The organism is Kitasatospora cinereorecta, from assembly GCF_024172095.1.
GTDB classification, from domain to species: domain Bacteria; phylum Actinomycetota; class Actinomycetes; order Streptomycetales; family Streptomycetaceae; genus Kitasatospora; species Kitasatospora cinereorecta.
Genome location: NZ_JAMZDX010000004.1, coordinates 842,722 through 1,064,109 on the forward strand (window position 1 = coordinate 842,722; position 221,388 = coordinate 1,064,109).

Below are 221,388 nucleotides of genomic sequence, written 5' to 3' on the forward strand. Positions count from 1 at the left end.
TGATCTCCAACTCCTCCGACGCGCTGGACAAGTTGCGGCTGGAGTCGCTGACCGACTCCGACCTCGGCGTCGACACCTCCGACCTGCACATCGCGCTGGAGGTCGACCGGGACGCCCGGACGCTGACCGTCCGCGACAACGGCATCGGCATGAGCCGGGACGACCTCGTCGAGCTGATCGGCACCATCGCCAAGTCCGGTACCGCTGGCCTGCTGGAGAAGCTCCGGGCGACCGAGGACGCCGCCGCCGCGCAGAACCTGATCGGGCAGTTCGGCGTCGGCTTCTACTCCGCGTTCATGGTCGCCGACAGGGTCACCCTGCTGACCCGGCGGGCCGGCACCGAAGCGGGCACCCGCTGGGAGTCCGACGGCGAGGGGACGTACGACGTCCAGGCCGTGGACGGGCTGCCGGTGGGCACCTCGGTCACCCTGCACCTCAAGGCCGCCGACCAGTCCGCCGACGACGACAACTCGGCCGACTACCTGTCCGAGTGGAAGATCCGCCAGATCGTCAAGCAGTACTCGGACTTCATCCGCTGGCCGATCCGGATGGCCACCGAGCGCACCGACGCCGACGGCACCACCACGTCCACCGTCGACACGCTGAACTCGATGAAGGCGCTGTGGGCCCGGCCGCGCAGCGAGGTGACCGAGGCCGAGTACCACGAGTTCTACCGGCAGATCACCCACGACTGGGTCGACCCGGCGGCGACCGTCCACATGCGCGCCGAGGGCACCTTCGAGTACGAGGCGCTGCTGTTCGTCCCCGCGCAGGCCCCGCTCGACCTGTTCGCCCGGGACACCCGCAGCGGCGTTCAGCTGTACGTCAAGCGGGTGTTCATCATGGACGACTGCGAAGCGCTGATGCCGGACTACCTGCGCTTCGTCAAGGGCGTGGTGGACGCGCACGACCTGTCGCTGAACATCTCCCGCGAGATCCTGCAGCAGGACCGCCAGATCCGCGGCGTGCGCCGCCGGCTGGTCAAGAAGGTGCTCGGCGCACTCAAGGAGATGCAGGCGGGCGACGCCGAGCGTTACGCCACCGTGTGGTCCCAGTTCGGTCGGGTGCTGAAGGAGGGCCTGGTCGAGGACGGCGAGCAGACCGAGGCCCTGCTGGAGCTGGTGTCGGTGGCGTCCACCCACGACCCGGAGAAGCCCACCACCCTGCGCGAGTACGTCGGGCGGATGAAGGACGGCCAGGACACCGTCTACTACCTGACCGGCGAGAACCGCGCGATGGTGGAGAACTCCCCGCACATGGAGGCGTTCGCCGCCAAGGGGTACGAGGTGCTGATCCTCACCGACCCGGTGGACGAGGTCTGGGTCGAGCGCGTTCCCGGCTTCGACGGGCACCGGCTGCAGTCCATCGCCAAGGGGCAGGTCGACCTGGACGGGTGCACCGACGGCGAGGGGGCGGCCGACGCCGAGAAGGCCGAGCGCGAGCAGGACTTCGCCGCGCTGCTCCAGTGGCTGACCACCGCGCTGACCGAGCAGGTGAAGCAGGTCCGCCTCTCCTCCCGGCTGACCACCTCGGCGGCCTGCATCGTCGGCGACGCCCACGACATGACGCCCACCCTGGAGAAGATGTACCGGGCAATGGGCCAGGAGCTCCCGCCGGTGAAGCGGATCCTGGAGCTCAACCCCACGCACCCGCTGATCACCGCCCTGCAGTCGGCCCACCGCGCGAACGCCGACGACCCGGCGCTGAAGGAGATCGCCGAACTGGTCTACGGCAGCGCCCTGCTCGCCGAGGGTGGCGAACTCGCCGACCCTGCCCGCTTCACCCGTCTGCTCACCGACCGCCTGACCCGCACCCTCTGACGACCGGTCCGGCACCGCCGCGCCCCGACCCAAGGGGCGGCGGTGGCCTCGGGAGCGTCGGGCCGTCCAGTGCCGCGTCGGGCGACCTTTGCCCCGTCGACGGGGCAAAGGTCGCCCGACGCGGCACTATCCTGCCCCGATGAGCTATCCCGTTGCCCAGCAGCTGCGCGTCCTCCCCGGCGACCTGGTCGTCGAGCACCTCGCCGGGGAGCCGCGGCCACCGGCGGGCGAGTGGCTGGCCCTGGTCCGCGCGCCCGAGGGCCTCACCGTCGTCCGCCCGGCCCGTCCCGAGGACGGCGCCGACCGGGAGCGGTGGTCGGCCCTCTACAGCGGCGACACGGCCCACGCGCTCGACCTGCCCGGCATGCTCGCCGCCGTGCTCACCCCGCTCGCCGCCGGCGGGATCCCGGTCTTCGTCGCCTCCACGTTCCACGCCGACCTGGTCCTGGTACCCGCCGGGCAGCTCGCCCGGGCGGCGGCCGCACTGCGCGCCGCCGGCCACCTGGTCGCCGCCGCTCCGCCGGCCGGGTAGCCGCGCCTACCGGTTGAGCGTGCTGCTGGGCGAGGTCCGGTATGCGTCGCGGTAGAGGCCGGCGAAGCGGCCCGGGTGGGCGAAGCCCCAGCGCATGGCGATGTCGGTGACCGTGGTGGTGCGCGGGTCGGCGACCAGCAGGTCGCGGTGGGCGGCGTCGAGGCGGACGGCGCGCAGGTGGTTCAGCGGTGTGGTGCCGCGGTGGCGCCGGAACGCGTACTGCAGCGCCCGTGGGGTGACGTGGGCGGCCCGGGCGATGTCCGCCAGCGAGATGTCCCGGTCCGCGTTGGCCTCGATGTACGCGACGGCCCGGCGCAGCGTCTCCGGGGTGGCGTCGCGGGTGTCGGCGGGGACGGGCGCGGTGGCCGCGGTGTGCGGGAGGGCGGCCAGGGTGGCGGCGGCCAGGTGCCGGGCCGCGGTGGAGACGACAAGTTCGCTCTCGCAGGCCGCCGGGTTGCCGAGCACGTCGTCGCGCAGGTAGGCGACGGCGGCGCCGAGGTGGCGGTTGGCGCCGGCGCTGACGGCCCGTTGTCCGGTCAGCCGCAGCGGGCCGCGGGCCGCCTCGGCGGGTGTGACCGCGCCGAGCAGGTCGGTGTCGAACATGGCGATGGTGTAGCGGGCCGAGCGGACCTCGCCGCGGTACGGACGGTCGGCCAGGGCGACCAGGAAGGTCTCGCCGGGGCCGTAGACCTCCTCGCGCCCGTCGGTGCGGTCGACGAGGGTGCCGGCGTGCAGGCTGACCAGGCAGACCCGGCCGAGACTGGCGGCGTCGTACCCCATGCGGTAGCCGAAGGCGAGCCGGTCGACGCTGACCGGGCCGACCGCACGGCGGCTGATGCGGACCCGGGCGTCCTCCACCGGACCGCCGATCCGCATCGGCGTGTAGGCGGCCGACAGGAACTCCTCCGTCTCCCCGAGGCTGGCGCTCTCGAACTGCAGGGACTCGACCATCACCACCACCGCCGCGATCCGAACCGGAAGCACCGACCAGCATAGGACGATGGCGGGCGAGAATCCGGGTCGGCGGCCCCCGGCGGGCGCCGCGGCAGGGCTCAGCCCGCTTCGAGGATGCGGTCGAGGGTGGCGTCGATGTCGAGGTGCTCGGACTCCGAACCGGCGGGCACCAGGGCGAAGCAGTCGGCGAGGAAGGCCGCGACCAGGTCGGTCGGGGCGCTGACCACGGCCCGTCCGGTCGGGCCCAGCAGGGTGATCCGGACCTCGCCCGGGGCGCCCGGACCCACCTGGACGTCGCCGCTGCCCGCCGGGGCGTGCCGTCCCTCGTTCAGCAGGTCGCGGCTGAAGTACCAGCACACCTGCAGCTGGTCCTCGGTGCACCCGCAGTCCGACAGCGGGAACGACAGGCAGGCGGCGTAGGGACGGCTGGTGTCGAAGCGCAGCTCCGCGTCGATGCTGACGTCGGGCAGGGGGCTGTCCGGGAAGGTGACGGGCATCGGCTGAACGGTGGACATCGGCATCGGATCACCCTTTCTGCGACGGCGGGGCGCCCCGGCGGGGCGACGTGCACGAACCGCGACTACCCCGGCCCCGGCACGCCAGACGACACCTGCCGAATCTCCACAATCCCCCTGCCCTTGACGGCGGACCTTCACGATCCCTTCGCGCGAGCGGGCGGCGGATCGGCCCGTACCGGCTCGGACTTCGTTGTGCGGACAGCGCCGCGCGACGGCCTTCGCTCACGGAGCAGCGCGGGGCGGCCGGAGACGACACGGTCGAGGGACGCGGCCGCGCCGGCGCCGCGGAGACCCGGAAGGAGAGCGCCATGACCGTCGCGCTGCGGGTCGACCGCCGCACCGCCCCGTCCGGCGTACGGCTGCTCGCCCTCGACGGGGAGGCCGACTTCGACACCGCGGGGGTGCTGGCCGGGGCCCTGCACCGGGCGCTCACCGATGAGCCCGTCCCGCTGGTGCTGGTGGTGGACTGCTCGCGGCTGGAGTTCTGCTCCTCCGCCGGCCTCAACGAGCTGCTGCGGGCCCGCAAGGCCGCGTTGGACGGGGCGACCGCCTTCCGGCTCGCCGGCCCCAGTGCGCAGCTGGCCCGGCTGCTCGCCCTCACCGGCACCGACGCGGTCTTCCGGATGGCTCCCCCACCGGCCCGTCCCGACCGTCCGAGCCCTGCGGCGCCGACTGCCGGCCCGGTCACTGGGTAGACGCGCCTGCGACAGACTCCCGCGAGGAGGTGGGCTCGGTGACCGGCGACGACGTGGCCCTGGGGCGGGTCCTGGCCCGGGCGATGGAGCGGGCCCGGACGGGCGGTCCGCGCGAGGTCCCGGACCTGGTGCAGGAGGCGGCCGTGGACCTGGGCCTGTCCCGGGCCTGGGTGTACCTGGCCGACCTGCAGCAGCACCGGCTGGTTCCGCTGCCGGACCCCGACCCGGAGGTCCGGCGCCGCACGGTGGCGGTCGAGGGCTCGCTCGGCGGCCGCGCCTACCGGCTGGAGCGGACCCAGACCATCGCCGGCCCGCCGGCCGTGGGCTGGTTCCCGCTGGTCGACGGCGTGGAGCGGATCGGGGCCCTGCGGGTGGAGGCGCCGGCGCTCGACGAGGAGACACAGAGCCACTGCGAGGCCCTGGCCGGCCTGGTCGCCCTGCTGATCGTCTCCCGGGCCTCGTACGGCGACCTCATCGTCCGCACCACCCGGCGGATGCCGATGAGCCTGCAGGCCGAACTGCTGTGGGCGTTCCTGCCGCCGCGCACCATCGGTACCCGCACGGTGACCTCGAGTGCCGTGATGGAGCCCGCGTACGACGTGGGCGGCGACGCCTTCGACCACAGCCTGGCCGGCGGAGTGCTGCACCTCTCGGTGTTCGACGCGATGGGGCACGACCTGGCCTCCGGCGGGACCAGCGCGGTCGCCCTGGCGGCCTGCCGTTCGACCCGCCGGTCCGGCGGCAGCCTGGCGGACATCGCCGCCACCATCGACCGCACCCTCGCCGAGTGGATCCCCGACCGGCTGCTGACCGCCGTCGTCGCCGATCTGGACATCGCGACCGGCGAGCTGGCCTGGGTGAACTGCGGGCACCCGCCGCCGCTGCTGATCAGGGACGGCCACGTGCTGCCGGACGCGCTGCGCCGCCGCTCCCAGCTGCCGCTGGGTTTCGGCCTGTACGACGGTGACCTGGCGGCCACCCACCGCGCCCGGCTCCAGCCCGGCGACCGGCTGCTCATCTACACCGACGGAGTGACCGAGGCCCGCTCGGCCGGCGGTGAACTCTTCGGCGAGCAGCGCCTGGTGGACACCATCGTCCAGCACATGGCGACCGGCGATCCGGCGCCCGAGGCGCTGCGCCGCCTGATCCACGGCCTGATGGACCACCAGGCCCACCGGCTGCGCGACGACGCGACCATCGTGCTCGCCGAGTGGCACCCGCCGCGCCCGGGCGGCTGAGCGGGCCGCCGGTCCCCGCCGTGCCGTTCCCCCTCCCACGAGCCCGACGGTCAGCCCTCGTCGTCCCGCTCCGCCTCCGCGAGCCGCGCCCGTGAGCGATCCAACTCCGTCCGGGCCTCCTCCGTGGCCTCCTCGGCCTCGGCTGCCCGACGGCGGGCCGTCCCGTGCTCGTCCCGTCGCGCCCGCTCGGCCTCGCGGGCGGCCTGGAGACGGCCCTCCGCCCGTTCCAGGGCCGTCCGGGCCCGGTCGACGCGGTCTCCCGCCGCTCCGCTCTCGCCGGCCAGCCGCTCGACCTGGTCCGCCAGCCGCTGCGCCGCCCGGTCGGCCTCCCGCTGCTCGCCGGTGGCCGTCGCGAGCGCGGCCTCGGCCTGCGCCACCCGGCCACGCAGTTCCTTCAGGGCCGCCGCCCACTTCGCCTTCGTCTTCGGCTCTGTCTTCGGCTTCGGCGCGGGGGCAGTCTCCGGTTTCCCGGGCGGAGCGGTCTCTCCCGCCGGCAGGTCGCTCGTCTCCTCCAGCGCCACGATCAGGCGTCCACCCGCCAGCGCCGCCGCCGCGTCCTCACTCGCCAGTGCCGCCCGGAGGGTCTGCTCGACCTCGCGCAGCTGGGCCTCCGCGAGCCGCTCACCCGCCTCCGCGGCGGCGCGTCGCGCCTGCTCGGTCAGCGCGGCGACGACCCGGTGCCGCTGCCCCGACAGCTCCCGCAGCACCGGCCCGGACAGCTGCGCCTGCGCCTCCCGCAGCGCCCGCCCGAGATCGGCCAGCGGCTCGACCTCGTCGGGACGGCTCCGCACCAGCCGGTTGACCGCGAACGCGGACAGCGTCGGCCGTCGCAGCGCCTTGATCCGGGCGGCGAGCTCCCGGTCCCCCTCGCTGCGCGCGCGGGCCGCCGCCTCGTCCCGCGCCGCCGTGAACGCCCGGGGCGACAGGGCGTACAGCCGATCGGCGACCTCGTCGAACCCGCCCACGCGCGCCTCCTCCCGGCCCGGCCTCCTCCGGCGATTCGCTCACCTCCCGGCCCGCCCCGCACCCGGTGCTGCGCCACCCGGCAGATCCGCGCCGGCCGATCACGGCACCCGTGTGCAGGGCGGGTAAACGGCGGTGCCCCGGGTAGGCGCCCGCTGCCGGCCGGGATGCCGGAGGGATGCCAGGAGAAGGGCACGACCATGAACAAGCCACTGCGCCACACGGTCACCCTGCCCGGCGTCGCGGGGACGCACGCCGCGGGCGCGGCCCGGCCGCCGGCCGCCGTCGGGACCGGCCGACCCACCCGCCTGCACCCGGGCGCGCTGCCGTGACCTCCTCCCGTCCCGTCCGCCCGGGCCCGCGAAACACGGGAGCGGACCGGGAGAGATCCGACCCGGGGCGCCACGAGACGCCCGAGGAGCGCGCCGACCGGCTCTGGGGCGACATCCTCCAGGAGGTCCGGGTCTGCCAGACCGGCGCGCAGATCCTGTTCGGCTTCCTCCTCAGCGTCGTCTTCACCGACCGGTTCGGCAGCCTGTCGGAATTCGACCGGCACCTGTACGTGGTCACCGTTCTGTTCGGCGCGGCCGCCACCGGGGCGCTGATCGCGCCGGTGGCCATCCACCGGTTCCTGGCCGGCCGCGGTCTGAAGCCCGAACTCGTCCACGTCGCCGCCCGTCTGGTGGTCACCGGCCTGGTGCTGCTCGCGCTCACCCTCGCGGCGGCGCTGCTGCTCCTGCTGCGGACCGCGACCGGCGGCTCCCCGGTGGCGTGGGTCCTCACCGGGGCCGTCCTGCTCTGGTTCGCCACCTGCTGGCTGCTGCTGCCGCGCCACCTCCTGCGCAGCCGCACCCGACCGCGCGCCGACCGGGACGAGCGGCGCCCTCCGCGACTGTGACATGGAGCACAGTGGGAACGCAGCACGCACACCACCGCATGTGAGGAGGGTGACGCAAGAACAGGGGAGGACACCTCGGTGGGACAGGCACCAGCGGATTACGTGGAGTTCGCGCACGCGAGCAGCGGCCGACTGTTCCGTACGGCGTGCCTGCTCACCGGCGACTGGCATCGGGCCGAGGACCTGGTGCAGGAGACGCTCGCGAAGATGTACCGGTCCTGGCGGAGGATCAGCCACGACCAGCCGCCCGTGGCGTACGCGCACACCGTCCTGGTCCGCACCTACCTCGCGCAGCGGCGGCGCCTCGGCTTCTGGGAGCGGGTCAGCGACCGGCTGGACGACTCGGCCGAGGCCCGCCCCGACCGGGCCGACCTGCGGCTGACGCTGCTGGACGGGCTGGCGCGGCTGCCGGTCGCCGACCGGGCCGTGCTGGTGCTGCGCTACTGGGAGGACCGGTCGGTCGAGGAGACCGCGCGGATCCTCAGGATCCCGCCGGCCACGGCCCGCACCCGCAGCCTGCGGGCGTTGCGCCGGCTGCGCGCCCTGCTCGGCGAGGACCTGGCCGAGCTCTCGGCCGACTAGCCCCACACCTGCCTAGAACGGAGTCATCCCGTGTCCCCGGACGAGAAGACGGAGTACGAGTTCGAGCAGGCCATGCACGGCAGGCTCGGCGAGGAGCTGGCCCGGTTCGCGCCGCCGCCGCACGACCTGGTGCGGCGGGCGACCGAGCGCGGCGAACGGCAGCGCCGCCGGTCCCGCGCGGTGCGGCTGACCGGCGCGGTGGTGGCGGTGGTGGCGCTGGGTGCGGGCGGTGTCCTGCTGCACGGTGGCGGCGCGGCGGCCCCGTCGCCCGCCTCTCCCGTGCCGTCGCCGACGGCCTCCACCGCCGCACCACCACCATCCCGGCTGCCGGACCAGCCGCAGGACCGGCTGCAGGCACGGCTGCTCGCGATGCTGCCCACCCGCGGAAAGGCGACCGCGGGGAAGGAGGACGGCCCCGAGTACGCGACCGCGCTGTTCGACGACGGGCGGGGCGCCGGACTGGTCGCGGTCACGGTGCAGAGCGGCATGACCGCGAAACTGAACGGCCAACTGGACTGTGACCGCGCGCCGGTCGGCTGCACCTCGGTGACCCTCCCCGGGGGAACGGTCGTCAAGTCGTACCAGCAGTCGGTCGACGGGAACGACACGGTGCTGTGCACCACCGTGGACACGCTGCGCCCCGACGGCCGCCGCGTGGTCGTCAGCGCGTACAACGCCCCGACCGACCGGGGCCCGGCGACCCGGAGCAAGCCGGTGCTCACCCCGGACGAGCTGAAGGCCGTCGCCCTGGATCCCCGCTGGGAGGGCGGAGCCGGGTAGCGCCGCGCCGATGCCGAAAACCCGTCAGGCCCGGACGAGCCGAACGGCTCTCGTCCGGGCCCGAGCGGACCCCCCGAACCTCAAGTCAGTACGGAAGGGGACGACCTGACGGCGTCCGCAGATCGAGCGGCGGCCGCGGGCGGGGCTGGGTCAAACGCTTGGTCACCTTGATGCCGGACATCTCCGTCACCTCCTCGTTCACCGGGGACCCTGCCGAACGTCTACCCGGTTCGACGCCTTCCCTCACCTCGCCACGCCTGCCCGATTCCGGGCAGATTTCTTGATCTTCGAACCGCCCCGGACCGACGGTCGTGCGAGGCTCGACACGGTCGGACGGAACTGGCGATACCCCGTCAAATCCACCGGCGGGGAAGCGCTGGAGGAGTCCGCCGTCGACGCGCGCGGCCTGGCCGGTGACCGCCTGCACGCCGCGTCGAGGACCGCCGGCTCGGCCGCCCACAACCTGCGCCTCGACGGTGACGGCCACCGCCACCCGTCCGGGTCGGGTCCGCGTCGGTGACACCGTCCGCCCGGTCGAGAGGTAGGAGCCGCTGCCATGGCCGTGGTCCGCCGCGCCCACCCGAGTCGCCGGACCGTCCCGGGCGAGCGCACAGTGAAGGGGGCACGGTCGCGGACGCTGGGAACCAGGGGGCGAGGAGGTCGGAGATGACCTTTGTCCAGATCGTCGAATGTCGCACGGAGCGACCGGACGAGCTCAATCGGCTGATGGACAGCTGGATCGAGATGACCGAGGGCAAGCGGACCGCCACCCACAGCATGGTGGGTGCGGACCGGGAGGACGCCCGGCACGTCGTGGAGATCGTCGAGTTCCCCTCCTACGAGGCGGCGATGCGCAACTCCGGGCTGCCGGAGACCGACCGGATCTTCCAGGAGATGGTGGCGCTGTGCCAGGAGCCGCCCACCTTCACCAACCTCGACCTGGTCCGCGACGACCAGTTCCTCAAGAACGCGGCGCGCCGGATGCTGGTGGACCCGCCGACCGGTGACATGTCCGCCATCGACGAGCTGGTCGCGGCGGACTACCGGGACCACGACCCGACGATGGAGCAGGACGTCGTCGGCCCCGCCGCCGTCAAGGAGATGATCGAGAACTACCGCCGCGCCTTCGACTTCTCCTTCACCATCGACAGCCAGATCGCCGAGGGTAACCAGGTGTGCACCCGCTGGACGTGGCGCGGCACCCACATCGGCGAGTTCATGGGCATGTCCGCCACCCACCGGACCGCCGAGTCCACCGGCATGACCATCTGGCGCTTCGAGGACGGCATGGCCAAGGAGGGCTGGTGGAGCTGGGACGCCGTCGCCATGATGCGCCAGCTCGGCATGATGCCGGGCTGACGGGACCGTACGAGAACCGTACGGACCTGCCGGCCGCGACCGGGCGGCCCGCGCCCGTCGGTGACCGGTGACCGGTGGTCAGACGGCAGTGCCGGTGCGGGCGGCGGGGGCCGGGAGCCGGAAGAGGCTCGTCAGGCGGCGCAGGGCCTCGGCGTCGCCCGACACCGCCGCCGCCCCGGTCTCGATCGCCCGGGCCAGCGTCAGCTCCTGCGCGGTGAGGGCGACGAAGGTCTCCTCGCCCATGGTGACGGTCGCGTCCGGGTGCTGGGCCGGCCCGTGCAGGGCCTCGATCGTCCCCTCGTCGATCCGGGTGTGGAAGACCTCGTCGTCGATGCGGAACTCGTAGACCGCGCGGAGCCCGGTGCCGGCGTCGGCGTCGAAGCAGGCCCGCAGGCCGAGCACGGCCCAGCCGGGGTGGAAGGTCTCGGTCTCCCGCCGTTCGCCCATGGCCCACTTCAGGCCCCACCGGGCGAGTGCCAGGACGGCGGGGCCGAGTTCCTCGCCGGCCTCGGTGAGGGCGTAGGCCGGGGTGCGGGCGGGCGGCGGAAGGGTGACCTTCTGGGCCAGGCCCTCGCGTTCGAGGTGCTTGAGGCGGGCGGCCAGCAGACCGGTCCCGAGGCCGCGCAGACCGGCCTGCAGGTCGCCGAACCGCTTGGGGCCGGTCAGGAGTTCACGGATCAGCAGCAGCGTCCAGCGCTCACCGACCAGGTCGAGGGTCCGGGCGGTCGCGCAGAACTGGTTGTACGTTCGCTGGTCCACTTCGTCATTCTAGGGTTCACGCTTCCCGTTCCTGAAGGAGCGGATGCCCAGGAGCGTCCGGGCGAGCCGCTCCGGGTCGGTGAGCATCACATCGTGCGGGCCGTCCAGCGGAAGCGTCCGGTAGCCGACGCCCGCGCCGAACTGCTCGAACGGGTAGGTCGGCGGCCGGCAGTGGACGGCGGTGCCGGGTATCCGGGCGACCGCGCGGCCCAGCCGGGTGGGTTCGGCGAAGGTGCGCAGCGGCTGGGGAACCAGGCGCTGCGCCAGCCACGCCGCGTCGCCGGGGTCGGTGATGCCGAACGCCGCCGGGGGCGGGGCCGGGATCAGCCGGCCGTCCCCGACCGCGGCCGCCGCCGCGCGCACGGCCGTGGCGAAGGCGTCGGGGGCCAGACCGAACAGGCTCGACCCGTCGGGCCCGGCCCAGCCGTCGAGGAGGACGACGTGGTCGACGGAGCGGGGTCGGGCGTCCGCCGCCTGCCGGACGACCAGGCCGGCATAGCTGTGGCCGACCAGCACGAGTTCGTCGTCCTCGGGGACGGCGTCGACGGCAGCGGCGACCGTCGCCGCGTGGTCGTGCAGTCCGTGATCGCCGGGCGCGCTCAGGTCGGGGAGAAGCGTGCGGGCCCCGGCGGCGTGCAGCGCGGGGACGACGCGGTCCCACGCCCATGGGCCGTGCCAGGCGCCGTGGACGAGTACGAACGTGGTCATCGGTCCTCCCGGTGGTCGTCGGATCTCGATCCTAGACTCTTGACTTCTTGTTTTTGAAGTGAAAGCTTCGAGATCAGGAAGTTCAGTAAGTCGACGGTCACGGGAGGGAATTCACCATGGGCAACGCGCTCTACACAGCGCACGCACACGTCGCCGGAGGCCGGAGCGGCCGCGGCCGCACGTCCGACGGACAGCTCGATCTGACCCTGCGGCAGCCCGCGGAACTGGGCGGCGACGGCGAGGGCGTCAACCCGGAACAGCTCTTCGCGATCGGCTACGCGGCCTGCTTCGGCACGACGCTGGACCTGGTCGGCCGGCGTGCGCACCTCACGGCGTCCGACGCCGGGATCGACGCGTCCGTCTCGCTGTGGCCGAGCGGTGGCGGCTTCACGCTCGGCGTCGAACTGCGGATCTCCCTGCCCTCGGTCACCACCGAGCAGGCGGTCGACCTGGTCAGGACCGCCCACCGGATCTGCCCGTACTCCAACGCCACCCACGGGAACGTCGACGTGGCCCTGGTGGTCAACGGCACCCGGCTCTGACACCTGGCTCCGAGACCCCGGGCCCGCACAGCGCTCGCCGCCCGGTACCGGGGTGCCGGTGCCGGGCGGCGAGGCCGTCGCGGGGGCGCGGATCAGAGCACGCGGACGTTCTCCGCCTGCGGGCCCTTCTGGCCCTGGGTCACGTCGAACTCGACCCGCTGGTTCTCCTGGAGCTCGCGGAATCCGCCGCCCGTGATGTTGCTGAAGTGGACGAAGACGTCAGGACCGCCCCCGTCCTGCTCGATGAAGCCGAAGCCCTTCTCGGCGTTGAACCACTTCACCGTTCCCTGGGTCATGGCGTGCTCAGTCCTTGTCGTTGTCGTTGTCGTGCGTCGGACGGGGAAAGGCCAGGGCACGGCCGGCGCCGTCCGGACCTGGTGCGCCCGCTCCCCCGCCGCGCGTCGGGGGGCGGGAGCCCGGGGCGACGTCGGCGAGCCGGAAGGGGTACGTCCTGCCGTCGTCGGCCGTGATGACGCCGGTACCCGACATCGGGTCGTACCGGGTGATGACACCTCGAGGCATGCAGGGCTCCTCCGTTGGACGGGGCGGCACACCTCAGTGGTACCAGCACCGCGCCACCATCGACCGGACCGCCACTCGAACGGAGCAGCGGCCCGGGTCGCCCCGTCCCGGCACGCGATCAGCGGCGCCTCGTCAGCCCCGACGCACGTCACGGTGTTCCCCGGGCAGAGGCTGAGCGCGTACGACCCGGGTACGGATCGCGCGCACCAGGCCGGCGACGAGCTGCGCCCGCTCGGCCATGGCGTCGACCAGCAGGTACTCGTGGTCGGCGTGCGCGCCGCCGCCGACCGCGCCCAGACCGTCGAGGGTCGGCACGCCGAGGGCGGCGGTGAAGTTGCCGTCGCTCCCGCCGCCGACCGACCTGCCCTCGAGGCCGGGGAGCAACTGCCTGGCCGTCGTGAAGAGTTCGGCCGAGGCGGACTCCGGCATGGGGGGCCGGCCGACAGCTCCCCGGACGGCGATCCGCGCGCCGTCGAGGTGCGGGGTCAGCGCCGCGAACGCGGACTCGATCCGCTCCGTCTCCTCGGCCGTCTCGACCCGGACGTCGACGACCACGGTCGCGCCGGCGGGCACCACGTTCTCCCCGGTCCCGGCCGACGCGACCGTCGGAACGACGGTGGTGCCGAGCTCGGGGCGTGCGAGCGCGGCGATGTCCAGCACCTGGTGTGCGGCCTCGACCAGGGCGTTGATGCCGGCTTCGGGTTCGAGACCCGCGTGCGCCGCCCGGCCCGTGACGGTGACCTCGAACGTGCCGCAGCCCTTGCGGCCGGTCTTCACGGCCCCGCCCTCGGCCGCGCCCTCGAAGACGAGGACGGCGCCGCAGGCGAGGGCCCGTTCCTCGATGAGGGCCCGTGAGGTGCCGGAGCCCACCTCTTCGTCGGCGGTCACCAGGATCTCGACGCCCGACCGGTCGTCGAGCAGCGCCACCCCGTGCACGGCCTGCACCAGACCGCCCAGCATGTCGAAGACCCCGGGGCCGGTGGCGCGCCCGCCCTCGACCGCGAACGGGCGGCGGTCGAGCGTACCGAGCGGGAACACGGTGTCGTGGTGCCCGAGGAGCAGCACCCGGGGCTCGCCACCGCCGGACCAGCGGACGTGCGGCCCGGCATCGCCCTCGACGAGCTCGGCCCGCCCGCCGAGGTGGTTCTCGATCACACCGGCGACCGCCTGCGCCGACGCCGTCAGGGCGTCGAGGTCACGCGACGGGGACTCGACCTCGACCAGCGTCCTCAGGTCCTCGAGCATCGCGTCGACATTCACGGGGCCGGCCTGGTGCGTCGTCATGCCGCCACGATATCGATCTTGGCGGGCCCGCCGCGTCACGCTCCGTCCGGCCGACCCGCACCACCGGCGGGGGCGCCGGACCGCGGTCGGCCGACCCGCCGGCGCCGGACCGCCCACGCCACCGCCCCGAGGACGAAGCCGTACACCGACACCAGCCCGTGGCCGTTGTCCTGGGCGAGCCACATCGCGAGGCCGAGCACCGGGACGCCGACCGCCAGGGCGATCTCCTTCGGGAGCCGGGTGCGGGTGAGGAGGGCGAGGGCGAGGGTGGCGCCGAGGAAGTAGGTGGCGCCGGAGCTGCCCGCGAAGTTGCGCGGATCGGTGCTGGGGCCGTCGGCGAGGCCGAGCGCGGTGTCGAGGCGGCCGGGCAGCACGATGCCGGCGAGGAAGAACGCGGGGACCATCCGGCCGCCCCAGTGCCACTCGGCGAGCGCGGCAACGGCGGCGAGGGTGAGGAGGTTCCACAGGCCGCCGAAGAGACCGCCGTTCTGCAGGAACACCGAGGTGAATTCGCGCCACCAGCCGGACCTGGCCGGGTCGGCGTCGAGCGCGTCCATCGCACCGGGCCAGGCCAGTTGGAGCAGGACGCCGCCGACGGCGAGCGCCGTCAGGCCGACCGCCGTCCACGGGACCGGGCGCCCGCGCAGCGTGTCCCGGCCGACCACGCCGAGCCCGCAGTTGACCATCATGACCATCAGCGCGGCCGTGGTCACGTTGAAGACGATCGCCCCCATTGCCCGTTCTCCCCCCGGTTGCGGCGTTTTCCAACGCCGTTCGAAAACTCGTCGGCGCCAAGCTAGCACGGCATTCGAACAGTGTTGGACGGAGCTGTACGGTGGGCGGGTGAAGCTCACCAGGGAGCGCATCGTCGACGCGGGGATGGCCGTCTTCGCCGAGGTCGGCTACCACCATCTGTCAATGCGTCAGGTCGCCGACCGGCTGGACACCCACGCGGGCAGCCTCTACTACCACGTCCGCGGCAAGGACGAGTTGCTCGCCCTGATGGCCGACCGGGTCTGCCGCCAGGCGTACGACGCCGGCACCGAGGCCCTCGCCGCCCTCCCGCCCGCCGCCGACTGGCCGGACCGCATCCACGCCCAGGCCGCCGGCCTGCGCCGGAGCATCGGACAGCACCCCGGCGGCGCCCGCCTCCTCGCCGAGAGCCCCGGCATGCTGAGCACCGGCGCGCTCTCCCTGATGGAGCGCCTGCTCGGCACCCTCGTCGACGCCGGCCTGCCCGCCGACGACTGCGGCATCGCCGCCGACACCCTCCTCAGCCACATCACCGGCTTCGTCCTCCAGGAGCAGAACGGGCCCGCCGCTCCCCCGCCCGTGACCGCCGAAGTCCACGCCGAGCTGTGCGAGCGCTTCCCCCTGCTCATGGGGCCGACGTTCCCCCGGCTGAGCCAGGACGAGAAGTTCACCCGGAGCATCCGCCTGCTCTGCGCCGGCTTCGCGACGCTCGCCCGGCCGCCGGCGGCCGGCAGCTGACCTCCCGGCCCCCGGCCGTCACCGGGGGTCGACGCCGGTCCTGCCGGTGCGACGAAGGTGGGCGTCGATCAGGGCGTGGGTGGCGTCGGGCTGTTCGATCTGCGGGAGGTGGCCCGCGCCGGGGACGACCTGGAAGCTGCCGTCGGCGAAGGCGGCGGCGTACGCCGCACCGTAGGCGGGGGTGACGATGCGGTCGCTCTCGCCCCAGAGCAGGAGGGTGGGCACGGCGACCCGGCCCAGGCGGTGGAGCAGCTCGGGGTTGTGCATGTAGGGGTCGGCGGCGAGGATCCGCATGGTGGCCATGTTGGCCTGCCGGGCGGCGAGTTGGTCGGCCGGGAGGTGGGCCGGGTCGACGAAGTACCGGTCGGGGTCGTGCCAGGAGTGCTCCGCGAGGCCGCGGGCGTCGAGGGCGAGGACGTCGGTGATGGGTTCCGTCTCGATGTGCACGCCGACGGCATCGATCAGGACGAGTCCGGTGATGATTCCCGTCGTGTCGCGGACGGCCATCTCGGCGGCCGTCCAGCCGCCGAGCGAGGAGCCGACGACCAGCACGTCGTCCAGGCCGCGCTCGCGCAGGTGGTCGAGGTAGGCGACGGCGAGGTCGTCGATGCCGGTGAGCCGGTCGGGGCGGGGGGTGCCGTCCCAGCCCGGGTGAACGGGCGTGATGGTGTGTGCGGTCCGGGAGAGGCGCCGGGCGAGGCCGGCGACGGTGGCCGGGCCTCCGCCTCCGTGCAGGATCAGGACCGGCCGGCCGGTCCCTGCCTCGGACAGGGTGAGGTCGAGGTCGTCGCCGTCGTGAGCGGTGCGTGTTGTGGTCATGGTCCGAGGATAACTAAACATCCTTATATAAGCCAGCTTAGTCATGAGTTAGACTCGACCCGTGCACCGAGACCAGGCCCTCGGCAGGGCGATCAAGCAAGCGCAGTACCGGCAGCACCGGGCGCTCGACACCGCCCTGGCGACGGTCGGCACCACCCTGGCCCAGTGGGACGCCCTGCGCGCCATCAGCCGCTCGCCCGGAGCATCGGCCCGCACCCTCGCCGCGGCGACCTTCCAGACCGAGCAGTCCTTCGGCACGCTCGCCGGCCGCCTGACCCAACAGGGCCTCGTCGAACGCCGCCCCGGACACGGCCGGCGCATCGAGCACCACCTCACCCCCGCCGGCGAGCACACCCTCGCCGCCGGGCACAAGGTCGCCGACGAGGTGCTCGCCGACTGCTTCTCCACCCTGCCGGAGTCCGACCGCACCACCCTGCTCGGCCTGCTGGAGCGCCTGACCGGCAACGACGGCCACTGATGCCGTGACCCCGACCGGGCGGTCCCGCACCACCGGAACATCGGCGAGGTGCGCCCGGCGTGTCCGGACCGGAGCGCGGTCGGCGGCCCTACCGTGGCGTGCACCGCCCGGGGCGTCCGGGTGGGCGCGCGGACGAGGTGGCGATGGACGTGACGCTGTGCGTGGGACAGCGCGCAGGGCGACAGCGGGAGGCGCTCGGGCTGACCCGGGGCGAGGTCGCCGAGGCGGTCGGGCGCAGCCCCGACTGGCTCCGGGCCGCCGAGGCGGGCCGGCAGCGGATCGACCGGCAGGCGATGGTCGACGCCCTCGCCGACGCCCTGGGCGTGTCGCCCGGTGAGCTGCTGGGCGTGCCCTGCGGCCGGGAGGACGGGGTCGCCGGCCCGGTCCACCGGGCCCTTCCCGGCCTGCGCCGGGCCCTGCTGCGCTCCGGCCTCCCCGTCCCGGCGACCGCGGACCCGCCTCCCATCGAGGCGCTGCGCCGTCGCCTCGCGGCGGCGTCCCGGCTCCGCGACAGTGCGGCCTGGGCCGACCTCGCCCTAAAACTTCCGGCCCTCCTGGACGACCTGCGCGGCGCGACCGCCCACGATCCGACCGGTGTCGAGCCGGCCGGGCTGCTCGCCGACGCCCTCCACGAGACTTCGCTGCTGGTCAAGCGCCTCGGTGCGTACGACCTGGCGGCGCTGGCGGCGGCCGAGGTGCGCCACCTGGCGGCGGCGCTCGACGACCCGGCGAGGTCGGCGTCCGCGCTCTGGTTGCAGGCCGAACTGGCCCTCTGCACGGGGGCGGTGGCAGAGGCGTCCGGCTGTCTGGAGGCAGGGTTGGCGTCGACGGATGCGCTGCTCGGCCGGGCGGATCCGCAGGTCTGGGCGGTGTGGGGCACCCTGCACCTCGTCGCGGCCGTCCTGGAAGGCGGGCGCGGCCTGCAGGCGCAGTCGTCCGCGCATCTGGCCGAGGCCGCGGCGGCGCTCGCGCACACCGACCCGGTGACCGCGGGCCGGACCGGCTTCGGGGTGGGCGAGTGGGCCGTGCACACCGTCCACGCCGCGCTCGAACTCGGCGAGGACCTGGGGGCGTTGGCCCGGATCGAGGGCGTCGACCTCTCGGGGCTGCCGGCGGCGCGCCGGGCTCGGCACGGCATCGACCGTGCCCGCGCGCAGTTCCGGGCCGGTGAGGTGACGGCCGGCCTCGGTGAGCTGCTGGCCGCCGACCGCGCGGGCGCGGCGGTCGTCCGCACCCATCCCCTGGTCGGCGAGCTGCTGCGGACGGCGCCCGGCCGCACGGTGGCGCCGACCGCCGAACGGCTCGGCGTCCGGCTGTGACGTGACCGGCGGTCGTCCCGGTCAAGCTGTCGTCGCGTCCTCGACCAGGGCCCTGCCGTAGTTGGCCATGGAGCGGTTGTAGCGCGGCAGGTGCTCGGCCAGCGCGACCAGGACGAGCGAGAGTCCTTCGCGCTCGCGGCCGAGAGAGGCCAGGCACAGGGCGGTGGTGGCGGCGAGCGCATCGTCCAGGTGGTCGGAGCCGCGCGCACCCTCGGCCTCCAGCAGCGCCAGGCCGGCGGCGGGGTCGCCCAGGTTGCGCAGCGAGCTCGCCAGCTGGATCACCGCGCGCCGGCGGTTCTCTCCGGTCGGACCGCCCAGCTCGAGGGCTCGGCGGTAGAGCGGGACCGCCAGGTCCGGACGGCCCCAGGAGTCGCGGGCGCAGGCCCGGTGGAACAGGGCGTCGGCGTCGCCGTCCGGCAGCTCGTCCGCGAGCGAGTCGATCAGTGCGATGAACGCGGCCTCGTCGTGGTCGTCGATGGCGGCGAACAGGGCGGCCGCGCGACGACCGACGTCGGCGCGCAGGTCGGCCGGATCGGCCTGGTGGACGGGATCGTGCATGGTGACACTCCGTACGGAAGCGACTGGTCTCGACCGGGGCCGGCCGATGTGATCGATCCTGCCCGCGCGGTCGGGATCCCCTCCAGTGATTCGGCTCCGGCCAAATGTCGCTAGGCTGCGCGACGTCAGGTCAGGGGCATCCAGGGGTGGGGAGCGGCAGTTGGCCATCAGTCTCGGCTTCGGTCCGTCGGACCTGGCCCGCTGCCGGTTCGCCTACTCGCCCCTGTTCGAGACCTTGCAGGCGGTCCGCATCGCGACCGGGGTCGAGGGACCGGGCCCGGGCCCCCATCACCGCGGGTGGCTTCGCGATGCCCGGCCGCGCATCCGCGGGCTCGACCTGCGTCCGATCACGCTGCTGCAGCCACGCCGCGGCTACACCCCGGACTTCCTCTCTCCCCCTCCGCCCGGCCCCGGCCCCGACATCGGGACCGAGCTCGCGCGGGTCGCGGCGACGCCTGCCTCCGTCGTGCGCGAGGAGATCGAGCTGTCCCTGCGGGAGCACGGGACGCTCGGGCCGGAGGCGGCCGGGCTGGCGCGGATGCTGCTCGGCCACCCCGCAGAGGTACTGGGCCTGCTGACCCGGCTGGTGGGCGCCGCCTGGGAGGCGCTGGTCGAGCCGGTGTGGCCGCAGGTACGGGCGAGGCTGGAGTCCGACCTCGAGTACCGGTCCCGGCAGCTGTCCCACGGCGGTCTGGACCGGCTGTTCGCCGATCTCGACCCGACTCTGCACTGGAGCGGCGACACGCTCGTACGCGACCCCGGCGGCGACGAACACGTCGAACTCGCCGGGCGCGGCGCGCTGTTGATGCCCAGCGTGTTCAAGTGGGACGAGGCGGTCGTGATCACGCAACCGCCCTGGCAGCCGACCGTCACCTACCGGGTGCGCGGCCTGGCCGACCTGTGGCGGCCGGTGAACGGGTCCCCCGGCGGCGCTCTGGAGCGACTCGTCGGGCGCACCCGGGCCGCCCTGCTGACCGGACTCGACGAACCGGCGTCGACGACACTGCTCGCCCAGCGGCACCGGCTGGCCCCGGGGACCGTCTCGGAGCACCTCACGGTGATGCGTGACGCGGGTCTGGTCGTCGGAGAACGCAGGCGCCACGAGGTCCGCTACCGGCGCACCCGTCTCGGTACGGCACTCGTCCACGGCGGCCGGTGAGGGGCCCTGCCTCTTACCGAAGCATGACGCGGCCCCCGGTCCCCGCTGTCGGCAGCCCACGGGCCGGTAGCGTCGCCGGACATGAGGATTCTGGTCACCGGCGGCGCCGGGTTCATCGGTTCGGCGATCGTCCGCGCTTTGGCGCAGGAGCACGAGGTCCGGGTCGTCGACGCGCTGCTGCCCGCGGTCCACCCGTCCGGGGCGGCACCTGTCCTGCCGGGGGGCGTGGAGTTCCTGCCCGGCGACGTACGGGACCGTGCGGTGGTGGAGAAGGCGCTGGACGGGGTCGACGCGGTCTGCCACCAGGCGGCGATGGTCGGGCTCGGCCTCGATCTGGACGACGCACCCGACTACGTGGGCTGCAACGATCTCGGCACCGCGGTCCTGCTCGCCGCGATGGCCCGGGCCGGGGTGCGGAACCTGGTGCTGGCCGGGTCGATGGTGGTCTACGGCGAGGGCCGGTACGTGTGCCCGGAGCACGGGCCGGTCGCGCCCGCGGCGCGCCGGCCGGCCGATCTCGACGCCGGCAGTTTCGAGCCGCCGTGTCCGATCTGCGGCGCCGCCCTGCGGCCGGGGCTGGTCGGGGAGGACGCGCCGGCGGACCCGCGCAACGTGTACGCGGCCACCAAGCTTGCCCAGGAGCACCTGGCCGCAGCGTGGGCCCGCGGTTGCGGCGGCCGGGTCCTGACGCTGCGCTACCACAACGTGTACGGACCGGGCATGCCGCGCGACACCCCGTATGCCGGGGTGGCGTCGCTGTTCCGCTCGGCGCTGGCCCGGGGCGAGGCACCGCGGGTGTTCGAGGACGGGGGCCAGCGGCGGGACTTCGTCCACGTCGACGACGTGGCCGCGGCCAACCTCGCCGCACTGGCGGCGGTCGGCGCCCGGCCGCCGGGCGACGCCAGGGTGTACAACGTGGGCAGCGGCGAGGTCCGCTCGGTCGGCGAGATGGCCGCGGCGCTGGCCGCCGCGTACGGTGGCCCGGCGCCGGTGGTGACGGGCGAGTACCGGCTCGGGGACGTCCGGCACGTCACCGCCGACTCGTCCCGGCTGCGTGCCGAGCTCGGCTGGCGGCCGCGGGTGTCGTTCGCCGCGGGGATGGCGGAGTTCGCCGCCGCGCCGCTGCGCGGGTGACCTCAGGCCGGCGACCCGTGACCTCAGCCGGCGACGGCGGGCAGGGCGATCTCGAAGCAGCAGCCCCCGGCGACGTTGTGCACCCGGGCGCGGCCCGCGTGGGCCTCGACGATGCCGCGGACGATGGCGAGGCCGAGTCCGGCCCCGCTGTCGCCGCCCTCGCCGCCCCGGTCGGCGCCGGCGTCCGCCGGGCGCGGGGTGCGGGCGGTGCTGCCGCGCCAGCCGGTCTCGAAGACCCGGGACAGGTCCTGCTCCGGGATGCCGCCGCAGCCGTCGGTGACGGAGAGCACCACCTCGTCGGCCTCGCGGCGGGCGGAGACGGCGACCACGCCGTCCTCGGGGGTGGAGCGGATGGCGTTGACCAGGAGGTTGCCGAGCACCCGGGTGATCTCCCGGCTGTCCACCTCGACCGGCTCCGCCTCGACCAGTCGGCCCTCCAGCCGCACGCCGCGCTGCCGGGCGAGCGGGTGGGCGCCGGCGAGTGCCTCGTCGACCAGGTCGTAGGCGGACACCCGGGACAGCGACAGCGACAGCGCGCCGGCCTGGATCCGGGAGAGCTCGAACAGGTCGTCGACCATGCCGGTGAGCCGTTCGACCTCGGTACGGATCCGCTTGAGGTACCGGTCGGGGCGGTCGGCGACACCGTCCTCCAGCGCCTCGGCCATGGCCCGCAGACCGGCCAGGGGGGTGCGCAGGTCGTGGGAGATCCAGGCGATCAGCTCGCGCCGCGAGGTGTCGAGCGCCTGGGCCCGGGCCCGGGATTCTGCCAGGCGCCCGCTGGTCGCCGCGAGTTCCCGGCTGAGCTGGGCGAGTTCCAGGCCGAGCGGGTGCTCCGGAGCGGTGAAGCCGGCGTCGCTGCCGACGGTGCGGGCCGCCTCGGTCAGCGCCCGGCTGCCGGCCACCACCTGGCGGCCGAGCAGCGCGGCCGTCAGCAGGGAGACCACCGAGGCCATGCACAGGACGGTGATGACCACGCCGAGGTCGTGCCCGGACAGGAACATCGCCTGCGCGACGGCGAAGGTCCCCGAGGTGACCGCGAGCACGGTCACGGCCGCGACGCAGAACAGCGACAACGCCACCGAGCGGCGGCGCAGCAGGCGGACGGCGGCCCAGCCGAGCAGCCCGGCCCCGGCGGCGCCGAGGGCGGCGAACAGGGCGATCAGCAGCAGGTCCTTCACGTGGTGGAGTCCTTCTCGCGGGTCACGGGGTCGTAGCGGTAGCCGACGCCCCACACGGTGTTGATCAGTACGGGCGCGGCGGGATCGTCCTCGATCTTCTCGCGCAGCCGTCGGATGTGGACCGTCACGGTGGACAGGTCGCCGAAGTCCCAGCCCCAGACGCGTTCCATCAGCTCCTGCCGGGAGAACACCGTGCCGGGGTTTCGGAGCAGGAACGCCAGGAGGTCGAACTCCCGCAGGGTCAGCAGCAGTTCGCGTCCCTGCCGGTGGGCGCGGCGGGCCTGCGGATCGAGGGCGAGGTCGCCCGAGACCACCGGTCCGTCCGGGCCCGCGGCCGGCTTGGTGGCGCGGGAGCGCCGGAGCACGGACTCGATCCGCAGCACGAGTTCGCGGGGGCTGAAGGGCTTGGTGACGTAGTCGTCCGCGCCCAGTTCCAGGCCCAGGATGCGGTCCGCCTCGTCGCCCTTCGCGGTGAGCATCACCACCGGGAGGTCCGCCGCCGCCTGGTCGGCGCGCAGGGCGCGCAGGATCTGCAGGCCGTCGAGTCCGGGCAGCATGAGGTCCAGGACCAGCAGGTCGGGCCGGTGCGCGCGCGCAGCGGCGAGCCCGTGGCGGCCGTCGGCGGCCCGCTCGACCCGGTGCCCGGCCCGGGTGAGGTAGCCGGCGACGACCTCGGACACCGTCGGATCGTCGTCGATCACCAGGATGCGGGCGGGTTCGGGCCCGGTGGCGGGGGGACTCTCGTTCACCCGGCCGAGCATACGAGCCGCCGGCACCGCCCCGGGCCGTGCGGGCATCCCCGTTCGGGTTCCGTAAGAACCCCGGGACGGGCCCGTCCGCCCTTCCGGCGACGTAGGACTTCCGTAAGGCGTCGATGACGGCAGGCAGCGGCACCGCGCCTCTAGCGTGGCCGGTGTGACCCCATTCCCATCCCCTGACGTCCCGACGGACGTCGATGTCGTCCTGCCCTGCCTCGACGAGGCCGCCGCGCTGCCGTGGGTGCTCGGCCGGATCCCGGCCGGTTGGCGGGCGATCGTCGTCGACAACGGTTCCCGCGACGGCTCCGCCGAGCTGGCGCGCTCCCTCGGCGCCACGGTCGTCACGGAGCCGAGGCGCGGCTTCGGCGCCGCATGCCACGCCGGCCTCCTGGCAGCCTCCGCCGAGCTGGTCTGCTTCCTGGACTGCGACGGCTCGCTCGACCCCGCCCAGCTGCCGCTGGTCGTCGATCCCGTCCGGGCCGGCCACGCGGACCTCGTCCTCGGCCGCCGCCGCCCGGTGGCCGCCGCGGCGTGGCCGGCTCACGCCCGCCTCGCCAACGCCGTGCTCGCCGGCCTGCTCCGCCGGCGCACCGGTGTCCCCCTGCACGACCTCGGGCCGATGCGGGCGGCCCGCCGCGAGCGCCTGTTGGCGCTCGGGCTCGGGGACCGCCGGTCGGGCTACCCGCTGGAGATGGTCCTGACCGGCGCGGCGGCCGGCCTGCGGATCGCCGAGACGAGCGTCGACTACCTGCCCCGGACGGGCCGGTCCAAGGTCACCGGCACCGTACGGGGCACGCTGCGTGCCGTCCGCGACATGCGCCGGGTGCTGGCCGCTCCGCCGCCGACCCTGCTGGTGATCGCCAAGGCCCCGGTCCCCGGCCGGGTGAAGACCCGGCTCACCCCGCCCTGTACGCCCGAGCAGGCCGCCGCCCTGGCGGAGGCCGCTCTCGCCGACACGCTGGACACCCTCGCCGCGATGCCGGCCGGCCGCCGCCTCCTGGTGCTGGACGGCGATCCGGGCGACTGGCTGCCGGCGGGCTGGGAGGTCGTCGGTCAGGCGGCAGGCGGCCTGGACGTCCGGCTGGTGGACGCCTTCGCGCACGCCGCCCGGCTGGCGCCCGGCGCGCCGGCCCTCCTGGTCGGGATGGACACTCCGCAGCTGCGGGCCGCCACCCTAGCCGAGCCGCTGTCCGCGGCCCGGCGCACCGGCGTCGACGCCTGGTACGGGCCGGCCGCCGACGGCGGCTTCTGGGCGCTCGGGCTGGCCCGCCCGAGCGAGCGGTTGGCCCGGCAGCTGCTGCTCGGACTGCCCATGTCGACCGCCGGCACCGGCGCCGCACTGCTCGAGCGGCTGACCGCCGCCGGCCTCGCCGTGCACCATCTGCCGGTGCTGACCGATGTGGACACCGTCCCCGACGCCCACCGCGTGGCGGCCGAGGCGCCGGGCAGCCGGTTCGCCGCCCGGCTGCGCTCGTTCGACCTGGCGCCGGAGGTGGCCGGGTGACCGCCCCCGCCCTCTCCCGGACCGGTGGCCCGCACCCGGCCGGCGGTACGGCCCCGGCCCAGGTGCCCGACTGGGGTGACCCGTACGCCGATGCCGTCCGCGCCGGGCGCGGGCCGCTGTGGCTGCGCCACCGGGACGGCCGCCGCGTCCCCCTCGACGTCGAACGCTGGTGCGCGCCCGCGGCCGGCGCCGACCACAGCCTGCTGCTGCGGTGCACCCAACTGACCGCTCCGGTGCTCGACCTCGGCTGCGGACCGGGCCGCCTGGTGGCGGCCCTCCTCGCCCTCGGCATCCCGGCGCTCGGCGTCGACATCACCGGCGAGGCGGTGGCCCGGACCCGCCGCCTCGGCGCCCTCGCCCTGCGCCGCTCGCTCTTCGACCGGCTGCCCGGCGAGGGCCGCTGGGGCGGGGTCCTCCTCGCCGACGGCAACCTCGGCATCGGCGGCGACCCCGACGCGATCCTCGAACGCTGCGCTGAACTCCTCGCCCCCGGTGGCACCCTGCTGGTCGAGGTCGAGCCGCAGGAGCTCGACGAGCACAGCACCGTCCAGCTCGAGGGCGCACACGGCCGGCTGAGCCCGCCGTTCTCCTGGGCCCGGCTCGGCGCCGTGGCGACGGCCCGCCGTGCCCGCCGGGCCGGACTGGTCGAGACCGACCGCTGGGTCTCGCACGGGCGCCGCTTCCTCGCCCTGCAGGCCGGTCCGCGTACCGGCTGACCGCACGGCGGGACCGCCGCGGCACCGGATCGACAGTCACCGTCCGCGCGTCGCGGGCCGCACCCCCGCCGGGTCGGCCGCAGCCGGCCGCGGAGCCGCCCCGCCCGGGCGCTCGTACCGTCGCCTCAGAACCGGCACGGCGAGGACGCAGACCAGGGCGGCCCCGTAGGCGGCCTGCTGCGCCACCGGCCCGCCCGCCAGGTAGAGCACCTGCCCGGCGGCCGGGACCGCCAGCCACTCCCACCGGCCGTCGAGCGCCACCAGCGCCACCACCAGCAGCCCGTACCACGGGTACGCCGGTGCGGCGAGCAGCAGCGCCGTCCCGGTGACCAGCAGGGCTCCGCTCCAGGGGCGGTCCGGGTCACCGCACCGCAGCACCCGGGCGACCACCGCCACCAGGGCGAGGGCGGCCGCCCACGGCGCCCAGCCGTGCGGAAGCACCGCCTGCAGGAGCCCGAACCGGTCGAGGTGCCCCTGCTCGTACCCCTCCTCCTTCAGATAGCCCGGCAGGTAGCCGAGGACCGCCGCTCCGGAGACGGCGACGTGGGGCGCGTAGGCCAGCGCGAACGCCCCGGCGGCGCTGCCGAGGAGCACGAGGCCGGTCCGGACCGGCCGGCGCGACAGCAGCCCGGACAGCGCGCCGGGCAGGGCGAGTGCGGGCAGCAGCTTGGTCGCGACCGCCGCGCCCAGCAGCCCGCCGCCGGCGGCGGCTCGTCCGCGGGCCGCGCAGCCCAGCCCGGCCACCATCAGCAGGGCGCCGAGGGTGTCGATGTGCGCGTCATTGACCGCCCACACGGTGACCCCCGGGCACCACCCCCACAGCGCCGCCCGCCGGCCGCCCCGCCCGACCGCCGTCAGGACGCCGGTGGTGGCGAGGGCCAGCAGCGCACCGCCCACCTGGACGCCGCGCACCCCGCCCCCGAACAGATGGAGCGCGAGGAACCACGCCTGGGCGACCGGGGGGTAGATGGTGTGCACGGCGGGCCGGTTGATGCGGGTGCAGTCGCCCGCGGCCGTGCGGCGTTCGTCCCAGCCCGTGCAGCCGTCCCCCACCGGGAACAGGTCCGCGTCGCGCAGCCGGGCGAGTGCCGGGTCGTCCGGGGCGTGCGCGTACGGGGAGGTGCCGGCGGCCTGCACCCGGCCGTCCCACACGTACCGGTAGGCGTCGTCGCTGGTGCGCGGCGGTGCCAGCAGCCCGGCGGCCGCGACCAGGAAGCTCCCGGCGAGGACCAGCGGCACCACCTGACGGTCCGGCACCCGCCGCAGCAGCACCAGCGCGAGCACGAAGAGCGCGGTGTCGAGGGCGTACCAGCCGTAAAGCGGCCCGCGGTGCGCGAGCGTTCCGCCGACGGTCACGGTCAGCGCCAGCGCCGCCACCAGGGCGGTGAGGGCGAGCGCGCAGGGCAGGAGGGGGCGGGGGATCACGCGCCCACCCTGCCACCGCCGTTGCGTCGCCGACCGCACCGGCGAGGCCGCCGTTCGGATTCCGTAAGCACGTCGAACCCCCCGTCCGAGGTGCGGGGACGCTTCGATGAAGGGGTGGAATCCAAGCTCTCCGACATCCGACGCCGGCTCGATCACCCGCTGCCGACGCCCCCGCCGTCCCTGCGCCGCGGCCCGTTCCGCGACGGCGCGTTCCGCTCCTCGCTGCACGAGCCGCGCACCGCCGTCGTGCTCGGCCGGTGGCTGGGCGCGGCCCTGCTGGTCTGCTTCCTCACCGGTCTGACCAGCCATCTGCTCCAGGACCCGCCCACCTGGCTGTCCGGCCTGCTGCCCGCGCGCCCGGCCAACGGCTACCGGGTCACCCAGGGGCTGCACGTCATCAGCGGCATCGCCGCGATCCCGCTCGCCGCGGCCAAGCTGTGGACCGTCTACCCCCGGCTGTTCGAGTGGCCGCCGGCCCGCAGCGTGCTCCACGCCCTGGAACGCCTCGGCATCGCCGTCCTGGTCGCCGCCGTGCTGCTCGAGGTCTTCACCGGCCTGCTGAACACCCTCCAGTGGTACCCGTGGCCGTTCCCCTTCCGGCAGACCCACTTCTGGCTCGGCTGGCTGGCCACCGGCGGCCTGCTGGTCCACATCGCCGTCAAGGCCCCGCTCATCGCCCGGCACTGGAGCCGACGCGGTACGCCGGTGCCCGGCCGACGCGCGTTCCTGACCTCGGTCACCGCGGCCGTCGGCGCCGTCACCCTCACCACGGCCGGACAGAGCGTGCCCTGGCTGCGCGGCCTCGACCTGCTCGCCCCGCGCCGGCCCGACCTGGGCTCCCAGGGGCTGCCGGTCAACCGCACCGCCGCCCAGGCCGGGACGCTCACCGTCCCCGCCGACTGGCGGCTCGGCGTCGACGGACCGCGGCCGTACACCCTCTCCCTCGCCGAACTCGCCGAACTCCCCCAGCACGAAGCCGTCCTGCCGATCGCGTGCGTCGAGGGCTGGAGCGCGAGCGCCCGCTGGAGCGGGGTGCGCCTCGCCGACCTGCTGGCCCGGGCCGGCGCGCCCGCCGGGTCCGCGGTACGCGTCACCTCGCTGGAGGCCGACGGCCCCTACCGGGTGATGGAGATGCCCGCCCAGTACGTCCGCGACCCGCTCACCCTGCTGGCCCTCCGGGTCAACGGCGCACCCCTGAACGCCGACCACGGCTGGCCCGCGCGGATCATCGCCCCCAACCGGCCTGGTGTGCTGCAGACCAAGTGGGTCGCCAGGATCGAGGTGATCTGATGTCGGTGTCCACCTGGCTCCGCGGCGCCACCCTGGGCGCCGGTCTCGCCCTGACCGGCTACGGCCTGTACGGGCTGCTGACCGACCCCTACATCACCGCCCCGTCGCAGGTGCTGGTCTGGGCGGTCGGCGGGCTCGTCCTGCACGACGGCCTGTGGGTCCCGCTGCTGTGCCTGGTCGGCGCGCGCCTGGTCCGCGGGCCCGTCCTGCGCGGCTGGCTGGTCGTGGCCGCGGCGGTCTCGGCCGTCGGGCTGCCGGCCGTCCTGCGGGCCGGTGACGACCACGGCAACCCGTCGGTGCTGCCGCTGCCCTACCTGCGCAACTGGCTGCTGGTCCTGGCCGCCACCGCCGCGCTCGCGCTGTTGATCGCGGTGCTGATCGCGCTCGCCCGGCGGTGGCGCGGGTCCCGGCCGATCAGTCGCCCGGCACCCCGGGAAGACCGGTCGTGAGTCCGTCCAGCGCGTGCCCGCACGGGCACGCGCGGACGGCGGGCAGCAGCTCGACCGCCTTGAACAGCACCGTGCGCAGCCGCTCGACGTTGCGGGCGAAGACCTCCAGCACCTCGGCGTGGGTGACGCCCTCACCGCTCTCCACACCCGCGTCGAGGTCGGTGACCAGCGCGATCGAGGTGTAGCAGAGCCCGAGTTCGCGGGCCAGCACGGCCTCCGGGTGGCCGGTCATGCCGACCACCGACCAGCCGTTGTCGGCGTACCAGCGCGACTCCGCGCGGGTGGAGAACCGAGGTCCCTCGATGACCACCAGCGTCCCGCCGTCCACCGGATCCCACGCCGCTCCCGCGGCCGCGTCGAGGGACGCCCGTCGCCCGGCGGGGCAGTACGGATCGGCCGCCGACACGTGCACCACCCCCGGCACCGTCCCGTCCGGCAGCGGCAGTCCGTCGTAGAAGGTCTGCACCCGCCCCGACGTCCGGTCGACGAACTGGTCGGGCACGAGCAGCGTCCCCGGACCGAACTGCGGCCTCAGCCCGCCCACCGCACACGGCCCGAGCACCTGCCGCACCCCCAGCGAGTGCAGCGCCCACAGGTTCGCCCGGTAGTTGATCCGGTGCGGCGGCAGGCTGTGCCCGCGACCGTGGCGCGGCAGGAACGCGACCCGCCGCCCGGCCACCTCGCCCACGAACAGCGCGTCGCTCGGCGGCCCGTACGGCGTCTCCACCCGGACCTCGACCACGTCGTCCGCCAGCGTGTAGAGCCCCGAGCCCCCGATCACTCCGATCTCGGCCCTCGGCGTCCCATGACCGACCGTCATCCTCGTCCCCTCTCCTCGATCCGGCATCCCGCCACTGTAGGAGTCGTACCGGAGCGATCCGGGGAGAGCGGCCTTACGGTTCCCGAACGACGTCGGACCGGTTCAGCGGGTCAGGCCGTGCAGCAGGAGGTCGGCGAGGTGGGCGTAGGCCTCGGCGTCGGCGAGGCCGGTGGCCGCGACCACCTGGCGCTGCTGAATGCGGACCATCACCGAGCTGATCACGTCCGCCGCGAACACGACGTGCACGTCGCGGAAGATCCCGGCGCTGACGCCTTCCTCGATCAGCTGCTGGATCCGGGCGGCTGCGGCCCGGGTGTTGCGCTCGTACACCTCGGCGGCGGGCTCGAACACCGCCACGTCGTCGAAGAAGGCCGCTGACGCGGTCGCCAGTTCGGCGGCGACGGCACGCAGGTAGGCGGCGAGCCGACCGGCCGGGTCGGTCTCGGCGGCGAGGGCGGCCTCCACCCGCTCGGTGGCGCGGCGGAAGAAGTACACCACGGCGGCCCGGATGAGCTGCTCCTTGCTGCCGGCCAGCCCGTACAGGGTGCGCTTGGAGCAGTGCAGCCGGATGGCGAGGTCGTCGAGGGTGAGCTGGGCGAAGCCGTCACCGGTCAGCAGTGCGACCAGGTCCTCGAACAGCTCGGCGCGGCGGGCGGCGCCGCGTCCGGTGGGCCGTGCGTCCGGTGTGGCTGAGGTCTCGATCACCGGATCAGTATTCCAGGGCGAGTCTCGCGCTACGCTATGCGGTACTGACGTACCGCTGTGAGTACCACTTGGAGCCTGCCATGGCCGTCGACCGCCTTCTTCCCACCGAGGAGGCCGAGGACCTGCTCGCACTCGTCCGCGACCTCGCCGACCGCGAACTCGCCACCCGGGTCGAGGAGCACGAGAGCACCGAGACCTACCCCGAGGGGCTGTTCGCCACCCTCGGCAAGGCCGGCCTGCTCGGCCTGCCGTACCCGGAGGAGTTCGGCGGCGGCGACCAGCCGTACGAGGTCTACCTCCAGGTGCTGGAGGAGCTGGCCGCGCGCTGGGCCGCGGTCGCGGTCGCCACCAGCGTCCACACGCTGGCCTGCCACCCGCTGAACTCCTACGGCACCGAAGCGCAGAAGGAGCGCTGGCTGCCGGCCGCCCTGGCGGGCGAGCTGGTCGGCGGCTACAGCCTCTCCGAGCCGCAGGCCGGCTCGGACGCGGGTTCGCTCGCCTGCAAGGCGCAGCGGACGGACGAGGGCTTCCGGATCACCGGCACCAAGGCCTGGATCACCCACGGCGGGAAGGCCGGCTTCTACGCGCTGTTCGCCCGCACCGCGCCGGGCAGCGGCGGCGTCTCCTGCTTCCTGGCGCCCGGCGCCACCGAGGGCCTGTCCTTCGGCGCCCCGGAGAAGAAGATGGGCCTCCAGGGCATCCCGACCTGCGCCGCCTACTGGGACGGCGCCGAACTCGACGCCGACCGCCTGATCGGCACCGAGGGCCAGGGCCTGCAGATCGCCTTCAGCGCCCTGGACTCCGGCCGGCTCGGCATCGCCGCCTGCGCGACCGGCGTCGCCCAGGCCGCGCTCGACGCGGCGGTCGCCTACGCCAACGAGCGGACCACCTTCGGCCGGAAGATCATCGACCACCAGGGTCTGGGCTTCCTGCTCGCCGACATGGCCGCCGCCGTCGACTCCGCCCGGGCCACCTACCTCGACGCCGCCCGGCGCCGCGACGCCGGCCGACCGTTCGGACGCCAGGCCAGTGTCGCCAAGCTGGTCGCCACCGACGCCGCGATGAAGGTCACCACCGACGCCGTCCAGGTGCTCGGCGGCTACGGCTACACCCGCGACTTCCCGGTGGAACGCTACATGCGCGAGGCGAAGATCATGCAGATCTTCGAGGGCACCAACCAGATCCAGCGGCTCGTCATCAGCCGCGGCCTCGGCCGCTGACCCGACCGCCCCCGGACACCCACACCCCGACGAGGAGCTTCGCATGGACATCACCGGATCCGCCGCCCTGGTCACCGGCGCCGCCTCGGGCCTGGGCGCGGCCACCGCCGCCGCCCTCGCCGCCCGCGGCGCCACCGTGTACGGCCTGGACCTGCCCAAGGCCGTCGAGGCCGCCGGCGAGCAGCCGGACGGCGTCACCCTGCTGGCCGCCGACGTCACGGCCGAGGAGCCGGTCCGCGCCGCGCTGGCCCGGATCGACGCGGACGGCCACCGGCTGCGGCTGGCCGTCAACTGCGCCGGCATCGCCCCCTCGGCCCGCATCCTGGGCCGCAAGGGCCCGCACGACCTGGCGCTGTTCCAGGCCGTGCTGAACGTCAATCTGCTCGGCACCTTCAACGTCATGCGGCTGGCCGCCGAGTCCATCGCGCGGCACGAGCCCGACGGCCACGGGCAGCGCGGCGTGATCGTCAACACCGCCTCGATCGCCGCCTTCGAGGGCCAGGTCGGCCAGATCGCCTACGCCGCGTCGAAGGCCGGCGTGGCGGGCATGACCATCACCGCCGCCCGCGACCTCGCCCAGTACGGCATCCGGGTGGTCACCATCGCGCCCGGCATCGTCGACACCCCGATGATGGCCGGCTTCGGCGACGAGGTCCGGGCCGGCCTCGCCGCGGGCGTGACCTTCCCGCAGCGCCTCGCCGAGCCCACCGAGTACGCCCGCCTGGTCACCATGGTCACCGAGCACGACTACCTCAACGGCGAGACCATCCGGATGGACGGCGCCCTGCGGATGGCCGCCCGCTGACGGCTGACTCAAGGCCCGGAGACCGCGGAAGGCCGGAGAGCCCGCCCGATCACAGCGTGGGCTCTCCGCCAGTCCATCGGCCCTCCCGTGCCACCCGTGCCACCCGTGGGTCCGCTCTCGGCCTTATGCGACGCGTCAAGATCGCGTAAAGTCGGGACGGGTGTGCCGGGAAGTCTGGTCGGCGCGGGGAACGGGTGCGTCGCGGTGTGCGGCGCCGGCCCCGGGTGATGAAGTCGAGGGCTTGTCGAATGCGCGCCGTGGGAGTCGTTCTCTTTCTCGTCGTCCTGGGCACCGTGGTGGCCACGGGGGCGCGCCGTTGGCGGATCCCGGCGCCGTCGCTGCTGGTGCTGGCCGGAGTCGCCGTCGCGTCGATTCCCGGGGTGCCCGCCCTCCACATCGCCCCGCAGACGATCGCGCTGGTGGTCCTCCCGCCGTTGCTGTACGCCTCCGCCGAGGAGTTGTCGCTGCGGGACCTGAAGACGGTGTGGCGGCCGGTAACGGTGCTGGTGTTCGGCCTGGTGCTGGCCTCCGCCGCCATGGTCGGTGCGCTCGCCGTGGCCCTGACTCCGCTGCACGCGTCGATGGCGTTCGTCCTGGGCGCGATCCTCGCGAGCACCGATCCGGTGGCGGTCACCGCGCTGGGCCGACGGCTGGCCCTGCCCAGCCGGATGCAGACGCTGGTCCAGGCGGAGAGCCTGTTCAACGACGCGTCCTCGCTGGTGCTGTTCCGCGTGGCGGTCACCGTCGCGGTGACGTCGGGCGCGTTCAGCCCGCTCGGCGCGGGCGGGGAGTTCCTCCGACTGGCCGGGGGCGGCCTCCTGGTCGGCACCGCGCTGGGCGGTGTGGTGATCGTGATCCGGCGGCGGACCGCCGACCCGGTCCTCGAGACCGTCATCGCCCTGGTCACTCCGTACGCCGCCTACGTCGTCGCGGAACAGTCACACACCTCGGGCGTCACGGCGGTGGTCGTCGCGGGAGTGGTACTGGGCCGCTCCGGGCAGCGACTCAGCGACGCCCGGATCCGCCTGCAACTGCACGCCGTCTACGGCGTCGTGGTGTTCCTGCTGGAAACCGTCGTGTTCGCCGTGATCGGACTGGAACTGCCCGCCCTCGTCCGCGACCTCTCCCCCGGCACGGGCTGGTGGCCGCTCCAGGCCATCACGATCGCCGCCGCCCTCCTGGCCCTGCGGGTGCTGTGGATGCTGCCCGTCTCCAGCAGCCTCACCCCGGCCGACGCCCGCCACTCCTGGCCGGTGGCGGCTGTCCTGACCTGGGCCGGTACCCGTGGCGTCATGCCGCTCGCCGCCGCCCTGTCCATCCCGCTGGTCACCGACAGCGGCCAGGCCTTGCCCGGGCGGCCCCTGGTGCTGGTGCTCACCACCGCCGTCGTCGTCCTCACCCTCATCGCCCAAGGCCTCACCCTCGCGCCCTTGGTCAGCCGTTCGGGAATCGCCCTCGAACCCGAGCACACCGCCCGCGAGGAAGCGGAGGCCCGCGCCCGCCTCGCGCGCACAGCCCTCGCCCACCTCGACGCCCAGAGTGGATCCGAGATCACCGACGAACTCGTCCTGGACCGGGTGCGGCGCGCTCTGGACGCCCGCCTCCAGCAGGCCGACGAAGCGGCCCACGCCCCGGGCGGCGCCGGCGAGGCCGGCACCCATCTCGCCGCCTACACGGCGTTGCGGCGCGAGGTGCTGGCGATCCAGAGCACGGAACTGCGGCGTCTGTACGACGAGCACGAGATCAGTGACACGACCCGTCGTGAGATCCAGCACGATCTCGACCAGCAGGAGATCGCCCTCACCGACGATGCCCGGTGATCGGAATCGCGCCGACGGCCCGGCGGCTCGGGTCCGCCGCATGCGGTACCACGGCCGCAGGCTCCCCCGGCCGCTGGAGTCGCCGTAAGCGGCCGTCGGGGGGGAGGTCGGCGAAGACGCAGACCTCCGTACTCACGGCCGATCCGTCCTTCTTGGCGAGGTGGCAGGTGGGCAGGTCGGCGTACCTGCTGCCCTCGTAGAGCTCCGCGTGGACCTCGGCCTCGCCGCCGGCGACGAGCGTACGCCGGTAGGCAATGTGGCCGAGGCATGCGGTCCGGGCGGCCCATGAGCCGTCGGTGCGCTGCCGGCAGCCGGGGTGGAAGTGGCGGGAGCTCAGGCGCCAAGGCCGGCGGGGGTGTTGGCAAGGGTGTCGTCGAGCCAGTCGTAGATGCGGGCGAGGGCGAGGCGCATGGCGCCGGGGTGGCAGTGGGCTCCGGCGCCCTCCTCGGCGGTGAACACCATGAGGGTCCTGGGGCAGGTGAGGTGCTCGTAGAGCTGCTCGGGCTGGCCCTTGAAGAACTCGTCCTCGGCGGCGTCGCAGACGAGGGTGGGGCACTGGATCCGCTCGGCGATGCCGTCGGCGAGGCTGTAGTCGAGGTAGGAGGCGTTGAACGCCCGCGGGGTGTCGACGCCCATGACGTACATGCCGTGGTTGATCGCCCAGCGCGCGGTCGCGTCGGTGGTCATGATCCGCTCGAGGGCGGCGTCGAGTTCGGGGGCGCTGTCGGCGCGCAGCAGCCGTTCGGCGTCGGCGCGGTCGCCGGGGATGTTGCGGACGGAGATCTGCCCGAGGTCGTAGACGCCGTCGACGGCGATCAGCGCGGCCAGGCGGTGCTCGAAGGCGGCCGCTCGCGGCGCGAGGATGCCGCCCATGCTGGAACCGAGCAGCGCGATCCGGCTGTTGTCGACCTCCGGGAGGGTCTCGGCGAAGTCGATCACCGGGGTGATGACGTTCTCCCAGTCCGGGCGGAAGACCAGGCCCTGGTGGTGCCGGGGTCCGGGCTGCCCGGGGCCGTCGAAGGTCAGGACCGTGTAGCCGCGCTCCACGGCGGCCATGGCGCCGCTGAAGTGGAGTTCCTCGGCGGTGCCGTCGAAACCGGCCTGCATGATCAGGGTCGGCCGCGGCGTACCGCCGGTGTCGGCCCGGTAGAGGTAGCCCGGCAGGGTCGTGCCCTCGTAGGGGATGCTCACCGGCTCGATCCGCGGGGTGAACAGCGCCGCGGCGGCCCGGAAGCAGGCGACGCTGCGGTCGTACGCGTGGTCGTGGCGGGGGTCGCAGGGGTGGCCGTGCAGGAAGAACTCGGCCGACCGGTAGTAGTTCGACGCCCGCAGGAACCCGTCCCGGGCGCTGACCTCGTGGCCGGCCTCCAGCGCCTTCTGCGCCTCGTCGGCCACGCGGTCGGCGGTGGCCGTCCACTCGGCGTACCAGCTCTCGTAGTCGCCCTCGACGATGCGCTCGCCGGTGGCGACGACCTCGCCGAAGTCGGCTCCGCCGTAGGCGATGTGGCTCATCGAGCGCAGGGTCTCGTACCAGAACTGGGGGTTGTTCGGGAACAGCAGCTGCTTCATGTCGCACTCTCCTTCGCCCGCAAGCACAGATCTGTGCTTGCGGCACGACTGTAGACCCTCCGGGCGCCCTTAAGCAAACATCTGTGCTTACGATGGAGGGGTGACTTCGAAACAACCGACCGCACGCATCCGCAAGAGCCCCGAACAGGTCCGCTCCGCCGTCCACCAAGCGGTCATCGACCTGCTCTCCGCCCCCGACGGCGCGGAACTCACCATCCCCGCCATCGCCCAGCACGCCGGGGTCAACCACACCAGCATCTACCGGCGTTGGGGCAGCCGCGAGGCACTCCTCGCCGACGTCGTCACCACCCGCCTCGAACGGGATTCGCCCCTCGCCGACACCGGCACCCTGCGCGGGGACCTCACCGCCTGGGCCGAAGCCGGAGTCGCGAGCATCCGCACGCCCGAAGGCCGCCTGCTGGTACGGGCCGTCGCCCTCTCCATGCCCAGCAGCGCCGACATGCAGACCGAACGCGCCCAGCACTTCCGGCGCCGGCTCCACTCCATCGAACGCATCCGCGAGCGCGCCACCGCCCGCGGCGAGCACCCCCCGCCCCTGGAGCAGATCCTCGACCAACTCATCGCACCGCTCTACCTGCGGGCCATCTTCGGCATCGACCCGCCCGCCACCGGCTACCCGGAACTCCTCGTCGACCGACTGCTCACCTCCACCGGAGCGCCCGGCACCGCCCGGTAGTCGCCCGTCGGACGCGCCGTAGCATCACGGCCAGGACGATGCGCGACATGAGGGGTGGCGGACGTGCTCTGGTGGCCGGTGGATCCGATACGGATTCAGGTGACCGGGCGCAGTGCCCGGTTCTCCCAGCTGGTCGTGGAATTGGCGTGGAACCCGGGTGCCGGAGAGGCCGACTCGTATGCGGCGGACATGCTGACGGACGGCATGGCGACGACGATGCAACTCTCGGCACCGGTGGGGTCGGTGGTCCTGGTGGCCCCCGGGGCCGGCGGCCACCCGGGGGTGCAGCCGGCCGTGGACGCGGTCCGGGCGATGTGGCCGGCGGCCGCGCTCCGGGTGGTCGACGAGACGGTGGCCGCCCTGGTCGGGGCGTGCCCGGAGAGGGAACCGGCCGCATGCGTCGTGGTGCACCTGGATGCCGTACGCACCTCGGTCGCGGTCCTCGCCGGGCGTGAGGTCGTCGCCCGCGGCACGGTGGTCGGCGGGGCGCGGGGGCTGGCCGATGCGGTGGCCGGTCACCTGCGGGCCGAGCACCGGCTCGACGTCGGCCAGGAGCAGTGCTGGGCGGCCGCCGTCCACGATGGCGCGTTCGGCCCCTCGCCGACGGTGCGCAACCCCGGGCCCGTCTACGGTTCGGTGATCACCGCCGACGGCGCCCGCCCCGGCGAGCCCGGCAAGGTCTCGCTGTCAGCGGCCGAACTGCGCGCCGTCCTGGCCCCCGCCCACCGGACGGTGGCGGACCTGGTCGGGCAGTTGCTGCGGGACACAGCGCCGGAGACCGCCCAGGCCGCGGCCAACGGCGGACTGCTGCTGACCGGCCCTCACCCGCCCGGCGTGGACCACCATCTGTCGGAGCTCACCGGGCTCCCCGCCCGCCACGCGGTCGAGCCGAAGCTCGGGTTCGACCAACCCCGGGTCCTCCGCGACGGCGTGACCCGCCTGCTCGCCGAGACACCCCCCGCCCCCGACCTCGCCCAGTTCCCCGCCAGGACCCTCCCGGACATCACCTGGCTCACCGAGCTCATGGAGCGGCGCGCCAACCCGCCCGGTCGGCCCTGAAGGATTCACAAGTACCGTGCTATGAAGCGAGTTTGACGCACATCTCTCAGCCGCTGCTGTTGACCGTGAGCGTCATGCGGCAGCTGACGGCCCGGTAGTTGTGCGGCGCGTCCGCCTTCAGTGGGACCGCCGCCTGCACGATGTAGATGCCCGGGTCCCGGGGGACGGAGATCGGGCTGCCCAGGGTCACGTCGGTCGTCACCGGAGCCGCCTGCCCGCCGCTGACCGTGACCGAAGCCGTCGGCGAGAAGTAGCCCTTCTCGTCGGTCGCGGCGCTCAAGGTCACTTCGTAGGCCGTCACCACGCCCGTGACCGTCGGCCGTGCGGACAGGCTGCACGAGGCATCGCTGTCGCCGACGGTCGGCCCGCCGCTGCCGCAGGCGGCAGCCAGGCCACCCGCGAGCAGCAGCGCGGCCGCCCGCCAGGCCGTACGTATCCGCATGTCACGAGTGGTCAGGCATCCCCCGGAAAGCACCATTGCCCGAACCTACCGAAGCCCGTCAGCGGCGTCCAGGGTCCGCTGCGCAGCCGGATCGAGGCCCGAGGGAGCAAGCAACGGTCAAGCGTGCCGCGATGTTGCCGGGCGGCGGGGTGGCCCCTGGAGGCGGCGAACACGCCGAACACACCGGAGACTTGCCGGCCCGGGAAGCCGGAGCCCTGACCCAATTCACAGCGACCGACGCGCCCTCCCCGCCCTGGTCGCGGTCGGTCCGGGCGCCGCGCAGTGCGAGTGGCCCCGCGCCTCACTTCGCACCTGCTGGCGCTGTCCACGAGAACGGGTTCTTGTCCACTCACAGGGCTTCCTTGAAATCGATCATCTAGGCTGGCGCGGTGACTGATGAGCAGGAGCGGGTGCAGCCGTCGGGAGTGTGGGCCACGGCGGTGGGGGTGGCCCGGGTGCGGGCGCTGGAGACCGAGCGGGTGAACGCGCTGTTCCGCGACCCACTGGCAGCGGCCTTCGCCACCGCCGGCGGCCTGTGGCCCTCCTCGCCGCCGCCCGACGACGAGGCCGCGCGCCGCCGCCGACTCGCGGTGTCGTACTCCATCGTCATCAGGACCAAGTTCCTCGACGACCTGTTGGAGCAGGCCACTGCGGCCGGGGTCCGGCAGGTCGTGCTGCTCGGCGCCGGTATGGACAGCCGGGCCTTCCGGATGGACTGGCCCGAGGGCACCCGGCTGTTCGAGGTCGACACCGCCGCGCCACTGGACTTCAAGGCGTCGGTGCTGCACCAGGAGCGGGCCGTCGCACGCTGCGAGCGGATCACCGTCGCGGTGGACCTGCGCGAGGACTGGCCGGCCGCGCTGGCCGCCGCCGGGCACGACCCGGCCGTTCCGACCGTGTGGATCGCCGAAGGCCTGCTGATCTATCTGCCCGAGGACGCGGTGGAGTTGCTGCTTGCCCGGATCGGCGCGCAGTCGGCGGCAGGCAGTCGGATGGGGCTGACATTGGGCTCGCGCGGCGTGATCGAGCGCTTCGGCGCGGACGCCGTGCCGGGATCGGCGGCGTCCCTGTGGGTCTCGGAGATGCCCGACGACCCGGTGGACTGGCTGGCCGGGCACGGCTGGGAGGCCACCGGCCATACCCTGCGCGAGTGCGGTGCGGCCTACGGGCGCCCGATCAGCGCCCCGCCGCAGCGCGAGGAGCGGCCCGGCGGACTGATCTCGGCAATCCGCCGGTAGAGCGCCTCCCGGCGCCGATGCGGTCGACGATGCGCATCCCCTGACCGTGCGGCCGCACCAGCTCGGCGGCCTGCCCGAAACAGCGTCCGACGGGACGGGAAGGGGCCTATGCTCGGCCGGTGAACAAGATCACGACACGGCTGACGGCAGCCGCCACGCCGACCGCGCCCGCGCTCGTCCTTCGCCCCTGGACGGAGGCGGACGCGATCCACCTCGTCGACCTGTACCAGGACGCCGCCCTGCGCCGCTGGACCAGCGCGGGCATCGACGACCTGGCCGGCGCCGAACAGTGGGTCCTGACCCAGCAGCGCGGATGGGAGGCCGGCGACCGCCGTTCGTTCGCCGTCCTGGAATCCCCGGACGGCCGGACGGAGGGCCGCCTGGTGGGGCACGTGGTCGTCAAGGGCGTCCTTCCCGGGTCGGAGTCGGCGGAGGTCGGCTACTGGACCGCGGCGTACGCCCGGGGACATGGCGTCGCCCCCCGCGCGCTGGAGGCGACGGCCGACTGGGCCTTCGGTACCTTCGCCGACGCCGGGCTGCTCCACCTCGAACTCCTGCACCAGGTCGACAACACCGCGTCCTGCCGCGTCGCCGACAAATGCCGCTTCCCCCTTGCCTCGACGCTTCCTGCGGCACCCCCGGACTTCCCGCACGACGGCCACCTCCACATCCGCACCCACCGCTGACCCCCTACGGCCCCCAGGCGACCGCGGGCCGCCGCGGGGCCCCGCCCAAGGACGGCGCGCGCACCGCGTCAGCGCCTGCGCAGCCTCGCGGTGCCCGCGCAGAACGCCGCCGCACCGGCGCCGAACCAGCAGATCTCGAACGCCACTCGGGCCGCTCCGTGCAGGGGGTGGTCCGCCGTGGGCGCCGCGAACTGCCCCCACAGCACGGCGAGTCCGGCCACGGCCGCCACCGCACCGATCAGCCGGACGGGGCGCCGGCCGGGCCGGCGCCACGCCCACCGAGCGGCCGCCGCGTAGACGGCCAGTTCCGCGCCGAACGCCAGCACATCGACCACCGTCAGCCCGCTCACCGGGCCACCCACCAGGCCGAGACCAGGTGCAGCACCGCGAACGCACCGGCCCCGAACCCCATGCCGAGGTTCCGCTGCCGGAAGCCGATCGCCGAGTCCCCGACCTGGGCCACGCCGGACACGAGAAGCATCGGCCAGGCCACCGCCGCGCTGCCGACCGCCGTTGCCACCGCCGTCGCCAGTCCCAGGGGCACCGCTCGCGCCGCGTACGCCCTGGCGTACACGTGCGCCCCGAGCGTGACCGGTTCGCCCGCGGGCAGGCCGAGGCCCGGACGCCACACCCCCGCCACGCTCGATCCCGCACTCACCAGTGCGGCCAGGGCGTTGACTGCCGAGAGAACATCCATCCCATCTCCCCCTAAATCATTCGAGCTGTGAACGATATTGAGAAGGTATCATTCTCGTCATGAGCGATGTCAAGGGAGCGGCGGCGCTGCGCGCCACCGTCGTCTTCAACCTGGGCACCCTCGGCGCCCTGGCGTCCGACCGCTTCGCCGCGCGGGTCGAGGCGCTCGGACTCAAGCCCAAGCACGCCGGCCTGCTGGCCGCACTCGACGCCGGATCGGCCGCCTCCCAGCAGGAGTTGGCCACCCGCCTCGGCGTTGCCCCGAGCCTGATCGTGGCGCTCGCCGACCAGCTGCAGGAACTCGGCGCGGTCGAACGCGTCCGCGACCCGGAGGACCGCCGCCGCCAGGCCCTCACCCTGACCGCCGAGGGCCGACACCTGCTCACCCGCTGCGCGGAGGCCGCCGAGGCCACGGATGCCGAACTGACCGCCGGACTCACCGACGCCCAGCGCTCCGCTCTCACCACCGGCCTGCGCACCCTCGGCGCGCGGCACCTCCCGCACTGACCCCCGATCCGGAGCCCGGACGTCGAGCCGGCGGGAGCCCGCGCCCGGCAGGGCATCCGGGGCGGCGCCAGGCGGCCGGAACGGGGCCGGACGACAGCACCGCCGCCGCAGATCCGTTGCAGCCGGCCCGCACCGAATGCTCCCGGTCCCCGCCAGGGGCCGGTCCCGCCCCTCGGACGTCGCTGAAAGCGCGCAGCTCGGAGGCGGTCTCCGCGCGTTGACCGAGCGGTAACTGATCAGTCATCAGGACTTCGCACGAGCAGCCTTCCGGGCGCTCCGTCGCGGCTGATGTCATGTGCACACCTGCCCGGTTCCACCGAATGCCGGGCCGCCCCGATCACGGAGCTCCCCATGTCCTCCGCGCGACGTCTGTCCACCCCCCTCGCCGCCCTCGCCCTCACCGTCGGCGGCCTCGCCCTCGGCAGCGGGTCCGCCCACGCCGCCGGGTCCTGCAGCCAGGACTACCTGCCGCTTCCCGACTCGTCCTGCACCCCGGGCGCCACCAATCCGGACGTCACCCAGGACACCATCGGCTCCACGATCTGCGTCTCCGGCTGGACCGCGACCGTCCGCCCCTCGACCTCGTACACCAACGCGCTGAAGACCCGGCAGATCGCCGCCTACGGCTACGAGGACACCAGCCTGTCCGACTACGAGGAGGACCACCTCATACCGCTGGAGCTCGGCGGCGCCCCGAAGGACCCCGCCAACCTGTGGCCCGAGCCGCGGTACGACACGGGCGCGGGCGTGACCGCGTACTCCAAGGACACCGTGGAGAACCGCCTCAAGAAGGCCGTCTGCGTCGGCACCGTCCCGCTCGCCGACGCCCAGGACGCCATCGCCACCGACTGGACCACCGCCCTCCAGGCCGTCGGCCTCGCCTGACACCCTCACGAACGCGCCACCCCCGGACGCGCCACCCCCCGGAGGCCCCACCCCGAGCGGGGCCTCCGACCCAACGCCCCCGGGGACTCAGTCGTTGTCGATCTTGTTGCCGCTGGGGTTGAGGACGTACCAGCTGGCGCCGAACGCGGTCGAGCCCTCGCCGTTCGTGTCACCGGCCTTCTGGTCCCCGGAGTAGTAGTAGAGCGGGTGACCGTGGTAGGTGACCTCGACGCTGTGGTCGGCACGGGTGAGGGTGCCCAGATCGGCGGCGCTGACTCCGGCGCCCGCCTGCGGGGTACCGGTCGTCGTCAGCGGCGGCCAGGCGGTGGCGCAGGCACCGTCGCAGGCGGACATCGTCGCGCTGTCCTTCTCGAAGAGGTACAGCGTGCGGCCCTGACTGTCGGTGAGGATCATGCCGAGCTTCGAGCCGTTCACCGCGACCAGGGTCCCCGTCGCCGCGGCCTGGCCCGAGGACTGCGAGCCGGGCGCCGGGGAGGACACGGCGGGCGGGGAGGAGGTGGCCGGCTCCGGGGCGGCCTTCGAGCCGCCGCTGCCGCCGCTGCCGCCGCAGGCCGCGGCTCCCAGCGCGAGGGCGGGCAGCAGCCCGGCTGCCCAGACGAGACGTCGCATGGTCGACGCTCCTTCCGGCGGGCCACCGGCCGCGATAGGCGGCCTGGCGAGCGGCCCACCCCCCAGTACGGGGCGCAGGCCGCGACCGTTCATCCGCGCACACGGAAAATTGCTGCGGTCTCAGAGCCCGGGGACCTGGTAGCCGTTCAGGTACCAGAGCGCGCCCGAGTACCACATCAGGCCGATCGCGCAGACCAGCACACCGCCCGCGAGCGGCAGCGCCCAGCCCGGCAGCCGGCGGTGCCGCACCACGATCACCTTGGCCACGAACGCGCCGTAGAGCACGCACCCGGTGATCGAGTGGAGCGCCACCCGGGGGCTGGTCAGCTGCACGCCGTAGGTGACCAGGCAGTGCTCGGCGATCGGCAGCGAGACCAGGAAGGCGAGCAGCCCGACCAGGCGGTGGACCTTCGGCACGGGCCCCGGCGCGGGCCGGGGCGCGCCCGGCAGCCGGCCGTAGATCCACAGCGCCAGCACCACCTGGACCAGCGCCAGGCCGAACAGTGCGGTGCCCAGCTGGGCCTTCAGCCGGTTGGCGTCGTCGCCCTCCTGGCCGAAGATGCTGCTGGTGTAGTCGGGCGTGTGGGCGCGGCCGAACCAGTACAGGCCGAGCGTGACCGCCACCGGCAGGAGCGCCCACAGCAGCACCTGCCACGGCCGGATCCGGGGCAGGTCGTCGGGAACGGTCGGTCGCATCGGCACTCCTCGGGACGATCGGCGGTCCCTCACCATCTGCCACCGGCTCCGCCCCACGTCCATCAGGCGCGCCGACGACCTCGACCCGGGCACATCGCACGACGACTCGCGAGCGGAGAGTCACCGGTCCACCACCCACCGCGAGGTAGCGTCGTGGCTCGACACCACGAAGGACTCGACACCACGACGGAGGACATCATGGCCGGCAAGGCAAGCATCGTCTTCGCCCACGGACTGTGGGCCGACGGGTCGTGCTTCAGCAAGCTCATCCCCGCACTCCAGGCCGAAGGCCACGAGGTGTCCGCCTCGCAGCACGGCCTCGACTCGCTCGCGGGCGACGTCGCCTGCGTCACCCGCTCCATCGAGCACGTCCCCGGGCCGGTCGTGCTCGTCGGCCACTCCTACGGCGGCACGCTGATCACCAAGGCCGGCACCCACGACCGGGTGGGCGCCCTGGTCTACATCGCCGCGCTCGCCCCCGACGAGGGCGAGACCTCGCAGGAGCAGCTGGACAGGTTCCCGCAGACGCCCGTGTTCGACCACATCGACGTCGCCGACGGCCGGATCTGGCTCCTCGAGTCGGGTATCGGCGACTTCTGCGGCGATCTGCCTCCGGCCGAGCAGAAGCTCGTCCTCGCGACGGGCGCCGTACCGGTGCCCGACCTGTTCGCCCAGCAGGTGCCGGGCACGGCCTGGCGCACGAAGCCGAGCTGGTACATCGTCGCGAACAACGACCGCACCGTGCCCCCGGACCTGGAGCGTTCGTCCGCCGAACGCATCGGCGCCAAGACATACGCCGTCGACAGCAGCCACGTGCCCATGCTCTCCCACCCCGACCTCGTCCTCGACGTCATCCGCGACGCCGCCAAGACCCTCGAGACGTGAATCCCCTCACCCGAGCCGGAATTCCCGGGGCCCCGACCGGTCGACCGATCGGGGCCCCGCATTTCATTGCATCACTCCCACTGAGCGGAGAATGGACCGGCGCCACCCGGACCGGCCGATGAATTCACGGCCATCCTTCGAGCAATGGCGCCCGAATTCCCCCTCCGCTTTCTTCCTAGTACCCACCACTGTAGGTGTACGTGCCGTTGGCACGCTCGTACAGGTGGACCCACGGGAACTTCTGGAAGCTGCCGATTTCGACGTGGGTGGGGTCGTACTTCATCGTGCCCTTGCGCCAGGTCTGCAGGCCGCCCTTGGCGTTGTTGTTCCAGGTGTAGAAGGACGGGCCCTTCTTGCCGGTCAGGTCCTGACCCTCCCAGGACCAGCCGAGCGCCTGCGCCCAGGTGTAGACCTTGTGGTTGACGTACGGGTCGGCATCGTGGTTGGTGACCGTCCGACCGTTGTAGCAGTACTGCTCGCCCACCTGGTAGTACCAGAGCTTGGCGCCTGCGGCGTTCTTCGCCGTCACGGTGACCGTCGGGCCGTTGCCCTGGTAGCACCACTTGGTCAGCGCCACGATCGGGTCGCTCGGGTCCGCCGCGTCACCGGCGTCGGCGCCGGCCGTCTCACCGGGGAGCAGCGCGCCCGGTGCGGTGACGACGGGCTTGCCCGGGTCGTCCATGGTGGTGGTGGTCTCGGTCGCGTACGCGACCCAGTCGCCGGAGGAGAGCAGTGCGCTGATCTTGTCGGAGGTTTCGCCGTTCTTCTCGGCCGCGGCCTTGAAGGTCTGGGTCTCCGCGTAGACCGCCGCCTCGGCCGCGGTGACCGGAGCCGCTTCCAGATTGGCGAGGTGAGCCTCGTAGACCGCCCGCTTCGCCACCGCGTCCGATATCGCCGAGTCGCCGTCGGCCGCATTCGCCGTGCCGGTGAGGCAGGCGGTCACAACCGCGGCCATGGAAATTCCCGTGAGTACACGTGCCTTGATTCGCATGACTATGAACATATGGCTTGTGCGTGTGAAGGAACAGTGGATCTGAGCAAGATCAGAGCTTGATACTTCACCTGGTCAACCATAAGGACGACTCTGTCCACGAACGTCTCACCTATCGCAGATGATCTTATTGATGATCCATGGTGCGCATTTGTCCGAGTTCGGCCGCTACTCCAACCGTCGCACCCGTCACGGAATGTGACGTCCCATCAGATCCGTATCGCCCGGCGACGGCATCAAGGCCTCACCTCGTCACCCGGACCGTTCCGCGCCGGCTGTCGGCGCGGTGTGGGAGGGTGCCGCCCATGAACGAGAGCATGCACGGAGCAGCCCTGATCGACCGGGTGATCGCCCACGTCACGCAGGACGGCTGGCCCTCCGCCGACGCGCCGGACATCACCGAACCCGTGCCGCTCGCGCCCGAGGTGATCGACCGCCTGCGGCTGGCCGGCGACCGGCCGCTCCCGCCGAGCCTGCGCCGGTGGCTCGCCTTCGACAGCTCCTGGCTGAGCGACATCGGCTGGTACGACGACGAGCGGGCGCCGGACCTCGAGGGTCGCGCGCTCGGCGAGACGGCCGAGTGGATGTACGGCACCGGCGGTGTCATGGTCGGCATGTTCGGCGACTTCGAGACGCTGCTGCCGTCGCCGTGCCTTCCGCTCGTCGGCGGCAGCGACTCCCGCCGCCTGCTCTACCTCGGCCGACCCGACTCCACCGGCGAGTACCCGGTGCTGGTCACCGACATCGACGACCTGCCGTACGTCGCCGTGATGTACCCCGGCCTCGACGTCTACCTCGCCGACCTCGCGGGCGTCATCGACCTGGACTTCGACACCTACACCGGCCTGATGGACCATCCCGAGTACGGCCCCCGGATGCAGGAGCACGCGGAGAACACCCAACTCGGCCCCGACGGACTCGAGTTCCAGGACCTCGACCTGCTGTGACGGAAGTCGGTGTCTCGCGCGGGACCGCCCGTGCGAGGCACCGAACGGCCTGCCCCCGACGGGCCATTGCGTAGGTTCGTCTACCCTCTGCCGAGGATCATGCATCGAGTTCGAGGGGGTGCCGGCCATGGACGTCCCAGGCCTGGTCGAGGTGGCGTCGGCAGACGAGCTGAGCGAGCTGCTCGGAGAACCGACGCCGACAGCCGCCGACAAAGTGCGGACCAGCCTCCACGACCACGACAAGCAGTGGCTGGCCGCCTCGCCCTTCTGCCTGATCTCCACATCGGCGGCCGACGGCAGCTGCGACACCTCACCCAAGGGCGATCCGGCCGGCTTCACCCACGTCCTCGACGACCGCACGATCGCCCTGCCCGACCGGCCCGGCAACCGCCGCGCCGACGGGTTCCGCAACATCCTCACCAACCCCCACGTCGGCCTGCTCTTCCTGATCCCCGGCCGCGCCGACACACTCCGCATCAACGGCCGCGCCCGCATCCTCCGCGACGCCCCGTTCTTCGACCGCATGACGGTCAAGGGCAACCGCCCCCGTCTGGCCCTCCTGGTCGACATCGACGAAGTCTTCTACCACTGCCCGAAAGCCCTGCTGCGCGCCGGACTCTGGAAGACCGCCACCTGGAACCCCGACGCTGCCCCGTCGCGCGCCGTGATCGCCAAGACCCTCGAACACCGCCCCGAAACCCTCGAAGACCTCGAGCGCCACTACGGCCCCCGGTACGACGAAGGCCTCTACACCTGAGCCACGAAGGGCAAGCGTTGCCATGGGCGTCGAACTGCCCGTCCTGGACCGGGGCTGCGTGAGGCATGCCGCTGTCGGCTGCCTCCACCTCGACGCGCCCGTCCTGCTCTACGAGCCCAACGCCAGTCCCGTCGCGTGCCGCAGCCGGCCTGCCCGACTGTCACACGAAGCTGACAGACTCTCAGGACCCTTGACGAGAAGGAGCTCCATGAAGATGTCGATCCTCCCGCGCCCCGCCGGGCGCGGCGCTCTCGCCGCGGTCACCGCGGCCGTACTGATCACCTCCCTGGCCGGCTGTTCCGACGACAAGGAGACCATGGCGACCTGGGCGAAGAAGGGCGGCGGGCAACATGCCACCGCCATCGCGCAGGACGTGAAGACGCTGCTTGGGGCGAGCGATCCGTCGCCCACGAACGCCGAACACTGCCGCCAGGTGCTCGACGACGTGAAGGCGGCGAAGGCGTACCGCCCGATGCCCGACGAGGTCGCCCGCGCCAGCTGGGACCGGGCGCTCGGCCAGATGGAGACGGTCGCGGGCGACTGCGTGCGCAACGCGGGCGCCGGCAAGGCCGGGACCACGCTCAGCGCGGTCATACCCGTCGAGGAGGCGGTCCATGAGTTCACCGACCGGTTCTCGCAGGATGTCGGCAACGCCCCTTGAGGGCGGGGAGCGCCGAATCGGCGGCCGGGCCGCGCCGCGAGCGGGAGTCACAGCGGCGGGCTCGGGGCGGCTTTCTCAGTCGTTCGTGCCGAGAGCCCGTCGGGCGGCGACCTGGAAGGCGCGGTCCGGTGCCCTCTTGGCGCCGGCCGCTGCCTTGAACCGGTCGGCGAAGTCGCCGACGTGGCCGGAGCCCTCGCGTATCGCGGTGTGCGTCCAGGCGGTGCAGATCATCTCCCAGTCGTACATCACGTGCCGCAGGTCCTCCGCGGCGTCCACGACGTTCTGGGGCCCGGCCACGCCGACGTCGGCGACCGCGGCGCTGAACTGGGTCCAGGCGTTGTGGACGTCCTCGTGCCGGGCCTGCCACTCGGCCCGATCCGCATCGCGCTGCGCAAGCTGGTCGGCGGCCTTCCAGAGCGCGTTCGACAGCTGCTTCGTCGCCGTCAGGATGCCGCCGTACGCGGCGCGTCGGACCTCGTCCCGCCAGCGCTGCCGCTCCCGGTCATGCTGTCGCCGCTGCTGCCGGGCCTGACCGGCCGCCGCGACGACTCCCCCGCCCAGGCCACCCAACGCCCCGACCGCGGCCCCGAAGACCGCCGCACTGCTCGCATCCACCCCCGTATTCCAACCTATTCACCCCGTCGAACACCAGACCGTTTCGCCGCCGGCCCGAGGACCGGAGGAGCGGCGTGCAGCGAGCGGCGCTCCCGGGCGGCACCGGGCGGCTACGGTCCGGCGGGGGCGCCGGGGCCTCCCGGCCGGATCGCGGTGCCGAACGGCCAGGCCTCGATGTCGCGGTAGCGGATCGGCCCGGGGCCGCGGCCGATGTTGCTGCCGACCAGGTGGAGGTGCTCGGCCCGCCACGGCCGGCCCGCGAATCCGGCGAGTCCGGCCGCGGCCTGCGGCACGCTGGTGGGATCGTCGCGGCGCGCCCGGGCCAGGGTCAGGTGGGGTTGCAGCGGACGCTCCCGGAAGTCGATCCCGCAGGAGCGGACCAGTGCCCGGACGTCGGTGGCGAGCAGGTGCAGGCCGTCCAGGTCGCCGTCGATTCCGCTCCACAGCAGTCGCTGGTCGAAGTGGCCGCCGCCGCGCAGGCTCAGCTGCAGGGCGGGGTGGGACGCCGCCCGGCCGGCCAGCACCGTCTGCAGCAACGGCACTGCGGTGGAGGGTAGTTCACCGAGGAAGGCCAGGGTGATGTGCCAGTCCTCGATGCGGTTCCAGCGCAGCCGCGGGTACCCCGTGCAGGCGGGCTCCAGGGCCCGGGCCAGTTCGTCCTTGGCGTCGTCGGGCGGGGCCAGTGCCACGAAGACACGCAGGGTCGAGGGCTCGGGGTGATCGTCCACCACGGATTTCTACCACCCCGCCGCAGGCCGCCGGCGGCCCCGGGGGTCCCCCGGCGGGGGTCAGGCATCCACCGGTCGCCAGGCGGGCCCGTTCCCGTCCTGCCGGACGTGTCCGAACACCACGTCGGCGAGGTGGACGCCGAAGCCGATCGTTCCGGGCTCGGCCAGTTCGGCGACGAGGCGGTGGCGCTGCTCCGCGGTCCGTGCGGGCTCGTGGTCGAAGGTCGAGGACCAGTCGGGGTGGTCGATCTGGATCGGCGCGTGGATGGCGTCGCCGAAGGCGATCAGTCGCCGTCCGCCGCCGGTGATGACGTACTCGGCGTGCCCGACGGTGTGACCGGGGACGATCCGCACCCGGACGCCGGGAAAGACCTCCTGCCCGTCCTCGATCGTCCGTACGCGCCGGCCGAGGGCCGCGACCTGCTCGGTCATGCCCTGGGCTTCGAGGAGGTCGCGGCCGTCCCACTCCGGCCCGGAGATCAGGTGGTCCGCGCGGGCGAACACCGACCCGCCGTCGCCGGGGGTCGGGTGGCAGGCCCAGCCGATGTGGTCGACGTGGAGGTGGGTGAACGCCACCGCTTCGATGTCCTCGGGGGCGCGGCCGAGGTCGGCGAGGTTCTGCAGGAGCGCACCGCCGTGGAGCGCGGCCAGCGGACCGTCCGGGAACGCGAGGGCCTTCGGGCCGAAGCCGGTGTCGATCAGCAGGGCCCGGTCGTCCCGTTCCACCAGCAGGGCGCCGACGCTCCCGACCAGGTGGCCGTCCTCGTCCAGGTGGTCGGGGTGCGCGGCCCACACCTCGTCGGTGGTGGCCGGGAGGAGGGCCAGGGGCCGCAGGCGGACGTCGCCGTCCGGCACGTACGAGACCTTGAGGTCGCCCAGCCGCAGCGAGCGGATGCCGGCCGGTCGGCTCAGTCGCGGCTGTCGTTCCTGCGTCAGATCGTTCATGGTTCCCGCCCTGTGAGTCGTCGTCAGCTCGCCGCCCGGCGTTCCCGTGGCGGCAGCACCCACCATAAGCATCAAGCTTGAACCATTCAAGCTGCAATTATCATGACTTGACGGAATTGATAGGGTGGCAGCATGACGACGTCACCGGAGCCACAGGTCATCGCCGAGCGGCAACTGTGCGGCCTGGTGACCGGGCTGGCCCAGCGAATCGCCGAGCACGTCCGCGAGCACGCCGCCGCCCTGGGGCTCACCGCGGCCCAGGCCACCGCGCTGCGGGAGATGAGCGGGCCGATGACCATGCGGGAGCTCGCCGAACGGATGAGCTGCGAGCCCTCCAACACCACCTTCGTCATCGACAAGCTGGAGCAGCAGAACCTGGTGGAGCGCCGCCCGCACCCCACCGACCGCCGCGCCAAGCACCTGGTCCTCACCTCCGAGGGCGCCGAGCTGCGCACGCGCCTGCTCGAACGCCTCACCGAGGGCTCACCGCTGGCCGGCCTCGCCCCGCAGGACCAGCAGGCCCTGCACCGCCTGCTGGAGCAGGCCATCGGCCACTGAACCCGCCCCGGTCCTGCCCTTGGCGGGGACCGGGGGCGGGGGCGGGAGCGGCGCGCGAGTGTTCACGGCCGGTCGACGCGGAAGTGGTAGCAGCCGTACTCGACGGCCCGGACGTGGACCTGGACGGTCTCCGGGTCGGCGAACGCCTCGGCGAGGGCCCGGTCGAAGCAGGCGTCGGCGTCCTCGGTCAGCTCCACCAGGCGGCCACCCGTGATGTGCCCGCGGCCGTCGTACCGCCGGAAGGCCCGCAGGGCGCCGGGGCGGGCCCACGGGTAGCCGAGGGCGCCCGCGTCCGGACCGCCGCAGTCCTCGGCATGGATGAAGATTGGGCCCTGCTCGTCGTACGCCCCGGGCTCGGCGCCCGTCTCCGCCGCCCACCGGCGCAGCGGGGCGTAGCTGACGAGGGCGATCCGGTCGCCGACGGTGCTCGGGCGCAGGCAGCAGCGGAGCGGGGCGCCGCCCTCGCCGTCGGGGTACGGGGTCGTCGGACGGCCCGCGTCGTCGCGGACGCGGAGCTGCTGCAGGGCGGTAGGGGTGATGGGCCGGGGTCGGTAGGTCCTGGTCATGTCCGTCAGCCTCGCGCAGCGGGCCGCGGCGTGCTGGCGGGAATCCGACGGCGCCTTCGGCGCGGCCGCGCATCCGGACGAGCGGGCGGGTGGGCCTCCCGGGTGGGCGGGCGCGGCGTCGGGGATTCGGCCTCCGGTGGCGGCGCCGGCGAGGCAGACTGGCAGCAGGCACCCGCACCGCACCACGCGCCGCCGTCGAATCCGCCGGAGATCGGGTCACCGATGGACACCACACCGCAGGACCTGCTGGTCGTCGCCCTGGAGGCGGGGGCCGGCCCACCGCCGGAGCAGGGCGAGCTGTCGCTGGCGCTCGCCGGCGCCGAGCTGATCGATCTGCTCGACATCCGGGCCGTCCAGCTGGACGACACCCGGATCCTGCCCGGCGGTCCGACGCCCGTCGCCGACGGGCTGCTGGCCCAGGCCGCGGCGGCGGTCGTCCGACAGCCGCCGTTCGAGACGGTCGAGGACTGGCTGTGGCGGCGGGGCCGCCAACTCGCCGCCGCCTACGCAGCCGCGCTCGCGGCCACGCTCGGGAGCGCGATCGGGACAGCGCCCGGAACCGGCGGCCCGGCCCGCCGCCCCCGCTTCCACCGCGCGAACGCGGCGCAGCCCGGCGGCCCGACGCCGACCGACGCCGCCGGACGCCGTGCGGCGCTGGACCGTTGGGAGTCGCGCGAGCCCGTCCTCACCGCCCTCGCGGCAGCCGTCGGCGTCGAAGGGCTGCCACCAGGCCGGCAACCGGACATCACCGACGACGACGTGGCCACCGTCCTCGCCGCGGTCAACGACGCGGTCCAGGAGCTGGACGCCGTACGGCAGCGCCGCGCCATCGAGGAGGCGGCGTTCGCCAACATCTGGCGCGGCGGCGCCGGTTGAGGCTGGCGGCCGAGCAACTGCCGCCGAAACGCTGGTGCAGGCGTGTGCGATCGGGCCGGACGAGGCGGGTACGGCACGAGCGACATCCGGATCCTGACGCGACCTCACCCGGCGCCGTCCGGGTCGGAGCCGTCGGGACGTCCGGCGTAGCGCGCGTAGCGGGCGGCGACGGGCCCGTAGGTCAGGCCGTGCAGGACGAGGCTCATCAGGACGGTCATGGTCATCAACTGGCCGACCAGATCGGCGGCGTGCGGGTCGACGGGGGCGAGGCCGTTGAAGGCGAGCAGGCCGTACACGATGGTGGCCATGCCGCGGGGGCCGAGCCAGGCCAGCAGGAGGCGGTCGGCGCGGCGCAGGCCGCTGCCGAGCAGGGCGAGCAGGACGGGGAGGACGCGGACGACGGTCAGCGACAGGGCGGCGTACGCCACCACCCGGCCGTCGAAGTCCCCGGTGAACGCCTGGGTGACGAGTTCGCCGAAGACGAACCAGAGGGCGAGCGAGAGCAGCGCGCCGACGTCCTCGACCAGGTCGAGGGCGTGGGCCGGCAGGGCACGCGCCTCGCGGGCGAAGCAGAGCCCGGCGACGAAGGCGGCGATGAAGCCGCTGCCGTCCAGCAGGATGCCCAGGCCGTAGGCGGCGAGCGGCAGCGCGAGGATGCCGAGCCGGACGGCGGAGGGCCTGGTCCAGCCGGCCCGCCAGGCGCGGCGCAGCAGCAGGCCGCCGGGCCGGCCGACCAGGACGCCGGCGACCACGGCCCAGAACACGGCGTCGAGGGCGCGCCCCAGTGGCTCCCCCGAGGGCGTCCCGCTGTCGCCGTAGGCCTCGGCGCCGGCCAGGAAGAACAGGAAGACGGGGGCGAGGATGCCGTCGTTGAGGCCCGTCTCGACGGTCAGGACGCCGCGCAGCCAGGACGGCAGCCGGCCGTCCTTGATCAGTTCGGCGGCGGGTGCCAGGTCGACGGCGACGGTCACCACGGCGAACAGGGCCACCAGCCACCAGCGTCCGGACGGGAAGAGCAGTCCGCCGACCAGCACTCCGGCGAGGACGGTCAGCGGCAGGGCCACCAGCAACAGCCGGGCGAGCAGGCGGCGGTGCGCACGGACGACGCCCTTCGGCGCGGCGATGGCATCGGTGAACAGCAGCACGGCGAGAATGATCTCGACAGCGCGTTCGGCGTCCGAGGTGGTCAGGCTGACGGTGACCAGCGGGTGCGGGCCGACCGTCAGCACCACGCCGGCCGCGGTCATCGCGACGGGGGCGGTGATGCTCCAGCGGACGAGCCGCCCGGCCACCAGGGCCCACGCGAAGAGCGTTGCCATGCTGACGACCAGCGCGATCACGCGCGCACCTGTCTTCCCCCGGTGCGCGACCGGACGGCGGCGGAGTGCTCCCGATCGTATGCGGGCGGGCGTCCGCGGGCCGCTTCCGCAGGCGCTCCCCCGCGTGTCCCGGCGGCGGGGCCTGCTCCATGTGGAGCCCATGGCTGGTGGACCTCTCCCCACCTGCGCAGGCTGGTCAGTGCGCGCCCGCACCGCGTGGCGCGCGCATCCACGCGGGCCTCCCCTGTCCGGGGCGGACGGGGCGTCAGAGAGACGGAGTCACAAGGTGGAGCAGGGCAGGGAGCAGGACGGTCTGCCGCCCGTCCGCGGGATCGGCGCCTTGGTGCGGCGGCGTGTGCAGCGCCGGTACGCGCGCGGTCGCTTACGGGGTGCGTCGACCAGGGCGGCGTTGGTCGCGGGTGCGGTGGTCCTCCTGGCCGGGGCGGGCCCGGCGCCGAGCGGTGCTCTGTCGCCGCCCGTTCGTGAGGACGTGTCAGCGGGTTCGGCGCGGTTCGTGCCCGGCGCCTGCCCGCAGACGGCGGAGCCGGTCCCCGGGCGGTGCGGGTTCCTCGAGGTGCCCGAGAACCGCGGGCGACGCGGCGGGCGGACGATCCGGCTGGCCGTCGCGATCATTCCGGCCGCATCGGCGGCGCCGGCCGCCGACCCGGTGGTCTTCATGGAGGGAGGTCCCGGCGGTGACGCGTTCGGGAGCATCCCCTTCCTGATCGATTCCGGCGTGAACCGGGACCGCGACCTCGTCGTGATGGCCCAGCGCGGGACGCTCCACACGGAGCCGAACCTGGCCTGCCCCGAGCTCGACCGGTTCAACGCGGCCGCGGTGGGGCTGGTCTACGACGCACCGTCGACCGGGCGGCGCCTGGTGCGGGCGGCGAAGGAGTGCCGCGACCGGCTGGCGGCGGACGGGGTCGAGCTCAGCGCCTACAACACCACCGAGAACGCCGCGGACTTCGCCGACCTGCGCAGGGCGTTGGGCATCCGGCGGTGGAACGTCTACGGGTACTCGTACGGCACCGAGCTGGCCCTCACCTATCTGCGCCTGCACCCCGAGGGGATCCGCTCGGTGGCGATCGACTCGGTCGTGCCGCCGCAGATCGTCAGCCTGCCGTGGACCTGGGACAGCGCCCGCGAGGGGATCGGCGCGATCTTCGCGGCCTGCGCGGCCCAGCCCGTCTGTGCGAGCCGCTACCCGGGCCTGCCGGACCTGCTGACGGAGCAGGTCCGGCGGTTGGAGGCGCATCCGCTGCGGCTGACGGCGCAGCCGCCGGCGGGCGGGGAGCCGGTGGACGTCGTCCTCGACGGCGGCACGCTGGTGAACCTGCTGGTCGCCAATGCCGTCAAGGCCGTCGACGTCCCCGCGGCGCTCGACGAACTCGCCCACGGGAATCCGGAGCGCTTCGCGCGGGTCCGCGCCGCCGAGGCGACGCCGGTCATCGGTGAGTTCGCCCACGGCCTGACGCAGTCCGTGGCGTGCAGCGAATGGGTCCCGGGCTATTCGGAGGCCGATCTGCTGGACGCGGGGCGCCGGGCCTTCCCCGGCTGGCCGGACACCGTCCTGGCCCAGGCACCGCAGCTTCCCTTCGAGCACCGGGTGTGCCGCGCCTGGGACGTCCCGGACCGCACCGCCGTCCAGCGGGTCGCCACCTACAGCGCGGTGCCGACCCTCGTCCTCTCCGGCACCTTCGATGCGAAGAGCGGGGCGCGCTGGGGCGCGTACACGGCCCGCACGCTGCCCCGTTCGACCACCGTGCTGATCCCCGGGATCGGCCACTGGGTGGTGCCCCAGTCGCCGTGCGCGGCGGACGTCCTGGCCTCCTTCCTCGCGCGTCCGACCGCGCCCGACACCGCCTGCGTGGCCGGACTCGCACCGAAGCCGTTCACCATCACCCCCGAACCGGAGACCCCATGATGTCCATCCGCCCGCCCCGCCGACGGCGTACCGCGCGACCGCTGCTCACCGCACGACCGCTGCGCGCCGTACGACCGCTGCGGACCGCGCTGGCGGGCGCCGCGACCGGCGTCCTCGTCGTCGGCCTCGCCGGGCTGCCCGCCCGGGCCGCGTCCGGCAGCGAACCGCCGCTCGGCACGGCCGCCCGGACCGCGGGCCGCGCCCACTTCGAGCCGGGCCCCTGTCCGCGGACGGCGGACCCCGTTCCCGCTCTCGAGAGCGCCCGCTGCGGAACCCTCACCGTGCCCGAGAACCGCGCCCGGCCCACCGGGCGCACGATCACCCTCGGCGTCGCCGTCGTGCCCGCCGCAGCGAGCAGACCCGCGCGGGACCCGATCGTGTGGTTCGCCGGCGGGCCCGGCGACGACGCGGTCTCCGAGATCCCGCTGGCGCTGGGCGGCGGCCTGAACCGCGACCGGGACGTCATCTTCATGTCCCAGCGGGGCACCTACTCGGCCGACCCGGCGCTCACCTGCCCCAACATCGACCAGTTCAACGCCGACGCGCTCGGCCTCGTCTACGGCGCGCCCTCCACCGGGCGCCTGCACGTCGAGGCGACCCGGGCCTGCCGCGACCGGCTGGCGAGCCGCGGCGTCGACCTCAGCGCGTACAACAGCACCGAGAGCGCCGCCGACTACGCCGACCTACGGGTCGCGCTGGGCATCCGGCAGTGGAACGTCTTCGGCATCTCCTACGGCACCGACCTGGCCCTCCTCTACCAGCGCCTGCACCCGGAAGGCCTCCGGTCCGTCGGCATCGACGGCATCCTGCCGCCGTCCCTCGCCGGCGGGGCCGTGACCTGGAAAGCCGCGCGGGAGGGCTTCGACGGCATCTTCACCGCCTGCGCCGAGCAGCCCGCCTGCAACGACCGCTACCCGGACCTCAAGTCCACCTTCGAACGCCTCGTCAGCGAGCTGGAGGCCCGACCGGTCACCACCACCGTCACCGTCCCGGACCACGCGGAGCCGGTGAAGGTCGTCCTGGACGGCGGGGTCCTGGTGAGCTGGCTGACCTTCGCCAGCCACCTGGCGGCCGGCGTCCCCCGGTCCATCGACGAGCTGGCCCACGGCAATCCGCAGCGGATCGCCGAACAGTGGGCAGGAGGCAAGCTCAGCCCCCAGGCCTTCGGCAGGCTCTCGCACGGGCTCGCCTACGGGGTCTTCTGCAGCGAATGGACACCGTTCGAGAGCGAGGCCGACGTCATCCGGGCAGGACGCGAGGCGTTCCCGTCGTTCCCCGAGTCCGTCCTGGCCAACGCTCCGGGACTCGCCTTCCTCCACGAGGACTGCCGCGCCTGGGACGTGCCCGCGGCACCGCGCTCGGTCCGGAAGGTGACACGCAGCGACATCCCGACGCTGGTCCTGTCGGGCGGGTTCGACTCCCAGACCGCACCCAGCAGCGGCCCGTACGCCGCCCGCACTCTGAGCCGCTCCACCGAGGTCACCGTCCCGTACGTCGCCCACGTGGTCTTCGCCGACTCACCGTGCGCACAGTCGATCACCACCTCCTTCTTCGACACCCCGACCGCGCCGGACACGCAGTGCCTCGACTGCCTCCAGCCGCCGGAGTTCGAGATCGGAACGTGAACCCGACCGGCCGACCGGCCCATCGCTCCTGACGCACGCACCGGCCGACGACCACCCGGCCGGTGCTGCCCACTGCACCCGGGAGATCACCGACACGCCCCACGCCCTCACCGTGCGGTCCGGACCGGGGCGAGCTGGTCGAAGCAGTAGTAGACGGCCAGGACGGCATGGGTGGCGAGCATCGCGACCGGGCTGACGTAGGCCAGGCCGACGGTGGCGAGGTAGCACAGCCCGCCGAAGCCGAACCGCCGGATCGCGGCGCGCTTGGCCTCGGGCGAGACAGGGGTGTGCAGGGTGCGCGCGTCGCGGGTGAACGCCAGGAAGAGGAGCGTGAACGCGATGCCCATGGCGACCATGGTCAGGGCGTAGATCGCCGCCGCGGTCTCGGCGTCGCCGTGGGGAGCGGTGAGGTAGGCGGCGAGCAGGCGGGTGGGGAAGGGAATGACGGAGACGGTCAGCAGCAGGAACAGGTTGGCGAACAGGGTCCGCCGGTCGACGCGCCGCGCGAGGGCGCACATGGCGTGGTGGTTGATCCAGATGATGCCGATGACGAGGAAGCTGACCAGGTAGGCGAAGTAGGCGGGCCACTGGTGGGCGAGCGCCGAGGTCAGCGACTGCCCGTCGAGGCTGTCCGGCTCGGGGACGTTCAGGTCCAGGACCAGCAGGGTGATCGCGATGGCGAAGACGCCGTCGCTGAACGCCTCCAGGCGGCTGGTGCTGAAGCCCGCCGCCGGGGCGGCCGCGCCGGTCGTGGAGGGGTCGTCCTGGCTCATGCTGTCTCCGGGTCGGAATCGGTCGGGTCGGGGTCGGTCGCGTCGGGGTCGGTCGGGTCGGAATCTGTCAGGTCGGGGTCGGTCGGCTCGAGAGCAACGTCGAGGGGCTGGTCCCCGCGCAGCAGCCCGAGTGCGACCGGGCCTTCGCGGTGGGCGGCGAGGTCCTCGCAGGTGCGTACGTCGGCGCTCCCGCGGCGGACGATCAGGTCGCCGGGGCGGATGCCGGCCCGGGCGGCGGGACCGTCGGGGGCGACGTGGCTGACGAGCAGGCCGATGCGGTCGGTCAGGCCGACTGCGGCACGGCGGAGCCGGGCGACGCGGGCGGGTTCGAGGGTCATGCCCCACACCTGCGGGGCACGCGGTCCGGTGTGTTCGAAGGAGGCGAGGAGTCGGCGCAGCAGGTCGGCGAGGCGGGTCTGCTCGTCGGGGGTGAGGGCGGACAGCAGCCGCTCCTCGCCGGCCAGGTGGACCGGGGCGATCCGGTCGAACAGCTCCAGGCCCTCCTCGGTGAGGCGGACGGTGTAGCTGCGCTTGTCGCCCGGGGCCGGCTCGCGGGTCACGACGCCGCGCTGTTCGAGGCGGGCCAGGCGCACGCTCACAGTGCCCGACGTCAACCCGAGGGACTCCATCAGCCGGGCCTGACCCAGCCGGTAGGGGGCGCCCGTCCGGCGCAGGTTGACCAGGACCTGGAAGTCGGCCGGCGTCAGGTCGAACCCGGCGAACACCTCGGCGAGCGCGCCGTCCAGGTGGGCGCGGACGCGTGCCAGGCGGGTGACCACCCCGACCGGCGCCACCTCCAGGTCGGGGCGCTCGTGGTGCCACTGTTCGAGGATGGCGTCGACGCTGTCGCGTACCGGCTCGCCCTTGTCTGCCATGGATTCCATGTTAGGGGAATTCTTCCGTTGAGATGATTGCTTGAGTCCAAGCAATCAGTTCGAGCAAACCAGCTCACCTGCCGGAAGGTCCTCGTCATGCCCGACACCAACGTCCATGTCACCTCGGCCTCGCCCGACCACCACCTGCGGGTCGACACCCTGACCGACCGCCCCCGCGAGGTCCTGATCGTCGTGGCCAACCCGACCGTCAGCAGCAACAACCACTGGCCCGTCGGCTTCTGGGGGGCCGAGCTCACCCACCCCTACTACGAGCTGACCGAGGCCGGCTTCCGGGTCACCATCGCCTCCCCCGCCGGCGGAAAGGTCGAGATGGACGCCCTGTCCGACCCCCGCGACCCCTCCAGGTGGTCGGCCGAGGATCTGATCACGATGGGCTTCGTGAACACCCCCGCCCTCGCCGCGCTCCTGGCCGACACCCCCGCTCTCGACAGCCTGGACCTCGACCGGTACGAGGCGCTGCTGATCGCCGGCGGCCAGTCCCCGATGTTCACCTTCCGCGACAACCCGGCCCTCCACCGGGCCGTCCGGGCCTTCTGGGAAGCCGAGAAGGTCGTCAGCGCCTACTGCCACGGCGTCGCCGCCCTGGTCGACTGCACCCTCGCCGACGGCACCGCCCTGGTCGCCGGCCGTACCCTCACCGGCTTCTCCAACCTCGAGGAGGAGTACGGCAACCGGGCCGCCGGCGTACAGATCATGCCCTGGCGCGTCGAAGACGCCCTGCGGGAACGCGGCGCCAACTACATCAGCGCCGGCCTGTTCAAGCCGTTCGCCGTCCGGGACGGCCGCCTCGTCACCGGCCAGCAGCAGTACTCCAGCCGCAAGGTCGCGCAGGCCGTCATCGCCGCCATCGGCGCCTGACCGCACCTACCACGTCCTCGAGGAGAGACACCCCATGACCACCGTCGCAGTCATCGGAACCGGATTCATCGGCGGCACCCTCGGCCGGGCCTTCGCCCGCGCCGGACATCCCACCGCCCTCGGCTCCCGCACCCCCGACACCGACACCGCCGCACAGGACAGCGGCGCCCGCACCACCGGCGTCGCCGACGCCATCGCCCAGGCCGACACCGTCGTCCTCGCCGTTCCCGCCACCGCCCTCGAAGAACTCCTCACCACCCACGGCAAAGCCCTCACCGGCAAGCTGGTGGTCGACGCCGCCAACACCATCCCCGGCCCGGTGGCCCACCACGCGGACCTGATAGCGCGCCACGCCCCCGGGGCCCGCTACGCCCGCGCCTTCAACACCCTCGGCGGCGAAAACCTCGCCGAACCCGACTTCCACGGCACACCCGCCGACATGTACTACTCCGCCCCCGAAGCCGACCGTCCGACCCTCGACACCCTCATCACCGCCGTCGGCCTGCGCCCGCAGTACCTCGGCGACGGACAGCACGACACCGTGGACGGCGTCCTGCGCCTGTGGTTCGCCCTGGCCGTCACCCAGGACCACGGCCGCCGACTGGCCTTCCACACCCTCACCCACTGACACTCCACCACCCGGACCCCGCGGCCTCCCCCGCGCCGCGGGGCCCCGCACACGAACGCAGCCGGCGCTCTCGGTCACACCGTCTAGCGGGCAGGGCCCGAATCGGCCGACACGGCGGTGCTCGTACCGCCCCACCGCGGCCAGCGGCCAGTAGCCAGCCGGCACCACGTTCGCGGCGGTCCTGGCGCGGGCCAGCGGGTGAGCGTCAGTGAGCGTGTCTGAAAGATCGCGTAAGTCCGTGATGTGACAGCCTGGCCGGGGACTCGACCTCGGGTTCTCTGGCCAGGCGGGACGGACGAGTCATGGCGGACAAGGAACCGGTCGCCTCGGCGGCCGAGGACGTGTTGGTCGACGAGGTCGTCGAGCGGCTGATGGACCGCGCCGACGCCTCAGGGGCGGCCCTGCTCGGTGAGGGCGGGCTGCTGACGGAGATCACCAGGGCCGTGCTGGAACGGGCCCTGGAAGCCGAGATGACCCAGCACCTCGGCTACGAGAAGCACGATCCCGCAGGCCGCGGGTCGGGCAACTCCCGCAATGGGACGTCGCCCAAGACCGTGCTGACGGACGTCGGGGCAGTCACGCTGGCGGTGCCCAGGGACCGCAAGGGCGACTTCGAGCCGCAGCTGGTGCCGAAGAACGCGCGGCGGCTGGCGGGCTTCAACGACCGCATCCTGTCCCTGTATGCGCGCGGGATGTCGGTGCGGGACATCCGCTCCCACCTGGCCCAGATCTACGGGGTAGAGGTCAGCCCGGACCTGATCAGCAAGGTCACCGACGCGGTCGTGGACGAGCTCGTGAGCTGGCAGAACCGCCCACTGGACGCGGTCTGGCCGATCATCTACATCGACGCGCTGTGGGTGAAGATCCGCTCCGGGGCGGTGGTCTCCAAGCCGGTCTACCTGGCCGTCGGCGTCGACATGGACGGTCGCAAGGACGTGTTGGGCCTGTGGGTCGGCGCCGAGGGCGAGGGCGCGACCACGTGGATGGCCGTGCTCACCGAACTGCGCAACCGCGGCGTCGAGGACGTGTGCATCGTCGCCTGCGACGGCCTGAAAGGCCTGCCCGACGCAGTGACCGCGACCTGGCCTCGCGCCACGGTCCAGACCTGCGTAATTCACCTGATCCGCGCGTCGTTGCGCCTGTCGTCGGCAAGGGACCACCCCAGGCTCGTGCCGGCCCTGCGGGCGATCTACACCGCGCCGACCGAGCAGGCAGCCGAACAGGCCCTCGACGCGTTCACGGTCTCCGAGCTGGGCGAACGCTACCCGGCCGTGGTCCGCACCTGGCGCGCGGCCTGGAGCGAGTTCACGCCCTACCTCGCGTTCCCGCCATCGATAAGGAAGGTCGTCTACTCGACGAACATGGTCGAGTCGATCAACTCCCGGCTGCGGAAGGCAACCCGCAACCGCGCGGCCATTTCCCCTCGGAACAGGCCGCGTTGAAGGTGCTCTACCTCGCGGTCCGGGAGCAGATCAACCCGAAGGCGCGCGACGCCAACCACGTCGCCGCACACTGGAAGCAGGCGCTGAACCAGTTCTCGCTGTTCTTCGAGGACCGGCTCAGCGTTCAGTAACCCTGCACGATTTACACGAGATCACTGACACGTCCGCGTCAGTCGCCGTCGGTCGAGGCGTCGGGCGTGGCCATTCCGGCGGGCTTGATGCCGAGCTTCGCCTCGGCGGTGGTCCAGTCGGTGACAATGGCCTGCTGGGCGGCGGCGAGGGTGGTCTGGCCCTTGCAGATCGCGGTGTGCAGGTGGGTCTCCACCGAGTCCTTGGGATTGTTGGGGCCCTTTCCGGCAACGTGGTCCGGGGAGGGTGGCTCGACCCACAGGTTCCTGGGGTCGTTGGGGTCTCCGCCGAGCTGGAGGCTGATCAGGTGGTCGTACTCGGCGTCGCCCGCCGGTCCGCTGTACCCATAGGACTTGGCGTTGTCGGCCTTCTCCTTGCCAGTGATGTTCGACGGCGGGCGGATGGCGGAGGTGTAGCCGCCGGGCTTGCAGATGGTGTCGTTGATGTTCGCCTGGGTCACCGCGGGGCTGGTGGCGCCCGGGGTGCAGGCCGTATCGGGAAGCGGCTGCTTGTCGGCGGTGTACCGGTAGTGGCACGAGCCGGGCGCCGGCTGCGCCTGGGCCAGGTACGCCGCCTTCGGCCCGGCGCCGACCGGTATCGCCACCGCGCCGGCGCTGCCGGCCGGGGCGGGCGCGACCTGGGACGGCGACGCGGCGGCGCGGCCTCCCGGGTTCGTGCCCTTGGCTGCGGGGGTGCACCCTGCGGTCGAAAGCGCCAGTAGTGGAATGGCCGCGCCGACCAGGGCTATCCGAGCCGGGTTCCCCACAACACTCTCCGAACGGTCCGACGACATGGGCGAGGGGCGACGGCGGCCAGTGACGTACAGGCAGTGCCTCGCCCCCGGCGGACCCTACCGCGCCCCGGCAACGTCTTGGTGTCGGCTTGACCCGCCTTGACCCGGCCTTTCCCGTCGGCCGTACGTGCCCGCCGACGCGGCGTTCCTGCTCTCGGCCCGCAAGAAGGCAATCGGGACATGCGGTGATGCAGTCCGGGCAGGTCCAGGACCGGCCAGACCAGGCACCGCACCTACGACGCGCCCTGTCGAGGTCGACTCACACCCATCCTTGGCGATGGCGCGTCCTGCGTTCAGGCCGCAGCGCGGAAAACGTACGCCGTCATCGGAGCGGTGACCGGCCCCGGGCCCAGCCGGGTCGTCATCTCCTCGATGACGGTGGCCAGGACGGCCGGCAGGTCGCCGCGCTCCTCAACGGCCGCGCGCACTGGTGTCCCGGTGAGATACCCGGTGGCAAGGTCGACGATCGACGTGGCCCGGCCCTGAAGCGTCAGCTCCTGCTCGTCCTCGACGACGAACCCGGCGGCCGCCAGATCAGCGGCCACGACAGCGGGGTCGGCGTAGCCGTGGGGAACCGTCGGGAGGAACCGCGGCGGGTCGACCGGAAAGGCCCGCTCCAGCCCGGCCTGCAGCGCGACTTCGAACGAGTGCGTCCCGAGCGGGCCCCAGGTGTTGAACAGGAACCGGCCGCCCTGGGCCAGGACCCGGCGAACCTCCGTGAAGGCCTCGATGCGGTCGGGAAAGAACATCACGCCGAACTGGCAGAGCACCAGGTCGAAACCTCCGTCCGGGAACGGCAGCCGCTGTGCGTCTGCCTGGCGCCACACCGCGCCCGGGGCGCGGGTGGACCCGAAAGCGACCATGGCCTCGTTCAGGTCGGTGGCTGTCACCTCGGCCGACGGTACGGCTGCGAGCAGGGCTGACGTCAACACGCCGGTTCCCGCGGCCAGTTCGAGGACCCGCCCGGGGTGGAGTGCCGCCGCCCGGGCGCTCAGGTCCTCGGCGAACGGCTGGAAGACCACGGGCGCGAGGTACTGCTCATAGGCCGCCGGCATGGACTCGGACCACCGCCGGTCGGCATTGATTCCTGTCACCCGCACGACGGTAGCGCCGCGCCAGGAAGCCTCTTCCTCGGCGCGCCGCCATGCGCCGTCGCCCCCCGCGTCCTGGAGCCGGTTGCGGGTGAGGCGGGCGACGGGGTCGCCAGCAGCGTGCCGCGTACCAGCGAGGCCACGACCGCTGCCCACGTCTTCCTCGGATCGAGCCCGAGCCCGCCTGCGACGGCTTCAGCAGCCGGACGCTCGCCGCACTCCGAGGCGCGCTTCGCACAAGCAGCATCGCCCACCCCGACGGCCCGTCAGCGGAGGCTGACGGGCCCCGCGGGCAAGGCCCTTGACGGGCGCTCGTCACCGCCCCTACGGTCTGCGGCAGAAAGTTTCCAGCAAGTTTCAATGAGCTTGCAGCAAGGCGCGGGCCCCTCCCCCACTGGGCGTGCCGTGCTGTGCCGTCCCGCCGCCTCCCGGCCGGAGGTCGGTTCCGGCTGCGCCCACAACTGCCCCACCCCGCACCGCTCCCATCTGCACCGCTCCCGCCCCCACAGGAGACACCGTGCATGACCTCGACCATGGCAGTCCCGCGCCGCGCGGGCACCGCGCACCGCGCAGGTCCGGCCGGCGCGCCACCGCCGCGGCTCTTGCCGCGCTGACTGCCGGCGCGGGCCTGCTCACCGCCCCCACGACCGCCGGGGCGAGCACGCCCGGCAGCAAGACCGTCACCGCCACGCTGTTCGAATGGTCCTACGCCTCCGTGGCAAAGGAGTGCACCAACTTCCTCGGCCCGAAGGGCTACGGCTATGTCGAGGTCTCGCCGCCCCAGGAGCAGATCCAGGGCAGCCAGTGGTGGACCTCGTACCAGCCGGTCAGTTACAAGCTCGCCGGCCGGCTGGGCGACGCCACGGCGTTCTCGAACATGGTCAGCGCCTGCCACGCCGCGGGCGTCAAGGTCGTCGCCGACGCCGTCATCAACCACATGAGCGCCGGTTCCGGGACGGGCACCGGCGGGACGACGTACACCAAGTACAACTACCCCGGCTACTACCAGGACCAGGACTTCCACTCCTGCCGCAGCAACATCAGCAACTACGCCGACCGTTCGAACGTGCAGAACTGCGAACTGTCGGGCCTCGCCGACCTGAACACCGGCAGTGACTACGTACGGTCCACCATCGCCGCGTACCTCAACAGCCTGATCGCCAAGGGCGTCGACGGCTTCCGCGTCGACGCCGCCAAGCACATCGCGGCCGCCGACCTCGCCGCCATCAAGGCCAAGCTGACCAATCCGGGCATCTACTGGGTGCAGGAGGTCATTTACGCCAGCGGCGAGGCCGTCCAGCCCGGCGAGTACACCGGCACCGGGGACGTCGACGCGTTCATGGGCGCCTACGACCTCAAGCGGATCTTCAGCAGCGAGAAGCTCGCCTACCTGAGCAACTGGAACGACTCGTGGGGAGCCGGCTACCTTCCGAGCGCCAACTCGCGTACGTTCACCGACAACTGGGACACCGAGCGGAACGGGTCCACGCTCAACTACAAGTACGGCAACACCTACACCCTCGCCAACGTCTACCTGCTGGCGTGGCCGTACGGGTCGCCGAACGTCTACTCGGGCTACGAGTTCACCGACATCGACGCCGGCCCGCCCAACGGCGGCACCGTCACCGCGTGCTACCAGAACGGCTGGAAGTGCCAGCACGAGTGGCGGCAGATCGCCAACATGGTGGCGTTCCGCAACGCCGTCAACGGCACCGCGGTGACCAACTGGTGGTCCAACGGCAACAACGCGATCGCGTTCGGCCGCGGCAGCAAGGGCTACGTGGCCATCAACCACGAGTCCGGGCCGATCACGCAGACGTTCCAGACCTCGCTGCCGGCCGGTAGTTACTGCGACGTCCAGCACGGCGACCCGAGCAGCGGCGGCGGGTGCAGCGGGCCGCGCTACACCGTGGCCGCCAACGGCACCTTCACCGCCACCGTCGGCGCGGGCGACGCCGTCGCCCTCTACGTCGGAGCGGGCAACTGACGCGGCCCACGCGGTGAGCACGGCTGGGGCCCCGGGGCAGCGGATCGCCTCAGGGCCCCGGCCGGGACGGCGGGCGGACCTCAACCTCGCGGAGTGCCACCGCGAACTCCGCGCGGACGCGGAGCACAACGGGGACAGTGGCAGCGCCGCCTTGCATCCGCGCCGGGCCCGGTGCACGATCGGCCGATGTTCGAGTTACTGCCCGGCGTCGGGGTCGCACTGCCCGCAGACGCGGGAACCTTCCGCTTCGGGTCCGACGAGCGGACGACGGCCGAGGTCCTGGCGGGGCTCGGGCGCGTCCGGTCGGTGTCGGCAGTCCCCTGGATCCACACCGTCCGCTGGGGCGACGTCGAACTGACCGCCCATGCGGACCGGACGGACCGGCCCGGCGAGCTGCTCCTGCGTTCCGTCGTGCTGAGTCGCGGCGGGTCGGCGTCGGGCGTCCCCGGCGGCACTCCTGTCGTCCTCGGCGACGTCGACCTGTTCGGGTACCCGGCCGCCGAAGTGCTGGAGGCCCTCGGCGACCAGCTGCCCCCGGAGCTGGAGATCCGGCCCGGTGACGGGCGGAACCACCTGACGAGTGTCACCCTGCACGCCACCCCGCCGACACCACCGGACGGTCGCCGCGCCCGCGCCGCGGCCGAGGCGGCCGAGGTCGAGCGCGCCGTGGTCGAACTCGAGCCGATGTGGACCACGGACCTCGACCAGTGGCAGTTGCAGGAAGCCGGCGGCGGCCACCTGCCCGTCCGCCGGAGCCATCCGCAGACCGTGCTGCTGATCTGCAACGAGAACGTGGCCCGACGGGTCACCGCCGCAATGCTCGCGGCCGGCGTGGAGGTCGTCCCGGAGCAGCACTGATAGAGCCCAACGTCCGTGGGGCGGCGCGGCGGAGGCCGCCGCGCCGAGCCTTCATCCGAGCAGTGCCGTCGTCCACTCCCGCTGCTCGGCGGTGTCAGGGACCGCGAGTCCGCGAGCTCGTTCGATGTGCTTCCAGGCGGTGTCGGCGTCGGTCCCGTTGAGGATGAGGAGTGCGGCCGCGAGGAGGGACGAGCGTCCGATGCCGGCCCGACAGTGGGTGACGACGTGCGCGCCGCCGTGCAGCCGCTCGGCGAGCCCGCGCAAGGTGGGCAGGATGGTGAGGTCGGGGACGGTGAGGTCGGGGATGGGTATCGCGACGAACTCCAGCCCGGCCGCCGTGGCCGCCCGAGGCTCGTCCACGAGGCCGAGTTCGTCGAGTTCGGGGCCGGTGAGCGCACAGACCAGGATGTCGACGCCGTGGTCCTTCAGCGCGGCCATCTCGTCCGCGAGCCAGTCGTTGCCGCGAGGTCTGGCCATGGTGCTCAGCCGTCCGGGGCCGGGGATGTCGACGGTGAAGAGCTCGGGTCGCATGGGTGAGCAGCACTTTCGGTAGGTGGAGCCGGGTGGGTGGTCGGGCAGTCGACGGCAGCGCGGACCGGGTTCGGCGCGGCGTCCGCTCGGAGTCGGGTCGGCGTCCGGGTGGCCGCCTCGGGTCCGGCGTCAGCTCTGGCGGACAGCCCCGGTGGGACCACTGAGGGCCACCCACGCTCAGGCGACAGGCCTCCACCCGTGATTGCCTCGTGCCCTCACCTGGAACCGTGGCCGAGCAGGTCACCGGCCGGCGTGGGCGGGCAGGGTGCCGACGGCCTCGCGCGTCTGTCTCCCGACTCCTGCGCACACTGTACCGGCCGGCAGCGTGCCCCAAGCCGGGTTCGCCAGCTGAGGTCGTCCCGGCCCGACGACCGGACGAGGGCAGAATGCCCGTCAGCCTCTCCCATCACTACAGCCGGGGGTGCACGAGGGTGCACGACGCGCAGCCGTCGAACTCACCGCTGGTCGTGGGCGGCCTGGAGGAAATTCAGTCGGCACGGCACGACCAGGCGGGCAGGATGGCGGCATGGCTGACCTGCTGTGGGACGACCACATCGCTTGGCTGCTCGATCCCACCGACGGGGGCTGCCTGCCCGATGCGTACGTCGAGGGCACGACGGTGGCGGATTGGCAGACCCTACTCGATCTGGTCGAGGAACAAGGCTGGTCGTACGAGTACACCGAGGGCGACGCGGTGCTCCCGCTGCCGCGGGCCGAGGCGGTGCTGTCCCGCCCGGCTGACGCCGAGTGCCCGAGCCTGAGCGTGTGGCCGGACCCCGGGGTCTGTGCGATCTTCCGGTTCCTCGGGCACGAGCAGATCGACTTCGACGTCGACCTCCGGGAACTCCAGGGCCAGGAGCGGATGGACGTCCTGTGCGGCTTCCTGAGCGCGATCGGCCGACGCCTGGACAAGTCGGTACGACTCTTTCCCGAAGGCGGACACGGCTTCACTCAGCCACTGCTCGGGTTCGATGTCGCCGCCGACCGGGTCAGGGTGCTGTGGGAACCACCGGGAGGACAGACGAGCTGTCCCACCGCTGCCCGTCGCGAATCCGAATCAAGGAGCACCGTGACTGAGTGGCGTGTGCTGATCTGCGACGAGACCCCCCAGGACATCGTGCTGCTCGATGTGGGCCCACGCCCCCTGGAGGTGGCGAAGGCGCTCCGGAACCTTTCGGGCATCGGTCTCTGGCACGCCAAGCAGGCCGTGACGCAGCCGCCACCAGTGCGCCTCGCGGAGGGGGTCGGTGATGACGTGACAGCGAAGTGGGTCGGCCCTCTGCGCGATGCGGGCGCAGTCGTCGAGCTGCAGACCTGGTGGCGATACCGACCAGGGCAAGGGCCGCTGCCACTGTCCTGAACCAGAGGGTTGTCGATTGGGCGCTATCCCAAGGCAGATGAGCGCATGGCGACTTGAAGAGCACCGGCCGGCCGGAAGTCCTGGCGCAAGAGGGGCAACGGCTGGTCCGTCCGTGACGGTGACCGCTGGATCTGCCTCGTGTGCCACGAGCCTGTCCGCTCGGCCGATGGCGCAGGCTGAGCCCGTCGTCGACCAGTACGTGGACGGCGGAATGCTGTTCGCGGACCCGGTCGGACAGGCGGCTGCTCCCGCGAACTCAGAGCCGCCGGAGGCCAAGGCGACAGCCGAAGCTGACCGGACCGCGCCGTCGTGCCGGACCGGTCAGGCGCCCGGCCAGGGGCCCGGGGGTGGGGTTGCGGGTTGGTGGCTGGTTTCGGTACGGGCGATGCGGAGGCCGCGCGACTGGTAGGTGCGGAGGGCGGCGGGGCCGTCCAGGGAGCAGGTGTGGACGGTGACCTTGCGGGTGGGCGGCAGGGTGGGGTGGCGGTCCGGGAGGTCCCAGGCCCGCTGCAGCCCGTAGGCCAGTAGGTGGCCGCCGAGGCCCTTGCCGATGAAGTGGGGCAGCAGGCCGAAGTAGGCGATCTCGACCTCGCCGTCCCGGTGCGGCTCCAGCTGGACGTACCCGGCCGGGGTGCCCGACACCCAGGCGACCCAGGTCTCCAGGCCTTCCTTGGCGAGCCAGTCCTGCCACTGCGCGTAGGTCCAGGGCAGCCGGTCGGTCCAGGTCCACGGGCCGCCCACGGCGGTGTACAGGAACCGGGCGAACTCCGGGCCGATCAGCTCGGCCCGGACCACCCGCAGGTCCAGTCCGTCCGGCGCGGCGACGGGCACCACCTCGGCAGCGGCGTTCTGCTCCAGGTGCCAGGTGGTCACGGCGATCGTCTCAGTCACCCCGCCACACTCTCACGCCTCCGCGGGGGGTCGGCTCGACGGGGTGCGGTGGGGCTCGTCGAGCCGATCACGACGCTCCTGGCGTCGCCACGGTGGAGCTTTCCGATTCGGATGCTGAGACAGCAGGGCGGTGCGGTCGGGGCTGTGGGAGGGTCGGTTCGGGCGGTCTCTCCCCGGGGCCAGGTCATGGTTGGGGAGAGTCCGCCCGGAAGCCACTCCCCGGTCCTCCCCGGTCCTCCCCTGCCCCCGCGCATCGACGTGACCGGGCCGGGCCGGGGTGCAGAGCCCCGTCGGCGGAGGACCGGGCGGCGCCGGGCCGGACCCTGCCGCTCGCGCGGCGGCGACCCCAGCGGTGGTCGAGGTCGATGCCGTCCTCCGCGACGCGCGCTCGCCGTCAGCGAGCACCCAGCGGACACCGCGGAGTCCGTACCGGTCCGCGTTTCCGGCCGTGCCAGCCGGACGCGATGTGCTTCGCGTCCAGTCGTCCGATCATCTTGCACCTCCGCACTTGGGACACCGTCCGGTGCCCGGTCGCACACCTCAGCGGCCGGGCGCCGGTAGGGGCCTCGAGGAATGATGTGGACTCACCTGTCGACGAGCGGGCACGCGAGGGACGCCGTCCAGGCGTCTCCGCAGCCGACCGATGTCAGCGGCGACTCGCGTGTCCTCTTGCCAGAGCTGTCCGTCGTTGCTGCCTGAAGTCAGGACCGCCGTGGGGCGCCGCCCCTCCCCAGCGAGCCGGAACGTCTCGTCTCGCTCTACGCACATGGTTCACGACGCGGACCCACCGCGTCAAGACGAGACGAACCGTCTCGTGAAAGAATCCGGTCATGGCCCCCGCACCGAACCCGGATCTGCGCAACCAGCGCTCCCACCGCGCCATCCTCGACGCCGCACTCGAACTCGCCGCCCGCGACGGCTACGCCAAGGTCACCGTCGAAGCCATCGCCGCAGCCGCGGGGGTCGGCAAACAGACCATCTACCGCTGGTGGCCCAGCAAGGCGGCCGTCATCCTCGAAGCCCTCAACGACCGGACCGGACCGTTCTCCGGCGTCCCGGACACCGGCGACATCGCCGCCGACATCGCCGTCGCGGCGCAGGGAGTCATCGAGGCTCTCGGCACCGGCCTCGGGACGATCTGGCGCGGCCTGGTCGCCGACGCCCAGGGCGACCCGCGCCTGGCCGAGAGCCTGCTCAACGACTTCATGGAACCCCGCAACAAGGCCTGGCAGGACCGCCTCGACAAGGCCGTCGCAGCGGGCGAACTGCGCGCCGACGTCCCTACCCGCACGATGGTCGAACTCCTCTTCGGCCCGATCTACTACCGCCTCCTGCTCGGCACCGACCCGCTCGACCCGGACAACACCACCACCCGCGTCGACTACCTCCTCAACGGCCTCCGACCCCACTGACCGGACTCCTCGAACCGGTACCCGCCGGCGACTCCCCGCCCTGACAGGTGTCGCCGCGCCGGCGACCTTCGCCGGTGCGACGGGCGACTGTCGAGCGCGGTCGCGGGCTACCGAGCGCTTCGTGCGTTGTCGAGCGCTGTCGTCCTGGCACTCAGTGCCTCGACCGGCCGCCCGGGCAGTGACGAACGACACTCGCCACGGCGGCCGGTTCCGGCGTGTCGCGGCTCGGCCTCCACGGAGCCGACGACGCACGTCCGACCGCGGGCCGGAAGGCCCGTACGGCTGCGCCGGCCGCCGGCGCGGACAACACCAACTCTGCCGGGAAATCAAGTGCGTTCAAGCGCGAGAGGGTAACCTTCAAGCCGACGGGTCGTTGAACTGTCCGTCAGTCTGTCGCTGTTGATCCGCGGTCACGAGACGCCGCCTTCCCGGCCGCCTGGCGAGATCAGGGGGCCCGCTTGTCGAGAGCGCAGGCCGTGGTGCGGGAGGATGGCTCCGGTGAGCAGCGGATCGGCACGGTACACCGAGCGGCACTTCTGATACTCGCGAACAGCGGAAGCGGGGATGCTCCTCGCCTCTCGTGGGGTACATAGGAGTTGTCCCGACCCTTCCGGGAGGACGGTATGAAGAGCACGGCCACGCTGACGGAGGCCCAAATGCCGAGTCGTCCCCACGAGCCGGTCCTGAGTGCTTCGACTTCCCGGCGTTCCGGACCGGATCGCCCCGTGGACAGGTCGTGGCAGGCCGCCCCGCGCGCGAGACACACGATCACAACCGGTGCGCTGGCGGTGTACACGGTGGTCGCGACGCTGGTCGGGCTGGGGGTTGCTGCTGTGGCTGCGCGGTTGGGGACCGGCGATGCCACCGGACAGGCCGCGGGTGTGGTCTTCTTCTCCGTCCTGGGCGTCTTCTCCGTGGCGGCGGTGGCGGTTTCCGACGTGGTTCTGCAGAGGATGACCAAGCCGCAACAACGTTGAGGCCGAATGTGTTTGAGGCTGATGTGTTGGTGGCCGGTACCCCAAGAGGCTTTGGGGTACCGGCCACCGACACATCAGCCTGCTGATTCGGACGCCGCCCGCGGGTCGGGCTCTTCCCTCGGGGGCGGCATCGGGATGTCACCGGGTTCGCCGTCGGCGCGGTCCGGCGGTGGGCCTTCGCCGGGCGGAGGCCACAGGGTCGGGAGCCCCGCCAACGAGTCCGGGACCACCGGGAGGCGGTCCACCGGCGGCTGGCGCCGGTTCCTCCAGCGCCGTACGGCGCCGGCACCGGTGCCGATGGCGGCCAGGCCGCCGACCGCGCCGATGGTGACGTATCCGGTGCTGAGGACGTGGGCGATCAGGATGAAGCCCCCGGTCGCCACTGCCGCGAGGATCACGGTGAAGATCATGATCCGACCGGCCTCGTGCCAGCTCTTCGAGATGCGCTCCAGGGTCCGGTCGAGGAAGGCGAGAAGCCCCGTACCCACCTGCTGGGGAGCCACCGGCTCCAGGGGACGCGGAACGGCGGCGGTCGCCTTCCGCGCCCGAGGACCGGCGGGCTTCCTCGTCGACGTACCCGCCGCAGCAGGCGGCGCCGCAGCGGGCGGCGTGGTCGGAGTCCGGGAAGAACGGGACCGGCCGGCATCCCCGCTGCCCTGCTGACGGCCGGACCGGCCCTTCCCGGACGGAGGCGCAGCGGCAGGGGCGGATTCCTGCTGCTCGGCGGGCCGAGCCGGTGTGCCGCCGGAGGGCTGCTGGTCCGCGGCCGGTCGGCGCCCGCGCCCGCGGGGCTTCGGTGCGGGCGGGCCACCGGACGGGGGGTCGGGAAGAGGAGTTCTGTCTTGCACGGACGTGCACTCCGCGAACGATCGAGGCCGGGCCCGTGAGGGCAGTGGGCCGGTGTGAATGACATGGGACCCCGGCCGTGGCACCGGCTTCGGGCACCACGGCTGAGGGTGACTCCGCGCGGCGCGGAGTAGTCCGTCTCCAGCGGGCCGCAGGCCGAGCTGGGGAGTCGGCTGGGGACAGTGCCGTACCGGCTCCACGCGCGTGGGGCCGGGTGCCGAACCGTCCTTCGCCTTACGTGCCACGTACTCTGCTGCGCTCGGGTCCGGCTGGAGCTGCGCTCCCCCGGCCCGTCCCCACCCTCTCGTCCTGCCGTAGCAGCCTCGGCGTTTCTGCGCTTACTGCAACTCACGATTCTCGCGCCGCGAGCCGACATCTCGACTTCCAGGCGGTAGCCTACAGTGAGGCTGCTGTTGCCAGACGTTACCCCCTCTGCCGGCTGTGGAGCTCGCGTATCCCGGGAGTCTACCGCTCGTCGGCCTGCCGCGAAGTGCGGCGAAATTCGCCAAGACACGCCGTGCCATGGGTGGTTGAGAGTTCCGCGAAGGCTGCCCGCACATCAGTTCCCGACCGGTGACCGGACACCGGACATCGGACATCGGCGAGGGCGCGGCGTCTCGGCGACGGGCACGCACCGGTGGCAGCCCGACCGGCCGACCACTGAAGACGACCGGGCCCGGTGCGCTGAGGCGCACCGGGCCCGGCCTGTGGGTGGCGGCAGCAAACCGCGGCCGCCCGACGTTCCGATCATGCGGTCCGATCGGACCGACTGTCCCGCCGGCCGTCGCAACCCCCGCGGTTGCGTCCGGCGAGGACAGGGCCCGCCCGTGGAGGCCCGCCCGGCCGGCTGTGAACCGGCGATCGGGGCGGGCCGACGATCGGCTCCGCCGCTGCTGCGGTCAGGAGGCGCAGTCGCGGCAGATGGGTTGGCCGTTCTTGTCCTCACCGGCGAGCTGGGTGCGGTGGTGGACCAGGAAGCAGGTCATGCAGGTGAACTCGTCCTGCTGCATGGGAACGACCTGGACGGTGAGTTCCTCGCCGGACAGGTCGGCTCCCGGGAGCTCGAGGCCTTCGGTCCCCTCGGGGTCCGCGTCGATCGCGGAGCTCTGCTTGTCGTCGCGCTGGCCCTTCAGCGCCTCGATGCTGTCGTCGTTGTTCTCGTCGCCCCGGTCGCGGGGGGCGTCGTAGTCGGTTGCCAAGACTGGTGCCTTCTCCTCAAGGTGTGCTTCCGGCGGGTGGGTCGCGCCGCCCGCCCGGTCGGCGCGGTGCCGGCCGGCGCGCGTCGGTGATCACTCCCGCCTGTGGCGTACCACCATGCCATCTGTCGGGGGTGTCCGGCACATGAAGGGCCCTGCATGCCGACATCCGGCCACGCTCGACCGGGCCGAACACGCGGTACCGGGCGGTGCGGGAGGGGGCGGGCCTCGAAAAAATGGCCGGTCGCGCTCGGGGGTCCGCGACCCGGTCGGGGCCGGTTCCGGCGGCGCGAAAAGCGGTGCCGCGGGAGACGGCGGTGCGGGAGACGGTGCCGCGGCAGACGACGGTGCGAGCGCCCTGGTCAGGCCTTGCTGGAGAAGTTCGGACCGCCGCCGCTCAGCGGGCGGCGCGCCATGGCCGGGGCGACCGGCTCCCCGTCGGCGGGTGGCAGGAACAGGGGTCGGTCCATCGGCGGCGCAGGCCGCCGATCGCCGGCGGTCGGCAGGTCGGTGGCGGGTTCGGAGAACTCCGGCTGGCCCAGGGGGCGACGATCATCACTCACGTGCCGAAGTATGGCCCCCACCCCGGCCGGCCCGGGCGTCGCCCCCCGGGCGTGGGCCTTCCGTCCGCTCGGAGCGACCTCCAGTCACCAGTCACCAGTCACCAGCCACACGCCGGTCGCGGATACGAGGACGGCGACACCACGACCGATACGCTTGGTACGCAAACGATTCCTTTCAGTGAGGAGAAAATCGATGCCGTACTCGCCGCTGCTGGTCAAGCCGATGAGGGAAGAGCTGACCTCGATCGGGTTCAAGGAACTGCTGACCCCGGACGAGGTCGACGCCGCGATGGACGGTGCGAACACCGGGGTGACCCTGGTGGCCGTCAACAGCGTGAGCGGCTGTGCGGCGGGTATGGCCCGCCCGGGGGTCCGCCTTGCCCTGGAGAGCGACGGACGGCTCCCGGACCGGCTGTTCACGGTCTTCGACGAGCAGGACCTGGAGGCCACCGCCAGGATGCGCAGCCACTTCCCCGACATTCCGCCGTCCAGCCCGTCGTTCGCCCTCTTCAAGGACGGCGAACTCATCTACTTCGTGCCGCGTCACCGCATCGAGGGCCGCGACGCCCAGGCACTGGCCGCCGACCTCACCGCCGCCTTCGAGGAGTACTGCCAGTAGCCACGGGCGGCCCCACCAGGGCTGCCCCGCCGCTCCCGGCAGGTGCCGGGAGCGGCGGCCGATCGGTGACGCGGGACACCGACTCCCGCGAGGGCGGTCCGGTGGGTCCCTATCATCGGTGCATGCACGTTGAGCCGTACACCGTCGTCGTGCCCGATGCGGTCCTGGACGATCTGCGTGACCGGATCCTGCGCACCCGCTGGCCGGACGAGGCGCCCGGTGAACCGTGGAGCCAAGGCGTCGACCGGGACTACCTCCGGGACCTGCTGGCCTACTGGGCCGACGGTTTCGACTGGCGGGCCCAGGAACGTGCGCTCAACCGCTACGAGCACCGCATGGCCGAAGTCGACGGCGTACGCGTCCACTTCGTGCATCATCGCGCAACCGGCGGCGGCGGGATCCCGCTGGTCCTCAACCACGGCTGGCCCAGCACCTTCGTGGAGATGCTCGGCCTGGTCGACCGCCTCGGCGACCGGTTCAACCTGGTGGTGCCGTCACTGCCCGGCTACGCCTTCTCGCAGCGCCCACCCCACGCCGGCGTCGACCGGGAGTTCGTCGCCCGCCTGTGGCATCGGCTCATGCAGGGGCTCGGGTACGAGCGGTACGGTGCCTGCGGCGGCGACTTCGGCGCCGGGGTCGCCACCGGGATGGCGCTGCTGCAGCCCGACCGAATGATCGGCATCCACGTGAGTACGGCAGAGATGTCCCCGTACACCGGACCGGGTACGCCCCCGCTGTCGCCCGAGGAGCTGGCGTACGTCGACCACATTGCCCGGTGGGACGAGACCGAGCGAGGGTACAGCGCCGTGCAGTCCACTCGGCCGCAGACGCTGGGATACGGGCTGAGCGACTCTCCCGCGGGCCTCGCCGCCTGGGTGCTGGACAAGTGGCGCTCGTGGTCGGACAGCGGCGGCGACCTCGACGCCACGTTCGGCCGTGACGCGCTCCTGACCATGTTGACCGTCTGGTGGGCCTCGAACTCCATCACCTCCTCGATGCGCGACTACTACGACAACCGCTGGCACGGCACGGCGCTCGGGCCCGACGACCTGGTCCGGGTCCCGACCGCGATGGCGGTGTTCGCCAACGAGCTGGTGCCCGAAGGCGAACCCCCGCGGTCCTGGTACGAGCGGCTCTACCAGGTGCGCCGCTGGACGGTCTTCCCGCGCGGGGGCCACTTCGCGGCGGCCGAGGTGCCGGACCTGCTCGCCGGCGACATCGCAGACTTCTTCACCGAGCCACGATAGGCGTCCCCCAGCCGTCGAGTTGCCCGTCCAGCTGTCACATTCCCCTGCTGCGGTCCGTCGGTGGGGTGGCACAGACCGACAGACGGAAGGACACCCCGATGCTGACCAACATCATGTACGTGACGCTCTATGTCACCGATCAGGACCGCGCGTTGAGGTTCTACACGGAGCAGCTCGGCCTGGAGAAGCGCATCGACTTCCCCAACCCCGGCGGACGTTTCCTCACCGTGGGCGTCCCCGGCACGCCCGTCGAGCTCCTGCTGTGGGGGACCCCGCCGCCGCTGGCCGGCCGGCCGAGCCGGGCGCGACGCCCGGCCCGGTCATCCTCGAATCGGACGACCTGCGGGCGGACTTCAAGGTGTTCCGCGAGCGCGGGGTGACCTTCGACCGGCCGGAGCCGGAGGACTACGGCTTCGGCGTCCGCATCGAGACGGCGGACCCGGACGGCAACCGCATCTCGCTGCGCGAGCGGAGCCGCACCCGGTCGCAGGGATGACGGCGACCAGCCTGACGATGTCGAGTCAAACCGCGATCCGGACAAGGAGTTCCAGCATGCCCATGAAGATCGACTCGGTGGTCGCGCGACAGCGCGTTGACGACCTGGAAGCGGCCATTCCCTTCTACGAGCGGCTGACGGGCCTGCCGGCCGACCGCTTCGAGTTCGCCGGTGTGCGGCTGGCGAGTGTCGGGCCGTTCCTTCTGTTCTGCGGTCCGGACGAGGCGGTGCGGCGGGTTGCCGGGGTAAGTGCCACCCTGGCGGTCGGAGACCTGGCCGCTGCCGTCGAGGAAGGGATTGCGGCCGGTGCCACCGTGGTGGTGCCGGCGCAGCCCACCCCCAACGGTCGGCGGGCGGTGCTGCGACACCCTCACGGGGGCGTGTACGAGTACGTCGGCCCCTGAGCCGAACCTGGTCAGGCCTGACCTCGGGCCGAGGTCAACCCTGCCACGCTCCGGCTGCGGACGCCTGCGGCAGTTGGGTGGCGTGACCGCCCGCAGGCGTCGGCATCGGCGTGGGCGTCGGCGTCGGGGCCTCGGTCGGGCGGACAGGGAGGGAGAACCTGATCTTGGGCCGGGCCTCGGCGCCCGCGCGGCGGTAGAAGCGGACGGCGTCGGTGTTCCAGTCGGGCGTCTGCCACTGCAGGTGCGCGGCGCCCGAGGCAGCCGCCTCCTCCCTCACGGCGTCGAGCAGCGCCCGTCCCCAACCTCCGCCCCGGTGCGGCTCGGTGACGAACAGGCAGTCCAGGTGGACGTACTCGGCGGCGTACCAGGTGGAGAACTCCCAGGCGTAGGCGGCATAGCCGATCAGCTCGTCCCCGGCGTCGACCACGAGGCACCGTGCTCGTGGATCGGGCGAGAACAGCACGGGTTCCAGGCGGGTGGCGAGGTCGGCCGCGACGGGTCCGGCGCGTTCGAAGGCGGCGTGGGCGGCGCACAGGCGGGCGATCGCCGGCAGGTCGGCCGCGGCGGCCGGGCGGATCACGCCGCCCGGTGGTGCGGTGGTCGTCAGCATGCGCAGGAGATGCCCGAGCGCGGGGCGGTCAGGTCGTCGACGGGGCGCTGCTCGGTGCCGGTGGCGGTGTCGTAGGCGAAGCCCTCGCGGGCCCAGTACTCGAAGCCGCCGAGCATTTCCTTGACCCGGTAGCCGAGGCGGGCGAAGGCGAGGGCGGCGCGGGTCGCGCCGTTGCAGCCGGGGCCCCAGCAGTAGGTGACCACGGTCAGGGCCGGGTCGATCAACTGCGGGGCCAGCTCGGCGATCCGCGCGGTGGGGAGGTGGAGGGCGCCGGGGATGCGGCCCTGGTCCCAGGCGGCGTCGCTGCGGGTGTCGACCACCACGATGCCGGGTGCGCCGGACGCCAGGTCGGCGTGGACGTCGGAGACGTCCGCCTCGAAGGCGAGCCGGGCGGCGTAGTGGGCGGCGGCCTCGGCCGGGGCGGCTGCGGGCACGCTCAGGACGGCGCCGGTGATCTCGGCGGAAGCGGTGACGGACATGGGCGTACCTCGGGTTCCTGCTGGTCGGGACGGGTCCGGTCGGCCGTGCCGGGTTCCCCCGGTCGGCGACACCTCCATCCTCCGATCCCCAGGGCCCGCCCGACGAGTGGCGTAAACGCCGGAGATCGCCAAGATTCCGCCAGCCGTACGGGACCCGGGCGCGAGGGCGATCGACGCGGGCGCGAGGGCGATCGACCCGGACGGTCGGGTGCGCCGCGGCCCGGAGTTGGCGCCGCCGGCCGGGCGGATGGAAGTCTGGGCCGGTGGACCACACGATCACTGCCGCCCTGCAGCGCGCGACCGAGCACCGGCGGCGCTTCGACGCCCGCTTCGCCGCGTACTTCGACTCCCTGACCGACCCCGCGGGCGGAGCGCTCGACGGGCCGCAGCACGGACGGTTCCCCGCGCGCGCACTCGACCTGCTGCGCGACCTGTCGCTGCGCGGCGGCAAGCGGCTGCGGGTGGCGGTTTTGAACGAGGCGGCCGCGCTGGCCACCGACGAGGCGGTGCCGGGCCTGGCGGAAGCCGCCATCAGCATCGAACTGCTCCAGACCCACGGCCTGATCCACGACGACATCATCGACGGCTCGGCCGTCCGCCGCGGCGCACCGTCCGTCCCCCACGCCTACCGCGACGAGTTCCCCGACCGGCCCGACACCGCCCTCGGCCTGGCCGTCCTCGCGGGCGACCTGGCCGCGTTCCTGTCGCTGCGTGTCCTGGTCACCTCCGACCTGCCGCCCGACCGCGCCGCGGCCATGGCTGCCGTGCAGTCCGACGCCGCCGCGACCACCGTCATCGGACAATTTCTCGACCTGGAACGCGACTTCGGCCCCGTCCCGGACCTCGACCTCCTCCATGCGGTCACCGAGTTCAAGTCCACCCGCTACTCCGTCCTCGCCCCGCTGCGCCTCGGCCTGCTCGCCGCGGGCAGCGACCCGGCGCCCCACGACGGCGAACTGCGCCGCTACTCCACCGCCCTGGGGATCGCCAACATGCTCCGTGACGACTGGCTCGACCTGTTCGGCGACCCCGACACTGTCGGCAAGTCGCTCGGGTCCGACATCCGCTCCGGCCGCCGCAGTTACGTCGTCCGGGCCCTGCTCGCCGCCGACACCGACGCGGCGGAGCGGACGGTCCTGGACGCCGCCATCGGCGACCCGCAGTGCGACGACGACACGCTCGACCGTGTCCGCGCCGTCGCACGGCGGCACGGCGTCGACCGCTCGCTGCAGGCCGACGCCGAGCGCCACGCCCGCGAGGCCTCCGCCCTGGCAGGCACCTGGCGGACGCGCTGGCGCGCCGACGCCGTGGCATTCTTCGAGCACCTGCCGACCTGGACCGCGGCCCGCGACCGCTGAGGCCCGCCCGCCCACCCGGGCAATCCGGTGTAGCCGGTGACCTGCCCCGGCGGGCGGGCGGCCGCTCACTTGGCAGGGCGGAAGGCAGGCAGCCCGGTGTAGCCGGAGACCAGGGTCGGTGCGGCGGAGCCGTTGGCCGGGAGCGTGACGATGCCCTGCTCGGTGCGGGCCGCGAGGGTCCTGCCGTCGGCGGAGAAGGCCGGCTCGGTGTAGTCGGCGGTGGCGCCGGGGGTGAGGTCCTTGGGCGCCTCGTTGAAATTCTGCTGCTCGAAGAGGTGGTTGTGGCCGTCCACCGAGCGGACGAAGACGATCTCATTGCCGTCGGGCGACACGGTCGGCTCCGAGCCCTTGCCGAACGCGATTCCGGTCTGGCGGGTGTACTCGTCGCGGACGTAGACCTCGCCGGTGTTGCGGTTGGCATAGACCGCTCGGCGGCCGTCGGCGGCGCTGTTCGGCCACAGGTTCCCGGTCTGCGGCAGGTCGGGCACAGTGTCGTCGGACTCCTTGTTCAGCCCCAGCGGCTCAGGAGTTCCGTCGGCGGCAGTGGCCGGCACGCTCATCAGACGCAGCACCTTGCTCTGCTCGACCGTGAAGAAGAGGCGGTTGTAGGCATGTCCGTAGCCGTGCTCGTCCTTGACGGACACCTGCCAGGCAGGGTGCGACCAGGTCTGCCCCCCGGGGTTCTTGGCGACGGTGACCTGTCCGCTGCCGTCGGGCGCGGCGACCACCAGATTGCCCGAACCGTCGACGAACGCGGCCCTCTTCCCGTCCGGGGACCAGGCGAGGTCGTGCACGGGGGTGCCGAAGTCGACGGTGGCGCCGTCCATGACCACCAGCCTGGTCCCGTTGCTGATGGTCAGTCCGTTGCCCGCGGTGCCGTTGAGCACGGTCGGAGTCGGAGTAGCGGTCGGGGTCGCGGAGGCGGTGGCGGTCGAGCTCGCGGAGGCGGAGGCCGAGGCCGTGTCGGCGGGTACGGGCTGGGCCGCGGAGCCGTGCTTGGGGTCGGCGCAGGCGCTGAGGCCGACGGCGACCACCGCGGCCAGCGGGACGGCCAGCGCGAGGCGGCGGGCGCGAGCGACCCGACCGGACGTGACATTCATCGCGAAACGGCTGACAACGGACATGCGCATGGCGCAACCCCCCGAGGGTCGGACGTACATGGATGGAACGAGCCGGCCCCCGCGGGTACTTCGCCCGCTCTTCCCGGCTCTCAATCCCATAGACGTCCATCCCCCCGGGGGGTTGCAGGCGGTTCCGAAGAATTTTTCCGCACCCGGACAGCCGACCCACTCACCTGCGGAGCATCGCCACCAGCGCGCAGGTGAACACCGCCGTCACCCACGTCCACAGCACGGACAGCGCCACGTGCGCGGCGGTCCGCAGCCGGTCACCGCGCCAGAGCTTCGGGGAGAACACCGTGAACTCGAAGAGCCAGCGGGTGCCCCAGAAGAGCGTCTGCCCGGCGAGCAGCGCTGTGCCGAGCCGGCCGCCGGCGAGCAGGTCCGGGGCGAGCAGCAGGGGCAGCAGGCCGAGCAGGACGCAGGTCAGCGCGATGAAGAAGAGGTGCACGTACGAGACCTGGCGGGTCAGCAGGGTGGTCCCGGCCAGGTCGGACGGCCAGCCGATGAACCGCGGCAGGACGATGTGGAGCGCGCCCATCGCGATCAGGGCGGCGCCCACCAGCCGCAGTTGGCCTTCCAGGGTGAGCAGGTGGGTCACGGCGTGAAGCACTTTCCGGTCGGGGCGGCGGTCGGGTTTGCGGTGGGCGTGAAGGCAAAGGCGAAGGCGGTGACGAGGACGCCGATCCGCCGTTCCGCGACGGGTCCCAGTCCTGCGCCGGCCGCGGCATCGAGCCAGGTCCGTCGGGGGAAGAAGTGCTGGGCGCCGGGACCGTAGACCGCGGTGTTGGCGGCGTCCCGCAGGTGCTCGACCAGGACGAGGCGGCCGCCGGGGCGCAGCACCCGGGCGAACTCGGCGAAGAGCTTCTGCCGGTCGTCGGCCCGGCGCAGTTCGTGGGCGGCGAAGACCACCAGGACGGTGTCTACCGAACCGGTCGCAGCGGGCAGCCGGTCCGGCCGTCCGGCGAGGGTGCCCGGGACGGGCGGTACGCGGCGGCGGGCCCGGCGGATCGAGCCCTCGGTCATCGTGGCCCGGTCGTAGAGGTCGACCACCGTCTGCGGGTGCTCCGGCCAGCGGGCCGCCACCGGCCGACTGGCCTCGTCCAGGCCGGAGGAGACCACCAGGTGCTCGCCCGGTCCGGCCGGGAGCAGGTCCTCCAGCCAGTCGAAGGTACGCAGCTCCGACTGGTCGTAGACCCACCAGGTGGCGGCGGTGCTGCTGGTCAGCAGGGCCGCTGCGGCGGCCGCTCCGGCCCGGGCGAGCCGGGCGGCGGGCCGGGGCAGGCGGTACGAGATCGCGAGGCCGGCGCCCACGGCGAGGCAACCTGCGGCGTACATGGGCCAGTTGTAGGTGAGGACCTCCCGCACCCCGGAGAAGCGGGCCTGCTCGTCCGGCCCGGTGCCGGTGCGCCGCCTCACCGCTCGGCCCCGATCTCGGCCCCGATCGCGGCCCCGTTCTCGGCGCGGCGCCGGCCGGCCTCCCAGCCGTAGTCGAGGTCGGGGACGTGGAAGGCGCTGGCGAGCACGGGTGTCGTCCCCGCGAAGGGGCCGTGGTCGAAGAAGGTCGGCGGGGTCGGCAACTCGACGGCGACCGGAGTCGGCTCCCAGCGGGTCCGGGTGGCCTTGATCACGATCATCGATCCGGTCTCCGGCTCGTGCTCGAAGGTGTAGGGCAGCGGCCCGGCGAACCGGCGGGCGTCCCTGGCGGAGGCGAACGGACTGCCGTCCGGCAGGTCCGCGGGGGCGCCTGCGAGGTCGGCCCGCACGTGCAGGTCGGCGCGGCCGTCCCGGCTGACGATCCGGAACTCCAGGGTGTCGCCGACGACCCGGCTGCCGATCCGGGCGAGCCGGTAGTGGTAGCGCGAGAGCAGGTTGCCACCGAGGACCATGACCCGGCTGTCGGTGTCACTGCGGAGGATCTTCAGCCCGCGCATGGTCCGCCCGTGGGGGGTGGGGAACCGGGTGAAGATCCGGTATCCGGTGAGGATCCGGTCGGCGCCGAGGCCGGCGGGCAGGAAGGCGGGCCGCAGGTCCCGGGTGTCCACCAGGGCGGCGGCGACGAAGCCGTGCTCGGTGCCGCCCGGGTCGGTGTACGTGTCGAGGGCGAGCCCGGGCGGCAGGAGCGGCTCCAGGACCTGCGGCGGCAGGGCGTAGGTGAGGACCAGCGAGTGCGCGAAGCGGGTCCGCATCGGGACGGGATGGCGCTGCAGCAGGTACTTCATCGCGTGTCGGCTCCGTCCGTCCCGGTGCGGACGGCCCGCACCACGCCCCAGATCATCGAGCGGTCCTCGGCGGCGAGCCCCGGCCCGGCGGGGCCCGGTTCGCGGAGGCTGCGGACCACGGCGATCCCGCCCGGCCGTACCGCGTGTTCGACGGCGGCACGCAGCCGTCGGGCGAAGTGCGGCCCCGGCCCGTCCACCACATTGGAGAGCGTCACCGCGTCGTAGCTGCCGGCGGCGGAGTGCTCCAGGTGCTCGACGACCTCGCCGAGCACCAGCCGCACCTGCCCGCCAGCGGTCGGAACGGCGGCCGCACCGGGCCGCTCGCGGCCGAGCAGCAGCCGCCAGGCCCAGTCGTTGGCCGCGTTGGGGTGCCGGGCGACGGTCCGGGCGATCCGCCGGAGCAGCACCGCGTCGAAGCCGCGCGGCAGCGCACACCGGAAGCCCGGACGCAGGGCAGCGGCGAGCGCCCCGGCGGGCCGCAGTGCGCCAGCGGCGAGCATCCTGAGCCCGATCCCATCGAACTCGGCCGCCCACCGGCGCTGTTGCTCGCCGGGGTCGTCGAGGCGCAGGAAGCCGGCAACGGCCGCGGGCCGCCAGGCCGGCAGCAGGGCGGCGGCCGCGGCGCGGCCGAGGCCGGTCAGCCGTTCGGCCGTGCCGGTGAGCGCGGCTGCGCCGCCTTCCAGTCGGGCCCGGGCGTAGGCGAGTTGGACGGGGTTCAGGTCGATGGCGGTGACCTCGTACCCGGCCGCGGCGAGGGCGGCCGCGGTGTCCCCGGCGGACGCGATGCAGAGCACCCGGGCGCCGGGCGGCGGGAAGACGGCGAGTTCGACGGCCGGGTCCTCGTACATCCGGCCGAAGAGCACCCGGGGACGGCCGGCGGGCCCGGCGAGCAGCCGACCCGCCTGCCACGGCGTACCGGCGGCAGGGGCCGGTGCGTGCGCTGCAGTCACGGACCGCCGGGCGGCGGAGGAACCGGTCATCGCGCCCCCACCGCCTGCGCCGCACGGTCCGCGGGGCGGCGAGCGGCGACGAGCCAGATCAGCGCGAGGAAGCCGAGGTCCTGGACGACCAGCCGGCCGGGCTCCGGGATGTACTGCGCGCCGACGAGCAGGCCGCCGGCATTGAAGCCGACCACCAGGACCGTCTGCACGACCGCCGCAGCATACGGGCGGTGCCCGAGCACCACCCACACACCGAGCGCGACCTCGGCCAGGCCGAGGGCGACCAGCAGCGGCGTGACCGCGCCGCCGGGCAGCAGCGGCAACCCCTCGACGATGGCCCGCTGGTCCGCCCGACCGGGGAAGACCTTGCACCAGAAGCCCTCGTACCACCACATCAACGCGACCGCGACGGCCGGGAAGCGGGTCCTTCCGATGTCTGCCACGATCCCCCCTTCCTCCCCCGGCCACCCGTACACAGGGCACGGCGGCACCGGTCCGGGCCCGTCCCCGGATCTCGTTGCGACGATCATGCCGCACATTTTGAACGCGTTCAACTAGATGATACGCCCGCGCCGATGCGACTGTCCGGCATCAGCGCCTCCTGCCGGCAACGACGGCCGTCCGCTGACCTCCGCCGGTGAGGTGACACACTTCCCGACATGACTCCACCCGCCGACCCGGTGTTCGTCTTCGACCAGGACAACGACCTGACGGTGTTCACCTCCATCGAGGCAGCCGCGGGATGGATGGAGGCAATCGATGTCGACGAGGGTGAGTACACCGCCGCCTTCACCTGCGACGGTGCGGTCGTCTCGATGAGCACGGCGAACGAGGCTGTGATCCTTCAACGCACCGACCACGTAGACCGGGAGGATCTCCAGCGGAGGATCGCCTGCTACTGGGAACAGGAGCGACTCGGCGACATGCCCGCCGAACTGCCGGCGGTCGCGAATCTCCTACTCGAAGGGCAGCACCGGTCCCGGCGGTCGTTCCGACAACGCATCACCGCCTGGTGGCAACGCGATGGCGAGTGTCCTGACGGCACCACCGGCACCTGACCTCCAGGTGTGCTGCCGGGCGGGCGCCGCACATCACGCACTGCCGCCCCACACCGACGTTCCATCACACCCCACCACTCCGTCGCACGGCAGGCGAGCACTCCGACAGGGATCGTCACGCCCTGTGTGCCGCCGTGGCGACGAACCCGCTCCGCTGTTCGCGCCACCACACGGCTGAGGCAGAATGCTCCGATGCCGGAGCCGACGGTCGACACCCTCATCACTGATCTGGACAGCGACGACACCGCAGTTCGCGTCGCCGCACGGGACGCCCTGCAACAGCGCGGCACGGCTGCGGTCGGGCCGCTCGTGACGGCGCTGGCACGACCCGCGAGCGTCCGTGCCTCGGCGATGTACACCGTCACCCTCCAGCGGCTGGGCCGGACCGCATTCCAGGCCGTCGTAGCGGCCCTCGCCGCCGAGGCACAGTCCGATGCCCGATCGACGGTGGCCAAGCGTCTGAGCCACGTCCTGCGCGGGTTCGGGCCGGACCACTTGGCCGACCACGTCGGCGAACTGCACCACGAGTCACCGGCGGTGCGCGCGGCAGTCGCACGGAGCATCGGGGAGTGCGGTCCGGCCGCTCTGCCATCTGCGGAGCAGCTGGTGCCCCTGCTTGCGGACGCCGACCGGTCGGTGCGTGACAGCGCGGGCCTGGCACTCGTGGCGCTGGGTGCGGACGTTGTCCCCGTGCTGAGGCAAGTACGCCGCAGCGGCCCCGGTGGCTGCCGACGCGGCGCCCTGGCCACCCTGGCCGAGCTCGTCGACCCCCGTGAACTCGACCCGGCCGATCTGGCGGCCATCCGCCGGCTGATCGCCGTCAAGCAGCTGGACGACAGCCCGCAGCAGCTCACCGCGTGCTTCCTGGCCTGGATTGCGGTGTCCACCGGCGACCAGGCGGGCCTGCTCGACCTGCTCGGGCTCAGCGATCCGGAGCCGGCCACGTTCGTCCTCGGCACCGCCGCAACCGACAGTGACAGCCACGATTTCCGGCACGGGCCGCCCTACCCGCAGTACGCCCGGGTCTTCGTCACCCCGGAACTCGACGGTTGGACTCTCCTCGTCGGACGCTGGTGCAGCCCGATCGACGACGAGCGCAGTGACGACGTCGCCCGCGTGTGCCAGGAGCTGAGCGCCCGCTACGGGGCCGCGCAGGCGTACTTCTTCGGGGCCCGGAACGACGGCTCCGCCTGGCTCGTGGCCGAGGACGGCGTCATCCTCCGCCGTGGCGCCTCCGACTACGAGGATCTGGCAGGCGAGCCGGATTGGGAGATCGGCGAGCCGCTGCCCTTCGAACGGCAGGAGCGTGATCGGCTGGTCGCCGACGGGGCGGACACCGAGTACGAGTGGGAGTTCGCCCTGATGGAGATGGCTCCGAGCCTGGCCGGCGCGCTGAGCGTCAATCCGCTCGAGGTGGGGGCCGCCACGTCGGTCGAAGGCCACGGGTTGCTGGCGTTGACGCCGTACGGCGCGGTTCACGGCGTCCCCCCGGGTGCGCTGCCGATCTGACCGCGGGTCGGTAACGGGTCGCGCCCCGCGTCCGGTCGCGGCGGCGCGGGCCGGTGTCGGCTCTAGGATCTGCGGCATGGCAACACGACTCGTGCAGATCAACATGAAGGCCCACGACGACGCCGCGCTCGGCCGGTTCTGGGCGGAGGCACTCGGCTGGGGCATCGACAGCGAGGCACCGGGCGTGACCAACCTCGAACCCGTGGGCTTCTCCTACCCCGACCCCGCGGCCGTCTGCATCGACATCGTCGCCCGCCCGGAGCCGAAGACGGTGAAGAACCGGGTGCACCTCGATCTGGCCACCACCTCGACCGCCCATCAGGCGGAGTTGGTCGCACGTCTGAAGGATCTCGGCGCGACGCTCGCCGACGTCGGTCAGGGCGACGTCCCCTGGACGGTGATGGCCGACCCGGAGGGCAACGAGTTCTGCGTCCTGGAGCCCCGCCCGATCTACCGGGAGACCGGGCCGATCGCCGCTGTGGTGGTCGACTGCGCCGACCCGCGGGGGCTGGCCCGGTTCTGGGACGAGGCGATGGACTGGACGCTGCACGAGGTCGCCGACGACCACGCGACCATGCGGTCCGCCGCAGGCGTCGGCCCCTACCTGGAGTTCGTCCGCACCCCCGACGCCAAGAACGTGTGGAACCGCGTCCACCTCGACGTCAGGCCCTACCCCGGTGACGACATGGCGGCGGAGGAAGCCCGCCTGCGTGCCCTGGGGGCCACCGATCCCGGCATCGACCAGTCGGCGATCTCGTGGACGGTACTGGCCGACCCGGAAGGCAACGAGTTCTGCCTGCTCACCCCGCGCTGACCGACCTCCACCCCAGGCCCCGCCGGGTCGTCGTGCCGGCGGGGCGGTGACAGGCTGGAGATACGGGGCCGAGGCCAGAGAGGTGATCCGTCATGACCGAACACCCACACGTCGCGCTGGTGCGCAAGGGATACGAGGCGTTCTCGCGCGGGGACATGACCACCCTGTCCGAGCTCCTCGCCAAGGACGTCACCCACCACGTTCCCGGCACCCACATGCTCTCCGGCGACCACAAGGGGCTGAGCGCCGTCCTGGACTACTACCGCAGGCTCGGCACCGAGACCGCCGGTACCTTCCAGGTCGAACTGCAACGCCTGTTCATCGACGGCCGCGGCCACGTCATGTCCGTCCACCACGTCACCGCCGCCCGAGGCGGCAAGCAGCTGGACGCCATGGGCGGGATCATGTTCAGGATCGTCGGCGAGAAGGTCACCGACCTGGACGAATGCGTCGAGGACCTGGACGTCGGCGACGCGTTCTGGAGCTGATCCGCACACCTCACGCACCCGGGTCGTCGTCGACCGGTCCGCCGCCGGACGGCAGCCGCCTTGCCGCCCGGCGGCGGGCCCGGCTCTCCCGTACGGCCCCTGTTCGGGCCTCCCACCGGCAGCGCAGCAGCACGACGGCCAGGTTGATCAGATCGGACAGCAACTCTCCCATGCCCTCCCGGCGAGCCAGGCGACGTCAGGCGACGTCAGGTGCTCACGGGAACCGTTGCGCGATCGCCGCCACGATCGCTTCCGGAGCCTGTTCCTGAATGAAGTGCCGTGCGTGCGGCAGCTCGACGACCTCGACGTCGGTGAAGGCGGAGCGCAGGCGCGGAATGCAGGCGTTCGGCCGGAACACCATGTCCCGCATCCCCCACACCGCCACGGTGGGCTTGTCGCCGAGCAGGGCGGGTACGTCCCGGGCGAGTCGGTCCAGCAGCGGGCGGGCGGCGCGGATCTGTCCCGGCATCACGGCGAGTCCGCGCCGGGCTTCGGCGGTGGGCTGCACCCCGCGGTAGTGGTCGGCCTCGGCGGCGGTGAGGTTGCGCCCCAGCTCGGCGAGCAGGACGCGCTCGACGAGGAAGTTCCGTTCGACGATGCGGCGCTGCATCGGCCGGCTGCTCATGACGGCGCTGAACGCCCGGTTGGCCATCGCGTCGATCGGCCAGAACGCCGTGTTCCCCAGCACGATCCCCCTCACCCGGTCCGCACGCGAGGTGACCGCTCCCAGGCCGACGGGTCCGCCCCAGTCGTGTCCCATCACCACGAAGCCATCGAGCTGCAGGTGATCGATCAACTCGCCGACGACCGCGGTGTGCTCGGCGACCGTGTAGCCGAAGCCCGCAGGCCGTTCGGACAGTCCGAAGCCCAGGCAGTCGACGGCGACACACCGGTACCGGTCGCGCAGGTCCTGCACGATGCGGCGGTACAGGAAACTCCACGCCGGAGCGCCGTGGCAGAACAGGATCGCCGGTCCGGTCCCCTCGTCGATGTAGTGGACCCTGCCCGCGGACGACTCGAACCACCGCGACTCGAACGGGTACAGCTCCCTGTCGGGAACGAAATCGACCATCATCGGGCCCCCTCCCTCGAATGCCGGTCTCCATGGTGTCCCCGTCCCGGCAGGCGCGGCAACGAGTCTGATGTCACGTCGGAAGCCGGGTTCGACCGGCACGAGCGGGCGGAGCGTCTCGGCGCGATCGGACGGTGTACGTCGGCCGGGAGCGCGCAGTAGAGTCCGCCTGAAACTTGCTGCAAGTTCTTGCACGCCGAGAGGTCCAGCCATGCCCGGATTCGCCCCGCCCGTCGCCGATGAGCGTTCGGCGCTCACCGCCTACCTCGCCCACCAGCGGCGCGCGCTGCAGGTGACCGCGCACGGGCTGACCGATGCGCAGGCCCGACTGACGCCCTCCGCCGGCGAGTTGAGCATCGGCGGGCTGATCAAGCACGCCGCGCGGTGCGAGACCTTCTGGACCGGCCTGGTGCTCCAGGAGCAGCGTGGGCCGCAGCGGCAGGCGGACGAGTCGGACGCGGACGAGTTCCGGCTCGGCCCGGACGAGACGCTGGCCGAGGTGCTGGCCGCGTACGCCGAGGCGGCCGCGCGGACGGACGCGGTGATCGCCGGTATTCCGGACCTGGGGCAGGCCGTTCCGGTGCCGCAGGGTCTTCCGTGGTTTCCCGCGGAGGTCGGGGCGTGGTCGGTCCGCTGGGTCCTGCTGCATCTGATCGAGGAGACGGCCCGGCACGGCGGCCACGCCGACGTCATCCGCGAGAGCGTGGACGGCGCGACCCTCTATCCGTTGCTCGCCGCGGCCGAGGCGTGGCCCGACCCGTGGTTCCGGCCGTGGGAACCGGCGTCCGCGAGTGCGGCGGGGCGGTAGCCACAGCCCCCGGCTGACGGGGGGTCGGCCCGGGCGCCGGGCGGGGCCGGTGCTCGCGTGCTGAGACGCGGCTCCTGCGGCCGCGCCCGCTGATCTACGCTCCCGGGCATGTCACAGCCGATACGCCTGCACATCCTGATCACCACCCTGCCGGGCCGCGGCCGGGAGCAGGTGGACGCCTTCGAGCGGCTCGCGCCGCTCGTGCGGGCCGAGGACGGGTGCCTGCAGTACGACCTGCACCGGGTGGTGGGCGATCCGGACCGGTTCGTCCTCGTCGAGCGCTGGGCGTCGCGGGCGGCGTTGGCCGCTCACGACGTCACGGCGCACATGGTCGCCGCCGATGCCGCCAACCGGGCGTTCAGGGCGGGGCCGGCGCAGGTGGTCGAGCTCGGCGCCGAGCCGTTGGCGTGAACCGCCACGGCGCTCCCGGTGGTACCGCGGTACTACGCACCGGTCGGTGATCATCCCGGGGTACCGCGGTCCGGGCGGCCCGCGGATCTAGCGTTCTCGGTGAGGCGGTCGGTACGGTCCGGCCCCCGTGGACGTAGGGGTGACCGATGATCGAGGCACACCGGCTGACGAAGCGGTACGGGGAGAAGACGGCGGTCGACGGGTTGGACTTCACCGTCCGGCCGGGCACGGTGACGGGCTTCCTCGGGCCGAACGGCGCGGGCAAGTCGACCACGATGCGGATGATCGTCGGCCTGGACGCGCCGACCAGCGGGTCGGTGCGGGTGAACGGCCGCCGGTACGCCGAGCACCGTGCGCCGCTGCAGGAGGTCGGCGCGCTGCTGGAGGCGAAGTCGATCCACCCGGGGCGGTCGGCGTTCAACCACCTGATGGCGCTGGCCCACACCCACGGCATTCCGCGCAGCCGGGTGGAGGAGGTCATCGGTCTCACGGGTCTGCAGTCGGTCGCCGGGAAGCGGGCGGGGGCGTTCTCGCTCGGCATGGGCCAGCGACTCGGGATCGCGGCCGCGCTGCTGGGCGATCCGGCGACGGTGATGCTGGACGAGCCGGTGAACGGTCTCGATCCGGAGGGCGTGCTGTGGATCCGCAACCTCCTGACCGGCCTGGCCGAGGAGGGCCGTACCGTCTTCGTCTCCTCGCACCTGATGAGCGAGGTCGCGCTGGTCGCGGACCACCTGATCGTGGTCGGACGCGGCCGCCTGCTCGCCGACACCACCGTGCAGGACCTGGTCCGGCAGGCGGGCGGCGACGCGGTGCACGTGGCGACGGCCGATCCGGCCCGGCTGCGCGAGGTCCTGGCCGGCCCCGGGGTGGAGATCACCGGCCGGGCGGGCGCCGAGGAGCTGCTCGTGACGGGTCTGACGGCGCGCGAGATCGGCCTGAAGGCGGCGGAGCACTCGATCGCCCTGTTCGAGCTGTCCACCCGGACGGTCTCCCTGGAGGAGGCGTTCATGGACCTCACCCGCGACGCCGTGGAGTACCACGGCACCACCACCGGCACCACCGGAACCCCCACCACCACCGGCATCGAGACCTCGAGGAGCGCGGCATGAGCACCATCGCACCGAGCCAGACCCCGGCGCCCGCCGCCGAGCGGCCCGCCCGTCCCGCCTACCGGGTGACCGGAGCGCGCGTGCTGCGCGCGGAGTGGGCGAAGATGTGGTCGCTGCGCTCCACCTGGATCACCCTCGGCCTGGGGCTGCTGTTCCTGATCGCGTTCGGTCTGATCGCCGCGTACCAGTTCAAGTCGCGGATCACCTCCGGCCGCCACATGGACCGCGACTTCGCGGACGCGACCGCGCTCAGCCTGTCGCTGTTCGGCACCAACTTCGCGCAGCTGGCGCTCGGGGTGCTCGGCGTGCTGGTCGCCGCCGGCGAGTACTCGACCGGCATGATCCGCTCCACGCTGGCCGCCGTGCCGCGCCGCCTGCCGGTCCTGTGGTCCAAGGCGGCGGTGTTCGGCGCGGTGGCGCTGGTGGTCGGTACGGCCGGGGTGTTCGTCGCGTTCCTCGCGGACAGCGGCATCGTCGCGAGCACCCGCGCCGCGATGACCCTGTCCGACGCCGGTGTGGTGCGCAGCCTGCTGGGCGCGGGTCTGTACCTCGGCCTGGTCGGGGTGACGGGTGTCGCGCTGGGTGCGCTGCTGCGGTCGGTGGCGGGTGGCATCTCGGTGCTGGTGGCGTCGCTGATGCTGGTTCCGGGTCTGGTGTCGCTGCTGCCGAGCTCGTGGCAGGACCACATCAGCCCGTACCTGCCGAGCCACGCCGGTGAGGCGATGTTCGCCCTGCACCACGACACGACGACGCTGTCGCCGACGGCCGGTCTGCTGGTGTTCCTGCTGTGGACGGCTGCGGCGCTGGCCGGGGCGGCCGTGCGGCTGGTGCGCACCGACGCCTGAGAGACTGCGAGCCTGCCTGTCGCGGCGCCCGACCCGACCGATCCGGTCCGGTCCGGCGCCGCGACGACGCAGTTCCCCGCCGGGCTACCCGCCGGGCTACCCGCCGACCCTCCCGCAGGATGGACAGGTGAGATCCATGAACCACGAGGCGACCACCTCCCCCGCCGCGTCCGAGGCGGTGGGCGGCGACCTGCTGTCGGGGCATCCGCTCGTCGTCCGGCTCGCCCGCGCCGGTCGGCGCCTGCGGCGGCTGGACCGCGACCACCCGTGGATCCTGGACGCCGCGGTGGTGACCGTGGTGTTCCTGGTGTTCTGCGTCCCCGACCTCCTGCACGGCATCGGCATCGTCGGCGGCGACCACGACGGGGGCCAGCACGAGCACCGGATCGCCTTCACCCACCTCCCCGTCCCGGCCATGCTGGCCCTGCAGGTGGGCCTGCTGACACCGCTGCTGTGGCGGCGGCGCCGGCCGACGGCCGCGTTCGGCGCGGTGATGGCGGTGTTCGTGCTGCAGTGGGCGATCGGTGCGGCGCTGCGCGCGGACGTGGCGCTGCTGGTGGCCCTGTACAGCCTGGCGCTGCACGGGCGGCTGCGGCATCTGGCGTGGGCGTGCGCCGCCGTGGTGGGCGGCATGGCGGTGGTGGCGGTACGGGTGTCGGTCGCCGTGTCGGTGTGGGACGGGCTGTTCTTCCTCTGCGCCGCGGCGACGGCCGCGGCCGCGCTCGGGATCGCGGTACGGATCCGGCGGGCGCAGCTGGCGGGCCTGCGGGAGCGTGCGGCCAGGCTGGAGATCGAGCGCGACCAGCGCAGTCGGCTGGCGGCGGCGACCGAGCGGACCCGGGTGGCCCGGGAGATGCACGACATCATCGGCCACAACCTGTCGGTGATCATCACCCTGGCGGACGGCGGCGCGTATGCGGCGCAGGCGGCGCCGGAGCGCGGCCGGGAGGCACTGGAGCTGATCGGCGACGCGGGCCGGCAGGCGCTCGGGGAGCTGCGGCGGATGCTCGGGGTGCTGCGGGAGCGCGAGGACGGCGGCGGCCCGGAGCTGGCCCCGCAGCCGGGCATCGCCGACCTGGACGGGCTGTGCGCCCGGATCCAGGCGGCCGGACCGCAGGTCGCCTACCGGTCGGAGGGCGAGGTGGACGGGCTGGACCGCGGGGTGCAGCTGATGGCGTACCGGATCGTGCAGGAGGCGCTGACCAACTCGCTGAAGCACGCCGGGCCGCGGACCAGGGCGCACGTCACGGTCGCGGCCGGGGACGGCCGGCTGCGGGTGCGGGTCGACGACAGCGGTCCGCCGGGGGCGGCCGCGGCGCGCCCGGCCGGTGAGGGGCACGGAATCGCGGGGATGCGGGAGCGGGCGGCGCTGTACGGTGGCACGGTCGTGGCAGGGCCCGCAGTCGGAAGGGGATGGTCGGTCGTGGCCGATCTCGATCTCTCGCCCGCCTTCGACGCCGCGGGCGGTCCGGCGTGACGACCGTCCTGATCGTCGACGACCAGCCGCTGCAGCGCTACGGCTTCCGGATGCTGCTGGAGAGCCAGCCGGACACCACCGTGGTCGGCGAGGCCGGGCACGGCGCGGAGGCGGTGCGCCTCACCGCGGAGCTGCGGCCCGATGTGGTGCTGATGGACATCCGGATGCCGGGCATGGACGGCATCGAGGCGACCCGGCTGATCATCGCGGCCGGCGGGCGCTCGCGGGTGCTCGTGCTGACCACGTTCGACCTGGACGAGTACGCGCATGCCGCGCTGCGCGCCGGGGCCAGCGGTTTCCTGCTGAAGGACGCCCGGCCGGAGGAACTGCTGTCGGGGATCCGGGCGGTGGCGGAGGGCGATGCGGTGGTGGCGCCCGCGGTGACCCGGCGGCTGCTCGACGCGTACGCCCACCGCCTGCCCGGGCACGCGCCGGCGGCCGCCGCGGATCCGCGGCTGGCGGCGCTGACGGAGCGCGAGCGGGAGGTGCTGGTCGCGGTCGGCCGGGGCTGGACCAATGGGGAGATCGCGCGGCGCCTGGTGCTGTCGGAGTCGACGGTGAAGACCCATGTCAGCCGGATACTGGCCAAGGTCGGGGCCCGGGACCGGGTGCAGGCCGTGATCTTCGCCTACGACCTGGGGCTGACCCGGCCCAATCCGCCCGGCTGACCCGATCCCTCGGCCGGTGCCGCGGCGGTGTCCGGGCGCGGTACGACCCGGGTGGCGGCGGCCAGCCAGCCGGCGGCCAGCAGCCACCCGCCGAGGACGTCCAGCGGCCAGTGCACCCCGAGGTAGACCCGGCTGAGGCCGATCACGACCGCGAAGCCGGCCGCGCCCGCCACCGCGGCCCGCGTCGCGGAGGGACGGACCCGGACGATCGCGAGGACCAGCAGGCCCGCGCAGACGGTGGCGGTGAAAGCGTGGCCGGAGGGGAAGGCGAAACCGGAGGCGGCGACAGCCCGGTCCGCCAGCGGCGGCCGCGGCCGGCCGAAGGCGTGCATGAGACCCTGGCGCACGAGTTGGCCGGCGATCAGCCACACCAGGGGCGCCAGTAGCAGTGCTGCGGCCCGGCGGCGGGGCCGCGGGGCGGGCAGGGCCCGGAGGGCGAGGGCGCCGGCGGCCGCGGCCAGGAGGTAGGGGAAGACGCCGGTGCCGAGCGAGGTGACCGCGACGGCCACCGCACGGGCGGCGGGCGGCCGGTGGGCGGCGCACCAGTCGACGGCGGCCTGCTCGAAGCCGAACGGCGCCCAGCCGTTGGCGGCGATCAGCGCGGCGAGCACCGCGAACAGCGCCCACGCGGTGACGGCGACGGCGACCCACCTGCGCCCGGTCCCGATCATGCGGCCAGCCATGCGCGCAGCGTACCGGAGCGGGCCCGGTCCACCAGGCCGTGGCCGTGTCCGGCGAGCAGCGCCAGCCCGTAGCCGGCCGCTGTCCCGACCAGCGCGCCGAGGACGACGTCGTGCGGGTAGTGCACGCCGACCGCCACCCGGGAGACACCCATGGCCGCGGCGAGGAGCAGGGCGAGGAAGCCGATCCGGCGGTCGACCAGCCACAGCGCGGCCGCGCCGGCGAACGCGATGACGGTGTGGTTGCTCGGCAGCGACCAGTCCCCCACCCCGGGGCAGGCCTCCAGGGTGGTCCCGGCGGGCAGGACCTGGCACGGGCGGGGTTCGCGCAGCACGCCCTTGAGCAGGGTGTCGGCCGCGAACGCCGCGATCACGCACAGCGGCGCGGCGAGCGCCCGGGCCATCGTCGCGTTGTCGGCATGGCGGGCCCGCCACCACGCGGCGAGCATCAGCACGGCCAGCAGTCCCAGCCCGTAGGCGGAGAACGCCGCGACCGCGTCCCGCGCCGCGGCGGGCAGGTGCTGGGCGAAGTGGTCGATGCGCAGGTACAGGCCGCCGTCGACGGGACGGCCGTCGAACGCCAGCAGGGTGCGGCCGGCCGTCATCGCGCCCTCGCCTGTCGGCGCGAGCGCACCAGCTCCAGCACCAGCGGCAGCAGCGAGACCGCGACGACCACGGCGACGATGGGCAGCAGGTAGTGGTCGACGTTGGGGACGGAGGAGCCGAGGGCGTACCCGGCGAGGACCAGGCCGAAGGTCCACCCCAGGCCGCCGACGACCTGCCAGAGGGTGAAGGTGCGGGCGTCCACGCCGAGCGCGCCCGCCAGCGGGTTGAGCACGGTGCGCACCACCGGCACGAAGCGGGCGAGGACGACGGCCTTGCCGTGGCCGTACCGGTTCAGCAGCTCCTCGGCGCGGACCGCCCCTGCGTGCAGGTGTTTGCTGCGGGAGCGGGCCAGCAGCGCCGGCCCGCCGCGGCGGCCGATGAAGTAGCCGACCTGGGCGCCGGCGAGGGCGCCGACCGCCGCCGCGGCGAGGACCTGGGCGAGGTCGAGGTGGGGGCCGCTGTGGGCGCCGGTGGTGCACAGCAGGCCGGCGGTGAACAGCAGCGAGTCGCCGGGCAGGAAGAACCCGACCAGCAGCCCGGTCTCCGCGAAGAGCACCACGGCGATGCCCAGGGCGCCGAACGCGCCCAGCAGGGAGCCCGCGTCCAGCGGGTTGACAGCCATCAGGCTGGACGGGAGGTCCATCGGTTGCGCCTTTCCTCGATAACCGGATGCGGAGGGATGCTGACGGGGTACTGACGGATGCGGTCGGCCGGTTTCGGCCGGTGGTCAGGCCGCGGGACGGAGTTCGCGCCGCTCGGTGGCGCCGAGGGCGGCGACGGCGACGGCGATGACCGCGGCAAGGACGAGGCTGACCGGGCCGGTGCCGAGGTCGAGGCCGCCGCGCTGGTGGCTGACGCCGGCCCAGTCCGCGAAGCACGCGCCGAGCGGCCGGGTGAGGACGTACGCCCACCAGAAGGTGAGGACGGGCGACATCCCCGGCAGCCGGCGGAGCAGCGCCGGCAGTGCGATCAGGGCGGCGAACAGCAGCCCGGACGGCAGGTAGCCCCAGCCGAGGGTGGCGGCGGTCAGGTCGCCGACGGCGGTGCCGAGCGCGAAGGTCGCCATCACCGCCGACCAGTAGAAGACCTCGCGGCGCCCGCCGGTCACGGTCTCGACCGCGAGGGTCCCCTCGGTGCGGCGCCACACGGCGAAGATCAGGACGAGGACGGCGGCGAACGCGGACGCCGACACCGCGTACGGCACGCCGAGGGCGACGTGCGCGACGTCGGCGGCCATGGTGCCGAACACGCTGACCATCACCACCGCCGACCAGTAGACGGCCGGCACGTAGCGGCGGGAGCGGGCCTGCGCGAGGAGGGCGACGGCCAGGAGCAGGCCGGCCGAGCCGACCGCCGGGATCGGCCCGAGGGCGCGGGCGAGGTAGTCGGAGGTGGTCTCGCCCATACCGGTGGTGAGGATCTTGACGACCCAGAACACCGCGGTCACCTGCGGCACCTTGCTCCAGACGGGCCGCTCGGGGGCGGCCGGGTGCCGGAGGGTCGAGGCCGGGGAAGTCGTCGCGCCCACGTGGGGGTCGCTCCTTTCTGCACGGCGCGGTCGGACCGCGCCGACTCGTCGGTTCAGCCGCCCAGAACCGTGTTGGCGGTGATGGTGTCGCTGGCGCCGTCGACGACCACCGCGTGCCGCACCCCGTCGGGGCCGAGCACGACCGCCCGCCAGGCCCGGCCGCCGCCCTGTTCGGTGACTGCGCTCAGGGACTCGACCTTGCCGCCGGGGACGGCGGACGAGGCTTTGACCACGGCGTCGGCGGCATCGAGCGACGGCAGCGGCGCCGGAGCGTGCCGGCCGGCCGTGGCGGCGCGCGTCCCGCCCTGCCCGTCGCGATCGTGCCGCTCGCCACCCCTCGCGGTCCCGGCGAAGCGGCCGCCGGACTCGTGGCCCTCACCCGCGTGGTGGATCACCGCCGCGGCCGCGCCACCACCGATCACCACCACGACCGCGCCGGCGGCGACCCAGCGCGCGGAGCGGCTGCTCAGCCACCGGCCGGCCCGCCCGTCGCGCGTACGGTCACCGCCCGGCTGCCCCTGCGGCTCAACGGTGCCCATCGGCTCACTCATCTTCCCGCCCCGGATCCTCCGGCCGGCCCGGGCCCTGTGCCCGGACGACAATGCCCAGCATGGCGGGGTGGCGCTGAAGGGATGCTGAAGACCTGAAGACGCCTTCAGCTTCCCGGCTGCGGAACCTGCCACCCTGGTGGGTATGCGCGTACTGGTGGTGGAAGACGAGCGTCGGATGGCCCTGGCCCTGCAGCACGGGCTGACCGCCGAGGGCTTCACCGTCGACATCGCCCACGACGGCCCGACCGGGCTCGCCAAGGCGACCGACCACCCGTACGACGTGGTCATCCTCGACATCATGCTGCCCGGACTCAACGGCTACCGGGTGTGCTCGCGCCTGCGGGCCGCCGGGAACGACGTCGCCATCCTGATGCTCACCGCGAAGGACGGCGAGTGGGACGAGGCCGAGGCCCTGGACACCGGCGCCGACGACTACCTCTCCAAGCCGTTCTCGTTCGTCGTGCTCGTCGCCCGGCTCCGCGCCCTGGCCCGCCGCACCGGCAGCCGCGCGCCGCGCCGCACCGTCCTGGGCGATCTGGTGGTCGACTCCGCCGCCCGTACCTGCAGCCGGGCCGGCGTCGCCATCCCGCTCACCCCGCGCGAGTTCGCCGTCCTGGACCACCTGGCGCGCCGCGCCGGCGAGGCGGTCTCCAAGCGGGAGATCCTCGACGAGGTCTGGGACAGCGGTCCGGACAGCGACCCGAACACCGTCGAGGTCCACGTCAGCGCACTGCGGCGCAAGATCGACACGCCGTTCGGCCGCGCCGCCGTCCAGACCGTGCGCGGCGCCGGCTACCGACTGGCGGCCGACGGTGGCTGAGCCGGGCCGCCTCGGGGCCCTGCGCCGGAGATTCCGCGAGGCGCTGGGCCGCGTCGCCGGGCACCCCCGGGTCGCCGCCCTGGTCAGCCGGCTCGACCCGAGCTCGGTCCGCACCCGCACCACGCTCGCCGCGTGCGCCAGCGTCGCCGTCGTCCTGCTCACCGCCTCCGCGGCGCTGCTCCTGGTGCTGCGCGCCAACCTGCAGCACACGGTGGAGACCGGGGCCCGCGAGCAGGCCGCCGCCATCGCCCGCCTCGCCACCGACGGGCACCTCACCCAGCAGCTCCCGCTGGACCACGGAACCGACTTCATCCAGGTCGTCGACGCGCACGGCACGGTGATCGCCGCCAGCCAGAACCTCGCCGGCCACCCCGTCCTCCCGCCCACCGGCACCCAGTCGGGCCACAGCACCTTCAACCTCGGCGTGCTCGGCGACGAGCACCACCAGGGCGTCACCACGGTGACCGCCGACACGCCCGACGGCCCGGTCACCATCCACGTCGGCGCGTCGCTGCGCACCGCCGACGCGGCCGAGGACCTCACCACCGCCGCCCTCGGCGGCCTGTGCAGCCTGCTGCTGGTCACGGTCGGCGTCCTCACCTGGCGGACCACCGGCCGGGCCCTGCGCCCGGTCGAGGCGATCCGCTCGGAGGTGGCCGCCATCGGCGACCGCGACCTGGACCGCCGGGTCCCCCGGCCGCGCAGCCAGGACGAGATCGCCCGCCTCGCGGACACCATGAACGCCATGCTGGAACGGCTCGAAGCCGCCGGCGCCCGTCAGCGCCGGTTCATCGCCGACGCCTCGCACGAGCTGCGCAGCCCGCTGGCCGTCCTGCGGACCCAGCTCGAGGTCGCACGCACCCACCCCGACCCCGAGGTCCGGGCCGACATGGTGGCCGGCGCGCTGCAGGACACCGAACGGCTCCAGGACCTCGCCGGCGACCTGCTGCTGCTCGCCCGGCTCGACGCCTCCGGGCACCGGCTGGCCGGCGAGGCGGTCGACCTCGCCGACCTCGTCCGCACCATCGTCGGGGCCCGCACCGGTGACCCGCACCCGGTCACCGTCGACACCCCGGACGACGCCGACGCCAGCGTCACGGGGAACGCCCTGTGGCTCGGGCGGCTGCTGACCAACCTGCTGGACAACGCCCAGCGACACGCGCGGCACGCCGTCACGGTCCGTCTGGTCGCCGACCCGCCCGGCGGCCGGCTCACCCTGGACGTCACCAACGATGGGCCGCCGGTCGACCCCGCCGACCGCGAGAAGATCTTCGAACGCTTCGCCCGCCTCGACGACGCGCGCAGCCGCGACGACGGCGGCACCGGACTCGGCCTGCCCATCGCCCGCGACATCGCCTCGGTCCACGGCGGAACGCTGACCGTCCTCGACACGCCGAGCGGCACAACCTTCCGCACCACTCTTCCCACCGCGGCGGACGGCCACCGCTGAGGCACGACCCACGCTGAGTCACGGCCCGCGGGGGATCGAACGCAAACGGCCGGCCGCGCCCGGGGACCGCCGCCGCAGTGGCGGTGGTCCCGGCGCGACCGGCCCTCGGATCAAGCCTCGGAAGAGGCCTCGGATCAGGCCTCGACGATGCCGGAGGCCGCGATCTCGACCTTGCCCTTGGGGGCGCCGGACTGCGAGCCCAGGGCCTCGATCTGGTCCACGAGCTCCTGGCCCGAGACGACCTCGCCGAAGACGACGTGCTTGCCGTCGAGCCACGGGGTGACCACCGTGGTGATGAAGAACTGCGAGCCGTTGGTGTTGCGGCCGGCGTTCGCCATCGACAGCAGGTACTTGCGGTCGTGCTTCAGCTGGAAGTTCTCGTCCTCGAACTTCGCGCCGTAGATGCTCTTGCCGCCGGTGCCGTTGTGGTTGGTGAAGTCACCGCCCTGCAGCATGAACTGGGGGATGATGCGGTGGAAGCCGGAGCCGGCGTAGCCGAAGCCGTTCTGGCCGGTGGCCAGCTCACGGAAGTTGCGCGCGGTCTTCGGGACGACGTCGTCGAACAGGTTGAAGACGATGCGGCCCGCGGGGGCGCCGTTGATGGTGATGTCGAAGTAGACGTTGCTCATGGGCTTCATCCTTTCACTCCTGGTGCTGTACGCGCCTCATCACTCATCGTGATCCCCGTCGCGACCCGGATCCGGCCAGGTCAGGCGGACGATCTCGCCCAGCTCCAGGGCCGCGTGGACCGTGCCGTCGGGGCCGACGGCGATGCCGTGCGGCTCGGCGCCGGGGATGTCGAGGTCGTGGGCGGTGTACGCGCCGGCGGGGGTCAGCGACCCGATCCGGCCGGCGGCCCACTCGGTGAACCAGAGCCGCCCGTCCGGCCCGGCGGCGACGGCGTGCGGCCGGGCCGCCCGGTCGGGCAGCGGGTACTCCGTCACCTTGCCGTCGACGGTGATCCGGCCGACCTGGCCGGCGCCGATCTCGACGAACCACAGCGCGCCGTCGCCGCCCGGCGCCAGGCCGACCGGGGCGGCGCCGGCCGTGGGCAGCGGGTGGACGGTGACCTCGCCATCGACGGTGATCCGGCCGATCGCGTGGGCCTGGTTGAGGGTGAACCAGAGCGCGCCGTCCGGCCCGGCCGCGATCATCGACGGGAAGGCGCCGGCCGTCGGCAGCGGGTACTCGGTCACCTCGCCGTCCACCGTGATCCGGCCGATCCGGTCGGCGTTCAGCTGGGTGAACCACAGGGCGCCGTCCGGCCCGGCCGCGATGCCGTACGGGCCGCAGCCCTCGGTCGGCAGCGCGAAGGAGCGCGCCCGGCCGTCCACGGTGATCCGGCCGATCCGGTGGTCGCGCATCCGGGTGAACCAGAGCGCGCCGTCCGGCCCCGCGGTGATCACCGCGGGCCCGCAGTCCGGCGCGTCGAGGCCGTACCTGGCCACCGTGCCGTCCCCGGCGAGCCGTCCGATCTCCCCGGCGTGGACCAGCGTGAACCAGACTCCGCCGTCCGGACCGACCACGAGCCCGTACGGCCCGGCCCGGCCGTCCGACACCTCGAACCGCTCGACCGTCATCGGCCGCCCCCTTGTGCCTGTACCACCTGCCATGATCAACCTACAACGTCCCGGGGGCCTTGCCGCAAGACCCCGACGGTGGCGCAGAATCGACGCCCTGACCCCGCATCAGGGGCAGGAATCAAGGGGACTTGGGGGCGTGGGATGCGCATTCTGCTGTCGACGTACGGCTCGCGGGGAGACGTCGAACCGCTGGTGGAACTCGCCGCGCAGCTACGGGAGTCCGGTGCGCAGGTGCGCGTCTGCGCGCCACCGGACGAGGAGTTCGCGCAGCTGCTGGCCCGGGTCGGCCTGCCGGTGGTGCCGGTCGGCCGGCCGATGCGCACGATGGCGCGGCCGTCCTCGGCGGCGGAAGCCGGCCGGCGGGTGGCCGAACTGGCCGCGCAGTTCGACGCGGTCCTCGCGGCGGCCCAGGGCTGCGACGCGATCCTGGCGACCGGCCTCGCGCACTTCTCCTCCCGCTCGGCGGCGGAGAAGCTGGGCATCCCGTACGTCTACGCGACCTTCTGCTCGTTCCTGCTCCCGACGCCGCACCACGCGCCGCCCGCCGCCCTGCTGCCGGCGGCGGGGCAGGAGCCGGCCCCCGAGGGGGCGGACAACCGGACGCTGTGGGAGCTGAACGCGCAGCTCTTCGACACGCTGCACGGCGAGGCGCTCAACGCCCATCGGGCGTCGGTCGGCCTGCCGCCGGTCTCCGGCGTCCGCGACTTCATCCTCACCGACCGGCCGTGGCTGGCGTCCGACCCGCTGCTCGACCCGTGGCAGGAGACCCCGGAGCTCGGCGTCGTCCACACCGGCGCGTGGCTCCTGCCCGACGAACGCCCGCTGCCCGCCGACCTGCTGGCGTTTCTGGACGCCGGCGCGCCGCCGGTCTGGGTCGGCCTCGGCAGCACCCGGCACGCCTCCGCGGAGATCGCCCGGGTCGCCGTCGAGGCGGTCCGCGCCCAGGGTCGCCGGGTCCTGCTCGGACGCGGCTGGGCGGAGCTCGTCCCGGTCGACGACCGGGACGACTGCTTCGCGGTCGGCGAGGTCAACCAGCAGCGGCTGTTCCGCCGGGTCGCGGCGGTCGTCCACCACGGCGGAGCGGGCACCACGACGACGGCCGCCCGGGCGGGCGCGCCGCAGGTCGTGGTCCCCCAGGGCGCCGACCAGCCGTACTGGGCCCGCCGGGTGGCCGACCTCGGTGTCGGCGCCGCGGTGGACGGCCCGCTGCCGACCGTCGAGGCCCTGTCGGCCGCGCTCGCCACGGCTCTGTCGCCCCAGGTCCAGGCCCGGGCGGTCACTGTGGCGGGCGCGGTCCGCACCGACGGGGCCGCGGTGGCGGCCGAACGACTGCTGGAGGCGGTGAGCCGCGGCGCGGCGGGCTGAACCCGGCGCTCACAGGGTGCCGAGGCGGCGGCCCAGCTCCTCGAGGTAGTCGTCGCCGTAGGCGGCCGCCACGTCGGCGAGGTCGATCATCGGCGGGAGGTCGGCCGTCGTCTGCCGTTCGGCGAGGAAGACCGCGGTCTCCGCCACGATCCGCTCCTCGTCGACGCTGGCCAGCCGCAACTGGTCGACGGTCGCCTCGGTGGCCTGGAAACGGGAGAGGACCGTGTCGCCGCTGCCCGGGAAGGTCACGAGGTACTCGTGGTCACCCAGGGGTTCGACCGAGATGTCCATGATCATGGCACTGTCCTTTCTCCCTGCGGCCGCCGGCAGGTGACCCGCGTCCGGCGCCCTCGCCGCCTCCATGGTGGCGCGCGGCGCGGCGACTCGCCGGTGGATCGTGCACGGCGCGCCGGTACCGTCGGCCTTCCGGGTCTCCGGGTCCGGGCGGACCTCAGGGTGTGGCGCCGATCGGAACGGCCATGGACGCGGCTTCGGTGGCGTCGACGGGCACGGCGGCTTCGGGACGGCGCAGGTCGAGCACGATGAGGACGGCGGCGGCGACGCCCAGGTAGACGAGCAGGGTGGTCAGGGCCTGGCCGGTCCCGTGGCCGTCGAAGTAGATCGTGCGGTGCAGCAGGAGGTAGCCGTTGCGGGGCGGCAGCCAGGGCCCGATGTCGCGCCAGAAGGCGGGCAGGTACGGCACTCCGCTGGCGCCGCCGGAGGACGGGTTGCCGAACAGGACGATCACGACGACGGTCACCAGGGTGCCCACCGGACCGAGCAGCTTCTGCAGGATCGCGGCGACGAAGGCGACCACGGCGACGATCAGCGCGCAGATCGGCCAGGTGATCCAGAACTTGCCGCTGGGGAAGCCCTGCAGCCAGTAGCAGACGATCACATCGATGAGCAGGCCGCTGACGAGGGCGAAGCCGGCGAGCTGGGCGGCGCGCCAGCGGCCGGCCGCCCGGCCGGTGGCGGCCATCAGCAGGGTCGAACTCATGTACCCGCCGATGAGCAGCGGAACCAGCATCAAGCCCTGCACCAGGCCGAACGGGTCCTTGGGCGCCAGCGGTGTCGGGGCGTACTGCTGCACCGTCAGGGTCTGCCCGGTGGCCTTGGCCGCCGCCTCGAACCTCACCGCGAGGTCGAGCGGCGCCAGGTCGCTCATGGACGGCACCACGATCAGCGTGTTCGAGGTGCCGGTGGAGACCAGCGCGCCGAAGATCCGCGCCTGGTCCATCGCGGTCTTGGCCGCAGCTTCGTCCGGGTACGGGGTGACCTTCAGCGAGATGGCCTGCTCGGCCGCGGCCAGGACGGGCGAGGTGCCGACGGTGCCGAACGGCAGATCGGTGGCCTTGGGGGCGTGCGAGGCGCTCATGTAGTTCGTCGCGAACAGGCACTGCATGACGGCGCAGACGCCCAGCGCCACGAGGATCGGGATCAGGCCCCGCCGGCGGTCGGGCGGAGCTGCCGCGGGAGCGGCGGGCGCCGCCCCGTGGGCTTCCCGGGCAGCCGCCCTGGCCGGTCGGATGCGGCCGTACCAGGCGATGACGGCGGTGCCGGCGAAGGCGTAGAGGAACAGGACGACGAGCGGGGTGGAGATGTCGCTCCCGCCGAAGTAGAGCACGTGATTGATCAGCGTGACCGCGCTCTGCGGCGGAAGGAGCACGCCGATGTTGCGCCAGTAGACCGGCAGCAGGTAGGTGCCCAGCCCACCTGCGGGCGGGCCGCCGATGACGATGAAGAGCACCGCCACGAGCAGGGTGCCCATCCTGCCCACCATGGCCTGCAGCGCGGCCGCGGCCAGCGCCACCGCCGAGGTGACGAGCCAGAAGCACGGCAGGAGCGGCCAGAAGTGGCTGCTGGAGTACGCGCCGATGCCCAGTCCGGCGATCAGGTCGGTCAGCACTGCGCCCACCAGCGCGTATCCGGCCAGAATGACCGCGCGCCACGGCGCGGCGGCGGTGCCGTGAGCCGCCTTGTAGACCAGCACGGCCGCCAGGTACCCGCCGATCAGCAGGGGCAGCAGCAGGAGCGAGGTCACGGCGCCGACCGGGTCGGTGGCGGCCAGCGGTGCGATCGTCTGCACGGTCACCGGCCGGCCCAGGTCGTGCGCCGCCGCCAGGAACGCCGGCTCCACTTCGGTCTGACCGAAGAAGCTCTTCGCCGGGACCACGATCAGCGTGTCGGACGAACCGCCGCTGACGTACGCGCCGTACAGCTCGCCCTGCTCGGCCGCACCGGTGACGGCCGACGTGTCCGGATAGGCCGTCAGGGCCAGTCCGGTTCTCGACGCCACGGCGGCGACGACGGGAGAGGGCGGCCCGACCACACCGAAGGGCATGTTCCGCGGCACCAGCAGTTGTTGGGCACTGACGAGGGACAGCGCGAGCATGGCCTGCGCGAAGAGCACCAGCCCCAGCGCGACGGCGGTCCGCACGGCGGCGCTCCGGCCGCCGGCAGCCGAGGAAGCCCGGGGCGGTCGGCTCGTCATGTTCTGTCCTCCGGTCGGCTGTCGCGTCCGCAGCCATCACGACACAGGCCCGACCGGGCGGCAACTCGGGCCCGCGGCCGCCTGACGGTCCTCCGATGACCTCGCGTCATGCCACGACAAATGGTACATAACGGATACGCTGCGTCATGGACCCCGCGACATCGGAGAGCTCATGGACCGCTACCCGCCCATTGCCGACCACGGCCTGGTGGGAGACCTGCAGACCGCCGCGCTGATCTCCTCGCAGGGCGTCGTGGACTGGTTCGCCGCTCCGCGGTTCGACGCGCCGAGCATCTTCGCGGCCCTGCTGGACCACGACCGCGGCGGGTACTTCCACCTGGCGCCGGTGGAGCACGATCCGACCTGCCGTCAGCTGTACTACCCGGACACCGCCGTCCTGGTCACCCGGTTCATGTCCGAGGACGGCGTGGGCGAGGTCATCGACTGGATGCCGCCGCACGACAGCACCCGGGTGTCGGACCGGCACACCCTGATCCGCGCGGTCCGCGCGGTCCGCGGCACCGTCCGGTTCGAGCTCGACTGCCGGCCGCGCTTCGACTACGGCCGCGCCGACCACCAGGTGACCGTCGACGGCGGGGACGCCGTCTTCCGCGCCCCCGGGGCGGCGCTGCATCTGCGGGCGCTGTTCCCGCTGCACCGGGCGGACCGCGACGTCCGCGGCGGGGTCACCCTCAACGCCGGCGAGACCTCGGGCGTCGTCATGACGGCCTGCGGACCGGACGGCGAGGCCCCGCCGCCGCCCACGGTCGACGGGCTCACCGACGCGCTGTGGGAGGCCGTCGACTACTGGCAGAGCTGGGTGCGCCAGTCGAACTACCGGGGCCGGTGGCCGGACGCGGTCCACCGGTCCGCGATCACCCTGAAGCTGCTCACCTACGCCCCGACCGGAGGGATGGTGGCGGCGCCCACGATGGGCCTGCCGGAGCAGGTCGGCGGTGAGCGCAACTGGGACTACCGCTTCACCTGGGTGCGCGACGCGTCGCTGTCGGTGCGCGCGCTGCTGGACCTGGGCTTCACCGAGGAGGCGGAAGCCTTCACCCGCTGGCTGAACGACCGGCTGCACGAGCGGCTCGACCTGCCGGGCGAGCGCCTGCAGATCATGTACCGGGTCGACGGCGACCCGCAGCTGTCGGAGGAGATCCTCCAGCACTTCGAGGGGTACCGCGGATCGGCCCCGGTGCGCGCCGGGAACGCCGCCATGGACCAGCTCCAGCTCGACATCTACGGCGAAGCCCTCTACGCCCTCTCCGAGGGGCGCAGGTACGGTGTCCAGCCCGGCTACCAGGGCTGGACGGCGGCGGCCAGGACCCTGGACTGGCTCACCGACAACTGGGACCGCCCGGACGAGGGCATCTGGGAGACCCGCGGCGGCCGCCGGGACTTCACCTTCAGCCGGGTGATGACCTGGGTCGCGTTCGACTGCGGACTGCGCCTGGCCGAGGAGTTCAGCCGGCCCGCCGACCTGGTCCGGTGGCGGGAGACCCGGGACACCGTCCTGCGGCAGATCATGGAGCGCGGCTGGAGCGAGAAGGAGCGGGCTCTCGTCCAGCACTACGACGGTGACGTCCTGGACGCCTCGCTGCTGCTGATCCCGCGCGTGGGCCTGTTGGCGGCGAAGGAGCCGGCGTGGCTGTCGACCCTCGACGCGATGGACCGCAAGCTGGTGTCGGACAGCCTCGTCTACCGGTACGACCCGGCCGCCTCGCCCGACGGCCTGCGCGGCTCGGAGGGCACCTTCAGCCTCTGCACCTTCCTCTACGTCGACGCGCTCGCCCGCGCCGGCCGGCTGCGGCAGGCCCGGTACGCGTTCGAGAAGATGCTCACCTACGCCAACCACGTGGGGCTGTTCGCCGAGGAGATCGGCCCCTCCGGCGAGCAACTGGGCAACTTCCCCCAGGCGTTCACCCACCTCTCGCTGATCATGGCGGCGGGCTCGCTCGACGAGGCCCTGGACAGCCGGATCAGGCGACGCTGAGCGCGGAGGAGCCGGGCATGACCCCTTCGCCCACCGGGGCCGGGCGCCTCGACCGGGCCGCCTTCGACGACCTGTACCGCCGGGTCGTCGCCGCCGCCCCCGCCGGCGGGCGTCCGCGCGGCGCGCTGGACACCATCACGGCGGCGCGGGTCCTCGCCGCCGTGGGCGAGGTCCGCACGGGCCGTCATGTGAGCCTCGCGGCACCCGTGACGACCAGGGCGAGAGCGGACAACCCGGAGCCCGCCCGCCACCCGATGACCGGCGCCGTCGCCGGACGGCTGCGCGGGCGGGGGCTGGAATTCGCCCGGGACCGGATCGAGATGAACGTCCACGGCGACGCCGACAGCCACCTCGACGCGCTGTGCCACGTCGTCTACGACGGCACGCTCCACGGCGGCGTCCCGGCGGCCACCCTCACCGAGACCGGCGCCGAGGCCCTCTCCGTCGCCCTGGCCGGGGCGGGCATCGTGGGCCGCGGGGTGCTGCTGGACATCCCCGGCCTGCGCGGAGTGCCGTGGCTGGAGCCGGGCGAGTGGGTGACGGCGCAGGAGCTGCTGGACGCCGAGGCCGCGCAGGGGGTGCGCTTCGGCCCGGGCGACCTGCTCTTCGTCCGGGTCGGCCACCGTCGACGGCGACGCGATCTGGGGGCGTGGGACGCCTCCGCCGCCCGCGCCGGCCTGCACCCGGGTGCCGTGGAGCTGCTGGCCGAGCGAGGCATCGCGGTGCTGGGCAGTGACAGCAACAACGACTGCGCCCCCAGCCCGGTCGACGGCGTCGGCTTCCCGGTGCACGTGCTCGCCGTCCACGCCCTCGGCATCCACCTGCTGGACTACCTGCAGTTCGAGGAGGTGCTGCCGCTCTGCACCGAGGAGGGCCGCTGGTCCTTCCTCTGCGTGATCGCACCGCTGCGACTGGTCGGCGGGACGGGCTCCCCGGTCAGCCCGATCGCCGTCCTGTGAGGCCGGCTCAACGGCCCAGGACCACGTTCACCGGAGGCAGCCCGGCCGTGAAGCGTTCGAGCTGGGTGCGTACCAGGGCGCGGGCGCGCGGCTCGAACGCCGAGGTCTGACCGCCGACATGAGGGGTGATCAGGACGTTCGGGGCGGACCAGAGCGGATGGTCGGCCGGCAGCGGTTCGGGCTCGGTGACGTCCAGGGCCGCCCGCAGCCGCCCGCTCCGCAGCTCGCGCACCAGCGCGTCGGTGTCCACCACCGGGCCGCGGGCGACGTTCACCAGCAGGGCGCCGTCCTTCATCCGGGCCAGGAATCCGGCGTCGACCAGCCCTCGGGTCCCCGGCGCCAGAGGCACGGTGAGCACCACGACGTCCGCCGTACCGAGCAGCCGGGGCAGCTCCCCGAACGCGTGCACCGGGCCACCCGGGCTCTCGCGCGCCGTACGCGCCACCCGGACGATGTCGCACTCGAAGGCGGCGAGCCGCGCCTCCACGGCCGCGCCGATGGACCCGTGGCCCACGATCAGCACGCTCCGGCCGGCGAGCGCGGGCCAGAACCCGTCCGACCACCGGTGCGCCTGCTGGTCCACCACGAACCCGGGGATCCCGCGCAACGAGGCGAGCACCAGGGCCACGGCCAGTTCCGCCGTGCTCGCGTCGTGCACTCCCCGCGCGTTGCACAGCGTAACGCCCGCGGGCACGGACGGCGCCAGGTCGTCGACGCCGGCGCTGAGCGACTGCAGCACCCGCAACCGCGGCATCCGGGCGAGCAGGGGCAGCGCAGCCGCGGTGAAGGTGTACGGAACGACGAACAACTCGACCGTCCGGAGCACCCCCTCCCCCGGCGGATCGCCCGTGCCGTCCCAGACCGCGGCGGCCCACCCCTCGGGCAGGCCCCCCACCTCGCCGGGCGCCCAGGGCAGCAGCACACGCGGACCGCTCACCGCACCAGTGTCACACGGTGATCGCAGGGACGCGGGCGCTCACCCGGCCGACCCCGATGCCCCGCTGCGCTCGCCCTCCGGCAGCCCCCGCTCTAGCGTCGAAGGAGAGGGTCCCGGCCCCGGCTGCCGGCCCGGAAACGGAGTCCCCGTGGCTGACAAGCAGCACTACGACGTCATCATCATCGGCACCGGCGCAGGTGGCGGCACCCTGGCCCACCGCCTGGCCCCGACCGGCAAACGGGTCCTCGTCCTGGAACGCGGCGGGTACCTGCCGCGCGAACGCGACAACTGGGACTCGACCGCCGTCTTCGTCAAGGGCAAGTACCGGGCCCCGGAGTACTGGTACGACAAGGACGGCAACGCCTTCCCGCCGGAGGTCAACTACTACGTCGGCGGCAACACCAAGTTCTACGGCGCCGCGCTGTTCCGGCTGCGCCCCGAGGACTTCGGCGAGCTGCGCCACCACGACGGCGTGTCACCGGCCTGGCCGATCCGCTACGAGGACCTCGAGCCGTACTACACCCGGGCCGAGCACCTCTACCTGGTCCACGGGCGGCACGGCGAGGACCCCACCGAGGGCCCGGCGAGCGCACAGTACGCCCACCCGCCGGTCGAGCACGAGCCGCGGATCCAGCAGCTCAGCGACGATCTCGAGAAGCAGGGCCTGCACCCGTTCCACCTGCCGATCGGCGTGAACCTCACCCAGGACGCCGACGGGCGGGCGACCCACGACAGCGGGTGCATCCGCTGCGACCGGGTGGACGGCTTCCCCTGCCTGCTCGGCGCCAAGTCGGACGCCCAGGTCATCTGCGTGGACCCGGCCCTGCGGCACGACAACGTCCAGCTGATCACCCACGCCGACGTACGGCGGCTGGAGACCGACCCCACCGGCCGGACCGTCACCGGCGTGGTCGCCGACCTCGCCGACGGCACCACCGAGACCTTCACCGGCGACATCGTCGTGGTGGCCTGCGGCGCGGTGAACTCGGCCCTCCTGCTGCTGCGCTCGGCCAACGACAAGCACCCGCGGGGGCTGGCCAACAGCTCCGACGTGGTCGGGCGCCACTACATGCGCCACAACAACCTGGCGCTGATGGCCGTCTCCAAGGAGCCCAACCCCACCGCGTTCCAGAAGACCCTCGCCCTCCACGACTGGTACCTCGGCGCGGACGACTGGGACTACCCGCTCGGCGGCATCCAGATGCTCGGCAAGTCGGACGCCGCGCAGATCCACGGCGAGGCCCCGCGCTGGGCCGGTGCGATCAGCCCCGACATGCCGTTCGAGGTCCTCGCGCACCACGCCGTCGACTTCTGGCTGTGCGGCGAGGACCTCCCCGCCCCCGACAACCGCGTCACCCTGGACGCCGACGGCAACGTGCACCTCGCCCTCGACGAGAAGAACAACACCGCCGGACTGAAGCGGCTCCGCCACAAGCTCCAGAGCATGCTCGGCAAGCTGGGGATGCACGAGCACCACCTGCTCTCCCACAGCATCTACCTGCACAAGGGCATGCCGATCGGCGCGACCGCCCACCAGGCGGGCACCGTACGGTTCGGCACCGACCCGGCGTCCTCCGCCCTGGACGTCAACTGCAAGGCGCACGACCTGGACAACCTCTACGTCGTGGACACCAGCTTCTTCCCGAGCATCGGAGCGGTGAACCCGTCCCTGACGGCCATCGCCAACGCGCTGCGGGTCGGCGACCACCTCGCCGACCGCATGCGATGAGCAGGAGAGTCACAGAGATGGCAGCACAGCAGATGGACGCCCTGGTCATCTTCGGCGCGACCGGTGACCTGGCCAAGCTGGAGACCTTCCCCGCCCTGGTCGGCCTGGTCGACCGCGGCGTGCTCGACGTCCCCGTCGTCGGCGTGGCCAAGAGCGGCTGGGGCTTGGAGGAGTTCCGGAACTACGCCGAGGCCTCACTGCGGCTCAACGGCATGGACCCGACCACGCCCGCGGCCCGGAAGATGCTGGGCCTGCTCCGCTACGTGGACGGCGACCTCGACGACGACGCCACCTACCGGGCCATGGCGCAGGAGATGGGCGGCGGTGAGCGGGCCCTGTTCTACCTGGAGGTCCCGCCCCCGCTGTTCGGCCGGATCGCCAAGGGCATCGCCGACGCCGGCCGGGCGAAGGGCGCCCGGGTCATGGTCGAGAAGCCCTTCGGCACCGATCTGAAGAGCGCCCTCGAACTCAACGCGACCATGCACGAGTACTTCCCCGAGGACGCGATCTACCGGGTCGACCACTGGCTCGGCCTCGACCCCGTGGAGAACGTGCTCTTCGCGCGCTTCGCCAACTCGGTGATCGAACCGCTGCTGAACCGGACGCACGTCCGCAGCATCCAGATCACCATGGCGGAGGCCTTCGACGTCGCCGACCGCGGCCGGTTCTACGACCGCACCGGGGCGGTCCGGGACGTCGTCCAGAACCACATGCTGCAGGTCCTCGCCACGGTGCTGGCCGAGCCGCCGTCCGGCGAGGGGCTCGAGTCGTGGCGCGACGCCAAGGCCAACGTGGTCTCCTCGCTGCGGCCGCTCGGCCCCGAACACATCGTGCGCGGGCAGTACGACGGCTACCTGGACGTCGACGGCGTCGCCGCGGGATCGACGACCGAGACCTACGCGGCGGTCCGGCTCGCCGCCGACTCCTGGCGCTGGGCGGACGTGCCGATCCTCATCCGCGCCGGCAAGTGCCTGCCGGTGACCGCGACCGAGGTGAGCATCCACTTCCGCAGCGCACCCCACGACGTGTTCGGGCTGCGGCCCACCCCGGCCGCCAACAGCCTGCGGTTCCGGGTCTGGCCGGAGACGCAGGTCGCCCTCACCCTGGCCGGGAAGGCACCCGGCGGCGGCTGGCAGGCCAAGCACGAGGAACTCTCCTTCAGCGAGGTCCCCGGATCGGACATGCGCCCGTACGACCGCCTCATCGGCGCGGCACTGGACGGCGACCGCTGGCTGTTCGCCCGCGAGGACACCGTCGAAGCCGCCTGGCGGGTCGTCGACCCCATCCTGGGGAACGCGGCACCCGTCCACCCGTACAGCCGCGGCAGCTGGGGGCCCAAGGAGGCCGACACCCTGCTTTCCGAGGGCGACCACTGGCACGACCCGAGCTGAGCCTCGCCGGCTCCTCCGGCGATTCGCGGTTCCCGGGTAGGCCGATCGGCTGTCGGCCGATGGGGCTACCCGGGCCGTGCCGTCCCGGCCGGGTGGGCCGGGGCGTGCTTGACTGAGGTCGGGCTATCGCGCGATGGGGAGCACATGAGTCAACTCGACCTCGCCAGGCTGCAGTTCGCCATGACGTCGATCTACCACTTCCTGTTCGTGCCGGTCACCATCGGCCTGGGCTTCCTGACCGCCCTGCTGCAGACCGGCTGGCACCGCACCGGGCGGCCAGAACTGCTGCAGCTCACGCGGTTCTTCGGGACCCTGCTGGTGATCGGCATCGCCGTCGGCGTGGTGACCGGGCTGGTCCAGGAGTTCCAGTTCGGGATGGACTGGTCCGCGTACTCCCGCACGGTCGGCGACGTGTTCGGCGCGCCGCTGGCCATGGAGGGGCTCGCCGCGTTCTTCCTGGAGTCGACCTTCCTCGGGCTCTGGCTGTTCGGCTGGGACCGGCTGCCCCCGCGCGTGCACCTGGCGACGATCTGGCTGGTGGCCGTGGGCGGCGCCCTGTCCGCGGCGTTCATCATGGCCGCCAACTCCTGGATGCAGCACCCGGTCGGCTACACCGTCGACCCGGCCACCGGCCGGCCCCAGCTCAACGACGTCTGGAAGCTGTTCACCAACCCGGTCTTCCTGCGCGGGTACCTGCACGTGATCCTCGCCTCGCTGGTCACCGGCGCCCTCGTGATGCTCGCCGTCTCCGCCTGGCAGCTGCGCAAGGGCTCCGCCCCGCTCGCCTTCCACGCCACCGCCCGGCTGGCCCTGGTCGTCCTGGTGCCGGTGATCCTGGCGGCGATGCTGGTCGGCAGCGAACTCGGCGTCACCGAGGGCAAGTACCAGCCCATGAAGATCGCCGGCGCCGAGGCGCAGTGGGACACCTGCCAGCCGTGCTCGTTCTCGCTGTTCCAGATCAGCGGCGGCAAGAACGACATGACCCCGACCCAGATCATCGCCGTCCCGCACCTGCTCTCCCTGCTGGCCACCAACCACTGGAACGGCCAGGTGCTGGGGCTCAACGCCGTCCAGGCCCAGTACGAGCAGCAGTACGGGCCCGGCAACTACATCCCGAACATCTTCATCCAGTACTGGTCGATGCGGGTGATGGCCTACCTGGCGGTGGTCGTCCTGCTGATCGGACTGTGGGGCCTGTGGCTGCTGTGGCGCAAGCGGCTCAGCGGCGCGCACCGGTTCCACCGGGTGGCGGTCTGGGCCGTGGTCCTGCCGTTCCTCATGAACACCGCCGGCTGGCTGCTCACCGAGAACGGCCGCCAGCCGTGGATCGTCCAGGGCCTCCAGCTCACCGCCGACGGCGTCTCCCCGTCGGTGAGCACCGCCACCGTCGCCACCAGCCTGGTGGTCTTCCTCCTGCTCTACGCGGCGCTCGCGGTGGTGGCGCTGGTGCTGCTCACGCGGTACGCCCGCAAGGAGCTCCCCCCGCCCCCCGCCGCGGACACCCCGATCCCGGCCCTGACCTACTGAGGCCGCCCGATGGCGCTCGCCACCTTCTGGTTCATCGTCACCGCTGCCCTGTGGACCGGCTTCTTCGTCCTGGAGGGCTTCGACCTCGGCGTCGGGATGCTGCACACCTTCGTCTCCCGCGAGGAGCCCGGCCGCCGGGCGGCGATCAACACCATCGGGCCGCTCTGGGACGGCAACGAGGTGTGGCTGATCGTCGCCGCCGCCGCGATGTTCGCGGCCTTCCCGGCCTGGTACGCGACCATGTTCTCCGGCTTCTACCCGGCACTGATCCTGCTGCTGGTCGGACTGATCGTGCGCGGCGTGTCGTTCGAGTTCCGCGGCAAGTCCGACAGCCCGCGCTGGATCCGGACCTGGGACGCCCTGCTGACCACCGGCAGCCTGCTGGTACCGCTGCTCATCGGCATCGCCCTGGGCGACCTGCTGCACGGCGTGCCGATCGACCAGAGCCAGGAGTTCACCGGCGGCCTCGGCGACCTGTTCTCCGGCTACGCGGTGTTCGCCGGGATCACCCTGGTGCTGCTCTGCCTGCTGCACGGGGCGACCTTCATCACGCTCAAGACCACCGGCGAGGTGCACGACCGCGCCCTGTGGCTGGCCCGCCGCATCGCACCGTTCACCATCCTCGCCGTCCTGGTCTTCCAGCCCTGGACGCACTCCGTCGCGGGCGGCGGCGTCCTGCCGGACGTCCTCGAACTCGTCACCATGCTCGCGGCGCTCGCCGCCGGCTGGCTGCTCGCCGAACGGCACGAGGGCTGGGCGTTCGTGGCGACCACCGTCGTCATCGGCACGACCATCCTGTCGTTCTTCGCCGACCTCTACCCCCGGCTGATGGTGTCGAGCACCAACCCCGCCTTCGACCTGACCGTGCACAACAGCGCCTCCGGCGCGTATGCGCTCAAGGTGATGAGCGTCGTCGCGATCGTCTTCTTCCCCCTGGTCCTCGCGTACCAGGGCTGGACCTACCACGTCTTCCGGCTCCGCATCTCCGCCGAGCAGTTCGACGTACCGGAAGCCGGCCGGGACTGAGCCGGGCGGCCGGGCCGACCCGGCCCCGCCCGGTTGATCCACATCCCGCCAATCTGCCGGCCGGGCCGCGGGACGGCGGCCACCGGCGCCACGCACTGACCGGCGGCGGGCGGCGGGCGGGATCAGCGGGGCGGGACCAGGCGGGCGGTGTCGACCTCGGCCCAGATGGACTTGCCCCGGTCGTGGGGTTCGGCTCCCCAGCGGTCGGCGGCCCGTTCGACGATGAACAGGCCGTGGCCGCCGGGCAGGCCGGGGAGATGGGGGCGGCGCGGGGCGGGCAGGTCGGTGGTGCCGTCGCTGACCTCGATGCGCAGGCGCTCCCCGGTGGCGTCGAGGACGAGTTCCAGCGGCCCGCCGGCGTGCATCATGGCGTTGGCGACGAGTTCGGCCACCAGCAGCATCACGTCCTCCACGACGTCCCGGTCGACGCCCGGCGCAGGCGGGGACCACAACCAGTCGGCGAGCGCGCGGCCGGTGAACTCCCTGGCCCGTGCGACGGGTTTGGGCAGGCCGGCCAGGCGCAGCCGCCGCCGCTGGCCGCCGGGTGGCAGCGCGGCGGCAGCGGCGGGCCGGTCGCCGTCGAGGGTGCCCCGGCTGGTCGTCATGTGCGGGTACCCCCTTTCGTTCTCGTTCGTTCTCGGCGGTGATGGATCGTCCGTCGGATTCCCGTCCGCTGCCGCTTCATGCCTCCCCCGCGCTAATCCCCTGCCGCACCGGCGAGCGCGGCGCGGACGGAGTCGTGGACGGAGAACACGGCCCTGGCACCGGTCAGCTCCAGGACACGGGTGACCATGGGGCCCGGCGCGGCGAGGCGGAGGTCGATTCCGGCGGCCTGCGCCGCCAGGCGGGTCTTCAGCAGCAGGTTGAGGCCGGAGGAGTCGCAGAATCCGACCCGTTCGAGGTCGACCACCAGCACGGGCGGGCCGGCACCGACCAGTGCGGTCAGCGCCTTCTCGGCGGGCGCCAGGGTGTCGATCTCCAGGTCGCCCGCGACCGTGCAGACGGCCGCCCGGCCGTCCGTACGGCGGATCTCGACGGTGAGCCCGGCGACGGTCAGCTCGGCCATCGGGAGGCCGGCTGCCGGAACTCCCGGTGCAGGTGCGCCGGTGCTGCGTGCGGTGCTGGTCTGCGGCTGGTTCTCGGCCGGCATCGTGGTGGTGGTCCCCTCCGGGCTCAGGTGGCGATCAAGCAACGGTCAGGCGGCGGTCAGGCCTTCGCGGAGCTGGCGCAGGGTACTGCTGAGCAGCCGGGAGACGTGCATCTGCGACAGGCCGAGCCGGGCACCGATCTGGGACTGGGTCAGCCCCTCGGTGAAGCGCAGCGCCAGGACGAGCCGTTCGCGGTCCGGCAGAGCGGCGACGAGCGGCTTGAGCGAGACCAGGTCCTCGACCTTGGCGAGCCGGCGGTCCACCTCGCCGAGCCGGTCCGCGAGCGGGCCGGGGCCGCCGTCCCGGTCGTCGGAGCCACCGATGTCCAGGGAGCCGGCGGTGTGCCCGTTGGCGGCGGTGAGTCCTTCGACGACCTCCTCGCGGCCGAGCGCGAGGTACTCGGCCAGTTCGTCGACGGTGGGGGCCCGGTCCAGCCGCTGGGACAGCTCGTCCTGGGCCTTGGCGAGGCTGATCCGCAGCTCCTGGAGCCGCCGGGGCACGTGGACGGCCCAGGTGGTGTCGCGGAAGTGGCGGCGGATCTCGCCGATGACGGTCGGCAGGGCGAAGGTGGTGAACTCGACGCCGCGGTCGGGGTCGAACCGGTCGATCGCCTTGATCAGACCGATCGCGCCGACCTGCATCAGGTCCTCGCGGGAGGAGCGGTGCGAGTCGAAGCGGCGGATCGCGTACGCGACCAGGGAGAGGTTGAGCTCGATGAGGGTGGCCCGCACGTAGGAGTACTCCCGGGTGCCCTCCTCCAGGTCGGCGAGCCGGCGCAGCAGGACGCGCGTGAGCTGCCGGGCGTCGGCGGGTGCGACGTGGCGCGGGTCGCGGACGGCGTCGGCGACGACGGTCGGCGGGAGCGCGTGGGTGGCGCTCCCGCCGACAGCCTCGCCGACTGCCGCATCCCGGAAGCCGAGGTCGGCGGGAACGAGGAGTTCATCACTGGGCGCAGCCATGTCGGTCCTTTCATCGGTACGGGCCGGTCCGCGCCCTGTTACCCGCTGCCGGAGGATCGATGCGGCCACCGACCGTGAAGGTTCGGCGAAGAGGGCGGGAAGGCCGGTGAAGGCGGGGCCGCGGGCGGCGCCGGGGACGGGGCGCGACGCCGCTCGGCGTCGGCGGCCTCGCGCGGGCGGGGCGGCCTGGTCACGGACACCCGGGGCAGGGCGTGGGGGTGCTTCTCGCCGATGTACCCGACCAGGTGCTCGCGCAGTTGGCAGCGCAGTTCGAAGGCGTCGTCGGCGTTGGCGGCGGTGGCGAGCGCGCGGACGACGATGGTGCTGGGCGTGGTGTCGACGATCTGCAGGGCGCTGCCCTCGCCGTCCCAGAGCGGGTTCTCGGCGAGGAAGGTGTCGAACTCCGCGCGCAGGTCGGCGACGGGGGTGCTGTGGTCGAGGTGGATCAGCGCGGTCCCGGTGATCCGGGAGGTCCGGCGGGACCAGTTCTCGAACGGGCGGGAGGCGAAGTACGACATCGGCATGACCAGGCGCCGCTGGTCCCAGGTGGCGATCACCACCGAGGTGAGGGTGATCTCCTCCACCGTGCCCCACTCGCCGGCGACCACGACGACGTCGCCGATCCGGACCAGGTCGCCGAAGGCCATCTGGACCCCGGCGAAGATGTTGGCAAGGGTGCTCTGCGCCGCCACGCCGGCGACCACGCCGACCAGCCCGGCGGAGGCGAGCAGGCTGGTGCCGATCCCCCGGACGGCGGGGAAGGTCATCAGCATCGCCCCGAGCGCGATCAGGGCGATCGCGGCCTGGCAGATCCGGCCGAGCAGCCCGGCCTGGGTGCGGGCGCGGCCGGCCTGGGCGGGGTCGCGGCGGCGGCCGGCGAGGTGGACGGCGCCGTCCACGAGCAGGCCGACCGCCCGGGCGGCGAGCCACGCACATGCGCCGATGGCGGCAAGGACCAGCAGGTGGCGCAGGGTGTCCTCGGCCGCGGGCGTGGCGCCGACCCACGGCAGCGCGCCGAGCAGGAAGGCGCACCCGATCGTCGCCAGCAACGGCCGACGGCAGTTGCGCAGCAGTCTCGGCACACCGCCGGTGCGGCCGCGTGCGGCGAGGCGCCGCGCGACGGCCTCCGAGGCACGACTCAGACCGTACGCGGCGAGCACCGCGACCACGGTCACCACAAACAGGCGGACTGCACTCCACCACACCGGACGACTCCTCTTCTCGCGTGCGCCGGGGCGGCTGCCGTCGGCCGGGGCCGCCTGCCCGCTGCCGCCGGGTTCACGCACCCGCCCTCACCACCGCTCGGTGACGGGTGGCCGGCCGGCCACCGGTCGGATCCGGCCATCGCGGACGAAGGCGCATGGACCGCCGGTCCGGGGGCACCCGATCGGGCCTGCGGCCTCGCGGGGAGGCCCGGGATGGAGGAGGGGCGATGGCCCGGATCGAGGAGTCCGTCGAGGTGAACGCACCGCTGGCGGCGGTGTACGAGCAGTGGACCAGGTACGAGGAGTTCCCGGAGTTCATGCGCGGGGTGGTGCGCGTCGAGCGGACCGGCCCGGGTGCCACCCGCTGGGTGGTGGACGCGGTGGGCGTGCACCGGGAGTTCGAGGCCCGGACCACCGAGGCCGTCCCCGAGGAGCGGGTCGCCTGGGAGAGCGTCTCCGGGGATGTCCGGCAGGCCGGGGTGGTGACCTTCCACCGGGTCGACGAGGACACCACCCGGCTCATGGTGCAGTTGGAGCTGGAGCCGCCCGGGCTGCTGGAGCGCCTGGTCGAGGCACTCGGCTTCGTCGACCGCCGGGTGATCGACGACCTCAGGGACTTCAAGGAGCACGTCGAGTCCGGCCGGCGGGCCGCCTGACCCGCCGGTAGCGCTGCGCACACCCGAGGAGCGAGCGATGAGCAACGGCATGACCATCCGGCGGTTACGCACCAGGGCCGCCGGCCACAGCGCCGGCAGCGACCTGATCGGTTTCCACGTCGAGGGCACCGACGGCCGCATCGGCACCGTGGACCGGCTGTCCGGGCACGTCGACGCCCGGTACCTGATCGTGCACACCGGGCCGTGGATCTTCGGCAGGCTCGTCCTGCTGCCGGCCGGCACGGTCGTCCGGGTCGAGCCCGGCGAGCGGACGGTGCACGTCGACCGCTCGAAGGAGCAGATCAGGCGCAGCCCCGCGTACGACGGCGGGACGCCCGAGGCCGAGCCCGACCCGCGCGCGCCGTACACGGTCCGCTGCAGCACCTTCTACCGCGGCCGCATGCTGTAGCCGTGCCATCTCCACGAGGACGTGGTCCGGCACGGCGGCGCAGGTGGTCAGGGTCTCGTGGCGCAGCAGGCCGAACGGGAGCGACGTGATGGGCCGGACCCCGGCAGCCGCTGCGTCATCAAGCTACCGGGGTCGTGACGTCCGCCCCGGGGGCGCGGTGTCAACGGGCGAACTTCTCGACGGCTGCCGGGGTGACCGGGGTGAAGAAGTTGACGAGGTTGCCGTCGGGGTCGCGGAACAGGAGTGAGCGGTTGCCCCAGGGCATCGTGGTCGGCTCGGTGACGAAGTCGGTGACGAAGTCGGTGAGGTTCCGGTGGACCTGGTCCACGTCGTCGACGAGGAACTCCGTGATCACGCTCCGGTTGGCCGCCGGCTGTGCCGAGCCGGGGGCGAACAGCGGGACGGTCCGAGTGCCGGCGATCGCCAGGGTGGCGCCCGGCGTCCTCAGCTCGGCAAAGTCCTCGGTGGCCCACACCGCCCGTACCCCCGTGGCCCGTTCGTAGAACTCGACGAGGCGGGCGACGTCGCCGGTGATGATGCGGATCGAGACGAAATGCACGGTGAACTCCACGGTGGTGCCGGAATCGGTCGGGGTTGCGCTCCCGACGCTAGGCGGCATACCGGACAGAACCCGTCCTGTACTCGGCGGCTCGGCCGCTCAGTCGGCGGCGGTCTCGGCGGCCACCCAGTCGAGGTAGGCCGCCGCGCCGGTGACCACCGGGACGGCGATGACCTCCGGCGTGTCGTAGGAGTGCAGTTCGGCGATCCGGGCGGTCAGCCGGTCGCCGAGGGCCGCGCGGGTCTTGAGGTCGACCCGCCACTCGGCGGCGTCCTGCACCTCGCCGTCCCACCAGTACACCGAACGGATCGCGTACACCTGCGCGCACGCCGCCAGCCGCTCCCGCACCAGGGCCGCCGCCAGGTCGCGGGCCTTGGTCTCGTCCTCGTGCGTCGTGGTCACCACGACGAAGTCACGGTCGGTCATGGCCCGAGCGTACGCGTGCCGAGGTGGCCGCGGGCGTCACGCCGGCGGTGCCCAGGGGGCGGCGCGCAGGTCGGTGACGGTACGGCGGGTGCGGGGGCCGGCCGGCAAGCCGGCGGCCCGGCCGACGGCGACCATCGAGACGATCTCCCACCCCGGGGAGGGCCGCAGCTCCGCGGTGAGGCCGTCCAGGTCGAAGGCCCGGAACTGGCGGGCGGCGAGCCCCATCGCCTGCGCCTGGAGGGTGAGGTGGGCGACCGCCTGCCCCAGGTCGTAGTCCGCGAACTCCGAGTAGGCGAACAGCGGGTCGCCGACGTGGCGGCGGGTCAGGGTGACGACGAGCAGACCGGCGCCGGTCGCCCACCGGGTGGAGCTGGGGGCCAGGTGGCGCAGGACGCGCGCGTGCTCCGGCTCGCCGGGCCGGGTGGTGAGAAACCCCCACGGCTGGGAGTTGCCGGCCGAGGGTGCCCAGCGGGCGGCTTCCAGCAGCAGGGCGAGGGCGTGGTCGTCGACGGCCGCCGACGGGTCGAACGCCGTCGGGCTGTACCGTCCCGCCAGCAGCGGGTGGAGGCCGTCGGCCCCTGGCTGATCACTGCGCACGGTCCGCTCCAACCGGCGCTCCCCCGGCCGTATTCCAGCCGTCCGCCAGGTCACCTCCGGCGGGGCGGGAGGGGCAGGAAGCCGCTGGTGCGGGCCACGTAGTCGTCCCAGCCGGGGCGCGGCTGGGTCGCCATCTGCCGCTCCAGCATGGGTTTTCCGCTGCCGAAGGCGAGCAGCCAGGTCATCACCAGCGGGCTGGGCAGCAGCAGGAGGGCGGCCGGGTGGTGGGCGCTGAACAGGTAGAGCCCCCACCAGACGCAGGCGTCGCCGAAGTAGTTGGGGTGGCGGGTGAAGCGCCACAGGCCGCGGTCCATCACCCGGCCGCGGTGGGCGGGGTCGGCCTTGAACCGGGCCAGCTGCCAGTCCCCCACGCTCTCGAAGAACAGGCCCACGCACCACAGCGCGGCGCCGGCGAAGTCGACCGCGCCGAGCGGATCCGGCAGGTACTGGGCGACCTGGACGGGCAGCGAGACGAACCAGACGAGGGCGGCCTGCAGCAGGTAGACCATGCGCAGGGCGTACCGGGTGCGGGCCGGCCCGGCCGGGGCCCTGGCGAGCATCCGGGCGTAGCGCGGGTCCTCGTCGGCACCCCGGGAGCGCCACCCGATGTGGGCGGACAGCCGCACGCCCCAGACGGTGACGAGCAGGGTGACCAGGAGTCGGCGGGCCGGGTCGCCGTACCCGCCGGACAGGCCGTAGCCGGTGAGCGCGAGGGCGGTGAAGGCGAGGCCCCAGGCGACGTCGACGCCCCGGTGGCGGCCGGTGCGTACCCCGGCCGCGAACGCCACCAGCATGACCGCGAGCGTCACCCCGGCGGTGACGGCGAGGTTGACGAGCAGGGCGGCGGCGTTCACGGCGCGCTCCCCGCGCCCGGACGGACGGCGAGGGCGGTCACGGGCCCACCTGCCCGCGGGTGAGCAGGATCTGCTGGACGTCCAGGTAGCCGGTGCGGAACCCGGCCTCGGAGTAGGCGAGGTAGAGCTCCCACATCCGGCGGAACACCTCGTCGAAGCCGAGCGCCGCGACGGCGTCGGCACGGTCGGTGAAGCGCTCGCGCCACAGCCGCAGCGTCTCGGCGTAGTGCGGCCCGTACGCCTCGGCGGCCGCCACCCGCAGCCGGCCGTCCCGCCCGGCGCTCTCCTCGATCGCCCGCAGGGACGGGATCTGGCCGCCTGGGAAAACGTACTTGAGGATCCAGGTGTGCGTCCCGCTGCTGGCGATCATCCGCTCGTGCGGCATGGTGATGGCCTGGAGCGCGACCCGGCCGCCGGGGGCGAGCACGCGGTCGAGGGTGGCGAAGTAGGCGGGCCAGAACGGGCGTCCGACGGCCTCGATCATCTCCACGCTGACCACGGCGTCGTACGAGCCCTCGGCGGCGCGGTAGTCGCACAGCCGCACCTCGGCCCGGTCGGCGAGGCCCGCGTCGGCGATCCGCCGCCGGGCGAGGGCCAGTTGCTCCTCGGACAGGGTCAGGCTCACCACCCGGGCGCCGCGGGCGGCGGCGCGCACGGCCAGTTCGCCCCAGCCGGTGCCGATCTCCAGCAGCCGGGTGCCCGGGCCGACTTCGGCCAGGTCGAGCAGCCGGTCGATCTTGCGGTGCTGCGCGGCGGGCAGCCCGTCCCAGGTGGCCCGCGGCACGCCGCCGGGGCCGGTCGGGAAGAGCGCCGAGGAGTACGTCATGGTCGGGTCGAGGAAGAGGGCGAACAGGTCGTTCGACAGGTCGTAGTGCCGCTGGACGTTGCGGCGGGCGTTGCCGGCCGTCGGCAGCTCGCTCTCCGGTGTGCGCCGCACGGCGAGGCGGCGCAGCCACGCCGTGCCGGCGGGCACCAGCCGCTGCGGCGCGGCGGCCAGAGCGGTGAGCAGCGCGACCGGATCGGGGCTGTCCCAGTCACCCGCCTGGTACGCCTCGCCGAACCCGATCAGGCCGCTCGCACCGACCCGGTGGAAGAAGTCGTCGGGGCGGTGCAGGGTGAGCACCGGCGCGCCCGGCGGTGCGGTCCGCAGGGCCCGGCCGTCGGCGGCCTCGACCCGGATGCCGAGCCTGGCGGCCGCCCGGTGCAGCAGGCGCCGCGCGACGGCGGCCCGCAGCGGGCTGCGCGGCACCCGGGCAACGTCCGGCCAGCGGGACGGGTCGACGGTCGGCGTCGGCGTCGGCGGGGCGACCGGGTCCCGCGGGGTGGACGGGAGGATCGCGGCGATCGGGTCGGCCTGGACGGTCATGCGGACGGCACCTCTTCCGTGGGGACAACGGGCGCAGGGGCGGCGGGCGGGGCGGTGGCGGGCCGCGGGTGGACGGGCAGGCCGCGCAGCCACAGCCGGACGCCCTGGTAGCGGATGTGCGCGCTCACCATCAGCGTCGACAGCGGGTGGCCGAGCGCGAGCCGGAGCAGGGCGGCGGGCCCGGCCGGGCGGGCGGTGCCACGGACGGTGGCGGTGAACGGGCGGCCGCCGTCCAGTTCGAGGTGGACGGTCAGGTCGAGCCGCTCCCCCGGTTCGGGCAGCCGCATCCGGTAGCGCCCGGCCACCGGGAAGAACGGGGAGACGTAGAACGCCTTCTCCGCTCCGGCGGTACCCGCCGCGTCCGGGTGCAGCAGGTAGCGGTGGCGCCCGCCGTAGGTGTTGTGCACCTCGGCGACGGTGCACAGCGGCCGGCCCTCGGCGTCGCGGCACCAGTACACGGTGAGCGGGTTGAACACGTGTCCGAGCACCCGGGCCTGGGTGAGCATCAGCACGCTGCCGCCACCGAGCCGGACCCCGTGCTCCGCCAGCCACCGGTCGAGGTCCTGGCGGATCGTCGGCCCGGCGTCGAGGACGTGGTCGCGCGCGTCGAAGCCGGCGAGCGGGCGCAGCGCCCGGGGCACCCGGGGCAGGTGGTCGAGGTCGACCAGCCAGAGGTAGCCGCGGTGGCGGAAGGCGTGCCGGACGGGACGCGTACGGACGTGGGTGGTGACGCACAGGTAGAGCACCGCGCCCCAGGGGCCGGGCAGCCCGGCGGGTTGCCCGGTCATGGCGCACCGACCCCGAGGAGGGCGTGGGCGGCCTGCACGCCGGAGCGGCAGCCGTCCTCGTGGAACCCCCAGCCGTGGTACGCGCCGGCGAACGCGGTGCGGCCGGTGGTGAGTTCGGGCAGGCGCCGCTGGGCGGCGACCGTCCCGGCGGTGTAGACAGGGTGCTCGTAGACGGTGCGGGAGACCACGGCGTCCTCGGGGATCGGGGTGTGCCGGTCCTCGTTGAGGGTGACCAGGTAGTCGGCCGGGGTGTCGAGGCGCAACAGCCGGTTCAGGTGGTAGCTGACCCGGACCCGGTCGGCCGGGGCGTCGCAGCCGGCCATCCGGTAGTTCCAGGAGGCGCGCGCCCAGGCCGCGCCGGGCAGGAGGGAGGTGTCGCGGTGCAGGACGGTGGGGTTGCGGGAGTACCGGAAGGCGCCGAGCACCTGCCGTTCGTCCGCCGTCGGGTCGGCGAGCAGGGCGAGGCCCTGGTCGGCGTGGGTGGCGATCACCACCGCGTCGGCGGCCGTGCGGCGGCCGTCCGCGGTGACCACGGTGACGCCGTCGGGGTGCCGGCGCACGGCCCGTACCGGGGCAGCGCGGTGGACCGTCGCCAGGCGCTCGGCAATCTTGTCCACGTAGCTGCGGGAGCCGCCCACCACGGTCCGCCAGGTCGGGGAGCCGGTGACCGAGAGCAGGCCATGGTTGTCGAGGAAGGCGAACAGGTAGCGGGCCGGGTAGTCGCCGGCCAGGTCGGGCGCGCAGGACCACACGGCCGAGACCACCGGGGTCATGAAGTGGTGGACGAAGTACCGGCCGAACCCCTCGGCCGCGAGGAACTCGCGCAGGCTCGGATCGCCCGCGCCCGGATCGGCGAGCAGCGCCCTGGCCCGCCGGTGGAAGCGCGGCACCTCGGCCAGCATGGCCAGGTAGCGGCCGCGCAGCAGCGCGGAGGGCCGGGCCAGCAGTCCGGCCGGCCCGCGGGCCCCGGCGTACTCCAGGCCGCAGCCGTCGCAGTGCACCGACATGCTCATGTCGCTCTCCCGGGTGCGCACCCCCAGCTCCCGGAACAGCCGGATCAGCTGCGGGTACGTGCGCTCGTTGTGCACCAGGAACCCGGTGTCCAGCGTCAGCTCCCGCCCGTCCGCGCCGCGCACCGCCTGGGTGTGCGCGTGGCCGCCGAGCCGGTCGTCCGCCTCGAACAGCACCACCTCCACCCCGGCCGCGTCCAGCTCGTACGCGGCGGTCAGGCCCGCCACGCCGGCGCCGACCACCGCCACCCTGCGGTGCGGACGCCCCGCGCCGCGGCGGCGCGGGGACGGGGACACGGTCGACACCGTCTGTACGGGGCCAGGCATCGTCACGGCGGGCCTCTCTGACCGGGGCCGCGCGGCGCGGCCCGTGCTCGGCTTGCACCGCTCATTCGGAGCCGTCCCCGCCGCGGATTGGCCCGAGCCGCGCCCCGAACCGCCCGCCGGGCCCGCTGCGGGTCACCCGGCGCCGTGAGCCGTCCCCGCCGCGCCGCCGGGCGACCCGGATGCGCAGCTCACGGCGCCGGGACGTAGTCTGCGGCCATGACTGACGCCCTGATCCCCACTCCGCAGGAAGCCCTCGAGATGCTGCTGGCCGGCAACCAGCGCTTCGTCGTCGGCTCCCCCGAGCACCCGAACCAGGACGCCGCCCGCCGTACCGAGGTGGTCCCCGGGCAGAGCCCGTTCGCGGTCCTGTTCGGCTGCTCGGACTCCCGCCTCGCCGCCGAGATCATCTTCGACCGGGGCCTCGGCGACCTGTTCGTCGTCCGGACCGCCGGCCACATCATGGGGTCCGAGGTGCTGGGCAGCATCGAGTACGGCGTCAACGTACTCAACTGCCCGCTGGTCGTCGTGCTCGGCCACGACTCCTGCGGCGCGGTCGCGGCCACCCGGGCCGCCGTCCAGGACGGCACCACCGCCGACGGCTACGTGCGCGACGTGATCGAGCGGGTCACCCCCAGCGTGCTCGCCTCCCGCGCCGCCGGGCACACCGAGGACTCGGAGTTCATCGCCGAGCACATAAGGCACACCGTCGACCTGCTGATGGACCGCTCGCGGATCCTCGCCGACGCCGTCGCCGCCGGCCGCGCCGCGGTGGTGGGCCTCTCCTACCGCCTCGTCGACGGCACCGCCAACCTGGTCACCGCCCGTGGCCTGGACGTGCCGACCGCCGCCTCCGCCTGACCCGGGAGCCCCCGGATCCCCACCGGGCGCCTCGACCGCCCGGACCGCCGCCGCCCCGCCCCCGCACCCGGACCTGCCGGCCACCGGCAGCACCCGGGGCGGCGGCCGGGGCGACGGCTTCCTCCGCCGCCCCGCTCGATGCGGGTGTGGGAGCCCGCATCCCGGGCAGGCGCCGAGTGTCCCCAGGACCACCACCGGCGGGAGGAACAGCCATGGCCACGCCCGAGCGCGACGACACCGCGGAACCCGACGAGAAGACCCGGGAGCGCTCCGCCGAGGAACGGTCGATCACCGCGCCCACCCCGGCCGACGTCCGGGCCAAGTCCCACCACGACGACGAGCCCGAGCCGCCGGCAGCGGACGCGGAGGCGCCGTGACGGCCGGCGCCCCCGCCCCGTCCTGACCTCGTTCCGCGGCATGGCAGGTGTCGGCATCCGCATCCGGGGCAGACGCCGATGAAGGGCCCACCGTCGCCGCCACCGGCGGCGACCGCGGTGCGGCGCCGAGACCGAGAGAAGGCCGCGACCATGTCCCACCTGCGGGCAACCGTCCTCATCCGGGCCGACGGTCCGCTCATCCGCCTCACCGGCGAGATCGACAGGCAGTCGGTGGGACAGCTCGAGTCGGCCCTCACCCAGCCCGGCGCGGCGCGCGGGGCCACCACCACCCGCGTCGACCTGGCCGGCCTGTCCTTCTGCGGCTCCAGCGGCCTGCGGGCCTTCCTGGTGGCGGACGAACGGGCCCGCAGCCGCGGCGACGCGCTGGTGCTGACCAACGTACCGCCGGCCGTGGCACGGCTGTTCGCGCTCACCGGCGCCGACCGGCGCCTCACCGTCGAACCCGGCGACGCCGGCTGAACGGCGACCCCGGGTTCGTCAGCGTCGGCGGCGCTGCCACCAGCGCCGGCGCGGAGCGGCCGGGGCCAGGCCCTCGACCGCGGCACGGATGCGGTCGAAGGTGGCGATCGCGTGTGCACCCTCGCCGCCGCCCTCGCCGCCGGGCAGGGCGAGGCCGATGCACACCAGCTGGAACCGGTCGTCACCGAGCGAGCGCCCGATGAACACCGGCCCGCCCGCACACCCGTCCGGCAGTGGGGCGTCCCAGCGGACGACGCCGTCCGCGGCCCGCGTGACGGCGCCGACGACGACGGCCTGCTGCCGCTCGTCCCGGTCCGCACCGACGTCATGGCCCAGGAGGTAGGCCGGTGTCCGACCGGCCCCGATCGCGGCGATGTCCTGCGCGGAGGCGGCCACGCCCTCGGTGATCTCGTCGGTGGTCCACCGCCAGCCCTTGCGCTCGGCGTGGGCGTCGAGCCCGGCCGTCGGCATCACCGCCACCGCGAGGCCGTCGAGTCGGGTCCAGCCAGCGGCGAAGTCGGTCATGAGCAGCTGGTCCGCGCTCATCGCGGGTGCGCAGAGCTCGGCGCGCAGCGTCCACTGGGCGAGGTCGCACCGCGTCAGTTCCTCGGCGGTCACCAGGTACTGCCGGACGGTTTCCGCTTCGGGGGTGCTCTCGATCAGGTGGTTGTACCAGAACGCCGTTCCGTGGTTGCGGTCCGCGTTCGCCTGCTGGAAGGGCAGGGTGGCGCGGCCGACGTTCTCCACGATGGCGTTCACGATGGCGTGGTGGGGGGCGAATTCCTCGGGCACGCGAGGATTCTGCACCATCGCGGTGACACCCCGCGCGGGCGGTCAGGCCGGGTCCGGGACGGGGTCCAGCAGGTGGGGGCCGTTGTTGCGGACGTTGTTGACCGCCAGGGACACCGCCGTGGCGGTCAGTTGCCCGTCGGCCGGGGTGTGCAGCAGGGCGCGCAGTTCGTCGGGGTCGGTGTGGGCCGGGTCGAGCCAGGCGTCGGCGTCGTCGGGGTGGATGGTGAGTGGCATCCGGTCGTGGATCCGGCCGGCCGCGTCCCGGGCCTCGGTGGTGATGATGGTGACGGTGGTGAGCCACGCGGCCGGGTCGCCGTCGGGCCGGGTCCGGTCGCGCCAGAACTCGTACAGCCCGGCCATCGCCATCAACTGCCCGTCGGCCGGGACGATGAAGTACGGCTGCTTGGTGGCCTTGCGGCCCTCGGCGGCGGGCAGCGGCTTCCACTCGAAGAAGCCGTCGGCCGGCAGCAGGCAGCGCCGGGTGGCGAACGCCTTGCGGTAGGCGGGCTTCTCGTGGACGGTCTCCACCCGGGCGTTGATCATCCGGGAGCCGACCGACGGGTCCTTCGCCCAGGACGGCACCAGGCCCCAGCGCAGCGCCCGCAGGTGCCGCTGCACGACGTCGGTGTCCTTGTCGAGGCGCTCCAGCACCGCCCAGACGTCCTTGGTCGGGGCGACGTTGTAGTCGGGTTCCAGCGTCTCCGCCGGATTCCAGGACGTCACGCCGAACAGACCCACCAGGTCCTCGGGCTTGGTAGTGGAGACGAATCGGCCGCACATGGTGACCACTGTGCCACTCCGGCCCGCCCGCCCGCAGGCGACCGTCCGCCCCGGACGCTGACGACCGGCGGGCCGCACGGGTCCGGACGACCTACCGGAAGGGTCTGGACAGCGGTCCGGGAGTCGGCCAGTCTTCACCACCATGACCCTCCCGCTCCCCCAGCAGTCCCCCGGCGCCGCACGCACCGCGCTCTTCGCGGCGGTCACCGCGGTCGGCGACGACGCCGTCGCCCTGCTCGCCGGCTGCCGCGGCGACACGCCGATACCCGGCTCCGCGTGGACGGTCGCCGAGGCCGCCGCCCACCTGGCACAGGTCAACCGGCTGATGGCCGAACTGGCCGCCGGCGAGGAGCGGCCGTACGGGGACGGCACTCCGGGTTCGCTGGCCGCGGCCAACGATGCCGCCCTCGCCGAGTGGGACGAACGCGACCCGGCCGTACTAGCCGCGGAGATCGCCCGCCAGGCACGGGAGTTCACGGTGGCGGCCGGCCCGCGCGCCGGGACCGAGCCGCTGGTGACCCCGATCGGCCCGATGGACCTGGACACCCTCGGCTCCTACCTGCTGACCCACATGCTCGGCCACCTCTACGACATCGCCGTCGCCCTCGGCCGCCCGCACCCGATCGACCCGCACCGCGCCGAGCTGACGCTGCCGTTCGTCCGCACGGCCATGCCGTGGGTGCTCTCCCCCGCCGCGGCCGGCCACACCGCCTGCTACCGGCTGCGGGTCCGCGGCCTCGGCGCCTTCGCGGTGACCTTCACGGACGGCGTCGCCGTGGTCGGCGACCGGCCGCCGCGCCGCCCGGACTGCACGATCCTCACCGGGCCGGTCGCCTTCCTCCTCATCGCGCTCGGCCGCTACACCGCCACCGACGCCCTCGCCCGCGGCAAGGTGCTCGCCTGGGGCCGCCGGCCCTGGCTCGCCGCCGGCTTCCCCGGACTGTTCACCGCCCCCTGACCCGCCGACCGTCCCCTCGGTGCCCGACCCGTTTGAGTACCGCTACTCAGGCGGCCGACCGCCCCGCCCCGCGAGGATGGCGGCACCACGTCACCGAAGGCCACCAAGGAGCATCCATGCTCAGCCGGATCGCCAGCACGCTGGTGCCCGTCCTCGGCCGCCTGTCCGTCACCTCCGAGGTCGCGGGCCCGGTCGCCCCGGGCAGCATCGTCGCCGCCAACCACAGCTCGCTCGCCGACCCCGGCGTGGTGCTGGCCGCACTCCACCGGCTGGGCACCGAGCCGGTGGTGATGGCGACCGCCGGACTGTGGCGGGTGCCCGTCCTCGGCCGGGTGCTGCGGGCCGGCGGGCACATCCCGGTCCACCGCGGGACGGCCAGGGCCGCCGGATCCCTCGACGCGGCCGCGGCGGCGCTCGCCGCCGGCCGGGTCGTCCTGATCTACGGCGAGGGCGGCCTGCCCCGGCGCCGCGACTCCCGCGACACCGAGCCCCGCGCCTTCCGCACCGGCCTGGCCCGGCTCGCGGCAGCCAGCGGCGCCCCGGTGGTGCCGCTCGGCCAGTGCGGAGCGCGCCGCCTCAGCTCCGGCAGCGCCACCAAGCAGCTCGCCGGCTTCGCCACCGCCCCGCTGCGGCGCCCCGCCCTCCACGTCCACCTCGGCGCCCCGCTCCACCTCCCCGACGACATCGCCGAGGCCACCACCACCGCCCGCCACGCCGTCGTCGCCGCCTGGCACGCCGCCGAGCAGCACCTCCACGCCGCAGCATGACCCGACGGGCGAGCCCTGCGGACCTGCCGTTGTCGGCATGCGACGCCGGCGTGCCGCGCATGCCATCACTGATCACCGTCGTCCGCGCGGTGCCACTTCCAGGTCGACGCGGATTCCAGGGCTCGACTCCGGCGGGTGGGGTACCCGCGTCCGGTACGTCCGGGCGTCTCGGGTTGGTCCACCGAAGACGGCGCCTCCACCTTCTACGCCCGCTGGCAGTGAGCACCCGGCCCTGCCCGTCCGGGACCATCCGGACGGGCTGGGGCGGTGGTCAGGCCCCGAGGGCGGCGAGGACCTCCGCGGCGGCCCGGGCGCCTTCGACGGCGCCGCCGTTCATGTAGCCCTGGAAGTCGTAGGAGCAGTGCTCGCCGGCGAAGTGCAGGTTGCCCTGCGCGGTGCCCTCGTAGCCCGCGTACGTGGTCAGGTAGCCGACCGGCCAGTAGGAGTAGGCGCCCCAGGAGTACGGGTTGAGGTGCCAGGCGGAGAGGGTCGCCCGTCCGTTCCAGGCGGCCCGGGTGCCGGGCCAGACGGTGTCGATCTGGCCGAGGTACCGGTCGACCAGGTTGCGGGTGTAGGCGGTGGCGGCATTGGTGAAGGGCGCCGGCGGGGTGAGGCCCCGGGCGAGGCTGCCGCCGCCGTACTGGACGGCGATGCCGTTGCTGCCGGCCTGGCCGCGGGTGACGTCCCAGGCCTGCTGGAAGGGCAGGTCGGCGAAGCACTCGCCGTTGGACTCCCCGGTCCACGGGCTGCTGCCGTACCAGGGGCGGCTGGTGAACTGCATGTTGAGCTTGGTGCAGGCGCCCATCCGCATGTTGGCGAGCACGCCGCGCATCATCGGGTCCAGGCCGGCCCGGGAGAGGTCGACGTGCTGCTGGAGGATCGGCAGCGGGACGGTGAGGACGGTGTGGTCGGCGACCACGGTCCGGGTGCCGCCGCCGTCGAGGGCGAAGGTGAGGGTCTGGGTGCCGTCGGCGTTGGCCACCACCGCCTGGAGGGTGTGGCCCATGCGGACGGTGCCGGCCGGGAGGGAGTCGGCGATGGCGTGCGGCAGCCGGTCGTTGCCGCCGACGATGTGGTATCGCTCGTCGGAGCCGCCCCAGATGGAGAAGTTGCCGGGGCTGGACTGCCAGGACACCATCTGCAGCAGCGCGTAGGAGGACTGGTCGGCGGTGTCGGCGCCGTACTCGACGGCGTAGGCGACGTCGAGCAGGGAGCCCAGGTCGCTGCCGTGTCCGCCCGGCACCCGGGAATCGATCCAGTCGCGGATGGACAGGTTGTCGAGGGCGGTCGAGCCGGCGGTGTGGTTGTCCCAGGTCGGGCCGGACCCGCCGGCCTGGATGTCGCTCTTGATGGCCTGCCAGATCTGCTTGAAGTCGTTGTCGGCCTGCTCCTTGGGGTAGTAGTGGCCGTGGAGGTAGAAGACGCCCTCCGCGCCGGCCGGGAGGCCGCTGGTGACGTCGACCAGGTCGAGTCCGAAGCGCTGGCAGAGCTGCTTGATCTCGTGGTGCCCGGTGTCGACGAGCTCGCCGCCGTACTCGGAAACCTGTCCCTGCGCCCACAGGCCGGGGTTGCTGGGGCTGCCCCCGGAGTACATCCGTCCGCCGATCCGGCTCGGGTTGGCCTCGTAGACGGTGGCGGCGACGCCCTTGTCGGCCAGGGTGAGTGCGGCGTTCAGACCGGAGATGCCGGCGCCGATGACGGCGATCCGGGCGGTGGAGGGGGTGAGGCGGGCCGGTACCGGGGTGGCCGCGTGCGCGGCGCGGGGGGCGAGCGCGGCGCCCGTCAGGCCGAGGCCGAGGGCGGCGGCGCGGGTCAGCAGGGTGCGGCGCGAGACGCCGTCCGGCTCGGCCCTGGCCTCGTCGCGCAGGCCTCGGTACTCGGCCACCGGCATCCGCAGGCGGTCGGCGGTGGCGTGGTCGGCGAGGGTCCGCCGGATCCGGTCGGCGTGAAGGGAACGTGCCATGGGGGACAGTCCTTTCGGGGGCGTGGGGGCGGTGCTGCGTGGGGGCAGCGGTAGTGCGGGTGCCGGGCAGGGGGTGGTGCCGCGCGGGGGTCAGGCGCCGACGGCGACGGGCTCGTCGTCCTCGCGTTCCTGGGCGTTCTCGACGACCAGACGGCCCATCACCTCGTACTTCTGCGGGTGGCGGGCGCGCATGTACAGGGCGAGGGCGACGCCGCCGAGGAAGACCGCCGCGACGATCCACGGGATCAGCTTGAAGAAGAAGATCTTCGAGGCGGCGCCGGCCGCGGTGTCGAGGTTGACCACCAGCAGCACGATCGCGGCCAGCATGCCCAGGCCGCCGAGCAGCGGCGCGGTGAGAGTACGGAACCAGTGCCGGGACTCCGGGTGGTGGGTGCGGAAGTAGGCGATCACCGAGAACGAGCAGAGCGTCTGCACCACGAGCAGGGCGAGCGTGCCGAGGATCGCGGTGAGCGTGTAGAGGCTCACGTAGGGGTCCTGCCCGGTGGCCCAGAAGCCGGCCACGACGGCCAGCGCGATGCCGGTCTGGGTGAACGAGGCGACGTACGGGGAGCCGTGCCGGTGGTGGGTGCGGCCGAGTGCCGGGTGCAGGAAGCCCTCCCGGCCGATCGCGTAGAGGTAGCGTGCGGCGCACTGGTGGAAGGCCATGCCGCAGGCGAAGGCGCTCGTGACCATCAGCCACTGGAAGGCGGTGACGGCCCAGTGGCCGAGGTACTGCTGGGCGGGGACGAGGAACAGGTCCAGCGGCCCGTTGCCGGTGGCGGTCCGCACGGCCTGGTCCGGGCCGTTGCCGGCCAGCACCATCCACGAGACGAAGGTGTAGAGGACGCCCAGCACGACGACCGCGAGCAGGGTGGCGCGGGGGATGATCCGCTGGGGGTTGCGGGACTCCTCGCCGTACATCGCGGTCGATTCGAAGCCGATCCAGGACCAGAAGCAGAAGAACAGGCCGACCCCGGCGTTGACGCCGGCGAACGCGCCGGTCGGGTCGAGCGAGGACGGATGCAGGCCGTCCGGGCCGCCTCCGTGCACCAGCACCGAGCCGGCCAGCAGCACCAGCATCACCACCTCGCCGACCAGGAAGACGCCCAGCACCTTGGAGGCGACCTCCAGGTCGAAGTACGACAGCACCGCGGTGACCGCCAGCATCAGCAGGGCGAACACCTGCCAGGGCAGGTCGAGGCCGAACTGCGCCTCCACGGCCTGCTGCCCGAAGTAGGCGAAGATGCCGACGATCGAGGCTTCGAAGACCACGTACGCGAGGACCGCCAGCAGGCCGGACGCCATGCCGACCACGCGGCCGAGACCGTGCGACACGAAGCCGTAGAAGGCGCCGGCCGTGGTGATGTGCCGGGCCATCGCGACGTACCCGACGGTGAACACGGTCAGCACCAGGGTCACGAACAGGAAGCCGGCAGGGGCGTGGACGCCGCTGCCGCCGCCGACGATCACCGGCAGGTTGCCGGTCATCGCGGTGATCGGCGCGGCGGTGGCCAGGGCCATGAAGATCACGCCGACCAGGCCGACGGAGCCGGCTCTGAGGCGCTGGACGGGCGGCGGGCCCTGGACCGGGGTGTGCTGTTCGACGGCGGGCACGGGCAACTCCCTCGTGGCGGGGCGGCAGATGGCGGCGGTACGAAGTCGGCCCAGTGTGGGGTTCACCACACCGCTTCGGGGATCTGCAGCGTGTAGCCGGAGTGGTTAAAGGATTGACGGCGTGTCAATGGGTGGTCCGGACCGTTGACCCCGAGGTGGTCCAGACCTCATGTGGTGGTCCGCCCGGGGCCCGTCCCGTCCGTCTGGCGGCTCCGCTCATCCGCGTTCCGCTTCACCGGCTCCGCTCGTTCAGCCCTGAAGGCCGGCGTCGCCGCCGACGAAGTGGGCCGCACCCTATGGGCCGGCAACCCCCGCCCGGACGCATGCCCGACGCCATCGCCGTACGCCGCGAAGGCATCGACGACCTGTTCCACCAGTTCCCACATAGGCAAGTCCTTCTCGACGAGGGTTACTTGGGTCTCCGACAGGACCATCCCGACCAGGCGGTCACTCCACTGCAGAAGGCGGACACGATCTGCCCGCCGGAAGTCCACGAGGCACGGGAGCGGGCCCGCCACCGGCACTCCCCTCAGCGCTTCCCGGTCGGACACGTCCTCGCCGACAACTGACAACGGAAAGGCCTGGCCTGCTGGACCCACCGCCGCGAAACGCTCCCGGAAACCTACCTCGCCGTCGCCGGACCGCTCTCCGACCGCACCGCCACCGTCTGACCGGCGCCCCAGATCAGGCCAGTACGTCCCCGCCCGCAATCACTCACCGGCTCGTAGACCGGAGCCGGTCTCGACCTGCCAACGGATCCGGCAGCGGGTTCACCGAAGACACGGCACCGGGCACCGCGGGCGGGCCGGTGGGCCGGCGAGGTACCGCGATTGTCGCCACGTGCGCCGACGACCCGTCGAGACCTCGTCAAGTCGCTGACAAAATACTTGAGTTGGCGCTCCAGCCGGCTTGCCGTAGCCGACGCGGGCTATACGGCGGCCATGAGTGGTAGATACCGAGGAGCGGGCGCGGCCCGCGCAGTCATGCTCGTCGTCGACGTCCTCGCGGGCGTCCTGGGGCTCTGGATCGCCCTCTCCCTCCTGGGCGCCAACCCGTCCAACGACCTGGCCCACACCGTCCACGAGGTTGCCGACTGGCTGTCCACCTGGGCACGCGACCTCTTCGCCCCCTCGCAGAGCTGGCTGCGCACCCTGCTGAACTACGGCATTCCCGCGCTCGCCTACCTGCTCGTCGGTCTCGTCGTGGCCGGCTGGCTGCGCCGCGTGGACTGACCGCCGCCCAAGGCCTCAGGGCGCCACTCCGCCGGGACGGTCCAGCCCGGCCCGGCCACAGCACGGTGCGCAGCGGCAGTCACGGGTTCGCGGTCGGCGTCCGGGTGGGAGAACAGGGGTCCTCTTTCTACGGCTGTCGCGTAGAAGGAGGTGTCGGCGCGGGTGGGGGCGCACGGTGGCTGACCTGCTGGACGCGCGGCAAGACGCGCGGGCGGCTGCAAATGGCGGTGCACCTGGCAGTCCTCCCCCAGGTGCCCCTGTCCGGACAACGGTTCAGCCCGCTATGAAGGGCAACTGTCCCGTGGGTGAGGAAGGCGTCGCTGCCGGCGTCTCTCCTGACAGGCAGTTCCCGTGTGGGCGGCCGTGGCACTGTCCAGGTGCGCGGCCAGTTGAGTCCCTGTTGATGGCCACCAGGATTCCCCGGGTACGGCCAGTTGGAATGTGACGCTCGGTGATCGAGGCCGGGACTCGGTGAATCTCCGGGAGTGCGGGAGAGGCCGTTCGTCGTGGAGCGTCGCGGTCAGGCGCCTTGCGGGTGGAGGTCGAGGGTGATGTGCGGGGCGAGTGCGTACAGGAAGTCCGGGGCGTCGAAGATCTCGCCGGCGGAGGCGACGCCGACGGTGCTGGTGCGGCCGGTCAAGACGCGGTCGAGGGCCTCGACGACCAGGGGCGCGGTGACAGCGTAGATGTCCTGACCGCCGGCCGAGGCCCGGCGTTCGACACCACCCGAGCGCACGACGGCGTCGACGAGGAAGGTCTGGTCCGAGCGCCCGCTCTCGTCGGCGGCGGTCGGAGTCGGCGTGTGGGAGGCGGCGACGTCGCGGACCGCCTCAGCGGTCATGTAGGTGGTCACGTCCGGGATGGACAAGTGCTGAGGGACGGTGACGACGTCCGCCATCGTGAACTCCCCGATCACCTCCCGGACTCCCAGCGGTTCCGGGAAGGTCCACTGCAGGGTGGGTGCGGCGTCGGTGCGCTGCTCCCACTGTCCGCCGCGGTAGCGCAGGCGGACGTCGCCGCGGCGCTCGCGGGAGACGGCACCGGACAGGCGGGTGCCGGCGGTGGGGTGCCAGCTGCTGAGCGCGTAGGCGATGTGGGCCTCGTCGGCCTTGGTCCAGTCGCCCATCGCCGCGGTGGCCAGCAGGTCGCCGAGGCCGCCGAAGAAGGCCATGGCGGGGACGATCACCGCTCCCGCCGCGTGGGCCCGCTCGCGGTAGTGGGCGAAGGTGTCGAGGTTCGCCTCGAGTTCGGCGGCCACGTCCAGGTACGGAATCCCCGCGCGCAGCGCGGCCTCGATCACGGGGCCGGCGGTCGTCGCGAAGGGACCGGCGCAGTTGATGACCGCCACCGTTTCCGCCAGAGCCCGGTCCAGCGAGCCCGGTTCCTCGACCGACGCCACCCGCACCTCGAGGCCGTGCTCGTCGGCCGGCTCCCGCAGGGCCTTCGCGTTGCGCCCGGAGGGCACCGGGACGTATCCGCGCGCGGCCAGCTCCGCGACCACGAACCGCCCGGTGTGACCGTACGCGCCGAACACCGCCACCGGCTGACCTGACCCCATGAGACCGCTCCCCCGCACTCGGATATCTGCCGCGCGGTCGATCCGCCGCGGCCTGGCAGACACATCGTGGCCGCGCGGCAGCACCCTGCACGAGTGTCGGAAACGACAGGGCACGTACAGTTTCGGACATGCCCAGTGTCGCGCTGGCCGTCACCGACGGCATGCTCCACTACGAACTGTCCGTGGCCGTCGAGGTCTTCGGATCCGACCTGACCCACGTCGTCAACCCCTGGTACGCCTTCTCCCTCTGCGGCAACGGTCCGGTGCGCGTCGACCGCTTTCGCCTCGAACCCGACCACGGACTCGACCACCTCGCCCGAGCCGACACGGTGATCGTGCCCGGCTGGGCCGACACGGACCGCGAACCGCCCTCCGACCTCGTCGAAGCGGTGCGAGCCGCCCACGCGGCCGGCGCCCGCGTCGCTTCCCTGTGCACCGGCGCCTTCGTCCTGGGCGCGGCCGGACTCCTCGACGGGAAACGTGCCACCACCCACTGGGCCCACACCCGGGAACTGGCCCGCCGTTACCCCAAGGCCGCCGTCGATCCGGACGTTCTCTATGTCGACAACGGCGACGTCCTCACCTCCGCGGGCAAGGCCGCCGCCATGGACCTGTGCCTGCACTTGGTCCGCCTCGACCACGGCTCGGCCAACGCCAACAAGATCGCCCGCCGACTGGTGATCCCACCCCACCGGGACGGAGGCCAGGCCCAGTTCATCGCCACCCCGCTGCCCGAACCCGGCAACCACCCCCTGGCAGACCTCCTGCCCTGGGCGCTGGAGCAACTGGATCAGCCGCTCACCGTGGAGGACCTGGCCCGCCGGGCCGGCATGAGCTCACGCCACCTCGCTCGCCACTTCAAACACCTCACCGGCACCACACCCCTCCACTGGCTCCACACCCAACGCATCCGCCCCGCCCAGGAACTCCTGGAAACCACCAACGCCACCGTCGACACCATCGCCACCGCCACCGGCATGGGCACCGCCACCACCCTGCGCCGCCACTTCCACCGCAGCGTCGGCGTTCCACCCGACACCTACCGCCGCACCTTCCGCCCCTCGGAACCAGTCCCGAGCCCCGGCCGATCGGCCGATCGGCGTAACGGCCAGTAGCCATCAGCGGCCAGACAACTCCCCGGCAGTGGGCCGCCGATGAGGATTTCTGATGGCCACCAGCCCGGGCACTCGAAGACCGCCCACCTGGGCATCTCCTTGGTCGTTGACAATCCGGGCGGAGCATCCGACGGTGAGCGCGCCCGGTGCACGCGGGCTGACCGACGGCCATCCCGAGTGCACCGAACACGCCGCCCGGCGGAGCGCTACTCGGCGGGGACCGACCGTTGCCGAAGGGCGAGGCCGAGCAGGGTCATGGCGTCGCGGGGGCCTGCGGACGGCAGTGGCTGGGCGTCGTCGGCCTCGACGACGAGCTGTCCGTCGATGATGACCACTCACGCGTCTGACGGGTCGGAGATGTTGTTCTCGATCCAGCCGAGATGCAGGCCGCCCCGCTCGACCGCGTGGACACCCGGATTGTCGCTGGAGACCGGGAACGTGGGTGGCGGCTGCCCGCACGGCGCTGAAGCAGCTGGAGGCCGCCGACGCGTGAGGGGCCCGTGCGCCGCCGCACTGTCGGTGTCAGTAGCCCTGGGGCCTTTCGGCCCTGCCGTGATGGAGCGAAAATCTGGGTGGGGTCGTCCGCTGACGTCGAGCCGTCCTGGCGTGTTCCGACCTCGAGTGTCAGCGGGCCGCGGACGCTCCGCGGCCCGCTCTCGCGCGTCTGTCCGAAAACCAAGCTGTACGGAAGTTAGGGCACAGAAATACTCAGCTGACACGGTGTGGAGGGGGCTGGGAATGATGGTGCGACAGGATTCACCGGGAAACGACGAGGCGCAGCTGCTGCCCGAGCCGTTCTGGACGGCCGACCGGGCCTCCGTCGACGGCCAGCGGATGACCATCCGCTGGTACCGCTGGCAGATCCTGCTACTGGTCGGCGCGGCGGTGGTCTCCGTCTTCCCCGGCCAGTACACCCCGCTGCTCTCGGTGGCGGCCTTCCTCGGCGCCGGCTACTGCTGGTACCGGCTGCGCAACGCCAACCCACAGGGCCGCTGGCACGAGGCCCGGGCCGCGGCCGAGTCGATCAAGACGCTGGCCTGGAAGTACGCCGTCCGGGCCCGCCCCTTCGACGGCGCCGCCGCCTCCGCCGAGGCCGAGAACCTCTACCTGCTCCAGGCGGGCGACGTGCTGCGCGCCTTCGAGGACCCGGAGATCATCCCCGCCGGGAGCCGGCCGGACATCACCCCGGCCATGCGCGAGCTCCGCGCCGCGCCGCTGGCCGTCAGGCGCACCCGCTACCTGGTCTCCCGGGTCGACAACCAGCGGGTCTGGTACCGCTCCCGAGCGGAGGCCTGCGAGTCGCAGTCGGCTTCCTGGAGCCTGGCGATCGGCGCCCTGCTCATCCTCGGCTGCGCCTCCGCCGTCGCCGAGGGCGTCGGCGCCGTCTCCTTCCCCGCCTTCGCGGCCTTCGCCGCCGCCGCGGCGGCCGTCATCGCCTGGACCCAGCTCAAGCAGCTCCGGCCGCTCGCCGCCGCCTACCTGCTGGCCGCGAAGGAGCTCGAACTCGTCTCCGGCCAGCTCTCCGTGATGGACCTCACCGCCCGGGACGCCGAGTCCACCTGGTCCAAGCTCTCGGCCGACGCCGAGGAGGCCGTCTCCCGCGAGCACACCACCTGGCGCGCCCGCCGGGCTTTCCCTCGCTGATCCGGGGCGCGCGGCAGACCCAGGGTGCGTTTCGGGGGCGGTCCGCGGCTACGCCGGCGGCATCCAGGAGGCTCACCGGTCGCAGCTCGGGGTTGTGGTCAGCGTGGAGGGATTGCCGGGCTCCATGGTGTCCGGCCCGCCGTCCGGCGCGGCTCCCGCCCCGCCGCCAGGATTCGGGCGTTGTGTGGGACGGCCGGGCAGGAGCCCCGCTTGGCGTTCGGTCGTGCGTCGAGCGACCTCACCGGATCCCTCGATGGAGCGGGGCAATGGTTGTGCTGCTGGGAAGGGTCAGCCGCCGCTGGCGCTTGCAGACGATCTGCGGCGCGAACCTCCCTCGCGAGAAGTAGCGCCCGAGATGCAAGAGCTGTCAGTGGGCTCTACCTTCTTGACCGGGTTGACCGGGCCATTCGTAGGGTTGGGTCACCCAGGGGTGCTGGGTGTGGCTATCAGAGGGCTGCCTCTCGTGGCTCGAAACGCTTCGCCGCCCGGCATCCCACGACGACTCGGCCGCCGATTAGGAAGTGCGAGCAAGTCGCTGAGTAGAGCAATGCCGGCGAAGTCGTCCGTGGTACCAACAGCACGAACACGCACGTCAGGAGCACGATGAGCCGGATATGGGCGGGGATCGACAGCGGCAAGGGCCACCACCACGGCCTGGCTCTGGACGCCGACGGCAAGACCCTGCTGTCGCGGCGGGTCGCCAACGACGAACCCGAGTTGCTGCAACTGGTCGGTGACGTCCTGGCCCTGGCCAGCGGCGACCAGGTGACCTGGGCGATCGACATGACCGGCGGGGAGCCGGCCTTGCTGCTGAGTCTGCTGATGTCCCATGGTCAGGAGGTTCTGTACATTCCCGGACGCCTGGTGAACCGGGCCTCCGACGGCTACCGGGGTGAGGGGAAGACCGACGCCCGCGACGCCTACGTGATCGCCGACCAGGCCAGGATGCGCCGCGACCTGCAGCCGATCCGTCCCGGCGACGAGGCCGCGATCGAACTCAAGCTGCTGACCGGCCGCCGGGCCGATCTGGTCGAGGACCGCACCCGGTCCGTCAACCGCCTGCGCGGCACCCTGCTGAGCATGTTCCCGGCCCTGGAACGGGCCCTGGACCTGGGAAACGTCGGTCCACTCAAGCTGCTGACCGGCTACCAGACCCCCGCGGCGATCCGCCGCGTCGGGGTCTCACGGCTGGCCACGTGGCTGGCCAACCGCAAGGTCCGCAACGCAAAAACCCTGGCTGAAGCGGCGGTTGAGGCCGCCGAGCGGCAGTACACCTCCGTTCCCGGGGAGAAGACCATCGCGAAGCTGGTCCATACCCTGGCCGAGGAGGTGATGACCCTCAACGAGCACATCGCCGAGATCGACAAGCTCATCGAGGGCCGGTTTCGCGAGCACGAACTCGCCGACATAGTCGAGAGCCTCCCGGGCATCGGGACCGTGCTCGGCGCCGAGTTCCTGGCCGCCGTCGGTGGCAGCCTGGACGCCTTCGCCTCTCCAGACGCCCTTGCGGCCTTCGCCGGCGTCGCCCCCGCGCCCCGCGACTCGGGCAAGGTCAGCGGCAACCTCCGCCGGCCCAGCCAGTACCACCGAAGACTCCAACGCGTCTTCTACACTTCCGCGCTGGTGAGCATCCGCTGCGACCCGAACTCGCGGACGTTCTACGACCGCAAGCGCGCAGAGGGAAAGCGACACGTCCAGGCCGTGATGGCCCTCGCCCGCCGACGCGTCAACGTCCTGTGGGCCTTGGTCCGTGACCGGCGGTGCTACCAGGTCGCACCGCCGGTGACCGAGGCGGCTTGACAACAACATTAGGAAGCGTTCTGCGAGTCTTGGGCGGTTCTCGTAGTGCTTGAAGACATGTTGTCCGGTTCCGGTGCTTCACGGCGGGCCGCTGGCGCGGTGCGCTGATGGATGTGGGTAAGCGTCCCGAGTACCCGAGCGACCTGTCGGATGAGGCCTGGGAGCTGATCCGGCCGGTCCTCACCGCGTGGAAGGCGAAGCATCCCTCGGTCAGCGGCCATGCGGGCCGCTACGAGATGCGGGAGATCGTGAACGCGATCCTCTACCAGGCCCGCACCGGCTGCCAGTGGCGCTACCTGCCCCACGACCTGCCGCCCAAGAGCGCGGTGTACTACTACTTTGGGGCATGGCGCGACGACGGGACCGCCGAGACCATTCACGACCTACTGCGCTGGCAGGTCCACGAAAACCGCAGGCGACACGAGGACCCCACCGCAGTCGTCCTGGACTCCCAGACCGTGCGGACCTCGACGAACGCGCCGAAGGACACGACCGGGCTGGATCCGGGCAAGAGGAGCCCGGGCCGCAAGCGGGGCATCGCCACCGACGTGCTCGGCCTGGTCATCGCCGCCGTCAAGGTCGCGGCGAGTGTCCACGACAACGCGATCGGCATCGCGCTGCTGGACAAGGTCGTCCGTGCCGCACCCACCGTGACCAAGACATGGACGGACGCCGGGTTCAAGAACGCGATCGTCGAGCACGGCGCCGCCCTCGGCATCGACGTCGAGATCGTCCAGCGGGAGCCCGGCGCGAAAGGATTCACGCCAGAGCCCAAACGATGGGTGGTCGAGCAAACCCTGGGCACTCTCATGCTCCACCGCAGGCTCGCACGGGACTACGAGGCCAAGCCCGCCAGCTCGGTGGCGGTGATCCACTGGTCCATGACCGACGTCATGCTCCGCCGCCTCACCCGCGCCGCCACCCCGACCTGGCGCGACCCGCCACCCTGGCATCCAGCACCTTTAACCGGCGGGAGCGTCGATGAGGGAACTCCTGGACAAGATCGAGACCAGGCAGCAGCTCGTCCGCGAAACAGCCGAACGGCTGCGTGACCAGATCGCCCGGCTCACCGAACAACTCGCCACTGCCGAAGACACCTTGAAGCGTCTGGAGATCACCCGCGAGACCGTGGTGGAACTGGCTGCCGAGGATGGCATCCCGCTTCCGGAGCCGCTGCCGCCCGGACACCGCGAGATCCTGGCCACAATGGAGCAGTCCGGGGGCGGACTCCGCGCCAAGGACGTCTGCCAGGCGCTCGGCCTCGGCACCGAGCCGCGGAACACCGAAGGCACCCGCGCGAAGCTGAAGCGCCTGGTGGCCCGCGGCATCCTCATCGAGCCCGAACCGGGCCTGTTCGCCCTCGTTGCAAAGACGGTGGCCGACCAACAGCACTGACCGGCGCGCCTGTCCCGGACTCGGTCATCCTCCTGCCTATCGCCCATTGCCCCGTACTTATTGCCGAGCCGCCGGCCGGTACGACGCCTATCCTTCCCGCATGTTCATCAGTCAGTACGTCTACTTCGGGCTGTCCAGCCTCACCATGCCGGCCGCGGAGATGACGGCCGTGCTGGGAATCGAACCGGACGAGATCAAGGTTCGAGGCAGCCGTTTCACCGAACCCAAAGTGGTTCCGGTCCTCCACCGATGGAAGATCGTATGCCGTGAGCCGGGCTTGAGGGTCGACGAACAGGTTGCCCGCGTCGTGGCGCGGCTCGAACCGCACGTCGATGCAATCGCGGCCCTGGCCCAGCGGCTCGACGCCGAAGACCGTCAAGGCCCCAGCGCTGTTCTGGAAGTTGTGCGCAAGTTTAACGATGAGGACGGACAGGACCGCCTCGCCAGCGCGCCCCCAGAGATCATCGGGGGCCATGACCTGCTGGGGTGGCACCTGGAACGCGAGGTGCTGGCGTTTCTCCACGCCACCGGTGCCGCTCTAGACGTCGACGAGTACGACTACACGCCTGACCCAACGGATGAATGATCTGCACCTGAACTGGCGACCGCGTTTCTCGTCCAACTCTCGCAAAACGCTTCCTAATGTTGTTGTCAAGCCGCCTCGGTCACCGGCGGTGCGACCTGGTAGCACCGCCGGTCACGGACCAAGGCCCACAGGACGTTGACGCGTCGGCGGGCGAGGGCCATCACGGCCTGGACGTGTCGCTTTCCCTCTGCGCGCTTGCGGTCGTAGAACGTCCGCGAGTTCGGGTCGCAGCGGATGCTCACCAGCGCGGAAGTGTAGAAGACGCGTTGGAGTCTTCGGTGGTACTGGCTGGGCCGGCGGAGGTTGCCGCTGACCTTGCCCGAGTCGCGGGGCGCGGGGGCGACGCCGGCGAAGGCCGCAAGGGCGTCTGGAGAGGCGAAGGCGTCCAGGCTGCCACCGACGGCGGCCAGGAACTCGGCGCCGAGCACGGTCCCGATGCCCGGGAGGCTCTCGACTATGTCGGCGAGTTCGTGCTCGCGAAACCGGCCCTCGATGAGCTTGTCGATCTCGGCGATGTGCTCGTTGAGGGTCATCACCTCCTCGGCCAGGGTATGGACCAGCTTCGCGATGGTCTTCTCCCCGGGAACGGAGGTGTACTGCCGCTCGGCGGCCTCAACCGCCGCTTCAGCCAGGGTTTTTGCGTTGCGGACCTTGCGGTTGGCCAGCCACGTGGCCAGCCGTGAGACCCCGACGCGGCGGATCGCCGCGGGGGTCTGGTAGCCGGTCAGCAGCTTGAGTGGACCGACGTTTCCCAGGTCCAGGGCCCGTTCCAGGGCCGGGAACATGCTCAGCAGGGTGCCGCGCAGGCGGTTGACGGACCGGGTGCGGTCCTCGACCAGATCGGCCCGGCGGCCGGTCAGCAGCTTGAGTTCGATCGCGGCCTCGTCGCCGGGACGGATCGGCTGCAGGTCGCGGCGCATCCTGGCCTGGTCGGCGATCACGTAGGCGTCGCGGGCGTCGGTCTTCCCCTCACCCCGGTAGCCGTCGGAGGCCCGGTTCACCAGGCGTCCGGGAATGTACAGAACCTCCTGACCATGGGACATCAGCAGACTCAGCAGCAAGGCCGGCTCCCCGCCGGTCATGTCGATCGCCCAGGTCACCTGGTCGCCGCTGGCCAGGGCCAGGACGTCACCGACCAGTTGCAGCAACTCGGGTTCGTCGTTGGCGACCCGCCGCGACAGCAGGGTCTTGCCGTCGGCGTCCAGAGCCAGGCCGTGGTGGTGGCCCTTGCCGCTGTCGATCCCCGCCCATATCCGGCTCATCGTGCTCCTGACGTGCGTGTTCGTGCTGTTGGTACCACGGACGACTTCGCCGGCATTGCTCTACTCAGCGACTTGCTCGCACTTCCTAATCGGCGGCCGAGTCGTCGTGGGATGCCGGGCGGCGAAGCGTTTCGAGCCACGAGAGGCAGCCCTCTGATAGCCACACCCAGCACCCCTGGGTGACCCAACCCTACGAATGGCCCGGTCAACCCGGTCAAGAAGGTAGAGCCCACTGACTGGGCGTTTCGCCCCTAAGTGGGTCGGTTGATGGCGGTTTTCGAGGTGCCCAAGCTGCTCGCTTTCGGTGACTCTTGGGGCTGTAGTGACGGGAGTCCCGCCGTTACACGAATGTCCGTCGGAACTGTGCACATCGTCCTGTCTCATCCCAGGAAGCCCGACTGGAGCACAGTTGTCCCCTGGGTTCCGCTGCCTCTGGGCGGATGCGGGATTCCGCAGTATGCCGTCATCATGACGGATCGTCGACCGTATCCGAGCGACCTGTCCGACGCTCGCTGGGCTCTGGTCGAGCCCACCCTCACCGCCTGGCGTCAGGCCCGGACCGAACGCGCCCTGGCGTTCGGCCGGCCTCCCGAACACGGCCTGCGGGACCTGCTGGACGCGATCCTGTACGTGGACCGCACCGGCATCCCCTGGCGCTACCTCCCGCACGACTACCCGCCATGGGAGACGGTCTACGCCTACTTCGCCCGCTGGCAGAAGGAGGGAGTGTTCGAGCAGCTCAACGGCCTTCTCCGGCGCCTGGTCCGCACCGCCGAGGGCCGCGATCCGGAGCCGACGGCGTGCATCATCGACTCGCAGAGCATCAAGACCTCCACGAACGTCCCTGTCGCCGGCCAGGGCGCCGACGTCGGGAAGCGGATCGTCGGCAGGAAACGCAACATCGTCACCGACACGATCGGCCTGCTGCTCGTGGTGCTGGTCACCGCCGCGAGCATCCAGGACAACGCTGCCGGCCGACAGCTGCTGACCACCGTCGCGGCCGAGCACCCGACCGTCGGCAAGGCCTGGGCCGACATGGGCTACAAGAACGCCGTCGTCGAACACGCCGCCACCCTGGGCATCGACCTCGAGATCGTCCGACGCGACCCCGCCACCAGGGGATTCGTCGTCCAGCCCCGCCGCTGGGTCGTCGAGCGCACCTTTGGCTGGCTCATGAACCACCGACGACTGGCCCGCGACTACGAAGCCCTCCCGGCCCGCTCCGAAGCCATGGTCCACGTCGCCATGATCGGCCTCATGACCCGCCGACTCACCGGCGAAGCCACCCCGACCTGGCGCGGAACCTGAGCTCCAAAGTCAGGGACGAAACGCCCAGTGAGAGCAGGCCGGCGAGGACAGCGGGGCGGGGTGGGCGCTGACGGTCCTTCCCGCAGCTTTTGTGGTCCTGGTCGGCATCGTGGCCTCCGGGATACGCTCGGCGTTGGCAAACCTGCGGCTGACCGCCAAAGAGAACCCGACCGTCGCCGAGTTGCTGGCCGCCGTCCCGGCCGCGCCGGCGCCGCTTCCTGGATGCCAAGATCGACCAGCTGTGTCAGCAGCTCACGAACCGGCGAGTGGAGCGCGCGCCTCGGAGAACAACAGGCCGGGGGGCTCTGCACCATCGCTACGAGGCCGCCCAGACCCTGGAGGCCAGCTCCAGGCAGATCACCGCCAAGCGCATCGAACTGCAGCACGCCATGGTCGCGGACTTCGACGAGCGCGGTGAGCAGACCAGGGAAGCCACACTCTTGTTCTCACGCTTCGCGTAGTCGCTCTACGGCACGCGCCAGGCCCTCCTCGCGATCGAGGCCAGCCGCAACCACCTCGGCGTCACATCGCGGATCGACAGCGACGGCAGCCGAGGCATCGGCAACATGGTGATCTTCTACGTTGACCTCACCCTGGCTGTCCTGGCCCATCGCCATGGTCGCGGCCCCGACTTCCTCGTCCACGGCAGCCACCTCTACGACGGCGTCGACGCACGGTAGGTGAAGGCAGTTCTCGAACTCGCCGTCCAGGTGACCCGGGAGGAGGAAATGCAGTACATCGTCACCCTCAACACGGACGGCCTCGCGAGGGCCGCCGACCTCGGCTTCGACGCCGTCCCCTACATGAACAACACCATCCTCAAGGACAAGCACGAGACTGGTGGGCTGTTCGGCTTCCGATTCGGAGATACGGCGTAGTCATTCCCGGCGCCGCGCCAAGCACAGGGCCCGGGGCAGGCCGGCCGTTGTCGTCCCAGACCTGCCGGGGTACCGGCGACAACCGCAACCATGTCAGGCAGGTCGTCGCGCTGCTGGATGCGGTGCCTCCGGTACCCGGCGGGCTGGGACGGGCCACTGACTGATCGGCGGTGGCATCAGCGAGGCCCGATCGGCCGCAACGACCCGCTTCTCCCCCGCAGGTGACTCGCGTCGTTGCGTCAGCAATGCTTAGAAGCAGTGGCTGTACCACCACCACTGGGATCCGGGCGCAGTCTGGCCGGCGGTGACGGGCGTACCGAAGAACTTCCAGCAGCCGCTGGTCTTCGGGAACCAGCCGGTGGAGGCGTACTGGTAGTACTGCGCGTAGTCGCCCCCGTGGTGGTTGCCGTTCGGGTCGATGAGCTCGGCCCAGGTCCAGTCCCGATGACCGGTCTGGTTCCAGGTGTTGACGCAGACGGAACGGCCGTCGTACGACACCAGCAGGCGGGCGCTGAAGCCGTTATTGTCCTTCTGGTCGACAACGTTCCCCTGGCAGTTCGGCGTTGCCGCGTGTGCGCTGCCGGTGCCGGCGACGGCGAGCGTCGCGGTGAGCGCGGCGGAGGCCAGCGCCGCGGCTATCCGACTCTTCCTCATGGTTTCCCCCTGACTCGCGGCCCTCGCCACCCTGACGGGGCCGTGGACGATGCTGCCAACGGGCGTCCACGGTGACCACCGCTTCTGCCTGTCTCGGACGATCCCGGACGTTGTCGGTCGTTGTCGGACGCTCCCGGTGGGGCCGGGTTCAGCGGAGGCGCAGGAAAGCGGCGGCCTCCAAGCCCGTGGTGGCGGCGCAACTGTCCCGGCGTCCGACGGTGCGGTAGGCGGACTCGAGTCGGTGGCCGCCCGACTCCACTACGGGGAGCGGGTGCCAGTCACCGACGAGGGCCCGGGTGGGATCGCTGCTGCTGCCCACCGCGCCGAACAGCAGGTCGCCTTGGGCACAGGAGGCCGGCTGGCCACCGGAGAGCAGTGAACTCGCGTCGCGGACGCCGCGGAACTCGTCCACCGTGACGTAACTGAGTTTGGCAGTGGGCCAGATGAGGTCGATCTGGTCGAGGCTGTCCAGCGCCTTGGCGTTGAGCAGAACGAGGACGATCAGCCGATCGCTGTCGGCATCAGCTGTGTCGGCCACCACCCGGTACCTGTTGCCGGCGGTGTCTCGCACGTCGATCCGGCCGACCAGGGTTCCGGTGAGCATCAGTACGACGACCAGGGTGTCGCCCTCGGCAACCCGGCTCTTGAGCAGCAGGTTGTTTCCGCTTGCGTCGCCGCCGAGCGCGGAGCGGTTCGCATCGCCGGCGAGGCGCGTGACATATGAGGCCCGACTTGTGGCCGGAGCCACACCCAGGTGAGCCGATCCGGGCTGAACGCCGGTCAGTGTCCCGTCGGACGCGGTGATCGTGGCCAGGAGGAGGGCCAGGACACCGCCGATCCAGACCGACGGCCACACCAGGCCCCGGCGCAGGAAACCTCGACCAGCCGCCTTTCGAACCGGCTCCTCGGCTGTCAGCGGCTCCCCTTCGGAAGCTGCGGGCTGCCTGCCGGTGGCGGGCGGAGCCGATGTCGATAGTGCGGCCAACTGCTGCTGCCGCAAATGGATTCGCTGCCACGCACCCTTCCAGCTCGCGACCTCTTCGGCGGAGGCGCCACAGGCGCTGACGAGTATCAACACCCGCTCCAGCGGCGGCATCCGGATGCGGTGGTGACTCAGGTCTCCCGAGAGAGTGCTCCGCGGAAGACTCGTTCGTCGCTCCAGTTCGCGGAGTGAGGGATTGCCCGACCAGACCCTTAGGGCCCGGAGCTGACGGATGAACTCCTGCGCGTTGTCGGCCTCGTCCGGCCCTGGCGTGCCCCCTGAAGCCGTCTGTGCCGGTTGCATTTCGAGCTCCACCGAGGTGCGCCGGGACGCAGCCCGCTCGTCCGGTGCGGGCGGCAGTCCACTGACTCCCTTGGCATCGATGCGGGTTGCGTCGTAGCTCTGCTGTTCCGTCTGTTGCCTCGTCACGTCATGCCCCCTGGGTCGTGCGCTTGCGACCATCCTCGACAAGACCTTGCGGTGGCTCCATGGCGTTTTCTTGGCGTTCTATGATGACCTTGTCAAGGTCCTGTCATGACTGGGACTGCCTGTCGGAGGCGATCGTGGTGGGGGATTTCGGGACGCTGCTGCGGCAGCACCGGTTGCTGCTCTGCTGGACGCAGGAGGATCTCGCGGAACAGTCAGGTGTCTCGGCACACGCGATCAGCGTGTTGGAGTCAGGGCGGCGACGGCCTCGCCTGTCGTCGGTGGCACGGTTGGCCACTGCGCTGGTCCTGGACTCGGCCGACCGGGATCAGCTGATTGCCGCAGCCCGTGCGCAATCGCAGCGGAGCACGGAGTCGCCGGCGCGCGTAATGCCTCGACTACTCCCCTACGCCGTACCGGACTTCACCGGTCGGCGTGACGAGGTGGACCGGCTGCTCGCCCTGGCCTCGGGCCAGGCTCAGGGCCAGGAGCCGGCGTCTGCCCTGGTGATCTCGGCCATCGACGGCATGGCCGGCGTCGGCAAGACCGCTCTGGCCGTTCACGTCGGGCACGCTCTCGCCGACAGGTTCCCCGACGGGCAACTCTTCCTGGACCTGCACGGCTTCACCCCCGGCAAGCTCCCGCTGGGTCCGGGTGCGGCGCTGGCACGCCTGTTGCGCGCGGTCGGCGTCAGCGAGTTGAGTCTGCCGGAAGGCACCGAGGAGCGCGCCCAGATGTGGTGCACCGAAGCGGCGGACAGGCAGCTTCTCGTCGTGCTGGACAACGCCGCGGATGCCGCTCAAGTCCGCCCGTTGATCCCCGGCGGCCCGGGCTGCCTCGTGCTGGTCACTTCGCGACGGCGCATGCCCACGCTGGACGGGGCGGTCGGCCTACCCCTGGACGTCTTGAGCCACGGAGAGGCGGTCGCGCTGTTCGCCCGGATCGTCGGCTCGGACCGCGTCGCCGACCACGCGGCGACCGTGGACGAGATCGTCACCCTGTGCGGCAGGTTGCCCCTGGCGCTTCGGATTGCCGCCGCCCGACTGGCACACCGTCCGGCCTGGACCCCCGTCGAGCTGCTGGTGCGGCTTCGGCGTCCACAGAAGTTACAGACAGAGCTCTCCCTCCACGACCGCAGCGTCGCCGCCGCCTTCCTCGACTCGTACCAGGCTCTCGACCCATCCCTTCGGCGCGCGTTCCGGCTGGCCGCCCTGCACCCTGGTGAGGACTTCACGCCGCACGCCCTCGCGGCTCTCATCGACACCCCGGTGGAAGAAGCCGAGGAGATGGAGTCCCTGCACGACCATCACCTGCTGAACGAGCACACGGCTCTCCGGTACACCTTTCACGACCTTCTGCGCGACTTCGCCGACGAACTGGTCACCCGCGAGGAACCCGAACCCCTGCGGCATGCAGCCCTCGTCCGGCTGCTCGACTACTACCGCCAGGCCGCTGCTGCGGCGATGGGCGTGCTTGCACCGCTCGAACAGCATCATCGACCGCTGGTGTCCCAACTCCGCGGTACAGCAATGGCATTTGCCGATGAAGGCGAAGCAGCGGACTGGCTGGCCGTCGAACAGTCCAACCTGCTTGCGGTCATCCGCCACACAGGCGACGCCGGTCTACCCGAGTACGCGGCGGACCTGCCGGCGATCCTCTGGCGTCGTCTGAAGCGCCACATGCCCGCCCATGAGGCACTCGTGGTGGGAACCCTCGCCCTTGACGCCACCCGACAACTCGGCAATCCGGTCGGCGAAGCAGCCGCACTGCGGCACCTCGGGCTTGTCCGCTACCAGCTCGGCGAATTCCCTCAGGCCATCGAGCTCCTGCAGCAATCCCTCGGAATCTACCGGAAGGTCGGCAACCGTACGGGGCAGGCCCACGTCCTGACCAACCTGGGCCTCACCCTGGCACGCATGGGCCGCCTGGAGGAGGCCCTCGACCACCACCAGCGGGCGCTGGAGCTCAGCCTGGACATACCCGAGCCGGCGGTCGAGGCCATCGCTCTGATCAATCTGGGCCCCACGCTGACCAGACTCGGACGCATGCCCGAAGCCCTCGACTTCCACCACCGGGCCCTGGCACTGCACCGGCGCACCGGCAACCGCCTCGGCCAGGCGATCGCCCTCAACCAACTCGGCGAGTACCACCAGAAGCTCCAGCGACATCCCGAGGCCCTCGATCTGTACCAGGAGGCGCTGGATCTGCACCGGGAGTTGGGCGACACGTTCGGCCAAGCCGAATCGCACACACTGATCGGCGACACGCTTCTGTCCATGGACGCTCTCGCCAGCGCTCTCGAGCACTACCAGGCTGCGATCGAGTACCCCGGCGAGCGCTACAACCTCGCCCGGATCCACCTCGGTCTGGCCCGAGCGCACCACCGGCTCGGGCATCCGGAGGCCGCCAGGTCGCACGCCGGACAGGCCGTCGACATCTACGCCTCCCTCGACATCCCTGAAGCCGGCCAGGCCAAGGCGTTCCTCGACGCACTAGGCCGTGTCTCGTAATTGATCTTGCAGGGCCAAATGTCGTTGAGCTCGTGGCGGGCAGCCCGGAAGACTGGCGCCATGAGCTCTCGACGCTTCGTCTTCCTCGATCCTGACGGCATGAGTGCCGGCGGCTGGCTGTATGTGGTGGTCGAGGCGAAGACCGGGGTCTTCTATCAGCAGCAGTACGGCGGAACGGCTTGTCGGCAGGGGCAGGTCGAGGGCTTTCTGGTGCCGTTGTTCGGCCCTGATGAGCTGGACGCGTTGCGCGAGCTGTTCGAGAAGCACTTCCGTGGTGCTGGCACCTGGAACTACGGGTGGCGGGATGACGAGCGGGACAGGCTCCGGGAGATCATCGGAGCCCTCCGCTACTGGGTATGCGATGGGACGACCGAGGAGCCGCACGCTCTGCAGCTGGACGAGGGCCGGATCCGTAAGACCGATGAGGCGTGGGTGCCGGTGATCACGCCGGACGGTCCCGGAGTGCTGGTGTGGTTCAACTCGGACTGAACACGATGATCAGCCGTCGGCCCTGAGCCAGAGGATCAGTGCCGCGATGACCACCCCGGCCCGGTAGTGGGCCGCCAGCTTGTCGAACCGGGTTGCCACGGCGCGGAACTGCTCCCTGGCTGGGATGGCCGAGTTCGAGCAGGCCGGCGCGGACTTGCTGACCCGCCTAGCCGACGACACCACCCTCGACGCCTACGACCGGCTACGGGCTGCCGAGAGCCTGGCCAGGATGGCCGGGTTCGAGCAAACCTACGGGGAAGCGTTGATCCGCCTCGTTGACGACGTCACCCTCGTTGTCAGCTACCGGCTGCGCGCCGCTGGGACCCTGACCAGAATGGCCGGATTCGAGCAGGCCGGTGCCGACTTGCTGACCCGCCTAGCCGACGACACCACCCTCGACGCCTACGACCGGCTACGGGCTGCCGAGAGCCTGGCCAAGTTGGGCGGGTTCGAGCAGGCTGGCGCGGAACGGTTGACTCGCCTCGGCACTCGCCATCGGCACGCGTCCGGGACCGCGTGACGAAGTTGAGAAAGCCGTGGCCCGGCGGAGGATGTCCACGTCCTCGCGCAGGCGGCGGTTCTCGCGCCGTAGCCGGGCCAGTTCCTCATGCTCGTCGCTGGTCAGGCCGTCGGGCGGCGGTTCTCGCGCCGCAGCCGGGCCACTTCCTCGCGCTCGTCGCTGGTCAGGGCGTCGCGCTCGCCGACGTCGACTATGGCCTGCTTCACCCAGTCCCGCACCGCGGTCTCGGTGAGGTCGAAGTCCTTGGCGACCTGACCGACTGAGCGGTCACCGCGTCGGCACAGCTCGACGACGCCGCGCAGCACCCCGGACAACGACGGGAGATCGACTGGGCCGAACATGCGCAGCGCTCGCGATGGATCTCCCTATGCTGTATCTCGGACGGCCTGCGTTGGGTCGAACAGGATGACCCCGTTGAGGGTCGCGACAGCCAGCTCGCCCGCAGGTCCGGCTGCAAGGCCGGTGCATGAGGAATTCACATCGGCCTTCCACAGCACGTGACCGTCCGACACTCGTACGATCGCTGCCTCGGTCCCGCCCCCGACCCCGTATTCCCGTCCGCTGGGCATTAGCACTGCGTGCCGGACCGGTAGCGGCGAGGCGTGCCTGGCAGCTGGGGCGACCGGCACTCGTGACCGGCTCCGCCATAGCTCACTCAGCCCTCGATGCGGCCGGCTACTCCTCCCGGAGCGGAGCGTACGCCTCCAGGGGGTTCGTGCTGTGCATGGCGGTGTAGAGGTCGGTCACCTCACCACCGGTGTCGCCCGGGGCGAGGATGGTGCCACTGACGGTCTTGCCGTCGGCAGCGTAGTCGAACCTCATCACCAGGCCGTCGTCGAAGGAGAGCTGCAGGGATCTGCCGGGAAGCGTCCGGCAGGCGTTCGCGGAATCGGCGTTGGTGTTGGCGGCGGCGGTGGCGGGGCCGGCGGCGAGGACGGTGGCCAGGGTGATCGGGGCAAGTACACGCAGCTTCACCGCTGTTCCCCCTACGTGGCGGAAGCGGTGCAGATGCGCGCATACTCGCGGCGGCCGCTGGAGCGGCGCTGGAGAGGAGAGCGCCGGCACTGATCGTCTCCGAACGAAGCACTTGGCCGGGAGTGCCGCCTCGTCCTGCCAGGCCATCGCCGTCGAGAACGGCGGACCGCGGAGCAGCCTGCTCTCATCTGCTACGACATACCGTGGCACCACCGCCCGCCGGACGGCCCCGAGGCTTGATCCTTGAGCAGTTGCCGGCTCCCGCCGATCTGGCCGAGATCAGCCATTGGCATGTTCCCGCCACGGTCGCCGACTGTTGACGGTCCGTCGCCTTCGCTACCGTTCTGCCGCTGGGCGGCCACCGCCGCCCCCGCGCCCCCACGGCTGTGGCAGCCCCCGGCCACACTGCGCCCGTTCACCCTGATCCGGTGATGCCCAGGGAGCAGGTGACCTGCCGCGGTCCGCTCTGCACGTGCGCGAGTTTCCCGTTCCCGGGCCGGCACACAAGCCAGGGCGACTCATCAGGCCGTTCCTGCGTGCCGTCCCCCATCCCCCAGGGAGGGCAGCCAGTTGCACACCCATGTCAGAAACGCCCGACGTCGCGGCACAGTCCGCTCCGGCACGGCGGTGCTCGCCGCCGCCGGGCTCGTGATCGCCGGTCTGACCGCCGCCGGGACGGCGGCCGTGGCGGCGCCGACGCCGCCCGCGCCCGAGTCCTCCCAGCAGTTGGCCGCAAGCAGCGCCGACGCACTGGTGGCCAGCCGTCCGGCCTTCCTGCTCGCCGGCCCGCAGGAGCAGTTCGTCCGAGGTCAGGTCGCTTCCTCGAACGGGTCGCAATACGTGCCCTACGAGCGCACCTACTCGGGCGTTCCGGTGGTCGGCGGCGACTTCGTCGTGGTGACCAACGGCGCAGGGCAGGTCACGTACAACTCGGTCGCCCAGCAGCACGCGATCGGCACGCTGTCGACCAGCCCGAGCCTGAGCCGCGACCAGGCCGAGAAGGTGGCCTCGGCGCAGCTGAAGTCGGTGTCCAAGGTCGAGGGCACCCGGCTGGTGGTGTACGCGCTGGGCGACGCCCCGGCCGCCCTGGCCTGGGAGTCCACGGTGAACGGAGTCGGCGACGACGGCTACAGCCGGCTGAGCGTGGACGTCGACGCGCGCACCGGCGCCGTGCTGCACACCCAGGAGCACGTGCTGCACGGCAGCGGCACCGGCGCCTGGAACGGCCCCGCGCCGCTCACCATCAACACCACCTCCTCCGGTGGCAAGTTCACGATGAGCCCCACCAACATCACGAACATGCCGTGCCAGGACGCCGCGAACAACACGACGTTCAGCAAGACCACCGACACCTGGGGCAACGGCGACGCCACCAGCAAGGAGACCGGCTGCGTCGACGCCGAGTACGTGGCGCAGGGCGAGTTCCGGATGCTCGCGCAGTGGCTGGGCCGCAACGGCATGGACGGCAACGGCGGGGCCTGGCCGATCCGGGTCGGCCTGGCCGACGTCAACGCCTACTACGACGGCTCGCAGGTCCAGGTCGGGCACAACAACGCCAACCAGTGGATCAGCGCGGTCGACGTCCTCGCCCACGAGATGGGCCACGGCATCGACGACCACACCCCCGGCGGCATCTCCGGCAGCGGCACCCAGGAGTTCATCGCCGACGTGTACGGCGCGTCGACCGAGGCCTTCATGAACGAGCCCGCGCCGTACGCCGTGCCGGACTTCCTGGTCGGCAACCAGGTCAACCTGGTGGGCACCGGCCCGATCCGCAACATGTACAACCCGTCGCTGATCAGCAACAACCCGAACTGCTACTCCAGCAGCATTCCGAGCGCCGAGGTGCACGCCGCGGCCGGCCCCGGCAACCACTGGTTCTACCTGCTCGCGCAGGGCTCCAACCCGCCGGGCGGCCCGACCAGCCCCACCTGCAACGGCTCCACCGTCACGGGCGGCGTCGGCGTGCAGAACGCCCTCAAGATCGTGTACAACGCCCAGCTGATGAAGACCACCGCCAGCTCGTACCTGAAGTACCGCACCTGGACGCTGCAGGCGGCCAAGAACCTCGACCCGTCCTGCGGCCAGTTCAACACCGTGAAGGCCGCCTGGGACGCTGTCAGCGTCCCCGCCCAGTCCGGCGACCCGACCTGCACGGTCGCGGGCAACGACTTCTCGATGGCGGTCTCGCCGAGCACCGGATCGGTCAACCCGGGCAGCTCACTGACCGCCACCGTCTCCACCACGCTCACCAACGGCTCGGCGCAGACGGTGAACCTGTCCGCGTCCGGCCTGCCCGCGGGCGCCACCGCGTCGTTCAGCCCGGCCTCCGTGTCGACCGGCGGCACCTCCCAGCTGACCGTCAGCACGGCCGCCTCGACGCCGCCCGGCACCTATTCGGTCACCATCACCGGCGCCGGGACGTCGACCACCCACACGGCCACCTTCTCGCTGACCGTCAATGGCACCGGCGTCTGCACCCCGGCGCAGTTGCTCGGCAACGCGGGCTTCGAGACCGGCTCCGCCGCGCCCTGGACCACCACCAGCGGAGTGGTCGACAACTCGGCCTCCGAGGCGGCGCACAGCGGATCGTGGAAGGCGTGGCTGAACGGCTACGGCTCCGCCCACACCGACAGCGCCTCGCAGACCGTCACCATCCCGACCGGCTGCCGGGCGACGCTGAGCTACTGGCTGCACATCGACACCGCGGAGACCACCACCACGACCCAGTACGACAAGCTGACCGTCAGCGTCAACGGCACCACGGTCGCCTCGTACAGCAACCTCGACAAGAACACCGGCTACGCCCAGAAGTCGGTCGACCTGTCGTCCTACGCAGGACAGAGCGTCACCCTGAAGTTCAACGGTGTGGAGGACTCCTCCCTCCAGACCAGCTTCGTGATCGACGACACCGCGATCCAGACGGGCTGAACCTGAACGAATGAACCACGAGGGCCTGGCGGCCGCAGCCGCCAGGCCCTCGCCCGTTCGAGGGACCTCGCACCGCGTTCGAGGGCCTGACGGGAGGACCTGTGGCGGACCGGGCCGGCCGTACTGGCGGGCGATCGCCGACCCGGCGAAGCTCGGCGAAACTCCGTGGCCGACGGCTCAGCCCGGTTCGACCGGACGACAGTACCGGCGGATCAGCTCCTCGTGTCCCGGGAATCGCCTGAGCAGATCCTCGGCCCGACCGAGGGTCATGTCGGTGTAGTCGAACCCGGGCGAGACCGCCTCGCTGATCAGCCCGTGGTCGCCGGCGGTCAGGTGGGAGGCCTTCCAGACACCGCCGGGGACGGCGAGCATGAGGAGCTGTCCCCGGCCCGGGTCCTGGCCGAGGACAGCGGTCTCCAGCCGACCGTCCGGGAAGAGCAGGTGATAGGTGATCGGATCGCCGTGGTGGTGGAAGTGCAGGATGTCGGACTGGTTCAGGTGCCAGTGGCCGATCGGCGACCAGTGGGTCAGCAGGTAGTGGATCGACGTGAGGGTGTAGCGCTCGCCCCCGGCGTACGCACCCGGGCCCGGTGATCGGCCTGGAACGTACGCCGGAAGTACCCGCCCTCGACGTGCGGCTCCAGCCCCAACAACTGGATCCATTGACGCGCCGTCGGCATCGAATCCTCCTGACTCGTTGAATCGTCCCTTGGCGCGCAGTTGCGCGAGCACCGCATCCAGGTCGCGGACCCGAGGTTGAGCTGCTCTGCTGGGCGCGGATCAGCCTCCCGCCGACCCGCCCGTAGCCCGCGTACTGTCCGTGCTCGTTCAGGATCGAAGAGCAGGCGGGCAGCCGCTCGATGACCTTCGTCATCACCGGCGAGTTGTCTTCCAGTCACACCGGCGGACCCCTCTGGCACCCTATCCGGCCCTCCCGGTGTCGGTCGGCGCGCCGCCCAGCACGTCAGCGGCGTGCTCGGCGATCGTCCGGCAGTTCTTCCTGGACGGAAGCTGTTCGGTGCGGCGTCAAGGCGGGACGTCAGGCTGCTGGCCGTGCTCGTCGATTCGAGGCCGAATCGGTCATCCCTGGGCACGGCTTCGGCCTGGCAGTTGCCGCGTGGCGTGCGGTCGCCACTGTCAGTCGGTGCCGGTCCGGCGTGGTGCAGCGGTCCCTCCTTCGGCATCGGAGGACTGCCCCGCCAGATCGGGCCGGTAGGGGCTGTCGAGCAGGTCGAGGAGTTGGGGGTGGATGAGTGCTCCGAGGAGGCGGGGGTGGTCGGTGAGGATGCCGGCTGCGCGCAGGCGGTCCAGGGGCGGCTGCGGGTCGAGCGCGATACGGTCCCGCAGCCAGGCGGCCGAGACCGCTGGTGCGGCGCGGAGTTGGGTGAGGACGGCCACGGCAGCGGGGTCGTCGGCGACCTGTGCGAGGGCGGTGCCGAGCAGCCGGCGGTGGGCTGTGAGGGTGGCGGTCCGGTGCCGGGCGGTCTCGGTCACCGCACGGGCGAACACCGCTCCCCAGGGCACGAGGTCGCCGTCGGCAGCGGCGACCAGGGCGGCATCGTGTTCGATGCGGTGCAATTCGACCCAGGCGTCGAGGTCGAGCAGCAGGCCGGGCAGCAGGCCTGCGGCCACGAGATCGCACTGGCCGAGCAGCCGGGCGGTGCGGCCGTTGGCGTCCGGGAACGGGTGGATCGTCAGCAGCCCCGCCATGGCGAGCGCGGCCGCGTCCAGGGGGTGGGCGGTGGTGCGGGTGCCCCAGTGGTGCCAGCGCTCGACCTGCTCCTGCAACGGTGCGCCCGGTGCGGTCGCGATGGAGAAGACCTGCCCGTCGGCCCAGGTGACGTTGACAGTCATACGACGGAAGCCGCCCGGTGCCGTGATGTTGGGGTCACCCGCGATGAGCAGCCGGTGCAGTTCGGCGAGCGCGTCCGGGGTGAAGCAGGGGCGCCGGCCGGGGTGTTCGAGCAGCTCGGCGCGGACCGATTGAACGGCCAGCAGACCGGCTGTGGTGCGGTTCTCGGCAGCGGCCGCGAGCATGTCGGCCAGCTGCGCGGCTTCGATTCCGGCGATGCGGTTCCGGTGGAGCTTGGGCCGCCAGCGGGGGCGGTGGAAGAGGTCGGGGTCGTCCAGGTGGGTGCCGGCCGCGGCGGTCAGTTCGGCGAGCGCGGCGAGTGCTTCGCGACGAGCGGCGGGCGGGATGGCCACGGCGTCGAGCGGCGGTGCGACGGGAAGGACCCGTCGCACCGCCGTCGCGCTGGAACGGTCGGTCATCAGCAGGAGACGGCCGTCCAGCCACCGGTCGGCACGACGACGTTCGCGTACTCGGTGGTGCCTCCGCCGATGAAGGGCGTCGTCGTGATCTCGTAGGTGAAGGTCTGGTACTCGACGTCCAGCGTCCAGCCCTGCCTCGGGGGGATCGTGACCTTGAGGCCGAGCCGCGTATCGGACTCGGAGTTGAGCTGGTGGCCGACCTGGGCCTGGAGCACGCCCTTCGCCGAGGCCGAGATGTTGTCGCTGGTCGTGTAGTTCACCTTGTACGTGGAGTCCGCGCTCAGTTCCACCGGCAGGTCGCCGTTGTTCTTGCGGCACGGCTGCCGCAGGAAGTGCTTCGCACCGGCCTTGATGGCGATGGCCGACACCGAGCTGCCCCAGGTCCCCCCGCCGTTGCCCGAGTACCAGGTCTCGGTCGGCATCAGCGGGTCTGCGGGATAGACGAAAGGCTGGCCCGGGGCCGTGATGACGACCGACTGGGGGCCCGGCTCGGGCTCGGGCTGGCCCACAACGCCGGAGCTGAGGTCGACGATGGCGTCGCCACCGCCGCCGCCCGCGTCGCCGGTGCCAGTGTCGCCCCAGCCGCCCGGGTCGTAGGGGTCGATGGGGTTGCAGTCGGTCAGGTACTCGCCCCAGCAGTTGCTGTCGGCGGCCGCCTCGTGCGGGGCGACCAGCGCGGGCACGGCGGTGAGCACGGTGGCGCCGAGTGCGGCGGCGACCACGAATTTCTTGAGGTCCATCGTCTTCTTTCGGGAGGAGGGATGTTCGGTGGCGGCCCAGTTGGCCATGGAGGCTGGACAGCAGTTCGGCGCAACAGTCGCAGGGCTGCCAGCTGTGGGTCAGGATGAATTTCGGCAACCGCACCAGCTCATCCGGTCACCTTGCGCGACAGGAGTCACAGGCTGTGCGGAGACCGGCTGTGGCGGCTGCTTCGGGTCGGGCGCCGATCATCAGGCGCGGCACTGACGAAGCCAGTGGCTTGAGGGAGCCGCCGCGGCCGGTACGCCGCCCCACATGAGGGAGCGGGTGATCAGGTGATCACTCTTCGCCGGGGTCTGCGGGTGGCAGGAGTTCGGCGATGATCTCGGCGCCGAGTGCGTAGGCCGGCACGCCGGCCGTGATGAGTGCGGTCTCGGCGACGCCGATGAGGTCGGCGAGGCCGGCGCCGGCGTGGAGGGCGCCCTGGGCGTGGATCCGGGCGGGGTGGGCCCGGCCGAGGGCCAGCAACTGGCCGAAGTGGACGAGCTGTTGGACTCGCCCGCCGAGCGGGCTGTCGGTCAGTACGATGTGGCGCAGTGCCGCGATCGCCTCTTCGGTGGGCAGCCGGCCGAACTCCGTGGCCATGCGCAGCCGCTCCTGCACGCCGCCGGGAACGGTTCCGAGGGTGGAGCGGTAGCGGTCGCGGACGGCCTCCGTACGGGAGGCGAGGTTGTCGTCCGTCATGACGTGACCCGCGCGATCGAGGCGCGGACGGCTTCCTGGGCGCCCGGGGGGAAGTCCACGGCCCCGCCGATCGCCGCGGCGGCGATCTCGGCTTCGGCGCTCTCCTCGATCGCCACCACGAGGTGGGCGGTGGCCGCCGAGTCCGGCCCGAACACCAGGAGGCCGTGGTTGGCGAGCAGGACGGCGGCCGTTGTCGGGCGCTGTTGCAGTACGTCGGCGATGCCACGCACCGACACGTCCGATCCGCGCGGTCCCCAGGGGACGACGGGCACGTCCTCGGCCTGGCCGAAGCGCAGCATCGGCTCCGTGCGGCAGGGCAGCGGCCGGTGGGCCACCGCGAAGGCGGTCGCGGAGGGCGAGTGGGTGTGGATGATCGCGCCCACGTGGGGGCGGGCCTTGTACACGGCGCTGTGCATGGCGATGATCTCGGCGCTGACGGACTGCAGCTCGCCTTCGAGGACCTGTCCGTCGAAGCCGACGGTCGCCAGCTGTTCGGGCCTCAGGCCGCGGACGAACCCCGGGGTCAGCAGGATGCGCTCACCGTCGAGTCTGGCGCTGAGGTTGGCGTGCCCCGAGTGGGACATCACCCCGGCCGCGAAGAGCTTCTCCGCGGCTTCCACCAGCTGGTCGGCCCGCTCTTTCCGTATGTCCCGGTCGCTCATGGCGGTATCTCCAAATGTGCTGCCGGCGGCTCTTGTTCGCCGCTGTCCATGTGCTGACCACTCTTCAGCTTGAACTATGGTTCAAGTCAAATGCCCCGATCGACGAGGAGCAGGAGGAGCGGAACGTGCGCATGACGATCGGCCGACTCGCCGAGATGACCAAGGTGCCCGCCTCGGCCATCCGGTACTGGGAGCGCCACCACCTGCTGCCCGCGCCCGAGCGCGAGGGCGGGCAGCGCCGCTACCCGCCCGAGGCCGTGGAGCGGATCACGGTCCTGCGCACGTACCAGCAGGCCGGGCTGAGCCTCGCCGAGATCCGCGAGTTCCAGCGGGAGCAGCCACGCCGGGAGGCCATGATCCGTGCCAAGATCACCGAGATGCGGCAGCGCATGATCGATCTCGACCACGCCCAGCAGCTCCTGACCCACGCCCTCATGTGCAGCGAAGAGGACATCGTCGGATGCCCGAAGTTCCGGCAGCAGATGGCGGCCTGGCAGACCCCGGATCCGGCACCATGAACTCCGGGGCGGGGACGATGAAATCAACGGCGGCCACGAGGACCAGGTGACCACCCAGCCCGATCGCCGGCCCTGCTCGCCTCGCATCTCCGAAGAGGGCGTGATCACCCGCTTCGTCCCGGTCGACTGCCCCTTTTTGCCGCCCGCGGCGTGTTGGTGGGCCCGCACGATCGTGGAGTCGACCGACACCAGCCAGTCGATGTCCCCGGCCGCGTCCTTCTCCGACTGAACCTGCCGCAGCATGCGCGAGAACGTACGTCCAGCGCCCACCTGCGGAAACGCGTGTACAGGGTCTGCCAGGACCCGTACCGCTCCGGCACGTCGCGCCAAGCCGAACCTGTACGCAGCTTCCACACGATCCCGTTCAGCACCACCCGGTCATGACTGCGCGGCCGGCCCGCGGTCCCCGAACTCGCAGGAACCGCGACAGCACTGCCCACTCGGCATCCGAGAGCTCATGACGACGTATCACGCCCGACATGATCTCTCATCGCTTGATCATCTTTGAAGACGGACCCTAGGACGGCAGCCTCGAGCGAGGTCTTGACCGTGCATGGTCAGCAGCTCTAGCCTCAGTCGATTTCCACGGCACCACTCGGATGTGTATGGAAAGCAGGGGGCCCAGCAGTGAACTCATCTCGATGGCCGGCTCGGTTCGTGCGCAGACGCCGCACCGCGGTCGCGGGGGTCGCCATCAGTGCTGTAGCGGCCCTGGTGGGCACGTGCATTGCGCCGACCGTGGCTTCGGCGAAGTCACCGGCGTCGCCGGTCCGGCCGGTAGTGGCGTTGAGCGACGCCGTGTCCGCGGCGATGACCGCGCGCAAGCAGGGCTCGCGGGTCGAAGTGCTGTCGGCTGCGGCGGCTTCGTCACGGACCTGGGCGAATCCCGACGGCACTCTCACCACGACCCGGACCGCCGAGCCGACCAGAGTGCTTCGGGACACGAAGTGGGTCGATCTTGATCCGACGCTGGTTCGCACCGGCGAGGGTGCCTGGTCCACGACGGCGACGACGGTACCGCTGACGCTGTCTGGTGGCGGCAAGGCCCCGCTGGTGAGGATTGGCTCCGGCGACTCGGCGCTGGCGATGTCCTGGCCTGGCTCGCTGCCCGCGCCGACGGTGTCCGGCGCGACCGCCACCTATCCGAGCGTGCTGCCAGACGTTGACCTGAAGGTCACGGCGAACAAGCAGGGCGGGTTCTCCCAGGTGTTCGTCGTCAGAACCGCCGCAGCAGCGCGCAATCCGCGACTGACTGCACTTCACCTCGACGTCGTTGCCAGCGGGTTGACGGTGGGCGCCGACGCGGCCGGAAACCTGTCCGCGAAGGATGTTTCCGGAAAGGTGCGGTTCCATGCCGTGGCCCCCGGCATGTGGGACGCCGGTCAGGCCGTCGGGTCTTCGACCGCCGTGAGCGGGCACCCCGGTGCGCGGGGAGCCAAACACGCGGCCGTAGGGGTGTCCGTCTCGAAAACAGGGCTCGACCTGGTGCCGGACCAGAAGCTGTTGACTGCGGCGGACACCCGGTTCCCGGTGAGCATCGATCCCTCCTGGCAGCCGGACCTGCAGGACGCCGCCACCACGCACACCCTGAATCTGATGCAGGGCTACGGCAGCTCCTATGATGCGGCGGCTCCGGTCCTGGACGTGGGTAACACCGGCTGGTTCGGGATCGGGCGCGGATTCCTCCAGCTGAACACCGCTCCCTTCGCCGGGGCCCACATCATCAGCGCCTCGCTGACGATGAACGAGTCCACCGCGGCCAGTTCGAGCCCGACGACCGTTCAGGTCTGGGACACCACCGGCTTCACCTCGGCCACCACGTGGTCCAGCCAGCCCACCCAGAACGATCTGGTGTCGGGCACCAGCGTCGCGGCGAGCCCCAATGAGGACGCCCCAGCCTCCAACAACTACGCGACGCACCAGAACTTCAGCCTGGACGTCACCAGAGCGATCGCAGGAGCCGCAGCGGCATCCGCGCCCGCGTGGACGATCGGGCTGACCGCGTCGGACGAGACCAACAGCCAGCTGTGGAAGGAGTTCATCACTCCGGAGCTGACGGTCACCTACAACTCCATCCCGGCCGCACCGGCGAACCGGACGCTGAGTCCGGAGGCCGTGACCCGCGGCCAGTTCTACACCTCCAGCTCCACCCCGGCACTGTCCGCCACGGTCACCGACCCGGACGGCGGCCTGGTGGGAGCCAAATTCGAGGTCTGGTCCGGCTCTTCGCCGACCCCGACCACGAGGGTGGCCTCGGGCAGCGGTGCCGATGTGAGTTCGGGCGTGGCTGCAACGTGGACCACGCCGGCACTGGCCGACGGCACCTACGAGTGGCGGGCGCAGGCCAATGACGGCCTCGACGTCGGCCCGTGGTCGGGCTGGCAGATCTTCACCGTCGACACGACCGGCACGCGCGTGCAAGCCCCGTCCGTCGGCTCCACCACCTTTCCGTCCGGAGCGTGGACGACGGACCCGAACACCGCGGGCAGCATCACCGTCAGCCCGGCCGCACCCGCAAACACTTCGGCCGTGGTGTGGCAGCTCGACGGCAGTAGTGCCACAACCGTCAACACAAGCGGGGCCCCCGTGTCCGTCCCGCTGGCCCCCGGTGCGGGCCTGCACACCTTCACCGCCGCCACGCTGAATTCGGCGGGCGCACCGTCGAACACGGCCACCTACACCTTCGGGATCGGAGCCGCAGGCGTCAGCAGCCCGGCGGACAAGGCGCAGACCGCGACCACGTTCACCCTCGCGGCAACCGCGCCGTCCGGTGCGGCCAACGCCCGCTTCCAGTACCGCACCGGCACCACCGGCTCCTTCGTCGACGTCCCCACGGGTGATGTCCACCCGCTGGGATCGCCGACGGCGTCGGTCAGCTGGCCGGTGAACACCACAGTGGTGACGGGCGGGGTGAGTACGGCTCAGTACACCTGGAACGCGGCGCGTACCCTGCCGCTGGACGGCAGCCTCCAGATCCAGGCCGCCTTCACCGACGCGGCCGGGAAGGCGCTGGCCAGCACACCGGTCACCGTGACGCTCAATCGGCTGTCCGGCGACTACGGAACGACCCAGGTGGGTCCGATCACTGTGGGTCTGCAGACCGGAAACGCCGCCCTGTCCGCCACCGACGTGTCGATTGCGAGCTACCGCAGCGGCCTCGGGGTCACCCGCACCTTCAACTCGATCAATCCTGCTGCGCCGTCGATCTTCGGTCCCGGCTGGGTGTCCGGCCTGCCAGTGCTCGGCACCAGCTCCTCGTGGTCCTCACTGACCGACAATGGCAGCTACGCCCTGCTCACCGCCGCCGACGGAACCACCACGGTGTTTACCGCCGGCACGACCACAGGCGGCGTCACCGCGTACTCCGGCCAGGGCTCGGCCGCGGCCGCGGCCCTGACGCTGACCAAGAACTCCAGCGGCTTCACCCTCGTCGACGCGAACGGCACGCGCACCGTCCTGACCGCGCCCGACGCCAGCCGTCCCAGCCAGTTCGTGCCGGCCACGGTCACCCAGGCCAGCACCGGACGGTCGACCGCCTACACCTACGCAGGCGGCAAGCCGGTGCTGGTCACCGCGCCCGACCCGCTGACCCCGGACCTGGCCGCCACCCAGGCGGCGTGTCCGTACCCGGTGAGCGCCGCGACCTGGAGCGCCGGTTGCCGCGCTCTCCTGCTCGGCTACGACAGCGTCACAGGCAACGTCAACCAGGTCAGCCTGGTGGCGGTGGACGGTGGAACGTTCACCCAGACGCCGGTCGCCGCCTACCGCTACGACGCGAGCGGGCGGCTGACCGGCGAATGGGACCCTCGGGTCAGCCCCAATCTGGTCACCGGCTACACCTACGACAGCCTCGGGCGCATCGCATCGGTCTCCCCGGCGCAGTCTGCCGGCAGCAACGCACTGCAGCCGTGGACCATCACCTACGACACCACCACCGGCGACGCCGACTTCGGCAAGGTCACCGCCGTCACCCGTACCCACTCCACTGGGGCGGCCGCAAAGACAACCATCGTCTACCGGGTGCCGGTCGGCCGCGCCGCCGGCGGCCCGCTCGACATGTCCTCGTCGGCCGTCGCCCAGTGGGGCCAAGCCGACCTCCCGACCTCCGCGGTGGCGGTCTTCCCGGCCACCCACGTCCCGGCCAGCCCGGTCGGCAACAGCGACTGGCACTATGCGCACCTGATGTACTACGACGCCAACGGCCGGCAGACCAACGATGCGACCTACGCGGTCAACAACTCGGCTGCGGGCTGGGACGTTTCCACCACCGAATACGACGCCTACGGAAACGTCGTTCGACAGCTGACGCCGGGCAACCGGGAGACCGCGCTGACGGACCCGAACATGACCGGCCTCGGATCGGTGGCGCTGTCGCGCCAGCTGGACACCGAGAACATCTACTCCTCCGACGGCGCCCAACTCCTTGACACCTACAGCCCGGCCCACTCCGCAATGGCCGCAGGAACCGTCCAGACCGTCCGCACCCACACCCACTCGGTCTACAACGAGGGCGCCCCGGCCGCCGGCGGGCCCTACCACCTGGTAACCACCCAGACCACCAGTGCCAGCCTGGGTACCAACGTGCCGGGCACCTCCGACGTGGATGCCCGCGCCACCAGCAACAGGTACAGCAACGGTACGGACACTTCCGGCTGGGCCCTGGGCACGCCGCTTCAGACAGTGGTGGATCCGGCCGGGGCGGCGATCACCAAGACCGTGGTGTTCAACTCGGATCCGAACCTGTACAACGGGGAGCCGCTGAAGATCGAGGCACGTCAGCCCGCCGGTGCGTCGGGTGGCACCGCCGGCGATACGGTCACCATCTACTACACGGCCGGAGCCAACCCTCTCGACGCGTCCTGCGGCAACCAGCCGAACTGGGCCGATCTGACGTGCAAGACCAAGCCGGCGGCGCAACCGGGCACCGCAGGCATGCCGAACCTGCCTGTGACCCAGTACACGTACAACGTGTTTCTGCAGCCGGTGACCATCACGCTCTCCAACGGCACGGTTACGCGCACCACGACCATCGGGTACGACAACGCCGGGCGGCCGGTCCAAAACAGCATCACGTCCGTCGGAGACAGCAGCGTCGCGGTGCCGCCCACGGTCAGGGTCTACTCTGCGTCGACCGGCGCCGTCACCGACGAGGAGAGTGTCGACACCAACAACGCAGTCATCGTCGACATCAGGACCGGCTATGACGACTTCGGCCAGGTCACCAGCTACACCGACGCCGCCGGAGCGCAGACCACCTACACCTACAACGTCGACGGCACCGTCGCCGGCCGCACCGATCCGCACGAGAGCCTGAGCTACAGCTACGAGGGCACCAGCGGGCGTCTCACCCGGATAAGCGAGTCCGCCGGCGGCGCGAGCATCTACGGCTACTACAACTTCGACGGCCAACTCGACCACCAGCAGTACAGCGGCAACCAGCTGAAGGGGAACGTGACCGTCTCCGGCCAGTACACCTACGACGCGACCGGCACCGCGACCAAGGTGGTCTACCGGGACAGCCACTGGACCACGAGTGTCGCGGACAGCATCGTCCCCAACGCCCAGGGCGACTGGATGAGCCGCAGCGTGCTCAACTCCAGCCAGTCCTACCGCTACGACGCCGCCGACCGGCTCGCTGGCGTGGCCGACACAGTGGCCGGGCAGTGCACCACGCGGGCCTACACGTATGACGCCGATTCCAACCGTCTCACGGCCGGTTCGGCGGCTCCGGCGACAAACGGCTCCTGCCAGACGGCGAACGCGGTCACGCAGACGAATACCTTCGACGCCGCCGACCGGATCACCAACAGCGGCTACGGATACGACCAACTGGGTCGGGTATCGACCACCCCCAGCGCCGACGTCGTCGGCGCCGGCGATCTGACGGCGACCTACTACACCAACGACATGGCGGCCAGCCAGACCCAGAACGGGCGGACGCTGACCATGACGCTGGACCCGCTCGGCAGCCGCGTCCGGGCCCAGAGCGACAGCATCACCGGGGCCACCACCACCGAGCACTACGGCGACTCCTCCGACAGTCCGACCTGGAGCGTGACGGGATCCGGAGCGTGGAGCGAAAGCCTGGTCGGCACTTCGGGTCAGCTCGCCGCCACCGTGACCGGTGACGGAGTCGTCTTCCAGTTGGCCAACCTGCACGGCGACATCATGGCGACCGTCGCTGCGGATGTACCGGCGGCGGCGGACACCGGTCCGACCGGTACGTACCTCTACGCCGAGTTCGGGGCTGTCGAATCGGGGACGCCGGGCGGGTACGGCTGGCTCGGTGCCACCGGACGAGGCACGGCGCTCGGCGGCACGGTCCTCATGGGCGCCCGTGTCTACAACCCGCAGACAGGACGGTTCCTCCAGACCGATCCGGTCTTCCAGGGAAGCGCCAACCCCTACGAGTACGCTGCACAGAACCCCGTCACCAAGTCCGACACGAGTGGCTGCAGTGTCTGCCAGTGGTACCGGATCAACACCCAGTGGACCAATCCGACCAACTGGTTCTACGTCCCCTTGGTGGACGTGCTCTCGTCAGGGCTCCTGGCCACCGGCAGAATCTTCACCGCCGGGTTCTACATCTCGGCCACGATGATGCGCATCCGGTACTTGATCTACACCGACGAGCTGGATTGCGGCGCGCACTACATCCGTGTCAGGGGACAACAGTGGGTGCAGGCCCGGGTCACCTTGGCCTGGGGCGCGAGGTGGACCGTCGGCAACATCACCACGAACTGGGGGAGGAACGGCAACAGCGACTTCGCCATCGCCTCCTACTGGTGGTGGTAGACGAGGGGTGGACAGAACCCCAGCCGCGCCGGTTCCTGGGCATCAGGAACCGGCGGATCGGGCGAAAGGCGGCACCGGACAGCACAACCGGCCTCCGCCGAGACCGTTGACCACGAGGGATCGACCGGCTTGGACGAAGCCGTTGGGTATGTGATCTGCTCGTGGATGAAATTTTCCCGCATGACGTCAGCGTTCCGCTCGCGTTCGACGACGCGTCGGAAGCCACCGCGGTAAGCGGGTCGGCGTCATCAGCCAGTTCCCGCTGCTCGACGTCCAACAGCACATGGATTTCCCGGGATGGCACCTGCTATTCGTCTGGGACCACGAGGGGGACGACGCCCTCCGGGAGGGTGCTGCGGACTACGTGGTCGCCTACCTGGATGAGGTTCGCCGGAACCCACCCGCGGTCGGTCAGTACCGGGTGATTACCGGTGGCGGGCAGCTCCTGGCCACCGGCAGTCGTCAGGACGACCAGTTCCCCCTCGTGCCACCGCCTCGTAGCAGCCAGGGCTGACGGACCGGACGCCACGACGCCTGCGGGGAAGCAATTCGGGTGGCGCAGGAAGCCGGTGTTGTACCGGTACCGGGCGCCGGCCAGGACGGCGCAGCGGGCACAGCTTGGCGGGTTGAGGACGCGGACGTAGCCGGTAGTGGTGCGGTTGGAGGCGATGGCGGCGCCGGTGGCGGAGCGGCCGTCGTCCGCGGTCTCGGTGGCGACGGATCGCAGGAGGGTGGCGAGGGAGCCGGTCATGGCATCTGTGGCGCTCTGGCCGGCGAGCATGCGCCACTTGGCGTCGAGGACGGGCTCATACATCAGCGACAGCAGGGGGCGGCCGTCGGCGGCCCGGCCGGTGAACGCAGCGGTGCCGGCGATGCCGGCCGGGCCGGAGGTGGCTCCGTCGCGGCGAGGACCGCGAAGACGTAGTCCTGGGCCGGGGCGGCGGCCTGTTGCTGGCTGTCGGTGACGAGTTGGGTCAGGGCGGGGCCGAGGGCTGCCCACTCGCGGTCCAGTCCGTACGGGTCCAGGGCCCGCCACAGGCGCTGGGCGCGGCGGACGGTGCGCTGCTGCTGGAGGTAGTGGCTGGTACCGAGTTCGGTGGCAGTGGGCACTTGTGACCACCTCCTCGATGCGGGCTGACCGATCGCGCGTGCTGGGTATGCGGTTTCGGTGACATGACCTGACGGGTGATGCCGGCTGCGGGCCGGTCCGGCTACGGCGCGGACCGCGGGGTGTGGCAGCGCGAGAACGATCTGAGGGGTGGGCTGGTGAAAGAGCTGATTCTGTTAGTCGTGGGGTTCCTGCTAACCACGGTGCTGGGTGGACTGCTTGGATTCTTCTTCAGCAACGCACCTGGGCTCACCAGCACCGTGTTCAGATCCAGGACCATGACCGGGACCGGGCCGTGCTGGTATTCGAGGAGATCAGCAGGTTGCTGGACAAGCGCCTCTACCGGCTTCGGCTCCTCTACTGGAGCCTCGCGGAGGACACCGACACGCGGTCCGAACGGTCCGAGTCCCGTATGCAGGACTACCGGCAAGTGCTGTACGAGTGGAACGACAGCATCAACCGGAACCTTGCCCTCATCGAGCAGTACTTCGGTATCGACATCCGAGATCGCCTCGACTACAGGGTCGGGACGACCTTCGTTGCACTGGGCCGGGCCGTCGAGGCCATGTGGAGACTATTCGACAGCCCCACCGCGGCAAACGGCGGTCAGATTGACGATGCGCTGCTGGCCGAGCTCGAATCGCAGATCTACCACTACAACCTGGACATGCTGCGGGCCATCCAGGATGGAAGAGTCGGCCGGTCGGCCGGACGTGGGTAGCGGCCCTCCAGTGGCCTACGCGGCGGCCGGCTGCCGGGTTTCGGGCGCGGGGGCGGCGGGGTCCGGCTGCGGGTCTGTGCTGGGCGGGGGCCTGGGGCCGTAGCCGGCGGCGAGGTCGCCGCCGATGGCGCGGTCGAGGGCGTCGTGCTGGATGCGGCGCATGCGGGCGCGCTGCACGGCCGAGTAGCCGAGGTCCTCCCAGGTCTGCTCGGTGGGCAGCAGGCCGAGTGGAGCTTCACGACGGCGTCGGCCTTCTGCGGGTAGGTCGGTGTCGCGGGGTCGCGCCGCACGGTCTCGAGGCTGCGGGCCTGCTTCGGTACCTCGCCGTCGCGAACCAGCAGGGCCAGACGCATCACCCGCTCCCACGGGCCGCCGAAGGCCCGCTGGCGGCAGTCCGGCGAGGGAGGCAACCATGCGGGCAAGCAGGTTGATCGACTCGCCTCCTGTCCCGTCCGGACACGGCATCGGCTCTTCCGCGCCGCCGCCGGTCTTAGGTCGGCCCGGACTGGCTCTCCTCAGGTACCCGGCGCCAGTCCTGATACCCGGACACCGACGCTCCGTCAGCTCCGCAGGAAAGCCGGAACTATCGGACCGCCCGACCGCTGTCAAGACGCCCCGCCCGGGCAGAGACCGCCGACAACCGGCCACTCCTGCTCCCGGCCCGTGCCTCCGCCCGGCGAGACCGGTATCTGTGGTGCCCGCGGTCTCACGGGGGGACCGCCGAAGCCCGGAAAGGCACCCTTCATGAAGATACGGAAGGCAATGGCCGGTCTCCTCGTCGCCGGCCTCGCAGCCGTCGGCACCGCCGCGACGGCCCCGGCCGCTCACGCGGACGGCTACGGGTGCGCGGGCAGTCTGGTGTGGTCCCACACGATGACCGCCGGCACCGTGTACACCTACTTCGACGGCACCAACAACTGCTCCGTGTTCGTCAAGTCGACCTACTACGGCACGCCGACGACCGTCGAGCTCCAGATCGAGAACAACGCCGGCCAGTGGGGCAACCTCGACAACCACGGCCCGTACAAGTACTACGCCGGTCCCTCCCGCGTCTACGGCGTCGGCCACTGCGTCCGGGAGTTCATCTACGCGGAGAACCCCTCGGGCGGGGCCATCGAGAACGACTACACCGACTGGCACTCCTGCAACTGAGGCGCCGCCTGCTCCACCGCGGCGCTGGGCGGCGGGGAGCTCGACCTGGTGATCCAGCCGGGCACTGGCGGCAAGCGCGTGGTGGCCGACGTGGCCTGGCGAGCCGGTGCGACGTGTGCTGCGCCGATGGTGCTCGGGGTCAGCCCACAGCGTGGAGCGTGCGCCGACGCCGGTCGGCAGCGGCCTTCTCTGCTGCGCTCGCACCACGGTGAGGTAGGCATGGGCCGCCATGGCCAGGGCGAAGTGCCGGTGCCAGCCCGGGTAGCGGCGGACCTGGTAGTCGTCCGGACCGCCCTGGTCTTTCGCCGTTTGACAACATTCCTCGACGGCCCAGCGGGCGTCCGCGACAGCGATCAGCTCGTTGAGCGTGGCCTCGGCGGGCGCGTAGGCGATGTAGTAGGCGACCCTTGTGGGATCGCCGATGCTGTGGCGGGCCAGGACCCAGTGCTTGCGGTCGGGGCGGCGCCGGGGCCGGACCTCCAAGCGGGCCAAGTCGTAGACCCGCAGGCAGTGGGCGTCCTCGCCGCACGAGCGGCGCTTCCACTTCTGCCGGGGCAGATCGGCCATCAGGTCGTGCAGCCGATGGTGCATTGCCCATCGGGTGACGACGGTGTCGTGGCTGGTGGTGGCCACGACGTGGAAGACGTCGGCCTGCTACCGCTGTTCGAGCGGGGTGTGGGTGGCAGCCGCTACGGGGGTCGGGCGCGGGTGGTGAACGTGGTGTGCCCTGAGGGCGGTGGCACGGGGGGCAGTCGCTCTCAGGGAGTTCAGTGACAGCCAGTGACAGGTGGACAGGGTGGCCGGCGGGTGCGTGGCCCCGCCAGGGTCTGTCGTGAGCGGTTGTCACGGGGCGTGAGGACCGTCGGTGGCACCGTTCAGGCCGGCGGCACCACTCATCCCGTGTCCCTGGCCTGCCGGTCCTTCCCTTCGGAGGAGTCCGGGCCCGATCGCCGGGCGCCGGGGAGCCGGTGGCGGCGCTTCGCCCGTCATCCGGTGTGCTTGAGTGCGAGGACGTCGACCAGGCGGAGGTCAGGGTCGGCGGCGAGCAGCTCGGGGCCGACCTGAGACAGGGCCGCAGGGATGCGGCCCGTGAGGTGGGCCTGGCGGGCGTCCTCGTCGGCGAAGTGGTGGTGCCGCGCGGCCGACGGTCGCAACGGCGGGGCCGGGGCCGCCACCCTGGCGCTCGAGCTTCCCGGCGAGGCGGAGGTACTGACCCGTCTGCGCGAGGTCGCGACCGGGGTCGGCCGGGACTACCTGCTGGTCTTCACGCCGGAGGGCAACCCGTACCACCTGCTGATCGGCGGCTGACGTGGAGTTCGACGACCCCGCCGCGATGCTCCGGGGTGCACCGAGCGCCTCGGCGCCGACGCTGGATGGCAGTTCACGGCGCTGGCCCGCCGCGGCTTCCGGCTGGAACCCGCCTGGGCCGAGACCGACGCCGCGCCCACCGGCCGCTGCCGGCTGGGTGGGCCCGCGCTGCTCGAACCGGGGACCGCCTGGCCCGAACTCGACGGCGTCCCGCTCTCCCTGCACGCCGTCCTCGACACCGACGCTCTCGCCCCGTGGCTCGGCGAGGAGCTGCCGACCCGGCCGGGGCTGCTCAACGTCTTCCACCTCGACCCCGACGTGCCGTACGAGGTGTACGCCGCGCTCGACACGACCGACCCCGGAGTGTGCCGGGTGGTGCCCGCCGATCCCGTACGGGCGGTCGAGACGGCGGCGCCCGCCCCGGCGAGGAGCTACCCGGCCCGGGCGGTCCACGCCGCCGGGGTGACCATGCTGCCGGACTGCTGGGACGTCGAGGACACCGACCTCGCCTTCGACCGGGACGAGCACTGGGGGGCCGCCTCGCTCGTCCTCGAGGCCATGGACGGCCTCGACGGCAACACGGACGACCGCCACCGTGCCTTCGGCCGGCCCGACACCTCGTACGGGTCGGGGGCGACCCGCCGCGACGCCGACGGCCCGGCCGTCCAGCTGCTGCAGCTGGCGGGGGACGCCGAGCTCGGCTGGGGCTGGGGCGACGCCGGCAGCCTGTACGTCACCATCCCGCTGGGGGCCTACGCGGTGGGCGACTTCGGCCGGGCCACCGCGGACCTGCGCTGCTGCTGAGCCGTCAGCCGGTGCCGGCCGACTTCAGGAGCTGGGTGGCGGCCTGGCCCGCCGCGTCGGCGCCGTGGCCGGCACCCTCCACCTCGACGGCGACGGCGAGGTCGCCGCGGTAGGCGATGAACCAGCTGTTGGGGTGCCGGCCGTCGACCTCGGCGGTACCGGTCTTGGCGCCGACCTGGCCGGTGAGGCCGGCCATGGGTGCGCGGGCGGTGCCCTCCCTCGCGGTGGCGGCCATCATCGACCGCAGGTCCCGTGCCACGTCCGCGGGGAGCCGGGCGGGGGCGGTGGCCCGGTCGGGGATGCCGTCGACCAGGACCGGCTGGTGGAAGGTTCCGTTCTGCACGGTGGCGGCCACGGAGGCCATCAGCAGGGTGTTGACCTGGATGCCGCCCTGGCCGATGTACTCGGCGGCCTGCTCGTCCCGGCTGTCGGGAGCGGGGATGCGGGCGTCGAAGCTGGTCAGGCCGGTGTGCCAGGACAGGCCGAGTCCGAACTGCTCGGCGGCGACCTTGCCGAGGGTGCCGGGGGCGAGTCGGGCCAGCCCCTGGTCGATGAAGGCGGTGTTGCAGGAGTGGGCGAAGTCGTCGGTCAGGGTGTAGCCGAGGTGGTCGCCGCGTTCGTCGTTGTGCCACGCCTTCGGGGAGTTGGTGGTGTCCTTGCAGGGCGCCGGACTGTCCGGGGAGAGCCCGGACTCCAGCAGGGCGGCGGCGGTGACCACCTTCATGGTCGAGCCAGGCGCGATGCCGCCGCCGAAGGCGCGGTCGAAGCCTCCGGCGGGGGCGTTGGCGACGGCGAGGACGTGGCCGGTGCTCGGTTCGATCGCCACCAGGGATCCGGCCCTGCCGCCGGCGGTCTGTTCCGTGAGGGCCGCCTCGGCCGCGCGCTGCAGGGCCGCGTCGATGGTCACCCGCAGCTCGGCGCCGCTCGGCCGGCTCAGCAGGAACAGCTGTTCGGCCGGCCGCCCGGCGCCGGGCAGCAGCACCACCGCCTGCCCCGGCGTACCGGCACCGCCGTCGGGTGCCTTGACCCCGACGAGCAGCGCCTTCACCGATGAGGAGTCGTCCAACGGGGCGCCGTTCCGGTCGACCAGCCGGCCGGCGGGGACGGCCTCGGCCTGGACGGCAAGCGTCGCACCGGCCGTCAGGCCGGGATGCATCACGGCCGGTTCCCAGTGGACGACGGTCCGGCCGTCCCCGGTACGCACCGTGCCGAGCGTGCCGTCGTACTCCCAGGCGCGGTCGACGCCTTCGAAGGCCAGCCGGGCGTGGAACCCCACCGCCGTCCGACCGGCCTCGGCGGGCGCGGGCGCACCGGGGGTGAGCGTGAAGTCGGTCGGCCGGAGCTGCTGTTGGAAGGCGGCGAGCGCGCCGGCGGCGATGTCCTGCCGGTCGGTCAGGGCCGCGGCCGCGGCGAAGTCGCCCTTGCCCCAGGCAGCGAGGAAGTCCTTCGCCGCCGCGGCGGCCTGCTCGGCGGTCGGCGGGTGGGCGGTCGCCGACGGTACGGGCCTCGCGCCGTCACCGCCGCCCTTGGAGCCGCCCATGATCGCGTGGGCCACGTTGTACACGCCGTACCCCCCGACGGCCAGCATGCCCACGCACACCACCGCGACGCCGACCCTGACCGCCCGCCGTGCCCTCCCCGGCGCTCGGCCCTCCGTGTCCACCGCGTCCGGTTCGTGCTCGTCGTCCTCGTACTCGTACTCGATCATTCCCGCCCCCTCGTCGCCGACCACTGCGGTGGCGATCCTCCGGCCCCGAACGGCCGGGCGTCATGAGTACGCGTACTCAGAAAAGCGGACCGGCCCGCATCGGATCCTGCTCCGATCGGGGGCTGTCCGGGTTTGTCCGCCGAGTCTGCGGGGGCGCGGCGGACCCGGGGGCTACACAGGTAGCACCGGTCGGTTCGTACACTCCAGGAAAGGCGGCCCCGCCGTGACGTCGAACGTGAAGCCCAACCAGCAGCTCCTCGATGACCTGGCCAGCCTCAGCACGCCGGACCACTTCGGCAAGTCGCTGCTGCGCTCCCTCCTGAAGAAGGCGTCGACGCACGACGATCCGACCAAGCCGATCGACATCACGGTCACCTTCCGGGTGCACCCGGTCACAGCACACGCCGTCGTCGACCACGGGGCCCAGGTCTGCGACGAGTACATCCTGCCGTCCGGCACGATCGTCAGCCGGAACTGCTCGCCGCACGAGCTGCCGATGTGAGGTCGGGCGGTCGAGGGCCCCGGGGCCGGGCGCAGCAGTGGCCGGCGCCGGGGCGTTCGCGGTCCGGTCCCGCTCAGTCGAGGGTGACGCCGCGCTCGCGGGCGAGTTCCTCCAGGCCGTAGCGGGCGACGTGTTCGGCGTTGGTGAGGTCGATGGTCCGGATGCCCTCGACGGCGAGCCGTTCGTTGACGGCGTCCAGGTGCTGCCGGACAAGGAGCTTCTCGGCGTCGGTGGTGCGGCCCTTGTGCGGCCGGCCGGCGTGGTCGAGGCTGGCGTAGTTGACGCGCTCCCTGGCGGCGGTCGGCGCCGCGCCCTGGCTCGGGACGGTCCGCGCCACCCGCTTGGCGCCGCGCAGCACCTCGGCCATGGGCGCGGCCCCCGCGAGGCGGTTGAACGTCTCGGCCTCCAGGACGACGGTCTCCGGCTCGTCGGAGTCCGGGTGGTGGAGTTCGATGGTCACCAGGTCGAGCGCCAGCTCCTCGAGGGTGGTCAGTTCCTCGGCCAGCGCCTCGATCTCGACCGGGCCGTCCTCCAGGTCCGGGTGCTGGCGCACCACGATGCGTACCAGCTCGCCGTCGTCCTCGACGTGCTTGCCGGTCAGGTCCGAGAACCGGATGATCTTCTGGCCCATGGCTTCCTCTCGTTGCGGCAGTGATCAGCGGAGAGCCTACGCCCGGGCGGTGACCAGGCCGGTCTCGTAGGCGGCGATGACTGCCTGGGCTCGATCACGGACGCCGAGCTTGCCGAAGATGCTGGTGATGTAGTTCTTCACGGTGGAGTTGCTGATCCCGAGGGCGAGCGCGATCTCGGCGTTGTCGAGGCCGGTGGCCATCAGGCGCCACACCTCGACCTCGCGGGGCGTCAGTTCGCCGGTGTCGGGCGGCGGGGAGCCGGCGGGCTGCGCCGCGCCGGCGGGCGTCCGGACGTAGGCGGAGATCAGCCGGGTGAGCAGGCGCGGGGCGACCGCGGCCTCGCCGGCGTGGACGGTACGGATCGCGGCGCCGAGGTCCTCCGGGGAGACGTCCTTGGGCAGGAAGCCGTACGCCCCGGCGCGCAGCGCGGCGACCACGTACTCGTCCAGGTCGAAGGTGCTGAGGGCGAGCACCCGGCAGTCGGGCAGCGTGTCGGCGAGTTCCTGCGTCGCGGCGACGCCGTCCAGGACGGGCATCCGGATGTCCATCACGACGACGTCGGGGCGCAGCCGGTGGGCGAGGTCGACGGCCTGCCGGCCGTTCTCGGCCTCGCCGACGATGTCGAGGGACGGGTCGGGGCGAAGGATCAGCGACAGGCCGTGCCGGACCAGCGGCTGGTCGTCGGCGATGAGGACCCTGATCCGCGGCGTCGTGCCGGTCACCGGGTCGCCTCCCCGCGCTGGACGGCCGCCTCGGCGACCTCGTCCGGGGTGAGCGGCAGGTCGGCGACCACGGCGAAGCCGCCGCCGGGCCGCGGTCCGGCGGTCAGGGTGCCGCCGTGCAGGGCGACGCGCTCGCGCATGCCGATCAGCCCGTATCCGGCCCGTCCGGAGGCCGACGCGGCGGCCGGGGCCCGGCCGGGCGTGCCGCCGCCGTCGTCGCGGACCTCGACCGTGACCCGGTCGGGGCCGTAGCTGAGGCGGACGGCTGCGCGGGCGGGCCCGGCGTGCTTGCGGGCGTTGGTGAGGCCTTCCTGGGCGATCCGGAAGACCGTCAGGCCGACGGTCGGCGGCAGCGGACGCGGCGGACCCTCGATACCGAGGTCGGTCGGCAGGCCGCCCCGGCAGGCCTCGGCGACCAGCCGGTCGAGGTCCTCGGCGCCCGGCTGGGGCGAGGGCGGCGCGGTGTCCGGTTCGTCGCCGGCCCGCAGGACGTCCAGAAGTTGGCGCATCTCCCGCAGCGCCATCCGCCCGGAGGACTCCAGGGTGACCAGGGCGTCCCTGACCACCTCCGGGTGGCCGGCATTGGCGCGGGCGCCGCCGGCCATCAGCTGCATGGTGGTGATGTGGTGGGCCACGATGTCGTGCAACTCCCGGGCGATGCGGCGCCGTTCGTCGGCCACGGCACGGTCGGCCAGCAGTCGGCGGTTGGCCGCGACCTCCCGCTGCCAGCGGGCGACCGCGACGCCGGCGCCGGCCACCAGCAGGACCGAGAGCGGGGTGGCGACGGCCGCCTGCCAACCCGGCAGCCGCAGGTGGCTCTGGGCGAGCAGGGTCACCAGCGCCGTCGCCGCGGAGGCGGCCGCCGTCACCAAGGCCGGGCAGCTCCGCGCGGCCGTGAACAGGGCGACCACCAGGACGGCGCCGAAGTGGCTGGTCGGCGGCGCGGCGAGGTCCGCCGCGGCCTCCAGCAGGACGACGGCGGCGAGCGCCGCGACCGGGTACCGCCGACGGGCGAGCAGCGGCAGCGCCGACAGCACGACGACGAGGAAGCCGGTCAGGCCGGGGACCTCGTTCCGCTCGACCGTGCGGAAGAGCAGGTAGGTGAGCAGGTCGAGGGTGCAGGCGCCGACGGCCACCAGCGCGTCGGTGTGGGTCCACGGCGAGGCGTCGCGGTCCTGCGCCGTCCCAGTCCCCGTCCCGTCGGTCCCGGGGTACGCGTCGGCCCGCCCGTCCGCCCCGGCGCCGGTCCTCTCCTCCGCCTCGGCGTCGGCTCGCCCGTCGGCCCGCCCGTCGGCTCGGGTGTCGGGGTGCCGGTCCGCTCCGGCGTCGGGGCGCTGACGCCCGCCCATGTCCGTTCCTCCTCCTGCCCGTGGCCGCGCCGCGCCCGGCCCCGGTGCGGGCCGACCCGGCTGATCAGCCCTGATGCCTGATTCTGGCATCCGCTCGTACCGCCTGGCGTGGTCCCCTGGGCCGACCTCCGGGTCGGCGGACCAGGACCACGGTCCCGGTCCCCGGGCGGCCCGGGGAGCTGGGGCCCCCGCGCGGATCATCCGCTGCCAGGACGCCCCGGGCGCACCCCGGGTGATGGTCTGGAGTCCGGCCGGGAAGCCCCGGCCGCCAACCCGACGTTCGCGTCCATCAACCGGAGGACATCGTGATCCGCGCACTGACCGGATTCTCCACCAGACACGCGTGGAAGGTCATTGCCCTCTGGGCGGTGCTGGGCATCGGACTGGGCGTGCTGGGTCCGATGCTGCTCTCCCGCGTCACCCAGGCCCAGTCCGCGGACTTCCTGCCGGACAGCTACGACTCGGCCGCCGCGCTGCGGATCGCCGAGCAGGAGTTCGGCGTACGGCCCGACGCCACCACGGTGACGGTGCTCGTTGCCCGGGCCGACGGCAGGCCGCTGTCGGCCGCCGACCAGCAGCGGATCGAGGCCGAGGCGGCGAAGCTCGGCCGGCACCGGGTCGTGATGCCCCGCAAGAAGGACCAGCCGGCCTTCCTGGTCCCCGACCACTCCCAGACGCCCCGGATCGCCCCGGCGATGGTCGCGCCCGACCGCGGCTTCGAACTGCTCGCCGTCGAACTCACCGGCAGCGCCGCCGAGCCGGGCGTCCAGGACGTCTACCGGACCTTCCGGGACTCCGCCCGGGCGCAGTTCGCCGACGCCGGGATGCGCACCGGCTTCACCGGCGGGACGGCCGAAGCCGTCGACACCGCCGACGCCCACCGCACCGCCACCACGGTCGGCGGCGCCCTCGTGGTCGGCCTGATCGTCCTGCTCAACGTGCTGGTCTTCCGCAGCGTCCTGGCGGCCGTCCTGCCGCTGCTCGCGGTCGCCATGATCAGCGGCGCGGCCGGCGGCGCGGTGGCCGGCGCCGCCATGCTCACCGGCCTCCGGCTCGACCCCGGCACCCCTGGTCTGATCTCCGTCGTCCTGCTCGGCATCGGCATCGACTACCTGCTGTTCCTGCTCTTCCGGTTCCGCGAGCACCTGCGGGCCCGGCCCGACCAGCCCGCCCGCGCTGCCGCCGCCGAGGTGTCCGGACGGGTCGGCACCGCGATCACCTCCGCCGCCCTCACCATCGTGGCCGCCTTCGCCACCCTGGGCGTGGCGAGCTTCGGCCAGTTCCGCTCGCTCGGCCCGGCCATCGCCGTCGCCGTCCTGGTCATGCTGCTGGGCAGCCTCACCCTCATGCCCGCCCTGCTCGCCGCCTGCGGCAGGGGGATGTTCTGGCCCTCCCGCAGCCTGCACCGACCGCCGCGCGAGGGCTTCGCCGCCCGCTTCGGCCTGCTCGTCGCCCGGCGCCCGCTGCCGCTGCTGCTCGCGTCCGTCGCCGCACTCGCCGCACTCGCCGCCGGGATGACCGGCATCCGGATGGACTACGGGCAGGGCGGCGCCTCCGGGACGCCCGCCGCGGCCACCGCCACGGAGATCTCCCGCGCCCTCCCGGCCGGCGTCTGGGATCCCACCACCGTCTACCTCACCGCCGAGGACGGCACCCCGCTCACCACCGCACGGCTCGACGGCCTCGCCCAGGCCCTCGGCAAGGTCGACGGCATCGGCCGGGTCGGCCCGACCGTCCTCAACGACGACCACCGCGCCGCCCGGATCGACCTCTACCCGACCGCCGACCCGCAGAGCCGGCAGGCCCGCGACCTCGCCGCCGGCCCGGTCCGCGCCGCCGTCGCCGCCCACACGCCGGCCGGCACCAGCGCCCACGTCGGCGGCACGGCGGCGGTCTTCGCCGACATCTCCACCGCCGTCGACCACGACCTCGCCGTCGTCTTCCCGGTCGCCGCCGCCCTGATCGGCCTGATCCTGCTGCTGCTCCTGCGCAGCGTGCTCGCCCCCGTCGTCCTGATGCTCTCGGTCGGCCTCGGCTTCGCCGCCACCCTCGGCGCCGCCACCCTGCTGTTCCAGCACCTCCTGGACGGACCGGGCGTCAGTTTCACCCTCCCGCTGGTGCTGTTCCTGTTCGTCGTCGCCCTCGGCACCGACTACAACATCCTCGTCACCGACCGGATCCGCGAGGAGATGCGGCACCCCGGCACGGCCCGGACCGCCATCGCCCGCGCCGTACGGCACAGCGCGCCCGCCGTCGCCACCGCCGGCCTCGTCCTGGCCGGCTCCTTCGCCACCCTCGCCACCACCCCCGGCACGGAACAGGTCGCCTTCGCCATGACCCTCGGCATCCTGCTCTCCGCCCTGGTCCTGTCCCTGGTCCTGGTGCCCGCCCTCGCCGCCCTCCTCGGCCGCGCCCTCTGGTGGCCGCTGCGCCCGGCGCACCGCCGGCACACCGCTTCCGCCCCGGAACCGGCGCCGGAACCCGCGACGCTACCCGTCCCCTGACCACCCCGGAGGCCCGGACCGCTTCATTCGGTCCGGGCTTCCGCCAGGCTGCAACATGCCCGGTCCAGGGCCCTGGGCTGACGCACACTCGGACGCGCACGTCCGGACGACGCACGGACCTGCGATGCGGCCTCCGCTCCGCGCGGAGCGGGTCACCACTCGTCGTCGTCCTCGGCCTCCGCCTCGTACTGCCACCACAGATCGATGCAGTACGTCTCGACGACCTCGCGGTGCGCCTCGAAGACGGCGTGAATGTCCGTCCCACGGGCCCCGTCGAGTGCGGCCATGAGGCGGCCTTCCTGCTCGGCGCCCGCCTGACGGCCGCGCCAGGACACCGCGGCCGCGTAGACGCCGGGCCGGGGAAGGGTGATGACGCCTGGGTACTCGGGAGTGAAAGCCCGCACGACCAGACAGCCGGTCGGTGACTCCAGGACCGCCGCCGCCCAGCCGTCCGGCGGCCCGTCACCTTCGATCGCGGTCGTGGTCGCGGGCCCGTCCCAGACCCTGACCCTGATCGCCACGGGCGCGGTGCCCTGGAGACTGCGCAGGTACAGCTGCGGACCGGTGCTCGCCACGACGGTCTCACGGCAACGCGCAGTGGCTCCGCTGTCCGGGAGGTACGCATCCGCGTCGTACACCTGGATCAACCCGTGGTCGGGCGTGGCCTCGGAACGGAACTCCATGGCGATGGGCATCAACGCTCCTCCGTACGAATCCGGGGCGCCTCGATGCGGTACGCGCCATCTTCGTGCGGGCCACCGTGTCGGCGGTCGCCGACAACGGGGGTGGGGTCGTCAGCCGGCGGGTGTGTGGAGGATGCCGTTGATCAGGACGTTCAGGCCCCAGGCGTCGCGGTCGCCGGGTGAGAAGAGGGCCTGGCGCAGCGAGGTGATCATCGGGTAGCGGCGCGGGTCGAGGGAGGCGTAGCGGCGGTCGGCGGCGGCGATGGTGTCGTCCTCCTCGCCTCCCTTGGTGGTGTAGGCGCTCTCTTCGGCGGCGGCGGCCGCGAGGTGGAGGTAGATCAGGTCGACGGCCCAGGCGGCGGTGGTGTCGTCGAGGCCGCCCTCTTTGAGGAGGGCGAGCATGCGGTCGAGGACGAGCAGGGCGTTGTCGCTGGTGGGGATGGCGCCGAGGGCGACGGTGGCGAGGCCTTCGTGGCGGCTCATGGCTTCGACGGTGGCGTTGGCGAGGGCGTGGATCTGGTCGCGCCAGGTGCCGTCGGCGGTGAGCGGGACGCGGCCGAGGGCTTCGTCGAGCATGGCGGCCATGAGGTCGTCGCGGTTGGCGACGTAGACGTAGAGCGAGGCGGGGCCGGTGTCGAGTTCCTTGGCGACGCGGCGCATGGTGAGGGCGTCGAGGCCGTCGCGGTCGAGGATGTCGAGTCCGGTGCGCACGATCACGTCGCGGCTGAGGGGCGCCTTGGCGGGACGCGCGCGGCGGCTGATCGGCGGGGTGCTCATGGGACAAGGGTAGCCCGCGGCGAACAGCGTTTGGCACGAACGTCGTTTGACACGAACAGCGTTCGCTCCGTACGGTCGGATCACAACGAACGGCGTTCGCCACGAACTCCGTTCGCCATCCATTGCACCCATCGGGGGAACGACCATGATCCTGATCACCGGAGGCCGCGGCGCGGTCGCCACCCATCTCACCGCCCTGCTCCACGCCGAAGGACTTCCCGTCCGGCTCGCCTCGGCGCAGCCCGAGAAGCTCACCCCGCCCGCCGGCGTGCCGACCGTCCGCCTCGATCTCACCGACCCGGCGAGCTTCGCGCCCGCCCTCGCCGGTGTCACCGGCGTCTTCCTCTACGCCGAACCGGCCCACATCGGCGAGTTCATCGACCGGGCCCACGAGGCCGGCGTCGACCACATCGTGCTGCTGTCGTCCTCCTCGGTGCTCGCCCCGGACCCCGAGTCCAACCCGATCGCCAAGTCGCACTTCGAGGTCGAGCAGGCGCTGTTCGCCTCACCGATCACCACGACCGTCCTGCGTCCGGGCGCCTTCGCCTCCAACGCCAGGGGCTGGGCATGGTCCGTCCGGGCGGGACTGCCGGTCCGCCTGCCGTTCCCCGGCGCCCACGGCGACGCCGTGCACGACCTGGACATCGCCGAGGCGGCCCGCACCGTCCTCCTCGACCCGCGCCACCGCGGCGGACACTTCACGCTGACCGGACCCGAGTCGCTCACCTTCACCGAGCAGCTCGACCGGCTCGCCGAGGTCACCGGATCCGCCGTGACGGTCGAGCAGGTCGCCCCCGACGCGTGGAAGGCGGAGGTGGCCGAGTACATCCCCGCCGCGTACGCGAACGCGCTGCTCGACTGGTGGCAGTCCACCGACGGCAAGCCGGTCCCGCTCACCGGCGCGGTCGAGGAGCTCACCGGCCACCCGGCCCGGCCGTTCACCAGCTGGCTGGCCGAGCACGCCACCGAGTTCGCGACTCCTGACGGGGGCACCACGCCCTGACGGGGTCAGCACTCCCCGACGGGGTCACCGCGTCCGGTGTCACCGTGCTCCGCGGCGGGGCCGTCGGCGGCACGGTCCTCGCTCCGGCGGAACCTCGCCCGGTACTCGCCGGGCCGCTGGCCCGTGTGCCGGGCAAAGATCCCGCCGAACGTCCCCGGGTCCCGATAGCCGACCTCTGCGGCGATGCCGGCGACGGTACGCCCGGTGGTCTCCAGCAGATGCCGGGCCCGGCGCACCCGGGCCGCCTGCAGGTAGGCGAGGGGCGTCTCGCCCGCCTCCTCGCCGAAGCGGCGGAGCAGGGTCCGCGTGCTGACGTGGAACTCCGCGGCGAGGGCGCGCAGGTCGTAGCGCGCGGCGAGGTGGCGGTCGAGGCACCGTTTGACGCCGCGCGAGAACTCCCGACCCGCCGTCGGCAGCAGGGCCGCGTCGACGTACGGCGACTGCGAGGACCGTGCGTCGTCGAGCAGCGCGATGCGTGCGGTGCCGCGCGCGACGGCGGGCCCGTCGTACTCGCGGACGAACCGCAGCGCGAAGTCGTACATGGCGCTGAACGCGGCTGTGGTCGTCACACCCCGGTCGGTCACCACCAGGCTCTCGGGGCGCAGCTGTACCTCGGGGTAGCGGCGGGCGAACCGGTCCGCGAACAGCCACGAGGTCGTCGCCCCGCGCCCGGCGAGCAGTCCGGCCTCGGCGAGCAGGAAGGCGCCGACGCAGATCGACACCACCGGGGTTCCGTCGGCCGCCTGCGCCCGGATCCACGCCAGCTCGGGCTGCAGACGCCCGAGTGTCACGTCGAGGTCGAGCGCCGGGGACAGTTCGAAGCCCGGCACGATCAGGACGTCCACCGGACGCACCGCCGCGACGTCCAGGACCGCACCGCCGGACGCCACGACCCGTCGCCGCGGCGAGAGGACCGACACCTCGTAGCCCGGCCCGACCGCCCCCTGGGCGGCGGCGACGTGACTCGCCATCACCAGCAGGTCGGGGACGCCGTACACCTCCGAGGCGAAGCAGCCCGGATAGGCCAGCACACCGATGCGCAGCGGACTGTTCATACGACACCTCCGTCGGCGTTCGACGGGTGGCGACATTACCCGGGTCATTGGCGATCCCGCCGCTGTCCCGGGCCGGCCGGCGGCGGCCATCATCTGGGCCATGACCACCACGCGAGGACCGAACGACCACCTGAACGACCACCGGAACCACCCGTTGGACGACCCGCTGGACGACCCGCTGGACGACTTCGAGCGCCGGACCGTCGAGGTGGACGGTGTCGGGAAGACGGTGTACGTCACCGGGTCGGGACCGGCCGTCGTCCTGATGCCCGAGATGCCGGGGATCAGCCCGGACGTGGCACGGTTCGCGCGCTGGATGCGCGAGGCCGGCTTCTCCGTCCACCTCCCCTCCCTCTTCGGCGTGGACGGCGCCCACCCGTTGGCGGAGGCGGGCGAAGCGGTGGTGCGGCGGGCGTGCGTCAGCGCCGAGTTCCGGGCGTTCGCCGGGGGCGGCACCAGCCCGGTCGTCGGCTGGCTGCGCGGTCTCGCCCGCCAGGCGCACGCCGAATGCGGCGGAGCGGGGGTGGGGGCGGTCGGTCTCTGCTTCACCGGCAATTTCGCGCTGGCCATGGCGCTCGAACCCGCCGTCATCGCCCCGGTGGTCAACCACCCGTCACTGCCGTTGGACGACCCCGGCGGACTCGAACTCGGCGCCGAGGACGCCGCCGCCGTCGCCGCCCGGGTGGCCCGGGACGGGCTGACCGTGCTCGCCTACCGCTTCGCGGGCGACCGCTGGTGCACCGGGCAGCGCTTCGCGGCGTACCGGGCGCTGCTCGGGGAGGCGTTCGACGGCCGCGTCCTCGACGCCGGGTGTGCGAACACCGACCCACCGCCGTTCTTCCGCGACGTCGTCGGCGGGGCCCACAGCGTGGTCACGGCCCACCTGGTCGACCAGGACGGCCACCCCACCGTCCGGGCCCGCGACGAGATCCTCGCCTTCCTCGCGGAGCGGCTCCACCCGTCGGCGTGACGCCACCGGCCCACCGGCCCACTGGCCTGATCGGGTGGGGCCGAGCGGACGTGACGGACCGTCGGATAGCCTGCCCGACCATGGGTGAACTGATACTGATCCGGCACGGCCAGACCGAGTGGAGCCTGTCGGGCCAACACGCCGGCCGGACCGACGTCCCGCTGACCGCCGCGGGCGAGGCCACCGCCCGGGCCCTCGCCCCGAGGCTGGCCGCACGCCGCCCGGTCGCCGTGTACAGCAGTCCGCTGGGCCGCGCGATGCGGACGGCCGAACTGGCAGGCCTGACCGGCGTCGAGCCGGACCCGGACCTGATCGAGTGGGACTACGGCGGCTACGAGGGCCTGACCGCCGAACAGATCCGGGAGGGTCGACCCGACTGGGACCTGTGGGAGGACGGTGTCGTACCCGGCGACGCCGCCCACCCGGGCGAGCAGCTCGGGCAGGTCGCCGCCCGGACGGACGCGGCGCTCGCCCGCATCCGTCCGCTGCTGGAGGACGGCGACGTCGCCGTCGTCGCCCACGGCCATCTGGCGCGGGTGCTCACCGTTCGCTGGCTCGGCCTCGACGCCTCCGCCGCCCGGTTGCTCGGTCACCCGCACCCGGGCACCATCAGCCTGCTGGCCACGGAGAACGGCCGGCCGCAGCTCGCCGCCTGGAACCTCCCGTAGCGACCTCGCGCAGCAACCTCCCGCAGCAGCGCGGGCGGAGTCAGGGGCGGGCCGGTCCACGGTAGGGAAGGGTCTGGCTGTAGACCACGCTGGTGGTCGTGGAACCGAGGCCGGCCAGTTCGTCCATGAGGGACTCCAGGTGCGCCATCGAGGTCGCGGCCACCTTGAGGGTGTAGCAGTCGTCGCCGGTGGTACGCACGCACTCCAGGATCTCCCGCCGCTCGGCGAGCATCCGGCGCAGCGGTTGGTGACGGTTGCCCGGGTACTTCAGCCGGACCACGGCGAGAACCGGATAGCCGACCTTGGTCAGGTCGACCGTCGCCTGGTACCCGGTGATGACGCCGAGCGTCTCCAATTGCCGCACCCGCTCGGTGGTGGCCGAGGCGCTCAGCTTCACGCGCCGGCCCAGCTCGCTGAGCGAGATGCGAGCCTCCTGCTGGAGGATGTCGATGATCGCCCAGTCGACGTCGTCAAGATTCACGGCCACATCCGGACCCTACCGGGAAAACCACGGAGAACAGCCACTGATGCCGGGAGAAGTCTGTTCCGCATCCGGTGATCGCCGACATAGCCTCGGACCATGGATCTTGGCGTGAACGTCCCGAACTTCGGGCCCGGAACCGACCCCGGCATGCTGCACGCGTGGGCGCAGCTGGTGAACGAACTCGGCTACGACCTTCTGATGCTGTCCGACCACGTGACCGTCACCCCGGATGTCGCCGAGCGGTACCCGGAACCGTTCTACGAGCCCTTCACCACGCTGTCCTGGCTGGCCGGCGTCACCACCCGGCTGCGGCTTGGCACGACCGTCCTCGTCCTGCCGTATCGGCATCCGCTGCTCGTGGCGCGCATGGCCGCCAACGTCCAGCAGCTCAGCGGGGGCCGGTTCGTGCTCGGCGTAGGTGTGGGCTGGGCGCGCCAGGAGTTCGACGCGCTGGACGTACCGTTCACCGCGCGCGGCCGACTGACCGATGATCACCTGGCCGCGGTACGGGATGCCTGGCGCGCCATGGACGCCGGGAACGCCGGCGCGAGCGTGGCGGTTCCGGTCTGGGTGGGCGGCAACAGCGCGGCCGCCGTCCGGCGGGCTGTCAGGTACGGCGACGCCTGGCACCCGCTGAAGCCCACCCTGGCCGAGCTCCGCACCACCCTGGCCGACCAGCCCGTACCAGCGCTGGCACCCCGGATCGCCCTGCGGTTGACCCCCGCGCCGGTCGACGGTCCCGAGCGCCCGCTCGGCGTCGGCACCGTCGAGCAGGTCCTCGACGACCTCGACCGATTGCGCCGACTCGGCGCCGCCACCGTCGTACTCGACCCCTACCACGGCGATCCTGAGGAGACCCGCCGGCCGGAACCGGCCTGGCACGCCCTCACCACCCTCGCCCAGTACCGGAGGACAGCATCGTGATCACCGCCGACGACGAGCGGTTCCTGCGCCGCGCCATCGCCCTCGCCGCCCACGCCGTGACCGTGGGCGACGCCCCGTACGGCTCGCTTCTGGTCGGGCCGGACGGCGCCGTCCTCGCCGAGGCACACAACACGGTGCGGCGCGACATGGACATCAGCGCCCATCCGGAACTGAAGCTCGCCCGCTGGGCCGCCCGCGAACTCGATCCCGAGGCGGCCGCGCGCACCACCATGTACACCAGCTGCCAGCCCTGCGGCATGTGCACGGGCGGGATCGTCCGCTCCGGCCTCGGTCGGGTCGTGTTCGCGCTCTCCACCGAGCAGCTCGTCGAACTCAACCCCGAGTCCGGCGCCTGGCCGGTGGTGCCGCAGGACGGTCCGGCCCTGTTCGAGGAGGCGCGCTCGCCCATCGACGCCTACTACGGGGCCGACTGACGAGCGGCGCCCCCGACATCGTCCACCCTCGATGGCTCCCGCGAGCCGGCGGTCAAGGCTGTGGCCCATGAACCTCCTCGGGCTGCGTCACCCGGCCCACGGCGGCAACCCATTCGACGAGTTGGACGACGACGCCGTTGGGATCGGTGAGCTGGAACAGCCGCTCGCCCCAGGGTTCTTCACGCAGCGGCATGGTGATCGGGGCGCCGGCCTCGCGCAGCCGCTGCTCCTCGGCCTCGATCCCGGTGACGGTGAGCGCGAGGATCAGGCCGGCCGCCTGCTGCTCGCGCTGCTCGGGCGGCAGGATGTCGATGCCTCGGCGCAGCAGCACGATGTCTGCCGCGGCGTCGTCGCGGGTGAGGGAGGCGAAGCCGTCGGCGGCCATGGCGAGCCGGTAGCCGAGGTGGGTCCGGAAGAAGTCGAGCGACGCGTCCACGTCGGCGACGGTCAGGGAGAGGGTGGAGGTGGTGACGTTCAGGGCGACTCCTGGTCGATCAATGCGGGGCGTGGGGTGTGGGGACGGGCGATCAGTCGGTGGCCCTGGCGTAGGTGAGGATGACGTTCCCGCGCTCGAACACGCGACTGTCGGTGAGCCGGAAGGCGTGCGGGGCGAACTCGGCCCCGAACAGGGGGATGCCGGATCCCGCGACGATCGGGTACTGCTTGACGACCAGTTCGTCGATCTCGGGCAGCAACTGGCCGGCGAGGTCGCCCCCGCCGCACAGCCAGATGCCGAGTCCGTCCTCCTGTTTCAGCTTGCGGACCGCGGCGAGCGGATCGTCGGCCATGAGCTCGACCGCCGGGTCCGGACTGTCGGCGAGGGAGCGGGAGAAGACGATCTGCCGCAGGTGGGCGTACGGGCTGGTGAGGCCGACGGCCAGACCGTGCCCATAGGTGCCGCGCCCCATGAGGACGGTGTCGAAGCGGACGTTCGGCGCCTCCGCACACCCGAGGGCGGCGCGGGCCGGGCCGGGCAGGGTCTCCGGGTACTCGCCGACCAGGTGCGGGAGGAAGTCATCGGTGACGTAGGTCATCAGAAGGTCGAACGTGCCGTCGGGGGCGGCGATGAAGCCGTCGATGGTGGTGCCGATGAAGTAGGTGAGCTTGCGCATTCCTGATCCGTTCGCTCGGACTAACTTTGCGACGGACGTAACTTTAGGCCGAACCTCCCGACTCGGTCAAGGATAATTTTGCGTCGGGGGTAAGATTTCTCCATGACCACCGAGCCGGGACTCCGCGAGTCCAAGAAGCAGGAGACCAGACAGCTGATCTCCGACTGCGCCACCAGGCTCTTCCTGGAGCAGGGCTTCGAGCAGACCACCATCGCCGAGATCGCGACCGCCGCCCGCGTCGCCAAGAAGACCGTCACCAACTACTTCCCGCGCAAGGAGGACCTGGCCCTGGACCACCACGAGCGGTTCACCGACGGGCTGGCCCTCGCCGTCACCGGCCGCGCCCCCGGCGAGAGCCCGCTCACCGCGCTGGAGCGCTCGATCCGCACGGCCCTGGCGGACCACAGCCCCGTCGTCGGCTTCACCGGCCCGCAGTTCGCCCGGATGGTCGCCGACAGCCCCACGCTCGGCGCCCGGCTGCGCGAGCTGCACGACCTGCGGGAGGACGCGCTCGCCTCCGCCCTGGCCGACGGCGTCCCGGACTCCGCCCCGGCGGGCGCACCGCGGACCGCCGCCGCCCTGATGGCGGCAGCCGACCGCCTGCTCTTCCGCCGTATCCAGGAACTCACCCTGGCCGGCCGCACCGACGACGAGATCGAGGCGACCCTCGCCCCGGAGGCGGACCACGTCCTCGCCTCCCTCACCGCCGCACTCGGCGACCACCCCGTCGCCGCCAGGCCCTGACCCACCGCCAGTCCGCGGGCCGGTGGAGCCGGCCGGTGGAGCCGGCCAGCAGGACCGTCAGCCGTCCGGGGGGCGCGGCGGACGACGGCCGGACGGACGGACCAGCCTGCCCTCGCGGACCAGCGCGGACCAGCGCGGGGCTGCGAGCGGGGAACGACGCGCCCGGCCCCTGCCGGGACCGGTCCCCCCGCCATAGCGGTGGCACGGTCAGTTCTCCTTCGCCGGCTCCCACAGCTGTACGGACGTCCCGTCCTCGGAGATCGTGTACCACGCACCACGCCCCGCTGCGCGGGCCGGACCGACGACGGGAACCGGGTAGGAGATCTCGCCACGCACGGTCATCCCCCGTACGTCGACCAGCCAGTGGCGGGCTGTGCCGAACCGGGCATCGCACTCGGAGGTCCCGGCGACCACGGTGTCCTCGTCGACGAAGGCCGCGTCGAAGTCCCAGTACACCCTGTCCTCGCCACCGCTCCCCGGGTGTGCCGGCATGCTTCCCTGAGCGTCCAGTTCGCGCAGGACCGAGCCGTTCTCCACGTCGTGGAGGGAGAGCGACCACTGCCCGATGTCGACGGCCAGGAGGTACCGGCCGGACGGGCTCGCCGCGAGGAGGACCAGCTCGGTCCCGATCTGCGCGGTGGTCAGTCGCTGTCCGTCCCAGCGTGCCCACAGCGCGGGCGACCCCTCCTCGCCCTCGCCGACGCTCAGTCCCATCTGCGCAGGGTCCGGGTGTGGAGTGTGCTCGGAGTCGGACGCGACGGTCATGGTGTCCACACGCCCGAGGACCCTCCCGTCCGCGGCGTCCAGGACTGCCCACAGCTCCTGACCGTCGTCCGTGCCCCCGTCGCCGCCCGACGGAGCGCGGACGTGGGCCCAGACAAGCCGGCCGTCCGCGCTGACCGCAACCGAGCCGCTGTCCGCGGAGCGGTGGTCCTCGTCGTGCGCGTATTCGTCGAACGACGAGTGCAGCGCGGTGCAGGCGCCGTACCAGCAGCCGTGCCGCATTTCCCAACGGGTCGTACCCGTGGCGTCCACCGAGCGCACCGCGTGCACCCCGGCGAACACGGCGGCATCCCGCTCCGGGGACACCGTCACCGATCCGAAGCAGCGCGACCAGGGCGCCGGGAAGCGGACCTCCGGGGCCGGACCACCCGGGAACGCGTCCATGTCGAGGGCCACGACTTCGGTGTCACCGCGCTGCACGAGGAGCCTGCGGTCGGGCGTGCACAACACCCGCGGAGCGTCTGCCGACGCCGGATCCAGCGGCGCGGCGACGGTGGTGACGAGACGGGCGGTGATGGTCACGGTTTTCTTCCAGCCACGGACGACGGACGATGCGAGAGCCTGGCGTCGCAACCCTATGGCGGAATGCGGACCGGAACGAGTTCGGCGGCCGGTCCGCCGCCGCCCGGAACTGCCCTGCTCAGGCGGGGCTGACCAGCCAGCGGCCGTCCCGCATCAGCTCGCGGTCGCGCAGCTCGTTCTCCTCGCGCCAGGCCTGGACGCGGCGCGGCGTGATCCGGAACCACCGGTACGGGCCGTCCAGGGTCCGCGGGTCGAACCCGGTGCGGGCAGCGAACCGGTCGCCGCGCTCCGCCGGCAGCGCGTCGATCTCCAGGACCTCCACCTCGCCCTCGATCATCGCGACGTCCCGGGTGCAGCCCAGGGCGAGCCGGACGGTGCGGGTCGCGGTCAGGTTCCGGCCGGTCGGGCTGCCGGCCGGGGTGGCCAGCAGCAGCGTCTCGCCGTCCCAGTCGAAGGACAGCGGCACCAGGTACGGCCCGCCGTCCGGTGAGGCGCTGGCCACCCAGACGTCGGTGTCGTGCGCGAGGCGGTGCTCGGTGTCGCGGCGGCGCTGCTCGCGGGGGCGGGGCGCAGTGGTCATCGCTCACTCCTGGTTCGGCGGATGTCGTGGTCGCTGTGGTCTCAGCGTCTCCCGACCGGGCAGGTCCGCACCTCCGTGCCGACCACGGAACGGCCCACGGATAATGAGGGGGTGTCAACTCCGGAGGTGTCGGCTCGGGAAGCCGACGTGCTCGCGTTGCTCGGGGATCACCTCAGCAACGCGGAGATCGCCGCGCGGCTGTTCATCTCGGTGCGGACGGTCGAGTCGCACGTGTCCTCGATGCTGCGCAAGTTGGAGCTGCCGGACCGCCGGGCCCTGTCGCGGCTGGCCATCGCGTCGACCACCGCCACCGACAACGCCACCGACAACGCCGCCGATCCACCGGCACGCCCCGCGCCCGGCCGGCCGGCTCCCCTTCCGGCTCCGCTGACGGCGTTCGTCGGCCGGGTGCGGGAGCGCGCGGAGTTGGCGGCGGCGGTGCAGGCGTACCGGCAGGTGACGGCGGTCGGTCCCGGCGGCGTGGGCAAGACCCGGCTCGCCCTCGCGGTGGCGGCGGAGCTGGCGGGCGGCTTCGCGGACGGGGTGTGGTTCGTCGATCTGGTCCCGGTGGCCGATCCGGCGCGGCTGTGGCCGGTGGTCGCGGCGGCGGTGGGTGTGGGAGAGCAACCCGGTCGCGGCATCGAGGAGACGGTGTCGGCGGCGCTGGCGGACCGCGAGGCGCTGCTGGTGCTGGACAACTGCGAGCAGATCCGTGACGCCGTCGCACCGTTCCTGGAACGGCTGTTGACCGCCTGTCCGCGGCTACGGGTGCTCGCGACGAGTCGGGCGCGGCTGATGGTGCCGTTCGAGCGGGTCCACCCGGTGCCGCCGCTCGCGCTGTCCGGCGGCGACGAGTCGGACGCCGTGGCGCTGTTCATGGACCGGGCCGCAGCGGTCGGTTGGCCGCCCGGCCCGTCCGTGGCGGCCGGGGTGGTGGCTCTCTGCGAGGGGCTCGGCGGCATGGCTCTCGCGATCGAACTGGCGGCGGCCCGGTGGGCCACGCTCGGGCTGGACGGCCTCACGGCCGGCCTCTCCGACCAGTTGCGGATCCTCACCGGCGGGGCCCGCGCCGACGACCGGCACCGCTCGGTGCGCGCGGTGCTCGACTGGAGTCACGACCTGCTGGAGCCCGACGACCGGGCGCTGCTCCGCCGGGTGTCGGTGTTCGCCGCGCCGTTCACCGCCGAGGCGGCGGCCGAGGTCGCCGGGTTCGCCCCGCTGGAGCCGTCCGCCGTCGCCGACGGGCTCGGCCGGCTCGCCGAGCAGAGCCTCCTCGCCGTCGCACCGTCCGCCACCGGCACCCGCTACCGGGCGCTGGAGACCATCCGGCAGTACGGGACGGAACGCCTCGCCGATGCCGGTGAGCAGACCGACACCCGCTCCCGCCACCTGGGCTGGTGCCTCACCGCAGCCGACGCCCTCACCGGACCCAGCGCCCAAATAACCGACACCTCCGACCGACCCGTCCGGTTCGACGCGCTCGCCGACGACCTCCGCACCGCGCTCGCCTGGGCAGCCGACCGGCCAGAACTCCGCTCCGACGCCCGCCGCCTCGCCCGCTCCCTCGCCGAACTGGCCTTCGCCCGCAAGCTCCTCGGCGAGGCGCAGCAGCGCTACGAGCAGGCCGCCGCGCTCGCCGGCCACGACGCAGCGACCACCATCGGGGCCGACACCGGGGCCGCCGACCTCCGGCAGGCCGCCGCGGTGGCCGGCTGCCGCCGGCTCGGCGACGACGCGTACCGCCTCCACCGTGCCGCCGCGGACGCCGCCCGCCGGGCCGGGAACACCGTCGACGCCGGCCGCGACCTGGCGGCCGCCGCGACCGTCGCCTACCGCTTCTCCAGCGAGTTCGCCGAGTTGCCCGCCGTGGACGAGGTCGCCGGCCTCCTCGCGGAGGCGCGCGAACTCGCCCGCGGCGGCGGCCCGGCGGCCGACGCGGCACTCGGACTGGCCGAGGCCGCCGTGCTCGCGGACGCGTTCGGCGCGATCCAGGGCAGCAGCGAGAACTCCGCACAGCAGACGGTCGAACGCGCCGAGCACGCCGTCGCGCTCGCCCGGCTGGCGGGCGGACCGGTCGCCGAGTCCGCGGCGCTCGACGCCCTCTCCGGTGCGCAGAGCTGGGCGGGCGACCCGTTCGCCGCCGCGGCCGCCGCCCGCCGCCGGATCGATCTGCTCGCCCCGCTGCCGCCCACCCCGGCCAGTACGCACGAGCTGGCGGACGCCCTGGCCATGGCCGCCGGCACCGCCCTCGGCGTGGGCCGCCTGCCGGAGGCCCTGCGCTGGGGCGGGCAGCTCGCCGAGCACCCGCTGCTGGCCGATGCCGTCCACCACGCCACGTCCTGGCTGCTCATCACGGACGCCCTCGCCGGCCGCGCCGACCGGGTGCTCGCCGGCAGCACCGGCTTCCTCGACGCCTGGGAGCGCGGCGGCCGCCCGCGCTCGCTCTCCCTCGGCCCGGCCGCCGCCTCGGTTGCCATGGTTCACGGCCTGCGCGGCGAGCACGACGCCCGCACCCCCTGGCTCACGGTCGTCGACCGGGCCGGCACCGCTGCGGAGCACCACTACGGCTATGGCGCCGTCTTCGACGCCATGGTCCTGCTCCACCACGGCGATCCGGACGCGGCGCTGGACCGCATCGCACCGGCGCCGGAGGAGATGTGGAAGAGGGTGTGCTGGGTCTGGCTGCACTGGTACGCGGCGCTCCGCACCGAGGCGTCGGTGCTCGCCAGCCACCCGGACGCCCGCGAGCGGATCACCGCCACCCGCACCCTGGTCACCGGCAACCCGGTGGCCACCGCCCAGGTCGACCGCGCCGAGGCCCTGCTCGACGGCGACGTCCCGCGCCAACTCGCCGCCGCAGCGGCCTTCGACGCGGCCGGCTGCCCCTACCAGGCGGCCCGTACCCGGCTCCTGGCCGGCGGCGACCACGCCACCGCCGGCCGTGCCGCACTCGCCGACCTCGGTCTCACGCCGTAACCCGACCGAAGGGAAGGTCAGTTCACCGCACGCTTCACCAACTCCGCGATCCGCGCCTCCACCTCCGGCGTCACCTCCGTCAACGCGAATCCGGCCGCCCACATCGCGCCCTCGTCCAGCTGCGCCAGGTCGCTGAACCCGAGCGTCGCGTACCGCGACTTGAACTTCTCCGCGCTCTGGAAGAAGCACACCACCTTGCCGTCCAGCGCGTACGAGGGCATCCCGTACCACAGCTTCGGCGCCAGCGTCGGCGCACTGGCCGTGACCACGGCGTGGACGCGCTCCGCCATCACCCGGTCCGACTCCCCCATCTCGGCGATCCTGTCCAGCACGTCCTGCGCCGCCGACGCCGCCTTCTCCGCGGCGGTCCCCCGCCGCGTCGCCTTCCGCAGGTCCTGCGCGTGGTCCTTCATCGCGGCCCGCTCCTCGGCCGTGAACCCCGCGTAGGTGCTGCTGTCGACGTTGCTCATGTCCCTGCTCCACTCTGCCGGTTCAGGCCTGCGTTCGTTGTGCTCACAGCCTCTCCCGTCCCCCACCCCCGCCGCCTCCGTGCCGACCACTGATCCACCACGGATTCGGATCCGCGGCGGACCCCCGACCGCACCACCGGCACTGGGCCGGCTTGTGGGCAGAACCGAGTGGACCGCCCTGCTCCGGCGCGATTACGTTGGCACGCGACCGTCCGTCACCCCATCGACACCGACGCCGAGGTACAGATGACCGACCAGCCCAGCCCGCCCGACGAGCTGCTCCCCGCCACCCGCCGCGCGCTGCTCCACCGGACGGCGGTGGCCCAGGCCGAGGGCCGGACCCCGTCGCTGGTGGCCGCGGTGGTGCGGGACGGCCGGCTGGTCTGGAGCGGCGCCCGCAGCATGATCGACGGGCATGCGCCCACACCGGACGTGCAGTACCGGATCGGCTCGCTCACCAAGACGTTCGTCGCGGTGCTGGTCCTGCGCCTGCGGGACGAGGGCCTGCTCGACCTGGCCGACCCGCTGCGGCTCCACCTGCCGGGCACCCCCGCCGACGACGCCACGGTCGCCCAACTGCTCGCGCACTCCGCCGGCCTGGCCGCCGAGACCCCCGCGCCCTGGTGGGAGCGGACCGATGGCGCACTGCGGCCCGCCCTCGACGACCTGCTGGAGGCGGACGCCGCCCTCAAGCACCCGGCCGGGCGTCGCCACCACTACTCCAACCCCGGCTACGCCCTGCTGGGCGCCCTGGTCGAGCGGCTGCGCGGCGAGCCGTGGGGCGAGGTGCTGCGCCGGGAGGTGCTGGAGCCGCTCGGCATGGACCGCACCACCCTGCTCCCCGAGCACCCGCACGCCGGCGGGTTCGCCGTCCACCCGTGGGCCGACGTGATGCTGCCCGAGCCGCTCACCGACACCGCCCTGATGGGCCCGGCCGGCCAGCTCTGGTCCACCGCCACCGACCTGGCTCGCTGGGCCGCCTTCCTCGCGGACGGCGACGACAAGGTCCTCGGCGCGGCGACCCTCGCGGAGATGCGCCGACCGGCCGTCGGCCCGGACGACCCGGACTGGACCTCCTCCTACGGCCTCGGCCTGCAGCTGCGCCGCTACGAGGGCCGCGTGCTGTACGGGCACACGGGCTCGATGCCGGGCTTCACGGCCGGCCTGTGGGTCAGCGACGCGGACGGCCTGGCGGCCCTCGCGCTGTCCAACGCCACCACCGGTGCCAATGCCGCACTGCTCGCCGCCGACCTGATCGCACTGACCGCCCGGCACGAGCCGCGGCTGCCGGAGCCGTGGCGCCCGCTGCCCGAGGTGGACGAGGACCTGCTGGCCCTGACCGGCCTCTGGTACTGGGGCGCCTCGGCGCACGTACTGCGGCTGAAGGCCGACCGCCTGCTGGAGCTCTCGCTGCTCGCCGGCGGCAACCGCAGTTCCCGCTTCCGCGCGGAGGCGGACGGCACCTGGACGGGGCTGGACAACTACTACGCGGGCGAGACCCTGCGGGTGGTCCGGGCGGCGGACGGCTCGGTCGGCCACCTGGACCTCGGCTCCTTCGTGTTCACCCGCGAGCCGTACGGCCCGGCCGACGTCGTTCCGGGCGGGGTCGACCCGCGGGGCTGGCAGGCGGGCTGACCCGGCCCGATCACACCTCGCCGTGGCCGCCCGAGGCCGCCGCGCGCCACCGCGGGTGTCGTCAGCGCTCCACCACCACCGTCTCGACGACCTTGCCGCCGGGGATCGGGACGACATGGACGCCGCGGCTGAGCCGGGTCACCACCAGCAGGCCGCGGACCCAGGTGCCGGCAGGGACGGACGGCGCCAGCAGCCGGTGGCCGGTGTCCTCGACCGCCACCTCGATCTCGCCGGGGCGCGCCGCGACCAGCAGACGGCAGGGCCCCGGGGCGTGCAGGCACGCGTTGGAGACCAGCTCGGTGACGACGACGGACACATCCAACCGGGTTGTGTCCCGGAACCGCGGTCCCGCCGCCGCGGCGAGCTGGTCGAGGAACTGCTGGACCGCCTGGCGTGCCAGCCGGACCGAACCGGCCTTGCCGTCCAGGTCGAGAGCGAGCATCGGGATCTGGCGCACCGCACCGGGCTCCCCTGCGATCGGTCTTCCCGCGGACGCGTCTGCCCGCAATCCGGCCGGGCACGCGCCGCCGCGCGTCCCGAATCCGACCCGCTCCCGTTTCCGCGGATGGCCGGGCGTGAACCACCCCGGGTCGGGTAGGCGCGGCGGCGACCAGCCTCCGGAGAGGAAGGACGGCGACCATGCCTGCCGGTTCCAGTCCCAAGCGCGAGCGCCAGTACGAGCACATCAAGGAGAGCGCCCTCGATCGCGGTGAGAGCGAGAAGCGCGCCGAGGAGATCGCCGCCCGGACGGTGAACAAGGAACGTGCCCGGCACGGCGAGTCGAGGACCGCCAGCCGTACGTCCGTCGACGACGTGTCCGCCGGCCACCGGGGCGGCAAGCGCTCCCACTCCGGTCCCGGGGGACCGACGTTCGACCAGCTCTACAACGAAGCGAAGCAGCGCAACATCAAGGGCCGCTCGAAGATGAACAAGCGGCAGCTCGAGAACGCGCTCGGCCACTGAGAGGTGTCCCCGATGACCGTGCCGACGCCGGCCGACCCCGACATCCGGCCCCCGCCGCCGCCCGACAGCCCGCCCCCGGTCCCCGCACCGCCGGTCCCGGCCCCCGTCCCGCCGCCCGTACCCCCGCCCGACCCGCCGCGTCCCGGGCCGCCGCCCCGCCGAACAGGCGGGGACCGGGCCGCCGCCCCGCCGAACAGGCGGGGACCGGGCGGGCACCGGCTGAGCCGCCGGGACGGTTCCGCTAGCCGGACCCGCCCCCGGGTTCGGTGACCTCGTCGGGCCGACGGCGCAGTTCGCAGATGACCGCCCAGGCGACCGACACCACCGGCACGGCCACCGCGGCGCCGATGACGCCGCCGAGCACGGTGCCGGCGGCCACCGACAGGGCGATGGCGACGGGGTGGATCCGGACCGCCCAGCTCATCACGAGCGGGTGCAGCAGGTGGCCCTCGATCTGGCCGATCACCACGATCAGCGCCAGGACGACGAGCGCGATCACCGGACCGCGGGTGGCCAGCGCGACGACGGAGGCGACCGCGAGGGCGACCGGCGAGCCGATCAGCGGGATGAACGCGGCGAAGAACTCCAGCAGGGTCAGCGGGACGGCGAGCGGTACCCCGAGGATCACCAGCCCCACCCCGACCAGGACGGCGTTGGTGGCGGCGACCACGAACAGGCCCCGGGTGTAGCCGGCGAACGTCTGCCAGGCGGTCCGTCCGGCCCGCTCCCAGCCGGCGCCGCCGGTCGACCCGGACTGCCGGCGGGCCCACGCCCACATCCGCTCGCCCGAGTGCAGGAAGAAGACCGAGCAGAACAGGGCGAGCGCCGCGGTGGCCGCGGCCTCGACGATCCAGCTCGCGCCGCTGACCGCGGCGGACACCAGCTGCTGCCGGTGGCTGGAGACGAAGGAGGTGACCTTGTTCTGGAGGTCGGCGAGGGCCCCGTGCCGGATGTGGAAGGGCGCTCCCTCCAGCCACTTCTCGATCCGGCCGAAGCCGCCGTGGATCTCGTGGCTCAACCGCCCGGACTCGGCGCTCACCACCTCGCCGACCACCACGCCGAGCCCGATCAGCACCAGCGCCGTCCCCACCAGGGCGATCAGCACGGCGAGAGCCCGCGGCAGCCGTCGCGCCATCAGGTCGACCACGGGCCGAAGCACCGAGGTGATCACCAGCGCCAGGAAGAGCGCCACCACCGGCAGGGTCAGCTCGCTGACGACCAGGTAGCCGACGTACCCCGCCGCGGAGATCGCGATCAGGCAGAAGGCGAACACGGCAGCCCGGCGCAGCCCGGCCGGGGCGGTGCCGAGGACGGTGGCCGGGACGGCGCTGCGCCGCGTCGCGACCGGCCGTCGGCGCACCACGAGCCGCGGCGGACGGGCCGGCCCACCGGTCGGCCCACCGGTCGGTCCGCCCGCGGGTGAACGGTCCCGGCGGCGGCTCACCAACGGCCCGGCCCGCCGTGGTCACGCGGACGGTCCGGCTCGGGCCTCGGGCACTGCGGAACGTCGGTCATGGTTCCCATCCTCGGGGCGCATCGGCCGGGTCGCCCGCTCATCCGGTCCCCTCGGAGGAGTCGGTGTCGTCGGGCACGCCCGATGAGTGGGCGTGCGTGGGCGTGCGTCCACCCGCCGGCGGGGTGGCAGAACGCCCGGGCACCGGCCCTCAGCGCAGCCGCAGGCCGACCACGCAGGTGTCGTCGAGCGGGTTCGGCGCGTCCAGGCGGCGCAGGAGGTGGTCGAGGCAGCCGTCGAGCGAGGTCGCCCGGTACTCCCGGAGTGCGTCCAGCAGTCGGCCGACGCCGGTGCCGAGGTCGGTGCCGCGCCGCTCGACCAGGCCGTCGGTGTACGCCAGCAGCGTCTCTTCGGGCGCCAGCCGGACCTGGGCGGTGCGGTAGCGGGCGCGCGGGGTGACGCCGAGGATCAGGCCCTCGGGCAGGTCGAGGGTACGGGCGCTGCCGGGGCGGGCGAGCACCGGCGGCAGGTGGCCGGCCCGTGCCCAGGTGAGGATGCGGGTGCGCGGGTCGAGCCGGCCGCACAGGGCGGTGGCGATGAAGTCGACGCGCTGGTGGCAGAGCATCCGGTTGAGGCGGTCGAGTGCCTGGGCGGGGTCGACGCCGTCGTGGGCGATGCCGCGCAGCGCATGGCGCAGCTGGGCCATTCCGGCGGCGGCCCGCAGGCCGTGGCCGGAGACGTCGCCGACGACTACCAGCACGGTGCCGTCGGGCACGGTCATGATGTCGTACCAGTCGCCGCCGACCTGGCTCTCGCGTTCGGCGGGCAGGTAGCGGGCGGCGGTCTCCAGTCCGGGGGGCAGCGGGCCGGTCGGGGCCTCCATCAGGGCGTGCTGGAGCGAGAGGAAGGCGAGGTGCTCGGCGCGGGTGCGGCGGCGCTGCTCGGCGAGCTGGTCGCGGGTGCTGGAGAGGGCCTGCTCGGCGCGCCGCCAGGGGGTGACGTCCTGGACGACGCCGGCCACGGCGACCACCTCGGGCGGTCCGACCGCGGAAAGGGTGGCCTCGGCCAGGGATCGCAGGCTGCGATAGCCGCTCCTGGCGGGCACCTCGAACTCCAGGGTCACCGGTGTCTGCCCGGCGAGGAGTTCGGCCGCGGCGGCCCGGACGGCGGAGCGGTGGGTGGGGGCGACGGCGGCCAGGGCCTGCTGCGCGGTCAGCGGGCCGGTCTCGTCCTCGAGTCCGAGCAGGCGCAGCGTCTCGGCGGAGCAGGTGATGCCGTCGCTACCGGGCGACCAGCTCCAGGTGCCGAGCCGGGCGAGCCGCTGGGCCTGGGCGAGCTGGTTGCTGCGGCGCTCCTGCTCGTCGTGGGTGCGCCAGCTCACCAGGACGCCGTCCAGGAAGGGGGTGGCGTGCAGGGTCATGGCGGAGGCGTGCAGCGCGCCGCCGACGATCTCGACGAACTGTTCGGTCTCCGCCTCGTACGGGGTGCCGCTGGCGGCGACGTCCAGCAGTCGGTCGAGGGTGCCGCCGGCCGCCATGCCGGGGTACAGCTCGGTGAGGCGGCGGCCGACCAGGTCCTCGCCGGTGCGGCCGGCCAGGTCGACGGTGGCGGCGTTGGCGTGTTCCACCCGCAGGTCGGTCACCTTGCCGCTGGTTTCCCGGATGGCGCCCAGGATCAGGACGGGGTCGAGCAGTGCGTCCAGGACGGCCCGGAACCAGGGCTCGCTGGCCGGCTCCAGCGAGCCGAAGTCCTCAGGTCCACCCGAGAGCACCCGGGGCAGCTCGGCGGCCACCAGCCGCGAGAGTGCGGACAGGTAGCGGGCCGCGGCCCGGTCGGCGTGGTACTCCTCGGGCCAGCCGAGCTTCATCGCACCGATCAGCCGCCGTCCGGTGCGCAGCGGCAGGGCACACACGGTCCGACCGGGGATCAGGTCCTCGCCGGGCAGGTCGGGGTAGCGGGCGGCGAAGTCCTCGCGGTTGTCGACCCAGACGGTGGTGCCGAGGTGGGCGGCCTCGGCGAGCGGCAGGGCGGTCCGCGGCGGGATCCGCTGCCACTGGCTGAGCTGCTGGGCGGGCACGCCGTGGCTGCCGGTGATCCGCAGCGCGCCGTCCGGCTCCAGCAGGGCGAGCACGACGGCGCCGACGCCCAGCGGTGCGAGGGCGACCTCGTGCAGCAGCCGGGCGAGGTCGTCCGGGGTGTCGGCGGAGGTGAGGGCCGAGGCGGCGAGGTGGAACCGGGCCGCGAAGCCCTGCGGCGGGAACTCGGGGAGGGCCGGCGAGGGGCCGACCGCGGGCGCGAGGGGCGGGGCGGCGGACGTCCCGCCGGGGGATGCGGCGGCGGACGGCGCCGGGTCCGGCGCGTCGGGCGGGGCGGCGACGCCGAGGAGTTCGGCGGCGATGTCGACCACCCTGCGATTGGTCCGCTGGGACTCCTCCCGGAGGTGCCGGAACGCCTCGTCAGGGGTGCACGACAGCCGCGCGATCAGCAGCCCCTTGGCCTGCTCGATCACTCCGCGGGTGCGCATCGCGAGGCGCAGGCCCTCGATCTCCGCCCGCAGGCGGTCGACGGTGGCCTCGAGCACGGGACGGGCAACGGTGTCCTCGGTCAACGCTCGCCTCCTGAACACCCGACAGCGGTGAGCGGTCACCTCGATCGGAGAAGGTGCGTGGTCCGCCGGTCAGCGACTTCGGGACAACTCCAGCGTAGGACCCGTCCCCGGGGGACCGCGAGCACCGGAGCGAAGGACCGGAAACGAAGCTCCGGTCACTCCTCGTCCGGGACCGGGCCCAGGACCGCCGTCGGCGCCAGCGCCCCGGCGACCAGGGCGGCGGCGACCTCGGTCGGCCCCTGCACGGTGCGCCGGGCGTGGGCGAGCAGCCGGGCGCAGGCCTCGTCCGGGGTCAGGTCGGCGGCCTCGGCGATCATGCCCTTGGCCCGTTCGATCACCGAGCGGTCGGCCAGCACCCGGGTGATGTTGTCGCCCGCGAGCTCCGGGGGGAGCGCCCGGTGGTGGTGGACCGCCAGGACCGCAAGATCGGCGAAGACCTGGGCGGACCGCAGGTCCGCCGTCGTGGTCTCGTTGGCCGACCCGATGTCGAAGAGGTTGAGGGCGCCCAGCGTCCGGTTGCGCATCCGCAGCGGCAGGGCGCGCACCGAGTTGAAGCCGGCCTCCCGGGCGCGGTGGGCAAAGACCGGCCAGCGGGCGGAGGCCGCCGACAGGTCGGGTTCGATCACCGCGCGGCCGAGCCGGACGCAGTCGATGCACGGGCCCTCGCCCAGTTCGAGCTGGCGGCGCTCCAGACGCCGGACAGCCTCGCTGGACCAGGCGACGTCGCGCAGCACCCCGTCCTTGTCGACCACCACGATGCCGGCTCCGCCGGCCGCGCACAGGGTCACGCAGTAGGCGGCCAGGCGATCGAGGAGCTCGGCGAGGTCGAAGTCCCCGACCAGCGACTCGGTGAGGCTCGCGAAGGCCTCGTTCAGCTCCGACTGGCGGCCCATGACCATCTCCCTGTCCGCGTCCCACGCTACGCCGTCCCTCGGCCCCGGTCGCAGTCCACGGCCGGTCCCCGACGCCGGATCGCAGCCGCCGGCGCGAGGCTCGCATCGTTGACCGCGATCCTCGCCCCGGCCGGCACCTCGCCGGGCACAGCCGCCGGGCTCGAGGGTCCGTCTTCAAACCCCCGTCGTCCGGCCGAAGGGCGGGCCTGGCGGCGTCCGGGCGCGTGCATCGCAAGGCGGAGGAGGATGGGGGCACCTCCCGGCCGGAGGCCGGGGGACCATGCGGTGGGGGCACCTCCAATGCCGTCAAGTTTGGTGTTGGGGCTGGTAGGGGTGGGAGTTCGGGCTGTTGTGGTCGATGGTGGCGGTCAGGGTGGCTCTGCCGGCGGGGATGATCTGTCGCTTCTTGCCGTTCCCGATCTTTCCGGCCGCGTATTTGGACAGGGGTCGTTTGACCAGGCGGTTGTAGATCCGTAGGCGGCGTTCGGGTAGGGGGTGGTCGCGCAGATAGGTGCCGACCGCCCCCAGCAGGTGGGCATCGGTGGGGCCCTCGATCTGTACCGCGGCGGTGATGCCGTTGACGGCTTCGCGCAGGGCGAGGGTGAAGCCCATGGCGGTGCAGCGCAGTCCGGCTGCGGCCCCGGCGCGGGCCATGACCAGTCGCAGCAGTTGGTAGGCGATGAGCAGGGCGTGCAGTTCCTGGGCCAGGCCGGCGGGGCCGGTGCAGTGCAGGACCTTCCCGTCGAGCATCGTGGACTTGATCGAGCAGAACGCTTCCTCGACTTCCCAGCGGTCGTGGTAGCAGGCCACGACCTGGTCGGCGGGGTGGGTGCGCCAGTTGAGAAGAGTGGTGGCGAACAGCCAGGTGCTGGTGCGGGTGCCTTCGCCGGTGGTGATCTGCACGGTGACGGCGATCGCGCGGACCTTGCGTCCGGCCCGGACGGTGAGCCATGAGCCGTCCGGGTAGCGCTCCAGGGCGACCAGACGGGCGGTGCGAGGCAGCCGGACGACGAAGTCGGCGCCGGTGGCGGCCACGTCCGACAGGAACCCGGCCGCGTCGAAGCCCGCGTCCAGCAGGACCAGCATCCCCGTGTGCAGGCTGCGCAGCAGACGCCTGGCCGGGACGAACTCGCGGCCGGCCACCGGACCGAACACGGCGTCGATCAGGGCTCGGGTGGTGCAGTAGACCAGGACGATCACCTGTACCTGCGGATAGCCGGCCGTGCCGTGGCGGTGCGCGTGCTTACCCAGCCAGGCCCGGTTCGCCCCGGAGTCGGGGACGTCGAGGACCGTGCCGTCGATCGCGCAGACCTCAAGGCCGCGCCACAGGCCCGGCACCGTGTCGGGGTGGCGGCACAACTCGCCGAGCAGCAGTCGCAGCGGTCTTGTTCCCAGCCGGGCCCGTGCGGCGTGCAGGCCCTGCCGAGTCGGGTCGGGCAGCCCCGGCCCGACCAACGCGGCACACAGCATCCGGTAGGCCGCACTCAAGGGTGCCGACCCGCACAACCCCTGGACGACCAGCAGGTAGACCACCACCCGGGCCGGCAGGTCACGCACCCGACGCTGCACCGTGCCGGTCCGCGCGAGCGCGTCATCCACCGCCGAGAACGGCAGCAACCAGGTCAGCGGGCCCAGATGCCCCGGCGCGAAACACCCAACAGCTGCGGACAGCGTGCGCGTGATGACAGACTTGGACACCGGCAGGGCTCCTCCACGGAAACGGACTCGACACCCAAATCCGTAGCGGGGCCCTGCCCTCGTTGTCCCCAAAACCGGCGAAACACCAGCCCATACCCCCAACCCGCCATAACTTGACGGCATTGGGGGCACCTCCCGGCCGAAGGCTGGGGGCCATCGGCGACCGACGACAACGCGGCGGTGGGCCCCTCCTGCCCGTTGGCGGGCAAGGAGGGAGCGCGCCCAGGCGGCGCCAGGCAGGCGAGGGTTTGACGACGGACCCTAGCGGAACGCGGCGAGGTTGCGCTCCACCCACGCGCCGAACGGCCGGGCCGGGCGGCCGAGGACCCGCTCCACGTCGGCGCCGACCGCCTGCTCGGCGGGCAGCGGGACGCCGAGCACGTCCAGGGTGGAGTCGGCCACGTCCGCGGGCATCAGCTGCGCCAAGTGGTGGCGGGCCTGCTCCCGGCTCAGCTCGACGAACGCGACCTCCTCGCCGAGCGCCCGGCCGATCGCCGCGGCCTGTTCGCGCGGGGTGACGGCCACCGGACCGGTCAGCTCGTACGTCCGGCCCGCGTGCCCGTCCGCCAGCAGGGCGGCCGCCGCGACCGCGGCGATGTCCGCCGGGTCGACCACCGGCAGCGCCACCTCGGCGAACGGGGCGAGGACCGTCCGCCGGGCGCGCACCGTCTCGGCCCAGGCGTACGCGTTGGACGCGAAGCCGCTCGGGCGCAGCACGGTGGACTGCAGGCCGGACGCCCGCACCGCCGTCTCGAACGCGCGCAGCCGGGCGTGCGAGGGGGCGTCCGGGCGGGTGGCGGTGAGCTGCGAGGAGACCAGCACGATCCGCTCGACCCCGGCCTCGGCGGCTGCCTCCACCAGGGCGTCGGGGTGCTCGCCGTGGGCGTTCAGCTCGCCGCCGAGCAGCAGGAACAGGGCGCGGGCGCCGTCGAGGGCGGGCCGCAGGTCCGCGCCGCTCCCGACGTCGGCCCGGATGTGCCGGGCCCCGGCCGGCAGTCCGTCCACCTGCGGTCGGCGGGAGACCGCCACCACCTCCTCGCCCGCCCCGGCCAGCAGCGGTACGAGGTCCCGGCCGATGTTCCCGGTCGCCCCGGTCACCACGATCATGTCGACTCCCCCAGAGTAAGTTAGTTGGCTGACTCAGTTCCGAGAACGTAGCACGGCCGCCCCAGGCATTGTCTAGAGTGAGTCGGGTGACTGACTCAGTGAAGCCGCGGGCCCGCGCGGCCGACAAACGGCGCCGCCTCACCACCGAGGCGGCCCGGGTCCTGCACGAGCAGGGCGTCGAACGGACCACCCTCGCCGACATCGCCCGCGCGGCCGACGTCCCGCTCGGGAACGTGTACTACTACTTCAAGACCAAGGACGAGCTGGTCTCGGCCGCGCTGTCCGAACACAGCGCCCGCCTGGCCGAGTTCACCGACCGGCTCGACCTGCTGCCCGACCCGCGCGAACGCCTCGCGGCGCTGGTGCAGTCCTGGATCGACCGGCGCGAGACCGCCGCCCGCCACGGGTGCCCGACCGGCACCCTCGCCGTCGAGCTCGACAAGCGCGCCGACGGCACGCTCGACGCCGAGGTCGCCGCAGTGATCCGCCGCCTGCTGGAGTGGGCCACCGAGCAGTTCCGGCAGCTGGGCCTGCCCGAGCCGGACGAGCTCGCAGTCACCCTGGTCTCCGCCTACCAGGGCATGTCCCTGCTGGCCAACGCCCTGCGCGACCCGGACCTGATGGCCCGCCAGGGAGCGCGTCTGCTGCGCTGGCTGAACGCGCTCGACGCCACAGCCCCGGCCGACTGACCCACCGTCGGCGGGGCCGGCCGCCGCACCCTGGCGGCCCGTCAGCTGCGCAATGTAATGTCACATGACATGTCGCGCACCCGTCGCACCACCCGCCTCCTCGCCGTCACCGGCGCCCTCGCCGCCCTGTTACTGCCCGCCGCCCCCGCCGCCCAGGCCCAACCCGCCTGCCGGACGGCCGACTCGGCGCCCACCGACCCGGAACAGGCCCGCCTCGCCGACCCGCGCACCACCGCCCTCACCGACGGTGCCGCCCTCGGCGACTTCGTCCGCCGCTTCCCGGCCGCCCTCTGCACCGCCCGTACCGCCACCGAGGCCGAGCACCTGGTCGACTCCTGGGGCACCGCCCTGTGGTTCGCCGCCGTCGACCGCGCCCAGGGCCGCCGCCCCGGCGGCGACCTGCCCGCCGCGGACGACCGACCGCTGTACTGGACCCGGCTCGCCATGACCGTCCGGATCGACCGCTGGCAGCCCGACTTCCCGCTCGACCGCGATGCCCTCCGGCAGCGCTTCGAGGACGCCTCCCGCGGCCTCGCCGACAACGACTTCCGCACCGCCCCGGGCGTCCGGCGCCTGTTCGTCAGCGGCTTCGACCCGTTCGGCCTGGACGGCGAGGCGCGTCGCGCCAACCCGTCCGGCTCCGCCGCGCTCCAGCTCGACGGCCGCCGGATCACTCTCGCCGACGGCAGCCGGGCCGAGATCCGGACCGTCGTCCTCCCGGTCCGCTACGCCGACTTCGACCACGGCATCGTGGAACGCGCCTTCGGCCCGCGCCTGACCCCCGGGCCGCGCTCCGCCGACCTGATCACCACCGTCAGTCAGGGCTACCCGGGCCTCTTCACCCTGGAGCAGTGGGCCGGCCGCGCCCGCTCCGCCGACCCGTACCCCGACAACACCGGGGCCCTGTCCGGCGGCACCTACGACCACCCGGTCACCGCCCCCGGCCTCGGCCCGGGAGCCGAGTTCATCCCCACCACCCTGCCGACCGACGCGATGACGGCCGTTCAGCAGCCCTACCCCGTCCTGCTCAATCGGCAGGTCACCGAGATCCCCGCCGGCGCCACCGAGCCCGTCGACCGCGAGGACGGGCCCACTCCCGGATCGCGCGCGGTCGCCGGAGGCGGCGGAGGCTACCTCTCCAACGAGGTCGCCTACCGTTCCAACCGCCTGCGCCTCGAACTCGCGCCCGCCCTGCCCGGCGGCCACCTGCACACCCCCGTGCTCACCGGCCTCCCGGACCGACCCGACCAGCTCACCGGCCCCGACTTCGAGCACAACGAGGCCGCCATCACCGCCGAGGTCCTCGACATCCTCCGCAGCGCCCGCCTCTGAACCACCCCGAGGCCGTCGGACCGGGCGCGATGCACCCACCCGGGTGATTCGCCTCGGAAAGACCGGATGCGGCAGAGTGTCCGCATGAAGGCGCGGACGGACGGGCGGGAGCAGGGCGGAGCGGCCCGGCGCAGGCCGGTGCAACAGCGCAGCCAGGAGCGGTACGAGCGGCTGCTCGACGCCTGCGCGGGGCTGCTGGACGAGGTCGGCGCCGCCGGGCTCACCACCAAGGAGGTGGCCCTGCGCGCCGAGGTGCCGATCGGCACCCTCTACCAGTTCTTCTCCGGCAAGGAGAGCCTGCTCGCCGCCCTGGCCGAGCGGAACCTCGACCAGTACCTGGCCCGGCTCGCCCACCGCGCCGAGGCCGAGGCCGGCGGGGCACTGGAGGTGGCCGGCTTCGTCGACCTGGCGGTGGAGGAGTTCGTGGCGATGAAGCGGGCGGTGCCCGGCTTCGGCCACCTCGACTTCGGCCTGGTCGACCCGGTCCCGGCCGAGGTCGGCGACGACACGCACCTGCTGGACGCGGAGCTCGACAACAACGCCGCCGTCGCCCTGCGACTGAGCGCGATCGGCGGCGACCTGTTCACGGCCCCCGGGTACGCGCTCGCGCTGCGGGTCGCCATGGAGTGCGCGGACGGCGTCCTCAAACTGGCGTTCCGGGTCGACCCGGACGGCGACCCGGCACTGATCGCCGAGTGCAAGCGGCTGCTGCGCTGCTACCTCGCCGATCCGGCAACCGCCCAAGGCACCGGCTGACCGGCCCGGCGACCGCGGACGGCGCCCCGGCTGACCCATCCTTCCATTGCGGGGTGCGGTCGCCCGCCGCACAGTGGAGAGGAGGCGGCTGCCCAACGCCCCGGGCGGCCGGCACCAGCCCCCAGCCCCTCAGGAGCAGACATGCAAGCCGTCGTGGGTGACCACGTCCACATGTACAGCCGGTCGATCGGCATGGTGGACCGCAAGGGCGAGATCGTCGAGGTCCGCGGCACCAACGGCGAGCCGCCGTACCTGGTCCGCTTCGACGACGGCCACCAGGGCCTCGTCTACCCGGGCCCCGACTGCGTCGTCGAGCACCACCTCTCCGAGGAACGGCGCTGAACTTATTGACCGCCACCCCTCTCCCCGGCCCACTGGCCCACCTGGCCCCACTGCTGGACGACTACGGTTATCCGGCGGTGGGCGTCTTGGTGCTCCTGGACAACTGCGGCATCCCGGTGCCCGGCCAGACCATCCTGGTGCTGGCCGCCGTCTACGCCGGTGCCGGGCGGATGTCGATCGCCGGGGTGGTCGTGGTGGCGCTGGTCGCCGCCGTCGTCGGGAACACCCTCGGGTACCTGATCGGCCGCTCCGGCGGCCACGCCTTCGTCCTGCGCTGGGGCCGCTACGTGCGGATCACCCCGGAGCGGTACGCCAAGGCCGAGGACTTCTTCGCCCGCCGCGGCGCCCTGGTCGTCACCTTCGCCCGGTTCATCGACGGCCTGCGGCAGACCAACGGGATCATCGCCGGCACCACCGAGATGCCCTGGCGACGCTTCGTGCCCGCCAACATCGCCGGGGCCGCGCTCTGGGTCGGCGTCTGGGCCTCGGTGGGCTACTTCGCCGGCAGCAACATCGGCGAGCTGTACCGCCAGGCCGTCCGCTACCAGGTCTACCTGGCGCTGGCCGCCGTCGCCGTGGCGCTCGGGTTCGTGGTCCGCTCGCTGCTGCGCCGGCGCCGCAGGCGCCGGGCTCAGCGCAAGGAGATCACCTCGAACGACGACGCGTAGCGCACCCCGAGCCGGCTGCCGGTCGCCCGCGCCATCGACTCCAGGAACTCCGCCGCATTGCCCATCTCGCCGCCCAGCCCCTCCAGGTACGCCCGGTGGGCCTCGAGCGACGCCACCCCGGTGGCGAACTGCTCGGTGGTGTCCACCGCGTGCCGGCCCTCCGGCGACGCCGCCGCCCACACCTGGCGCACCCCGTTCCACGGCTCGTGGCCCTCCGCGACCAGTTCGCGGAACACCCACCGGTTCCCGGCGTCCCGTACGGCGTCGAGGGTGGCCCGGCCCGTCGCGATGTGGTCGGCCTGGTTGGGGAAGACCCCGCCGTAGGTGTCGCGGAAGTTGGTGGTGATCACGATCTCCGGCCGGTGCCTGCGCACCGCCCGGGCGATGTCGCGGCGCAGCGGCAGCCCGTACTCGAGCACCCCGTCCGGGTGCCCGAGGAACTCCACGGTGTCCACCCCGACGATCGCCGCCGAGGCGATCTGCTCCTGCTCCCGGACGGTCCGGCAGGCCTCCGGCTCCATGCCGTCGATACCCGCCTCACCGCTGGTGACCATCACATAGACCACCCGCTTGCCCTGGGAGGTCCAGCGGGCGACGGCGGCGGCCGCGCCGTACTCCATGTCGTCCGGGTGGGCGACGACGGCGAGGGCGGTCCCCCAGTCCTCGTCGACGGGCTCGAGCGGCGGCGGTGGCTGCTCGGTCATGGTGCTACCCCGTTTCCGGTCGTACTCGGTTTCCCGTCGTACTAGGCGCCGGCCCGCTCAGCCGGCGCTCCTGATCGCATAGTTGAAGTCGGTGTGCCCGAAGTGGTGCATCAGCCGCAGCCAGAACGGCATCATCATCTCCATCCCGCGGGCGGCCTGCACCTCGCCCAGGTCGATGATCGACGCGGCCGGCCAGCCGAACTCCTCCAGCACGATCCGCACCTGGGCCTTGGCCTCCGGGTCGTCACCGGCGATGAACAGGTTGTGCTCGCCGGACACCCGGCCCGGATCGACCATCACCGCGGCGGTCACCGTGTTGAGCGCCTTGACCACCCGGGCCGCCGGGTACGCGCGCTGGATCCGCTCGGCGACGCTGTCGGTGTTGACCGGGTCGAGGGTGACCTCGCCGGTCGGCGAGAACACCAGCGGATTGGAGACGTCGATCAGCGTCTTGCCCTCCAGGTGCTCGCCGCCGGCCAGCTCCAGCGCGTGCAGCGACACCGTCCCGGAGGTGGCGTTGACCACGATCTCCCCGAAGGCGGCCGCCTCGGCGAACGTCCCGGCGTGCCCGTACGGTCCGGCCCGGTCGGCCCAGTCGTTGGCGGCGGTGTTGTCCTTGCTGCGCGAGCCGAGGGTCACCTCGTGGCCGAGCGAGACGAGCTTGCTCGCGAGGGTCCGACCGACCGTGCCGGTACCGATGATTCCGAACCGCATCCGCGTCTCCGTCCGCGTTGGCCGGGCCGCCGGGGTCGGCGTCCCGTGGTCGAGACCCTATCCCCTCCCGTTTTCTGACTACCCATCAGCCCTGGTCGTCGCGCACCGGCGGATCGGCACGCGGTCGACCTCGACCTGCTCCCGTTCCGAGCCCCTACCTCGACCCTAGCCCGCCCCCGCCCCATCCACCACGGACGCAAACCCTTCAGGGGCGTGCGGGGGCACCGGCCGCACCGAACCGGTTGACACCCAGCGGGGAAAGCGCTTACCACCCCCCCTCGGCCGCAGCCGCGCGTCAGGGGGAGGCCAGCGCGGCCAGCTCGGCGCGGACGTACGCGCTCAGCTTGTCCCGCACCCGCTTGCGGTGCTCGACCGAACGGTCCGGCCCGAGGCCGTAGTCGGTCTCGTCCAGGTAGACGGTGATCACCAGGTTGCTGCGGCGGGCGATCAGATGACTGCGCACCTCGTGGTTGCTCTCCTCCTCCTGGAAGGCGAAGGCCGCATCGCCGACCCCCTTGACCACCGCCAGGTCGGTCACCTGCTTCTCGCTCGGCTTGACCCGCTCGCGGTCGAAGTCCGCCCGGGCATCCTCGACCGACGGCCGGAAGTCGGCGAACAGGTCGAGGAAGACGCTCACCCCGCCGCGCTTCGGGGGAAACCTGACCGAGCAGTCCCGGACCGTCTCCAGGAGGTGGTCCTCCCCCGGATCGGGAGTGCCGTAGTCCTCCACGAACGGGGACGGGTCGAGGGTCGAACAGATCCTGGTCGGCGGGTTCCGGTAGCGGCCCGGACCGCTCTCGTGGTCGGCCGAGGAGTCGGCGCCGCTGCCGCAGCCGCTCAGCAGCAGCATGCCGCCCAGCAGCAGTGCGGCCCCACCCGGACGGATGCGCACCGTCCCCACCTCCAACTCGGCCATGAACACCCTTGATCCACAGCCTAGTTGGGCACCTGTCAATTCATCCCGCATTCCCCGGAAGTGCGAGGTGGACGCGGAGCAGCAGCGCATGCAACTGCTCCCGCTCGGCCGCGGTCAGCGGGGCGAGCAGGGCATCCTGGACGGCTCGCGCCTCGGCGTCCAGCTCGGCCAGGGCGGCGCGGCCCTCCTCGGTGGCGGTCACCGTCAGCCGCCTGCGGTCGGCCGGGTCGCGGACGCGCTCGACCCGCCCCGCCGATGCCAACTGGTCGACCACCTTGGCCATGTCGCTCGGGTCCACCCCCAATCGGGACGCCAGGTCGCGCTGCGCGTGCGGCCCGAAGTCGGCGAGCGCGGCCAGCACCGCCATGTGCCACAGCCGCAGCCCCCGCACCGCCAACCGCTCGGCCAGCGCGGCCCGGGCGGCCTTGCCGGTCCGGGAGAGCAGGTACGTGCTGAGGCCCGTCAGGCTGGGCGGGGCGGCGTCCGGATCGTTCATGCCGACGATCCTAGACCACATTGATGGGCCGTCACCTATAGTGGGTCCACACCCACTATTACCGGAGTGACTGCCGCCATGGACGCCCTGCACCCCCGTCTGCTCGTCTCCCGCTTCGCCGCCTGCTTCGACTTCTACGCCGCCGTCCTGCCCGAGATCGTCGGCGCCACCCTCGTCAAGGGCACCGCCGCCGGCCCCTACGCCAACTGGGACGTCGACGACCAGGCCGTCCTCGTCCTCTTCGACCGCGCCGCCATGGCCGCCACCATCGGCACCACCGACCTCCCCTCCCTCGCCCCCGCCGCCCAGGACACCGCGATGTTCGTCTGCCGCGTCCAGGACGTCGACGCCGCCCACGCCCTCTGTCTCCGCCACGGCGCCACCCCCGTCACCGCCCCCACCGACCGCCCCGACTGGGGCCCGGGCCTGCGCACCGCCCACCTCCGCGACCCCGAAGGCACCCTGGTCGAGCTCCAGTCCTACTGACACCGTGTCCGAGGCCGTGAAGACCTGGTGGCTCGTGTTGATCTGGAAGCTCAGCGCGGCCCTGACGTCGGCTCGAGCAGCGAAAGCGTCCGCTGCTGCGCATCGAGGCCGACGCGGATACCGACCGGCATCGGCAGATTCGGGCCGGCATGCCCGAACTCGACGTTGCCCAGGACCGGGATGTCACGGTCCCCGAGGACGTCGAGAACGATCTCACGCAGAGCAGGGGACGCGCCGGGCTCGAGTCCACCGATCTCGTGCGGAACGCCCACGACCATGCCGGAGATCCGATCGAGGATGCCGCAGTGTCGCAACACCTGCAGATAGCTCCACACGTACGATGCCAGGCCGCCCGTCTCCTCCCAGAACAGCACCGCACCGTCGAACCATTCGAGCGGCAGCGCGAAACGCGTCGCCTGCGCCAGCACGATGCGATTGATCACCCCGCCGATCAGCCGACCTTCGACACGACCGGGACGCCAGCACTCCCACGACGGGCTCGCTGGCAGCGCACCGATCGCCTCGGTACCGGTCAGCAACCTGAAGTAGAGCCTCTCGAGTTCCGCTTGGCACGCCACGGGTGCGGACTGCCAGTGTCCCCCGAAGCCGGGGACGGCCATGTCGGCATGGAACCCGACCAGCCCCGTGCGCGCGTAGAGCACCAGGTGCAGCAGCGAGATGTCGCTGTAGCCGAGGATCGGCTTGGGGTCGGCCCTGATCGCCTCGACGTCGATCAGGTCGAGGTAGCCGAGCACCGTCTGGCCGCCGTCACTCGCGACGATCGCGCGCACCTCAGGATCACGCAGAAGACCATTGAGCTCCCCGGCGGTCTCCGCCGGCGTGGCCGCGCTCCACCAGTGGTGGCGTCCTACACCGAGGAGCGGAGCCCGACGCACGCGGAATCCCATCCGCTCGAGCACCACCACCGTCTGCTCGACGTTGGGCTCGTGAGCCGCCGGCAGCGGACCGGACAGCGCTGCGACGACAACGAGATCTCCGGGCCTCAGGGCACGCGGGCGAAGCAGTTGAGGCGGTGCAGAACCAGTCATGGCGTCAGTGTCGTCGGTGCGATTGGTAGGGTCACGCGACTTTCGCCGGTCGTCCGCCAGTGGATCGAGGACACCTTCGCCGGGCCCTCGTGACCTGGCACGGAAATGCGGTCGCGAACGCACGGAGCCGATCACTACGGTCGGACACCACATCGGTCCGTACCCGACGGTTTCCCCGGAGTCGCCATGCCCCTCCAGCTGAAGCTCACCGCGATCACCCTCGACTGCGCCGATCCCGAGGCGCTGGCCGCCTTCTACCGGCAGGCCACCGGGTACGAGCTCCACCCCAGGTCCGACGGCGACTTCGCCGGCCTCACCCGCGAGGACGGACTCTTCATCGGCTTCCAGCGGGTCGACGAGTACCGGCCTCCGCAGTGGCCCGGACAGACCGCCGCACAGCAGCTGCACCTCGACTTCGCGGTCGACGACCTCGACGAGGCCGAGGCCGGCCTGCTGGAGCTGGGCGCGGCCAAGCCGAAGGACCAGCCGGGCGGCGACCGGTGGCGGGTGCTGGTCGATCCGGCCGGGCATCCGTTCTGCCTGACCAGGAGTCGACCGGTGCCGCAGGGCGCGCCCGATCGGTCCGACACTCCGGTCTGACCGCGGGTTCAGACGACGGGCGGCCGGCGGACGTCGTAGAGGTCCCGGTCCCGCAGCCAGAAGGCTTCCAGTCCGTGCTCCTGGATGAACTGCCGCTCGACCTCGTGGATGGGGTGGAGACCCTGGATGGTGATGGCGTCGTGGCCTTCGTGGCCGGGGACCGAGACGTCGATGCCGGTGCAGTCCTCCCGGTCGAGGACCGCGGCGGCGAAGACGACGAAGGCCGTCATGTCGGAGTCCGGGGTGATCCGCTCCCCGAAGCTGACGGTGTCTCCGTAGGTGAACGGGCAGGTGCCGCGCAGGCTCTCGGCGAGGTGGCCGAGGGCGTGCGCCCAGATGACGTCGGTCGAGCGCACGCTCAGGCACAGTTCCGGCGCGCCGCCGCGCCGGTCGGCGTGATCGGCCAGGGAGACGCCGTAGGTGATGGCGGTGAGCAGGTCGTCCGGCAGCCCGTCGTAGACCACCGTGGTCACCCCGGGCAGTCCCGGCCGGGTGGACTTCACGGGAAAGAATCTGGGCTCGACGCCGCCGGACAGGCGGTCGAGGTGGGCGAGGTACTTCTCGACGCGGCTCAGCACGTCCCCCAGCCTGCCGGACGCCCGGAACGGCCCGGCGGGGGGGTGCCCTCCGTTACGCGGGGTCGCTCCGGAGGAGGGCGTGGAGGTGCTGGTCGTGCCAGCCGTTCTCGTGGAGCAGGGCGCCGCGCATGGTGCCCTCGTAGCTGAAGCCGGCCTTCCCGGCGACGCGGCAGGAGGCGGGGTTGGCGACGGAGTGGCAGAGCGTCAGCCGGTGCAGTCCGAGGTCGTCGAAGGCCCAGCGGCTGATCCGCCGGGTCGCCTCGACCGCGACGCCGCGGCCGCGGCCCGCCGGGAGCAGCCAGTACACGATCTCGGCGCTGCCGCCGGCGAGGTCGATCCCGGTCCAGCCGATCAGCCCCACGGGGACGCCGTCGGTCCCGGCGACGGCCCAGATCACGGCGGTCTCGGCCTGCCGGCGCCGGTGCATCCGTTCGATCCGCTGTTCGGCCTGGGCGTCGGTCTCCTCGGCCAGCAGGTTCCACTGCCGGATGCCCGGGTCGCGGCCGGCCGCCGCCAGGACGGGAGCGTCCTCGACCTGCCAGGGTCGCAGCTCCAGCCCGCTGTCCAGCGGCAGCACCGGTTGCGGCCCACTGGCCATCCGACCTGCGGGGACGACGGGGGGTACGGGCGGCTGGAAGGTCATCGCCGCATCGTGCCACACCCGTTCGACCCGGGTCCGTCGGCCTGCCCGGTCCACGTACAGGATCTAGCCTGGCGGTATGTGCTGGAGCGCCCAGGCGGACACGGTCGCGGGGGTGGTGGTCGGCGCGATCGGGATCGCCTGCCTGGCCTCGGTCACCTCGGTGCGGCAGCTGCCGCTGGCCGCGCTGCCGCTGCTGCTGGGGGTGCATCAGCTGCTGGAGGCGGCGGTGTGGTCCGGGGCGGCGTGGGCGCGGACGCCGTGGGCGGTGGTCGCGTTGCCGCTGCTGCCGGTGTGGGTGCCGGGCGGGGTGTGGGCGGCGACGGGTCGGCGACGGGCGGCGGCGTTCACGGTGGTCGGGCTGGCGGTGGCGGTCCCGCTGACGGTCGCGGTCGCCGCGCAGCGGATCGGGGTGCACCCGCAGGGCCACACGCTCGGCTACGCGATCGGTGTGCCGTTCGCGCCGCTGCTGCTGGCGGGGTATCTGCTGGCCACCGTGGGGGCGCTGGTGTCGAGCGGGGACCGGGGGCTGCGGCTGCTGGGGTGGCTGGTCGGCGTCGGGGCGGTGGTGTGCGGGCTGCTGTGGCGGCTGGCGTTCGTGTCGACGTGGTGCGCGCTGGCGGCGGTGGCGAGCGTGGTGCTGCTGTGGTGGGTGCGCGGGGGTTCGGCCGCGCCGGTCATGGGAGGGCGTCCGACAGGCGGGTGAAGGTGCGTCCGGCGTCGAGCAGGGCGGGGAGGGCGGCGGCGTAGCCGCGGGCGGTGCCGCCGGCGGGCTGGTTCAGGTGGGAGATGACGATCGCCCCGGGCCGGGCGGCGCCGACGGTGGAGCGGACCTGCTCGGGGGTGAAGGTGGCCCCGGCGTCCCCGTTGACGGTGAAGCCCGCGACCTGTTCGCCGAGGTCGGCCACGATCCGGGTGGCGACCTCGTCGTAGTGGGCGGTCCCGGAGCGGAAGAACCTGGGCGGACGGCCGAGCAGCGCGGCGAGCTTCGCGCGGTCGCCGGCCACCTCGTCGTACGCCTCGCCGACGTCCCGGGTGCCGCTGATCCCGTACGCGGAGCGGCCGTCGACGGAGAGCGGGCGGTGCGAGGTGCCGTGGTTGCCGATCTCGAACAGCGGGTCGGCGGCGAGGTCGTGGAAGGCCACGGGGTTGGCGTCGATCCAGCGGGCGTTCAGGAAGAGCGTGGCGGCGACCCGGTGCGAGCGCAGCAGCTCGATCAGCGCGGCGTCGTAGCCGCTGCCGCCCGGCCCGCCGCACGCGTCGAAGGTCAGCGCGATCGCCGCCGTACCGGACGGGAGCCGCGTCACCACTCCGGCCACGTCCGTGCCCCAGGCGCTCGGCCGGATCCCGGCGTACCGGGCCACCACCGCCTCCCGTTCACCCGACTGCGCCGACTGCGCCGACGGTGCCGACCGCACCGACTGCGCGGGCTCCGACGCCCCGGTCGCCGCGGTACGCCCGCCGCTCGCCGACGGCATCGCGGGCGGCGCCAGGCCCGCCGACCGCCCGCCCGCGCACCCCGCCAGCGCCAGCCCCACCGCGCCCAGCACCGCCCGCCGCCCCACCGCCATCCGCCCACCACCGTCCGTCCGCGCCGCTCACCCGCCACGGTACGCAGCGGCGCGGGCGGCCACGTCCCGGCGGGCCCGGACGGGTGCGAGGTTGACCCTCCCCCCACGTCAGGCTTGACGCTGATCATCGACCGAACGAGGAAAGGGGGGCCGATGAGCTACTCCGTGGGCCAGGTGGCGGAGTTCGCCGGGGTGACGGTGCGTACGCTGCACCACTACGACCGGGCGGGGCTGCTCTCACCGAGCGACCGCAGCCGAGCCGGTTACCGGCTCTACGACGACGCCGACCTGGCGCGGCTGCAGCAGATCCTGTTCTACCGCGAGCTGGGCTTCACCCTCGACGAGATCGCCGAGATCCTGCGCGACCCGCAGACCAATGCGCTCACGTACCTCCGGGACCGCCAGCACCGGCTGCGCGAGGACATCGCCAGGCTCCAGCGGCTGGTCGACGTGGCGGAGCGGGCGATCAAGGTCCAGCAGACCGGGGTGGCGATGACGCCCCAGGAGCGGTTCGAGGTGTTCGGCGAGATCGCCTTCGACCTGAGCTACGCGACCCGGGCGGAGGAGAAGTGGGCCGGATCGGCGGGCCGGCTGGAGGCGATGACCCGGGCCGCCGCCCTCACCAAGGAGGACTGGCGGCAGCTGATGAAGGAGGCCGCCGCCTGGCGCGCCGAGCTGCTCGCCGCCTTCGACGAGGGTGAACCCGCCGACGGCGACCTGGCCATGGACCTCGCCGAGGAGCAGCGCCTGCACATCTCGCGCTGGTTCACCGCCTGCCCGCCCGCCATGCACCGGCGCATCGCGGACGACTTCGTCGCCGACCCGCGCGCCTTCGCCATGCGCGTCCCGCCCTCCCAGCAGCGACCGGGACTGGCCGCGTACCTGGGCCGGGCGGTCCACGCCAACGCGAGCCGCCACGGTGGCGGCCGCACCGACTCCGAGGGGGACCGATGAGGATCCTGATCGCGGCGGCCGGCTCGCGCGGCGACGTCGCGCCGTACACGGGCCTGGGCGCAGGGCTGCGCCGCGCCGGGTACGAGGTCGCCGTCGCCACGACCGACGCCTTCGCCCCACTGGTCCGCGCGGCCGGACTGGAGTTCCGCCGGCTGCCCGCCGACGCCCGGGCCCGCGGCGACGTCTCCGACCGGCGCGAACTGATGCGCACCGCGTCCGCGTTCCTCACCGAGCTGGGTGAGGGCTTCGCCGCCGAGGTGCTCCTGCAACCAGTCGGCGACCTGCTTGGTGAGCCGTTCCTGCACCTGCGGGCGGCAGGCGAAGTGCTCGACGACCCGGGCGAGCTTGGACAGGCCGAGGATCCGCCGTCCCGGCAGGTAGCCGACGTGGGCGGTGCCGACGAACGGCAGCAGGTGGTGCTCGCACACCGAGCGCATCGGGATGGACCGGGCGAGCACCAGTTCGTCGTATCCCTCCTCGTTGGGGAAGGTGGTCAGGTCGAACGGCCGGGGGCTGAAGAGTTCGGCGTACGCCCGCGCCATCCGGGCCGGCGTGCCGCTCAGCCCTTCCGTGTCGGTCCGCATCCCCAGCGCCCGCAGGAACTGCCCGGCGGCCTCCTCCGCCGCGGCGAGGTCGACGCCGTCGGCCTCGCGGACCACCCGCAGCGCCGGCTTCACCGGAATCCGGTGCGTCTGCTGCATCTCCTGGACCTGCTGCACCTGCTGCTCGCCGGCCATGGCCGACCCCTTTCGCCGCAGTTTCACCAACAAGTGTTGCCTTTATTCGTGGAGCCCGTCAAGGCGGCTGGCCATGGGCGCGCGGGCGCGGGTCCACCCGGCCGCGTCGGAGTTATCGTGGCCGGGTGGGCAGTGACGAGACGGCGACGACAACACCGCCGCTGGACGGGATCGACTCCGTGAGCGCGCTCGGCGAGGAGTCCCGGCGGCGGATGTTCGCCTTCGTCCGGCGGGCCGGCCGCCCGGTCACCCGGGACGAGGCCGCCGCGAGCGTCGGCATCTCCCGCAAGCTCGCCGCCTTCCACCTGGACAAGCTGGTCGACGCGGGCCTGCTCAGGTCGCACTTCGGCACCCCCGGCACGCCCCGCAAGGTCGGCCGCCAGCCGAAGCTGTACGAGCCCACCGACGCACAGATCACCGTCACCATCCCGGAACGCCGCCCCGAACTGCTCGCCGAACTGCTGCTGGAGGCCGTCCTGACCGAGGGCGACGGCCGGAGCGCGGCCGACACCGCCGTCGAGGTGTCCGCCCGGCGCGGCCGCCGGCTCGGCGAACTGGACCGCGCCGCCGCCCGCCCCGGCCGCCTCGGCGCCGAACGCGGGCTCACCATGTGCGAACGGATGCTGGAGGCGTACGGCTTCGAACCGGCCCGCCCGGGCGCGACCGAGGTACGGCTGCGCAACTGCCCCTTCCACCCACTGGCGGCCCGCGCCCCCGCCCTCGTCTGCGGGATGAACCACGCCTTCCTCGGCGGCTACCTCGACGGCCTGGAGGTGACCGGCGTGGAGGCGGTCATCGCGCCGACCTCGGGCGAGTGCTGCGTCCGCCTCCGCCCGACCGCTGCGCCCGCTGCCACCGGCTCCGGCGACGACACCCCCTGACGCCCGCCCGCTCCGGTCGTACGATCACCCGTATGCAGCCGCCGATCCCGCCGACGCCGTCCGCCCCGGTCAGCCCTGACGGACCGTCGGACCTCGGCCGGACGCTACTGACCCAGTCCTGGCTGGACCTCACCTTCCTGCACTGGGCGGTCGACCCGGCCGCCGTCGCGCCGCTGCTCCCCGCCGGTACGGCGCCGGACACCGTGGACGGCCTGAGCTACGTCGGCCTGGTGGCCTTCCGGATGCACCGGATCGGCTGGCTCGGCCTGCCCGGCCTCCCCTACCTCGGGACCTTCCCGGAGATCAACGTCCGCCTGTACTCGGTCGACCGCGAGGGCCGCCGCGCGGTGGTGTTCCGCTCGCTGGAGGCGTCCCGTCTCGCCGCGGTGGCGGTCGCCCGCCTCGGTTTCGGACTGCCCTACATGTGGGCCCGGATGGCGATCCGCCGCGACGGCGACACGGTCGCGTACGACAGCCGCCGGCGCCTGCCCGGCCCGCGCGGCGCCCGCTGCCGCCTGGCCGTCCGGGTGGGCGCGGCCGTCGCGCAACCCACCGACCTGGAGCACTTCCTGACCGCCCGCTGGGCCCTCCACCACACTGCCTTCGGCCGCCTCTACCACCTCCCGAACACCCACCCGCGCTGGCCTCTGCACCGCGCCGAACTGCTCGACCTGGACGAGGAGCTGCTCCGTGCCGCCGGCCTCCCGGGCATCGAAGGACCGCCGATGAGCGTCCTGTTCTCCCCCGGCGTCCCGGTCCGCTTCGCCCTCCCCACCTGAGCGCGACCCGAGCCGCGGGCGAGTGTCACTTCCGATCACCGACCGGCGGGTCTGCCAAGCTCGGGCGCATGGCCTCAGCGAACCGCCCGCTTGCGCTCCAGTGGACGACGGCCGCGCCGGTGCTGGCGTTCGTGCTGTTGATCGGGACGTGGCACCGGCCGCTGCCGTGGCCGGTGGTGGTGCTGGTGGCGTGCTTCCTGGCCGGGGCGGTGATGTCGGCGGTGCACCATGCCGAGGTGATCGCCCATCGGGTCGGGGAGCCGTACGGGTCGCTGGTGCTGGCGGTGGCGGTGACCACCATCGAGGTGGCGCTGATCGTGACCTTGATGGCGGACGGCGGCGCGAAGAATGCGGGGCTGGCCCGGGACACCGTGTTCGCCGCGATCATGATCACCTGCAACGGGATCCTCGGGACGTCGATCCTGGTGGGCGCGCTGCGCTACCGGGTGGCGGTGTTCAACGCGGAGGGCACCGGCGCGGCGTTCGCCACCATCGCCACCCTGGCGACGCTGAGCCTGGTGCTGCCGACGTTCACCACCTCCAAGCCCGGCCCGGAGTTCTCGCCGACCCAGCTGGCGTTCGCTGCGACGGCGTCGATCGTGCTGTACGGCCTGTTCGTGGCGACGCTGACGGTCCGCCACCGGGAGTACTTCCTGCCGGTGACGCCGACCGGCGAGGTGCTGGAGAGCGCGGTGGACGAGGCCGGCCTGCCCACCGTCCGGGAGAGCCTGGCGAGCATCGCGCTGCTGGCGGTCTCGCTGGTGGCGGTGGTGGGCCTGGCGAAGGGCGTGTCGCCGACGATCGAGCGCGGGGTCGTGGCGGCGGGACTGCCCGCCACGGTGGTGGGGGTGGTGATCGCGCTGCTGGTGCTGGCACCGGAGTCGATCGCCGCGGTGCGGGCGGCGATCCGCAACCGGGTGCAGACCAGTCTCAACCTCGCGCTGGGCTCGGCGCTGGCCTCGATCGGCCTGACCATTCCGGCGGTGGCCGCCGCCTCGCCGTGGCTGAGCACCCCGCTGCTGCTGGGCCTCGGCCCGACCCACCTGGTGCTGCTCGCGCTGACCGTCGCGGTGGGCACGCTGACCGTGATCCCGAAGCGGGCGACCCCGCTGCAGGGCGGGGTCCACCTCGCGGTACTGGCCGCGTACCTGGTCCTCGCCGTGAGCCCCTGAGCCCGAGAGCCCGTGAGCCCGTGAGCCCGTGAGCCCGGCACGGCGAGGACCCAAAAGGGCCGCCTACTCGACGGTGACGCTCTTGGCGAGGTTGCGCGGCTTGTCCACGTCCCGGCCCAGGGCGACCGCCGCGTGGTACGCGAGCAGCTGGAGCGGGATGTTGAGGAGCAGCGGGTCGAGCTCGGGCTCGCTCTTGGGCACCACGATGCAGTGGTCGGCGAGCTTGGCCTCGGGCGCGCGGTGGCCGATGGCGAGGACGCGGCCGGAGCGGGCCTTGATCTCGCCGAGCGTGGTGAGGTTCTTGTCGAGCAGCTCGTCGTCCGGCACCAGGGCGACGGTGGGCAGTTCGGGGCTGATCAGCGCGAGCGGGCCGTGCTTGAGCTCGCTGGCGGGGTAGGCCTCGGCGTGGACGTAGGAGATCTCCTTGAGCTTCTGCGCGCCCTCGCGGGCCACCGGGTAGCCGCGAACCCGACCGATGAACATCATTCCGGCGTTGTCGGCGTACTTGGCGGCGAGTTCGGCGATCTGCTCCTCCTGCCCGAGGATCTCGCGGATGTGGCCGGGCAGGGCCTTGAGCCCGGAGACGATCCGTCGGCCGTCGGCGGGCGAGAGGTCGTGGATGCGGCCGAAGTGCAGGGCGAGCAGGGCGAAGGCGATGACGGTGGAGGTGAAGGCCTTGGTGGAGGCGACCGAGATCTCCGGGCCGGCGTGCAGGTAGATGCCGCCGTCGCACTCGCGCGCGATGGCGCTGCCGACGGTGTTGACGACGCCGAGGACGCGGCCGCCCTTGCGCTTGATCTCCTGGACGGCGGCGAGGGTGTCGTAGGTCTCGCCGGACTGGCTGACCGCGACGTAGAGGGTGTCGGCCTCGATGACCGGGTTGCGGTAGCGGAACTCGGAGGCGGGCTCGGAGTGGGCGGGGATGCGGGCCAGTTCCTCGATCAGCTGGGCGCCCATCTCGCCGGCGTAGTAGGCGGAGCCGCAGCCGAGGATCTTGACCCGGCGGATCTCGCGGAGCTCCCGGGCGTCCAGGTTGAGGCCCCCGAGGTGGGCGGTGGCGAAGCGCTCGTCGAGGCGGCCGCTGAGGGTGCGCTCGACGGCGGCGGGCTGCTCGTGGATCTCCTTGAGCAGGTAGTGCTCGTAGCCGGCGGTGTCGTAGGAGCCGACCTCCCAGTCCACGGTGGAGGGCTGGCGGGTGACGGTGCGGGCGTCCTCGGTGAAGGTGCGGAAGCCGTCGGCGCGGACGGTGGCGAGTTCGCCGTCCTCGAGGTGGACGACCTGGCGGGTGTAGCGGACCAGGGCGGCGACGTCGGAGGCGGCGAACATCTCCTTCTCGCCGATACCGAGCACGATGGGGCTGCCGTTGCGGGCGACCACGATCCGGTCGGGCTGGGCGGAGTCGACCACGGCGATGCCGTAGGTGCCGACCACCAGCTTGAGGGCGGCGCGTACGGCGTCCTCGAGCTCGCCGTCCTTCGCCGCGTGGGCG

At 72.8% G+C, this 221,388-nt stretch carries 229 protein-coding genes and 12 pseudogenes (2 of these 241 cut by a window edge); 121 read left to right on the forward strand and 120 right to left on the reverse strand.

All coding sequences use genetic code 11. The features are described from left to right. A protein-coding gene (gene htpG, locus FHR36_RS24060) for a molecular chaperone HtpG (protein ID WP_253800249.1) crosses the window boundary here: on the forward strand, positions 1–1,820 show its 3' portion. 106 nt of this gene lie to the left of the window's left edge; the window shows 1,820 of its 1,926 coding nt (coding positions 107–1,926); the start codon falls outside the window, past its left edge; its stop codon occupies positions 1,818–1,820. 139 nt (positions 1,821–1,959) lie between these two features. Next, positions 1,960–2,352 (forward strand): ACT domain-containing protein, encoded by a 393-nt coding sequence (locus tag FHR36_RS24065; RefSeq protein WP_253800250.1) that lies wholly within the window; start codon positions 1,960–1,962, stop codon positions 2,350–2,352. A gap of 6 nt (positions 2,353–2,358) precedes the next feature. On the opposite strand, the gene FHR36_RS24070 is transcribed toward FHR36_RS24065, so the two are convergent. Next, on the reverse strand, positions 2,359–3,336 hold the full coding sequence (locus tag FHR36_RS24070; protein ID WP_253800251.1) for a helix-turn-helix transcriptional regulator: 978 nt from the start codon (positions 3,334–3,336) through the stop codon (positions 2,359–2,361). 68 nt (positions 3,337–3,404) lie between these two features. Then, complete coding sequence (locus FHR36_RS24075) at positions 3,405–3,821, reverse strand: SsgA family sporulation/cell division regulator (RefSeq protein ID WP_253800252.1); 417 nt, start codon at positions 3,819–3,821, stop codon at positions 3,405–3,407. Positions 3,822–4,132: 311 nt separating this feature from the next. On the opposite strand from FHR36_RS24075, the gene FHR36_RS24080 reads away from it, so the two are divergent. Both FHR36_RS24080 and FHR36_RS24085 read left to right on the forward strand, forming a co-directional pair. Further along, positions 4,133–4,519 (forward strand): STAS domain-containing protein, encoded by a 387-nt coding sequence (locus FHR36_RS24080; protein WP_253800253.1) that lies wholly within the window; start codon positions 4,133–4,135, stop codon positions 4,517–4,519. Positions 4,520–4,557: 38 nt separating this feature from the next. After that, positions 4,558–5,757, forward strand: a complete 1,200-nt coding sequence (locus FHR36_RS24085; RefSeq protein WP_253800254.1) for a PP2C family protein-serine/threonine phosphatase — start codon at positions 4,558–4,560, stop codon at positions 5,755–5,757. Positions 5,758–5,807: 50 nt separating this feature from the next. Here the strand turns inward: FHR36_RS24085 and FHR36_RS24095 are convergent, their stop codons facing one another. Beyond that, on the reverse strand, positions 5,808–6,722 hold the full coding sequence (locus tag FHR36_RS24095) for a hypothetical protein (RefSeq protein ID WP_253800255.1): 915 nt from the start codon (positions 6,720–6,722) through the stop codon (positions 5,808–5,810). Between the two features lie 198 nt (positions 6,723–6,920). On the opposite strand from FHR36_RS24095, the gene FHR36_RS39495 reads away from it, so the two are divergent. The 4 genes from FHR36_RS39495 (at position 6,921) to FHR36_RS24110 (ending at position 8,980) form a co-directional block, all read left to right on the forward strand. Then, positions 6,921–7,052: a hypothetical protein gene (locus FHR36_RS39495; RefSeq protein ID WP_301330534.1), complete on the forward strand. Its 132-nt coding sequence runs from the start codon at positions 6,921–6,923 to the stop codon at positions 7,050–7,052. Then, entirely contained in the window at positions 7,049–7,618 is a 570-nt protein-coding gene (locus FHR36_RS24100) for a DUF6328 family protein (RefSeq protein ID WP_253800256.1), read from the forward strand. Before FHR36_RS39495 ends, FHR36_RS24100 begins: the two co-directional genes overlap by 4 nt. 78 nt (positions 7,619–7,696) lie before the next feature. Continuing rightward, the gene (locus FHR36_RS24105) at positions 7,697–8,200 is read left to right on the forward strand and encodes a sigma-70 family RNA polymerase sigma factor (RefSeq protein WP_253800257.1); all 504 of its coding nucleotides are present in this window, start codon (positions 7,697–7,699) and stop codon (positions 8,198–8,200) included. Positions 8,201–8,230: 30 nt separating this feature from the next. Beyond that, a complete protein-coding gene (locus FHR36_RS24110) occupies positions 8,231–8,980 on the forward strand; it encodes a hypothetical protein (RefSeq protein WP_253800258.1) in 750 nt (249 codons plus the stop codon). Positions 8,981–9,065: 85 nt separating this feature from the next. On the opposite strand, the gene FHR36_RS40015 is transcribed toward FHR36_RS24110, so the two are convergent. Continuing rightward, a complete protein-coding gene (locus tag FHR36_RS40015) occupies positions 9,066–9,467 on the reverse strand; it encodes a hypothetical protein (RefSeq protein WP_308199630.1) in 402 nt (133 codons plus the stop codon). A gap of 179 nt (positions 9,468–9,646) precedes the next feature. On the opposite strand from FHR36_RS40015, the gene FHR36_RS24120 reads away from it, so the two are divergent. Then, entirely contained in the window at positions 9,647–10,339 is a 693-nt protein-coding gene (locus FHR36_RS24120; RefSeq protein WP_253800260.1) for an ester cyclase, read from the forward strand. A 78-nt stretch (positions 10,340–10,417) separates the two neighbouring features. Here the strand turns inward: FHR36_RS24120 and FHR36_RS24125 are convergent, their stop codons facing one another. After that, positions 10,418–11,098, reverse strand: a complete 681-nt coding sequence (locus FHR36_RS24125; protein ID WP_253800261.1) for a winged helix-turn-helix transcriptional regulator — start codon at positions 11,096–11,098, stop codon at positions 10,418–10,420. Between the two features lie 9 nt (positions 11,099–11,107). Further along, positions 11,108–11,806: an alpha/beta fold hydrolase gene (locus FHR36_RS24130; RefSeq protein ID WP_253800262.1), complete on the reverse strand. Its 699-nt coding sequence runs from the start codon at positions 11,804–11,806 to the stop codon at positions 11,108–11,110. A gap of 116 nt (positions 11,807–11,922) precedes the next feature. Here FHR36_RS24130 and FHR36_RS24135 point away from each other — a divergent pair, with 116 nt between their 5' ends. Beyond that, positions 11,923–12,348 carry an organic hydroperoxide resistance protein gene (locus tag FHR36_RS24135; RefSeq protein ID WP_253800263.1) on the forward strand — a complete coding sequence of 142 codons (426 nt, stop codon included), beginning with the start codon at positions 11,923–11,925 and terminating at the stop codon, positions 12,346–12,348. Between the two features lie 92 nt (positions 12,349–12,440). Here the strand turns inward: FHR36_RS24135 and FHR36_RS24140 are convergent, their stop codons facing one another. The 4 genes from FHR36_RS24140 to FHR36_RS24155 all read right to left on the reverse strand — a co-directional run bounded on the left by FHR36_RS24140 (position 12,441) and on the right by FHR36_RS24155 (position 14,888). Then, on the reverse strand, positions 12,441–12,644 hold the full coding sequence (locus FHR36_RS24140) for a cold-shock protein (protein WP_253800264.1): 204 nt from the start codon (positions 12,642–12,644) through the stop codon (positions 12,441–12,443). 7 nt (positions 12,645–12,651) lie between these two features. Further along, positions 12,652–12,870, reverse strand: coding sequence for a hypothetical protein (locus FHR36_RS24145; protein WP_253800265.1), 219 nt, complete (start codon positions 12,868–12,870; stop codon positions 12,652–12,654). 132 nt (positions 12,871–13,002) lie between these two features. After that, on the reverse strand, positions 13,003–14,154 hold the full coding sequence (locus FHR36_RS24150) for a M20 family metallopeptidase (protein WP_253800266.1): 1,152 nt from the start codon (positions 14,152–14,154) through the stop codon (positions 13,003–13,005). A 35-nt stretch (positions 14,155–14,189) separates the two neighbouring features. Beyond that, a complete protein-coding gene (locus tag FHR36_RS24155) occupies positions 14,190–14,888 on the reverse strand; it encodes a hypothetical protein (protein WP_253800267.1) in 699 nt (232 codons plus the stop codon). Between the two features lie 109 nt (positions 14,889–14,997). Between FHR36_RS24155 and FHR36_RS24160 the strand changes: the two genes are divergently transcribed. Beyond that, complete coding sequence (locus FHR36_RS24160) at positions 14,998–15,645, forward strand: TetR/AcrR family transcriptional regulator (protein ID WP_253800268.1); 648 nt, start codon at positions 14,998–15,000, stop codon at positions 15,643–15,645. 18 nt (positions 15,646–15,663) lie between these two features. Here FHR36_RS24160 and FHR36_RS24165 read toward each other — a convergent pair whose 3' ends face one another. Next, positions 15,664–16,464, reverse strand: a complete 801-nt coding sequence (locus FHR36_RS24165) for an alpha/beta fold hydrolase (RefSeq protein WP_253800269.1) — start codon at positions 16,462–16,464, stop codon at positions 15,664–15,666. A 61-nt stretch (positions 16,465–16,525) separates the two neighbouring features. Between FHR36_RS24165 and FHR36_RS24170 the strand changes: the two genes are divergently transcribed. Together FHR36_RS24170 and FHR36_RS24175 are read left to right on the forward strand one after the other, a co-directional pair. Then, positions 16,526–16,942, forward strand: a complete 417-nt coding sequence (locus tag FHR36_RS24170) for a MarR family winged helix-turn-helix transcriptional regulator (protein WP_253800270.1) — start codon at positions 16,526–16,528, stop codon at positions 16,940–16,942. A gap of 143 nt (positions 16,943–17,085) precedes the next feature. Then, a complete protein-coding gene (locus tag FHR36_RS24175; RefSeq protein WP_253800271.1) occupies positions 17,086–18,261 on the forward strand; it encodes a helix-turn-helix domain-containing protein in 1,176 nt (391 codons plus the stop codon). A gap of 21 nt (positions 18,262–18,282) precedes the next feature. Here the strand turns inward: FHR36_RS24175 and FHR36_RS24180 are convergent, their stop codons facing one another. Further along, positions 18,283–18,819 carry a tetratricopeptide repeat protein gene (locus FHR36_RS24180; protein WP_253800272.1) on the reverse strand — a complete coding sequence of 179 codons (537 nt, stop codon included), beginning with the start codon at positions 18,817–18,819 and terminating at the stop codon, positions 18,283–18,285. Between the two features lie 160 nt (positions 18,820–18,979). On the opposite strand from FHR36_RS24180, the gene FHR36_RS24185 reads away from it, so the two are divergent. Continuing rightward, positions 18,980–19,978: a DUF5937 family protein gene (locus FHR36_RS24185; protein ID WP_253800273.1), complete on the forward strand. Its 999-nt coding sequence runs from the start codon at positions 18,980–18,982 to the stop codon at positions 19,976–19,978. Positions 19,979–20,059: 81 nt separating this feature from the next. Next, the gene (locus FHR36_RS24190; RefSeq protein ID WP_253800274.1) at positions 20,060–21,112 is read left to right on the forward strand and encodes an NAD-dependent epimerase/dehydratase family protein; all 1,053 of its coding nucleotides are present in this window, start codon (positions 20,060–20,062) and stop codon (positions 21,110–21,112) included. A 23-nt stretch (positions 21,113–21,135) separates the two neighbouring features. On the opposite strand, the gene FHR36_RS24195 is transcribed toward FHR36_RS24190, so the two are convergent. Further along, entirely contained in the window at positions 21,136–22,290 is a 1,155-nt protein-coding gene (locus FHR36_RS24195) for a sensor histidine kinase (RefSeq protein ID WP_253800275.1), read from the reverse strand. Further along, positions 22,287–23,051 carry a response regulator transcription factor gene (locus FHR36_RS24200; protein ID WP_407660860.1) on the reverse strand — a complete coding sequence of 255 codons (765 nt, stop codon included), beginning with the start codon at positions 23,049–23,051 and terminating at the stop codon, positions 22,287–22,289. Before FHR36_RS24200 ends, FHR36_RS24195 begins: the two co-directional genes overlap by 4 nt. 145 nt (positions 23,052–23,196) lie before the next feature. Between FHR36_RS24200 and FHR36_RS24205 the strand changes: the two are divergent. The 3 genes and pseudogenes from FHR36_RS24205 to FHR36_RS24215 all read left to right on the forward strand — a co-directional run. Then, positions 23,197–23,916, forward strand: a pseudogene (locus FHR36_RS24205) (glycosyltransferase family 2 protein); the annotation flags it as partial. Between the two features lie 108 nt (positions 23,917–24,024). Further along, on the forward strand, positions 24,025–24,552 hold the full coding sequence (locus FHR36_RS24210; protein WP_253800712.1) for a TIGR04282 family arsenosugar biosynthesis glycosyltransferase: 528 nt from the start codon (positions 24,025–24,027) through the stop codon (positions 24,550–24,552). Beyond that, positions 24,549–25,268 (forward strand): methyltransferase domain-containing protein, encoded by a 720-nt coding sequence (locus FHR36_RS24215; RefSeq protein ID WP_253800277.1) that lies wholly within the window; start codon positions 24,549–24,551, stop codon positions 25,266–25,268. Before FHR36_RS24210 ends, FHR36_RS24215 begins: the two co-directional genes overlap by 4 nt. A 36-nt stretch (positions 25,269–25,304) precedes the next feature. Here FHR36_RS24215 and FHR36_RS24220 read toward each other — a convergent pair whose 3' ends face one another. Continuing rightward, a complete protein-coding gene (locus FHR36_RS24220; RefSeq protein WP_253800278.1) occupies positions 25,305–26,693 on the reverse strand; it encodes a glycosyltransferase 87 family protein in 1,389 nt (462 codons plus the stop codon). 180 nt (positions 26,694–26,873) lie between these two features. Between FHR36_RS24220 and FHR36_RS24225 the strand changes: the two genes are divergently transcribed. Then, positions 26,874–27,983, forward strand: a complete 1,110-nt coding sequence (locus FHR36_RS24225) for a molybdopterin-dependent oxidoreductase (protein WP_253800714.1) — start codon at positions 26,874–26,876, stop codon at positions 27,981–27,983. Next, positions 27,983–28,432 (forward strand): hypothetical protein, encoded by a 450-nt coding sequence (locus tag FHR36_RS24230; RefSeq protein WP_253800279.1) that lies wholly within the window; start codon positions 27,983–27,985, stop codon positions 28,430–28,432. Before FHR36_RS24225 ends, FHR36_RS24230 begins: the two co-directional genes overlap by 1 nt. On the opposite strand, the gene FHR36_RS24235 is transcribed toward FHR36_RS24230, so the two are convergent. Both FHR36_RS24235 and FHR36_RS24240 read right to left on the reverse strand, forming a co-directional pair. Next, on the reverse strand, positions 28,398–29,252 hold the full coding sequence (locus FHR36_RS24235) for an S-methyl-5'-thioadenosine phosphorylase (protein WP_253800280.1): 855 nt from the start codon (positions 29,250–29,252) through the stop codon (positions 28,398–28,400). The two genes, FHR36_RS24230 and FHR36_RS24235, sit on opposite strands and share 35 nt — an antisense overlap. 102 nt (positions 29,253–29,354) lie before the next feature. After that, positions 29,355–29,957, reverse strand: coding sequence for a TetR/AcrR family transcriptional regulator (locus tag FHR36_RS24240; RefSeq protein WP_253800281.1), 603 nt, complete (start codon positions 29,955–29,957; stop codon positions 29,355–29,357). Positions 29,958–30,037: 80 nt separating this feature from the next. Here FHR36_RS24240 and FHR36_RS24245 point away from each other — a divergent pair, with 80 nt between their 5' ends. The 3 genes from FHR36_RS24245 (at position 30,038) to FHR36_RS24255 (ending at position 33,802) form a co-directional block, all read left to right on the forward strand. Further along, positions 30,038–31,177 carry an acyl-CoA dehydrogenase family protein gene (locus FHR36_RS24245; protein WP_253800282.1) on the forward strand — a complete coding sequence of 380 codons (1,140 nt, stop codon included), beginning with the start codon at positions 30,038–30,040 and terminating at the stop codon, positions 31,175–31,177. A 43-nt stretch (positions 31,178–31,220) separates the two neighbouring features. After that, positions 31,221–31,982 (forward strand): SDR family NAD(P)-dependent oxidoreductase, encoded by a 762-nt coding sequence (locus tag FHR36_RS24250; RefSeq protein WP_253800283.1) that lies wholly within the window; start codon positions 31,221–31,223, stop codon positions 31,980–31,982. Between the two features lie 248 nt (positions 31,983–32,230). Beyond that, entirely contained in the window at positions 32,231–33,802 is a 1,572-nt protein-coding gene (locus tag FHR36_RS24255; protein WP_253800284.1) for a Na+/H+ antiporter, read from the forward strand. Between the two features lie 333 nt (positions 33,803–34,135). Here FHR36_RS24255 and FHR36_RS24260 read toward each other — a convergent pair whose 3' ends face one another. Then, positions 34,136–35,371 carry an alpha/beta hydrolase family protein gene (locus FHR36_RS24260; RefSeq protein WP_253800285.1) on the reverse strand — a complete coding sequence of 412 codons (1,236 nt, stop codon included), beginning with the start codon at positions 35,369–35,371 and terminating at the stop codon, positions 34,136–34,138. 100 nt (positions 35,372–35,471) lie between these two features. On the opposite strand from FHR36_RS24260, the gene FHR36_RS24265 reads away from it, so the two are divergent. After that, positions 35,472–36,068, forward strand: a complete 597-nt coding sequence (locus tag FHR36_RS24265) for a TetR/AcrR family transcriptional regulator (RefSeq protein WP_253800286.1) — start codon at positions 35,472–35,474, stop codon at positions 36,066–36,068. A gap of 99 nt (positions 36,069–36,167) precedes the next feature. Further along, a complete protein-coding gene (locus FHR36_RS24270) occupies positions 36,168–37,127 on the forward strand; it encodes a rod shape-determining protein (RefSeq protein WP_253800287.1) in 960 nt (319 codons plus the stop codon). Positions 37,128–37,173: 46 nt separating this feature from the next. On the opposite strand, the gene FHR36_RS24275 is transcribed toward FHR36_RS24270, so the two are convergent. Then, on the reverse strand, positions 37,174–37,605 hold the full coding sequence (locus tag FHR36_RS24275) for a hypothetical protein (protein WP_253800288.1): 432 nt from the start codon (positions 37,603–37,605) through the stop codon (positions 37,174–37,176). Positions 37,606–37,994: 389 nt separating this feature from the next. On the opposite strand from FHR36_RS24275, the gene FHR36_RS24280 reads away from it, so the two are divergent. Further along, complete coding sequence (locus FHR36_RS24280) at positions 37,995–38,807, forward strand: class I SAM-dependent methyltransferase (RefSeq protein ID WP_253800716.1); 813 nt, start codon at positions 37,995–37,997, stop codon at positions 38,805–38,807. Between the two features lie 119 nt (positions 38,808–38,926). After that, positions 38,927–39,493, forward strand: coding sequence for a GNAT family N-acetyltransferase (locus tag FHR36_RS24285; RefSeq protein WP_253800289.1), 567 nt, complete (start codon positions 38,927–38,929; stop codon positions 39,491–39,493). Positions 39,494–39,561: 68 nt separating this feature from the next. Here the strand turns inward: FHR36_RS24285 and FHR36_RS24290 are convergent, their stop codons facing one another. Both FHR36_RS24290 and FHR36_RS24295 read right to left on the reverse strand, forming a co-directional pair. Next, complete coding sequence (locus FHR36_RS24290) at positions 39,562–39,843, reverse strand: DUF2568 domain-containing protein (protein ID WP_253800290.1); 282 nt, start codon at positions 39,841–39,843, stop codon at positions 39,562–39,564. Next, complete coding sequence (locus FHR36_RS24295) at positions 39,840–40,190, reverse strand: hypothetical protein (protein ID WP_253800291.1); 351 nt, start codon at positions 40,188–40,190, stop codon at positions 39,840–39,842. Before FHR36_RS24295 ends, FHR36_RS24290 begins: the two co-directional genes overlap by 4 nt. Before the next feature lie 59 nt (positions 40,191–40,249). On the opposite strand from FHR36_RS24295, the gene FHR36_RS24300 reads away from it, so the two are divergent. Continuing rightward, positions 40,250–40,696 (forward strand): MarR family winged helix-turn-helix transcriptional regulator, encoded by a 447-nt coding sequence (locus FHR36_RS24300; RefSeq protein ID WP_253800292.1) that lies wholly within the window; start codon positions 40,250–40,252, stop codon positions 40,694–40,696. Positions 40,697–41,047: 351 nt separating this feature from the next. Beyond that, positions 41,048–41,581, forward strand: a complete 534-nt coding sequence (locus FHR36_RS24305; protein ID WP_253800293.1) for a hypothetical protein — start codon at positions 41,048–41,050, stop codon at positions 41,579–41,581. 87 nt (positions 41,582–41,668) lie between these two features. Here FHR36_RS24305 and FHR36_RS24310 read toward each other — a convergent pair whose 3' ends face one another. Further along, positions 41,669–42,211, reverse strand: a complete 543-nt coding sequence (locus FHR36_RS24310; RefSeq protein ID WP_253800294.1) for a COG4315 family predicted lipoprotein — start codon at positions 42,209–42,211, stop codon at positions 41,669–41,671. 120 nt (positions 42,212–42,331) lie between these two features. Next, a complete protein-coding gene (locus FHR36_RS24315; protein ID WP_253800295.1) occupies positions 42,332–42,907 on the reverse strand; it encodes a DUF6529 family protein in 576 nt (191 codons plus the stop codon). Between the two features lie 153 nt (positions 42,908–43,060). Between FHR36_RS24315 and FHR36_RS24320 the strand changes: the two genes are divergently transcribed. Next, positions 43,061–43,792 carry an alpha/beta fold hydrolase gene (locus FHR36_RS24320; protein ID WP_253800296.1) on the forward strand — a complete coding sequence of 244 codons (732 nt, stop codon included), beginning with the start codon at positions 43,061–43,063 and terminating at the stop codon, positions 43,790–43,792. Positions 43,793–43,967: 175 nt separating this feature from the next. On the opposite strand, the gene FHR36_RS24325 is transcribed toward FHR36_RS24320, so the two are convergent. Further along, positions 43,968–44,747 carry a hypothetical protein gene (locus tag FHR36_RS24325; RefSeq protein WP_253800297.1) on the reverse strand — a complete coding sequence of 260 codons (780 nt, stop codon included), beginning with the start codon at positions 44,745–44,747 and terminating at the stop codon, positions 43,968–43,970. 341 nt (positions 44,748–45,088) lie between these two features. Here FHR36_RS24325 and FHR36_RS24330 point away from each other — a divergent pair, with 341 nt between their 5' ends. The 3 genes from FHR36_RS24330 to FHR36_RS24340 all read left to right on the forward strand — a co-directional run bounded on the left by FHR36_RS24330 (position 45,089) and on the right by FHR36_RS24340 (position 47,148). Continuing rightward, positions 45,089–45,730, forward strand: a complete 642-nt coding sequence (locus tag FHR36_RS24330; RefSeq protein ID WP_253800298.1) for a hypothetical protein — start codon at positions 45,089–45,091, stop codon at positions 45,728–45,730. Positions 45,731–45,857: 127 nt separating this feature from the next. Then, positions 45,858–46,487: a pyridoxamine 5'-phosphate oxidase family protein gene (locus FHR36_RS24335; protein WP_253800299.1), complete on the forward strand. Its 630-nt coding sequence runs from the start codon at positions 45,858–45,860 to the stop codon at positions 46,485–46,487. Between the two features lie 208 nt (positions 46,488–46,695). After that, the gene (locus FHR36_RS24340) at positions 46,696–47,148 is read left to right on the forward strand and encodes a hypothetical protein (RefSeq protein ID WP_253800300.1); all 453 of its coding nucleotides are present in this window, start codon (positions 46,696–46,698) and stop codon (positions 47,146–47,148) included. 75 nt (positions 47,149–47,223) lie between these two features. Here FHR36_RS24340 and FHR36_RS24345 read toward each other — a convergent pair whose 3' ends face one another. The 3 genes from FHR36_RS24345 to FHR36_RS24355 all read right to left on the reverse strand — a co-directional run bounded on the left by FHR36_RS24345 (position 47,224) and on the right by FHR36_RS24355 (position 49,436). Continuing rightward, entirely contained in the window at positions 47,224–47,763 is a 540-nt protein-coding gene (locus FHR36_RS24345) for a hypothetical protein (protein ID WP_253800301.1), read from the reverse strand. Between the two features lie 110 nt (positions 47,764–47,873). Further along, positions 47,874–48,491, reverse strand: coding sequence for an RNA 2',3'-cyclic phosphodiesterase (thpR, locus tag FHR36_RS24350; RefSeq protein ID WP_253800302.1), 618 nt, complete (start codon positions 48,489–48,491; stop codon positions 47,874–47,876). 60 nt (positions 48,492–48,551) lie between these two features. Continuing rightward, positions 48,552–49,436 (reverse strand): MBL fold metallo-hydrolase, encoded by an 885-nt coding sequence (locus FHR36_RS24355; protein ID WP_253800303.1) that lies wholly within the window; start codon positions 49,434–49,436, stop codon positions 48,552–48,554. A gap of 132 nt (positions 49,437–49,568) precedes the next feature. Between FHR36_RS24355 and FHR36_RS24360 the strand changes: the two genes are divergently transcribed. Next, positions 49,569–49,994: a MarR family winged helix-turn-helix transcriptional regulator gene (locus FHR36_RS24360; protein WP_253800304.1), complete on the forward strand. Its 426-nt coding sequence runs from the start codon at positions 49,569–49,571 to the stop codon at positions 49,992–49,994. A 62-nt stretch (positions 49,995–50,056) separates the two neighbouring features. On the opposite strand, the gene FHR36_RS24365 is transcribed toward FHR36_RS24360, so the two are convergent. Next, positions 50,057–50,560 (reverse strand): DUF1203 domain-containing protein, encoded by a 504-nt coding sequence (locus tag FHR36_RS24365; RefSeq protein ID WP_253800305.1) that lies wholly within the window; start codon positions 50,558–50,560, stop codon positions 50,057–50,059. Between the two features lie 222 nt (positions 50,561–50,782). Between FHR36_RS24365 and FHR36_RS24370 the strand changes: the two genes are divergently transcribed. After that, positions 50,783–51,436 (forward strand): GPP34 family phosphoprotein, encoded by a 654-nt coding sequence (locus FHR36_RS24370; RefSeq protein ID WP_253800306.1) that lies wholly within the window; start codon positions 50,783–50,785, stop codon positions 51,434–51,436. A gap of 104 nt (positions 51,437–51,540) precedes the next feature. Here the strand turns inward: FHR36_RS24370 and FHR36_RS24375 are convergent, their stop codons facing one another. Beyond that, a complete protein-coding gene (locus FHR36_RS24375; RefSeq protein WP_253800307.1) occupies positions 51,541–52,776 on the reverse strand; it encodes a cation:proton antiporter domain-containing protein in 1,236 nt (411 codons plus the stop codon). A gap of 553 nt (positions 52,777–53,329) precedes the next feature. On the opposite strand from FHR36_RS24375, the gene FHR36_RS24380 reads away from it, so the two are divergent. Further along, positions 53,330–54,682 (forward strand): alpha/beta fold hydrolase, encoded by a 1,353-nt coding sequence (locus FHR36_RS24380; RefSeq protein WP_253800308.1) that lies wholly within the window; start codon positions 53,330–53,332, stop codon positions 54,680–54,682. Beyond that, positions 54,679–56,307 carry an alpha/beta fold hydrolase gene (locus FHR36_RS24385; RefSeq protein WP_253800309.1) on the forward strand — a complete coding sequence of 543 codons (1,629 nt, stop codon included), beginning with the start codon at positions 54,679–54,681 and terminating at the stop codon, positions 56,305–56,307. The genes FHR36_RS24380 and FHR36_RS24385 overlap by 4 nt, the downstream gene beginning before the upstream one ends. Positions 56,308–56,414: 107 nt before the next feature. On the opposite strand, the gene FHR36_RS24390 is transcribed toward FHR36_RS24385, so the two are convergent. Together FHR36_RS24390 and FHR36_RS24395 are read right to left on the reverse strand one after the other, a co-directional pair. Next, positions 56,415–57,080 (reverse strand): TMEM175 family protein, encoded by a 666-nt coding sequence (locus tag FHR36_RS24390; protein ID WP_253800310.1) that lies wholly within the window; start codon positions 57,078–57,080, stop codon positions 56,415–56,417. Beyond that, a complete protein-coding gene (locus FHR36_RS24395; protein ID WP_253800311.1) occupies positions 57,077–57,955 on the reverse strand; it encodes a MarR family transcriptional regulator in 879 nt (292 codons plus the stop codon). The genes FHR36_RS24390 and FHR36_RS24395 overlap by 4 nt, the downstream gene beginning before the upstream one ends. Positions 57,956–58,051: 96 nt before the next feature. Here FHR36_RS24395 and FHR36_RS24400 point away from each other — a divergent pair, with 96 nt between their 5' ends. From FHR36_RS24400 to FHR36_RS24410, 3 genes and pseudogenes are all read left to right on the forward strand, one after another. Further along, the gene (locus tag FHR36_RS24400) at positions 58,052–58,834 is read left to right on the forward strand and encodes a type 1 glutamine amidotransferase domain-containing protein (RefSeq protein ID WP_253800312.1); all 783 of its coding nucleotides are present in this window, start codon (positions 58,052–58,054) and stop codon (positions 58,832–58,834) included. 34 nt (positions 58,835–58,868) lie between these two features. Beyond that, complete coding sequence (locus FHR36_RS24405; protein ID WP_253800313.1) at positions 58,869–59,462, forward strand: NADPH-dependent F420 reductase; 594 nt, start codon at positions 58,869–58,871, stop codon at positions 59,460–59,462. Positions 59,463–59,764: 302 nt separating this feature from the next. Beyond that, positions 59,765–61,035 (forward strand): annotated as a pseudogene (locus tag FHR36_RS24410) (IS256 family transposase). Positions 61,036–61,073: 38 nt separating this feature from the next. Here FHR36_RS24410 and FHR36_RS24415 read toward each other — a convergent pair. Both FHR36_RS24415 and FHR36_RS24420 read right to left on the reverse strand, forming a co-directional pair. Further along, positions 61,074–61,799, reverse strand: coding sequence for a hypothetical protein (locus FHR36_RS24415; protein WP_253800314.1), 726 nt, complete (start codon positions 61,797–61,799; stop codon positions 61,074–61,076). Between the two features lie 320 nt (positions 61,800–62,119). Beyond that, complete coding sequence (locus FHR36_RS24420) at positions 62,120–62,881, reverse strand: class I SAM-dependent methyltransferase (protein WP_253800718.1); 762 nt, start codon at positions 62,879–62,881, stop codon at positions 62,120–62,122. Positions 62,882–63,527: 646 nt separating this feature from the next. Between FHR36_RS24420 and FHR36_RS24425 the strand changes: the two genes are divergently transcribed. After that, a complete protein-coding gene (locus tag FHR36_RS24425) occupies positions 63,528–64,904 on the forward strand; it encodes an alpha-amylase (RefSeq protein WP_253800720.1) in 1,377 nt (458 codons plus the stop codon). 186 nt (positions 64,905–65,090) lie between these two features. Further along, the gene (locus FHR36_RS24430) at positions 65,091–65,762 is read left to right on the forward strand and encodes a hypothetical protein (RefSeq protein ID WP_253800315.1); all 672 of its coding nucleotides are present in this window, start codon (positions 65,091–65,093) and stop codon (positions 65,760–65,762) included. Positions 65,763–65,813: 51 nt separating this feature from the next. Here FHR36_RS24430 and FHR36_RS24435 read toward each other — a convergent pair whose 3' ends face one another. Further along, positions 65,814–66,293, reverse strand: coding sequence for a protein-tyrosine phosphatase family protein (locus FHR36_RS24435; protein WP_253800316.1), 480 nt, complete (start codon positions 66,291–66,293; stop codon positions 65,814–65,816). A gap of 526 nt (positions 66,294–66,819) precedes the next feature. Between FHR36_RS24435 and FHR36_RS24440 the strand changes: the two are divergent. Beyond that, positions 66,820–67,308: pseudogene (locus FHR36_RS24440) on the forward strand (hypothetical protein); the annotation flags it as partial. 102 nt (positions 67,309–67,410) lie between these two features. Continuing rightward, positions 67,411–67,653, forward strand: coding sequence for a ribosomal protein L7/L12 (locus tag FHR36_RS24445; RefSeq protein ID WP_308199640.1), 243 nt, complete (start codon positions 67,411–67,413; stop codon positions 67,651–67,653). 321 nt (positions 67,654–67,974) lie between these two features. Here the strand turns inward: FHR36_RS24445 and FHR36_RS24450 are convergent, their stop codons facing one another. Continuing rightward, on the reverse strand, positions 67,975–68,544 hold the full coding sequence (locus FHR36_RS24450) for a GNAT family N-acetyltransferase (protein WP_253800317.1): 570 nt from the start codon (positions 68,542–68,544) through the stop codon (positions 67,975–67,977). Between the two features lie 830 nt (positions 68,545–69,374). On the opposite strand from FHR36_RS24450, the gene FHR36_RS24455 reads away from it, so the two are divergent. Further along, a complete protein-coding gene (locus FHR36_RS24455) occupies positions 69,375–69,956 on the forward strand; it encodes a TetR/AcrR family transcriptional regulator (protein WP_253800318.1) in 582 nt (193 codons plus the stop codon). 623 nt (positions 69,957–70,579) lie between these two features. Beyond that, entirely contained in the window at positions 70,580–70,933 is a 354-nt protein-coding gene (locus tag FHR36_RS24460) for a hypothetical protein (RefSeq protein ID WP_253800319.1), read from the forward strand. Between the two features lie 74 nt (positions 70,934–71,007). Here FHR36_RS24460 and FHR36_RS24465 read toward each other — a convergent pair whose 3' ends face one another. The 3 genes from FHR36_RS24465 to FHR36_RS24475 all read right to left on the reverse strand — a co-directional run bounded on the left by FHR36_RS24465 (position 71,008) and on the right by FHR36_RS24475 (position 73,538). Then, entirely contained in the window at positions 71,008–71,436 is a 429-nt protein-coding gene (locus FHR36_RS24465; protein ID WP_253800320.1) for a hypothetical protein, read from the reverse strand. Between the two features lie 1,242 nt (positions 71,437–72,678). After that, entirely contained in the window at positions 72,679–72,978 is a 300-nt protein-coding gene (locus FHR36_RS24470; protein ID WP_253800321.1) for a DUF4193 domain-containing protein, read from the reverse strand. 359 nt (positions 72,979–73,337) lie between these two features. Beyond that, positions 73,338–73,538, reverse strand: coding sequence for a hypothetical protein (locus FHR36_RS24475; RefSeq protein ID WP_253800322.1), 201 nt, complete (start codon positions 73,536–73,538; stop codon positions 73,338–73,340). Positions 73,539–73,731: 193 nt separating this feature from the next. Here FHR36_RS24475 and FHR36_RS24480 point away from each other — a divergent pair, with 193 nt between their 5' ends. The 4 genes and pseudogenes from FHR36_RS24480 (at position 73,732) to FHR36_RS24495 (ending at position 76,304) form a co-directional block, all read left to right on the forward strand. Further along, entirely contained in the window at positions 73,732–74,157 is a 426-nt protein-coding gene (locus FHR36_RS24480; RefSeq protein ID WP_253800323.1) for a BrxA/BrxB family bacilliredoxin, read from the forward strand. A 122-nt stretch (positions 74,158–74,279) separates the two neighbouring features. Beyond that, positions 74,280–75,404: an epoxide hydrolase family protein gene (locus tag FHR36_RS24485; RefSeq protein ID WP_253800324.1), complete on the forward strand. Its 1,125-nt coding sequence runs from the start codon at positions 74,280–74,282 to the stop codon at positions 75,402–75,404. Positions 75,405–75,517: 113 nt separating this feature from the next. Next, a pseudogene (locus FHR36_RS40370) lies at positions 75,518–75,900 on the forward strand (VOC family protein). 56 nt (positions 75,901–75,956) lie between these two features. Beyond that, positions 75,957–76,304 carry a VOC family protein gene (locus FHR36_RS24495; RefSeq protein ID WP_407660854.1) on the forward strand — a complete coding sequence of 116 codons (348 nt, stop codon included), beginning with the start codon at positions 75,957–75,959 and terminating at the stop codon, positions 76,302–76,304. A gap of 34 nt (positions 76,305–76,338) precedes the next feature. On the opposite strand, the gene FHR36_RS24500 is transcribed toward FHR36_RS24495, so the two are convergent. Together FHR36_RS24500 and FHR36_RS24505 are read right to left on the reverse strand one after the other, a co-directional pair. Further along, positions 76,339–76,914 (reverse strand): GNAT family N-acetyltransferase, encoded by a 576-nt coding sequence (locus FHR36_RS24500; protein ID WP_253800326.1) that lies wholly within the window; start codon positions 76,912–76,914, stop codon positions 76,339–76,341. Then, positions 76,908–77,393, reverse strand: coding sequence for a rhodanese-like domain-containing protein (locus tag FHR36_RS24505; RefSeq protein ID WP_253800327.1), 486 nt, complete (start codon positions 77,391–77,393; stop codon positions 76,908–76,910). Before FHR36_RS24505 ends, FHR36_RS24500 begins: the two co-directional genes overlap by 7 nt. A 263-nt stretch (positions 77,394–77,656) precedes the next feature. On the opposite strand from FHR36_RS24505, the gene FHR36_RS24510 reads away from it, so the two are divergent. Beyond that, the gene (locus FHR36_RS24510; protein WP_253800328.1) at positions 77,657–78,751 is read left to right on the forward strand and encodes a polyprenyl synthetase family protein; all 1,095 of its coding nucleotides are present in this window, start codon (positions 77,657–77,659) and stop codon (positions 78,749–78,751) included. Positions 78,752–78,816: 65 nt separating this feature from the next. Here FHR36_RS24510 and FHR36_RS24515 read toward each other — a convergent pair whose 3' ends face one another. From FHR36_RS24515 to FHR36_RS24540, 6 genes are all read right to left on the reverse strand, one after another. Continuing rightward, a complete protein-coding gene (locus FHR36_RS24515; RefSeq protein WP_253800329.1) occupies positions 78,817–79,881 on the reverse strand; it encodes a TolB-like translocation protein in 1,065 nt (354 codons plus the stop codon). A gap of 160 nt (positions 79,882–80,041) precedes the next feature. Continuing rightward, a complete protein-coding gene (locus FHR36_RS24520; RefSeq protein ID WP_253800330.1) occupies positions 80,042–80,470 on the reverse strand; it encodes a hypothetical protein in 429 nt (142 codons plus the stop codon). Next, positions 80,467–81,288, reverse strand: a complete 822-nt coding sequence (locus FHR36_RS40020; RefSeq protein WP_253800331.1) for a class I SAM-dependent methyltransferase — start codon at positions 81,286–81,288, stop codon at positions 80,467–80,469. The genes FHR36_RS24520 and FHR36_RS40020 overlap by 4 nt, the downstream gene beginning before the upstream one ends. Beyond that, positions 81,285–82,091 carry a DUF2071 domain-containing protein gene (locus FHR36_RS24530; RefSeq protein ID WP_253800332.1) on the reverse strand — a complete coding sequence of 269 codons (807 nt, stop codon included), beginning with the start codon at positions 82,089–82,091 and terminating at the stop codon, positions 81,285–81,287. The genes FHR36_RS40020 and FHR36_RS24530 overlap by 4 nt, the downstream gene beginning before the upstream one ends. After that, on the reverse strand, positions 82,088–83,041 hold the full coding sequence (locus FHR36_RS24535; RefSeq protein WP_253800333.1) for a DUF3419 family protein: 954 nt from the start codon (positions 83,039–83,041) through the stop codon (positions 82,088–82,090). Before FHR36_RS24535 ends, FHR36_RS24530 begins: the two co-directional genes overlap by 4 nt. Before the next feature lie 26 nt (positions 83,042–83,067). Next, positions 83,068–83,475, reverse strand: coding sequence for a DoxX-like family protein (locus tag FHR36_RS24540; protein WP_253800334.1), 408 nt, complete (start codon positions 83,473–83,475; stop codon positions 83,068–83,070). 216 nt (positions 83,476–83,691) lie between these two features. On the opposite strand from FHR36_RS24540, the gene FHR36_RS24545 reads away from it, so the two are divergent. The 4 genes from FHR36_RS24545 to FHR36_RS24560 all read left to right on the forward strand — a co-directional run bounded on the left by FHR36_RS24545 (position 83,692) and on the right by FHR36_RS24560 (position 86,901). After that, positions 83,692–84,090, forward strand: coding sequence for a hypothetical protein (locus tag FHR36_RS24545; RefSeq protein WP_253800335.1), 399 nt, complete (start codon positions 83,692–83,694; stop codon positions 84,088–84,090). Positions 84,091–84,216: 126 nt separating this feature from the next. Beyond that, on the forward strand, positions 84,217–85,599 hold the full coding sequence (locus FHR36_RS24550; protein WP_253800336.1) for a HEAT repeat domain-containing protein: 1,383 nt from the start codon (positions 84,217–84,219) through the stop codon (positions 85,597–85,599). Between the two features lie 76 nt (positions 85,600–85,675). After that, positions 85,676–86,413 carry a VOC family protein gene (locus tag FHR36_RS24555; RefSeq protein WP_253800337.1) on the forward strand — a complete coding sequence of 246 codons (738 nt, stop codon included), beginning with the start codon at positions 85,676–85,678 and terminating at the stop codon, positions 86,411–86,413. Between the two features lie 92 nt (positions 86,414–86,505). Continuing rightward, positions 86,506–86,901 (forward strand): nuclear transport factor 2 family protein, encoded by a 396-nt coding sequence (locus tag FHR36_RS24560; RefSeq protein ID WP_253800338.1) that lies wholly within the window; start codon positions 86,506–86,508, stop codon positions 86,899–86,901. Positions 86,902–86,911: 10 nt separating this feature from the next. Here FHR36_RS24560 and FHR36_RS24565 read toward each other — a convergent pair whose 3' ends face one another. Together FHR36_RS24565 and FHR36_RS24570 are read right to left on the reverse strand one after the other, a co-directional pair. Continuing rightward, positions 86,912–87,073, reverse strand: coding sequence for a hypothetical protein (locus FHR36_RS24565; protein WP_253800339.1), 162 nt, complete (start codon positions 87,071–87,073; stop codon positions 86,912–86,914). A gap of 42 nt (positions 87,074–87,115) precedes the next feature. Beyond that, complete coding sequence (locus tag FHR36_RS24570; RefSeq protein WP_253800340.1) at positions 87,116–88,075, reverse strand: haloalkane dehalogenase; 960 nt, start codon at positions 88,073–88,075, stop codon at positions 87,116–87,118. Between the two features lie 109 nt (positions 88,076–88,184). Between FHR36_RS24570 and FHR36_RS24575 the strand changes: the two genes are divergently transcribed. From FHR36_RS24575 to FHR36_RS24600, 6 genes are all read left to right on the forward strand, one after another. Beyond that, positions 88,185–88,781 (forward strand): DinB family protein, encoded by a 597-nt coding sequence (locus FHR36_RS24575; protein WP_253800341.1) that lies wholly within the window; start codon positions 88,185–88,187, stop codon positions 88,779–88,781. Between the two features lie 108 nt (positions 88,782–88,889). Beyond that, entirely contained in the window at positions 88,890–89,192 is a 303-nt protein-coding gene (locus FHR36_RS24580) for a putative quinol monooxygenase (protein WP_253800342.1), read from the forward strand. Positions 89,193–89,338: 146 nt separating this feature from the next. After that, a complete protein-coding gene (locus FHR36_RS24585) occupies positions 89,339–90,304 on the forward strand; it encodes an ABC transporter ATP-binding protein (RefSeq protein ID WP_253800343.1) in 966 nt (321 codons plus the stop codon). After that, the gene (locus FHR36_RS24590; protein WP_253800344.1) at positions 90,301–91,149 is read left to right on the forward strand and encodes an ABC transporter permease; all 849 of its coding nucleotides are present in this window, start codon (positions 90,301–90,303) and stop codon (positions 91,147–91,149) included. The genes FHR36_RS24585 and FHR36_RS24590 overlap by 4 nt, the downstream gene beginning before the upstream one ends. A 136-nt stretch (positions 91,150–91,285) precedes the next feature. Then, positions 91,286–92,626, forward strand: coding sequence for a sensor histidine kinase (locus FHR36_RS24595; RefSeq protein ID WP_253800345.1), 1,341 nt, complete (start codon positions 91,286–91,288; stop codon positions 92,624–92,626). Beyond that, positions 92,623–93,294, forward strand: coding sequence for a response regulator (locus FHR36_RS24600; protein ID WP_253800346.1), 672 nt, complete (start codon positions 92,623–92,625; stop codon positions 93,292–93,294). The genes FHR36_RS24595 and FHR36_RS24600 overlap by 4 nt, the downstream gene beginning before the upstream one ends. Here the strand turns inward: FHR36_RS24600 and FHR36_RS24605 are convergent. The 5 genes from FHR36_RS24605 to FHR36_RS24625 form a co-directional block, all read right to left on the reverse strand. After that, positions 93,255–93,977, reverse strand: coding sequence for a phosphatase PAP2 family protein (locus tag FHR36_RS24605; RefSeq protein WP_253800347.1), 723 nt, complete (start codon positions 93,975–93,977; stop codon positions 93,255–93,257). The two genes, FHR36_RS24600 and FHR36_RS24605, sit on opposite strands and share 40 nt — an antisense overlap. After that, the gene (locus FHR36_RS24610; RefSeq protein WP_253800348.1) at positions 93,962–94,579 is read right to left on the reverse strand and encodes a phosphatase PAP2 family protein; all 618 of its coding nucleotides are present in this window, start codon (positions 94,577–94,579) and stop codon (positions 93,962–93,964) included. The genes FHR36_RS24605 and FHR36_RS24610 overlap by 16 nt, the downstream gene beginning before the upstream one ends. Beyond that, positions 94,576–95,223: a DedA family protein gene (locus FHR36_RS24615; RefSeq protein ID WP_253800349.1), complete on the reverse strand. Its 648-nt coding sequence runs from the start codon at positions 95,221–95,223 to the stop codon at positions 94,576–94,578. The genes FHR36_RS24610 and FHR36_RS24615 overlap by 4 nt, the downstream gene beginning before the upstream one ends. 84 nt (positions 95,224–95,307) lie before the next feature. Then, complete coding sequence (locus tag FHR36_RS24620) at positions 95,308–96,108, reverse strand: COG4705 family protein (RefSeq protein ID WP_253800350.1); 801 nt, start codon at positions 96,106–96,108, stop codon at positions 95,308–95,310. A gap of 53 nt (positions 96,109–96,161) precedes the next feature. Beyond that, positions 96,162–96,659, reverse strand: coding sequence for a hypothetical protein (locus tag FHR36_RS24625; protein ID WP_253800351.1), 498 nt, complete (start codon positions 96,657–96,659; stop codon positions 96,162–96,164). Positions 96,660–96,801: 142 nt separating this feature from the next. Between FHR36_RS24625 and FHR36_RS24630 the strand changes: the two genes are divergently transcribed. Next, the gene (locus tag FHR36_RS24630; RefSeq protein WP_253800352.1) at positions 96,802–97,479 is read left to right on the forward strand and encodes a response regulator transcription factor; all 678 of its coding nucleotides are present in this window, start codon (positions 96,802–96,804) and stop codon (positions 97,477–97,479) included. After that, positions 97,472–98,929: a sensor histidine kinase gene (locus FHR36_RS24635; protein WP_253800353.1), complete on the forward strand. Its 1,458-nt coding sequence runs from the start codon at positions 97,472–97,474 to the stop codon at positions 98,927–98,929. Before FHR36_RS24630 ends, FHR36_RS24635 begins: the two co-directional genes overlap by 8 nt. A 134-nt stretch (positions 98,930–99,063) precedes the next feature. On the opposite strand, the gene FHR36_RS24640 is transcribed toward FHR36_RS24635, so the two are convergent. Then, a complete protein-coding gene (locus tag FHR36_RS24640; RefSeq protein WP_253800354.1) occupies positions 99,064–99,558 on the reverse strand; it encodes a peptidylprolyl isomerase in 495 nt (164 codons plus the stop codon). A gap of 39 nt (positions 99,559–99,597) precedes the next feature. Then, positions 99,598–100,509, reverse strand: coding sequence for a Vgb family protein (locus FHR36_RS24645; protein ID WP_253800355.1), 912 nt, complete (start codon positions 100,507–100,509; stop codon positions 99,598–99,600). Positions 100,510–100,653: 144 nt separating this feature from the next. Between FHR36_RS24645 and FHR36_RS24650 the strand changes: the two genes are divergently transcribed. Next, a complete protein-coding gene (locus FHR36_RS24650) occupies positions 100,654–101,877 on the forward strand; it encodes a glycosyltransferase (RefSeq protein ID WP_253800356.1) in 1,224 nt (407 codons plus the stop codon). A 9-nt stretch (positions 101,878–101,886) separates the two neighbouring features. On the opposite strand, the gene FHR36_RS24655 is transcribed toward FHR36_RS24650, so the two are convergent. Continuing rightward, positions 101,887–102,174, reverse strand: coding sequence for a hypothetical protein (locus FHR36_RS24655; protein WP_253800357.1), 288 nt, complete (start codon positions 102,172–102,174; stop codon positions 101,887–101,889). A gap of 154 nt (positions 102,175–102,328) precedes the next feature. After that, entirely contained in the window at positions 102,329–104,371 is a 2,043-nt protein-coding gene (locus FHR36_RS24660; protein WP_253800358.1) for a hypothetical protein, read from the reverse strand. 172 nt (positions 104,372–104,543) lie between these two features. Between FHR36_RS24660 and FHR36_RS24665 the strand changes: the two genes are divergently transcribed. Together FHR36_RS24665 and FHR36_RS24670 are read left to right on the forward strand one after the other, a co-directional pair. Next, a complete protein-coding gene (locus FHR36_RS24665; protein ID WP_253800359.1) occupies positions 104,544–106,367 on the forward strand; it encodes a glycoside hydrolase family 15 protein in 1,824 nt (607 codons plus the stop codon). 17 nt (positions 106,368–106,384) lie between these two features. Next, positions 106,385–107,326 carry a cyclase family protein gene (locus FHR36_RS24670; protein WP_253800360.1) on the forward strand — a complete coding sequence of 314 codons (942 nt, stop codon included), beginning with the start codon at positions 106,385–106,387 and terminating at the stop codon, positions 107,324–107,326. Between the two features lie 7 nt (positions 107,327–107,333). Here the strand turns inward: FHR36_RS24670 and FHR36_RS24675 are convergent, their stop codons facing one another. Then, positions 107,334–108,263 carry a 2-hydroxyacid dehydrogenase gene (locus FHR36_RS24675; protein WP_253800361.1) on the reverse strand — a complete coding sequence of 310 codons (930 nt, stop codon included), beginning with the start codon at positions 108,261–108,263 and terminating at the stop codon, positions 107,334–107,336. A 148-nt stretch (positions 108,264–108,411) separates the two neighbouring features. Here FHR36_RS24675 and FHR36_RS24680 point away from each other — a divergent pair, with 148 nt between their 5' ends. The 4 genes from FHR36_RS24680 to cydB all read left to right on the forward strand — a co-directional run bounded on the left by FHR36_RS24680 (position 108,412) and on the right by cydB (position 113,936). Beyond that, positions 108,412–109,992 (forward strand): GMC oxidoreductase, encoded by a 1,581-nt coding sequence (locus tag FHR36_RS24680; RefSeq protein ID WP_253800362.1) that lies wholly within the window; start codon positions 108,412–108,414, stop codon positions 109,990–109,992. A 17-nt stretch (positions 109,993–110,009) separates the two neighbouring features. After that, positions 110,010–111,383, forward strand: a complete 1,374-nt coding sequence (gene zwf / locus FHR36_RS24685) for a glucose-6-phosphate dehydrogenase (RefSeq protein ID WP_253800363.1) — start codon at positions 110,010–110,012, stop codon at positions 111,381–111,383. Between the two features lie 144 nt (positions 111,384–111,527). Beyond that, on the forward strand, positions 111,528–112,910 hold the full coding sequence (locus FHR36_RS24690; protein ID WP_253800364.1) for a cytochrome ubiquinol oxidase subunit I: 1,383 nt from the start codon (positions 111,528–111,530) through the stop codon (positions 112,908–112,910). Between the two features lie 9 nt (positions 112,911–112,919). Next, positions 112,920–113,936 carry a cytochrome d ubiquinol oxidase subunit II gene (cydB, locus tag FHR36_RS24695; RefSeq protein ID WP_253800365.1) on the forward strand — a complete coding sequence of 339 codons (1,017 nt, stop codon included), beginning with the start codon at positions 112,920–112,922 and terminating at the stop codon, positions 113,934–113,936. Between the two features lie 122 nt (positions 113,937–114,058). Here the strand turns inward: cydB and FHR36_RS24700 are convergent, their stop codons facing one another. The 4 genes from FHR36_RS24700 to FHR36_RS24715 all read right to left on the reverse strand — a co-directional run bounded on the left by FHR36_RS24700 (position 114,059) and on the right by FHR36_RS24715 (position 117,248). Further along, a complete protein-coding gene (locus tag FHR36_RS24700) occupies positions 114,059–114,541 on the reverse strand; it encodes an ATP-binding protein (protein WP_253800366.1) in 483 nt (160 codons plus the stop codon). 92 nt (positions 114,542–114,633) lie between these two features. Then, a complete protein-coding gene (locus FHR36_RS24705; protein WP_253800367.1) occupies positions 114,634–115,002 on the reverse strand; it encodes an STAS domain-containing protein in 369 nt (122 codons plus the stop codon). Between the two features lie 129 nt (positions 115,003–115,131). Beyond that, on the reverse strand, positions 115,132–116,043 hold the full coding sequence (locus FHR36_RS24710) for a SigB/SigF/SigG family RNA polymerase sigma factor (protein ID WP_253800368.1): 912 nt from the start codon (positions 116,041–116,043) through the stop codon (positions 115,132–115,134). Between the two features lie 38 nt (positions 116,044–116,081). Beyond that, positions 116,082–117,248 carry a mechanosensitive ion channel family protein gene (locus tag FHR36_RS24715; protein WP_253800369.1) on the reverse strand — a complete coding sequence of 389 codons (1,167 nt, stop codon included), beginning with the start codon at positions 117,246–117,248 and terminating at the stop codon, positions 116,082–116,084. A gap of 227 nt (positions 117,249–117,475) precedes the next feature. Here FHR36_RS24715 and FHR36_RS24720 point away from each other — a divergent pair, with 227 nt between their 5' ends. Both FHR36_RS24720 and FHR36_RS24725 read left to right on the forward strand, forming a co-directional pair. After that, entirely contained in the window at positions 117,476–117,904 is a 429-nt protein-coding gene (locus tag FHR36_RS24720) for an SRPBCC family protein (RefSeq protein ID WP_253800370.1), read from the forward strand. A 37-nt stretch (positions 117,905–117,941) separates the two neighbouring features. After that, complete coding sequence (locus tag FHR36_RS24725) at positions 117,942–118,313, forward strand: PRC-barrel domain-containing protein (protein WP_253800371.1); 372 nt, start codon at positions 117,942–117,944, stop codon at positions 118,311–118,313. Positions 118,314–118,473: 160 nt separating this feature from the next. Here FHR36_RS24725 and FHR36_RS24730 read toward each other — a convergent pair whose 3' ends face one another. The 7 genes from FHR36_RS24730 to FHR36_RS24760 form a co-directional block, all read right to left on the reverse strand. Further along, the gene (locus FHR36_RS24730) at positions 118,474–118,872 is read right to left on the reverse strand and encodes a VOC family protein (RefSeq protein ID WP_253800372.1); all 399 of its coding nucleotides are present in this window, start codon (positions 118,870–118,872) and stop codon (positions 118,474–118,476) included. Positions 118,873–118,971: 99 nt separating this feature from the next. Then, a complete protein-coding gene (cutA, locus tag FHR36_RS24735; protein WP_253800373.1) occupies positions 118,972–119,298 on the reverse strand; it encodes a divalent-cation tolerance protein CutA in 327 nt (108 codons plus the stop codon). 36 nt (positions 119,299–119,334) lie between these two features. After that, entirely contained in the window at positions 119,335–119,895 is a 561-nt protein-coding gene (locus FHR36_RS24740) for a nitroreductase family protein (protein WP_253800374.1), read from the reverse strand. Between the two features lie 50 nt (positions 119,896–119,945). Next, positions 119,946–120,689, reverse strand: a complete 744-nt coding sequence (locus FHR36_RS24745) for a DUF1295 domain-containing protein (RefSeq protein ID WP_253800723.1) — start codon at positions 120,687–120,689, stop codon at positions 119,946–119,948. Between the two features lie 97 nt (positions 120,690–120,786). Then, positions 120,787–122,115, reverse strand: a complete 1,329-nt coding sequence (locus FHR36_RS24750; RefSeq protein WP_253800375.1) for an SAM-dependent methyltransferase — start codon at positions 122,113–122,115, stop codon at positions 120,787–120,789. Then, positions 122,112–122,903 (reverse strand): DUF1365 domain-containing protein, encoded by a 792-nt coding sequence (locus tag FHR36_RS24755; RefSeq protein WP_253800376.1) that lies wholly within the window; start codon positions 122,901–122,903, stop codon positions 122,112–122,114. The genes FHR36_RS24750 and FHR36_RS24755 overlap by 4 nt, the downstream gene beginning before the upstream one ends. Then, the gene (locus tag FHR36_RS24760) at positions 122,900–124,210 is read right to left on the reverse strand and encodes an NAD(P)/FAD-dependent oxidoreductase (protein WP_253800377.1); all 1,311 of its coding nucleotides are present in this window, start codon (positions 124,208–124,210) and stop codon (positions 122,900–122,902) included. The genes FHR36_RS24755 and FHR36_RS24760 overlap by 4 nt, the downstream gene beginning before the upstream one ends. 246 nt (positions 124,211–124,456) lie before the next feature. Here FHR36_RS24760 and FHR36_RS24765 point away from each other — a divergent pair, with 246 nt between their 5' ends. The 3 genes from FHR36_RS24765 to FHR36_RS24775 all read left to right on the forward strand — a co-directional run bounded on the left by FHR36_RS24765 (position 124,457) and on the right by FHR36_RS24775 (position 125,955). Further along, positions 124,457–125,098, forward strand: a complete 642-nt coding sequence (locus tag FHR36_RS24765; protein WP_253800378.1) for a carbonic anhydrase — start codon at positions 124,457–124,459, stop codon at positions 125,096–125,098. A gap of 212 nt (positions 125,099–125,310) precedes the next feature. Next, on the forward strand, positions 125,311–125,475 hold the full coding sequence (locus FHR36_RS24770; protein WP_253800379.1) for a hypothetical protein: 165 nt from the start codon (positions 125,311–125,313) through the stop codon (positions 125,473–125,475). A 150-nt stretch (positions 125,476–125,625) separates the two neighbouring features. Next, positions 125,626–125,955, forward strand: a complete 330-nt coding sequence (locus FHR36_RS24775) for an STAS domain-containing protein (RefSeq protein WP_253800380.1) — start codon at positions 125,626–125,628, stop codon at positions 125,953–125,955. A gap of 18 nt (positions 125,956–125,973) precedes the next feature. Here the strand turns inward: FHR36_RS24775 and FHR36_RS24780 are convergent, their stop codons facing one another. Both FHR36_RS24780 and FHR36_RS24785 read right to left on the reverse strand, forming a co-directional pair. Beyond that, entirely contained in the window at positions 125,974–126,747 is a 774-nt protein-coding gene (locus FHR36_RS24780) for a hypothetical protein (protein WP_253800381.1), read from the reverse strand. Between the two features lie 42 nt (positions 126,748–126,789). Next, positions 126,790–127,527, reverse strand: a complete 738-nt coding sequence (locus tag FHR36_RS24785) for an SOS response-associated peptidase (protein WP_253800382.1) — start codon at positions 127,525–127,527, stop codon at positions 126,790–126,792. A gap of 142 nt (positions 127,528–127,669) precedes the next feature. On the opposite strand from FHR36_RS24785, the gene FHR36_RS24790 reads away from it, so the two are divergent. Next, positions 127,670–128,485, forward strand: a complete 816-nt coding sequence (locus FHR36_RS24790) for a maleylpyruvate isomerase family mycothiol-dependent enzyme (protein WP_253800383.1) — start codon at positions 127,670–127,672, stop codon at positions 128,483–128,485. A gap of 116 nt (positions 128,486–128,601) precedes the next feature. After that, complete coding sequence (locus FHR36_RS24795; protein ID WP_253800384.1) at positions 128,602–129,252, forward strand: lysophospholipid acyltransferase family protein; 651 nt, start codon at positions 128,602–128,604, stop codon at positions 129,250–129,252. Between the two features lie 271 nt (positions 129,253–129,523). On the opposite strand, the gene FHR36_RS24800 is transcribed toward FHR36_RS24795, so the two are convergent. Then, a complete protein-coding gene (locus FHR36_RS24800; RefSeq protein ID WP_253800385.1) occupies positions 129,524–131,215 on the reverse strand; it encodes a flavin monoamine oxidase family protein in 1,692 nt (563 codons plus the stop codon). A gap of 90 nt (positions 131,216–131,305) precedes the next feature. Further along, entirely contained in the window at positions 131,306–132,736 is a 1,431-nt protein-coding gene (locus tag FHR36_RS24805; protein ID WP_253800724.1) for an APC family permease, read from the reverse strand. Positions 132,737–133,152: 416 nt separating this feature from the next. Between FHR36_RS24805 and FHR36_RS24810 the strand changes: the two genes are divergently transcribed. Together FHR36_RS24810 and FHR36_RS24815 are read left to right on the forward strand one after the other, a co-directional pair. Beyond that, positions 133,153–133,398 (forward strand): hypothetical protein, encoded by a 246-nt coding sequence (locus tag FHR36_RS24810; RefSeq protein WP_253800386.1) that lies wholly within the window; start codon positions 133,153–133,155, stop codon positions 133,396–133,398. A 372-nt stretch (positions 133,399–133,770) separates the two neighbouring features. Beyond that, on the forward strand, positions 133,771–134,061 hold the full coding sequence (locus FHR36_RS24815; protein WP_253800387.1) for a hypothetical protein: 291 nt from the start codon (positions 133,771–133,773) through the stop codon (positions 134,059–134,061). A gap of 520 nt (positions 134,062–134,581) precedes the next feature. Here the strand turns inward: FHR36_RS24815 and FHR36_RS24820 are convergent. Further along, the gene (locus tag FHR36_RS24820; RefSeq protein ID WP_253800388.1) at positions 134,582–135,619 is read right to left on the reverse strand and encodes a saccharopine dehydrogenase family protein; all 1,038 of its coding nucleotides are present in this window, start codon (positions 135,617–135,619) and stop codon (positions 134,582–134,584) included. A gap of 128 nt (positions 135,620–135,747) precedes the next feature. On the opposite strand from FHR36_RS24820, the gene FHR36_RS24825 reads away from it, so the two are divergent. Next, positions 135,748–136,734 carry a helix-turn-helix domain-containing protein gene (locus FHR36_RS24825; RefSeq protein WP_253800389.1) on the forward strand — a complete coding sequence of 329 codons (987 nt, stop codon included), beginning with the start codon at positions 135,748–135,750 and terminating at the stop codon, positions 136,732–136,734. Between the two features lie 206 nt (positions 136,735–136,940). Here the strand turns inward: FHR36_RS24825 and FHR36_RS39505 are convergent, their stop codons facing one another. Beyond that, positions 136,941–137,069, reverse strand: a complete 129-nt coding sequence (locus FHR36_RS39505; RefSeq protein ID WP_301330539.1) for a hypothetical protein — start codon at positions 137,067–137,069, stop codon at positions 136,941–136,943. 403 nt (positions 137,070–137,472) lie between these two features. Here FHR36_RS39505 and FHR36_RS24830 point away from each other — a divergent pair, with 403 nt between their 5' ends. From FHR36_RS24830 to FHR36_RS24850, 5 genes and pseudogenes are all read left to right on the forward strand, one after another. Continuing rightward, entirely contained in the window at positions 137,473–138,378 is a 906-nt protein-coding gene (locus FHR36_RS24830; protein ID WP_253800390.1) for a DUF4231 domain-containing protein, read from the forward strand. A 603-nt stretch (positions 138,379–138,981) separates the two neighbouring features. After that, positions 138,982–140,178 (forward strand): IS110 family RNA-guided transposase, encoded by a 1,197-nt coding sequence (locus tag FHR36_RS24835; RefSeq protein ID WP_253800391.1) that lies wholly within the window; start codon positions 138,982–138,984, stop codon positions 140,176–140,178. A gap of 107 nt (positions 140,179–140,285) precedes the next feature. After that, a pseudogene (locus FHR36_RS24840) lies at positions 140,286–141,116 on the forward strand (IS5 family transposase); the annotation flags it as partial. A gap of 43 nt (positions 141,117–141,159) precedes the next feature. Further along, positions 141,160–141,573 (forward strand): hypothetical protein, encoded by a 414-nt coding sequence (locus FHR36_RS24845; RefSeq protein WP_253800392.1) that lies wholly within the window; start codon positions 141,160–141,162, stop codon positions 141,571–141,573. 100 nt (positions 141,574–141,673) lie between these two features. Next, entirely contained in the window at positions 141,674–142,159 is a 486-nt protein-coding gene (locus FHR36_RS24850; protein WP_253800393.1) for a DUF4279 domain-containing protein, read from the forward strand. A gap of 65 nt (positions 142,160–142,224) precedes the next feature. Here FHR36_RS24850 and FHR36_RS24855 read toward each other — a convergent pair whose 3' ends face one another. Next, positions 142,225–143,421: an IS110 family RNA-guided transposase gene (locus tag FHR36_RS24855; RefSeq protein ID WP_253800391.1), complete on the reverse strand. Its 1,197-nt coding sequence runs from the start codon at positions 143,419–143,421 to the stop codon at positions 142,225–142,227. Positions 143,422–143,889: 468 nt separating this feature from the next. On the opposite strand from FHR36_RS24855, the gene FHR36_RS24860 reads away from it, so the two are divergent. After that, complete coding sequence (locus tag FHR36_RS24860; RefSeq protein ID WP_253800394.1) at positions 143,890–144,729, forward strand: IS5 family transposase; 840 nt, start codon at positions 143,890–143,892, stop codon at positions 144,727–144,729. A gap of 494 nt (positions 144,730–145,223) precedes the next feature. Beyond that, a pseudogene (locus FHR36_RS24865) lies at positions 145,224–145,607 on the forward strand (DUF2326 domain-containing protein). 249 nt (positions 145,608–145,856) lie between these two features. On the opposite strand, the gene FHR36_RS24870 reads toward FHR36_RS24865, so the two are convergent. Next, the gene (locus tag FHR36_RS24870; protein WP_253800395.1) at positions 145,857–146,261 is read right to left on the reverse strand and encodes a hypothetical protein; all 405 of its coding nucleotides are present in this window, start codon (positions 146,259–146,261) and stop codon (positions 145,857–145,859) included. A 148-nt stretch (positions 146,262–146,409) separates the two neighbouring features. After that, positions 146,410–147,672, reverse strand: coding sequence for a hypothetical protein (locus tag FHR36_RS24875; protein WP_253800396.1), 1,263 nt, complete (start codon positions 147,670–147,672; stop codon positions 146,410–146,412). Between the two features lie 134 nt (positions 147,673–147,806). On the opposite strand from FHR36_RS24875, the gene FHR36_RS24880 reads away from it, so the two are divergent. After that, entirely contained in the window at positions 147,807–150,179 is a 2,373-nt protein-coding gene (locus FHR36_RS24880; protein ID WP_253800397.1) for an ATP-binding protein, read from the forward strand. A gap of 60 nt (positions 150,180–150,239) precedes the next feature. Further along, positions 150,240–150,668 carry a DUF6210 family protein gene (locus tag FHR36_RS24885; protein ID WP_253800398.1) on the forward strand — a complete coding sequence of 143 codons (429 nt, stop codon included), beginning with the start codon at positions 150,240–150,242 and terminating at the stop codon, positions 150,666–150,668. A gap of 9 nt (positions 150,669–150,677) precedes the next feature. Here FHR36_RS24885 and FHR36_RS24890 read toward each other — a convergent pair. After that, positions 150,678–150,782 (reverse strand): annotated as a pseudogene (locus tag FHR36_RS24890) (IS5/IS1182 family transposase); the annotation flags it as partial. A gap of 10 nt (positions 150,783–150,792) precedes the next feature. On the opposite strand from FHR36_RS24890, the gene FHR36_RS24895 reads away from it, so the two are divergent. Then, positions 150,793–151,188: a hypothetical protein gene (locus FHR36_RS24895; RefSeq protein WP_253800759.1), complete on the forward strand. Its 396-nt coding sequence runs from the start codon at positions 150,793–150,795 to the stop codon at positions 151,186–151,188. Between the two features lie 101 nt (positions 151,189–151,289). Here FHR36_RS24895 and FHR36_RS24900 read toward each other — a convergent pair whose 3' ends face one another. Both FHR36_RS24900 and FHR36_RS24905 read right to left on the reverse strand, forming a co-directional pair. Further along, a complete protein-coding gene (locus FHR36_RS24900) occupies positions 151,290–151,529 on the reverse strand; it encodes a hypothetical protein (protein ID WP_253800399.1) in 240 nt (79 codons plus the stop codon). Between the two features lie 334 nt (positions 151,530–151,863). Further along, entirely contained in the window at positions 151,864–152,163 is a 300-nt protein-coding gene (locus FHR36_RS24905; RefSeq protein ID WP_253800400.1) for a hypothetical protein, read from the reverse strand. A gap of 570 nt (positions 152,164–152,733) precedes the next feature. On the opposite strand from FHR36_RS24905, the gene FHR36_RS24910 reads away from it, so the two are divergent. Next, complete coding sequence (locus tag FHR36_RS24910) at positions 152,734–155,094, forward strand: M4 family metallopeptidase (protein ID WP_253800401.1); 2,361 nt, start codon at positions 152,734–152,736, stop codon at positions 155,092–155,094. A gap of 177 nt (positions 155,095–155,271) precedes the next feature. On the opposite strand, the pseudogene FHR36_RS40375 reads toward FHR36_RS24910, so the two are convergent. The 5 genes and pseudogenes from FHR36_RS40375 to FHR36_RS24945 form a co-directional block, all read right to left on the reverse strand. Continuing rightward, positions 155,272–156,278, reverse strand: a pseudogene (locus tag FHR36_RS40375) (cupin domain-containing protein). After that, entirely contained in the window at positions 156,232–157,365 is a 1,134-nt protein-coding gene (locus FHR36_RS24930) for a Fic family protein (protein WP_253800403.1), read from the reverse strand. Before FHR36_RS24930 ends, FHR36_RS40375 begins: the two are co-directional and overlap by 47 nt. Beyond that, a complete protein-coding gene (locus FHR36_RS24935; RefSeq protein ID WP_253800404.1) occupies positions 157,365–158,105 on the reverse strand; it encodes a DUF6426 family protein in 741 nt (246 codons plus the stop codon). The genes FHR36_RS24930 and FHR36_RS24935 overlap by 1 nt, the downstream gene beginning before the upstream one ends. A gap of 298 nt (positions 158,106–158,403) precedes the next feature. Then, positions 158,404–158,808 carry a carboxymuconolactone decarboxylase family protein gene (locus tag FHR36_RS24940; RefSeq protein WP_253800405.1) on the reverse strand — a complete coding sequence of 135 codons (405 nt, stop codon included), beginning with the start codon at positions 158,806–158,808 and terminating at the stop codon, positions 158,404–158,406. Beyond that, a complete protein-coding gene (locus FHR36_RS24945; RefSeq protein ID WP_253800406.1) occupies positions 158,805–159,470 on the reverse strand; it encodes a class II aldolase/adducin family protein in 666 nt (221 codons plus the stop codon). The genes FHR36_RS24940 and FHR36_RS24945 overlap by 4 nt, the downstream gene beginning before the upstream one ends. Positions 159,471–159,601: 131 nt before the next feature. On the opposite strand from FHR36_RS24945, the gene FHR36_RS24950 reads away from it, so the two are divergent. Then, positions 159,602–159,988 carry a MerR family transcriptional regulator gene (locus tag FHR36_RS24950; protein WP_253800732.1) on the forward strand — a complete coding sequence of 129 codons (387 nt, stop codon included), beginning with the start codon at positions 159,602–159,604 and terminating at the stop codon, positions 159,986–159,988. Positions 159,989–160,114: 126 nt separating this feature from the next. On the opposite strand, the pseudogene FHR36_RS24955 reads toward FHR36_RS24950, so the two are convergent. After that, a pseudogene (locus FHR36_RS24955) lies at positions 160,115–160,469 on the reverse strand (IS5 family transposase); the annotation flags it as partial. A 305-nt stretch (positions 160,470–160,774) separates the two neighbouring features. On the opposite strand from FHR36_RS24955, the gene FHR36_RS24960 reads away from it, so the two are divergent. Then, entirely contained in the window at positions 160,775–166,783 is a 6,009-nt protein-coding gene (locus FHR36_RS24960) for an RHS repeat-associated core domain-containing protein (RefSeq protein ID WP_253800407.1), read from the forward strand. 307 nt (positions 166,784–167,090) lie between these two features. Here FHR36_RS24960 and FHR36_RS24965 read toward each other — a convergent pair whose 3' ends face one another. Beyond that, positions 167,091–167,597 carry a Hint domain-containing protein gene (locus FHR36_RS24965; protein ID WP_253800761.1) on the reverse strand — a complete coding sequence of 169 codons (507 nt, stop codon included), beginning with the start codon at positions 167,595–167,597 and terminating at the stop codon, positions 167,091–167,093. After that, positions 167,597–167,893, reverse strand: coding sequence for a hypothetical protein (locus FHR36_RS24970; protein ID WP_253800764.1), 297 nt, complete (start codon positions 167,891–167,893; stop codon positions 167,597–167,599). The genes FHR36_RS24965 and FHR36_RS24970 overlap by 1 nt, the downstream gene beginning before the upstream one ends. Before the next feature lie 293 nt (positions 167,894–168,186). Here FHR36_RS24970 and FHR36_RS24975 point away from each other — a divergent pair, with 293 nt between their 5' ends. After that, positions 168,187–168,612, forward strand: a complete 426-nt coding sequence (locus FHR36_RS24975) for a hypothetical protein (protein ID WP_253800408.1) — start codon at positions 168,187–168,189, stop codon at positions 168,610–168,612. 15 nt (positions 168,613–168,627) lie between these two features. Here FHR36_RS24975 and FHR36_RS24980 read toward each other — a convergent pair whose 3' ends face one another. Continuing rightward, a complete protein-coding gene (locus FHR36_RS24980; protein WP_253800409.1) occupies positions 168,628–168,774 on the reverse strand; it encodes a hypothetical protein in 147 nt (48 codons plus the stop codon). A gap of 582 nt (positions 168,775–169,356) precedes the next feature. Here FHR36_RS24980 and FHR36_RS24985 point away from each other — a divergent pair. After that, positions 169,357–169,764, forward strand: coding sequence for a hypothetical protein (locus FHR36_RS24985; protein WP_253800410.1), 408 nt, complete (start codon positions 169,357–169,359; stop codon positions 169,762–169,764). Between the two features lie 189 nt (positions 169,765–169,953). On the opposite strand, the pseudogene FHR36_RS24990 reads toward FHR36_RS24985, so the two are convergent. Then, a pseudogene (locus FHR36_RS24990) lies at positions 169,954–170,418 on the reverse strand (IS701 family transposase); the annotation flags it as partial. 435 nt (positions 170,419–170,853) lie between these two features. Between FHR36_RS24990 and FHR36_RS24995 the strand changes: the two are divergent. Together FHR36_RS24995 and FHR36_RS25000 are read left to right on the forward strand one after the other, a co-directional pair. Continuing rightward, complete coding sequence (locus tag FHR36_RS24995; protein WP_253800411.1) at positions 170,854–171,072, forward strand: hypothetical protein; 219 nt, start codon at positions 170,854–170,856, stop codon at positions 171,070–171,072. 168 nt (positions 171,073–171,240) lie between these two features. Further along, positions 171,241–171,876 carry a DUF1963 domain-containing protein gene (locus FHR36_RS25000; RefSeq protein WP_253800734.1) on the forward strand — a complete coding sequence of 212 codons (636 nt, stop codon included), beginning with the start codon at positions 171,241–171,243 and terminating at the stop codon, positions 171,874–171,876. A gap of 4 nt (positions 171,877–171,880) precedes the next feature. Here FHR36_RS25000 and FHR36_RS25005 read toward each other — a convergent pair whose 3' ends face one another. Beyond that, the gene (locus FHR36_RS25005; protein ID WP_253800412.1) at positions 171,881–173,584 is read right to left on the reverse strand and encodes a penicillin-binding transpeptidase domain-containing protein; all 1,704 of its coding nucleotides are present in this window, start codon (positions 173,582–173,584) and stop codon (positions 171,881–171,883) included. Between the two features lie 223 nt (positions 173,585–173,807). On the opposite strand from FHR36_RS25005, the gene FHR36_RS25010 reads away from it, so the two are divergent. Next, positions 173,808–174,086, forward strand: coding sequence for a hypothetical protein (locus tag FHR36_RS25010; RefSeq protein WP_253800413.1), 279 nt, complete (start codon positions 173,808–173,810; stop codon positions 174,084–174,086). A gap of 73 nt (positions 174,087–174,159) precedes the next feature. Here the strand turns inward: FHR36_RS25010 and FHR36_RS25015 are convergent, their stop codons facing one another. Genes FHR36_RS25015 through FHR36_RS25025 form a run of 3 tightly spaced genes read right to left on the reverse strand, consistent with a single transcriptional unit; the run spans position 174,160 to position 176,789 of the window. After that, positions 174,160–174,717: a hypothetical protein gene (locus tag FHR36_RS25015; protein ID WP_253800414.1), complete on the reverse strand. Its 558-nt coding sequence runs from the start codon at positions 174,715–174,717 to the stop codon at positions 174,160–174,162. A gap of 36 nt (positions 174,718–174,753) precedes the next feature. After that, entirely contained in the window at positions 174,754–175,440 is a 687-nt protein-coding gene (locus FHR36_RS25020; protein WP_253800415.1) for a response regulator, read from the reverse strand. Next, positions 175,437–176,789 carry a sensor histidine kinase gene (locus tag FHR36_RS25025; protein ID WP_253800416.1) on the reverse strand — a complete coding sequence of 451 codons (1,353 nt, stop codon included), beginning with the start codon at positions 176,787–176,789 and terminating at the stop codon, positions 175,437–175,439. Before FHR36_RS25025 ends, FHR36_RS25020 begins: the two co-directional genes overlap by 4 nt. A gap of 305 nt (positions 176,790–177,094) precedes the next feature. Here FHR36_RS25025 and FHR36_RS25030 point away from each other — a divergent pair, with 305 nt between their 5' ends. Continuing rightward, a complete protein-coding gene (locus tag FHR36_RS25030; RefSeq protein ID WP_253800417.1) occupies positions 177,095–179,293 on the forward strand; it encodes an MMPL family transporter in 2,199 nt (732 codons plus the stop codon). Positions 179,294–179,445: 152 nt separating this feature from the next. On the opposite strand, the gene FHR36_RS25035 is transcribed toward FHR36_RS25030, so the two are convergent. Together FHR36_RS25035 and FHR36_RS25040 are read right to left on the reverse strand one after the other, a co-directional pair. Continuing rightward, a complete protein-coding gene (locus FHR36_RS25035; RefSeq protein ID WP_253800418.1) occupies positions 179,446–179,988 on the reverse strand; it encodes a hypothetical protein in 543 nt (180 codons plus the stop codon). Between the two features lie 99 nt (positions 179,989–180,087). Next, positions 180,088–180,753 (reverse strand): TetR/AcrR family transcriptional regulator, encoded by a 666-nt coding sequence (locus tag FHR36_RS25040; protein WP_253800419.1) that lies wholly within the window; start codon positions 180,751–180,753, stop codon positions 180,088–180,090. Positions 180,754–180,898: 145 nt separating this feature from the next. Between FHR36_RS25040 and FHR36_RS25045 the strand changes: the two genes are divergently transcribed. Then, a complete protein-coding gene (locus FHR36_RS25045; RefSeq protein WP_253800420.1) occupies positions 180,899–181,756 on the forward strand; it encodes an SDR family oxidoreductase in 858 nt (285 codons plus the stop codon). A 5-nt stretch (positions 181,757–181,761) separates the two neighbouring features. On the opposite strand, the gene FHR36_RS25050 is transcribed toward FHR36_RS25045, so the two are convergent. Further along, on the reverse strand, positions 181,762–182,811 hold the full coding sequence (locus FHR36_RS25050) for a GlxA family transcriptional regulator (RefSeq protein WP_253800421.1): 1,050 nt from the start codon (positions 182,809–182,811) through the stop codon (positions 181,762–181,764). Between the two features lie 100 nt (positions 182,812–182,911). On the opposite strand from FHR36_RS25050, the gene FHR36_RS25055 reads away from it, so the two are divergent. Together FHR36_RS25055 and FHR36_RS25060 are read left to right on the forward strand one after the other, a co-directional pair. After that, complete coding sequence (locus tag FHR36_RS25055) at positions 182,912–183,781, forward strand: dienelactone hydrolase family protein (RefSeq protein WP_253800422.1); 870 nt, start codon at positions 182,912–182,914, stop codon at positions 183,779–183,781. Between the two features lie 80 nt (positions 183,782–183,861). Next, positions 183,862–184,449 carry a histidine phosphatase family protein gene (locus tag FHR36_RS25060; RefSeq protein ID WP_253800423.1) on the forward strand — a complete coding sequence of 196 codons (588 nt, stop codon included), beginning with the start codon at positions 183,862–183,864 and terminating at the stop codon, positions 184,447–184,449. A gap of 40 nt (positions 184,450–184,489) precedes the next feature. Here FHR36_RS25060 and FHR36_RS25065 read toward each other — a convergent pair whose 3' ends face one another. After that, positions 184,490–184,936 (reverse strand): Lrp/AsnC family transcriptional regulator, encoded by a 447-nt coding sequence (locus FHR36_RS25065; RefSeq protein ID WP_253800424.1) that lies wholly within the window; start codon positions 184,934–184,936, stop codon positions 184,490–184,492. A 93-nt stretch (positions 184,937–185,029) separates the two neighbouring features. On the opposite strand from FHR36_RS25065, the gene FHR36_RS25070 reads away from it, so the two are divergent. Both FHR36_RS25070 and FHR36_RS25075 read left to right on the forward strand, forming a co-directional pair. After that, positions 185,030–185,857 (forward strand): TIGR03619 family F420-dependent LLM class oxidoreductase, encoded by an 828-nt coding sequence (locus tag FHR36_RS25070; RefSeq protein WP_253800425.1) that lies wholly within the window; start codon positions 185,030–185,032, stop codon positions 185,855–185,857. Beyond that, on the forward strand, positions 185,854–186,291 hold the full coding sequence (locus FHR36_RS25075; protein ID WP_253800426.1) for a nucleoside deaminase: 438 nt from the start codon (positions 185,854–185,856) through the stop codon (positions 186,289–186,291). Before FHR36_RS25070 ends, FHR36_RS25075 begins: the two co-directional genes overlap by 4 nt. Before the next feature lie 52 nt (positions 186,292–186,343). Here the strand turns inward: FHR36_RS25075 and FHR36_RS25080 are convergent, their stop codons facing one another. After that, a complete protein-coding gene (locus FHR36_RS25080) occupies positions 186,344–186,769 on the reverse strand; it encodes a VOC family protein (protein ID WP_253800736.1) in 426 nt (141 codons plus the stop codon). 49 nt (positions 186,770–186,818) lie between these two features. Further along, on the reverse strand, positions 186,819–187,403 hold the full coding sequence (locus FHR36_RS25085; RefSeq protein ID WP_253800427.1) for a dihydrofolate reductase family protein: 585 nt from the start codon (positions 187,401–187,403) through the stop codon (positions 186,819–186,821). Between the two features lie 102 nt (positions 187,404–187,505). On the opposite strand from FHR36_RS25085, the gene FHR36_RS25090 reads away from it, so the two are divergent. Next, the gene (locus FHR36_RS25090) at positions 187,506–188,147 is read left to right on the forward strand and encodes a TetR/AcrR family transcriptional regulator (RefSeq protein WP_253800428.1); all 642 of its coding nucleotides are present in this window, start codon (positions 187,506–187,508) and stop codon (positions 188,145–188,147) included. Between the two features lie 207 nt (positions 188,148–188,354). Here the strand turns inward: FHR36_RS25090 and FHR36_RS25095 are convergent, their stop codons facing one another. Together FHR36_RS25095 and FHR36_RS25100 are read right to left on the reverse strand one after the other, a co-directional pair. Continuing rightward, positions 188,355–189,452: a hypothetical protein gene (locus tag FHR36_RS25095; RefSeq protein ID WP_253800429.1), complete on the reverse strand. Its 1,098-nt coding sequence runs from the start codon at positions 189,450–189,452 to the stop codon at positions 188,355–188,357. A 118-nt stretch (positions 189,453–189,570) separates the two neighbouring features. After that, entirely contained in the window at positions 189,571–190,032 is a 462-nt protein-coding gene (locus tag FHR36_RS25100) for a pyridoxamine 5'-phosphate oxidase family protein (RefSeq protein ID WP_253800430.1), read from the reverse strand. Between the two features lie 126 nt (positions 190,033–190,158). Here FHR36_RS25100 and FHR36_RS25105 point away from each other — a divergent pair, with 126 nt between their 5' ends. Further along, a complete protein-coding gene (locus FHR36_RS25105) occupies positions 190,159–193,008 on the forward strand; it encodes an ATP-binding protein (protein WP_253800431.1) in 2,850 nt (949 codons plus the stop codon). A 17-nt stretch (positions 193,009–193,025) separates the two neighbouring features. Here the strand turns inward: FHR36_RS25105 and FHR36_RS25110 are convergent, their stop codons facing one another. Further along, positions 193,026–193,478, reverse strand: a complete 453-nt coding sequence (locus FHR36_RS25110) for an iron chaperone (RefSeq protein ID WP_253800432.1) — start codon at positions 193,476–193,478, stop codon at positions 193,026–193,028. Positions 193,479–193,724: 246 nt separating this feature from the next. On the opposite strand from FHR36_RS25110, the gene FHR36_RS25115 reads away from it, so the two are divergent. Further along, positions 193,725–195,113, forward strand: a complete 1,389-nt coding sequence (locus FHR36_RS25115; RefSeq protein WP_253800433.1) for a serine hydrolase domain-containing protein — start codon at positions 193,725–193,727, stop codon at positions 195,111–195,113. Positions 195,114–195,174: 61 nt separating this feature from the next. On the opposite strand, the gene FHR36_RS25120 is transcribed toward FHR36_RS25115, so the two are convergent. After that, a complete protein-coding gene (locus tag FHR36_RS25120) occupies positions 195,175–195,570 on the reverse strand; it encodes an ATP-binding protein (RefSeq protein ID WP_253800434.1) in 396 nt (131 codons plus the stop codon). Between the two features lie 182 nt (positions 195,571–195,752). Here FHR36_RS25120 and FHR36_RS25125 point away from each other — a divergent pair, with 182 nt between their 5' ends. Next, a complete protein-coding gene (locus FHR36_RS25125; protein ID WP_253800435.1) occupies positions 195,753–196,076 on the forward strand; it encodes a plasmid stabilization protein in 324 nt (107 codons plus the stop codon). 241 nt (positions 196,077–196,317) lie between these two features. Here the strand turns inward: FHR36_RS25125 and FHR36_RS25130 are convergent, their stop codons facing one another. The 5 genes from FHR36_RS25130 to FHR36_RS25150 all read right to left on the reverse strand — a co-directional run bounded on the left by FHR36_RS25130 (position 196,318) and on the right by FHR36_RS25150 (position 203,835). Next, entirely contained in the window at positions 196,318–197,439 is a 1,122-nt protein-coding gene (locus FHR36_RS25130) for an AI-2E family transporter (protein WP_253800436.1), read from the reverse strand. A 301-nt stretch (positions 197,440–197,740) separates the two neighbouring features. Beyond that, entirely contained in the window at positions 197,741–200,137 is a 2,397-nt protein-coding gene (locus FHR36_RS25135; protein WP_253800437.1) for a SpoIIE family protein phosphatase, read from the reverse strand. Positions 200,138–200,292: 155 nt separating this feature from the next. Further along, positions 200,293–201,030, reverse strand: a complete 738-nt coding sequence (locus FHR36_RS25140; protein WP_253800438.1) for a GAF and ANTAR domain-containing protein — start codon at positions 201,028–201,030, stop codon at positions 200,293–200,295. A 306-nt stretch (positions 201,031–201,336) separates the two neighbouring features. Then, the gene (locus FHR36_RS25145) at positions 201,337–202,728 is read right to left on the reverse strand and encodes an IS4 family transposase (RefSeq protein ID WP_253793771.1); all 1,392 of its coding nucleotides are present in this window, start codon (positions 202,726–202,728) and stop codon (positions 201,337–201,339) included. Positions 202,729–202,989: 261 nt separating this feature from the next. Then, on the reverse strand, positions 202,990–203,835 hold the full coding sequence (locus FHR36_RS25150) for an SDR family oxidoreductase (protein WP_253800439.1): 846 nt from the start codon (positions 203,833–203,835) through the stop codon (positions 202,990–202,992). 86 nt (positions 203,836–203,921) lie between these two features. Between FHR36_RS25150 and FHR36_RS25155 the strand changes: the two genes are divergently transcribed. From FHR36_RS25155 to FHR36_RS25175, 5 genes are all read left to right on the forward strand, one after another. Next, positions 203,922–204,524, forward strand: coding sequence for a TetR/AcrR family transcriptional regulator (locus FHR36_RS25155; protein WP_253800440.1), 603 nt, complete (start codon positions 203,922–203,924; stop codon positions 204,522–204,524). Between the two features lie 69 nt (positions 204,525–204,593). Next, positions 204,594–205,856 (forward strand): PA0049 C-terminal domain-containing protein, encoded by a 1,263-nt coding sequence (locus FHR36_RS25160; protein ID WP_253800441.1) that lies wholly within the window; start codon positions 204,594–204,596, stop codon positions 205,854–205,856. A gap of 84 nt (positions 205,857–205,940) precedes the next feature. Then, positions 205,941–206,612 carry a TetR/AcrR family transcriptional regulator gene (locus FHR36_RS25165; protein WP_253800442.1) on the forward strand — a complete coding sequence of 224 codons (672 nt, stop codon included), beginning with the start codon at positions 205,941–205,943 and terminating at the stop codon, positions 206,610–206,612. A 141-nt stretch (positions 206,613–206,753) separates the two neighbouring features. After that, positions 206,754–206,954, forward strand: coding sequence for a DUF1918 domain-containing protein (locus FHR36_RS25170; protein ID WP_253800443.1), 201 nt, complete (start codon positions 206,754–206,756; stop codon positions 206,952–206,954). A gap of 5 nt (positions 206,955–206,959) precedes the next feature. Beyond that, the gene (locus tag FHR36_RS25175; protein ID WP_253800444.1) at positions 206,960–207,622 is read left to right on the forward strand and encodes a DedA family protein; all 663 of its coding nucleotides are present in this window, start codon (positions 206,960–206,962) and stop codon (positions 207,620–207,622) included. Here the strand turns inward: FHR36_RS25175 and FHR36_RS25180 are convergent. The 4 genes from FHR36_RS25180 to FHR36_RS25195 all read right to left on the reverse strand — a co-directional run bounded on the left by FHR36_RS25180 (position 207,586) and on the right by FHR36_RS25195 (position 210,452). Continuing rightward, entirely contained in the window at positions 207,586–208,326 is a 741-nt protein-coding gene (locus FHR36_RS25180) for a PIG-L deacetylase family protein (protein WP_253800445.1), read from the reverse strand. The genes FHR36_RS25175 and FHR36_RS25180 overlap by 37 nt on opposite strands. Positions 208,327–208,383: 57 nt before the next feature. Further along, positions 208,384–209,040, reverse strand: coding sequence for an NADPH-dependent F420 reductase (locus FHR36_RS25185; protein WP_253800446.1), 657 nt, complete (start codon positions 209,038–209,040; stop codon positions 208,384–208,386). Between the two features lie 295 nt (positions 209,041–209,335). After that, positions 209,336–209,956: a hypothetical protein gene (locus FHR36_RS25190; protein ID WP_253800447.1), complete on the reverse strand. Its 621-nt coding sequence runs from the start codon at positions 209,954–209,956 to the stop codon at positions 209,336–209,338. A 40-nt stretch (positions 209,957–209,996) separates the two neighbouring features. Next, on the reverse strand, positions 209,997–210,452 hold the full coding sequence (locus FHR36_RS25195; RefSeq protein WP_253800448.1) for a MarR family winged helix-turn-helix transcriptional regulator: 456 nt from the start codon (positions 210,450–210,452) through the stop codon (positions 209,997–209,999). A gap of 78 nt (positions 210,453–210,530) precedes the next feature. On the opposite strand from FHR36_RS25195, the gene FHR36_RS25200 reads away from it, so the two are divergent. After that, complete coding sequence (locus tag FHR36_RS25200) at positions 210,531–210,938, forward strand: VOC family protein (RefSeq protein ID WP_253800738.1); 408 nt, start codon at positions 210,531–210,533, stop codon at positions 210,936–210,938. 50 nt (positions 210,939–210,988) lie between these two features. Here FHR36_RS25200 and FHR36_RS25205 read toward each other — a convergent pair whose 3' ends face one another. Next, positions 210,989–211,987 carry a S66 peptidase family protein gene (locus FHR36_RS25205; RefSeq protein ID WP_253800449.1) on the reverse strand — a complete coding sequence of 333 codons (999 nt, stop codon included), beginning with the start codon at positions 211,985–211,987 and terminating at the stop codon, positions 210,989–210,991. Positions 211,988–212,173: 186 nt separating this feature from the next. Between FHR36_RS25205 and FHR36_RS25210 the strand changes: the two genes are divergently transcribed. Beyond that, positions 212,174–212,587, forward strand: a complete 414-nt coding sequence (locus FHR36_RS25210) for a VOC family protein (protein WP_253800450.1) — start codon at positions 212,174–212,176, stop codon at positions 212,585–212,587. A gap of 8 nt (positions 212,588–212,595) precedes the next feature. Here the strand turns inward: FHR36_RS25210 and FHR36_RS25215 are convergent, their stop codons facing one another. Together FHR36_RS25215 and FHR36_RS25220 are read right to left on the reverse strand one after the other, a co-directional pair. Then, on the reverse strand, positions 212,596–213,165 hold the full coding sequence (locus FHR36_RS25215; RefSeq protein WP_253800451.1) for a suppressor of fused domain protein: 570 nt from the start codon (positions 213,163–213,165) through the stop codon (positions 212,596–212,598). 52 nt (positions 213,166–213,217) lie between these two features. Next, on the reverse strand, positions 213,218–213,808 hold the full coding sequence (locus FHR36_RS25220) for a GNAT family N-acetyltransferase (protein WP_253800452.1): 591 nt from the start codon (positions 213,806–213,808) through the stop codon (positions 213,218–213,220). Between the two features lie 76 nt (positions 213,809–213,884). On the opposite strand from FHR36_RS25220, the gene FHR36_RS25225 reads away from it, so the two are divergent. Further along, positions 213,885–214,511 carry a DUF6629 family protein gene (locus tag FHR36_RS25225; protein WP_253800453.1) on the forward strand — a complete coding sequence of 209 codons (627 nt, stop codon included), beginning with the start codon at positions 213,885–213,887 and terminating at the stop codon, positions 214,509–214,511. Here the strand turns inward: FHR36_RS25225 and FHR36_RS25230 are convergent. Continuing rightward, complete coding sequence (locus FHR36_RS25230; RefSeq protein WP_301330541.1) at positions 214,483–215,376, reverse strand: polysaccharide deacetylase family protein; 894 nt, start codon at positions 215,374–215,376, stop codon at positions 214,483–214,485. The genes FHR36_RS25225 and FHR36_RS25230 overlap by 29 nt on opposite strands. Positions 215,377–215,529: 153 nt before the next feature. Between FHR36_RS25230 and FHR36_RS25235 the strand changes: the two genes are divergently transcribed. Further along, the gene (locus tag FHR36_RS25235) at positions 215,530–216,330 is read left to right on the forward strand and encodes a MerR family transcriptional regulator (RefSeq protein WP_253800454.1); all 801 of its coding nucleotides are present in this window, start codon (positions 215,530–215,532) and stop codon (positions 216,328–216,330) included. Continuing rightward, positions 216,327–216,590: pseudogene (locus FHR36_RS25240) on the forward strand (glycosyltransferase); the annotation flags it as partial. The gene FHR36_RS25235 and the pseudogene FHR36_RS25240, both read left to right, overlap by 4 nt. On the opposite strand, the pseudogene folE reads toward FHR36_RS25240, so the two are convergent. Next, a pseudogene (gene folE, locus FHR36_RS39510) lies at positions 216,585–217,031 on the reverse strand (GTP cyclohydrolase I); the annotation flags it as partial. The pseudogenes FHR36_RS25240 and folE overlap by 6 nt on opposite strands. Before the next feature lie 161 nt (positions 217,032–217,192). On the opposite strand from folE, the gene FHR36_RS25250 reads away from it, so the two are divergent. From FHR36_RS25250 to FHR36_RS25260, 3 genes are all read left to right on the forward strand, one after another. Continuing rightward, complete coding sequence (locus FHR36_RS25250; protein ID WP_253800455.1) at positions 217,193–217,948, forward strand: helix-turn-helix transcriptional regulator; 756 nt, start codon at positions 217,193–217,195, stop codon at positions 217,946–217,948. Between the two features lie 32 nt (positions 217,949–217,980). Further along, the gene (locus tag FHR36_RS25255; RefSeq protein ID WP_253800456.1) at positions 217,981–218,727 is read left to right on the forward strand and encodes a YqjF family protein; all 747 of its coding nucleotides are present in this window, start codon (positions 217,981–217,983) and stop codon (positions 218,725–218,727) included. A 68-nt stretch (positions 218,728–218,795) separates the two neighbouring features. Beyond that, entirely contained in the window at positions 218,796–219,899 is a 1,104-nt protein-coding gene (locus FHR36_RS25260) for a calcium:cation antiporter (RefSeq protein WP_253800457.1), read from the forward strand. A 63-nt stretch (positions 219,900–219,962) separates the two neighbouring features. On the opposite strand, the gene glmS is transcribed toward FHR36_RS25260, so the two are convergent. Then, positions 219,963–221,388 carry the 3' portion of a glutamine--fructose-6-phosphate transaminase (isomerizing) gene (glmS, locus tag FHR36_RS25265; protein WP_253800458.1) on the reverse strand. It continues 401 nt past the right edge of the window, so only the last 1,426 of its 1,827 coding nucleotides appear in the window; its start codon lies off the right edge, out of view; its stop codon occupies positions 219,963–219,965.

Coding starts and splice junctions, on each gene's coding strand:
- FHR36_RS24355 (WP_253800303.1), bottom strand. CDS start 49,436: ATGAACGATCTGACGCAGGAACGACAGCCGCGACTGAGCCGACCGGCC.
- FHR36_RS24385 (WP_253800309.1), top strand. CDS start 54,679: ATGATGTCCATCCGCCCGCCCCGCCGACGGCGTACCGCGCGACCGCTG.
- FHR36_RS24235 (WP_253800280.1), bottom strand. CDS start 29,252: ATGACGGTCGGTCATGGGACGCCGAGGGCCGAGATCGGAGTGATCGGG.
- FHR36_RS24305 (WP_253800293.1), top strand. CDS start 41,048: ATGTCCTCCGCGCGACGTCTGTCCACCCCCCTCGCCGCCCTCGCCCTC.
- FHR36_RS24935 (WP_253800404.1), bottom strand. CDS start 158,105: ATGGACCTCAAGAAATTCGTGGTCGCCGCCGCACTCGGCGCCACCGTG.
- FHR36_RS24315 (WP_253800295.1), bottom strand. CDS start 42,907: ATGCGACCGACCGTTCCCGACGACCTGCCCCGGATCCGGCCGTGGCAG.
- FHR36_RS24795 (WP_253800384.1), top strand. CDS start 128,602: ATGCTCAGCCGGATCGCCAGCACGCTGGTGCCCGTCCTCGGCCGCCTG.
- FHR36_RS25050 (WP_253800421.1), bottom strand. CDS start 182,811: ATGAACAGTCCGCTGCGCATCGGTGTGCTGGCCTATCCGGGCTGCTTC.
- FHR36_RS25225 (WP_253800453.1), top strand. CDS start 213,885: ATGTGCTGGAGCGCCCAGGCGGACACGGTCGCGGGGGTGGTGGTCGGC.
- FHR36_RS24405 (WP_253800313.1), top strand. CDS start 58,869: ATGACCACCGTCGCAGTCATCGGAACCGGATTCATCGGCGGCACCCTC.
- FHR36_RS24300 (WP_253800292.1), top strand. CDS start 40,250: ATGAGCGATGTCAAGGGAGCGGCGGCGCTGCGCGCCACCGTCGTCTTC.
- FHR36_RS24260 (WP_253800285.1), bottom strand. CDS start 35,371: ATGAAGCAGCTGCTGTTCCCGAACAACCCCCAGTTCTGGTACGAGACC.
- FHR36_RS24585 (WP_253800343.1), top strand. CDS start 89,339: ATGATCGAGGCACACCGGCTGACGAAGCGGTACGGGGAGAAGACGGCG.
- FHR36_RS24800 (WP_253800385.1), bottom strand. CDS start 131,215: ATGGCACGTTCCCTTCACGCCGACCGGATCCGGCGGACCCTCGCCGAC.
- FHR36_RS24175 (WP_253800271.1), top strand. CDS start 17,086: ATGGACGTGACGCTGTGCGTGGGACAGCGCGCAGGGCGACAGCGGGAG.
- FHR36_RS24580 (WP_253800342.1), top strand. CDS start 88,890: ATGTCACAGCCGATACGCCTGCACATCCTGATCACCACCCTGCCGGGC.
- FHR36_RS24900 (WP_253800399.1), bottom strand. CDS start 151,529: ATGTTCGGCCCAGTCGATCTCCCGTCGTTGTCCGGGGTGCTGCGCGGC.
- FHR36_RS24830 (WP_253800390.1), top strand. CDS start 137,473: ATGATGGTGCGACAGGATTCACCGGGAAACGACGAGGCGCAGCTGCTG.
- FHR36_RS24690 (WP_253800364.1), top strand. CDS start 111,528: ATGAGTCAACTCGACCTCGCCAGGCTGCAGTTCGCCATGACGTCGATC.
- FHR36_RS24980 (WP_253800409.1), bottom strand. CDS start 168,774: ATGCGCCGCATCCAGCACGACGCCCTCGACCGCGCCATCGGCGGCGAC.
- FHR36_RS24855 (WP_253800391.1), bottom strand. CDS start 143,421: ATGAGCCGGATATGGGCGGGGATCGACAGCGGCAAGGGCCACCACCAC.
- FHR36_RS24985 (WP_253800410.1), top strand. CDS start 169,357: ATGAAGATACGGAAGGCAATGGCCGGTCTCCTCGTCGCCGGCCTCGCA.
- FHR36_RS25195 (WP_253800448.1), bottom strand. CDS start 210,452: ATGAACGATCCGGACGCCGCCCCGCCCAGCCTGACGGGCCTCAGCACG.
- FHR36_RS24255 (WP_253800284.1), top strand. CDS start 32,231: ATGCGCGCCGTGGGAGTCGTTCTCTTTCTCGTCGTCCTGGGCACCGTG.
- FHR36_RS25230 (WP_301330541.1), bottom strand. CDS start 215,376: ATGGCGGTGGGGCGGCGGGCGGTGCTGGGCGCGGTGGGGCTGGCGCTG.
- FHR36_RS24370 (WP_253800306.1), top strand. CDS start 50,783: ATGGACACCACACCGCAGGACCTGCTGGTCGTCGCCCTGGAGGCGGGG.
- FHR36_RS25045 (WP_253800420.1), top strand. CDS start 180,899: ATGATCCTGATCACCGGAGGCCGCGGCGCGGTCGCCACCCATCTCACC.
- FHR36_RS24420 (WP_253800718.1), bottom strand. CDS start 62,881: ATGCCGGCGGCCTATGAGCAGTACCTCGCGCCCGTGGTCTTCCAGCCG.
- FHR36_RS24500 (WP_253800326.1), bottom strand. CDS start 76,914: ATGCTGACGACCACCGCACCACCGGGCGGCGTGATCCGCCCGGCCGCC.
- FHR36_RS24390 (WP_253800310.1), bottom strand. CDS start 57,080: ATGAGCCAGGACGACCCCTCCACGACCGGCGCGGCCGCCCCGGCGGCG.
- FHR36_RS25090 (WP_253800428.1), top strand. CDS start 187,506: ATGACCACCGAGCCGGGACTCCGCGAGTCCAAGAAGCAGGAGACCAGA.
- FHR36_RS24755 (WP_253800376.1), bottom strand. CDS start 122,903: ATGACCGGGCAACCCGCCGGGCTGCCCGGCCCCTGGGGCGCGGTGCTC.
- FHR36_RS24360 (WP_253800304.1), top strand. CDS start 49,569: ATGACGACGTCACCGGAGCCACAGGTCATCGCCGAGCGGCAACTGTGC.
- FHR36_RS24750 (WP_253800375.1), bottom strand. CDS start 122,115: ATGACCGTCCAGGCCGACCCGATCGCCGCGATCCTCCCGTCCACCCCG.
- FHR36_RS25125 (WP_253800435.1), top strand. CDS start 195,753: ATGCCTGCCGGTTCCAGTCCCAAGCGCGAGCGCCAGTACGAGCACATC.
- FHR36_RS24700 (WP_253800366.1), bottom strand. CDS start 114,541: ATGACGACCAGCCGGGGCACCCTCGACGGCGACCGGCCCGCCGCTGCC.
- FHR36_RS24555 (WP_253800337.1), top strand. CDS start 85,676: ATGGCAACACGACTCGTGCAGATCAACATGAAGGCCCACGACGACGCC.
- FHR36_RS24590 (WP_253800344.1), top strand. CDS start 90,301: ATGAGCACCATCGCACCGAGCCAGACCCCGGCGCCCGCCGCCGAGCGG.
- FHR36_RS24400 (WP_253800312.1), top strand. CDS start 58,052: ATGCCCGACACCAACGTCCATGTCACCTCGGCCTCGCCCGACCACCAC.
- FHR36_RS24560 (WP_253800338.1), top strand. CDS start 86,506: ATGACCGAACACCCACACGTCGCGCTGGTGCGCAAGGGATACGAGGCG.
- FHR36_RS24545 (WP_253800335.1), top strand. CDS start 83,692: ATGACTCCACCCGCCGACCCGGTGTTCGTCTTCGACCAGGACAACGAC.
- FHR36_RS25085 (WP_253800427.1), bottom strand. CDS start 187,403: ATGCGCAAGCTCACCTACTTCATCGGCACCACCATCGACGGCTTCATC.
- FHR36_RS24705 (WP_253800367.1), bottom strand. CDS start 115,002: ATGGCCGAGCTGACCGTCGCCGGGCTCACCGTCGAGATCCGCCGTACG.
- FHR36_RS24150 (WP_253800266.1), bottom strand. CDS start 14,154: ATGACGACGCACCAGGCCGGCCCCGTGAATGTCGACGCGATGCTCGAG.
- FHR36_RS25035 (WP_253800418.1), bottom strand. CDS start 179,988: ATGCCCATCGCCATGGAGTTCCGTTCCGAGGCCACGCCCGACCACGGG.
- FHR36_RS24365 (WP_253800305.1), bottom strand. CDS start 50,560: ATGACCAGGACCTACCGACCCCGGCCCATCACCCCTACCGCCCTGCAG.
- FHR36_RS24275 (WP_253800288.1), bottom strand. CDS start 37,605: ATGGTGCTTTCCGGGGGATGCCTGACCACTCGTGACATGCGGATACGT.
- FHR36_RS24645 (WP_253800355.1), bottom strand. CDS start 100,509: ATGACGGTCGAGCGGTTCGAGGTGTCGGACGGCCGGGCCGGGCCGTAC.
- FHR36_RS24665 (WP_253800359.1), top strand. CDS start 104,544: ATGGACCGCTACCCGCCCATTGCCGACCACGGCCTGGTGGGAGACCTG.
- FHR36_RS24495 (WP_407660854.1), top strand. CDS start 75,957: ATGCCCATGAAGATCGACTCGGTGGTCGCGCGACAGCGCGTTGACGAC.
- FHR36_RS24200 (WP_407660860.1), bottom strand. CDS start 23,051: ATGCTCGGCCGGGTGAACGAGAGTCCCCCCGCCACCGGGCCCGAACCC.
- FHR36_RS25205 (WP_253800449.1), bottom strand. CDS start 211,987: ATGACTGGTTCTGCACCGCCTCAACTGCTTCGCCCGCGTGCCCTGAGG.
- FHR36_RS24630 (WP_253800352.1), top strand. CDS start 96,802: ATGCGCGTACTGGTGGTGGAAGACGAGCGTCGGATGGCCCTGGCCCTG.
- FHR36_RS24505 (WP_253800327.1), bottom strand. CDS start 77,393: ATGTCCGTCACCGCTTCCGCCGAGATCACCGGCGCCGTCCTGAGCGTG.
- FHR36_RS24460 (WP_253800319.1), top strand. CDS start 70,580: ATGAAGAGCACGGCCACGCTGACGGAGGCCCAAATGCCGAGTCGTCCC.
- FHR36_RS24165 (WP_253800269.1), bottom strand. CDS start 16,464: ATGACCACAACACGCACCGCTCACGACGGCGACGACCTCGACCTCACC.
- FHR36_RS25015 (WP_253800414.1), bottom strand. CDS start 174,717: ATGGGCCAGAAGATCATCCGGTTCTCGGACCTGACCGGCAAGCACGTC.
- FHR36_RS25025 (WP_253800416.1), bottom strand. CDS start 176,789: ATGGGCGGGCGTCAGCGCCCCGACGCCGGAGCGGACCGGCACCCCGAC.
- FHR36_RS24825 (WP_253800389.1), top strand. CDS start 135,748: ATGCCCAGTGTCGCGCTGGCCGTCACCGACGGCATGCTCCACTACGAA.
- FHR36_RS25005 (WP_253800412.1), bottom strand. CDS start 173,584: ATGATCGAGTACGAGTACGAGGACGACGAGCACGAACCGGACGCGGTG.
- cydB (WP_253800365.1), top strand. CDS start 112,920: ATGGCGCTCGCCACCTTCTGGTTCATCGTCACCGCTGCCCTGTGGACC.
- FHR36_RS24860 (WP_253800394.1), top strand. CDS start 143,890: ATGACGGATCGTCGACCGTATCCGAGCGACCTGTCCGACGCTCGCTGG.
- FHR36_RS25185 (WP_253800446.1), bottom strand. CDS start 209,040: ATGCGGTTCGGAATCATCGGTACCGGCACGGTCGGTCGGACCCTCGCG.
- FHR36_RS24775 (WP_253800380.1), top strand. CDS start 125,626: ATGTCCCACCTGCGGGCAACCGTCCTCATCCGGGCCGACGGTCCGCTC.
- cutA (WP_253800373.1), bottom strand. CDS start 119,298: ATGACCGACCGTGACTTCGTCGTGGTGACCACGACGCACGAGGACGAG.
- FHR36_RS25040 (WP_253800419.1), bottom strand. CDS start 180,753: ATGAGCACCCCGCCGATCAGCCGCCGCGCGCGTCCCGCCAAGGCGCCC.
- FHR36_RS24930 (WP_253800403.1), bottom strand. CDS start 157,365: ATGACCGACCGTTCCAGCGCGACGGCGGTGCGACGGGTCCTTCCCGTC.
- FHR36_RS24895 (WP_253800759.1), top strand. CDS start 150,793: ATGGCCGAGTTCGAGCAGGCCGGCGCGGACTTGCTGACCCGCCTAGCC.
- FHR36_RS24785 (WP_253800382.1), bottom strand. CDS start 127,527: ATGTGCGGCCGATTCGTCTCCACTACCAAGCCCGAGGACCTGGTGGGT.
- FHR36_RS24965 (WP_253800761.1), bottom strand. CDS start 167,597: ATGTATGAGCCCGTCCTCGACGCCAAGTGGCGCATGCTCGCCGGCCAG.
- FHR36_RS25070 (WP_253800425.1), top strand. CDS start 185,030: ATGGATCTTGGCGTGAACGTCCCGAACTTCGGGCCCGGAACCGACCCC.
- FHR36_RS24130 (WP_253800262.1), bottom strand. CDS start 11,806: ATGACCACGTTCGTACTCGTCCACGGCGCCTGGCACGGCCCATGGGCG.
- FHR36_RS25110 (WP_253800432.1), bottom strand. CDS start 193,478: ATGAGCAACGTCGACAGCAGCACCTACGCGGGGTTCACGGCCGAGGAG.
- FHR36_RS24670 (WP_253800360.1), top strand. CDS start 106,385: ATGACCCCTTCGCCCACCGGGGCCGGGCGCCTCGACCGGGCCGCCTTC.
- FHR36_RS24135 (WP_253800263.1), top strand. CDS start 11,923: ATGGGCAACGCGCTCTACACAGCGCACGCACACGTCGCCGGAGGCCGG.
- FHR36_RS25055 (WP_253800422.1), top strand. CDS start 182,912: ATGACCACCACGCGAGGACCGAACGACCACCTGAACGACCACCGGAAC.
- FHR36_RS24080 (WP_253800253.1), top strand. CDS start 4,133: ATGACCGTCGCGCTGCGGGTCGACCGCCGCACCGCCCCGTCCGGCGTA.
- FHR36_RS24485 (WP_253800324.1), top strand. CDS start 74,280: ATGCACGTTGAGCCGTACACCGTCGTCGTGCCCGATGCGGTCCTGGAC.
- FHR36_RS24335 (WP_253800299.1), top strand. CDS start 45,858: ATGGACGTCCCAGGCCTGGTCGAGGTGGCGTCGGCAGACGAGCTGAGC.
- FHR36_RS25115 (WP_253800433.1), top strand. CDS start 193,725: ATGACCGACCAGCCCAGCCCGCCCGACGAGCTGCTCCCCGCCACCCGC.
- FHR36_RS24850 (WP_253800393.1), top strand. CDS start 141,674: ATGTTCATCAGTCAGTACGTCTACTTCGGGCTGTCCAGCCTCACCATG.
- FHR36_RS24815 (WP_253800387.1), top strand. CDS start 133,771: ATGAGTGGTAGATACCGAGGAGCGGGCGCGGCCCGCGCAGTCATGCTC.
- FHR36_RS24615 (WP_253800349.1), bottom strand. CDS start 95,223: ATGGACCTCCCGTCCAGCCTGATGGCTGTCAACCCGCTGGACGCGGGC.
- FHR36_RS24245 (WP_253800282.1), top strand. CDS start 30,038: ATGGCCGTCGACCGCCTTCTTCCCACCGAGGAGGCCGAGGACCTGCTC.
- FHR36_RS24810 (WP_253800386.1), top strand. CDS start 133,153: ATGCCCGACGCCATCGCCGTACGCCGCGAAGGCATCGACGACCTGTTC.
- FHR36_RS24430 (WP_253800315.1), top strand. CDS start 65,091: ATGTTCGAGTTACTGCCCGGCGTCGGGGTCGCACTGCCCGCAGACGCG.
- FHR36_RS25140 (WP_253800438.1), bottom strand. CDS start 201,030: ATGGGCCGCCAGTCGGAGCTGAACGAGGCCTTCGCGAGCCTCACCGAG.
- FHR36_RS24660 (WP_253800358.1), bottom strand. CDS start 104,371: ATGACGAGCCGACCGCCCCGGGCTTCCTCGGCTGCCGGCGGCCGGAGC.
- FHR36_RS24065 (WP_253800250.1), top strand. CDS start 1,960: ATGAGCTATCCCGTTGCCCAGCAGCTGCGCGTCCTCCCCGGCGACCTG.
- FHR36_RS24230 (WP_253800279.1), top strand. CDS start 27,983: ATGTCGGTGTCCACCTGGCTCCGCGGCGCCACCCTGGGCGCCGGTCTC.
- FHR36_RS25160 (WP_253800441.1), top strand. CDS start 204,594: ATGTCGCGCACCCGTCGCACCACCCGCCTCCTCGCCGTCACCGGCGCC.
- FHR36_RS24845 (WP_253800392.1), top strand. CDS start 141,160: ATGAGGGAACTCCTGGACAAGATCGAGACCAGGCAGCAGCTCGTCCGC.
- FHR36_RS25220 (WP_253800452.1), bottom strand. CDS start 213,808: ATGACCTTCCAGCCGCCCGTACCCCCCGTCGTCCCCGCAGGTCGGATG.
- FHR36_RS24870 (WP_253800395.1), bottom strand. CDS start 146,261: ATGAGGAAGAGTCGGATAGCCGCGGCGCTGGCCTCCGCCGCGCTCACC.
- FHR36_RS24210 (WP_253800712.1), top strand. CDS start 24,025: ATGCCGGCCGGCCGCCGCCTCCTGGTGCTGGACGGCGATCCGGGCGAC.
- FHR36_RS24770 (WP_253800379.1), top strand. CDS start 125,311: ATGGCCACGCCCGAGCGCGACGACACCGCGGAACCCGACGAGAAGACC.
- FHR36_RS24745 (WP_253800723.1), bottom strand. CDS start 120,689: ATGCTGGTGGCGTTCGCGGCCGGGGTACGCACCGGCCGCCACCGGGGC.
- FHR36_RS25180 (WP_253800445.1), bottom strand. CDS start 208,326: ATGACCGAGCAGCCACCGCCGCCGCTCGAGCCCGTCGACGAGGACTGG.
- FHR36_RS24565 (WP_253800339.1), bottom strand. CDS start 87,073: ATGGGAGAGTTGCTGTCCGATCTGATCAACCTGGCCGTCGTGCTGCTG.
- FHR36_RS24250 (WP_253800283.1), top strand. CDS start 31,221: ATGGACATCACCGGATCCGCCGCCCTGGTCACCGGCGCCGCCTCGGGC.
- FHR36_RS24480 (WP_253800323.1), top strand. CDS start 73,732: ATGCCGTACTCGCCGCTGCTGGTCAAGCCGATGAGGGAAGAGCTGACC.
- FHR36_RS24950 (WP_253800732.1), top strand. CDS start 159,602: ATGACGATCGGCCGACTCGCCGAGATGACCAAGGTGCCCGCCTCGGCC.
- FHR36_RS25260 (WP_253800457.1), top strand. CDS start 218,796: ATGGCCTCAGCGAACCGCCCGCTTGCGCTCCAGTGGACGACGGCCGCG.
- FHR36_RS24595 (WP_253800345.1), top strand. CDS start 91,286: ATGAACCACGAGGCGACCACCTCCCCCGCCGCGTCCGAGGCGGTGGGC.
- FHR36_RS24295 (WP_253800291.1), bottom strand. CDS start 40,190: ATGGATGTTCTCTCGGCAGTCAACGCCCTGGCCGCACTGGTGAGTGCG.
- FHR36_RS24820 (WP_253800388.1), bottom strand. CDS start 135,619: ATGGGGTCAGGTCAGCCGGTGGCGGTGTTCGGCGCGTACGGTCACACC.
- FHR36_RS24805 (WP_253800724.1), bottom strand. CDS start 132,736: ATGGCCCTGGCCACCGCCGCGCCGATCACCGCGATGACCGGCAACCTG.
- FHR36_RS24340 (WP_253800300.1), top strand. CDS start 46,696: ATGAAGATGTCGATCCTCCCGCGCCCCGCCGGGCGCGGCGCTCTCGCC.
- FHR36_RS25190 (WP_253800447.1), bottom strand. CDS start 209,956: ATGGCCGAGTTGGAGGTGGGGACGGTGCGCATCCGTCCGGGTGGGGCC.
- FHR36_RS24120 (WP_253800260.1), top strand. CDS start 9,647: ATGACCTTTGTCCAGATCGTCGAATGTCGCACGGAGCGACCGGACGAG.
- zwf (WP_253800363.1), top strand. CDS start 110,010: ATGGCAGCACAGCAGATGGACGCCCTGGTCATCTTCGGCGCGACCGGT.
- FHR36_RS39495 (WP_301330534.1), top strand. CDS start 6,921: ATGAACAAGCCACTGCGCCACACGGTCACCCTGCCCGGCGTCGCGGGG.
- FHR36_RS24455 (WP_253800318.1), top strand. CDS start 69,375: ATGGCCCCCGCACCGAACCCGGATCTGCGCAACCAGCGCTCCCACCGC.
- FHR36_RS24720 (WP_253800370.1), top strand. CDS start 117,476: ATGGCCCGGATCGAGGAGTCCGTCGAGGTGAACGCACCGCTGGCGGCG.
- FHR36_RS25210 (WP_253800450.1), top strand. CDS start 212,174: ATGCCCCTCCAGCTGAAGCTCACCGCGATCACCCTCGACTGCGCCGAT.
- FHR36_RS24515 (WP_253800329.1), bottom strand. CDS start 79,881: ATGCGCATGTCCGTTGTCAGCCGTTTCGCGATGAATGTCACGTCCGGT.
- FHR36_RS24530 (WP_253800332.1), bottom strand. CDS start 82,091: ATGAAGTACCTGCTGCAGCGCCATCCCGTCCCGATGCGGACCCGCTTC.
- FHR36_RS25150 (WP_253800439.1), bottom strand. CDS start 203,835: ATGATCGTGGTGACCGGGGCGACCGGGAACATCGGCCGGGACCTCGTA.
- FHR36_RS25060 (WP_253800423.1), top strand. CDS start 183,862: ATGGGTGAACTGATACTGATCCGGCACGGCCAGACCGAGTGGAGCCTG.
- FHR36_RS24145 (WP_253800265.1), bottom strand. CDS start 12,870: ATGCCTCGAGGTGTCATCACCCGGTACGACCCGATGTCGGGTACCGGC.
- FHR36_RS24945 (WP_253800406.1), bottom strand. CDS start 159,470: ATGAGCGACCGGGACATACGGAAAGAGCGGGCCGACCAGCTGGTGGAA.
- FHR36_RS24835 (WP_253800391.1), top strand. CDS start 138,982: ATGAGCCGGATATGGGCGGGGATCGACAGCGGCAAGGGCCACCACCAC.
- FHR36_RS24435 (WP_253800316.1), bottom strand. CDS start 66,293: ATGCGACCCGAGCTCTTCACCGTCGACATCCCCGGCCCCGGACGGCTG.
- FHR36_RS24190 (WP_253800274.1), top strand. CDS start 20,060: ATGAGGATTCTGGTCACCGGCGGCGCCGGGTTCATCGGTTCGGCGATC.
- FHR36_RS24605 (WP_253800347.1), bottom strand. CDS start 93,977: ATGGCTGGCCGCATGATCGGGACCGGGCGCAGGTGGGTCGCCGTCGCC.
- FHR36_RS25255 (WP_253800456.1), top strand. CDS start 217,981: ATGCAGCCGCCGATCCCGCCGACGCCGTCCGCCCCGGTCAGCCCTGAC.
- FHR36_RS24075 (WP_253800252.1), bottom strand. CDS start 3,821: ATGTCCACCGTTCAGCCGATGCCCGTCACCTTCCCGGACAGCCCCCTG.
- FHR36_RS24790 (WP_253800383.1), top strand. CDS start 127,670: ATGACCCTCCCGCTCCCCCAGCAGTCCCCCGGCGCCGCACGCACCGCG.
- FHR36_RS24140 (WP_253800264.1), bottom strand. CDS start 12,644: ATGACCCAGGGAACGGTGAAGTGGTTCAACGCCGAGAAGGGCTTCGGC.
- FHR36_RS24180 (WP_253800272.1), bottom strand. CDS start 18,819: ATGCACGATCCCGTCCACCAGGCCGATCCGGCCGACCTGCGCGCCGAC.
- FHR36_RS25235 (WP_253800454.1), top strand. CDS start 215,530: ATGAGCTACTCCGTGGGCCAGGTGGCGGAGTTCGCCGGGGTGACGGTG.
- FHR36_RS24885 (WP_253800398.1), top strand. CDS start 150,240: ATGAGCTCTCGACGCTTCGTCTTCCTCGATCCTGACGGCATGAGTGCC.
- FHR36_RS24155 (WP_253800267.1), bottom strand. CDS start 14,888: ATGGGGGCGATCGTCTTCAACGTGACCACGGCCGCGCTGATGGTCATG.
- FHR36_RS24610 (WP_253800348.1), bottom strand. CDS start 94,579: ATGACGGCCGGCCGCACCCTGCTGGCGTTCGACGGCCGTCCCGTCGAC.
- FHR36_RS24325 (WP_253800297.1), bottom strand. CDS start 44,747: ATGGCCGCGGTTGTGACCGCCTGCCTCACCGGCACGGCGAATGCGGCC.
- FHR36_RS24725 (WP_253800371.1), top strand. CDS start 117,942: ATGAGCAACGGCATGACCATCCGGCGGTTACGCACCAGGGCCGCCGGC.
- FHR36_RS24330 (WP_253800298.1), top strand. CDS start 45,089: ATGAACGAGAGCATGCACGGAGCAGCCCTGATCGACCGGGTGATCGCC.
- FHR36_RS25170 (WP_253800443.1), top strand. CDS start 206,754: ATGCAAGCCGTCGTGGGTGACCACGTCCACATGTACAGCCGGTCGATC.
- FHR36_RS24765 (WP_253800378.1), top strand. CDS start 124,457: ATGACTGACGCCCTGATCCCCACTCCGCAGGAAGCCCTCGAGATGCTG.
- FHR36_RS25100 (WP_253800430.1), bottom strand. CDS start 190,032: ATGACCACTGCGCCCCGCCCCCGCGAGCAGCGCCGCCGCGACACCGAG.
- FHR36_RS24310 (WP_253800294.1), bottom strand. CDS start 42,211: ATGCGACGTCTCGTCTGGGCAGCCGGGCTGCTGCCCGCCCTCGCGCTG.
- FHR36_RS25200 (WP_253800738.1), top strand. CDS start 210,531: ATGGACGCCCTGCACCCCCGTCTGCTCGTCTCCCGCTTCGCCGCCTGC.
- FHR36_RS24575 (WP_253800341.1), top strand. CDS start 88,185: ATGCCCGGATTCGCCCCGCCCGTCGCCGATGAGCGTTCGGCGCTCACC.
- FHR36_RS24655 (WP_253800357.1), bottom strand. CDS start 102,174: ATGATCATGGACATCTCGGTCGAACCCCTGGGTGACCACGAGTACCTC.
- FHR36_RS24640 (WP_253800354.1), bottom strand. CDS start 99,558: ATGAGCAACGTCTACTTCGACATCACCATCAACGGCGCCCCCGCGGGC.
- FHR36_RS24625 (WP_253800351.1), bottom strand. CDS start 96,659: ATGAGTGAGCCGATGGGCACCGTTGAGCCGCAGGGGCAGCCGGGCGGT.
- FHR36_RS24650 (WP_253800356.1), top strand. CDS start 100,654: ATGCGCATTCTGCTGTCGACGTACGGCTCGCGGGGAGACGTCGAACCG.
- FHR36_RS24710 (WP_253800368.1), bottom strand. CDS start 116,043: ATGGCTGCGCCCAGTGATGAACTCCTCGTTCCCGCCGACCTCGGCTTC.
- FHR36_RS24395 (WP_253800311.1), bottom strand. CDS start 57,955: ATGGCAGACAAGGGCGAGCCGGTACGCGACAGCGTCGACGCCATCCTC.
- FHR36_RS24940 (WP_253800405.1), bottom strand. CDS start 158,808: ATGACGGACGACAACCTCGCCTCCCGTACGGAGGCCGTCCGCGACCGC.
- FHR36_RS25165 (WP_253800442.1), top strand. CDS start 205,941: ATGAAGGCGCGGACGGACGGGCGGGAGCAGGGCGGAGCGGCCCGGCGC.